214 protein-coding genes, 4 tRNA genes, 2 pseudogenes and 1 riboswitch (2 of these 221 running past the window's edge) are annotated in these 222336 nt (G+C 67.4%); of the genes and pseudogenes, 124 read left to right on the top strand and 96 right to left on the bottom strand.

The window, feature by feature from the left end; all coding sequences use genetic code 11:
* The 3 genes in view from mraY to murD are tightly spaced (at most 1 nt apart) and all read left to right on the top strand, a layout consistent with a single transcriptional unit that may run on beyond the window.
* Positions 1–35, top strand: partial view of a phospho-N-acetylmuramoyl-pentapeptide-transferase gene (gene mraY / locus BUA54_RS12700; protein WP_072857607.1) — the end only. Its footprint begins 1048 nt before the window's first position; the window shows 35 of its 1083 coding nt (coding positions 1049–1083); its start codon lies off the left edge, out of view; the stop codon is at positions 33–35.
* Position 36: 1 nt separating this feature from the next.
* On the top strand, positions 37–618 hold the full coding sequence (locus BUA54_RS12695) for a DedA family protein (protein ID WP_072857606.1): 582 nt from the start codon (positions 37–39) through the stop codon (positions 616–618).
* On the top strand, positions 615–2009 hold the full coding sequence (gene murD, locus BUA54_RS12690) for a UDP-N-acetylmuramoyl-L-alanine--D-glutamate ligase (protein ID WP_072857605.1): 1395 nt from the start codon (positions 615–617) through the stop codon (positions 2007–2009). The genes BUA54_RS12695 and murD overlap by 4 nt, the downstream gene beginning before the upstream one ends.
* Before the next feature lie 84 nt (positions 2010–2093).
* Here murD and BUA54_RS12685 read toward each other — a convergent pair whose 3' ends face one another.
* Complete coding sequence (locus tag BUA54_RS12685) at positions 2094–3266, bottom strand: BaiN/RdsA family NAD(P)/FAD-dependent oxidoreductase (RefSeq protein ID WP_072857604.1); 1173 nt, start codon at positions 3264–3266, stop codon at positions 2094–2096.
* A gap of 181 nt (positions 3267–3447) precedes the next feature.
* Between BUA54_RS12685 and BUA54_RS12680 the strand changes: the two genes are divergently transcribed.
* The 14 genes from BUA54_RS12680 (at position 3448) to BUA54_RS12615 (ending at position 19843) form a co-directional block, all read left to right on the top strand.
* Positions 3448–4617 carry a peptidoglycan glycosyltransferase FtsW gene (locus tag BUA54_RS12680; RefSeq protein WP_072857662.1) on the top strand — a complete coding sequence of 390 codons (1170 nt, stop codon included), beginning with the start codon at positions 3448–3450 and terminating at the stop codon, positions 4615–4617.
* An 85-nt stretch (positions 4618–4702) separates the two neighbouring features.
* Complete coding sequence (gene murG, locus BUA54_RS12675; RefSeq protein ID WP_072857603.1) at positions 4703–5797, top strand: undecaprenyldiphospho-muramoylpentapeptide beta-N-acetylglucosaminyltransferase; 1095 nt, start codon at positions 4703–4705, stop codon at positions 5795–5797.
* Between the two features lie 17 nt (positions 5798–5814).
* The gene (murC, locus tag BUA54_RS12670) at positions 5815–7212 is read left to right on the top strand and encodes a UDP-N-acetylmuramate--L-alanine ligase (protein ID WP_178352746.1); all 1398 of its coding nucleotides are present in this window, start codon (positions 5815–5817) and stop codon (positions 7210–7212) included.
* The gene (locus BUA54_RS12665; RefSeq protein WP_072857601.1) at positions 7209–7475 is read left to right on the top strand and encodes a DUF2484 family protein; all 267 of its coding nucleotides are present in this window, start codon (positions 7209–7211) and stop codon (positions 7473–7475) included. The genes murC and BUA54_RS12665 overlap by 4 nt, the downstream gene beginning before the upstream one ends.
* Positions 7472–7732, top strand: a complete 261-nt coding sequence (locus BUA54_RS12660; RefSeq protein ID WP_072857600.1) for a DUF2484 family protein — start codon at positions 7472–7474, stop codon at positions 7730–7732. Before BUA54_RS12665 ends, BUA54_RS12660 begins: the two co-directional genes overlap by 4 nt.
* On the top strand, positions 7729–8661 hold the full coding sequence (murB, locus tag BUA54_RS12655; protein WP_072857599.1) for a UDP-N-acetylmuramate dehydrogenase: 933 nt from the start codon (positions 7729–7731) through the stop codon (positions 8659–8661). The genes BUA54_RS12660 and murB overlap by 4 nt, the downstream gene beginning before the upstream one ends.
* A 77-nt stretch (positions 8662–8738) precedes the next feature.
* Positions 8739–9653 (top strand): D-alanine--D-alanine ligase, encoded by a 915-nt coding sequence (locus BUA54_RS12650; protein ID WP_072857598.1) that lies wholly within the window; start codon positions 8739–8741, stop codon positions 9651–9653.
* Entirely contained in the window at positions 9641–10531 is an 891-nt protein-coding gene (locus tag BUA54_RS12645) for a cell division protein FtsQ/DivIB (RefSeq protein WP_072857597.1), read from the top strand. The genes BUA54_RS12650 and BUA54_RS12645 overlap by 13 nt, the downstream gene beginning before the upstream one ends.
* Complete coding sequence (ftsA, locus tag BUA54_RS12640) at positions 10531–11865, top strand: cell division protein FtsA (protein ID WP_072857596.1); 1335 nt, start codon at positions 10531–10533, stop codon at positions 11863–11865. Before BUA54_RS12645 ends, ftsA begins: the two co-directional genes overlap by 1 nt.
* Before the next feature lie 459 nt (positions 11866–12324).
* A complete protein-coding gene (gene ftsZ, locus BUA54_RS12635; protein WP_072857595.1) occupies positions 12325–14028 on the top strand; it encodes a cell division protein FtsZ in 1704 nt (567 codons plus the stop codon).
* A gap of 203 nt (positions 14029–14231) precedes the next feature.
* Positions 14232–15149, top strand: coding sequence for a UDP-3-O-acyl-N-acetylglucosamine deacetylase (lpxC, locus tag BUA54_RS12630; RefSeq protein WP_072857594.1), 918 nt, complete (start codon positions 14232–14234; stop codon positions 15147–15149).
* A 133-nt stretch (positions 15150–15282) separates the two neighbouring features.
* The gene (locus BUA54_RS12625; RefSeq protein WP_072857593.1) at positions 15283–16134 is read left to right on the top strand and encodes an outer membrane protein assembly factor BamD; all 852 of its coding nucleotides are present in this window, start codon (positions 15283–15285) and stop codon (positions 16132–16134) included.
* Positions 16135–16168: 34 nt separating this feature from the next.
* A complete protein-coding gene (gene recN, locus BUA54_RS12620) occupies positions 16169–17824 on the top strand; it encodes a DNA repair protein RecN (RefSeq protein WP_072857592.1) in 1656 nt (551 codons plus the stop codon).
* A 330-nt stretch (positions 17825–18154) separates the two neighbouring features.
* On the top strand, positions 18155–19843 hold the full coding sequence (locus tag BUA54_RS12615; protein WP_072857591.1) for a chloride channel protein: 1689 nt from the start codon (positions 18155–18157) through the stop codon (positions 19841–19843).
* Between the two features lie 7 nt (positions 19844–19850).
* Here BUA54_RS12615 and BUA54_RS12610 read toward each other — a convergent pair whose 3' ends face one another.
* The 3 genes from BUA54_RS12610 to cobT all read right to left on the bottom strand — a co-directional run bounded on the left by BUA54_RS12610 (position 19851) and on the right by cobT (position 23964).
* A complete protein-coding gene (locus BUA54_RS12610; protein ID WP_072857590.1) occupies positions 19851–20192 on the bottom strand; it encodes a DUF427 domain-containing protein in 342 nt (113 codons plus the stop codon).
* Between the two features lie 44 nt (positions 20193–20236).
* A complete protein-coding gene (locus tag BUA54_RS12605) occupies positions 20237–22012 on the bottom strand; it encodes an aminopeptidase P family protein (protein ID WP_072857589.1) in 1776 nt (591 codons plus the stop codon).
* 77 nt (positions 22013–22089) lie between these two features.
* A complete protein-coding gene (gene cobT, locus BUA54_RS12600) occupies positions 22090–23964 on the bottom strand; it encodes a cobaltochelatase subunit CobT (RefSeq protein ID WP_072857588.1) in 1875 nt (624 codons plus the stop codon).
* Between the two features lie 164 nt (positions 23965–24128).
* Between cobT and BUA54_RS12595 the strand changes: the two genes are divergently transcribed.
* Complete coding sequence (locus BUA54_RS12595; protein WP_072857587.1) at positions 24129–24713, top strand: NADPH-dependent FMN reductase; 585 nt, start codon at positions 24129–24131, stop codon at positions 24711–24713.
* A gap of 60 nt (positions 24714–24773) precedes the next feature.
* On the opposite strand, the gene BUA54_RS12590 is transcribed toward BUA54_RS12595, so the two are convergent.
* Both BUA54_RS12590 and cobS read right to left on the bottom strand, forming a co-directional pair.
* A complete protein-coding gene (locus BUA54_RS12590) occupies positions 24774–25088 on the bottom strand; it encodes a hypothetical protein (protein ID WP_072857586.1) in 315 nt (104 codons plus the stop codon).
* A gap of 81 nt (positions 25089–25169) precedes the next feature.
* Positions 25170–26156 (bottom strand): cobaltochelatase subunit CobS, encoded by a 987-nt coding sequence (gene cobS, locus BUA54_RS12585; RefSeq protein WP_072857585.1) that lies wholly within the window; start codon positions 26154–26156, stop codon positions 25170–25172.
* A 181-nt stretch (positions 26157–26337) separates the two neighbouring features.
* On the opposite strand from cobS, the gene BUA54_RS12580 reads away from it, so the two are divergent.
* From BUA54_RS12580 to BUA54_RS12565, 4 genes are all read left to right on the top strand, one after another.
* On the top strand, positions 26338–26889 hold the full coding sequence (locus tag BUA54_RS12580) for a sigma-70 family RNA polymerase sigma factor (protein ID WP_072857584.1): 552 nt from the start codon (positions 26338–26340) through the stop codon (positions 26887–26889).
* Positions 26879–27595, top strand: coding sequence for an anti-sigma factor (locus BUA54_RS12575; RefSeq protein ID WP_072857583.1), 717 nt, complete (start codon positions 26879–26881; stop codon positions 27593–27595). Before BUA54_RS12580 ends, BUA54_RS12575 begins: the two co-directional genes overlap by 11 nt.
* A 128-nt stretch (positions 27596–27723) precedes the next feature.
* The gene (gene msrB, locus BUA54_RS12570; protein WP_072857582.1) at positions 27724–28182 is read left to right on the top strand and encodes a peptide-methionine (R)-S-oxide reductase MsrB; all 459 of its coding nucleotides are present in this window, start codon (positions 27724–27726) and stop codon (positions 28180–28182) included.
* A gap of 102 nt (positions 28183–28284) precedes the next feature.
* Positions 28285–28854 (top strand): hypothetical protein, encoded by a 570-nt coding sequence (locus BUA54_RS12565; RefSeq protein ID WP_072857581.1) that lies wholly within the window; start codon positions 28285–28287, stop codon positions 28852–28854.
* A gap of 12 nt (positions 28855–28866) precedes the next feature.
* On the opposite strand, the gene BUA54_RS12560 is transcribed toward BUA54_RS12565, so the two are convergent.
* Positions 28867–29505, bottom strand: a complete 639-nt coding sequence (locus tag BUA54_RS12560; RefSeq protein WP_072857580.1) for a J domain-containing protein — start codon at positions 29503–29505, stop codon at positions 28867–28869.
* A gap of 75 nt (positions 29506–29580) precedes the next feature.
* On the opposite strand from BUA54_RS12560, the gene BUA54_RS12555 reads away from it, so the two are divergent.
* Positions 29581–29835: a BolA family protein gene (locus BUA54_RS12555; protein ID WP_072857579.1), complete on the top strand. Its 255-nt coding sequence runs from the start codon at positions 29581–29583 to the stop codon at positions 29833–29835.
* Here BUA54_RS12555 and BUA54_RS12550 read toward each other — a convergent pair whose 3' ends face one another.
* A complete protein-coding gene (locus BUA54_RS12550) occupies positions 29836–30303 on the bottom strand; it encodes a hypothetical protein (protein ID WP_072857578.1) in 468 nt (155 codons plus the stop codon).
* Positions 30304–30396: 93 nt separating this feature from the next.
* Positions 30397–31908, bottom strand: a complete 1512-nt coding sequence (gene gatB, locus BUA54_RS12545; protein ID WP_072857661.1) for an Asp-tRNA(Asn)/Glu-tRNA(Gln) amidotransferase subunit GatB — start codon at positions 31906–31908, stop codon at positions 30397–30399.
* A gap of 114 nt (positions 31909–32022) precedes the next feature.
* Between gatB and BUA54_RS12540 the strand changes: the two genes are divergently transcribed.
* Together BUA54_RS12540 and BUA54_RS12535 are read left to right on the top strand one after the other, a co-directional pair.
* The gene (locus tag BUA54_RS12540; protein WP_072857577.1) at positions 32023–32583 is read left to right on the top strand and encodes a type 1 glutamine amidotransferase domain-containing protein; all 561 of its coding nucleotides are present in this window, start codon (positions 32023–32025) and stop codon (positions 32581–32583) included.
* 163 nt (positions 32584–32746) lie between these two features.
* A complete protein-coding gene (locus BUA54_RS12535) occupies positions 32747–33547 on the top strand; it encodes a transglycosylase SLT domain-containing protein (protein WP_245810654.1) in 801 nt (266 codons plus the stop codon).
* On the opposite strand, the gene BUA54_RS12530 is transcribed toward BUA54_RS12535, so the two are convergent.
* Positions 33510–34370 (bottom strand): 1-acyl-sn-glycerol-3-phosphate acyltransferase, encoded by an 861-nt coding sequence (locus BUA54_RS12530; protein WP_072857575.1) that lies wholly within the window; start codon positions 34368–34370, stop codon positions 33510–33512. The genes BUA54_RS12535 and BUA54_RS12530 overlap by 38 nt on opposite strands.
* A gap of 71 nt (positions 34371–34441) precedes the next feature.
* The gene (gene pepN / locus BUA54_RS12525) at positions 34442–36994 is read right to left on the bottom strand and encodes an aminopeptidase N (RefSeq protein ID WP_072857574.1); all 2553 of its coding nucleotides are present in this window, start codon (positions 36992–36994) and stop codon (positions 34442–34444) included.
* 100 nt (positions 36995–37094) lie between these two features.
* Between pepN and BUA54_RS12520 the strand changes: the two genes are divergently transcribed.
* The 5 genes from BUA54_RS12520 (at position 37095) to BUA54_RS12500 (ending at position 41065) form a co-directional block, all read left to right on the top strand.
* Positions 37095–37298, top strand: a complete 204-nt coding sequence (locus tag BUA54_RS12520) for a hypothetical protein (protein WP_072857573.1) — start codon at positions 37095–37097, stop codon at positions 37296–37298.
* Positions 37299–37301: 3 nt separating this feature from the next.
* A complete protein-coding gene (locus BUA54_RS12515; protein ID WP_072857572.1) occupies positions 37302–37460 on the top strand; it encodes a DUF2256 domain-containing protein in 159 nt (52 codons plus the stop codon).
* A 90-nt stretch (positions 37461–37550) separates the two neighbouring features.
* Positions 37551–39683 carry a malate synthase G gene (locus BUA54_RS12510; protein ID WP_072857571.1) on the top strand — a complete coding sequence of 711 codons (2133 nt, stop codon included), beginning with the start codon at positions 37551–37553 and terminating at the stop codon, positions 39681–39683.
* 12 nt (positions 39684–39695) lie between these two features.
* The gene (locus tag BUA54_RS12505; RefSeq protein WP_072857570.1) at positions 39696–40121 is read left to right on the top strand and encodes a GlcG/HbpS family heme-binding protein; all 426 of its coding nucleotides are present in this window, start codon (positions 39696–39698) and stop codon (positions 40119–40121) included.
* A 167-nt stretch (positions 40122–40288) separates the two neighbouring features.
* On the top strand, positions 40289–41065 hold the full coding sequence (locus BUA54_RS12500) for a gamma-glutamyl-gamma-aminobutyrate hydrolase family protein (protein WP_072857569.1): 777 nt from the start codon (positions 40289–40291) through the stop codon (positions 41063–41065).
* Positions 41066–41085: 20 nt separating this feature from the next.
* Here the strand turns inward: BUA54_RS12500 and BUA54_RS12495 are convergent, their stop codons facing one another.
* Positions 41086–41400, bottom strand: coding sequence for a nuclear transport factor 2 family protein (locus BUA54_RS12495; RefSeq protein ID WP_072857568.1), 315 nt, complete (start codon positions 41398–41400; stop codon positions 41086–41088).
* A 102-nt stretch (positions 41401–41502) separates the two neighbouring features.
* Between BUA54_RS12495 and BUA54_RS12490 the strand changes: the two genes are divergently transcribed.
* Together BUA54_RS12490 and BUA54_RS12485 are read left to right on the top strand one after the other, a co-directional pair.
* Positions 41503–41853 (top strand): winged helix-turn-helix transcriptional regulator, encoded by a 351-nt coding sequence (locus BUA54_RS12490; RefSeq protein WP_072857567.1) that lies wholly within the window; start codon positions 41503–41505, stop codon positions 41851–41853.
* A gap of 58 nt (positions 41854–41911) precedes the next feature.
* Positions 41912–42601 (top strand): D-lyxose/D-mannose family sugar isomerase, encoded by a 690-nt coding sequence (locus BUA54_RS12485; protein WP_072857566.1) that lies wholly within the window; start codon positions 41912–41914, stop codon positions 42599–42601.
* A gap of 89 nt (positions 42602–42690) precedes the next feature.
* Here BUA54_RS12485 and BUA54_RS20575 read toward each other — a convergent pair whose 3' ends face one another.
* Together BUA54_RS20575 and BUA54_RS12410 are read right to left on the bottom strand one after the other, a co-directional pair.
* Complete coding sequence (locus BUA54_RS20575; protein WP_084114378.1) at positions 42691–49251, bottom strand: Hint domain-containing protein; 6561 nt, start codon at positions 49249–49251, stop codon at positions 42691–42693.
* A 211-nt stretch (positions 49252–49462) separates the two neighbouring features.
* Positions 49463–50653, bottom strand: a complete 1191-nt coding sequence (locus tag BUA54_RS12410) for an FAD-binding domain-containing protein (RefSeq protein ID WP_072857565.1) — start codon at positions 50651–50653, stop codon at positions 49463–49465.
* Positions 50654–50870: 217 nt separating this feature from the next.
* On the opposite strand from BUA54_RS12410, the gene BUA54_RS12405 reads away from it, so the two are divergent.
* The 5 genes from BUA54_RS12405 to BUA54_RS12385 all read left to right on the top strand — a co-directional run bounded on the left by BUA54_RS12405 (position 50871) and on the right by BUA54_RS12385 (position 54150).
* Positions 50871–51494 (top strand): ATP-dependent Clp protease proteolytic subunit, encoded by a 624-nt coding sequence (locus tag BUA54_RS12405; protein WP_072857564.1) that lies wholly within the window; start codon positions 50871–50873, stop codon positions 51492–51494.
* A gap of 139 nt (positions 51495–51633) precedes the next feature.
* Positions 51634–52902, top strand: a complete 1269-nt coding sequence (gene clpX / locus BUA54_RS12400; protein ID WP_072857563.1) for an ATP-dependent Clp protease ATP-binding subunit ClpX — start codon at positions 51634–51636, stop codon at positions 52900–52902.
* A gap of 70 nt (positions 52903–52972) precedes the next feature.
* Positions 52973–53353, top strand: coding sequence for a RidA family protein (locus tag BUA54_RS12395; protein ID WP_072857562.1), 381 nt, complete (start codon positions 52973–52975; stop codon positions 53351–53353).
* A 60-nt stretch (positions 53354–53413) separates the two neighbouring features.
* Positions 53414–53797: an NADH:ubiquinone oxidoreductase subunit NDUFA12 gene (locus tag BUA54_RS12390; RefSeq protein WP_072857561.1), complete on the top strand. Its 384-nt coding sequence runs from the start codon at positions 53414–53416 to the stop codon at positions 53795–53797.
* Positions 53794–54150: a DUF2155 domain-containing protein gene (locus BUA54_RS12385; protein WP_072857560.1), complete on the top strand. Its 357-nt coding sequence runs from the start codon at positions 53794–53796 to the stop codon at positions 54148–54150. Before BUA54_RS12390 ends, BUA54_RS12385 begins: the two co-directional genes overlap by 4 nt.
* On the opposite strand, the gene aat is transcribed toward BUA54_RS12385, so the two are convergent.
* The 10 genes and pseudogenes from aat to BUA54_RS12340 form a co-directional block, all read right to left on the bottom strand.
* Positions 54114–54755, bottom strand: coding sequence for a leucyl/phenylalanyl-tRNA--protein transferase (aat, locus tag BUA54_RS12380; protein WP_143155416.1), 642 nt, complete (start codon positions 54753–54755; stop codon positions 54114–54116). The genes BUA54_RS12385 and aat overlap by 37 nt on opposite strands.
* Positions 54756–54759: 4 nt before the next feature.
* The gene (accC, locus tag BUA54_RS12375; RefSeq protein WP_072857559.1) at positions 54760–56106 is read right to left on the bottom strand and encodes an acetyl-CoA carboxylase biotin carboxylase subunit; all 1347 of its coding nucleotides are present in this window, start codon (positions 56104–56106) and stop codon (positions 54760–54762) included.
* Between the two features lie 9 nt (positions 56107–56115).
* Entirely contained in the window at positions 56116–56607 is a 492-nt protein-coding gene (gene accB, locus BUA54_RS12370; protein WP_072857558.1) for an acetyl-CoA carboxylase biotin carboxyl carrier protein, read from the bottom strand.
* Between the two features lie 113 nt (positions 56608–56720).
* A complete protein-coding gene (locus BUA54_RS12365; RefSeq protein WP_072857557.1) occupies positions 56721–57110 on the bottom strand; it encodes a hypothetical protein in 390 nt (129 codons plus the stop codon).
* A gap of 123 nt (positions 57111–57233) precedes the next feature.
* Positions 57234–57983, bottom strand: a complete 750-nt coding sequence (locus BUA54_RS12360) for an ABC transporter ATP-binding protein (RefSeq protein WP_072857556.1) — start codon at positions 57981–57983, stop codon at positions 57234–57236.
* Positions 57984–58052: 69 nt separating this feature from the next.
* Positions 58053–58148 (bottom strand): ABC transporter ATP-binding protein C-terminal domain-containing protein, encoded by a 96-nt coding sequence (locus BUA54_RS21880; protein WP_425434968.1) that lies wholly within the window; start codon positions 58146–58148, stop codon positions 58053–58055.
* A gap of 144 nt (positions 58149–58292) precedes the next feature.
* Positions 58293–58811, bottom strand: a pseudogene (locus BUA54_RS12355) (ABC transporter ATP-binding protein); the annotation flags it as partial.
* Between the two features lie 12 nt (positions 58812–58823).
* Positions 58824–60026 (bottom strand): branched-chain amino acid ABC transporter permease, encoded by a 1203-nt coding sequence (locus BUA54_RS12350; RefSeq protein WP_072857554.1) that lies wholly within the window; start codon positions 60024–60026, stop codon positions 58824–58826.
* 3 nt (positions 60027–60029) lie between these two features.
* Entirely contained in the window at positions 60030–61061 is a 1032-nt protein-coding gene (locus tag BUA54_RS12345; RefSeq protein ID WP_072857553.1) for a branched-chain amino acid ABC transporter permease, read from the bottom strand.
* Between the two features lie 120 nt (positions 61062–61181).
* Positions 61182–62540 carry a substrate-binding protein gene (locus tag BUA54_RS12340; RefSeq protein WP_072857552.1) on the bottom strand — a complete coding sequence of 453 codons (1359 nt, stop codon included), beginning with the start codon at positions 62538–62540 and terminating at the stop codon, positions 61182–61184.
* A 200-nt stretch (positions 62541–62740) separates the two neighbouring features.
* Here BUA54_RS12340 and BUA54_RS12335 point away from each other — a divergent pair, with 200 nt between their 5' ends.
* From BUA54_RS12335 to BUA54_RS12315, 5 genes are all read left to right on the top strand, one after another.
* Entirely contained in the window at positions 62741–64021 is a 1281-nt protein-coding gene (locus BUA54_RS12335) for an XRE family transcriptional regulator (protein WP_072857551.1), read from the top strand.
* An 82-nt stretch (positions 64022–64103) separates the two neighbouring features.
* On the top strand, positions 64104–64487 hold the full coding sequence (locus tag BUA54_RS12330; RefSeq protein ID WP_072857550.1) for a response regulator transcription factor: 384 nt from the start codon (positions 64104–64106) through the stop codon (positions 64485–64487).
* Positions 64480–64821: a DUF6611 family protein gene (locus BUA54_RS12325; RefSeq protein WP_245810652.1), complete on the top strand. Its 342-nt coding sequence runs from the start codon at positions 64480–64482 to the stop codon at positions 64819–64821. Before BUA54_RS12330 ends, BUA54_RS12325 begins: the two co-directional genes overlap by 8 nt.
* Positions 64821–67532, top strand: coding sequence for an ATP-binding protein (locus BUA54_RS12320; RefSeq protein WP_072857549.1), 2712 nt, complete (start codon positions 64821–64823; stop codon positions 67530–67532). Before BUA54_RS12325 ends, BUA54_RS12320 begins: the two co-directional genes overlap by 1 nt.
* A gap of 76 nt (positions 67533–67608) precedes the next feature.
* On the top strand, positions 67609–68664 hold the full coding sequence (locus tag BUA54_RS12315) for a FliM/FliN family flagellar motor switch protein (protein WP_072857548.1): 1056 nt from the start codon (positions 67609–67611) through the stop codon (positions 68662–68664).
* Between the two features lie 18 nt (positions 68665–68682).
* Here BUA54_RS12315 and BUA54_RS12310 read toward each other — a convergent pair whose 3' ends face one another.
* The 3 genes and pseudogenes from BUA54_RS12310 to BUA54_RS21875 all read right to left on the bottom strand — a co-directional run bounded on the left by BUA54_RS12310 (position 68683) and on the right by BUA54_RS21875 (position 69929).
* Positions 68683–69087 (bottom strand): protein tyrosine phosphatase family protein, encoded by a 405-nt coding sequence (locus BUA54_RS12310; RefSeq protein WP_072857547.1) that lies wholly within the window; start codon positions 69085–69087, stop codon positions 68683–68685.
* A 9-nt stretch (positions 69088–69096) separates the two neighbouring features.
* Positions 69097–69528, bottom strand: coding sequence for a DUF6691 family protein (locus tag BUA54_RS12305; protein ID WP_072857546.1), 432 nt, complete (start codon positions 69526–69528; stop codon positions 69097–69099).
* Between the two features lie 13 nt (positions 69529–69541).
* Positions 69542–69929, bottom strand: a pseudogene (locus tag BUA54_RS21875) (YeeE/YedE family protein).
* A gap of 105 nt (positions 69930–70034) precedes the next feature.
* Between BUA54_RS21875 and BUA54_RS12295 the strand changes: the two are divergent.
* The gene (locus BUA54_RS12295) at positions 70035–70346 is read left to right on the top strand and encodes an ArsR/SmtB family transcription factor (protein ID WP_072857545.1); all 312 of its coding nucleotides are present in this window, start codon (positions 70035–70037) and stop codon (positions 70344–70346) included.
* On the opposite strand, the gene BUA54_RS12290 is transcribed toward BUA54_RS12295, so the two are convergent.
* Positions 70343–70558, bottom strand: coding sequence for a hypothetical protein (locus BUA54_RS12290; RefSeq protein WP_072857544.1), 216 nt, complete (start codon positions 70556–70558; stop codon positions 70343–70345). The genes BUA54_RS12295 and BUA54_RS12290 overlap by 4 nt on opposite strands.
* A 128-nt stretch (positions 70559–70686) precedes the next feature.
* Between BUA54_RS12290 and BUA54_RS12285 the strand changes: the two genes are divergently transcribed.
* Positions 70687–70950, top strand: a complete 264-nt coding sequence (locus BUA54_RS12285; protein WP_072857543.1) for a DUF2312 domain-containing protein — start codon at positions 70687–70689, stop codon at positions 70948–70950.
* Between the two features lie 23 nt (positions 70951–70973).
* On the opposite strand, the gene BUA54_RS12280 is transcribed toward BUA54_RS12285, so the two are convergent.
* Positions 70974–71849: a hypothetical protein gene (locus BUA54_RS12280; RefSeq protein WP_072857542.1), complete on the bottom strand. Its 876-nt coding sequence runs from the start codon at positions 71847–71849 to the stop codon at positions 70974–70976.
* Between the two features lie 88 nt (positions 71850–71937).
* Here BUA54_RS12280 and BUA54_RS12275 point away from each other — a divergent pair, with 88 nt between their 5' ends.
* Together BUA54_RS12275 and BUA54_RS12270 are read left to right on the top strand one after the other, a co-directional pair.
* Positions 71938–73593: an ABC transporter permease gene (locus BUA54_RS12275; protein WP_072857541.1), complete on the top strand. Its 1656-nt coding sequence runs from the start codon at positions 71938–71940 to the stop codon at positions 73591–73593.
* 42 nt (positions 73594–73635) lie between these two features.
* A tRNA-Thr gene (locus tag BUA54_RS12270) sits at positions 73636–73711 on the top strand.
* Positions 73712–73913: 202 nt separating this feature from the next.
* On the opposite strand, the gene BUA54_RS12265 is transcribed toward BUA54_RS12270, so the two are convergent.
* The 5 genes from BUA54_RS12265 to BUA54_RS12245 form a co-directional block, all read right to left on the bottom strand.
* A tRNA-Glu gene (locus BUA54_RS12265) sits at positions 73914–73988 on the bottom strand.
* A gap of 98 nt (positions 73989–74086) precedes the next feature.
* A complete protein-coding gene (gene recJ, locus BUA54_RS12260) occupies positions 74087–75844 on the bottom strand; it encodes a single-stranded-DNA-specific exonuclease RecJ (RefSeq protein WP_072857540.1) in 1758 nt (585 codons plus the stop codon).
* Between the two features lie 122 nt (positions 75845–75966).
* The gene (glpX, locus tag BUA54_RS12255) at positions 75967–76932 is read right to left on the bottom strand and encodes a class II fructose-bisphosphatase (RefSeq protein ID WP_072857539.1); all 966 of its coding nucleotides are present in this window, start codon (positions 76930–76932) and stop codon (positions 75967–75969) included.
* Positions 76933–77057: 125 nt separating this feature from the next.
* Entirely contained in the window at positions 77058–78341 is a 1284-nt protein-coding gene (locus BUA54_RS12250; RefSeq protein WP_072857538.1) for a homoserine dehydrogenase, read from the bottom strand.
* Between the two features lie 52 nt (positions 78342–78393).
* Positions 78394–78699, bottom strand: coding sequence for a hypothetical protein (locus tag BUA54_RS12245; RefSeq protein WP_072857537.1), 306 nt, complete (start codon positions 78697–78699; stop codon positions 78394–78396).
* Positions 78700–78792: 93 nt separating this feature from the next.
* Between BUA54_RS12245 and BUA54_RS12240 the strand changes: the two genes are divergently transcribed.
* Together BUA54_RS12240 and BUA54_RS12235 are read left to right on the top strand one after the other, a co-directional pair.
* A complete protein-coding gene (locus BUA54_RS12240; protein ID WP_072857536.1) occupies positions 78793–79443 on the top strand; it encodes a TetR/AcrR family transcriptional regulator in 651 nt (216 codons plus the stop codon).
* 54 nt (positions 79444–79497) lie between these two features.
* Entirely contained in the window at positions 79498–79983 is a 486-nt protein-coding gene (locus tag BUA54_RS12235) for a hypothetical protein (RefSeq protein WP_072857535.1), read from the top strand.
* A 4-nt stretch (positions 79984–79987) separates the two neighbouring features.
* On the opposite strand, the gene BUA54_RS12230 is transcribed toward BUA54_RS12235, so the two are convergent.
* Genes BUA54_RS12230 through BUA54_RS12220 form a run of 3 tightly spaced genes read right to left on the bottom strand, consistent with a single transcriptional unit; the run spans position 79988 to position 82952 of the window.
* Entirely contained in the window at positions 79988–80650 is a 663-nt protein-coding gene (locus tag BUA54_RS12230; RefSeq protein ID WP_072857534.1) for a TadE/TadG family type IV pilus assembly protein, read from the bottom strand.
* Positions 80650–81261, bottom strand: a complete 612-nt coding sequence (locus tag BUA54_RS12225; protein ID WP_084114374.1) for a TadE/TadG family type IV pilus assembly protein — start codon at positions 81259–81261, stop codon at positions 80650–80652. The genes BUA54_RS12230 and BUA54_RS12225 overlap by 1 nt, the downstream gene beginning before the upstream one ends.
* Complete coding sequence (locus tag BUA54_RS12220; RefSeq protein WP_143155414.1) at positions 81258–82952, bottom strand: pilus assembly protein; 1695 nt, start codon at positions 82950–82952, stop codon at positions 81258–81260. The genes BUA54_RS12225 and BUA54_RS12220 overlap by 4 nt, the downstream gene beginning before the upstream one ends.
* Positions 82953–83072: 120 nt before the next feature.
* Between BUA54_RS12220 and BUA54_RS12215 the strand changes: the two genes are divergently transcribed.
* Positions 83073–84515 (top strand): Glu/Leu/Phe/Val family dehydrogenase, encoded by a 1443-nt coding sequence (locus BUA54_RS12215; protein WP_072857532.1) that lies wholly within the window; start codon positions 83073–83075, stop codon positions 84513–84515.
* Between the two features lie 182 nt (positions 84516–84697).
* Here BUA54_RS12215 and BUA54_RS12210 read toward each other — a convergent pair whose 3' ends face one another.
* Together BUA54_RS12210 and BUA54_RS12205 are read right to left on the bottom strand one after the other, a co-directional pair.
* The gene (locus tag BUA54_RS12210) at positions 84698–85747 is read right to left on the bottom strand and encodes a quinone-dependent dihydroorotate dehydrogenase (protein WP_072857531.1); all 1050 of its coding nucleotides are present in this window, start codon (positions 85745–85747) and stop codon (positions 84698–84700) included.
* On the bottom strand, positions 85748–86083 hold the full coding sequence (locus BUA54_RS12205; RefSeq protein WP_072857530.1) for a DUF952 domain-containing protein: 336 nt from the start codon (positions 86081–86083) through the stop codon (positions 85748–85750).
* 182 nt (positions 86084–86265) lie between these two features.
* Between BUA54_RS12205 and BUA54_RS12200 the strand changes: the two genes are divergently transcribed.
* On the top strand, positions 86266–87822 hold the full coding sequence (locus BUA54_RS12200; protein WP_072857529.1) for a bifunctional metallophosphatase/5'-nucleotidase: 1557 nt from the start codon (positions 86266–86268) through the stop codon (positions 87820–87822).
* 60 nt (positions 87823–87882) lie between these two features.
* Here the strand turns inward: BUA54_RS12200 and BUA54_RS12195 are convergent, their stop codons facing one another.
* Complete coding sequence (locus BUA54_RS12195; protein WP_072857528.1) at positions 87883–89001, bottom strand: DcaP family trimeric outer membrane transporter; 1119 nt, start codon at positions 88999–89001, stop codon at positions 87883–87885.
* Between the two features lie 307 nt (positions 89002–89308).
* On the opposite strand from BUA54_RS12195, the gene BUA54_RS12190 reads away from it, so the two are divergent.
* On the top strand, positions 89309–89971 hold the full coding sequence (locus BUA54_RS12190; RefSeq protein WP_072857527.1) for an SOS response-associated peptidase: 663 nt from the start codon (positions 89309–89311) through the stop codon (positions 89969–89971).
* Here the strand turns inward: BUA54_RS12190 and BUA54_RS12185 are convergent.
* Positions 89965–90345 carry a hypothetical protein gene (locus BUA54_RS12185; RefSeq protein WP_072857526.1) on the bottom strand — a complete coding sequence of 127 codons (381 nt, stop codon included), beginning with the start codon at positions 90343–90345 and terminating at the stop codon, positions 89965–89967. The genes BUA54_RS12190 and BUA54_RS12185 overlap by 7 nt on opposite strands.
* A 130-nt stretch (positions 90346–90475) precedes the next feature.
* Here BUA54_RS12185 and BUA54_RS12180 point away from each other — a divergent pair.
* The 4 genes from BUA54_RS12180 to BUA54_RS12165 all read left to right on the top strand — a co-directional run bounded on the left by BUA54_RS12180 (position 90476) and on the right by BUA54_RS12165 (position 95054).
* Positions 90476–90549 (top strand) — tRNA-Gly (locus tag BUA54_RS12180).
* Between the two features lie 112 nt (positions 90550–90661).
* Positions 90662–92455, top strand: a complete 1794-nt coding sequence (locus BUA54_RS12175) for an ABC transporter transmembrane domain-containing protein (protein WP_072857525.1) — start codon at positions 90662–90664, stop codon at positions 92453–92455.
* 104 nt (positions 92456–92559) lie between these two features.
* Positions 92560–94443, top strand: a complete 1884-nt coding sequence (locus tag BUA54_RS12170) for an acyl-CoA synthetase (RefSeq protein WP_072857524.1) — start codon at positions 92560–92562, stop codon at positions 94441–94443.
* A gap of 188 nt (positions 94444–94631) precedes the next feature.
* Positions 94632–95054, top strand: coding sequence for a hypothetical protein (locus tag BUA54_RS12165; protein WP_072857523.1), 423 nt, complete (start codon positions 94632–94634; stop codon positions 95052–95054).
* A 3-nt stretch (positions 95055–95057) separates the two neighbouring features.
* On the opposite strand, the gene BUA54_RS12160 is transcribed toward BUA54_RS12165, so the two are convergent.
* On the bottom strand, positions 95058–95624 hold the full coding sequence (locus BUA54_RS12160; RefSeq protein WP_072857522.1) for a cupin domain-containing protein: 567 nt from the start codon (positions 95622–95624) through the stop codon (positions 95058–95060).
* Between the two features lie 208 nt (positions 95625–95832).
* Here BUA54_RS12160 and gabT point away from each other — a divergent pair, with 208 nt between their 5' ends.
* The 12 genes from gabT (at position 95833) to BUA54_RS12100 (ending at position 113180) form a co-directional block, all read left to right on the top strand.
* Positions 95833–97239 (top strand): 4-aminobutyrate--2-oxoglutarate transaminase, encoded by a 1407-nt coding sequence (gene gabT / locus BUA54_RS12155; protein ID WP_084114372.1) that lies wholly within the window; start codon positions 95833–95835, stop codon positions 97237–97239.
* A gap of 191 nt (positions 97240–97430) precedes the next feature.
* Entirely contained in the window at positions 97431–98402 is a 972-nt protein-coding gene (locus BUA54_RS12150) for a carbon-nitrogen hydrolase family protein (RefSeq protein WP_072857521.1), read from the top strand.
* An 84-nt stretch (positions 98403–98486) separates the two neighbouring features.
* Positions 98487–101264, top strand: coding sequence for an aminotransferase class I/II-fold pyridoxal phosphate-dependent enzyme (locus BUA54_RS12145; RefSeq protein ID WP_084114370.1), 2778 nt, complete (start codon positions 98487–98489; stop codon positions 101262–101264).
* Positions 101265–101278: 14 nt separating this feature from the next.
* Positions 101279–102739: a biotin carboxylase gene (locus BUA54_RS12140; protein ID WP_072857520.1), complete on the top strand. Its 1461-nt coding sequence runs from the start codon at positions 101279–101281 to the stop codon at positions 102737–102739.
* 2 nt (positions 102740–102741) lie between these two features.
* Positions 102742–103713, top strand: a complete 972-nt coding sequence (locus tag BUA54_RS12135) for a C45 family autoproteolytic acyltransferase/hydrolase (RefSeq protein ID WP_072857519.1) — start codon at positions 102742–102744, stop codon at positions 103711–103713.
* An 88-nt stretch (positions 103714–103801) separates the two neighbouring features.
* The gene (gene pcaC, locus BUA54_RS12130; RefSeq protein ID WP_072857518.1) at positions 103802–104179 is read left to right on the top strand and encodes a 4-carboxymuconolactone decarboxylase; all 378 of its coding nucleotides are present in this window, start codon (positions 103802–103804) and stop codon (positions 104177–104179) included.
* A complete protein-coding gene (locus tag BUA54_RS12125; RefSeq protein ID WP_072857517.1) occupies positions 104176–105240 on the top strand; it encodes a 3-carboxy-cis,cis-muconate cycloisomerase in 1065 nt (354 codons plus the stop codon). The genes pcaC and BUA54_RS12125 overlap by 4 nt, the downstream gene beginning before the upstream one ends.
* 72 nt (positions 105241–105312) lie before the next feature.
* Positions 105313–106428, top strand: coding sequence for a Do family serine endopeptidase (locus BUA54_RS12120; RefSeq protein ID WP_143155413.1), 1116 nt, complete (start codon positions 105313–105315; stop codon positions 106426–106428).
* A 175-nt stretch (positions 106429–106603) separates the two neighbouring features.
* Entirely contained in the window at positions 106604–107275 is a 672-nt protein-coding gene (locus BUA54_RS12115) for a response regulator (protein ID WP_072857655.1), read from the top strand.
* Positions 107272–108618 (top strand): sensor histidine kinase, encoded by a 1347-nt coding sequence (locus BUA54_RS12110; protein WP_072857515.1) that lies wholly within the window; start codon positions 107272–107274, stop codon positions 108616–108618. Before BUA54_RS12115 ends, BUA54_RS12110 begins: the two co-directional genes overlap by 4 nt.
* Positions 108619–108858: 240 nt before the next feature.
* Positions 108859–110118, top strand: a complete 1260-nt coding sequence (locus BUA54_RS12105) for an efflux RND transporter periplasmic adaptor subunit (RefSeq protein ID WP_072857514.1) — start codon at positions 108859–108861, stop codon at positions 110116–110118.
* The gene (locus BUA54_RS12100; protein WP_072857513.1) at positions 110115–113180 is read left to right on the top strand and encodes an efflux RND transporter permease subunit; all 3066 of its coding nucleotides are present in this window, start codon (positions 110115–110117) and stop codon (positions 113178–113180) included. Before BUA54_RS12105 ends, BUA54_RS12100 begins: the two co-directional genes overlap by 4 nt.
* Positions 113181–113213: 33 nt before the next feature.
* Here the strand turns inward: BUA54_RS12100 and tpiA are convergent, their stop codons facing one another.
* A complete protein-coding gene (gene tpiA / locus BUA54_RS12095; protein WP_072857512.1) occupies positions 113214–113957 on the bottom strand; it encodes a triose-phosphate isomerase in 744 nt (247 codons plus the stop codon).
* Positions 113958–114027: 70 nt separating this feature from the next.
* On the opposite strand from tpiA, the gene BUA54_RS12090 reads away from it, so the two are divergent.
* Positions 114028–114966 (top strand): isopenicillin N synthase family dioxygenase, encoded by a 939-nt coding sequence (locus tag BUA54_RS12090; RefSeq protein ID WP_072857511.1) that lies wholly within the window; start codon positions 114028–114030, stop codon positions 114964–114966.
* A 60-nt stretch (positions 114967–115026) separates the two neighbouring features.
* Here the strand turns inward: BUA54_RS12090 and BUA54_RS12085 are convergent, their stop codons facing one another.
* The 7 genes from BUA54_RS12085 to BUA54_RS12055 form a co-directional block, all read right to left on the bottom strand.
* On the bottom strand, positions 115027–115389 hold the full coding sequence (locus BUA54_RS12085; RefSeq protein WP_072857510.1) for a HesB/IscA family protein: 363 nt from the start codon (positions 115387–115389) through the stop codon (positions 115027–115029).
* A 61-nt stretch (positions 115390–115450) separates the two neighbouring features.
* Positions 115451–116443, bottom strand: a complete 993-nt coding sequence (locus tag BUA54_RS12080) for a mechanosensitive ion channel family protein (RefSeq protein ID WP_072857509.1) — start codon at positions 116441–116443, stop codon at positions 115451–115453.
* A 12-nt stretch (positions 116444–116455) separates the two neighbouring features.
* Positions 116456–117127: a hypothetical protein gene (locus BUA54_RS12075; RefSeq protein ID WP_072857508.1), complete on the bottom strand. Its 672-nt coding sequence runs from the start codon at positions 117125–117127 to the stop codon at positions 116456–116458.
* 20 nt (positions 117128–117147) lie between these two features.
* Entirely contained in the window at positions 117148–117510 is a 363-nt protein-coding gene (locus BUA54_RS12070; protein WP_072857654.1) for an SUF system Fe-S cluster assembly protein, read from the bottom strand.
* 102 nt (positions 117511–117612) lie between these two features.
* Positions 117613–117963, bottom strand: a complete 351-nt coding sequence (locus BUA54_RS12065) for a hypothetical protein (protein ID WP_072857507.1) — start codon at positions 117961–117963, stop codon at positions 117613–117615.
* A 259-nt stretch (positions 117964–118222) separates the two neighbouring features.
* Positions 118223–118594 carry a D-ribose pyranase gene (rbsD, locus tag BUA54_RS12060; protein ID WP_072857506.1) on the bottom strand — a complete coding sequence of 124 codons (372 nt, stop codon included), beginning with the start codon at positions 118592–118594 and terminating at the stop codon, positions 118223–118225.
* Positions 118591–119346 carry an alpha/beta fold hydrolase gene (locus BUA54_RS12055; RefSeq protein WP_072857505.1) on the bottom strand — a complete coding sequence of 252 codons (756 nt, stop codon included), beginning with the start codon at positions 119344–119346 and terminating at the stop codon, positions 118591–118593. The genes rbsD and BUA54_RS12055 overlap by 4 nt, the downstream gene beginning before the upstream one ends.
* Before the next feature lie 73 nt (positions 119347–119419).
* Here BUA54_RS12055 and BUA54_RS12050 point away from each other — a divergent pair, with 73 nt between their 5' ends.
* The gene (locus BUA54_RS12050; RefSeq protein WP_072857504.1) at positions 119420–119791 is read left to right on the top strand and encodes a hypothetical protein; all 372 of its coding nucleotides are present in this window, start codon (positions 119420–119422) and stop codon (positions 119789–119791) included.
* A 92-nt stretch (positions 119792–119883) separates the two neighbouring features.
* Here the strand turns inward: BUA54_RS12050 and BUA54_RS12045 are convergent, their stop codons facing one another.
* Positions 119884–120537 carry a DsbA family oxidoreductase gene (locus BUA54_RS12045; RefSeq protein ID WP_072857503.1) on the bottom strand — a complete coding sequence of 218 codons (654 nt, stop codon included), beginning with the start codon at positions 120535–120537 and terminating at the stop codon, positions 119884–119886.
* A gap of 109 nt (positions 120538–120646) precedes the next feature.
* A complete protein-coding gene (gene glyA, locus BUA54_RS12040) occupies positions 120647–121942 on the bottom strand; it encodes a serine hydroxymethyltransferase (RefSeq protein ID WP_072857502.1) in 1296 nt (431 codons plus the stop codon).
* 178 nt (positions 121943–122120) lie between these two features.
* Between glyA and BUA54_RS12035 the strand changes: the two genes are divergently transcribed.
* Positions 122121–122885 (top strand): NAD kinase, encoded by a 765-nt coding sequence (locus BUA54_RS12035; RefSeq protein ID WP_072857653.1) that lies wholly within the window; start codon positions 122121–122123, stop codon positions 122883–122885.
* Between the two features lie 113 nt (positions 122886–122998).
* Positions 122999–123181 carry a CsbD family protein gene (locus tag BUA54_RS12030; RefSeq protein ID WP_072857501.1) on the top strand — a complete coding sequence of 61 codons (183 nt, stop codon included), beginning with the start codon at positions 122999–123001 and terminating at the stop codon, positions 123179–123181.
* Positions 123182–123281: 100 nt separating this feature from the next.
* Here the strand turns inward: BUA54_RS12030 and BUA54_RS12025 are convergent, their stop codons facing one another.
* The 3 genes from BUA54_RS12025 to BUA54_RS12015 form a co-directional block, all read right to left on the bottom strand.
* The gene (locus BUA54_RS12025) at positions 123282–125174 is read right to left on the bottom strand and encodes an AMP-binding protein (RefSeq protein ID WP_072857500.1); all 1893 of its coding nucleotides are present in this window, start codon (positions 125172–125174) and stop codon (positions 123282–123284) included.
* A 565-nt stretch (positions 125175–125739) separates the two neighbouring features.
* Positions 125740–128034, bottom strand: coding sequence for an NADP-dependent malic enzyme (locus BUA54_RS12020; RefSeq protein ID WP_072857499.1), 2295 nt, complete (start codon positions 128032–128034; stop codon positions 125740–125742).
* Between the two features lie 68 nt (positions 128035–128102).
* Positions 128103–128324 (bottom strand): DUF3072 domain-containing protein, encoded by a 222-nt coding sequence (locus tag BUA54_RS12015; RefSeq protein WP_072857498.1) that lies wholly within the window; start codon positions 128322–128324, stop codon positions 128103–128105.
* A 144-nt stretch (positions 128325–128468) separates the two neighbouring features.
* On the opposite strand from BUA54_RS12015, the gene BUA54_RS12010 reads away from it, so the two are divergent.
* Complete coding sequence (locus tag BUA54_RS12010) at positions 128469–129239, top strand: lysozyme family protein (protein WP_072857497.1); 771 nt, start codon at positions 128469–128471, stop codon at positions 129237–129239.
* Between the two features lie 10 nt (positions 129240–129249).
* Here the strand turns inward: BUA54_RS12010 and BUA54_RS12005 are convergent, their stop codons facing one another.
* Positions 129250–129432 (bottom strand): hypothetical protein, encoded by a 183-nt coding sequence (locus BUA54_RS12005; protein WP_072857496.1) that lies wholly within the window; start codon positions 129430–129432, stop codon positions 129250–129252.
* Between the two features lie 64 nt (positions 129433–129496).
* Entirely contained in the window at positions 129497–129706 is a 210-nt protein-coding gene (locus tag BUA54_RS21245; RefSeq protein WP_072857495.1) for a DUF3072 domain-containing protein, read from the bottom strand.
* Positions 129707–129823: 117 nt separating this feature from the next.
* On the opposite strand from BUA54_RS21245, the gene BUA54_RS11995 reads away from it, so the two are divergent.
* The 6 genes from BUA54_RS11995 to BUA54_RS11970 all read left to right on the top strand — a co-directional run bounded on the left by BUA54_RS11995 (position 129824) and on the right by BUA54_RS11970 (position 135796).
* Positions 129824–130240: a cytidine deaminase gene (locus BUA54_RS11995; protein WP_072857494.1), complete on the top strand. Its 417-nt coding sequence runs from the start codon at positions 129824–129826 to the stop codon at positions 130238–130240.
* A gap of 2 nt (positions 130241–130242) precedes the next feature.
* On the top strand, positions 130243–131541 hold the full coding sequence (locus tag BUA54_RS11990) for a thymidine phosphorylase (protein ID WP_072857493.1): 1299 nt from the start codon (positions 130243–130245) through the stop codon (positions 131539–131541).
* Between the two features lies 1 nt (position 131542).
* Positions 131543–132718, top strand: a complete 1176-nt coding sequence (locus BUA54_RS11985) for a phosphopentomutase (RefSeq protein WP_072857492.1) — start codon at positions 131543–131545, stop codon at positions 132716–132718.
* Positions 132715–133701, top strand: coding sequence for an adenosine deaminase (locus tag BUA54_RS11980; RefSeq protein ID WP_072857491.1), 987 nt, complete (start codon positions 132715–132717; stop codon positions 133699–133701). The genes BUA54_RS11985 and BUA54_RS11980 overlap by 4 nt, the downstream gene beginning before the upstream one ends.
* A complete protein-coding gene (gene upp, locus BUA54_RS11975) occupies positions 133698–134345 on the top strand; it encodes a uracil phosphoribosyltransferase (protein WP_072857490.1) in 648 nt (215 codons plus the stop codon). Before BUA54_RS11980 ends, upp begins: the two co-directional genes overlap by 4 nt.
* Positions 134346–134422: 77 nt before the next feature.
* Positions 134423–135796 carry an SPOR domain-containing protein gene (locus tag BUA54_RS11970; protein WP_143155412.1) on the top strand — a complete coding sequence of 458 codons (1374 nt, stop codon included), beginning with the start codon at positions 134423–134425 and terminating at the stop codon, positions 135794–135796.
* 23 nt (positions 135797–135819) lie between these two features.
* Here the strand turns inward: BUA54_RS11970 and BUA54_RS11965 are convergent, their stop codons facing one another.
* Positions 135820–136833, bottom strand: a complete 1014-nt coding sequence (locus tag BUA54_RS11965) for a hypothetical protein (protein WP_072857488.1) — start codon at positions 136831–136833, stop codon at positions 135820–135822.
* A gap of 50 nt (positions 136834–136883) precedes the next feature.
* Entirely contained in the window at positions 136884–138509 is a 1626-nt protein-coding gene (locus BUA54_RS11960; protein ID WP_072857487.1) for an AMP-binding protein, read from the bottom strand.
* A gap of 105 nt (positions 138510–138614) precedes the next feature.
* On the opposite strand from BUA54_RS11960, the gene BUA54_RS11955 reads away from it, so the two are divergent.
* Positions 138615–139268 (top strand): sulfotransferase family 2 domain-containing protein, encoded by a 654-nt coding sequence (locus BUA54_RS11955; RefSeq protein ID WP_072857486.1) that lies wholly within the window; start codon positions 138615–138617, stop codon positions 139266–139268.
* A 150-nt stretch (positions 139269–139418) separates the two neighbouring features.
* Here BUA54_RS11955 and BUA54_RS11950 read toward each other — a convergent pair whose 3' ends face one another.
* The 9 genes from BUA54_RS11950 to BUA54_RS11910 all read right to left on the bottom strand — a co-directional run bounded on the left by BUA54_RS11950 (position 139419) and on the right by BUA54_RS11910 (position 148455).
* The gene (locus BUA54_RS11950; RefSeq protein ID WP_072857485.1) at positions 139419–141623 is read right to left on the bottom strand and encodes a 3-hydroxyacyl-CoA dehydrogenase NAD-binding domain-containing protein; all 2205 of its coding nucleotides are present in this window, start codon (positions 141621–141623) and stop codon (positions 139419–139421) included.
* Positions 141620–142099 (bottom strand): hypothetical protein, encoded by a 480-nt coding sequence (locus tag BUA54_RS11945; RefSeq protein ID WP_072857484.1) that lies wholly within the window; start codon positions 142097–142099, stop codon positions 141620–141622. The genes BUA54_RS11950 and BUA54_RS11945 overlap by 4 nt, the downstream gene beginning before the upstream one ends.
* 5 nt (positions 142100–142104) lie before the next feature.
* Positions 142105–143316, bottom strand: a complete 1212-nt coding sequence (locus BUA54_RS11940; RefSeq protein WP_072857483.1) for an acetyl-CoA C-acetyltransferase — start codon at positions 143314–143316, stop codon at positions 142105–142107.
* Between the two features lie 16 nt (positions 143317–143332).
* Complete coding sequence (locus BUA54_RS11935) at positions 143333–143965, bottom strand: glutathione S-transferase family protein (protein ID WP_072857482.1); 633 nt, start codon at positions 143963–143965, stop codon at positions 143333–143335.
* Positions 143966–144261: 296 nt separating this feature from the next.
* Positions 144262–144474: a hypothetical protein gene (locus tag BUA54_RS11930; protein WP_072857481.1), complete on the bottom strand. Its 213-nt coding sequence runs from the start codon at positions 144472–144474 to the stop codon at positions 144262–144264.
* 52 nt (positions 144475–144526) lie between these two features.
* Positions 144527–146302, bottom strand: coding sequence for an acyl-CoA dehydrogenase C-terminal domain-containing protein (locus BUA54_RS11925; RefSeq protein ID WP_072857480.1), 1776 nt, complete (start codon positions 146300–146302; stop codon positions 144527–144529).
* 34 nt (positions 146303–146336) lie between these two features.
* Complete coding sequence (locus tag BUA54_RS11920) at positions 146337–146738, bottom strand: MerR family transcriptional regulator (RefSeq protein ID WP_072857479.1); 402 nt, start codon at positions 146736–146738, stop codon at positions 146337–146339.
* Positions 146739–146900: 162 nt separating this feature from the next.
* A complete protein-coding gene (locus BUA54_RS11915; RefSeq protein ID WP_072857478.1) occupies positions 146901–147269 on the bottom strand; it encodes a MerR family transcriptional regulator in 369 nt (122 codons plus the stop codon).
* Positions 147270–147321: 52 nt separating this feature from the next.
* Positions 147322–148455, bottom strand: a complete 1134-nt coding sequence (locus BUA54_RS11910) for a putative manganese transporter (RefSeq protein WP_072857652.1) — start codon at positions 148453–148455, stop codon at positions 147322–147324.
* A gap of 114 nt (positions 148456–148569) precedes the next feature.
* Between BUA54_RS11910 and BUA54_RS11905 the strand changes: the two genes are divergently transcribed.
* The 6 genes from BUA54_RS11905 to BUA54_RS11880 all read left to right on the top strand — a co-directional run bounded on the left by BUA54_RS11905 (position 148570) and on the right by BUA54_RS11880 (position 155406).
* The gene (locus tag BUA54_RS11905) at positions 148570–149082 is read left to right on the top strand and encodes a PaaI family thioesterase (RefSeq protein WP_072857651.1); all 513 of its coding nucleotides are present in this window, start codon (positions 148570–148572) and stop codon (positions 149080–149082) included.
* Complete coding sequence (locus tag BUA54_RS11900; RefSeq protein ID WP_072857477.1) at positions 149079–149582, top strand: PaaI family thioesterase; 504 nt, start codon at positions 149079–149081, stop codon at positions 149580–149582. Before BUA54_RS11905 ends, BUA54_RS11900 begins: the two co-directional genes overlap by 4 nt.
* A gap of 1 nt (position 149583) precedes the next feature.
* The gene (locus BUA54_RS11895; RefSeq protein ID WP_072857476.1) at positions 149584–150900 is read left to right on the top strand and encodes an MATE family efflux transporter; all 1317 of its coding nucleotides are present in this window, start codon (positions 149584–149586) and stop codon (positions 150898–150900) included.
* A gap of 90 nt (positions 150901–150990) precedes the next feature.
* On the top strand, positions 150991–152958 hold the full coding sequence (gene dnaG / locus BUA54_RS11890; RefSeq protein ID WP_072857475.1) for a DNA primase: 1968 nt from the start codon (positions 150991–150993) through the stop codon (positions 152956–152958).
* Positions 152959–153137: 179 nt separating this feature from the next.
* A complete protein-coding gene (gene rpoD, locus BUA54_RS11885) occupies positions 153138–155114 on the top strand; it encodes an RNA polymerase sigma factor RpoD (RefSeq protein ID WP_072857474.1) in 1977 nt (658 codons plus the stop codon).
* A gap of 4 nt (positions 155115–155118) precedes the next feature.
* Positions 155119–155406, top strand: coding sequence for an HlyU family transcriptional regulator (locus BUA54_RS11880; RefSeq protein ID WP_072857473.1), 288 nt, complete (start codon positions 155119–155121; stop codon positions 155404–155406).
* Positions 155407–155436: 30 nt separating this feature from the next.
* On the opposite strand, the gene yghX is transcribed toward BUA54_RS11880, so the two are convergent.
* Both yghX and BUA54_RS11870 read right to left on the bottom strand, forming a co-directional pair.
* A complete protein-coding gene (gene yghX, locus BUA54_RS11875; RefSeq protein ID WP_072857472.1) occupies positions 155437–156324 on the bottom strand; it encodes a YghX family hydrolase in 888 nt (295 codons plus the stop codon).
* 195 nt (positions 156325–156519) lie between these two features.
* Positions 156520–157194, bottom strand: coding sequence for an SDR family oxidoreductase (locus BUA54_RS11870; protein WP_072857471.1), 675 nt, complete (start codon positions 157192–157194; stop codon positions 156520–156522).
* A gap of 61 nt (positions 157195–157255) precedes the next feature.
* Here BUA54_RS11870 and BUA54_RS11865 point away from each other — a divergent pair, with 61 nt between their 5' ends.
* The 3 genes from BUA54_RS11865 (at position 157256) to ribD (ending at position 159354) form a co-directional block, all read left to right on the top strand.
* Entirely contained in the window at positions 157256–157660 is a 405-nt protein-coding gene (locus BUA54_RS11865) for a secondary thiamine-phosphate synthase enzyme YjbQ (protein WP_072857470.1), read from the top strand.
* A 144-nt stretch (positions 157661–157804) separates the two neighbouring features.
* On the top strand, positions 157805–158272 hold the full coding sequence (gene nrdR / locus BUA54_RS11860) for a transcriptional regulator NrdR (RefSeq protein ID WP_072857469.1): 468 nt from the start codon (positions 157805–157807) through the stop codon (positions 158270–158272).
* Positions 158269–159354, top strand: a complete 1086-nt coding sequence (gene ribD, locus BUA54_RS11855; RefSeq protein WP_072857468.1) for a bifunctional diaminohydroxyphosphoribosylaminopyrimidine deaminase/5-amino-6-(5-phosphoribosylamino)uracil reductase RibD — start codon at positions 158269–158271, stop codon at positions 159352–159354. Before nrdR ends, ribD begins: the two co-directional genes overlap by 4 nt.
* On the opposite strand, the gene BUA54_RS11850 is transcribed toward ribD, so the two are convergent.
* The 9 genes from BUA54_RS11850 to BUA54_RS11810 form a co-directional block, all read right to left on the bottom strand.
* Positions 159351–161372: a capsular polysaccharide biosynthesis protein gene (locus tag BUA54_RS11850; RefSeq protein ID WP_072857467.1), complete on the bottom strand. Its 2022-nt coding sequence runs from the start codon at positions 161370–161372 to the stop codon at positions 159351–159353. The two genes, ribD and BUA54_RS11850, sit on opposite strands and share 4 nt — an antisense overlap.
* Positions 161373–161377: 5 nt before the next feature.
* Complete coding sequence (locus BUA54_RS11845) at positions 161378–162508, bottom strand: polysaccharide biosynthesis/export family protein (RefSeq protein WP_143155411.1); 1131 nt, start codon at positions 162506–162508, stop codon at positions 161378–161380.
* 177 nt (positions 162509–162685) lie between these two features.
* The gene (locus tag BUA54_RS11840) at positions 162686–164572 is read right to left on the bottom strand and encodes a bifunctional sugar phosphate isomerase/epimerase/4-hydroxyphenylpyruvate dioxygenase family protein (protein ID WP_072857466.1); all 1887 of its coding nucleotides are present in this window, start codon (positions 164570–164572) and stop codon (positions 162686–162688) included.
* Positions 164569–165411, bottom strand: coding sequence for a shikimate dehydrogenase family protein (locus BUA54_RS11835; RefSeq protein ID WP_072857465.1), 843 nt, complete (start codon positions 165409–165411; stop codon positions 164569–164571). The genes BUA54_RS11840 and BUA54_RS11835 overlap by 4 nt, the downstream gene beginning before the upstream one ends.
* On the bottom strand, positions 165408–166913 hold the full coding sequence (locus tag BUA54_RS11830; RefSeq protein WP_072857464.1) for a tripartite tricarboxylate transporter permease: 1506 nt from the start codon (positions 166911–166913) through the stop codon (positions 165408–165410). The genes BUA54_RS11835 and BUA54_RS11830 overlap by 4 nt, the downstream gene beginning before the upstream one ends.
* On the bottom strand, positions 166913–167476 hold the full coding sequence (locus BUA54_RS11825) for a tripartite tricarboxylate transporter TctB family protein (RefSeq protein WP_072857463.1): 564 nt from the start codon (positions 167474–167476) through the stop codon (positions 166913–166915). Before BUA54_RS11825 ends, BUA54_RS11830 begins: the two co-directional genes overlap by 1 nt.
* Positions 167477–167590: 114 nt before the next feature.
* Positions 167591–168595: a Bug family tripartite tricarboxylate transporter substrate binding protein gene (locus BUA54_RS11820; RefSeq protein WP_072857462.1), complete on the bottom strand. Its 1005-nt coding sequence runs from the start codon at positions 168593–168595 to the stop codon at positions 167591–167593.
* 116 nt (positions 168596–168711) lie between these two features.
* The gene (locus BUA54_RS11815; protein WP_072857461.1) at positions 168712–169635 is read right to left on the bottom strand and encodes a LysR family transcriptional regulator; all 924 of its coding nucleotides are present in this window, start codon (positions 169633–169635) and stop codon (positions 168712–168714) included.
* A 61-nt stretch (positions 169636–169696) separates the two neighbouring features.
* Entirely contained in the window at positions 169697–170983 is a 1287-nt protein-coding gene (locus BUA54_RS11810) for a capsule biosynthesis protein (protein ID WP_072857460.1), read from the bottom strand.
* Positions 170984–171158: 175 nt separating this feature from the next.
* Between BUA54_RS11810 and BUA54_RS11805 the strand changes: the two genes are divergently transcribed.
* The 8 genes from BUA54_RS11805 (at position 171159) to BUA54_RS11770 (ending at position 176357) form a co-directional block, all read left to right on the top strand.
* Positions 171159–171761, top strand: coding sequence for a riboflavin synthase (locus BUA54_RS11805; RefSeq protein WP_072857459.1), 603 nt, complete (start codon positions 171159–171161; stop codon positions 171759–171761).
* A complete protein-coding gene (locus BUA54_RS11800; protein WP_084114367.1) occupies positions 171761–172321 on the top strand; it encodes a hypothetical protein in 561 nt (186 codons plus the stop codon). The genes BUA54_RS11805 and BUA54_RS11800 overlap by 1 nt, the downstream gene beginning before the upstream one ends.
* Before the next feature lie 72 nt (positions 172322–172393).
* Entirely contained in the window at positions 172394–173524 is a 1131-nt protein-coding gene (gene ribB, locus BUA54_RS11795) for a 3,4-dihydroxy-2-butanone-4-phosphate synthase (protein WP_072857458.1), read from the top strand.
* Positions 173524–174051, top strand: coding sequence for a 6,7-dimethyl-8-ribityllumazine synthase (locus BUA54_RS11790; RefSeq protein WP_425434966.1), 528 nt, complete (start codon positions 173524–173526; stop codon positions 174049–174051). Before ribB ends, BUA54_RS11790 begins: the two co-directional genes overlap by 1 nt.
* Complete coding sequence (gene nusB / locus BUA54_RS11785; protein WP_072857456.1) at positions 174048–174515, top strand: transcription antitermination factor NusB; 468 nt, start codon at positions 174048–174050, stop codon at positions 174513–174515. The genes BUA54_RS11790 and nusB overlap by 4 nt, the downstream gene beginning before the upstream one ends.
* A 142-nt stretch (positions 174516–174657) precedes the next feature.
* On the top strand, positions 174658–175212 hold the full coding sequence (locus tag BUA54_RS11780) for an HdeD family acid-resistance protein (RefSeq protein ID WP_072857455.1): 555 nt from the start codon (positions 174658–174660) through the stop codon (positions 175210–175212).
* Positions 175213–175480: 268 nt separating this feature from the next.
* Positions 175481–175945 carry an MmcB family DNA repair protein gene (locus BUA54_RS11775; RefSeq protein WP_072857454.1) on the top strand — a complete coding sequence of 155 codons (465 nt, stop codon included), beginning with the start codon at positions 175481–175483 and terminating at the stop codon, positions 175943–175945.
* A 1-nt stretch (position 175946) separates the two neighbouring features.
* Complete coding sequence (locus tag BUA54_RS11770; protein ID WP_072857453.1) at positions 175947–176357, top strand: thioesterase family protein; 411 nt, start codon at positions 175947–175949, stop codon at positions 176355–176357.
* On the opposite strand, the gene BUA54_RS11765 is transcribed toward BUA54_RS11770, so the two are convergent.
* Positions 176344–176535, bottom strand: coding sequence for a DUF6324 family protein (locus BUA54_RS11765; RefSeq protein WP_072857452.1), 192 nt, complete (start codon positions 176533–176535; stop codon positions 176344–176346). The two genes, BUA54_RS11770 and BUA54_RS11765, sit on opposite strands and share 14 nt — an antisense overlap.
* Before the next feature lie 66 nt (positions 176536–176601).
* Here BUA54_RS11765 and BUA54_RS11760 point away from each other — a divergent pair, with 66 nt between their 5' ends.
* From BUA54_RS11760 to BUA54_RS11735, 6 genes are all read left to right on the top strand, one after another.
* Positions 176602–177087, top strand: a complete 486-nt coding sequence (locus BUA54_RS11760; RefSeq protein WP_072857451.1) for a GNAT family N-acetyltransferase — start codon at positions 176602–176604, stop codon at positions 177085–177087.
* A 44-nt stretch (positions 177088–177131) separates the two neighbouring features.
* Positions 177132–177208 (top strand) — tRNA-His (locus BUA54_RS11755).
* A 208-nt stretch (positions 177209–177416) separates the two neighbouring features.
* A complete protein-coding gene (locus tag BUA54_RS11750) occupies positions 177417–178445 on the top strand; it encodes an RluA family pseudouridine synthase (RefSeq protein ID WP_072857450.1) in 1029 nt (342 codons plus the stop codon).
* A gap of 164 nt (positions 178446–178609) precedes the next feature.
* Complete coding sequence (rpoH, locus tag BUA54_RS11745; RefSeq protein WP_072857449.1) at positions 178610–179506, top strand: RNA polymerase sigma factor RpoH; 897 nt, start codon at positions 178610–178612, stop codon at positions 179504–179506.
* A 132-nt stretch (positions 179507–179638) separates the two neighbouring features.
* Complete coding sequence (locus BUA54_RS11740; protein WP_072857448.1) at positions 179639–180598, top strand: Gfo/Idh/MocA family protein; 960 nt, start codon at positions 179639–179641, stop codon at positions 180596–180598.
* Positions 180599–180643: 45 nt separating this feature from the next.
* Entirely contained in the window at positions 180644–181330 is a 687-nt protein-coding gene (locus tag BUA54_RS11735; protein WP_072857447.1) for an NAD(P)-dependent oxidoreductase, read from the top strand.
* On the opposite strand, the gene BUA54_RS11730 is transcribed toward BUA54_RS11735, so the two are convergent.
* The 7 genes from BUA54_RS11730 to BUA54_RS11700 all read right to left on the bottom strand — a co-directional run bounded on the left by BUA54_RS11730 (position 181311) and on the right by BUA54_RS11700 (position 188743).
* Positions 181311–181811 carry a GNAT family N-acetyltransferase gene (locus BUA54_RS11730; protein WP_072857446.1) on the bottom strand — a complete coding sequence of 167 codons (501 nt, stop codon included), beginning with the start codon at positions 181809–181811 and terminating at the stop codon, positions 181311–181313. The genes BUA54_RS11735 and BUA54_RS11730 overlap by 20 nt on opposite strands.
* A complete protein-coding gene (locus BUA54_RS11725) occupies positions 181808–183631 on the bottom strand; it encodes a M3 family oligoendopeptidase (protein ID WP_084114363.1) in 1824 nt (607 codons plus the stop codon). The genes BUA54_RS11730 and BUA54_RS11725 overlap by 4 nt, the downstream gene beginning before the upstream one ends.
* Positions 183632–183687: 56 nt before the next feature.
* A complete protein-coding gene (locus BUA54_RS11720; RefSeq protein WP_072857444.1) occupies positions 183688–184737 on the bottom strand; it encodes an endonuclease/exonuclease/phosphatase family protein in 1050 nt (349 codons plus the stop codon).
* A gap of 13 nt (positions 184738–184750) precedes the next feature.
* Positions 184751–186340: an ATP-dependent DNA ligase gene (locus BUA54_RS11715; protein WP_072857443.1), complete on the bottom strand. Its 1590-nt coding sequence runs from the start codon at positions 186338–186340 to the stop codon at positions 184751–184753.
* Positions 186337–187365 (bottom strand): ligase-associated DNA damage response exonuclease, encoded by a 1029-nt coding sequence (locus BUA54_RS11710; RefSeq protein ID WP_072857442.1) that lies wholly within the window; start codon positions 187363–187365, stop codon positions 186337–186339. The genes BUA54_RS11715 and BUA54_RS11710 overlap by 4 nt, the downstream gene beginning before the upstream one ends.
* A gap of 155 nt (positions 187366–187520) precedes the next feature.
* The gene (locus BUA54_RS11705; protein ID WP_072857441.1) at positions 187521–188456 is read right to left on the bottom strand and encodes an alpha/beta fold hydrolase; all 936 of its coding nucleotides are present in this window, start codon (positions 188454–188456) and stop codon (positions 187521–187523) included.
* Positions 188456–188743: an SCP2 sterol-binding domain-containing protein gene (locus BUA54_RS11700; protein WP_072857440.1), complete on the bottom strand. Its 288-nt coding sequence runs from the start codon at positions 188741–188743 to the stop codon at positions 188456–188458. The genes BUA54_RS11705 and BUA54_RS11700 overlap by 1 nt, the downstream gene beginning before the upstream one ends.
* Before the next feature lie 73 nt (positions 188744–188816).
* Between BUA54_RS11700 and BUA54_RS11695 the strand changes: the two genes are divergently transcribed.
* The 5 genes from BUA54_RS11695 (at position 188817) to BUA54_RS11675 (ending at position 193835) form a co-directional block, all read left to right on the top strand.
* The gene (locus BUA54_RS11695; RefSeq protein ID WP_072857439.1) at positions 188817–189377 is read left to right on the top strand and encodes a tetratricopeptide repeat protein; all 561 of its coding nucleotides are present in this window, start codon (positions 188817–188819) and stop codon (positions 189375–189377) included.
* Between the two features lie 30 nt (positions 189378–189407).
* Positions 189408–192356, top strand: coding sequence for a helicase-related protein (locus BUA54_RS11690; RefSeq protein ID WP_072857438.1), 2949 nt, complete (start codon positions 189408–189410; stop codon positions 192354–192356).
* Entirely contained in the window at positions 192353–192739 is a 387-nt protein-coding gene (locus BUA54_RS11685; protein WP_072857437.1) for an RNA-binding S4 domain-containing protein, read from the top strand. The genes BUA54_RS11690 and BUA54_RS11685 overlap by 4 nt, the downstream gene beginning before the upstream one ends.
* 49 nt (positions 192740–192788) lie before the next feature.
* Positions 192789–193124 (top strand): ferredoxin FdxA, encoded by a 336-nt coding sequence (fdxA, locus tag BUA54_RS11680; protein ID WP_072857436.1) that lies wholly within the window; start codon positions 192789–192791, stop codon positions 193122–193124.
* Between the two features lie 201 nt (positions 193125–193325).
* Complete coding sequence (locus BUA54_RS11675; protein WP_072857435.1) at positions 193326–193835, top strand: CarD family transcriptional regulator; 510 nt, start codon at positions 193326–193328, stop codon at positions 193833–193835.
* 153 nt (positions 193836–193988) lie between these two features.
* Here the strand turns inward: BUA54_RS11675 and purD are convergent, their stop codons facing one another.
* Positions 193989–195257 carry a phosphoribosylamine--glycine ligase gene (gene purD / locus BUA54_RS11670; RefSeq protein ID WP_072857434.1) on the bottom strand — a complete coding sequence of 423 codons (1269 nt, stop codon included), beginning with the start codon at positions 195255–195257 and terminating at the stop codon, positions 193989–193991.
* A gap of 73 nt (positions 195258–195330) precedes the next feature.
* Here purD and xseA point away from each other — a divergent pair, with 73 nt between their 5' ends.
* A complete protein-coding gene (xseA, locus tag BUA54_RS11665) occupies positions 195331–196788 on the top strand; it encodes an exodeoxyribonuclease VII large subunit (RefSeq protein ID WP_072857433.1) in 1458 nt (485 codons plus the stop codon).
* Between the two features lie 59 nt (positions 196789–196847).
* On the opposite strand, the gene BUA54_RS11660 is transcribed toward xseA, so the two are convergent.
* Both BUA54_RS11660 and BUA54_RS11655 read right to left on the bottom strand, forming a co-directional pair.
* Positions 196848–197228 carry a hypothetical protein gene (locus BUA54_RS11660; protein ID WP_072857432.1) on the bottom strand — a complete coding sequence of 127 codons (381 nt, stop codon included), beginning with the start codon at positions 197226–197228 and terminating at the stop codon, positions 196848–196850.
* Positions 197225–198253, bottom strand: a complete 1029-nt coding sequence (locus BUA54_RS11655; RefSeq protein WP_072857431.1) for an alkane 1-monooxygenase — start codon at positions 198251–198253, stop codon at positions 197225–197227. The genes BUA54_RS11660 and BUA54_RS11655 overlap by 4 nt, the downstream gene beginning before the upstream one ends.
* A 167-nt stretch (positions 198254–198420) precedes the next feature.
* Here BUA54_RS11655 and BUA54_RS11650 point away from each other — a divergent pair, with 167 nt between their 5' ends.
* On the top strand, positions 198421–200106 hold the full coding sequence (locus BUA54_RS11650) for an NAD(P)H-dependent oxidoreductase subunit E (protein WP_072857430.1): 1686 nt from the start codon (positions 198421–198423) through the stop codon (positions 200104–200106).
* Between the two features lie 9 nt (positions 200107–200115).
* Here BUA54_RS11650 and BUA54_RS11645 read toward each other — a convergent pair whose 3' ends face one another.
* The gene (locus BUA54_RS11645) at positions 200116–200997 is read right to left on the bottom strand and encodes a lytic transglycosylase domain-containing protein (RefSeq protein ID WP_084114361.1); all 882 of its coding nucleotides are present in this window, start codon (positions 200995–200997) and stop codon (positions 200116–200118) included.
* Between the two features lie 114 nt (positions 200998–201111).
* Here BUA54_RS11645 and ftsY point away from each other — a divergent pair, with 114 nt between their 5' ends.
* The 3 genes from ftsY to BUA54_RS11630 all read left to right on the top strand — a co-directional run bounded on the left by ftsY (position 201112) and on the right by BUA54_RS11630 (position 203814).
* Positions 201112–202215: a signal recognition particle-docking protein FtsY gene (gene ftsY / locus BUA54_RS11640; RefSeq protein WP_072857429.1), complete on the top strand. Its 1104-nt coding sequence runs from the start codon at positions 201112–201114 to the stop codon at positions 202213–202215.
* Between the two features lie 73 nt (positions 202216–202288).
* Entirely contained in the window at positions 202289–203191 is a 903-nt protein-coding gene (locus BUA54_RS11635) for a DMT family transporter (RefSeq protein WP_072857428.1), read from the top strand.
* 11 nt (positions 203192–203202) lie between these two features.
* Positions 203203–203814 carry an inner membrane-spanning protein YciB gene (locus BUA54_RS11630; protein ID WP_072857427.1) on the top strand — a complete coding sequence of 204 codons (612 nt, stop codon included), beginning with the start codon at positions 203203–203205 and terminating at the stop codon, positions 203812–203814.
* Here the strand turns inward: BUA54_RS11630 and BUA54_RS11625 are convergent.
* Genes BUA54_RS11625 through BUA54_RS11615 form a run of 3 tightly spaced genes read right to left on the bottom strand, consistent with a single transcriptional unit; the run spans position 203811 to position 205257 of the window.
* Positions 203811–204140, bottom strand: a complete 330-nt coding sequence (locus tag BUA54_RS11625; RefSeq protein ID WP_072857426.1) for a PilZ domain-containing protein — start codon at positions 204138–204140, stop codon at positions 203811–203813. The two genes, BUA54_RS11630 and BUA54_RS11625, sit on opposite strands and share 4 nt — an antisense overlap.
* A gap of 57 nt (positions 204141–204197) precedes the next feature.
* Positions 204198–204905 (bottom strand): glutathione S-transferase N-terminal domain-containing protein, encoded by a 708-nt coding sequence (locus BUA54_RS11620; protein WP_072857425.1) that lies wholly within the window; start codon positions 204903–204905, stop codon positions 204198–204200.
* 31 nt (positions 204906–204936) lie between these two features.
* A complete protein-coding gene (locus BUA54_RS11615; RefSeq protein ID WP_072857424.1) occupies positions 204937–205257 on the bottom strand; it encodes a hypothetical protein in 321 nt (106 codons plus the stop codon).
* A gap of 102 nt (positions 205258–205359) precedes the next feature.
* Positions 205360–205437, top strand: a riboswitch (SAM riboswitch).
* A gap of 47 nt (positions 205438–205484) precedes the next feature.
* Between BUA54_RS11615 and metZ the strand changes: the two genes are divergently transcribed.
* From metZ to BUA54_RS11595, 4 genes are all read left to right on the top strand, one after another.
* Entirely contained in the window at positions 205485–206660 is a 1176-nt protein-coding gene (metZ, locus tag BUA54_RS11610; protein ID WP_072857423.1) for an O-succinylhomoserine sulfhydrylase, read from the top strand.
* Positions 206660–207142, top strand: coding sequence for a GNAT family N-acetyltransferase (locus BUA54_RS11605; RefSeq protein ID WP_072857422.1), 483 nt, complete (start codon positions 206660–206662; stop codon positions 207140–207142). Before metZ ends, BUA54_RS11605 begins: the two co-directional genes overlap by 1 nt.
* 149 nt (positions 207143–207291) lie before the next feature.
* Positions 207292–208395: a GTP cyclohydrolase FolE2 gene (folE2, locus tag BUA54_RS11600; protein ID WP_178352744.1), complete on the top strand. Its 1104-nt coding sequence runs from the start codon at positions 207292–207294 to the stop codon at positions 208393–208395.
* Between the two features lie 57 nt (positions 208396–208452).
* Positions 208453–209901, top strand: a complete 1449-nt coding sequence (locus BUA54_RS11595; protein WP_072857647.1) for a TrkH family potassium uptake protein — start codon at positions 208453–208455, stop codon at positions 209899–209901.
* 18 nt (positions 209902–209919) lie between these two features.
* Here the strand turns inward: BUA54_RS11595 and BUA54_RS11590 are convergent, their stop codons facing one another.
* Together BUA54_RS11590 and BUA54_RS11585 are read right to left on the bottom strand one after the other, a co-directional pair.
* Positions 209920–210540 carry a GGDEF domain-containing protein gene (locus BUA54_RS11590; RefSeq protein ID WP_072857420.1) on the bottom strand — a complete coding sequence of 207 codons (621 nt, stop codon included), beginning with the start codon at positions 210538–210540 and terminating at the stop codon, positions 209920–209922.
* 250 nt (positions 210541–210790) lie between these two features.
* Positions 210791–212560, bottom strand: a complete 1770-nt coding sequence (locus BUA54_RS11585; protein WP_072857646.1) for a trypsin-like peptidase domain-containing protein — start codon at positions 212558–212560, stop codon at positions 210791–210793.
* 170 nt (positions 212561–212730) lie between these two features.
* On the opposite strand from BUA54_RS11585, the gene BUA54_RS11580 reads away from it, so the two are divergent.
* From BUA54_RS11580 to glmM, 8 genes are all read left to right on the top strand, one after another.
* On the top strand, positions 212731–213651 hold the full coding sequence (locus tag BUA54_RS11580; RefSeq protein ID WP_072857419.1) for a glycine--tRNA ligase subunit alpha: 921 nt from the start codon (positions 212731–212733) through the stop codon (positions 213649–213651).
* Positions 213652–213677: 26 nt separating this feature from the next.
* Positions 213678–214175: a DUF6446 family protein gene (locus tag BUA54_RS11575; RefSeq protein ID WP_245810650.1), complete on the top strand. Its 498-nt coding sequence runs from the start codon at positions 213678–213680 to the stop codon at positions 214173–214175.
* Positions 214175–216223, top strand: coding sequence for a glycine--tRNA ligase subunit beta (glyS, locus tag BUA54_RS11570; protein WP_072857418.1), 2049 nt, complete (start codon positions 214175–214177; stop codon positions 216221–216223). Before BUA54_RS11575 ends, glyS begins: the two co-directional genes overlap by 1 nt.
* A gap of 87 nt (positions 216224–216310) precedes the next feature.
* Entirely contained in the window at positions 216311–218893 is a 2583-nt protein-coding gene (locus tag BUA54_RS11565) for a putative PEP-binding protein (protein WP_245810644.1), read from the top strand.
* 144 nt (positions 218894–219037) lie between these two features.
* The gene (locus BUA54_RS11560) at positions 219038–219712 is read left to right on the top strand and encodes a cell wall hydrolase (RefSeq protein WP_072857417.1); all 675 of its coding nucleotides are present in this window, start codon (positions 219038–219040) and stop codon (positions 219710–219712) included.
* A 67-nt stretch (positions 219713–219779) separates the two neighbouring features.
* On the top strand, positions 219780–220700 hold the full coding sequence (locus BUA54_RS11555) for a dihydroneopterin aldolase (protein WP_072857416.1): 921 nt from the start codon (positions 219780–219782) through the stop codon (positions 220698–220700).
* Positions 220697–221701 (top strand): dihydropteroate synthase, encoded by a 1005-nt coding sequence (folP, locus tag BUA54_RS11550; RefSeq protein ID WP_072857415.1) that lies wholly within the window; start codon positions 220697–220699, stop codon positions 221699–221701. The genes BUA54_RS11555 and folP overlap by 4 nt, the downstream gene beginning before the upstream one ends.
* A gap of 6 nt (positions 221702–221707) precedes the next feature.
* Positions 221708–222336, top strand: partial view of a phosphoglucosamine mutase gene (gene glmM, locus BUA54_RS11545; RefSeq protein ID WP_072857414.1) — the 5' portion only. It continues 712 nt past the right edge of the window; only the first 629 of its 1341 coding nucleotides appear in the window; it begins with the start codon at positions 221708–221710; its stop codon lies beyond the right edge, outside the window.

Raw genomic sequence — 222336 nt, 5'->3', positions numbered from 1 at the left:
CGATGATCGGGCTAGCGACGCTGAAGGTGCGGTGACATGGCCCTCGGGGCTGCGATCACCGCGCTGGTGGCCAAGTGGGGCCTGACGCTGATCGTGGTGCTGGCCTTCGCCGAGGGCGACAGCCTTGCCATGATCGCGGGATCCTTCGTGCACCGCCACGTGCTGCCGCTGATGCCGACGCTGGGCGCGGTCTGGCTGGGGGCCTTCGCGTCGGACCAGTTCTGGTTCCAGATCGGCCGTCGTGCGTCGCGCTGGACCTGGGCCGCCCGCCAGATGCAGAGGCCCGCCGTCCTTCGGCTGCGGGATCGGCTTGCACAGCACGAGATGGGGCTGATGGTCAGCTTCCGCTTCCTCTACGGCCTGCGGGTGCCCGTGCCGCTGCTGCTGGGTCATGCCGGCGTCTCACCCCTGCGCTTCTTGGCGGTCGATGCCGTTGCCGTTCTGGTCTGGGCAGGTGGCCTGATCGCGGTCGGAGCGGGTCTGGGGGCGGTGATCCATGCGGTGTTCGGGCGCCTTCCGCCGCTGCCGCATTACGGTCTGGTCATCGTGGGGGCGCTGGTGGTCGTCGCCATCGCAGCTTTTGTCACACGCCATGTCCGGAGGACGATGCGCACATGATACCGGTTCAGGGATACGACGGGCGGCAGGTCGCCGTTCTGGGTCTGGGGCGGTCCGGCCTCGCCACGGCACGGGCGCTGGCGGCGGGCGGAGCCACCCCTGTCGTCTGGGACGACAGCCCGCGCGGGCGCGACATGGCAGAGGCGGAAGGCTGGGACGTGCGCGACCTGACGCGATCCGGCGCCTTTGCGGGGATCGCGGCGCTGATCGTCTCGCCCGGCATCCCGCACCTTTATCCCAGCCCCAATCCGGTGATCGCCGCGGCCTGGGCGGCGGGCGTGCCGGTGGACAACGACATCGGCCTGTTCTTCCGGTCCTGGGCAACCGACGACTGGGACGGCTTCGACAGCCCGCCGCGGGTGATCGCGGTGACAGGATCGAACGGCAAGTCCACCACCTCTGCCCTGATCCACCACATCCTGGTCGAGAACGGCCGCCCGGCGCAGCTGGCCGGCAACATCGGGCGCGGTGTGCTTGACCTTGACCCGGCCCACGACGGAGAGGTCGTGGTGCTGGAACTGTCGAGCTATCAGACCGACCTTGCACGGCACATGACGCCGGACGTGGCGGTGCTGACCAACATCAGCCCCGATCATCTGGACCGGCACGCGGGGCCCGGGGGCTATTTCGCGGCCAAGCGGCGGCTGTTCGCCGAGGGCGGGCCGGACCGGGCGGTGATCGGCGTGGACGAGAACGAGGGCCTTTACCTCGCGAACCAGCTGGTCGACGACCTGTCCGACGACCGGCTGATCCGGGTGAGCGTGACGCGCAAGCTGACCGACGGCTGGTGCGTTTTTGCCCGCAAGGGATTTTTGAGCGAGTACCGCCGTGGCAAGCAGGTGGGGGCGATCGACCTGCGCGACGTGAAGGGGCTGCCCGGCGCGCACAATCACCAGAACGCCTGCGCCGCCTATGCGGCGGTGCGGACGCTGGGGATCGGTCCCAAAGGGATCGAGGTGGCGCTGCACAGCTATCCCGGCCTGCCGCACCGCAGCCAGCTGGTGGCCGAACGCGGCGGCGTGCGCTTCGTCAACGACAGCAAGGCCACGAATGTGGATGCGGCGGCCAAAGCTCTGCAGGCCTTTCCGGCGATCCGCTGGATCTGTGGCGGGCTGCAGAAGGAAGGCGGCCTCGACGGCCTGATCCCGCATCTGGGGGCGGTGAAGACGGCCTATGTCATCGGACGAGAGGCGGAGGCCTTTGCCCTGCAGCTGCCGGGAATCGAGACCGTGGTCTGCGGCACGATGGACGTGGCGGTCGCGCGCGCGAGCGCCGATGCGCAGCCGGGCGAGGTCGTGCTGCTGGCCCCCGCCTGCGCGTCCTTCGATCAGTACGACAGCTTTGCGGCGCGTGGCGACGATTTCACCGCGTTGGTGCTGGCGGGGGCCTGAAGGGCCGAATTTTCTCCGAAAATTCGGGAGGGGGCGCCGCGCGCGATGGCGGGCGTTCTCCGATTTTTCGTCGAAAAATCGGCTTCAGCGCGCGGCGATCGCCGTGCCCGCCGCCCAGCCCGATGACCAGGCCCACTGGAAATTGTAGCCGCCCAGCCAGCCGGTGACGTCGACGGCCTCTCCGATCGCGAAGAGCCCGGGGACGGCCTTGGCCTCCATCGTGCGGGCGTCGAGGGCGGCGGTGTCGATGCCGCCCAGCGTGACCTCTGCCGTGCGGTAGCCTTCGGTGCCGGCGGGGGTCAACTGCCAGTGGTGCAGGGTTTGGGCCAGATCACGCAGCGTGGCGTCCGGGATCGCGGCCATGGGGTCGGTGGGCCAGTCGGGCGAGAGGTGTTGCACCAGCCGGGCCGGCAGGTGGCGCGACAGGATCGTGGACAGGCTTTTGCGGCCGTCGCTGCGTTTCGCGGCAAGCAGGACCTCGGCGAGGGACTTTTCCGGCGAGAGGTCGAGGGTGATCGCTTCGCCTTCGATCCAGTAGGAGGAGGCCTGCAGGATGGCGGGTCCTGAAAGGCCGCGGTGGGTGAAGAGCGTCGCCTCGTCGAAGCTGTGCCCGCCAGCGGCGGCGCGGGTGGGCAGGGCGGTGCCGGCGAGCGGCCTGAAGCGGTCGTTGGCGAAGGTGAAGGGCACGAGGCCGGGGCGCGGCGTCACGAGGCCCAGCCCGAACTGCGCGGCGATCCGGTAGGCCAGATCGGTGGCCCCCATCGCCGGGATCGACTTGCCGCCGGTGGCGAGGACGAGGTGCGTCGCGGTCACGACCTGCGTGCGCCCCTCGCGTGTGAGGGCGACTTGGAAGGCGCCGTCGTGGCGGATCTCTTCGACGGTGGTGTCGAGCCAGAGGTCGGCGTGGGCCGCGGCCATCTCGTCGCGCAGCATTTGCACGATCTGTCTGGCGGAGCCGTCGCAGAAGAGCTGGCCCAGCGTCTTTTCGTGGTAGGCGATGCCATGCGCCGCGACGAGGGCGATGAAATCGTGTTGCGTATAGCGGGCGAGGGCGGATTTCGCGAAATGCGGGTTGCGGCTGATGAACCGGTCCGGCGCGCAGCCGAGGTTGGTGAAGTTACAGCGCCCGCCGCCGGAGATGCGGATTTTCTCACCCGGCGCCTTCGCATGGTCGATGACCAGCGTGGAGCGGCCCGCATGGGCGGCGGCCATCATGCCGGCGGCGCCGGCGCCGAGGATCAGGGTATTCACGTGCATCCCGATCACGTGGCGCAGCCGCGGCGGCGTTGCAAGGAAAAGGGGCGCCGCGGGGCCGAAAAACGCGCCGGTGGCGGGTGGCGGCGCGATTTGAAGTGGAAATGATTCGCGAGGTCCGTTAACGTTGTCGCACAGATCCGCGGCAAACGCGGGCGCAGAGGCAAATCAGGCGGACTTTCCGATGACCGAAATGGTGTATGGCGCGCCACGCGTCGTGACAGGCGATCCCGTCCTGCCGCGCTGGTGGCGAACGATCGACAAGTGGAGCATGTGCTGCATTCTGGCGCTGTTCGGGATCGGGCTGCTGCTGGGGCTGGCCTCCTCGCCGCCGCTGGCCGCCAAGAACGGCCTCAACCCCTTCTATTACGTCACGCGGCAGGCCTTCTTCGGCGGCATGGCGATGATCGCGATGTTCGGGGTGTCGATGATGACGCCGGTGATGGTGCGGCGTCTGGCGGTGATCGGGTTCGCGCTGGCGTTCCTGGCGCTGGCCTTGCTGCCGGTCTTCGGCACGGATTTCGGCAAGGGCGCCGTGCGCTGGTATTCCTTCGGCTTCGCCTCTGTCCAGCCGAGCGAGTTCCTGAAGCCCGGCTTCGTGGTCATGGCGGCCTGGCTGATGGCGGCGGGGCTGAGCGTGGGCGGGCCGCCGGGGCGGTTCTATTCCTTCGTCCTGACGGTGGTGATCGTGGCCTTCCTCGCGCTGCAGCCGGATTTCGGGCAGGCCTGCCTGGTGCTGTTTTCCTGGGGGGTCATGTATTTCGTGGCCGGCGCGCCGATGGTGCTGCTGGCCGGTCTGGCGGGGGCGGTCGTGGCCGTCGGCACCTTCGCCTATTCCGCGTCGGAGCACTTTGCCCGGCGCATCGACGGCTTCCTGAGCCCCGACGTCGATCCGCGCACCCAGCTGGGCTATGCCACCAATGCGATCCGCGAGGGCGGGTTCTTTGGTGTGGGCGTGGGCGAGGGGCAGGTGAAATGGTCGCTGCCCGACGCACACACCGACTTCATCATCGCGGTGGCGGCCGAGGAATACGGGCTGGTCTGCGTCATGGCGATCATAGCACTTTACGGCGTGATCGTGGTGCGGTCGCTGATGCGGCTGATGAAGGAGCGCGATCCCTTCATCCGGCTGGCGGGCACGGGGCTCGCCTGCGCCTTCGGCGTGCAGGCGATGATCAACATGGGCGTCGCGGTGAGGCTGCTGCCCGCCAAGGGCATGACGCTGCCCTTCGTCAGCTACGGCGGGTCGTCCCTGATCGCCGGCGGCATCGCCGTGGGGATGCTGCTGGCGCTGACGCGCACCCGGCCCCAGGGCGAGATCGGCGACATTCTGATGCGGCGGGTGGGACGGTGACGATTTTTCTAGAAAAATCGTGGGGGGCCGGCCCCCCGTCCGCCAAGGGCGGACTCCCCCCGGAGTATTTCGGAAAAAAGCGAGGATGGTCATGCCCCTGCTGATGATGGCGGCCGGGGGGACCGGCGGGCACATGTTTCCGGCGCAGGCGTTGGCCGAGGCGATGCTGGCGCGGGGCTGGCGGGTCAAGCTGAGCACCGACCCGCGCGGGGCGCGGTATGTCGGCGGATTTCCCGAGGCGGTCGAGATCGTCGAGGTGGACAGTGGGACCTTTGCACGGGGCGGGGCGCTGGCGAAGCTGGCGGTGCCGGGGCGGATCGCCGGCGGTGCGCTGAAGGCGGTGCGGGCGATGCGGCGGGACCGGCCCGACGTCGTCGTGGGCTTCGGCGGCTATCCCGCGATTCCGGCGGTGACGGCGGCGACGCTGCTGCGTGTGCCGCGCATGATCCACGAGCAGAATGGCGTGCTGGGGCGGGTGAACCGGGTCTTTGCCAAGCGTGTGGATGTCGTCGCCTGCGGGACATGGCCGACGGCCCTGCCGGAGGGCGTGGAGGGGCAGCACACCGGCAATCCGGTGCGGCAGGCGATTCTCGACCGGGCCGGTGCGCCCTACATTCCGCCGGGCGATTACCCGATGTCGGTGCTGGTGGTCGGCGGATCCCAGGGCGCGCGGATCCTGTCGGACGTGGTGCCCGAGGGGATTGCGGCCCTGCCGGAGCCGGTGCGGCGCAACATCCGGGTGTTCCAGCAGGCGCGGGCCGAGGATGTGGACCGGGTGACGGCGTTCTACGCCGCCCGCGGGATCGATGCGGACATCCGCACCTTCTTTGAGGACATGCCGACGTTGCTGGCCGAGGCGCAGCTGGTCATCGCGCGGTCGGGGGCGAGCACGATCGCGGATCTGTGCGTGATCGGACGGCCCGCGGTGCTGGTGCCCTTTGCCGCCGCCGCCGCCGACCACCAGACGGCCAATGCGCGTCAGATGGTCGACGCGGGGGCCGCGGTGCTGATGCCGGAGAGCCGGTTCGACGCCCGGAGCCTTGCGGAACACATGGAAACGGTGCTGACCCAGCCGGACGGCGCCTTGCAGATGTCGCGCGCCGCCTTGTCCTGCGGGACACCGGACGCTACAGCGCGGCTGGTCGCGCTGGTCGAACACCTCGCGGAAAGGACGCAATGATGGACGGGGATTTTCAGATGATGGCACCGACGAAACTGCCGCTGGACGTGGGCGCGATCCACTTCGTGGGGATCGGCGGCATCGGCATGTCGGGGATCGCCGAGGTCCTGATCAATCACGGCTATCAGGTGCAGGGGTCGGACCTGAAGGCCTCGCCCATCACCGAACGGCTGGAAAGCCTGGGCGCCAAGGTCTTCGTGGGCCAGCGGGCCGAGAACCTGGACGGGGCGGAGGTCATCGTGATCTCTTCCGCGATCAAGACGGGCAACCCGGAGCTGGACACCGCGCGGGCGCGCGGCCTGCCGGTGGTGCGCCGGGCGGAGATGCTGGCGGAGCTGATGCGGCTGAAGTCGAACGTGGCGATTGCGGGGACGCATGGCAAGACGACGACGACCACGATGGTCGCGGCGCTTCTGGACGAGGGCGGCCTTGATCCGACGGTCATCAACGGCGGGATCATCCATGCCTACGGGTCCAACGCGCGGATGGGGCAGGGCGAGTGGATGGTGGTGGAGGCCGACGAGAGCGACGGCACCTTCAACCGCCTGCCCGCGACCATCGCCGTCGTGACCAACATCGACCCGGAGCACATGGACCACTGGGGCACGATCGAGAACCTGCGGCAGGGGTTTCTGGATTTCGTGTCGAACATTCCGTTCTACGGGCTGGCGGTGTGCTGCACCGACAACCCCGAGGTGCAGGCGCTGGTGGGGCGGATCACCGACCGCCGCGTGGTGACCTTCGGGTTCAACGCGCAGGCGGACGTGCGGGCGGTGAACCTGCACTACGTCAAGGGCGTCGCGCATTTCGACGTGGCCCTGCAGGGCGAGCGCGACGTGATCGAGGGCTGCACCCTGCCGATGCCCGGCGATCACAATGTCAGCAACGCGCTGAGCGCCGTCGCCGTGGCCCGGCATCTGGGCATGAAGAAGGAAGAGATCCGCCGCGCCCTGAAGGGTTTCGGCGGGGTGAACCGCCGCTTTACCCGGGTGGGCGAGGTGAACGGTGTCACGATCATCGACGACTACGGCCACCATCCGGTGGAGATTGCGGCCGTGCTGAAGGCCGCGCGTCACGCGACCGAGGGCCGTGTCATCGCCGTACACCAGCCGCACCGCTATTCCCGCCTGTCGCATCACTTCGAAGAGTTCTGCGCCTGCTTCAACGACGCCGACGTCGTGGGCATCGCAGAGGTCTATGCGGCGGGCGAACAGCCGATTCCCGGGGCGGACCGGGATTCGCTGGTGGCGGGGCTGATCCGTCACGGGCACCGGCACGCACGGGCCGTCGCGTCGGAGGATGATCTGGAGCGTCTGGTCCGCGAGCAGGCGGGGCCCGGCGACATGGTGGTCTGTCTGGGGGCCGGCACGATCAGCGCCTGGGCCTACGGGTTGCGCGACAGGCTGGACGGATGATCTGGTCCGGCGTCACCGCGTGCCTGTGGGTGCTGGCCGCGACGGCCACGGCGTTCCTGCCGATGCGGCGGCAACGCCTGCCCGGCGCGGTGCTGCTGGCGGCGGCGCCGGTGCTGATCCTCTGGCTGTTGCTTGACCTCGGCTGGCCGGTGGCGCTGGTCGCGACGCTGGGCTTCGTGTCGATGTTCCGGCATCCGCTGCGCTATCTGATCGCGCGGGTGCGGGGGCGGAGTCCGGTCCTGCCGCCGGAGATCCGGGGATGAGCGCGCCGGTCCTGCTGGCCCTGCTGTGGCTGGTCGTCGTGAACGTGGGCGGCATGCTGCCCAGCCGCGATTACCACTGGCGCTTTGCCTACGGGATGATCGCACTGGGCATTCCGCTGCTGGGCTGGCTGACATGGACGCAGGGGCCGATCGTGGGCCTGCTGTTTTTGGCCGCCGGGGCGAGCGTGCTGCGCTGGCCGCTGATCTATCTGACGCGCTGGCTGCGCGGGACGAAGCGGTCGGAGCCTGCGGAATGAACCTGCCGGACGTCCGGGGAACGCTGACGGAGAACCGTTCGTTGGCGGACCTGACATGGCTGCGGGTGGGCGGGCCGGCGGATGTGCTGTTCCAGCCCGCCGACGTGGACGATCTGCGCGCTTTTCTGGCGTCGCTCGACCCCGCCGTGCCGGTCTTTCCGATGGGCGTCGGCAGCAACCTGATCGTGCGCGACGGCGGCGTGCGCGGTGTCGTGATCCGGCTGGGGCGCGGCTTCAACGGGATCGCAGTGGACGGGACGACCGTCACCGCCGGCGCCGCGGCGCTGGATGCCCATGTGGCGCGGCGCGCGGCGGAGGCGGGGGTGGACCTGACATTCCTGCGCACCATTCCCGGCAGTATCGGCGGGGCGGTGCGGATGAATGCGGGCTGCTACGGGTCCTATGTGGCCGACGTCTTTCAATCGGCGCAGGCGGTGCTGCGGGATGGGTCGCTGGTGACGCTTACGGGCGAGGATCTGGCCTTTGCCTATCGGTCGAGCAGCCTGCCCGAGGGGGCCGTCCTGATCGGGGCGACGCTGACCGGGCCTGCGGGCGATCCCGACGTTCTGGCGCAGCGCATGGCGGATCAGTTGGCGAAGCGGGACGCGACCCAGCCGACGAAGGACCGCACGGCGGGCAGCACCTTTCGCAACCCGGTGGGCCATTCCAGCACCGGGCGGGCCGACGACAGCCACGACCTGAAGGCCTGGAAGGTGATCGAGGATGCGGGGATGCGCGGCGCGACCCTTGGCGGTGCGGTGATGAACCCGATGCACGCGAATTTCCTGACCAATGCAGGCGGCGCCACAGCCGCCGATCTTGAAGATTTGGGCGAGCGTGTGCGGAAAGAGGTTTACGATTCGCAGGCGATCACGCTAGAGTGGGAAATTATGCGGGTGGGCGAACGAACCCCCCGCAATGATGTATAAAAACCCCACTGGGGGGCCTCGGGACGGGGCTTGCAATGACAGACGGGTCGCAAAGGCCCGCGAAGAGGCGGTCGGGTATGTCGAGCAGGACAAGCCCCAAGGTTGCGGTGTTGATGGGCGGTCCGTCCGCAGAGCGAGAGGTCTCGCTTTCGACGGGTCGCGAATGTGCACAGGCCTTGCGGGACGAGGGATTCGAGGTGGTGGAGCTGGACGCGGGCGCCGACCTGTCGGCACGTCTGACCGACATCGCGCCGGACGTCGTCTTCAACGCATTGCACGGCCGCTGGGGCGAGGACGGCTGCGTTCAGGGCCTGCTGGAGTGGATGCGCATTCCCTATACCCATTCGGGCGTGCTGGCCTCTGCCCTCGCGCTGGACAAGCAACGGACCAAGGCGGCCTATCGCGCCGCGGGCCTGCCGGTCGTGGAAAGCGTGATCGCCCGTGCCGACGAGGTGCGCAGCCGTCACGTCATGCCGCCGCCCTATGTCGTGAAGCCGAACAACGAGGGGTCGAGCGTCGGCATCTACCTCGTCCATGACGGCGCCAACGGGCCGCCGCAGCTGTCGGCCGAAATGCCGGACAGCGTGATGGTGGAAACCTTTGCGCCGGGGCGCGAGATGACGGTGACGGTGATGGGCGACCGGGCCCTGACGGTCACCGACATCCTGACCGACGGGTGGTACGACTACGACGCGAAATACAAGCCCGGCGGGTCGCGGCACGTGGTGCCGGCGGACATCCCGGCAGAGGTCTTCGACGCCTGCAAGGACTACGCCGAGCGCGCCCATGTGGCGCTGGGTTGCCGCGGGATCAGCCGCACGGACTTTCGCTGGGACGAGGCGCGGGGACTGGCGGGACTGATCCTGCTGGAGACGAATACGCAGCCGGGGATGACGCCGACATCGCTTTCGCCAGAGCAGGCGGCCCATGCGGGGATCGGATTTGGCGCGCTGTGCCGCTGGCTGGTGGAGGATGCGTCATGCGGACGATGACGGCACCGCCGCGCCCGCGCACCCGCCCGGTGCGCGATCCGGCGCCCAGCAAGTGGGGCTATCGCTGGCAGCGCTGGATGCTGACGCCCGGCGTGCGGACCGGCCTGCGGGTCGGCGTGCCGGCGCTGATCGTGGCGCTCGCCGTGGCGGGCTGGGCGTCGAACGACGCCAACCGCGAGATGATCGTGGCGCAGTATGCGCAGGCCAAGGCCGCGATCCAGCACCGGCCGGAATTCATGGTGACGGGGCTTGCGATCAGCGGGGCGGACGAGGAACTGGCCGACGTCGTGACGGAACTGGTGCAGGTTGTCTTTCCGGTCTCGTCCTTCGACCTCGACCTGGAGGCGATGCGCAAGAAGGTGGCAGAGATGCCGGCGGTGCGTGACGTCTACGTCCGCGTCGGCGACGGCGGTGCATTGGAAATCGGGATCACGCCGCGCGTGCCGGTGGCGCTGTGGCGCACGGCCGACGGGCTTAGGCTGATCGACGCGGACGGCGTCTTTGCCGGTGACGTGGCGCAGCGGGCGGAACGCCGCGACCTGCCGCTGATCGCGGGCGAGGGGGCCGAGGACGACCTGACCGAGGCGCTGGCCCTGTTCCGCACGGCCGCGCCGGTGGCGGAGCGGGTGCGCGGTCTGGTGCGGATCGGAGAGCGGCGCTGGGACATGGTGCTGGACCGCGGGCAGCGGATCATGCTGCCGACGGACCGGCCGACGGTGGCGCTGGACCGGGTGATGCAGATGGAAGCGACGCAGGACCTGCTGGCGCGGGACGTGGCGATGGTGGACATGCGCAATCCGGGCCGGCCGACGGTGAGACTACAACATGATGCAGTTGCGGCGACACGCAACGCGAGCGGGACAGGGGCGAACAACTGATGCGGGACCTTTACGAAACTCAGCGGGCAATGCGGAACGTGCGCAAGGCGGCGATGCAGCGTGGCGTGATCGCCATCCTCGACGTGGGCACGTCGAAGATCGCCTGCCTCGTGCTGCGGTTCGACGGTCCGGGCCGGATGCCGCAGGTCGACGGCATCGGCGCGCTGGCGGGCCAGTCGCAGTTCCGCGTGATCGGCGCCGCCACCACGCGGTCCCGCGGCGTCCGCTTCGGCGAGATCGACGCCATGCAGGAGACGGAGCGCGCGATCCGCACCGCCGTGCAGGCCGCGCAGAAGATGGCAGAGGTCCGCGTCGACCACGTCATTGCCTGCTTCAGCGGCGCGAACCCCCGGTCCTATGGCCTAGACGGTGCCGTGGACGTGGCCGCCGGGGTGGTGACAGAGGGCGACATCGGCCGGGTGCTGGCGTCCTGCGAGGTGCCGGATTTCGGCCACGATCGCGATGTGCTGCATGCGCATCCGGTGAACTTCGCCCTCGACCATCGCAGCGGCATGGCCGATCCGCGCGGGCAGGTGGGCAACCGTCTGGCGACGGACCTGCACCTGCTGACCGTGGATGCGACGGCGATCCGCAACATCTTCTTCTGCATCAAGCGTTGCGATCTGGAACTGGCGGGACTCGCGTCCTCTGCCTACACCGCGGGCTTTTCCACGCTGGTCGAGGACGAGCAGGAACTGGGCGCCGCCTGCGTCGACATGGGCGGCGGATCGACGGGCCTGTCGATCTTCTGGAAGAAGCACATGATCTATTCCGACGCGGTGCGGATGGGCGGCGATCACGTGACCGGCGACATCTCGATGGGTCTGCAGGTGCCGATGCAGGTGGCAGAGCGGATCAAGACCTTCTATGGCGGCGTCGTGGCGACCGGCATGGACGACCGCGAGAAGATCGAGATCGGCGGCGATACCGGCGACTGGGAGCGGGACCGCCGCACCGTCAGCCGGGCCGAACTGATCGGCATCATGCGGCCCCGGATCGAAGAGATCCTGGAAGAAGTGCGCGCGCGTCTGGATGCCGCCGGGTTCGAGCATCTGCCGAGCCAGCAGATCGTGCTGACGGGCGGCGGCAGCCAGATCCCCGGCCTCGACGGGCTGGCGGCCAAGATCCTTGGCCAGCAGGTGCGGCTGGGGCGCCCGCTGCGCGTGCAGGGCCTGCCGCAGGCGGCGACCGGACCTGCGTTTTCCGGAGCCGTGGGGTGTGCGCTGTTCGCGGCGCATCCGCAGGACGAATGGTGGGATTTCGATATCCCGGCGGACACCTATCCCGCACGTTCGCTGAAGCGGGCCGTGAAGTGGTTCAAGGACAACTGGTAGGGTTGGCCGCGACGGCTGGGCTTTGAATCGGCGTAATTCGGCCTGTGTTGTCGATAAAGTCAGCGAAAATGGGCCCTGCGGGGCCGTTTTCCGCATGTGATTGCCGGATTTGTGAATGACGCCGGGACTCTCGGCTGTTAAGGTCTGTGTCAGGGCCCGATAGAGGCCTTTGGACAGCAGAACGACCGGGTGGCCGAGCAGGCTTGCCAATACATGAATGGACGACCGGTAACGCCGCGGGGCGGGCAGGGTGCATGCGCCTGATAGACGCATGATGCGACAGCTCTGCTATATCTAGGCGCGCGTGCCAGATACCTCAGAAATCTGCCATGAAACTACCATATTTTGTGTCGGATATGTGATTATCGGGTGACGAAAGGAAATTCGCGCGTTAAACTGACCCCAAATACCGATTTGCCCGGTGGGACGGGCCCCTCACACAGACAGGCGGAACGTGCGATGACATTGAACCTCTCCCTTCCCGGACACGACGATCTGAAGCCGCGCATCACCGTCTTCGGTGTCGGTGGCGCCGGTGGCAACGCGGTCAATAACATGATCGAGAAGGAGCTGGACGGGGTCGAGTTCTGCGTCGCGAACACCGACGCGCAGGCGCTGCAGCAGTCCAAGTCCGCGGCCAAGATCCAGATGGGCGTGAAAGTGACCGAAGGTCTTGGCGCCGGGGCGCGCGCGACCGTCGGTGCCGCCGCTGCCGAGGAAAGCATCGAGCAGATCGTCGACCAGCTGGCCGGGGCGCACATGTGCTTCATCACCGCCGGCATGGGCGGCGGCACCGGCACCGGCGCCGCCCCGATCATCGCGCAGGCCGCGCGTGAACTGGGTGTGCTGACCGTCGGCGTCGTGACCAAGCCCTTCCAATTCGAAGGCAACAAGCGGATGCGTCAGGCCGAGGAGGGCGTCGAGGCCCTGCAAAAGGTCGTCGATACGCTGATCATCATTCCGAACCAGAACCTGTTCCGTCTGGCGACCGAGAACACGACGTTTACCGAAGCCTTCGCGCTGGCCGACGACGTACTCTATCAGGGCGTGAAGGGTGTGACCGACCTGATGGTGCGTCCGGGCCTGATCAACCTCGACTTTGCCGACGTCCGCGCCGTGATGGACGAGATGGGCAAGGCCATGATGGGCACCGGCGAGGCCGAGGGCGAGGACCGCGCCAAGCAGGCCGCGCAGAAGGCCATCGCCAACCCGCTGCTGGACGAGATCAGCCTGAAGGGTGCCAAGGGTGTGCTAATCAACATCACCGGCGGTTACGACCTGACTCTGTTCGAACTGGACGAGGCCGCCAACGAGATCCGCGAGATGGTGGACCCGGATGCGAACATCATCGTCGGCTCCACGCTCGACACCAGCATGGAAGGCAAGATGCGCGTCAGCGTCGTGGCAACCGGCATCGACGCGCTGGCCAAGACCGGCGACGTGCCGGTGCCGCGCCGGTCGATGGCGATGAACCAGCCGATCCGCCAGCCCGAACCCGCGCCGCGCCGCGAAGAGCCCGCCGCCCGCGCGCCGCAGCAGGACTACCGCGATGCGCCGCGCCAGCAGCCCGTCGCCCGCGAGGAGCGTCAGCCCGCGCCACGTCAGGACGAGCGCCAGCAACCGGCGGCCCGCCAGCCCGCACCGCGTCAGGAAGAGCGCCGCGAGGAACGTCCCGTCGCCGCCCGTCACGACGAGCGGTCGCTGTTCGAGAACATGGAGCAGCCGCAGGACGACTACGCCGAGATGCAGGACACCGGCTATGACGACGACGCGCTGCCGCCGCCCGCCTACCGTCCGCGCCCGGAGCCCGAGATCGAGGCGGCAGAAACCTTCGTCGCCCCCCGCGCGCCCGCACCCGGCACTCCGACGCCAGAGGCGATGGCACGCCTGCAGGCCGCGGTCGGTCGTCAGGCCAAGCCGGCCGGCGCCGTGCCCCGCGTGGCAGAGCAGGCGCCCCGCGCGTCCGAGGGCGAAAAGCCCCGCTTCGGCATCAATTCCCTGATCAACCGCATGACCGGTCAGGGCGAGGCCCCGGCGCAGCCGGCGCCGCGCCAGCAGCCGCAGGTCAGCGCCCTGCGCGACCAGCCGCGGGCCGATCCAAACGCCGATGCGGATCAGGAACGGATCGAGATTCCCGCCTTCCTGCGCCGTCAGGCCAACTGATCCCCTGACCGGGGTCACGGAAACGACAGAAGGCCGCCCTGAGAGGGGCGGCCTTTGTCTTTGCAGATCAAGGTCTTGCTGCAACTGCAAAGCGATGTTTCAGATCGTTGCAATGTGTGAATTGCGGCGCCGCCACCCGATAAGTATCTGATGTGTTAACAAGCGACACTGAAACAAGATCAAGATCGAGGCGTTGAAGCCCCATGCAGACCACATTGCAGTCCATCCTGACGTTCGACGGCCGCGGCCTGCATTCCGGCCAGCCGGCCCGTCTGATCCTGCGGCCCGCCGCCGCGAACACCGGCATCGTCTTTGTCCGGACGGATTCGGCCGGGCAGGGTGCGCGCATCCCGGCGCTGTGGCATAATGTCGAGGTGTCTCCTCTCAACACCCGTCTGACACAGGGCTCCGTCAGTATCTCGACCATCGAGCATCTGATGGCGGCGCTGTCGGGCTGTGGCGTGCACAACGTCGTCATCGAGATCGACGGCCCCGAAGTGCCGATCATGGACGGCAGTTCCGCGGCCTTTGTCCGCGGTATCGTGTCCACTGGTCTGACGCAGATGGCCGCCCCTCTGCGCGCGATCGAGATCCTCGACGATGTGCATGCGGATCACCACGGCGCCTGGGCCAGCCTTGGCCCCGCGACCAGTCTGCAGATCGATTTCGAGATCGACTTTCCCGACGCGGCGATCGGCCACCAGCGCAAGACGCTGAACATGGCGAACGGCAGCTTCGTCCGCAATCTGAGCGACAGCCGGACATTCTGCCGCAATTCGGACGTAGACGACATGCGCAGTCACGGTCTGGCACTGGGCGGCACGATGGAAAACGCGGTCGTGGTGGACGGCGCGCGGGTGCTGACGCCCGGTGGCCTGCGCCATGCGGACGAGCCGGTGCGCCACAAGATGCTGGACGCGCTGGGCGATCTGTATACCGCCGGTCTGCCGATCCTTGGCCGCTATACGGGGTACAAGGCGGGTCACAACCTGACGAACGCCCTGCTGCGCACGCTGTTTGCCACGCCCGACGCCTGGCGGGTGGTGACCTGCGACGCGCAGATCGCGGCGCGCCTGCCCGGTGTCGGCGTATCCGTCGCGGACCTGCATGCGGTCGCCTGATCCCGGCCGACGTCAGTGACGCACAACTGATGCAACCCGGTCAAAAGGCATTTTGCCCCCGTTTGTTTTCTGCTAGACCGACGGCAACCGGGGGTGCCACATCCCCAACAGGCAGAATTCGCGGGGACTTTCCATGTCAGGCAGCTTGATCGGCACGGGTGCGCGGGCACGGTTCGGTGTTGTCCTGGCCCTTACGTTGCTGGCCGGGTGCGGCAGCACCATCAGCAAGACGCCCGGCGCGCTGGAGGCCTACAGCGCCGAGGAGATCTACAAGAAGGGCGAGATCGAGGTCGAGACCGGCGATCCGGCCGACGCCGCCTATTACTTCGGAGAGATCGAGCGGCTCTATCCCTATTCCGAATGGGCGCAGCGCGCGTTGATCATGCAGGCCTACAGCTATCACAAGGACCGCGACTATCCCAACAGCCGGGCCGCGGCGCAGCGCTACCTCGATTTCTACCCGGCGGAAAGCGATGCGGCCTATGCCCAGTATCTGCTGGCGCTGTCCTATTACGACCAGATCGACGACGTGGGCCGCGACCAGGGTCTGACGTTCCAGGCGCTGCAGGCCCTGCGCGGCGTGATCGAACAGTATCCCGACAGCGAATACGCCAGCGCCTCGATCCTGAAATTCGACCTTGCCTTCGATCACCTTGCCGCCAAGGAGATGGAGGTCGGGCGCTATTACCTCAAGCGCAAGAACTATGCCTCTGCCGTCAATCGGTTCCGGGTAGTGGTGGAACAGTTCCAGACCACCCAGCAGACACCAGAGGCGCTGCACCGTCTGGTCGAAGCCTATCTGTCGCTGGGCCTGACCGACGAGGCGCAGACCGCCGGCGCGATCCTTGGCGTGAACTTCCCCTCGACGGTCTGGTATCAGGACAGTTATGCCCTGCTGACCGGCCGCGGTCTGTCGATGGATGCGCGGGGCGACAGCTGGCTGACCGCGATCTACCGGCAGGTCGTGCGCGGCGAATGGCTGTAATCCCGGGCGGGACCCGACACCGGCGGTTGATCTGATGCTGCGCGCGCTCGACATCCACGACATGCTGATCATCGACCGGCTGGCGCTTGCCTTTCAGCCTGGCCTGAACGTGCTGACCGGTGAAACCGGCGCCGGCAAGTCGATCCTGCTGGATTCGCTGGGATTCGTGCTGGGTTGGCGTGGCCGGGCGGAACTGGTGCGGCAGGGCGCCGATCAAGGCGAGGTCACGGCCGAATTCGACCTGCCTCCCGCCCATGCGGCCCGCGCCGTGCTGGAGGAGGCGGGCCTGCCCGTGGGCGACACGCTGCTGCTGCGCCGCGTGAACACACGAGAGGGGCGCAAGACCGCCTGGGTCAACGACCGCCGCGTCAGCGGTGAAATCCTGCGGGCCCTGTCGGACACGTTGGTGGAACTGCACGGCCAGCACGACGATCGCGGCCTGCTGAACCCCCGCGGCCACCGGGACATGCTGGATACCTACGCGGGGCTGGCCTCGCAGATCGCCGGCGTGCGCGACCTCTGGACCGCTCTGGGCCGTGCGCGCAAGACGCTTTACGCGGCAGAGGCGCGGGTGGCCGAAGTGCGTCAGGAAGAGGATTACCTGCGCCATGCGACCGCCGAACTGGACGCGCTGGACCCGCAGCCGGGCGAAGAGGCGGCGCTCGACACCGCGCGCCGCACCATGCAGGCGGCGGAACGCATCCGATCTGACGTGGCCCGCGCGGGAGAGGCGCTGGGCGTTCAGGGGGCCGAGGGCCAGCTGTCGGACGCGACGCGCTGGCTGGGCGGGGCCGCCGACCGTGCCGAAGGACGCCTCGACGCGCCCCTCGCCGCGATCGAACGGGCGCTGCTCGAACTCGACGCGGCGCAACGCGGGGTCGAGGATGCGCTCGACGCGCTGACCTTCAACCCGCTGGAACTGGAACAGACGGAGGAGCGGCTGTTTGCCCTGCGCGGTCTGGCCCGCAAGCACAACGTGGCGGCGGACGACCTCGGCGCCTTTGCCGACGACCTGCGCGAACGGCTGGCGCTTCTGGACAATTCCGAAAAGGGGCTGGCCGACCTGCAGCGCGCCGAGGGGGCGGCGCTGGCGGCCTACGAGGCAGCATCCGCCACCCTGTCAGAGGCCCGACGCGACGCCGCCGCGCGCCTCGATGCGGCGATGGCCGCGGAACTTGCGCCGCTGAAGATGGAACGCGCCGTCTTTGCGACCGAGGTGACAGAAGGCACCGCCGGGCCGGAGGGGCGGGACGAGGTGTCCTTTACCGTCGCCACCAACCCCGGCGCGCCGCCCGGGCCGCTGAACCGGATCGCCTCCGGCGGCGAACTCTCGCGCTTTCTGCTGGCGTTGAAGGTCTGCCTGAGCCAGGCCGGGGCCGGCGGAATCACGATGATCTTCGACGAGATCGACCGCGGCGTGGGCGGCGCGACCGCCGACGCCGTGGGGCGCAGGCTTGCCGCGCTGGCGGCAGGTGGTCAGGTCCTTGTCGTGACTCATTCGCCGCAGGTCGCGGCCCTTGGCGGTCACCACTGGCGCGTGGAAAAGCGCCAGACGGCAGAGGCCACGACCTCGACCGTCGTCCCCCTCGACCCCGCCGCCCGCATCGACGAGATCGCGCGCATGCTGTCCGGCGATCAGATCACAGAGGCCGCCCGCGCCGCCGCCCGGGCCCTGATGCCGGCGCGTTAGGGTCGTCCGCGGCGCGCGCCCTCTCTGTCTTTCAAATATCCCCGCCGGAGGCCTGGCGCAGCCAGATGCAGCCTTTGCCCGCGGGCGGCGACGGTGGCCCCCTTCCGGCCGCGCTGCCGCCAAGGCGCCTCGGAAAGGCTGTCCTTCTGGAGGGCCAATCGGAATGGTGGCTTTCGGCCCATGTGGACTGATCGAGATCGGACTTGGACCGCATCAGCCCATCCCCTAGAAGGGGGCGAGGGCAGCAACGACGGCCAGCGCGGGCGATCCTGCGCGACGGTCGCGACGCCCGGGGCCGCCGGAGCCGCCGGCGCCAGAGAGGGAGAGCAGATGAAAGCGATGCAGCCGCGCTGGTTCGGCCCGACGCTGGCACGCAGCCGCAACGATCTGCGCCGCGGCTGGCTGGTGCTGAAGCTGCGCGGTCCGTCACAGGTGCAGTTCTGGTTCATCGCCCTGCTGCTTGGCATCGCCTCCGGCGCCGCGGCGGTGGCCTTCAAGCTGGGCATCGACCTGATCCAGAGCACGGTCTACGGCAGCGACGATCCGCACCACCTGCACAGTTTCGTAGCGGGTCTGCACTGGTACCAGATCCTCGTCATCCCGATCCTTGGCGGGCTGGTTGTGGGGCTGGTCCTGAACCGCTTTACCGGCGACGGCCGGGTCCGGTCCGTCGCCGACGTGATCGAGGGCGCCGCCCTTTACGAAGGGCGGGTCGAGGTGCGAAAGGGGCTCGCCTCGGCCTTTGCCAGCCTGTTGACCCTGTCCACCGGTGGATCGAGCGGGCGCGAGGGGCCGGTGGTTCACCTTGCCAGCGTGATCTCGACCGCGATCTGCCGCCTGATCCGCGCCGACGGCATCACCGGGCGCGACCTGCTGGGCTGCGCCGTCGCCGCCGCCGTTTCCGCCAGCTTCAACGCGCCCATCGCCGGCGCGCTCTTCGCGCTGGAGGTCGTGCTGCGGCACTTCGCCGTGCATGCCTTCGCCCCGATCGTCATCGCCTCCGTCGCGGGCACGGTCGTCAACCGGCTGTGGTTCGGCGATATCACCGAATTCATCCTGCCGCGCGACACGGTGCTGGGCTTCTACGTCGAATTGCCCGCCTTCCTGATCCTCGGGCTGCTGTGCGGTCTGGTGGCGGTGACCCTGATGCGGGCGATCTTCTGGGCGGACAACCTGGGCAGCCGCATCCAGTTCGGGCTGAGGATACCCGCCAGCCTGCGCCCCGCCGGGGCCGGCGTCCTGCTGGGGGGCATCGCGATCTTCTATCCCCACATCATCGGCGTCGGATACGAGACGACGAGCGCCGCATTGACCGGCCGGCTGATCCTCGAACAGGCGCTGATCTTCGTCGTGCTGAAGGTGGTGGCCGTGGCGATCACCATGGGCGGGCGCATGGGCGGCGGCGTCTTTTCCCCCTCACTGATGATCGGGGCGCTGACGGGCCTCGCCTACGGCATCGTCGCGACCAGTGTCTTTCCCACCGTGTCTGGCAGCGGCACGCTCTATGCGTTGGCGGGCATGGGGGCGGTGGCGGCGGCGGTGCTGGGGGCGCCGATCAGCACCACGTTGATCGTGTTCGAGCTGACGGGCGACTGGCAGACCGGCCTTGCGGTCATGGTCGCCGTGTCGATGTCCACGGCGCTGGCGTCACGGCTGGTCGACCGGTCGTTCTTTCTGACCCAGCTGGAACGGCGCGGCGTGCATCTGGCGGCGGGGCCGCAGGCCTATCTGCTGGGCACCTTCCGGGTGGGATCGGTCATGCGGGCCACCACCGACCCGCGGGCGGCGGCGGAAAAGGCCTGCTGGGAGATGATCGAGGGCGGCACCTGGATCGACGCCAAGGCGACGCTGGAACAGGCCATGCCGATCTTCGACAAGGGCGCCTATCCCTTCATCCCCGTCGTCACGCTGGGCGAGAAGGGCAGCACGCCGGTCCTCGAAGGCGCGCTCTTTCAGGTCGACGCGCTGCGGGCGATGAACCGCGCCCTTGCGGCCCGCGCCGCAGAGGAACATTCGTGATCGGTGATCAGACCTGCTCGACCGCTACGCGGTCGGTATAGAAGGCGAGGTGGCCGGCGATCTCGGCCACCGCGTCCTTGGGGTCCTCGTAGGACCAGACCGCATCCTGCAGCGTGCCGCCTTCCGTCACGATGGAGTAATAGCTGGCCTGTCCCTTGTGGGGGCAGGTGGAGGTGCGGTCGCTGGCGTCCAGAAAGGTCATCGCCACGTCGCCGCGGGGAAAGTAGATGACCGGATCGTAGTCCCCCTCGATCAGTTCCAGGGCGCGCGTGGTCTCGCCCAGCACGGCGCCGCCGGCGCGGACGACCCAGGTGCCCGTTGCGGGTCGAATGGTGATGTGATCGGCCATGGGCAGATATTCCTTCGTTTATTCAGGGCATTGAAAGACGCCACCTAAAGCGGTGCGCAGGCCTGTTGCAGCCAGTCGCGCGCGGCCCCCTCCAGCAGCGGCGCGATGTGGCGGAGTGTATCCGCGTGGTAAGCGTCGATCCAGTCCCTTTCGGGCGCAGAAAGAAGCTCCGCGTCGATCAGCCGCCGGTCGAGGGGGACATGGGTCAGCGTGTCGAAGGCCAGCATGTCACGCCCATCCGGCCCGGCAGGGGCCGCGACGGTGACGATCAGGTTCTCGATCCGGATGCCGTAGGCGCCCTCGCGGTAGTATCCCGGCTCGTTCGACAGGATCATCCCGGGTTCCAGCGGCGTCGTGGATCGGCGCGACAGGCCGGCGGGGCCTTCGTGGACCGACAGGTAACTGCCGACGCCGTGGCCGGTGCCGTGGTCGTAGTCCAGCCCCGCGAGCCAGAGGGGATAGCGCGCCAGCGCGTCCAGATGCTGCCCCGCGATCCCGCGCGGGAATTGCGCGCGGCTGATCGCGATCATGCCCTGCAGGACGCGCGTATAGCGGTCGCGGTGTTCGGCCGTCGGTTCGCCCACGATGACCGTGCGGGTGATGTCGGTAGTGCCGTCGACATATTGCCCACCGCTGTCGACCAGCAGCAATTCGCCCGTTTCCACCGGCGCATCGGTGTCCCGGGTCACGCGGTAGTGCACGATGGCGCCGTGGGCGCCCGCGCCGCAGATCGTCTCGAAGCTGATGTCGCGCAGGGCATTGGTCTCGCGCCGGAAGCCTTCCAGCGCGGTCACGACGTCGATCTCGGTCAGGCCGCCTTTCGGCGCCTCGGCGTCGAGCCAGGCGAGGAAGCGGGCCATCGCAGCCCCGTCGCGCAGGTGGGCGGCGCGGGCGCCCGCGATCTCCACCTCCGTCTTGCGGGCCTTCGGCAGGATGCAGGGGTCCGGTGTCTCCACGACCTCTGCGGTGACCAGATCGCGCACCGCCTGAGGGCAGGATTTCGGATCGAGGCGCACCGGGCCGGGCAGGGCGGCAAGTGCCGCGGCAAAGCCGTCCGGATCGCGCGGCATGACGGCATCGCCAAGGTGCGCCCCCAGCTCCGCCACCTTGGCCGCAGGGGCGAAGAGGTCGACGGTGGCATCGGCGTGCAGGACGACGAAGGCCTGCGGCACCGGGTTGCGCGCGATGTCGGCGCCGCGGATGTTCAGCAGCCAGGCGATGCTGTCGGGCAGGGTGATGACCCAGGCGCCGCTGTCGGCATCTTGCGTCAGCCGCGCCCGCTTGGCGGCGGCGCTCTCGCCGGTCAATTCCAGCGGCTGGGCGTAGAACGGCGCCGTGGGCCGCCCCGGCCGGTCGGTCCAGATGCGATCCACCAGGTTGTCCGTCGCCCGCAGGGCGATCCCGGCAGGCGTCAGCGCCTTCGCCAGCCCCGCAATCTCCTCCACCGTATGCAGCCACGGATCGTAGGCCACGACTCCGCCGCCGGGAAGGGCGTGCTTCAGCCAGTCGGCCAGCCCGGTTTCCGGCCAATGCACCGGCGTGAAGACATCCGCCACCTGCGCGCGGACCTGCACCCGGTAGCGCCCGTCGATGAAGACGCCCGCCCGGTCCGCCAGCACGGCGGCGAAACCCGCCGACCCGGTAAAGCCGGTCAGCCAGGCCAGCCGCTCGTCGCAGGGGGCGACGTATTCGCCCTGATGCCGGTCGGCGCGGGGCACGAGGACGCCATCGACGCTCTCCGCCCGCATGACATCACGCAACGCCGCCAGCCGGTCCGGTCCCTGGCCCGGATTGCTCGTCGCATCAAAGCTCTGAAACATGCGGCTCCTGTCCTCGCTTTTTTCAAAATACTCCCGCCGGCGGCTTCACGGTTTTCGCATCTTGCGAAAACCTGAACTCACATCACCCGCCGCATCCCCAGCACCCGCGCCCGCTTGCGCGGATCGCTGTCGAAGAGGCTCGCCAGCTGTTCGGTCATCGCGCCCGCCAGCTGTTCCACGTCCGTGATGGTCACGGCGCGGTCGTAGTAGCGGGTCACGTCGTGGCCGATGCCGATGGCGGCGAGTTCGACACCCTTGCGCCGCTCGATCATGGCGATCACGTCGCGCAGGTGCTTTTCGAGGTAGTTCGCCGGGTTCACCGACAGGGTGCTGTCGTCGACCGGCGCCCCGTCCGAGATCACCATCAGCACCTTGCGCTGCTCGCCGCGCGCCATCATCCGGCGGTAGGCCCACTCCAGCGCCTCGCCGTCGATGTTTTCCTTCAGCAGACCTTCCTTCATCATCAGGCCAAGGTTCGGCCGGGTCCGCCGCCAAGGCGCGTCGGCGGACTTGTAGACGATGTGACGCAGGTCGTTCAGCCGCCCCGGCGCGGGGCTGCGCCCGTCCTTCAGCCAGGCCTCTCGGCTTTGCCCGCCCTTCCATGCCTTGGTGGTGAAGCCGAGGATCTCGACCTTCACGTCGCAGCGTTCCAGCGTCCGCGCCATGACGTCCGCGCAGATCGCGGCGATCGAAATGGGCCGCCCCCGCATGGAACCGGAGTTGTCCAGCAGCAGCGTGACGACCGTGTCGCGGAACTCGGTGTCCTTCTCGACCTTGAAGGACAGGGGGGTCGTGGGGCTGGCCACGACCCGCGCGAGGCGGCCCGCGTCGAGGATGCCTTCTTCGCGGTCGAATTCCCAGCTGCGGTTCTGCTTGGCCTGCAGGCGGCGCTGCAGCTTGTTGGCAAGGCGGCTGACGGCACCCTTCAGCGGTTCGAGTTGCTGGTCGAGGTAGGCGCGCAGGCGTTCCAGCTCTGCCGGCTCCGCAAGATCGGCGGCACCGATCTCCTCGTCGAAATCGGTGGTGAAGACGCGGTAGTCGGGATCGGCGTCGGAGGCAGGAGCCGGCTGGGGCGGGTCCATCGGGGCCTCGCCCTCGGGCATCTCGGTCTCTTCGCCCATCTCGGCGTCAGCCTGATCGTCCATGCTGACCTGCGCCTCGGACGCGTCCTGCTGGTCCTCCTGCGTCTGCTCTGGACTGGCTTCGGCCTCCTCGCCCTCGGCATCGTCGCCGGTGCTGTCGGGCTGTTCTTCCTCTTCGTTGCCGCTTTCCGCCTCATCGTCCTGATCGTCGTCGGGCGCATCGGGGTCGTCGCCCAGCTGGTCGCCGTAGCCCAGATCCTTGATGATCTGGCGGGTGAAGCGGGCAAAGGCCTTCTGATCGGCCAGCGTGTCCTTCAGGCTTTCCAGCGTGCCGCCGGCCTGTTCCTCGATGAAGCCGCGCCAGAGGTTCATCACGTTGTCCGCACCCGTGGGCAGGTCACGGCCCGTGGCGAGGTGCCGGATCAGGTAGCCCGCGGCGACGGCAAGCGGCGCGTCGGCGGAGGAGGTGATCTGCTCGTAACCCTTGCGCTGCGCCTCGTTGCCGATCTTGGCATCGATGTTGCCGGCGGTGCCGGGCATGTACTGCGCGCCCACCGCCTCTATCCTTGCGGTTTCCATCGCGTCGTAGATGTCCCGCGCCATCTGCCCCGGTGGGGCATAGCGCGCGGCGGTGCCCGCGTCGTGAAACCTGTGACGCAGGGCAAAGGCGTCGGCCGTGCCGCGGGCCATCAGGACCTCTTGCCGGGACATGCGGCGGCTGACCTGCGGCAGGCGGATGCTGTCGCCGGTCTGGCCCGCCGGGTCGACGGAATAGCTGACCGTCAGGTCGGGGTCGTCGGCCATGACCTTGGTGGCCTCGGCGAGGGCCTTCTTGAAGGGATCGGCGGGGTTGTCGGACGGTTTGCTCATGGCATCGGTAAATCACTCTGGGGGCACCGGGGCAAGGTGGCGCGCACGGGTCGCCTGTCCAGTGGCCCGACGCCGTTGGCGCACAGGTGCTGTGCTGCGGCATGGATTGCGCGCAGGGCGCGATGGGCGCATGTCAGGGTCAACCGCAATACAGGAGTTCAAAAATGGCCACCCTGCCCAAGATCGCCATCGTGATCGGATCGACCCGCGCCACCCGCTTTGCCGACAAGCCTGCCCAATGGATGCTGAAGCAGGCACAGGCCCGCGAGGACATGACCGCCGAACTGGTCGATCTGCGCGACTTCGACCTGCCGCTCTTCGACGAACCCGCGTCGAACAAGTGGATGCCCTCGTCCGACCCCAAGGCGCTGGCCTGGCAGGCGAAGATCGCAGAGTTCGACGGCTACATCTTCGTCACGGCGGAGTACAACCACTCGATCACCGGCGCGCTGAAGAACGCGCTGGATCAGGCCTACAACGAATGGAACCGCAAGCCGATGGGCTACATCGGCTACGGCGGTCTCGGTGCCGCGCGCGCCGTCGAGCATCTGCGCAACATCGGTGTGGAGCTGTGCATGGTCCCGGTCCACGGCGCCGTCCATATCGCCGGCGGTGACTTCATGGCCGTGCACCCGCTGGGCGCCAACGGCCCGATCGAGGATATCGAGGATCACCTCATGGCGGGCGCGACGGACCTGCTAGACGACATGGTCTGGTGGGCGAACGCGACGAAGTCCGCCAAGGGCTGAATATCACCTACGCGCTGACGATCAGAAGGCGGCTTCCGGTGACGGAGGCCGCCTTTTGCGTCAGCGACAGGCGAGGGTGACGGGCAACTGCCCTCCGAACCCGGTGTAGAGCGTCGCGGGGACGACGGTATCCCGGTCCTGACCGGTCGCATCGTAGACCCGCGGAATGGCCGTCGCGCGGCATCCGGATTCGCGCCGGGCCGCGTCCTCCAGATCGGCGATTGTTGCCAGGGGCGCGCTGGGCGCGACGAGCGCGATTTCACGACTGGCCGGGATGCTGACACGGTAGGTCAGGGCGGGCCCGGTCCCGTCAGGCGGAGCGCAGGAGGCCAGTCCAAAGCAGCCTGTCAACAGGACCATTGGCACGATCCGCATGTGTCCGACCTCTCCTCTGGGCGTCAAAATTTTCGGCGAAAATTTTGCCCGTTCCGAATTTTCGCCGAAAATTCGGCTGCCTCAGGCGAGGCTCATGCTTGCGGCGCTTTCGGGCAGTTCCTCGTCGAAGCAGCGCTGGTAGAATTCGGCGACCGTCTGACGCTCCAGCTCGTCGCACTTGTTCAGGAAGGACAGGCGGAAGGCATAGCCGACGTCCTTGAAGATCCGTGCGTTCTCGGCCCAGGCGAGCACGGTGCGGGGCGACATGACCGTGGACAGGTCGCCGTTCATGAAGGCGGTGCGGGTCAGGTCGGCGACGGTCACCATCTGGCTGACGGTGCGGCGGCCCTTGTCGGTGTTGTAGGTCGGCGATTTCGACAGCACGATCGCGGCCTCGGCGTCGTGCGACAGGTAGTTCAGGGTGGCGACAAGGCTCCACCGGTCCATCTGCGCCTGGTTGATCTGCTGGGTGCCGTGGTAAAGGCCGGTTGTATCGCCCAGACCCACCGTGTTTGCCGTGGCAAACAGGCGGAAATACCTGTGCGGCGTCAGGATCACGTTCTGGTCCATCAGCGTCAGCTTGCCGTCGGTTTCCAGCACGCGCTGGATCACGAACATCACGTCGGCGCGGCCCGCATCGTATTCGTCGAAGACGATGGCGACGGGGTTGCGCAGGGCCCAGGGCAGGATGCCCTCGTGGAATTCGGTCACCTGCACGCCGTCGCGCAGCTTGATCGCGTCCTTGCCGATCAGGTCGATCCGGCTGATGTGGGAATCAAGGTTCACCCGCACGGCGGGCCAGTTCAGGCGGGCGGCGACCTGTTCGATGTGGGTCGACTTGCCGGTGCCGTGGTAGCCCTGGATCATGACGCGGCGGTTGTAGCCAAAGCCCGCCAGGATCGCGAGCGTCGTGTCGGGGTCGAACTTGTAGGTGCTGTCCACCTCTGGCACGCGGTCGCTGCGGTCGGCGAAACCCTTGATCTTCATGTCGCTGTCGATGCCGAAGACATCGCGGACGGAGATGTCCTCGGTCGGCGTTGCGTTGATGTCGGTCATGCCGTCGGCCATGGGATTGCTGCCTTTGCTGTCGCGGATCGCGTTCGTTCACTGCGGGATGCAACATATTGCGGGAATTGCCAAGGGGAAGGGCTGCAACAGTCCGCGGCCCATTGCCCGTGGGCGGTCCAGAAATGTTGCCTTTCCGGGCGGGAGGATCACAGTAGGGACACCTGATGATTGAGAGTGTGAGATGACGACGACTTCTGACATCGAAGACATGATTGCGCGGATGGCCATCGGCGACCGCGCGGCCTTCGAGGGACTCTATGCCGCGACCTCTGCGAAACTCTTCGGTGTGTGCCTGCGTGTGTTGGGTAATCGGGCAGAAGCCGAGGACGCGCTGCAGGAAGCCTTCGTCAAGATCTGGCGCAATGCCGACCGCTACCGGGTGAATGGCCTGTCGCCGATGACCTGGCTCATCACTGTGACGCGCAACCACTCGGTGGATCGGGTCAGGGCGCGAAGGTCCAAGATGGGGGCGGGGCTGGACGAGGCGGCGGACGTGGCCGACAGCCGGCCTGGTCCGGAGGCGCTGGCCATCGCGGCCTCCGACCGGGGCCGGATCGTCGATTGCATGGGTCAGCTTGATCCCGACAAGGCCGGTGCCGTGCGCCGCGCCTATCTGGAGGGCGAAACCTATCAGGAGCTGGCAGATCATTACGATGTGCCGCTGAATACCGTAAGGACATGGCTGCGCCGCAGCCTGTTGAAGTTGAGAGAGTGTCTGTCCCATGACGGATGAGTTTGATCGCGACGAAGAGCATGCTCTGACGGCGGAATACGTGCTTGGTCTGCTGACCGAGGACGAGACCGCGGCCTATGAGGACGTGTTGAGCGTCGATCCGGACCTGCGCACGGAATACGCCTTCTGGGCGGACCGGATCGTGGCGCTGACCGATGACATCGCGCCCGTCGCCCCGCCCCCGCACGTTCTGACCCGGATCAGAGAGACGATCTTTCATGAAGCCGCAGGCGATGCGTCGCGCGGCGCGGGCGGGTCGTGGCTGCGGCGGCTGGGACTGCTGCCGGCCATGGCGGGCGGCCTTGTCGCAGCACTTCTGGTGCTGTGGGTCTTTACCACCATGATGCCGCCGACGGACGGCGGCGATGCCGCGCTGACCTACGTGGCCCAGATCGCGGCCGATGACGACAGTCTCGTCGTGCAGGCCAGCTTTGATGCCGCGGCAGGCAGCCTGTCGGTCGACCGGCAGGTGGGTGCGGCGCCGGCGGGACGGGCGCTGGAGCTTTGGCTGATTGCGGGGGACAATCCGCCCGTATCGCTGGGCGTGATGCCAGAGGACCGGACCGCGACCATGCCGGTCAGCGCCGATCTGGCATCGCAGCTGTCCGGCGGGACGCTGGCGATTTCCGACGAGCCCGCGGGCGGGTCCACGACCGGGGCGCCGACCGGCGCGGTGCTGGCGACCGGACAGGTCACCGACGCCTGAAGGATGCGGCGCGGCGACCGTCGCGCCGCCCCCCGTCCGACACATCGCGTCACAACCGCGTGGGATGCCGCGCGCCTACGGGTCCGGTCTGCTAGGCTGACCCCGAACCATCATGCAAGGAGACCGCCATGCACCGTCGAAGCTTTCTGATTGCCACGCTGGTCGCAAGCGCAGCCCCGCTCGCGCTGCGCGCCGAGACCTTCGCGGTCACGCGCACGGACGCCGAATGGCAGGCGATGCTGACCGATGAACAATTTGCGGTCATGCGCCGCGAAGGCACCGAACGGGCAGGGTCGAGCCCGCTGGACAAGACCTATGATCCGGGCATCTACCTGTGCCGGGGCTGCGAGCTGCCGCTCTATTCCTCCGAGACGAAGTTCGACAGCGGCACCGGCTGGCCCAGCTTTTACGCCGCCCTGCCGAATGCGGTGGGCACGAAGGCCGACAGGTCACTGTTCATGACCCGGACAGAGGTGCATTGCAGCCGCTGCGGCAGCCATCTGGGCCATATCTTCGACGACGGACCGAAACCCACGGGCAAGCGGCATTGTCTGAACGGTGTCAGCCTTTTGTTCCGTCCCGCATAGGGTCGGCGCGGAAACGATGTGTTCCGATGCACAGGCTTAACGCAGCGATGCAACTTCGGTAGGGTCCCGCGGAGCCTGTATGTTCACGAGACCGTCCGCCGCATGAAAGACACCTTCATCCATCCTCTGCGTCTGACGGCGGGAGAGCGTCGCCTGTGTGCGGCGGCGGTGGGCGTGGGCCTGTGCGGCGGCATCCTGAGCTTCTTCATCGTGGCGCAGATGGGCGGCAGCCATACGGTGCTGCGCCGCATGTCGGAAGCCGACCTTTGGTTCATGGCGTCCGGCATCCTCGGCGCGCTGGGCGGGCTTTATCTGGGTGGGCGCTGGATGGGGTATGCCGGGGTGTCCGGCGTGCTGCGCGCGCTGCGCGGGATCGTGGCGGTCAGCTTCGTCGGCACCTTGATCGGCGGAACGCTGGCCCTGCCGTTCTACGGCACGATGTTCGGGCCGCTGATGTTCGTCCTGACGCTGGTGGGACGGCCCGAACTGGCGGCGCTGTGGCTGGCGATGATGGTCGCCTGCCATTACCTGCTGCGGGCCTGGCGGCAGGAGAGGGCGCAGCGGGCGGCGGCAGCTGCCGCAGCCGCCGTGGTCGTGGCGCGCCCCCTGCGCCGTCCGCAGCGGACGCGCGGCAACTGGCTGACGCCGACGCTGGACCGCACGCGGCGCTAGCCGCCCGCCGCGTCAGTCCTTTTCGCGGAAGTTGCGGCTTGCCTTGATCTGGTCCCAGGCCCAGACGACCTCTGCCAGCTGCTCTTCCTGACTGCGGTCGCCGCCGTTCATGTCGGGATGCAGCACCTTGATCAGTGCCTTGTAGCATTTGCGGATCTCCGCCTTGGACATGTTGTCCTTGGCGTCGAGGATCTCGACCGCGCGTCGTTCGGTCGGCGGCAGCTTGCGGGTGCCACCGCCGGTCTTGCCGGGGTTGCGGGTCGCGTTCTGGCCTAGCACTTCGTGCGGGTCGGACACGCCAAGACGCGCCCAGGCCAGTTCCTCGACCGTGCGCTTCATGGGCTTGGTGGGGCGTTCCCAGGTCGCGCGGTCCTTTTCCATCTGGGCCATCAGCTCGGCCTCTGACGTGCCGTCGAAGAAATTCCATTTCAGATTGTATTCGCGCACGTGGTCCTTGCAGAACCACCAGTAATCGTCGATCGAATCCGGCGACTTCGGCGCCCGGTACTGCCCTGCTTCCTCGCACCCTTCGTGATCGCAGATGCGCGTGGAGGTTTCCGACGCGCCCGACATCCCCCGACGCCCGCGGGGGTTCTTCTTCTTGCTGCTCGACACCGACATGTCGAAACCGAAGGGGTCTTTCTTGTTCATGGGATCGTCCCTTTCCGACTCGGAGCATGCACTCTAAACCCTTGGACGGCAGATAGAAGAGGCAGGACAAAAATTATGGCACTTGACGCTGACATTCGGGACGCGCTGACACGCGGTTTATCGCCGGAGTATCTGGAGGTGATCAACGAGAGCCACCTGCACGCGGGTCACAGCGGCGACGACGGATCGGGCGAAAGCCATTGGCAGGTTGTCATCGCCGCCGCGTCGCTGGACGGCAAGTCGCGGCTGGCCAAGCACCGGGCGGTGCATGACGCGCTGGGGCCGGAGATCATCGGTCGCCTGCACGCGCTGGCGATCACGTTCCGCTGATCAGCGGCGGTCGTCCTCGGTCACGACGGGTCCGGGCACGTCCGCCCGGGCGTCGGTCGTGACGGCGGGGGCCGGTGCCGGCGACTCCGCCTCTGCCGTCGTCGCCGTCAGGGGCGGGGTGCGAAAGACCGGGTGAAGGCTGGCCGCGACCGGCGTCTGGGGCGCGGATGCGGCATCGTCATCGCGCCGGTCCTCGATCAGGGGCGTCGGCGGTGTCGCGGCATCTGCCGCGGGCGCGTTCAGGCGACGGAAGACCATCATGTTCTGAAACACGGTGGTCTTGCCCATCAGGCCTTCGCGTTCCTCGCTGGGCAGGGTTTCCGTGCGCAGGTATTCCCAACCCGCGGCGGCCTGCGTGTTCATCACGTTGGTCAGCGCGATGGCGAAACGGTCCTCGCCCGCCTTGACGCCGCGCACGCGCTCTCCACGGCGGGGGGCCGGGACGACCTTGTATTCGTATCGTGTCATGGGACCCCCTGTATCTGACGGGGTGTCCTTAGCAGCCGGGTCCCGGTTCGCCAAGGGCATGCGGCGGTGCCCGTCGGGACACCGCCGGCCGGGTCAAAGACCCAGCTTTGCCGTGACCAGCGCGTTGACGGTCGCCGGGTTCGCCTTGCCGCCGGTGGATTTCATCACCTGACCGACGAACCAGCCCGCAAGCTTTGGATTTGCCTTGGCCTTTTCCACCTGCGCGGGGTTGGCGGCGATGATCTCGTCCACGGCAGCCTCGATCGCGCCGGTGTCGGTGACCTGCTTCATGCCTTCGGTCTCGACGATCTCCTCGGGATCGCGACCTTGGGTGTAGGCGATCTCGAACACGTCCTTGGCGATTTTGCCGCTGATCGTCTCTGCCTTGATCAGCGCCACGATCTGCGCAAGGCGTGCGGCGGGGATCGGGCTGTCCGTGATCTCGCGGTCGTCCTTCTTCAGCCGCCCGAAGAGTTCGTTGATGACCCAGTTCGCGGCCAGCTTGCCGTCGCCGCCCTTGGCCACATCCTCGAAATAGGCGGCATTCGCCACGTCCGCCGTCAGTACGCTTGCGTCGTAGTCCGACAGGCCGAAGTCCGCGATGAAGCGGGCCTTCTTGGCGTCCGGCAATTCCGGCAGGGCGGCGGCGATGTCGTCGACCCAGGCCTGTTCGATTTCCAGCGGCAGCAGGTCTGGGTCGGGGAAGTAACGGTAGTCGTGCGCCTCTTCCTTGGACCGTTGGCTGCGCGTTTCGCCCCTCTCGGGATCGAAACCGCGGGTTTCCTGATCGACCGTGCCACCGTCCTCGAGGATCGCGATCTGGCGCCGCGCCTCGACCTCGATGGCCTGCTGGATGAACCGGGTGGAGTTCATGTTCTTGATCTCGCACCGGGTGCCCAGATGCGAGAAGTCGCCGGTGTCCATGAACCGGTCGTAGTCGCCCGGACGACAGACGGAGACGTTGACGTCCGCGCGCAGGTTGCCGTTCTGCATGTCGCCGTCGCAGGTGCCCAGATAGCGCATGATCTGGCGCAGTTTCAGGATGTAGGCGGCGGCTTCCTCGGGGCTGCGGATGTCGGGACGGCTGACGATCTCCATCAGCGCGACGCCGGACCGGTTCAGGTCGACGAAGGACATTTCCGGGTCCATGTCGTGGATCGACTTGCCGGCGTCCTGTTCGAGGTGGATGCGTTCGATCCGGACGCGGCGCGCGGTGCCGTCGCCCAGTTCGACCAGCACTTCGCCCTCGCCGACGATCGGATGATATAGCTGGCTGATCTGATAGCCCGCCGGCTGATCGGGGTAGAAATAGTTCTTGCGGTCGAAGGCCGACATCAGATTGATCTGCGCCTTCAGGCCAAGCCCGGTGCGGACGGCCTGCGCGACACAGGCCTCGTTGATGACAGGCAGCATGCCGGGCATGCCCGCGTCCACGAAGGCCACGTTGCTGTTGGGTTCCGCGCCGAAAAGGGTCGAGGCGCCGGAAAAAAGCTTGGCCCGCGTCGCGACCTGCGCATGGACTTCCAGACCGATCACCAGTTCCCAGTCGTGCTTGGCGCCCGCGATGACCTTCGGGGCAGGGGTGGCGTATTCAAGATCGAGCATGGCGGTCCTCATCAGCTGTTGCGTCCTTCTAGGCCAGCCCCGAGGACGGAACAAGTGCCGGGGGGTGCCCGTTGACTGGGCAGAACGAAGCGAACCCCGCAAAGGAGAGCACCAATGACCGCTATCACCGAATCCAAGATCCTCATCATGGCGACCGACGGCTTTGAAGAGGTCGAACTGACGACACCGCTGAAGAAGCTGCGCGAGGCGGGAGCGACCGTGCACGTCGCGACGCTGGATGGCGACAAGATCAAGGCCTGGGATCAGGATCACTGGTCCATCGACGTGCCGGGCGATCTGAAGATCGCCGACGTCAAGGTCGAAGACTATGATGCCATCGTCCTGCCGGGCGGCCAGATCAACCCCGACGTCCTGCGTGTCGAAAAGGATGCGATCGATGTCATCAAGGGTTTCGTCACCCACGGCAAGATCGTTGCCGCCATCTGCCACGCCCCGTGGCTGCTGATCGAGGCCGGCGTCGTCGAAGGACGCGAGATGACGTCCTACAAGTCGATCCGCACGGACCTCAAGAACGCCGGAGCCAATGTCGTCGACAAGGAGGTCGCGATTTCCAACGGCATCATCACTAGCCGGAACCCCGACGATCTGGAGGCTTTCGTCGCCAAGATCATCGAGGAAGTCCGCGAAGGCGATCACAAGCGCAACGCGGCGTAAGCCGCGTACAACCGTAAGTCGAATGGGGGCGTCCGCCGGGGCGCCCCCTTTTTGCGGAATGCCGCCGATGGCGGGGTCGCGGGGTTGATCGGGTCGGGTCGGCGCACTCTATTCGTCCCTCATGCACATCAGGCACATCATTCTGGGGGGAATGTTGGCAGGCGTGTGGGCCACCGCGGTGGCCGCCGAACTGCCCTATCGCCCCCATTCCCGAGAGGACGCCGCCGCGGCACGCGTGGTCGCCGAAGCCGAGCGCCTTACCTCATTTCGTCCCGTCGCGCGTCCTGCCCACATGATCCGGTATCCGGTTCACGTGATCGCAGGGGCGCCCAGCGTGCGCCCACAGGTCAGACCGAATTTCGTGCCGCGCACGCGTTGGGGCAAGGGACCGGTGGCAAAGGCGTGGGCGCGGGCCACGATGTCGGCGGTCGCGGCGCAGGGACTCGATTCGGTCGTGCCCCGCGATATCGAGGCATGGTGCCCGGCCTACGCCGAAAACAGCCCGACCCTGCGCCGGGCCTTCTGGGTCGGCATGATGTCGGCCCTGTCGAAACACGAAAGCACATACAACCCCAAGGCGGTGGGCGGCGGCGGGCTGTGGTACGGTCTGCTGCAGATATTGCCCGCCACCGCGCGCGGCTACGGCTGCCGGGCGACGACGGGGACGGCGTTGCAGAATCCGATCGACAACCTGTCCTGCGCGGCGCGGATCATGGCGCGCACGGTTAAGCGCGATCGGGCGGTTGCGCTGCACGACGGGCGTTGGCGCGGGGTGGCCGCGGACTGGGGCCCGATGAGCAACCGTGCCAAGATCGCCGAGATGTCGGAATGGACCCGCAAGCAGGACTACTGCGTCGTGCGCGAACGTCCGCGCCCGGTGCTGCGCCCCGCGACGGTCATGGCCGCCGCAGAGGCCGCGGCCTCTGCTAGGGTTTCAACAATGGGCGCCGGGTCATTCGAATGATGTTGACGGTGGGCGCGTCCACGCCGCCCAGCGCCAGCGTCGCCTTCTTGAGCAACTCGATTCCCTCTTCCGAGGATTTCGGCAGGGCAGAGGCCTGAATCGGCTCTCCGACCGTGATGCGATAGGGCTGGCGATCCTTGTTCAGCGTTTCGTGGAACAGGGTCACGTCGCGCAGGGTCGGGTGGATCATGTCGAAGAGGTAGAACAGCGCCGAGTTGCGCGCCTGCACGTTGATCGGGATGACCGGCAGGTCGAACTTGCGCGCCAGCATGGCGGCCGAGGCCATCCACGGCCGCTCGTGCAGCTTGAACCCGTGGCGTTTGGCCAGACGACCGGAGGGGAAGATGACACCCAGACGCCCGGCCTCCGTCGCCTCGCGGACGTAATCGAGGGTGTTGCGGGTCTTTTCTCGGGTCCGGCGGTCCATGCGCCATTCGACGGGGCAGATCATGTCGCCCATCTGCGGCATGACCCGCAGGATGTCCGAGTTGGCGAAGAAATAGATGTCGGGCCGGGTCTTCGCGATGATGTGATGCAGGATGATGCCGTCGGCGATGCCCGTCGGATGGTTGGCCACGACCAGCGCGGGACCGTGCAGCGGCAGGTTGGACAGACCCGAGACCTCGACATGCCGGGCCAGCATGTCGCCCATCGTCCGCATGATCTGGCTGGACGGAGCGTCGCGCATGCCGGTGGCGATATCCACGGTCTTGTCGTAGGCGAGGGCAAGATGCATCAGTCCGCGCAGATACTTCATGCCCGGCCAAGACCGATACATCCAGGGTGCGCGTTCGACGATCAGCGGATCAATACGGTCTTTCATGAACTCTTAATGCCCGGCAAGGGTAACGGTTCCATGTCATTTACGGAGTCTTAACCGCTGCGCCAAGGGAGTCACTGCAAAAGGCGTGTGACCATTTCCGTCGTATCCGGCGACAGGCCCTGCGTGTCCGCAATACGTCGTAATTCCCGCCGGATCAGGGCCTGACGGTCGGCGTCATACCGCCGAAGGCCGTCGAAGCCGGCGACCATCCGGGCCGTTGTCTGCGGGTTCAGGGGGTCGAGGCGGATCAGCCAGTCCGCCAGAAGCGCATAGCCCGCGCCGTCCGCCCGGTGGAATCCGGCGGGGTGGGCGGATAGCGCGCCCATCACGCTGCGAAAGCGGTTCGGGTTCTTCCACAGGAAATCCGAGTGTCGCGTCAGGCGGGCGGCGGTGTCGACGGCCTCTTCCGGTGCGGCCATCGTGATCTGGATGCCGAACCACTTGTTCAGGACCAGCCGGTCATCCTGCCACTGGTCGTGGAACCGCGCGGCGGCGTCCTCTCCCTTGCCGATGTGAAGCAGGGCGCCGAGGGCCGCCAGTTGTTGGGTCATGTTGTCGGCGCCATCGAACTGTGCCTGTGCTGCGGCGCCACCGTCCCGTTCGGACAGCAGCATCAGGATCGCATTACCCAGCGCGCGCTGACCGCCCTGCAGGGCATCGGGGGCGAAGGGGCTTTGAATCTGCATGTCCGCGTAGAGCCGGGGCAGGATGTCGGACAGCGCCTCTGCCGTGTGGCGCCGGACGTCCTGCCGCACGCGGTGAATCTGGAGGGGGTCCGGCGTCTCTCCCGCCGCGGCGAGCGCGATGGCGAGGTCGGTTTCCGACGGCAACTGCGCCACCAGCGCGCGGAAGGCGGGGTCGAGGCCGCTGTCGGTCAGCGTGGCGCGGAGCCCATCGAGGTAGCCGGCATCCGGTGCGCCGCCGTCCTGACGGATCAGATCCAGCAGCATGTCGCGGGCGAGGCTGCGGCCCGCGTCCCACCGATTGAACGGATCGGTGTCGTGGGCGAGAAGGAACGCCCGCTCGCCCGCGGGCGGCGTGCTGGCGACGATGACGGGGGCGGAAAAGCCGCGCAGGATCGACGGGATCGGGCGGGCCGCAAGGTTGTCGAAGGTGAAGGTCTGGCTGGCGCCTGTCAGTTCCAGCATCGTGGTCGGCAGCACCTCGGCCCCGGTGTCGTCCAGCAGGCCGAGGGCCACGGGAATGTGAAGGGGCAGCTTTTCAGGCTGGCCAGGCGTTGGCGGCGTTTCCTGCGCGATATGAAGGCTGTACGTGCCGTCCTTGAAGTCATCCCTCACCGTCAGCCGGGGCGTGCCGGCTTGTTCATACCAGCGCTTGAACTGTGTCAGGTCACGCCCCGTGGCATCTGTGAAGCAGGCCAGCCAATCCTCGATCGTGGCGGCCTGCCCGTCGTGGCGGTCGAAATAAAGATCGAGCGCGGCGCGGTAGCCATCGTCGCCGACAAGTCGTTTCAGCATGCCGACCAGTTCGGCGCCCTTTTCGTAGACCGTGACGGTGTAGAAATTGTTGATCTCGACGAAACTGTCGGGCCGGACGGGATGCGACAGGGGGCCTGCATCCTCCTGAAACTGGCGGTTGCGCATGACCAGCGCGTCCTCGATCCGCTTGACCGCGTGGCCGTGCAGATCGCCGGTGAAGGACTGGTCCCGGAAGACGGTCAGACCTTCCTTCAGGCACAGCTGGAACCAGTCGCGACAGGTGATCCGGTTGCCGGTCCAGTTGTGGAAGTACTCGTGGGCGATGATCGCCTCGACCCGCTGGAAATCGGCGTCGGTCGAGGTCGCCTGATTGGCCAGAACGGCGCTGGAGTTGAAAATGTTCAAGCCCTTGTTCTCCATCGCGCCCATATTGAAGTCGTCGACGGCGACGATGTTGAAGACGTCTAGGTCGTAGGCGCGGCCATAGGTCTGTTCGTCCCAGATCATCGCCCGTTTCAGGGCGCCCATCCCAAAGCCGCATTTGTCCAGATCGGGCGCGCGGACCCAGATGTTCAGGTCGACGGTGCGGTCGTCCATGGTGGTGAAGGTGTCGTGGTGCGCCACGAGGTCGCCGGCCACCAGGGCGAAGAGGTAGGACGGCTTTGGCCATGGGTCGTGCCATTCCGCCCAACCGTCGCCCGATGCCACGGGGTTGCCGTTCGACAGCAGGACCGGCAGGTCGCTTTCGATCCGGACGGTATAGACGCCCATGACGTCGGGCCGGTCGGGGTAGTAGGTGATCTTGCGAAACCCCTCCGCCTCGCACTGGGTGCAATACATGCCGTTCGACATGTAGAGCCCCTCGAGCACCGTGTTGTCGGCGGGCGCGATCTCGACCTCCGCCTCCCACACGAAGGGTGCATCGGGGACGTCGCAGGTCAGGCCGGTGGCGGTCAACTGCGGCGTGACGGGCGTGCCGTCGATGGATGCGGCGATCAGGCGCAGGTCTTCGCCGTGCAGAAAGAACGGCTGCCGGGGGCTGTCGGGGTTGGGCCGGAACGCGATCCGCGACAGGACACGGGTGGCCTGCGGTGCAAGGCGAAATGTCAGGTGCACACTTTCCACCAGCCAGCCGGGGGCCATATAGTCCGCGAGGTAGATGGTCTGCGGCGCTGCGTCTTTCATGGGTTCGCTCTTTCACGGTGAAACTCTGTGGCTTCTGCGACGTTATGAATTCGAACCCGCCGCGGCAAGCGGTGGCACTTTTGACAGGACGGAGTTGAACATGTCGGCACCCAAGACGGATCTGGACAAGCAGGAAAAGCGGCACCGGGGGTCATTGCGCGGCATGGCGGTGGTTGTCGGCTTTGCGCTGTTGCTGCTGGTCGTGCTGCTGTTCTTGACAAGTTCCAACGGAAACACGCCTGAAGGCGCCGATACCCAGATCGATGCCCGCACCGGCGCTGAAGTGCCCGCCGAAAACAACTGATCCATGCCGCGGATGCGCAAGAAGGCCGATCTGCCGGTCAAAACCTGCGCGACCTGCGGACGCCCCTTTACTTGGCGCAAATCCTGGGCCCGGGTCTGGAACGAGGTGCGCTATTGCTCTGACCGGTGCCGCGCCGCGCGCCGGTCGGGTCCTTCCGGCTGACTGCCGGATTGGTAAGTATTTCTGACCATCCCTTTACGTCATTCGCATGATGCTGTAGCCAGCCTGCAACGCAGCGCGAGGGAGATCGTCATGGTGGAACGCATCAACAGGGCCGGCCTTCAGGTTGCACCGGTCCTTGCAGAGTTTATCGAGACTGCGGCGCTGCCCGGGACGGGCATCACGGCCGAGGCTTTCTGGACCGGTTTCGCCGGGCTTGTCGACGAGATGGGGCCGCGGAACCGCGACCTGCTGGCCAAGCGCGAAGACCTGCAGGCCCGGATCGACGCCTGGCACCGCGACCACCGCGAGGAGGATTTCGACGCCGCTGCCTACCGCGCCTTTCTGGAAGAGATCGGCTACCTCGTGCCCGAGGGGCCGGATTTCACCGTCGGCACCCAGCATGTCGACCCCGAGATCGCCAGCATCCCCGGACCGCAGCTTGTCGTGCCGATCATGAACGCGCGCTTCGCCCTGAACGCTGCCAACGCGCGGTGGGGCAGCCTCTATGACGCGCTTTACGGCACCGACGCGCTGGGCGATCTGCCGCAGGGCAAGGGCTATGACGCGGACCGCGGTGCGCGGGCGATCGCTTGGGGGCGCGCGCATCTGGACAAGGTCGCGCCGCTGGCCCACGGGTCCTGGGCCGATATCGAGGCGCTGAGCGTCGAGGACGGGATGCTGACGCCGCAGCTGGCGGATCAGGGGCAGTTCGCGGGCTATACCGGCGCCGGCGATGCGCTGACGATCCTGTTGCGCGTCAATGGCTTGCTGATCGAGATTGAAGTAGATCCGAAAAGCCGGATCGGCGCGCAGGACCGCGCCGGCATCAGCGACATCCGGTTCGAATCCGCGATCTCCGCCATCATGGATTGCGAGGATTCCGTCGCCGCCGTCGACGCAGAGGACAAGGTGCTGGCCTATGCGAACTGGCTGGGCCTGATGCGCGGCGACCTGACCGAAGAGGTAACGAAGGGCGGCGAGACCTTTACCCGTGCCCTTCATGGCGACCGCGGATTCACGACGCCCGAAGGCGACGAGATGGACGTGAAGGGCCGGTCACTGATGCTGATCCGCAACGTGGGCCACCTGATGACCAATCCCGCCGTGCTGGACGCAGAAGGGCGCGAGGTGGGCGAGGGCCTGCTGGACGCGATGTGCACCGTGATGATCGCGATGCACGATCTGCAGAAGACAGACGGTATCCGCAATTCCGTCGCGGGGTCCGTCTATGTCGTGAAGCCGAAGATGCACGGGCCGGAGGAAGTGGCCTTCGCCGACGACATCTTCACCGCCGTCGAAAAGGCGCTTGGCCTGCCCGCGAACACCGTCAAGCTGGGGATCATGGACGAGGAGCGGCGGACCTCCGTCAACCTCAAGGCATGCATCCGGGCGGCAAAGGATCGGGTCGCCTTCATCAACACCGGCTTCCTCGACCGGACGGGGGACGAGATCCATACCGCCATCGAGGCAGGTCCGATGATTCCCAAGGGCGAGATGAAGAACGCGCCCTGGATCAAGGCCTACGAGGACCGCAACGTCGATATCGGGCTGGCCTGCGGGTTGCAGGGCAAGGCCCAGATCGGCAAGGGCATGTGGGCGATGCCGGACCTGATGGAGCGGATGCTGGCGGAGAAGTCCAACCACCCGCAGGCCGGTGCGAACTGCGCCTGGGTGCCGTCGCCGACCGCGGCGACGCTGCACGCCACGCACTATCATCAGATCGACGTGCTGGCCCGGCAGGACGAGATCAAGCAGGGCGGTGCGCGCGGCACGCTGGAGGATCTGCTGACGATCCCGGTGGCGCAGGGCCGGAACTGGTCCGAGGATCAGATTACGGCAGAGCTTGAGAACAACGCGCAGGGCATCCTCGGCTACGTGGTGCGCTGGGTCGATCAGGGGGTGGGGTGTTCCAAGGTGCCCGACATCCATGACATCCAGCTGATGGAGGATCGCGCGACCTGCCGCATCTCGTCACAGGCGCTGGCGAACTGGCTGCTGCACGGCGTGATGACAGAGGACCGGATGATGGAGGTCATGAAGAAGATGGCCGCCGTCGTGGACAATCAGAACAAGGGTGACGCGGCCTATACGCCGATGGCGCCGGGCTTCGACGGACCGGCGTTCAAGGCGGCCTGCGATCTGGTGTTCAAGGGGCGCGAACAGCCCTCGGGCTATACGGAACCGCTGCTGCATGCGTGGCGCGCCGAAGCGAAGGCTAACTGAAGGACCGACCGAATGACCGAGATCACCGCCGCACAGGCCAATAGCATCATAGAGACCGCGATGCGGACCGGCACCGACAAGGGGTTCAAGCCCCTGTCCGTCGTCGTGCTTGACGCGGGCGGCCATGTGAAGGCATTTGCGCGCGCCGACGGCGCCGCCCCCGGCCGCTTCGGCATCGCGCATGGCAAGGCCTATGGCGCCGTCATGCTGGGCATGCCCGGCAGCGCGCAGATGGCGCGGGCCGAGGCGCAGCCCTATTTCATGGCGGCGGTCAACGGCGTCTACGGCGGTCACGTCGTGCCGGTACCGGGCGGCGTGCTGGTCAAGGCGCATGGCGTCGTGATCGGTGCGGTCGGCGTGACCGGCGACACCTCGGACAACGATGTGGTGGCGGCGATGGCGGGTCTGTCGGCCGCAGGCCTCGACGGCGAGGCCTGATCTGCCGCTTTTTCGGGCAATGGCGCGGCGCGCCCGGCCTTCCTGACGCAAACTGTGGCAGGCCGGTCGCCCGTGCCTGTGCGCAGGGGCGCCTGTGCGGTGCGTCACCTAGGCAATCCGGCACAAATCGCTTATGAACAGCCTGTATTCGCCTGAAGGAGCTTCATGTGTCCCGTCCCGTCATCGGTATCATCGGCAACTCTCACCTGATCAATGACAGCTATCTGGTGCAGGCCGCGGGCGACATGAACATGCAGGCGGTCAAGGATGTCTGCGATGCCATTCCGGTCATCATCCCCGCCGATCCGGCGGTCGTGGATGTGGACGATCTGCTGTGTGCCTGCGACGGCTTCGTGTTTCCCGGCGGTCGGCCCAACGTCCACCCCGAGGAATACGGCGAAGCCGCGACCGAGGCGCATGGCGCCTTCGACCGGAACCGCGACAGCGTGGCGCTGCCGCTGATCCGCGCCTGCGTGGCGGCGGGCCTGCCGATCCTTGGCATCTGCCGCGGCTTTCAGGAGATGAACGTGGCCTTCGGCGGTTCGCTCTATCCCGAAATCCGCGACTTGCCGGGGCGCGACAACCACCGCATGCCCCCCGACGGCACGATCGAAGAGAAGTTCGCGATGCGCCACCGGATCACCTTTACCGAGGGCGGCGTGTTTCACCGCCTGATGGGATCGCGCGAGGTGATGACCAATTCGCTGCACGGGCAGGGGATCAAGGTCGCGGGAGAGCGCATTGTCATCGACGGCACCGCCCCCGACAGCACGCCGGAGGCGATCTACGTCAAGGACGCGCCCGGCTTCGCGCTGGGCGTCCAGTGGCACCCGGAATACAAGGCCGGCATGGACAAGGTCTCTCGCCCGCTTTTCGCCGCCTTCGGGCGGGCCGCGGCGGACTGGGCGCAGGGCAAGCGCACGCCCGCGCGCAAGATCGCCTGAGGGCGCGCGGGCGGGCTGCCCTAGAAGATGGTCAGCCGCCCGATCCTGTCGCCCGCCAGATCGAAGGTCAGGTCCAGATGCGCCGGGCTACCCTTGAAATCGCCGGTGATGCGCGTGCTGATGACGGTGCGGTCGCCTTGCGTGGTGGCTGACAGAAGCTCCTGCGTGTAGGGCACGGCGGCCACGCCCTCGCGCCAGGCGATGATGGCGTCGCGCCCGCGCTGGGTGCGGCCTTCGTCCGTGGCTTCTCCGTCAGCGGCAAAGGCGTCGGCCACGGCCTCTGGCGTCGCGGCGGTCAGGTAACGGACGATGGGCAGGGGAACGGTGTCGGTCATAATGTCTCTCCGGTGGGTTGCGTCATGGCCTGCATCTGTGCCCCGCTTGTGTCCTCTGCAAGAACCGACACAATGGTGAGTAACGAACGAAAAGGTGCGTGCATGACCGATGTGAAGGATCAGGACCGGCGGTCCTATACCATCGCCACGGCCACGGATGGCGTGGTGGCAGCATTGCGGATGATCGACGGTCGCTGGAAACTGTCGATCCTGTTCCACCTGTTCGGCGGTCACGTCCTGCGGTTTTCCGAACTGGAACGGGCGATCCCGGAGGTGTCGCAAAAGATGCTGACCCAGCAGCTTCGCCAGCTCGAGGCGGACGGGCTCGTGCGCCGCACCATCCACCCGGAGGTGCCGCCGCGCGTGGAATATGCGCTGACCGATTGGGGTCAGGCGCTGTGCCCCGCTCTCGATGCGCTGCTGGCCTGGCAGGCGGACCGCCCCGCGCCCTGACCCCTTGCAAGCCCCGCCGCCCCGCCGCAGTCTGCGGCAAAGCGACAGGAGGCCCCGCATGAAACGATCCCGCATCAACGACATCATGGCCGAGGCGGACGAGATGATCCGCAGCCATGGCTTCACCCTGCCGCCATGGGCCTATTGGTCGCCCGATGAATTCAGGGCCCGCAAGGCAGAGGCGGCGGAGGTCGTCCGCGCGCGCAACGGCTGGGACATCACCGATTACGGCGCGGGGCGATATGACGAGATGGGCCTCTTCCTCTTCACCCTGCGCAACGGGCGGCTGGCGGACCTGCAGCGCGGCGGCGGCATGTGCTATGCGGAAAAGCTGCTGATCTCCAAGCAGGACCAGCTGTCGCCGATGCACACCCATGTCATCAAGGCCGAGGACATCATCAACCGGGGCGGGGCGTCGCTGGTGGTGGAGCTTTACGGCTCGGACACTGACGGCCATTTCGACGCAACGAAAGGCGGCACCGTCATGTGCGACGGCCTGCGCCGCGACTTCGCACCGGGCGAGAAGCTGAAGCTGTCGCCGGGCGAAAGCGTCACCCTGATGCCGGGCGACTGGCACGCCTTCTGGGGCGAGGGCGGCGACGTGCTGATCGGAGAAGTGAGCACCGTGAACGACGACGAGACCGACAACATCTTTCGCGAGCCGATCGGGCGGTTCAGCCGGATCGAGGAGGATGTGGCCCCGACGCACCTGCTGGTCAGCGACTACCGCGACTGGTTGGGCGCCTGACAGGCCCCGCCGGCGCGCTGGCAGGCGCACCGGCGGGGGCGACGCCGGCCCGTCTGCGAGCAGCGGGACGGGGCGCCGTGCGGCGGAGATCAGACCCGCAGCAGTTCCGCCTCGTGCCGCTTGAGGCAGCGGCGGGCGGTGTCTCCGTAGTGGTTCAGATCCGACCGCAGATCCGGGAAGATCGCGAACAGCTCCTCCCTTGCGGCGTCCTGGATCGCGGTCAGGCCGAGCGACCCGGGATGGAAGCTTTCGGTCGCCGCCCCCTCGGCGTAGACGACTTCGTGCGCGTCGAACATCATGTGGATGTAGGTGACGGCGTCGGCTGTGTCCTGTGTGACCGCGTGGCCGTCGATCAGGTGCTTGGCGGCGATCAGCACCTCGCGTTCGCCGAACAGCAGTTCGGCCCGGTAGCCCTGGAACAGCATGCGGTGCTGGGGCGAGACCAGCAGATCACGCTCCAGCCCCGTGACGACGCCGGGGCGGATGCGGACCGAGGCGAAGGTGCCAGTGGCAGCGACGGTCCTGCTCTTGATCCAGCGGATCGGCTGCAGGCCATGATCGCGGGTCATCACCAGATCGCCGACGCGCAGGGTCGCGATGTCGCGGGCGCCCTGCGGCGTGGCGATCCGGGTGCCGGGGGTGAAGCAGATGATGTTGTCCGCATCCTCGATGTTGCGAAAGGTGACGCGGCTGCCGTCGGTCAGCATGACGGTGCCGGAGGAGGGGTCGCCGGGCGTGTCCTCTGTCCGGCTGCTGAGCACCGCGTTCCGGATATGCAGGGTGTCGTAACCGTCGCCGCCGTCGATGGTGATGTCGCGGGGGCCGCCGTCGGGGTCCGCGGTCAGCGTGAAGGTGTCGTCGCCGCTGCCGCCGTCGACGCTGTCGCCGCGGCCGAAGGTGATCGTGTCGTTGCCGGCCCCGGCGAGGATCACGTCGTCACCGGCGCCACCGTCGATCAGGTCGTCGCCATCGCCGCCATCCAGCGTGTCGTCGCCGGTGCCGCCGAACAGGGTGTCATTGCCGGCGCCGCCCCGGAGGCGATCGTTGCCCGCGCCGGCACGGATCGTGTCGTCGCCGGCACCGGCGTCGATCAGATCGTCGTCGGCGCCGGTGCCGGGCCGGACGGTATCGCCCGCGTCGACCCGGTCGCCATCGGTGTCGTCGCCGTAGTCCGCATCGATCGTGTCGTTGCCGTCGGTGCCAAGGACAGTGCCGTCCGACATCGGGACGCCAAGCGCGTTGAGGTAGAACGGGCTGGCCGCCACGGCGGGCGAAATGCCGGTGAGCACCACGCTTTCACCGTGGGGGAAGGTCAGCAGTGCGTTGCCTGCGCCGTCGTCGGTGACGGTCACGTCGTGGACGTTGACCGGGTTGCCCTCTGCGTCGGTCAGTTCCGTCACGTCCAGCAGGTCGCGGCTGTCGAATGTGCCGTCGCCCCGTGCCACCGGCCCCTCGAAGGCCGAAACGATGTCATTGCCGCTGCCGTCCTGCAGGACTACCGTATCGACGGCGCCGTCCGCCGCGCCAAGGTCGATGACGTCGTTGCCGGCGCCGGCATCGATCCGGTCCGCCCCGGCGCCGCTGTAGACCGTATCGGCGCCGGCGCTGCCGGTGATGGTGTCATCGCCGCTGCCGGTGACGACGCGTTCGAACTGGTCGAAGATTGCCGTATCCGTGCCGTCGGTCAGTGTGCCCGCACCGGGGCCGGTCAGGGTGACGGTCAGATCGTCGGTCAGTGCGCCGGCGTCCAGCGTGTCGCCCGCGGTCTCTTCGCCTGTCCCGCCGGTGATGGTGTCGTTGCCGAAGCCGCCGAACAAGCGGAACACGTCGTCGCCGACGCCAAGGTCGACGCTGTCGTCGCCTTCGCCCCCCAGCACCGTATCGTCGCCGGCGCCAAGGAAGAATTGCTCGAGGTCGTGAAAGCTTACGACCGTATCGGCGGCGTCGGTCAGCGTGCCGCTGCCGGGTTTGGTCAGGTCGAGGGTGGTATCGGCGCTCATCCCGCTGGCGTCGAGGGTGTCGCCGTCGGTTTCGCCGGTGGTGCCGCCATAGATCGTGTCGTGGCCGTCGTGATCGACGACGACGAAGGTGTCGTCGCCGTCGCCGCCGGTGAGGACGTCATTGCCGCGACCGCCGGTCAGCGTGTCGTTCCCAAGGCCGCCGGTCAGGGTATCGTCGCCATTGCCGCCGTCCAGCAGGTCGTTGCCGCTGCCGCCGAAGACACTGTCGTTGCCCGCACCCGCCCTGACGACGTCGTCGCCGTCGCCGGCCTCGATGATGTCCTCGTCGCCTCTGGCGCCCGGCAGAAAGGCATCGTTGCCATCGACCATGTCGCCGTCGCGGTCAGCGTAGCCCGCGCCGATGATGTCATCGCCGCTGGTTCCGCTGACGATGCCATCGGACCGGGGAATGCCGAGGGCGTTGAGATAGCCCTTGTCGGCGGCGGTGTCGGGACTGATCCCGACCAGCGTGACCGAGACATCGCCCGGAAAGGTCAGCACCGCGTTGCCGGCACCGTCGTCGCTGACGGTCACGTCGTTGACGTTGACCGGGTCGCCCAGCGCGTCGCGCAGGTCCGTGACATCCAGCCGGTCGCCGGGAATGTAGGTGCCGTAGCCGTTGGGGACGGGGGCCTCGAAGCCGGTGACACGGTCGTGTCCGCCGCCCGTGGTCAGCACGACCGTGTCGGTCGCCGCGTCGCCGGCGCCTGCGTCGATGAGGTCGTCACCGGCGCCGCCCGTCAACCGGTCGGCCCCGTCCCCGCCATAGAGCGTGTCATTGCCGGCGTCGCCGTACAGGGCGTCGTTCCCGCCTTCGCCGCGCAGCACGTCGTTCCCGGCGCCGCCATAGACCGTGTCGCGTCCCTCGCCGGCAAAGACCGTGTCGTCGCCGTTGCCCGCCGCGATCACGTCGTCGTTGCCGGACGATCCGGGCAGGATCGCGTCGTTGCCGTCGATCCGGTCGCCGTCCGCGTCCTGATAGCCATTGCCGATGGTGTCGGCGCCCGCGGTGCCGGTCACGGTGCCGTCGGACAGGGGGATGCCCATCGCGTGAAGGAAGAACGGGTTCTGCGCCGCGCTGGCAGAGACACCGCTCAGAAGCATGCTCTCGCCGCCCGGGAAACCCAGGATCGCATTGCCCGCGCCGTCGTCGGTGACCGTGACGTCGCGCACGTTCACCGGGCGGCCGTTCGTCGTCATCCCGCTGACGTCCAGACGATCGTGGCCGGTAAAGGCGTTGCCGCCGTCGGAGGTGGGCCCCTCGAAGCCGGTCACGATGTCGGCGCCGAAGCCGTTGGTCAGGATCAGCGTGTCGACGGCGTTGTCGGCGGCACCGACGTCGATGGTATCGTTGCCGGCCCCGCCGGTGATGGTGTCGGCCCCCGCGCCGCTGAAGATCGTCTGATCGCCCGCGCCCGCCACGATGGTGTCGCCGCCGGACCCGGTGATGACCCGCTCGATCTGGGTAAAGGTCGCGGTGTTGCCGCCGCTGGTCAGGGTGCCCGCCTCGGCGCCGGTGAAGGTGACCGTGGTGCCGGTGGTCAGGGCAGAGGCGTCGAGCGTGTCGCCGGACGTCTCGGCCGTCTCGCCGCCGGTGATCGTGTCGGTGCCGAAGCCCGCCTGCAGGCTGAAGGTGTCGTCGCCGCCGTCGCCCGACAGGCTGTCGTTGCCGGTGCCGCCGTCCAGCGTGTCGTTGCCGTCGCCGCCGAAGAGCGTATCGTTCCCGGCATCGCCGAAGAGCGTGTCGTTCCCGGCGTCGCCCCGCAAGGTGTCGTTGCCGTTGCCGCCGTAAAGCCGGTCGTCGCCGGTGCCGCCGAAGACGCGGTCGTTGCCTTCGCCGGCATAGACCGTATCGTTGCCGCCGCCCGCCTCGATCAGGTCATCGTTGCCGGAACTGCCGGGCAGGACGTTGTCGTTGCCGTCGATCCGGTCGCCGTCGGCGTCCGTATAGCCCGGCCCGATCGTATCGGCGTCAGCGGTGCCGCTGACCGTGCCGTCGGGCAGGGGAAAGCCCATGGCGTTCAGCAGCATCTCGTTCCCGGCCACGGACGGGGGCAGGCCCTGCAGGACAAGCTGCTCTCCACGGGGGAAGGTGAGGACGGCGTTGCCGAAACCGTCGTCGCTGACCACGATGTCACGGGTGTTGACCGGGTTGCCCTTCAGGTCGGTCAGCCCCGTGGCGTCGATCTTGTCGCGGGAAAAGAAGGTGCCGTCGGCGTAGGCGACCGGCGCGTCCCCGTTGATGACGGTATCGCGACCGAAACCGTTGCGCAGCACCAGCACGTCTGCCGCGCCGTCGTTGCCAAGATCGATGACATCGTTGCCGGCGCCGGCATCGACGCGGTCCGCCCCGGCGCCCGCGACGATGGTGTCGTTGCCGCCGCTGCCGATGATGCTGTCGTTGCCCGCGCCCGCATCGACATTGACGCCACCGGTCGCGGCAGAGCCGTTGATCGTATCCGCGTTGGCGGTGGTGACCACGCGCTCGATCTGCGAGAAGCTCGCGGTCGCCGCACTACCGGTGAAGGTCACGGTGCCCGCCTCGGCACCGGTGAAAGTGACGGTCACGCCCGTGGCGGGTGTGCTGCCGCTCAGCCGCAGGGTATCGATGTCGGTATTGCCCGCATCCTCGCCGCCGACCACGGTATTCTGGCCGTCCGTATCGCTGACATGGAAGGTATCGCTGCCGGCACCGCCGTAAAGCGTGTCGGTTCCCGCACCGCCGTAGAGGGTATCGTTACCGGCGTCGCCGTAGAGTATGTCGTTACCGGCGTCGCCGTAGAGCGTGTCGTTCCCGTCCTCGCCGGACAGGGCATCGTTGCCCGCCCCTCCGTAAAGCGTGTCGTGCCCCTGTCCGCCATAGATCATGTCGGCGCCGTCGTCGCCGTGCAACTGGTCGTCGCCTTCCTCGCCGAAGATGCGGTCGGCCCCGGTGCCGCCGTAGGCCTGATCGGCGCCGCCGCCGGTATAGAGGACGTCGTCGCCTGCGCCGCCGTAGAAGAAATCGGCACTTGAGCCGTTGTCCGCGCCGGGCACGTCATCGATCACGTCGTTGCCGTCGCCGCCGTAGATGCTGTCGGTGCCGTCGCGCCCGATCAGATAGTCTTCTCCGGCACCGCCGTAGATGACGTCATCGCCCGCGCCGCCGTCGATGGTGTCGTTGCCGCCCGTGGGCACGACCGTGGTGAAGCGGATGTCGCTGACATGGACCGCATGGGCCATGCCAAGCGGGTTGTCGTAGATGATCTCGATCCGGGCGACGGGTCCGGGGATGGTGACGTAGACCGAACCCTCCTGCTCGGACGGCTCGTCCCAGCGGTCGCCACCCGTGATCGTGTTGCCGCTGCGGCTTTCGTCGCCGTTGATCTGGAAGTTCACGGGGACAAGGTTGCCCTGCGCGTCATAAGCGTTGACCGTCACGATGTCCCGGAACCGATCCGGAGCGGAATCGATATCCGTGATCATGAAGCCGACGTTGGAAACGCTGTCGGACACGCCGCTGGCGGGGTCGGCGGCAAACTCGATCATCGTCGTCATGGACGGTCCGCCGCCGCCCAGCAACTGGACGGAGGACGTGGCGTTGTGACCGCTGCTGCCGGTGTAGATCGTCGTGTCGCTCGTGTTGGCAGAGGTCATGCTGCCGTCGTCGCGGAACGAGACGCTGACATGGATGTTGCCGGTGTCCTGCACGAATCCGTTGCGCAGGTCCGTGCCGGTGGCGGCCTGACCGGACCAGCTCATCGTTTCGGTCGTCACGGCGGCGGGGGCCGCGTCGTCGCCATAGATCAGGTCATTGCCGTCGCCGCCGAGGATGCTGTCCGCGCCGCCTTCGCCACGGATCGTGTCGGCGCCGGCGCCGCCGTCGATGGTGTCGGCGCTGTCGCCGCCGAAGATCGTGTCGGTGCCGGCGCCCGCGCTGATGCTGTCGGCGCCCGCGCCGCCAAAGATGGCATCGTTGCCGCTGCCGGCGGTGATCGTGTCGGTGCCGGTGCCGCCGTAGCCGGTGTTGTTGCCCTCGCCCAATGCGATGGTGTCGTTTCCGGCGCCCCCGGCGACACGGTCGTCGCCGGCGCCGGCATCGATGATGTCGTTGCCGATGCCGCCGTCGACGCTGTCGCTGCCATCGCCGGCGATGATGCTGTCGTTGCCGCCGCCGCCGTTGATCAGGTCGTCGCCCGTGCCGCCGTCGATGACGTCGTTGCCGGCGCCGCCGTAGACGGTGTCGTTGCCGTCGCCGGAATAGACCCGGTCATTGCCGCGGCCGGCGCTGATGGTGTCGTTGCCGGTGCCGGTTCCGCCGGTGCCCGTACCGCCGTAGATGTAATCGCTGCCGCTTGTCCCCGTCAGCCCCGCGTCGTTTCCCGACGTGCCGTAGTAGATCCCCACGTCGGGGGCGGACTGCACCGCCAGCATGTTAAGGTTGGCGGGGAAGGGGGTGTCGGGGACGAAGTAGACCGCACCGTTGGAGGCGAGGTAGTAGGTTCCGGTGATGGTCCCGGTCTGGACGGTGCCGGAGGGGCTGGCCCTGTAGGCCATTTGCCCGGTGCCGAGGATCTGGCTTGCGGTGAAGGCTGCGACGCCGGTGCCCGCCGTGTCATCGCCGTTCAGGCGATTGCCGGTTCCCAGATCGACGAGATAGCCATTCGGCATTGCAGCACCTTTTCTTCGGCGCTGTCCGAATATGACGCCCCGCTTGGTGTTCACGCATAGGCAACGGTCGCGGCGGCAATGGGCCGACTGTTTGTCGTAACCACGATGTTCAAGGTCATTTTGCGACGATCGCCCCGCATCGTGGCAAAATCTGGGGCGTGGGGGGCCGATTGCCTTGGAAAGGCCACGGTTCGCCTGTCCTCGATCAGGGTCAGGCCCGCGCGATGACCTCTGTCATGACGTCGCGGAACCGGAAATAGCCGGCCGTGGCATGGGGCCAGGCAAGGGCATCGATCGGCCTGACCTGAACGGACAGGGCGATGCCCCGCGCGTTCAAGACGTCGCGCAGATCCCCAAGCGCGTCCCGGGCGGGGCCGACAGGCGCATGGTGCATCATCACGCGATCCAGCCGGTTATCCGCAGCCCAGCGGACGATTCCCGCACCGTCCGGGCAGGCAGTGACCGGGCCGATCCGGTCCGCAAGCCGCGCGGTGCAATCGGCGGTGCAGTGGGTGGTGAAATCCGCGACCCCTTCGGCGACGGCCAGATGGCTGCGGCCGGCGGTGGCCTGCAGCGTTGCGGTGGCGACCGGGTGCAGGCCGCGGTCAAGCAGATCGTCGGGGCACAGATCATCCTCCGTCAGCAGCAGGCCGACGCGGCCCTGCGTGTCGAACCGGTCCGAGACGGGCAGGGGGCGGGGCTGCGGCGGCGGCGGGCCGTCCAGTGAGTGTGCGTGCTGCGCCAATCCTTCCGGATGAAAGCGGCCTTCGGTGCAGGCGGCGATGGCATCGGGGGTGGCCAGATAGGTCTTGCCGCGGCTGTGCAACCCGCCGACCCAGCGCCACGACAGGGTGTTCGAGGCCGGATCGCCGTCCAGCAGGTGGCGCAGGAAGAAGTCCGCCCCCAGCGTCCACGGCAGGCCCAGCGTGAAGATCCAGATCGAGGCGAAGGACATCCGGGCGTGATTGTGCAGATAGCCCGTGCGCGCCAGTTCCTGCGCCCAGTGATCGAAGCAGGCGATCCCCGTTTGGCCGGTGCAGGCGGCCTCCCACCGCTGGCGCAACCCGCCTTGCGTCTGCACCTCGTTCCAGGCGGCCTCGCGATCCGCCCTGTAGGCGGTCCAGACGGCGGGGCGCTGTTCCAGCCAACCCTTGAAGTAAAGCCGCCAGCCGACCTCTGACAGGAACTTGGCCGCCGTGTCGGGGCCATGGCGGTCGCGGATGGCGGCGATGACCTCCGCCTCGGTGATCAGCCGGTGACGCAGCCAGGGTGACAGGCGGCTGACATTCGGATGCCCGGGCAGATCGAGGTTGCGCCGCCGTGCGTATGCGCCGGCGGCCTGCGGTGCGAAGTCCTTCAGCCGCGTCAGCGCCGCGGCGCGCGTGGGGGGCCAGTCGGTCATGCGGCGGACCTAAGGCGGGCGGCGGGCCATTCAAGCCGCGCCGACCGAATGCGGTTCGCTGCGCGCGCGTTAGCCGGGTGTTCATTCCGGCCCGTTATGTCCGTGAGGACCGTCCCGCCGGAATCGACTGCCCTTGAAGCCCTCCGCCTGCGTGCATAGACTTGGGATTATCCGAAAAAGACGGTTCGCGAATGCGTCCGGAACCAGAGGCATATTTATGCAAGACCCCGTCCAGACCTACATGAACCTCGTCCCGATGGTGGTCGAACAGACCGCGCGCGGCGAACGCGCCTACGACATCTTCAGCCGTCTGCTGAAGGAACGCATCATCTTCGTCAACGGTCCCGTCCACGATGGCATGAGCCAGTTGATCGTGGCCCAGCTGCTGCACCTTGAATCGGAGAATCCGAAGAAGGAAATCAGCATGTACATCAATTCGCCCGGCGGATCCGTCGTCGCGGGGATGAGCATCTACGACACGATGCAGTACATCCGGCCCAAGGTGTCGACGCTGGTGTGCGGCCTTGCGGCATCGATGGGGTCGGTCATCGCGATCGGGGGCGAGAAGGGCATGCGTTACGCCCTGCCGAACGCCGAATTCCTCGTGCATCAGCCGTCCGGCGGGGCGCAGGGCACGGCAGAGGATATCCTGATCCGCGCCCGCAGCATCGAACTGACGCGCGAGCGGATGTACAAGCTTTACGTCAAGCACTCCGGCCAGTCGCTGCAGAAGGTCCAGAAGGCGCTGGACCGCGACAAGTGGATGACCCCGGAAGAGGCCCTCGAATGGGGCCACATCGACGAGATCGTCACCAACCGCGACCGGGGCGACGACGAATAAGAGGGGTCAGCCGATCACACCCGCCTGATCGCGCAACCGCCTGCGCGATTTTGGCGTTGTGGCCCCACCGGCGCTGTCCTAGTCTTTGTGACCAAGGACAGCGCGATACCAAAAGGCCCACGGCCGAAGGACACGACCAATGGCAAGCACCACCGGCAGCGACAGCAAGAACACGCTTTACTGCAGCTTCTGCGGCAAGAGCCAGCACGAGGTGCGCAAACTGATCGCGGGCCCGACCGTGTTCATCTGCGACGAATGCGTCGAGCTTTGCATGGACATCATCCGCGAGGAGACGAAGTCCGCGTCCCTAAAATCGGGCGACGGCGTGCCGACGCCGCGCGACATCTGCAAGGTGTTGGACGACTACGTCATCGGCCAGATGCACGCCAAGCGCGTGCTGTCCGTGGCGGTTCATAACCACTACAAACGTCTGAACAATTCCGACAAGACGGATATCGAGCTTGCGAAGTCCAACATCATGCTGATCGGCCCCACGGGCTGCGGCAAGACGTTGCTGGCGCAGACGCTGGCCCGCATCCTGGACGTGCCGTTCACCATGGCCGACGCGACCACGCTGACAGAGGCCGGCTATGTCGGCGAGGACGTCGAAAACATCATCCTCAAGCTGCTGCAGGCCAGCGAATACAATGTCGAACGCGCGCAGCGCGGCATCGTCTACATCGACGAGGTCGACAAGATCACCCGCAAGTCCGACAATCCCAGCATCACCCGCGACGTGAGCGGGGAGGGCGTGCAGCAGGCGCTTCTGAAGATCATGGAAGGCACCGTGGCGAGCGTGCCGCCGCAGGGCGGGCGCAAGCATCCGCAGCAGGAATTCCTGCAGGTGGACACGACCAACATCCTGTTCATCTGCGGCGGTGCCTTTGCCGGCCTCGACAAGATCATCGCGCAGCGCGGCAAGGGGTCCGGCATGGGCTTCGGCGCCAACGTCAAGGGCCCTGACGAGCGGGGCGTGGGCGAGATCTTTACCGAGCTGGAGCCGGAAGACCTGCTGAAATTCGGCCTGATCCCGGAATTCGTCGGCCGCCTGCCGGTCATCGCGACCCTGACCGATCTGGACGAGGACGCGCTGATCACGATCCTGACCGCGCCCAAGAATGCGTTGGTCAAGCAATACCAGCGCCTGTTCGAGATCGAGAACACCAAGCTGACCTTCACCGACGACGCTTTGAAGGCGATCGCCAAGCGCGCCATCGACCGCAAGACCGGTGCCCGGGGCCTGCGGTCGATCATGGAGGACATCCTGCTGGACACGATGTTCGACTTGCCCGGCATGGACACGGTGACCGAGGTCGTGGTGAACGAAGAGGCCGTCGGTCCCGACGCCAGCCCGCTGATGATCCACGACGACGGCAAGAAAAAGGAAAAGGAATCCGCCAGCGCCTGACACGGCGCCGCGCGTGATTTCCACAGGCCGTCGCGGATGCGGCGGCCTGTTCGCGTGAAAGGAACCTGTCGTGACCGTCAACCGCGTTTCCACCGGCTCTCCCTTCGAGGAGAGGATCGGCTATTCCCGCGCCGTCGTGGCGGACGGCTGGGTCTTCGTCGCCGGCACGACGGGTTATGATTACGCCACCATGACCATGCCCGACGACGTGCGCGACCAGTGCCGCAACGCGCTGGGCACCATCGGCAAGGCGTTGGAGGAGGCGGGCAGCGGCCTCGATCACGTCGTGCGGGTCACCTACATCCTGCCCGACGGGGCCGACTGGGAACCCTGCTGGCCCATTGTGGCCGCGGCCTTTGACCGCGCCCGCCCGGCCGCCACGATGATCCGGGCCGGCCTGCAGACGCCGGAGATGAAGATCGAGATCGAAGTGACCGCCCGGCTGCCCTAGGGCCACTGGACCTTTGCGCCTGTTTCGGGCATGACGACACCAAGGCAACCGGAGACGATCATGGGCTTTGCACGCAACCTCGCACGCGCTTTCACCTGGTGGGACGGTCAGACCTTCGCCACCCAGTTCTGGACATGGCGCCGGGGCGAAAAGGTCGGCGAGGACGCCGGCGGCAACATCTTCTATCGCAATGCCGACGACAGCCGCCGCTGGGTGATCTTCAACGGAGAGGCGGAGGCGTCGAAGGTCGCCCCCGAATGGCACGGCTGGCTGCACCGGACGTGGGACGAGCCGCCGACGGAGCGGCCGCTGGTTCACCAGCCGTGGGAAAAGCCGCACCTGGCCAACCTCACCGGCACGGCGGAGGCCTATGCCCCGAAGGGGTCGATCCGCAGCGCGGTCCCCGCGGAACGGTCCGACTACGAGGCGTGGACACCGGAATGATCCGCTCGCTGGCCCTGTGCCTGACATTGCTGCCGGGCCTTGCGGCCGCGGATCACGCGTCGTCGCTGGCGGGCGGAGAGTTGCGCGTGCTTGACAAGGTGACGGGACATCTGACGGACCTGAACCTGACGGTCGGCCAGTCCAAGAAGGTCGGGTCGCTGCTGATCACAATGAACGACTGCCGCGTGCCGTCCGACAACCCGACCGGCGATGCCTTTGCAGAGCTGAAGGTGAACGACCGCAACGCCGAAGCTCCGGTTTTCGACGGCTGGATGATCGCCTCTGCCCCCGCACTGAACGCGATGGATCATCCCCGCTATGACGTCTGGGTAATGCGCTGCGCGGCCACCTGATCCAGCGCGATCGGACCCGCGGGCCCGAAATCCGCCGTGATCGAAAGCGCCGCGACCAGTCGCCGTTCGTAGCGGCTGCGCGGAATTTCCTCTGCCCCCAGTGACGCCAGATGCGGGGTGATGAACTGCGTGTCGAACAGGCGGTAGCCGCGTTCGATCAGTCGCCGCACGGCGCAGGCGAGTGCCACCTTGGAGGCATCGGTCACGGTGGAAAACATGCTTTCTCCGAAAAAGGCGCCACCGATGGTCACGCCATAGACGCCGCCCACCAGTCTGTCATCCTGCCAGACCTCGATGGAATGGGCGTCACCCTGCGCGTGAAGCGCCAGATAGACCGCGAAGATCTCGTCATTGATCCAGGTTTCCGGACGATCGGCGCAGCCGCGCACAACGCCGGCGAAATCGCGGTCGGCACTGGCCGTCAGATGCCCGCGCCGCAAGGTGCGGCGCAGGGATCGAGACAAATGAAAGCCGTCCAGCGGCAGGACGCCGCGCATCCGCGGCTGGACCCAGAACACCTCTGTCGCGTCCCGGGTCTCGGCCATGGGAAACAGCCCCTGCCGGTAGGCGTGCAGCAGCAGATCGGGTGTCAGAACCCGGGTCACGGACCTAGGCCAGATGCGTTTCGAGCCAGTGTTCCAGCCAGTGGATGTTGTAGTTTCCGGTCTGCACGTCCGGTTCCTGCAACAGCGCGTGGAACAGGGGGACCGTCGTGTCGACACCGTCGACGATCAACTCTCCCAGCGCGCGGGCCAGGCGGGCCAGCGCCTCCGGCCGGTCGCGGCCGTGGACAATCAGCTTGCCGATCAGGCTGTCGTAATAGGGCGGGATCCGGTAGCCGTCGTAAAGCGCCGAGTCCATTCGGACGCCAAGGCCGCCCGGCGCGTGATACTGGGTGATCGTGCCGGGGCAGGGGCTGAAGTTCGGCAGCTTTTCCGCGTTGATCCGCACTTCGATGCTGTGGCCGCGAATCTGCAGATCGTCCTGACCGAAGGACATCGGCAGGCCAGCTGCTACGCGGATCTGTTCGCGCACGAGGTCGACGCCAAAGATGTTCTCTGTCACCGGGTGTTCGACCTGCAGGCGGGTGTTCATCTCGATGAAGTAGAATTCGTCGTTCTCGAACAGGAATTCGATGGTCCCGGCGCCGATATAGTTGATGCGGGCCACGGCATCGGCGCAGACCTTGCCGATGCGGTCGCGCAGCTCCGGCGTGATGGCGGGGCCGGGGGCTTCCTCCAGCACCTTCTGGTGACGCCGCTGCAGGGAACAGTCCCGCTCGCCCAGATGCACCGCGTTGCCCTTGCCGTCGCCGAAGACCTGGATCTCGATATGGCGCGGCGTGGTCAGGTATTTCTCGATGTAGACCTCGTCGTTGCCGAAGGCGGCCTTCGCCTCGGCCCGGGCGGAATGGAACGCACGTTCCATGTCCTGCGCGGTCTGCGCGACCTTCATGCCACGCCCGCCGCCACCGGCGGTGGCCTTGATGATGACCGGATACCCGATCTCCCCGCCCACGCGCTGCGCGTCCGTCAGCGTCGGAACGCCGCCGTCAGAGCCGGGGACGCAGGGCACGCCCAGCTTCTTCATCGTGTCCTTGGCGGTGATCTTATCGCCCATGATGCGGATGTGTTCCGCGGTGGGGCCGATGAAGGTCAGCGAATGATCCTCCACCACCTGCACGAAGGCGGCGTTTTCCGACAGGAAGCCGTAGCCGGGATGGATCGCCTGGGCACCCGTGATCTCGCACGCCGCGATGATAGACGGGAAGTTCAGGTAGGACTGGGCCGAGGACGGCGGGCCGATGCAGACCGCCTCGTCCGCCATGCGTACGTGCATGGCATCGGCGTCGGCAGTGGAATGCACGGCGACGGAGGCGATGCCCATCTCTCGGCAGGCGCGCACGACCCGCAGGGCGATTTCGCCCCTGTTCGCGATCAGGATCTTGTCGAACATGGTGAACCCCTATTCGATGATCATCAGGGGGGCGCCGAATTCCACCGGTCCGCCGTCCTCGACGAGGATGCGCTTTACGGTGCCCGCGCGGGGCGCGGGAATGTGGTTCATGGTCTTCATCGCCTCGATGATCAGCAGGGTGTCGCCTTCCTTGACCGTCGATCCGGTCGAAACGAAGGCGGCGGCGCCCGGTTCGGCGGCCATGTAGACGGTGCCGACCATCGGCGAGGTGACAGCACCGGGATGCGCCGCGGGATCGGCGGGCGCAGTCGCCGCGGGGGCCTGCATCTGGGCAGAGGCGGCGGGCGCCGGGGCCTGCGCCATGATCGGCTGCTGCGGCGCGGGGGCCGCCTGGATCTGACGGCTGACGCGGACGTTCAGGCTGTCGTTCTCGGCGTAGTCGCGCTTGACTTGCAATTCGGTCAGGTCGTTTGCGCGCAGCAATTCGGCCAAGGCCTGAATGAAGCTGACGTCGCTGTCCTGAGAGGTCTTGTTGCCCATGATTTTCCCGGCCACTGCTTTTGTTCCATGACAGGCACGGCCCGAGGACCGCGCGATTGCCGGACTTATAGGCTAAGCGGGCGTGGGTGGAAAGCGCTTGCGACCGATGCGGGTCAACCGGGCAGGGACGTTGGTCCGTTCCCGGGCGACAAGGGGCCGGGATCGGCGCCGCTGTTCCCGAAGGCGATGTCCGGCGACTGCGCCGTGGGATCCATCGGATCGCCGGAGGTGTCGGACTGGCCGGTCGCATCCGACTGGCCGCGGGGCAGCATGGCGACGCCGTAGGGTTTCAGCACGCGTTCGACCGTCGTGCCGTCGCGCGCCGTGTCGGTCAGCTGCGCCCGGGCGATCGCACCCTTCTGGGTATACTGGGACGGGATGGGCAGAGGCACGAGTGGCGTGGGATCACGCGCCAGGGCGGCAGCATCGGCGACCGGTCGCTGGTCCATCACGACGACGGGTACCGGTGTCGATGCTGCGATGGTCGGTGGCGAAACGAACATGACAGGACTCCTTTCCAGATCAGGTGAAGGTAGGTGCCTCCACTATCCGTCGATCCGGTTAGCTGTTCGTTAATCCGATCCCCGCCTCGCCGGAAATTGACAATCGTTGGTTAAGATCGCCGCTCAAATTGCGAGATATTCGGCGCGCAATGTCTCGTTTTCCAGCACATCCTGCGCCGATCCGTCGAAAACGACCGATCCGGTATCCAGTATCACGGCGCGGTCAGCGATCTTCAGCGCGGCAACGGCGTTCTGCTCGACGATGATCGTGGTGATTCCCTGATCGCGGATGATCTTCAGGGTCTTGGCGATCTCCTGCACGATGACGGGGGCCAGCCCTTCGTAGGGTTCGTCCAGCAGCAGCACCTTGATATCGCGCGCCAGCGCCCGGGCGATCGCCAGCATCTGCTGTTCGCCGCCCGACAGGGTGACACCCTCTTGCTTGCGGCGCTCCTTCAGGCGCGGGAACAGCTCGTAGATCCTCTCCAGCGACCAGCCGATGGGCGGGGCGATCTGGGCCAGCTGCAGGTTCTCCTCGACCGTGAGGCCGGCGATGATGCGGCGATCCTCCGGCACCAGAGCGATGCCCGCGGCGGCGGCCTGATGGCTTTTCATCAGGTGCAGCGGCTGGTGGTCCAACCAGATCTCGCCGTGCTTCAGTTCCGGATTGCCCAGCCGCGCGATGGTGCGCAGGGTCGAGGTCTTGCCGGCCCCGTTGCGGCCCAGCAGGGCCAGGATCTCGCCCTCGTGGATGTCGAAGCTGACGTTCTGGACGATGTAGCTCTCGCCGTAGTAGGCCTCAATTTCCCAGACGCTCAGAAAGGGGCGGTCGACGGCGGCATTGTTCTTCTTGGGGTCGAAATTGGCGTTCATGTGCTGTCCTTTGCGCTAGCCAAATTTTCTAGAAAATTTGGAGGCCTCCGATTTTTCTAGAAAAATCGGCTAGATCTGCGTTTCGCCCAGATAGGCTTCGCGCACCTTCGGGTCGGTCTTGATCCGGTCGGGGGTGCCCTCGACCAGCGGGGTGCCCTGCGCCATCACAGTGATGCGGTCGGCGAGGCTGAACACCACCTGCATGTCGTGTTCGATGATCGCCATGGTGATCCCCCGCTTACGGCGGATGTCCTTCAGCAGCGCGATGGTGTTTTCCGTATCCGCCCGCGCCATGCCGGCGGTGGGTTCGTCCAGCAGCATCAGGCGCGGCTCCTGCACGAGGCACATCGCCATCTCCAGCCGCCGCTTGTCGCCCCGCGACAGCGCGGAGGCCACGACATCTGCCTTCGACAGCATGTTGACCTCGTCCAGCATGGTCTCGGCCTGCCGGCCGATCTCGCGCTCGTGGCGGACGGGTTCGAGAGCGTGCATGCGGAAGGCCCCGTCGCGTTTCGCGAAGCAGGGAATCAGCACGTTTTCCAGCACCGTCAGATCGGCGAAGATCTCGGGTGTCTGGAACACGCGGCTGATGCCCATCTGCGCGATCTCATAGGGTTTGCGGCCCAGCACCGACTGGCCGTCGAACATGACCGAGCCCGAGTCCGGGATCAGCTTTCCCACCAGGACGTTCAGCAGCGTGGACTTGCCGGCACCGTTCGGGCCGATGATGGCGTGAACGGTGTTTTCCTGAATGGACAGGTTCACGTCCCCCAGCGCCTGCAACCCGCCGAAGCGCTTGTTGATGCCTTTGACTTCAAGGATTCCCATGGCGTTCTCTCCTTATTCCGCAGGCTTCTGGCGGGCGGCATCGCGGTCGGCCGCGGTGGCGTTGCGCGACCGGCGGCTGAACAAGGCACCCAGCCGCTGACCGCCCTGCACCAGACCGCCGGGCAGGAAGATCACGACGACCATGAACAGCAGGCCCAGCGTCAGCTGCCAGCCTTCGCCGACGAAAGGGTGGATGATCTTGATGATGACGTTCTCCAGCCCGTCGGGCAGCGCGTTGAAGGCCCCGTGCAGGACGTTGTCGTTGATCTTGGAGACGATGTTTTCCAGATACTTGATGACGCCCGATCCCACGACCGGTCCGATCAGGGTGCCGACGCCACCGAGGATCGCCATGACGACGATTTCGCCGGACGCGGTCCAGTACATCCGTTCCGCCCCGGTCAGCGGGTCCATCGCGGCCAGCAGGCCGCCGGCGAGGCCGGCGTACATGCCGGAGATTATGAAGGCCCAGAGCATGTAGGGTTTGGTGTTCAGGCCGGTATAATTCATCCGGGTCTGGTTCGACTTGATCGCCCGCAGCATCATCCCGAAGGGCGAGCGGAAGATGCGGATCGACAGGTAGAAGGCGAGGATCAGCATCAGCGCACAGAGGTAGTAGCCGATCTCGAAGGTGAACTGCCAGTCGCCGAAATAGACCGTCGTCGATTCCGCCATGGGCAGGCCGAAGACATGCGGGGCAGAGGGTGCGCCCTCTGCCGCGAGGTATTGCGGGTCGGACGGATAGACCTGAAGGCCCGTCTCTCCGTTCGTCAGGGGCGTCAGGACGGAATAGGCCAGTGCATAGGACATCTGCGCGAAGGCCAGCGTCAGGATCGAGAAGTAGATGCCAGAGCGCCGCAGGCTGACGTAGCCGATCACGATCGAGAACAGGCCCGCGACGATGACGCTCAGCACGATGGCGGGGATGATGTTGAACGACAGCAGCTTGAACATCCAGACCGCGGCGTAGGAGCCGACGCCGAGGAAGGCGGCGTGGCCGAAGGACAGGTAGCCGGTCAGCCCGAAGAGGATGTTGAAGCCGATCACGAGGATGCCGAAGATCGCGAAGCGCTGCATCAGCGCGGGATAGCCCGCGTTGAACGACTGCCCGAGTGACGAGTTCACGGGGAAGGGGTTCAGGATGATCGGCGCCAGCAGCGTCAGGACGACGACGACGAGCAGCAGCAGAAAGTCCTTTTGCGTCAGACCCAGCATGGTTTAGTCCTCCATCACGCCGGCGCGGCCCATCAGGCCCCGGGGACGTGTCAGCAGAATGATGATGGCCACCAGATAGATGACGATCTGGTCGATGCCCGGCAGGACCGCCTTGACCTCGTTCATGGAGGCAAAGCCCTGCAGGATCCCCAGAAGGAAACCGGCAAAGACGGCGCCCGGCAGCGAACCCATGCCGCCGACGACGACGACGACGAAGCTCAGCACCAGAAAATCCATGCCCATGTGGTAGTTGGGCGACACGATGGGGGCATACATCGCCCCCGCAAGGCCCGCCACGGCGGCGGCGAGGCCGAACATCAGGGTGAAGCGCTTGTCGATGTCGATGCCCAGCATGCCGACGGTTTCACGGTCCGCCATGCCGGCGCGCACGACCATGCCGAAGGTGGTGAACTGCAGGAAGGCGAAGACCGCGGCGATGATGACGGCGGAAAAGGCGAAATAGACCAGCCGCCAGATCGGATAGACGATCGCGTTGGCCTGAAAGCCCAGATACTCCCCGATGTCGATGGAGCCCGAGAACATCGGCGGCGCGGGCGACTGGATCGGGTTGGCACCGTAGATCGCGCGGATGATCTCTTGCAGGACGATAGCGAGGCCGAAGGTCACGAGGATCTGGTCGGCATGGGGACGCTTGTAGAAGTGCTTGATCAGCCCCCGCTCCATCGCCCAGCCGACGAAGAGCATGACCGGAATCACAAGGATGATCGACAGGGGCACCGACCATGTGATCAGCGCCTGCGCACCCTCGGTCCCGAAGACGGAGGCGAGGTATGGCACCTTGGTCTGCAGCGGATTGCCGAGGAAGTCGGTCTGTGACGGGTCGATGACCGTATGGCTGAGCGTCAGCAGGCGCTGCATCGTGACGGCGCAGAAGGCGCCGATCATGAACAGCGCACCGTGGGCGAAGTTCACGACGCCCAGCGTGCCGAAGATCAGGGTCAGGCCGAGGGCGATCAGCGCATAGGCCGATCCCTTGTCCAGACCGTTCAGAATTTGAAGAATGATAGCGTCCATCGGTCCGCTCCTCGGGGGTTCGGGCGTGCGTTCACGGGCTGTGGAAAATGGCGACGACGTGTGAAGACGATCCGTCGGGATGGGGCAGGCGGCGTGCGCCTGCCCCGCGATCGGGGTGCGTTACGCGCCCGGGTTGCACTCGCCCAGGCTGCCGCCGGCGAACATCGGGTGATCCTCGGGGTACTCGACCTGTGCCCGCGGGGTCTGCTCGATGATCTTCAGCGTGTCGTAGCCGACCATGTTGGCATTGCCGGATGCGCTGGCGGTGCCTTCCATGACCAGAACGTCCTTGAAGCACTGGTGATCCGCGCCGCGATAGAGCGTCGGGCCGTTGCCCATGCCGTCGAACTCGAAGTCTTCCAGTGCCTCGGCCACGGCGCAGGGGTTGAACGACCCGGCGCGCGTCACCGCATCCGCATAGAGCAGCGTCTGCACATAGCAGGTGTGGGCGGCGTTCGACGGCGGGAAGCCGTACTTTTCACCGAAGGATTTCACGAAGGCCTTGGTGCCTTCGTCTTCCAGTTGCCAGTTCCAGTTCATCGAGCCGTAGACGCCCTCGATGTTGGACCCGGCGCCCTTGGCCATCAGCTCGGAGTAGAGCGGCACGACGATCTGGAAGTCCTTGCCGTTGACCTGCTTGCCCTTCAGGCCGAACTGCACGGCCTGCGTCAAAGAGTTCACCATGTCCCCGCCGTAATGGTTCAGCACGAGGATATCGGCGCCGGAGTTCAGCACCGGTGCGATGTAGGACGAGAAGTCGCCGGCGCCCACGGGCGTCAGCACGTTCTGCACGGTGCTCCAGCCCACGGCCTCTGTCGCGGCGGCCATGGATTCCTGCTGCGTCCAGCCCCAGGTGTAGTCGGCGGTCAGGTGATAGGCCTGACGGTCGTTGCCATAGGCCTTTTCCAGCACCGGCGTCATCGCCGCGGCGGACATGTAGGCGTTAAAGAAATGGCGGAAGCCATTGGCCTTGCGGTCCTTGCCGGTCGTGTCGTTGGAGTGGGTGAGGCCCGCCATGAAGATCACGCCCGCCTCCTGGCAGAGGCCCTGCACGGCGACGGCGACGCCCGAGGACGAGCCGCCGTTGATCATGATGCAGCCGTCCTTCTGGATCATCGACTGCGCGGAGGCGCGGCCGACGTCGGACTTCGTCTGCGTGTCGCCGGTGACGAAATTCACCTTCTTGCCCAGCACGCCGGTGCCGTCGAGCGTCTTGGACGAGAAGGTGGACAGCATGCCGCCGTCGCCTTCGCCGTTCAGGTGCTGCACGGCCAGCTCTTGCGCGCGCAGTTCGTCGAGGCCTTCCTCGGCGTAGGGGCCCGTCTGCGGCACGTTGAAGCCGAAGGTGACGGTGTCACCGGTCGGCGCGTTGGTGAATCCGGAGTCCTGCGCGCGCAGGTAGGTCGGCAGCATCAGTCCGGCGCCGGCCACGGCCCCGGTCTTCAGCACGCCGCGGCGTGAGAAATGTGATCTCTTCATGGGTATCCTCCCTCATGTTTCACGGTCGCCGGACCCTCCCGCCCGTAGACCTGCACTTGACAGCGCTGGCGCCAGCATGCGGATCGCGAGGCCGATCGCAAAGACCCCTTTCCAGACGGTCGCCGTTTTTGTAAACAAATGGACAGAAGCGGGGCGGGTTTTGTAAACCGGATGCGTTGCACGATGGGAGAGGTGGGCGGATGAATGCGACGGGAGCCCGGATCCGGGCGCGACGGCTGGATGCGGGCATGTCGCAGCGCGATCTGGCGCAGGCGGTCGGCATCTCGCCAAGCTATCTGAACCTGATCGAACACGACCGCCGGCGGGTTGCCGGCAAGCTGGTGGCGCAGATCGCTGATCATCTGGCGCTCGATCCGCAGATGCTGTCGGATGGCGCCGATGCGGCCCTGATCCGGCAGATGCGCGGCGCGGCGGCGGCGCTTGCGGATCGCGTGGTCGAGGTCGAGCAGGCCGAAGATCTGGCGATGCGCTATCCCGGCTGGTCGCGCCTCATCGCCGCGCAGGCGCGGGAGGTTGTGGCTTTGGACCGGAAGGTGCAGGCGCTGTCAGACCGGCTGGCACACGACCCTGCACTGGCGACGGCGCTGCACGGCGTCATCACCGCGGTCACGGCCATCCAGTCCTCCGCCGCGATCCTGACCGGAGAGACGCCGCTCGACACCGACTGGCAGGCGCGGTTTCACCGCAACATCGGCGAGGACGCGGATCGGCTGGCCCGCATGACGGCCGCCCTCGTCGCTTGCTTCGACGGTCCGGGCGGCGGTGCCGGTCCCGTGCCGGTCGTGTCGCCCCGGGCGGAGGTGGAGCGCGTTCTGGACCAGACCGGATTTCACCGCCCCTGGCTCGAGTCGGGCGGCGCACCAGAGGACGCGTCCGACGTCAGCCCCGCGGCGGCGGCGCTTCTGCACGACTTCGACGCCCGCTATGCCGCCGATGCCGCCGCCCTGCCGCTCGACCTGATCGGACCCGCGGCCCGGCGGCTGGACTTCGACCCCCTGCGGCTGGCGGCAGAACTCGGGCGGCCCCTGCCGCAGGTGATGCGGCGTCTGGCGACCCTGCCCGACGCACCGCCGCTGGGGTTGCTGGACTGCGATGCCGCCGGAGTGGTGCGACTGATGAAGACGGTGCCGGGCTTTGCAGTGGCGCAGGACAGGCTCTGCCCGTTCTGGCCCCTTTTCACCGCGCTGGGCCAGCCCGGACGGCCGGTGGTGGCGCAGGTCGCACTGCCGGGCCCGCCACAGGTGCGGTTGATTTGCCACGCGGTTGCCGAAGCTGCGCCGCATCCCGGTGGGCCGCACCTGCCGCCCCTGATCGCGGCGCTGATGCTGGTGCGCCCCATGAATCCCGCCACGGTGCCGCCCGATGCTGCAGACCCGGTGCCCGCCGGGCCGGGCTGTGCGATCTGTCCGCGTCCGGATTGCCCGGCACGCCGGGAACCCGCGATCCGTCAGGAGCTTTGACAGCCTGCGGTTCTGCCGCGATAGTCTGCCCGTGCCACCCCGGAGAGAGGGGGTGGCGCGGCCCGGAGGAGGGGACTGACCCATGGCAAGACGCGTCCTGCTGATCGAGGACGAACCGAACATCATAGAGGCCATCAGCTTCATCCTGACCAGAGACGGCTTTACCGTGCACACCCACGAGGTGGGCGAGACGGCCATGGCCAAGGTGCGCGCCCAGCGTCCCGACATGATCATCCTTGACGTGATGCTGCCCGGGCGATCCGGTTTCGACATCCTGCGCGACCTGCGCGCCGATCCGCAGACCGCCACCCTGCCGGTGATGATGCTGACCGCGCGGGGGCAGGCGCGCGACCGGGCGCTGGCGCAGGACCTCGGAGTCGATGTCTTCATGACGAAACCCTTCTCGAACGCCGCGATCTGCGCCGAGGTCCGGCGCCTGCTGGCCGAGGCGCCGCGCGATGCCTGACCGCGATCCCCGGCGCGCGGCCACCCCGGCGGGCGACCCCCCGCGCGGGGACGCGCCGGCGCGGCCGGGGCGCCCGGGGCTGTTTCTGGCGCGCGACAGCTATCGCCAGCGCCGCCTGCGCGACGTGGCGCGCATGTTGCCGGTCTGTGGCGCGGTGATCTGGCTGATCCCCCTGATGTGGACCCGCACCGCTGGCCAGACCGGCGGCATGGCGGCCGCCGTGGTCTTCGTCTTCGCCGGCTGGGCCCTGCTGATCGTGCTGGCCGCCATCGTGTCGCGGCGCATCCGCGTCGACGCGGCGACGGATAACGGCCCGGATGCGGACATCGGCTGATGATGTCCTTCAACGCCCTGATCGCCGTGGCGCTGGGCTATGTCGCCTTTCTGTTCGGCGTGGCCTTCGCGGCAGAGCGGCGGGCCGCGCGGGGGCAGGGCGGCTGGCTGCACCTACCCATCGTCTACACCCTGTCGCTCTCGATCTACTGCACCGCATGGACCTTCTACGGGGCCGTCGGCTACGCCGCACGGTCAGGGCTGGAATTCGTGACGATCTACCTTGGCCCCACGCTGGTCATGGTGGGCTGGTGGTGGATCCTGCGGCGGCTGGTGCGGATCGGACGGACGCAGCGCATCACCTCGATCGCGGACTTGATCTCGGCCCGGTTCGGCAAGTCGACGACGCTGGGCGTCATCGTGACGCTGATGGCGATCGTCGCCGCCACGCCCTATATCGCGCTGCAGCTGCAGTCCGTCACCCTGTCGTTCCAGGTCTTTGCCCGCGCCGGCGGGTCCGACTGGGGCGATGCCGAACTGAATCGCGCCGCCATCTGGATCGCCATCGGTCTGGGATTCTTCACCGTCCTCTTCGGCACCCGCAACCTCGACGCCAATGAACGTCACCACGGCGTCGTCATCGCCATCGCGGTCGAGGCGGTGGTCAAACTGGTGGCTCTGCTGGCGGTCGGCATCTTCGTCGTCTGGGGCCTGTCGGACGGCGCCGCCGCGATGCTGGCCGAAATCGAGACCTCTCCCATCGCCGACTGGACCCAGTCCGGCAGCCGCTGGGCCGGGCTGATCTTTTTGTCGGGGGCGGCGTTCCTGTGCCTGCCGCGGATGTTTCAGGTGCTGGTGGTCGAGAATGCGGACGAGCGGCACCTGCAGACCGCAAGCTGGGCCTTCCCGCTTTACATGATGCTGATGAGCCTCTTCGTCATCCCGATCGCCGTCGTCGGCCTGCGGATCATGCCGGCGGGCGCGAACCCGGACCTCTTCGTGCTGACCCTGCCGCTCAGCCAGGGGCACGAGGGCCTCGCGACGTTGTCCTTCCTTGGCGGCTTTTCCTCGGCCACCTCGATGGTGATCGTGGCGACCATCGCGCTGGCGACCATGGTGTCGAACCATATCGTGCTGCCGCTGTGGATGCGGTCGGGGTCCGGTCCAGGGGCGATCATGTCGGGCGACGTGCGCCGCGTCGTCATGCTGGCCCGGCGCCTGTCGATCGCGGGGGTGCTTGCGCTGGGCTACCTCTATTTCCGCCTGTCGGGCGGTGGCGGGGCGCTGGCGGCGATCGGCCTCGTGTCGTTTTCCGGCGTGGTGCAGGTGCTGCCGGCGATGCTTGGCGGTATCTTCTGGCGCGGGGCGACGCGGACCGGCGCGATCCTCGGACTGACCGCGGGATTCGCGGTCTGGGTCTGGTGCCTGTTCCTGCCCAGCTTCGGCGCGGACGCGCTGCTGCCCGCCAGTGTCATGGCGCAGGGTCCCTTCGGCTGGTCGTGGCTGCGGCCAGAGGCGCTGTTCGGCATCACCGGCGTCGATCCGGTGCTGCACGGGCTGTTCTGGTCGATGCTGTTCAACACGGGCCTGTTCTTTGCCGGATCGGCGCTGTCCTTTCCGACACCGTTGGAGCGCCTGCAGGGGGCGCAGTTCGTCAATGTCTTCGACTACGGCAACAAGGGACCGGTCTGGGCCCGTTCGACCGTCACGGCAGAGGATCTGCTGATCATGTCGCAACGCATCCTCGGCGCGGCGCAGGCGCAGGCGATCTTTGCCCGCGCCGCCGCGCGGCAGGGCCGCACGGACAGCCTGCCGGACGTCACGCCCGCCTTCGTCCTCGCACTCGAGAGGGAGCTGTCGGGGTCCGTCGGGTCGGCGACCGCGCATGCGATGATCGCGCAGGTGACGCAGGGCGCCGCCGTCACCGTCGAGGACCTGATCGCACTGGCGGACGAGACGGCGCAGATCCTCGAATATTCCAGCCGGCTGGAGGCGAAGTCCGCGGAACAGGACCGCACCGCGCGGGCGCTGCGCGACGCCAATGCCAAGCTGATGGCCCTGTCGGTGCAGAAGGACGCCTTCCTCAGCCAGATCAGTCACGAGTTGCGCACGCCCATGACCTCGATCCGCGCCTTTTCAGACATCCTGCGCGAAGGCGACGTGGGCCCCACCGACACGACGCGCATGGCGGGCATCATCAACGCCGAGGCGCAGCGCCTGACCCGCCTGCTGGACGATCTGCTGGACCTTGCCGTGCTGGAAAGCGGACAGGTGACGCTGCACCTGCAGCGCGGGCGGCTTGGCGACCTGCTGGACCGGGCGCTGGGGGCAGCGGGGCAGGGCGGCACTGCCCTACGCATCGTCCGCGATCCGCGGAACGAGGGTCTGTGGCTCGACACGGACCTCGACCGTCTGGCGCAGGTCTTCATCAACCTCGTGGCCAATGCCGCGAAGTATTGCGATGCCGAGTCGCCGGTCCTGACCATCGGGGCAAGGGCGACGGACGGCACCTGCACCGTCACGTTCACCGATAACGGTCGCGGCATCGCGGCCCCGGACCGGGCGGTGATCTTCGAAAAGTTCTCTCGGCTGGGGGATTCGTCGCGGGCGGGCGGTGCCGGGCTGGGCCTTGCCATCTGCAAGGAAATCATGGGACGGCTTGGCGGCGACATTGCCTATGTCCCGGGGCGGGGCGGCGCCTGTTTCCACGTCACGCTGCCGGTGGCGGCGCGCGGCGATCCGGTGGAAGGACGCCTGCTGGCCGCACGTTAGGCAGACGGAAACCAATTTGCGCGACATCTGGAACAGGCGCCCTGCGGCGCATCGCCCCCAGATTGCGAGGACAGGCATGACATTGGTGACCGGATCCGGCGTGCTGCACCGCATGATACGGCGCCCGGACGCGGACACGCCGGACGTGCCGCTGACCGCCTCGCGGGCGGTGCGTCTGGCGGTGGCGCGGGCGGCGCAGACCCATCTGTCGATGAAGCTGACGGTCGACACCGTGACGGAAACGGCCCTGTCGCTGGACGATCTGCTGGCCGATCTGGAAGACGACCTGCTGCTGCTGGGCCTGACCCGTGACGGGGCGGTGACGGGTCTGATCGCCTGCGACGCGGGCCTTGTATCCGCCACGATCGAGATGATGACGACGGGCCGCGTGACCGCCGCGCCGCCCGACAATCCGCGCGTCACCCGCACGGAAGGGACGCTGGTGCAACCGCTGCTGCGCCACATGCTTGACGAGATGGAGGAGACGACGATCCGCACGGCGCTGGACGGCTGGATCCGGACCGTGGGGCTTGGGTCGCGGTTCGACAACGCGCGGGCGGCGGGATTCGCGCTGGCGGATCTGACCTATCGCCTTCTGCGCCTGTCGCTCGACTGCGGCCAGCCTGAACGGCGCGGCGTGCTGCTGCTGGCGCTGCCGGTGCTGACCTCCGCCCAGCCGCAGACGGCGCCGGACGGCCCCGCGCCGGACTGGCATGACCGGTTCCGCGCCGCGGTGATGGCCGCGCCGGCGCGGCTGGACGCGGTCCTGCACCGGATGAAGGTGCCGCTGTCGCAACTGACCGGGATAGAGGTGGGGACCTGCCTGCCCCTGACAGGCTGCACCGTGGGGATGGTGCGACTGGTCGATCCGAACGGCTGCACCGTCGCGCGCGGGCGTCTGGGGCAGGTTGCCGGCCAGATCGCCGTCCGCATCCAGGCCGAGGCCGACACGATCCCGATGACCGACATGGACGGCGGGGCAGAGCCTGCGCGGCAGATGCGCACCCGCGCCGGCGACGCGCTGGCGCCGCAGTTCGATCCGCACGCAGAAGAGGATATCGACTGGTCAGCGGACCCTCTTCCGCTTCAGATCGACCCGGCCTTCGGCGAGGGCGCGACCGACGAGGTCTAGGCGGACCCGCTGGGGCTGTCAGCCCAGCCGGTCGCGCAGACCGCCAAGGTCGTAGCCCGCGTTCGCGCCGGCGGCGATGATCTCGTCCGCGTCCATGGTGCCGGCCTGACCCAGTGCCCAGACAATGGTAGAGCGTGTGCCGGAGGCGCAATAGGCCAGCGTCTTGCCGGCGGCGGCGGCCTGCCGCTGGATCTCCACCATTTCCTGATTCAGGCCCTGATGCGTGACCGGGTTGACGACGAAGGTCAGACCCTCCGCCTCGATCGCCTGACGCATCGCGTCGGCCTGATGGCTAGGCGGCACCTCTGCGTCCGGGCGGTTGCAGATCACGGTGACGAAGCCGGCCGCCTTGATCGTGCCCGCGTCGGCGGGGTCGATCTGCGGGCTGGCGGCGAAGGCGGGGGTGAGCGGGCGAATTTCCATGACGCAGGATTAGCCCTGTTGCGGGCGTGCGTCCAGCCGCTTGCGCAGGGGCGGAGCCGCGACCATGCGCGGGATCATCGCCCCAACACGCACCAGACCCCCCGTGCCGCCCTTGTCAGCGCGGCGAGCGCCGGGCCCCGGGCAGAGGCTGACCAGCCCACAGCCGGTCCCGGCCGGGACTGACCCGCCGATCAGCCCCGCGTCGCGCCGCGTCGACGGATGCGCCGGAAAGGTGCCGCCGAGCACCGGGCGCCGGTTCCGCGACGGCCGACAGGCCGCGGCCATGGGGGCGATGGCGCCGCCCATGACGAAGGCCGGCGTGGCGTCCCACTGCCCAAATACGTCCGGAAACCCCTGCACCTTGGCGGTGTCGGTCATGCCGGACACCAGCGGCCCGGTGCCGAACAGCCCGCCGACGCGGACACCGACGCGCCTGCGCATCACAGTCCTTCGATCAGGCCGCAAAGGCGATGACGGTCGCGGCCCCGGCGCCGCCATGGGCCAGCGTGGCCACGATCCCGCGCAGGCTGATGCCGCAGACGCCGTGACCGCCGGTGCAGCCGTTCGCAAGCCGCATGCCGATGCCGACCGCCAGCCCCGCCGTCCCGATCGCGCAGGGTTGCCGGTCAGATTCGTATCGCTGCCGTCACCCGATCAGGCACGCAAATCAGACCGGCGATCAGGGCGATACGCTCCGCCGCGTCAGCGCGGCCGCTGCCCTCCACCAGACCGCCCGACAGTCCCGAGGCGACCATGACCCGCCCGTTGACCAGACGAAAGACGGCGGCGGCGCTGCCGATCATCAGCCCTCCGATCCGTTCGAAAATCCAGTCCACCGGCATCCCGACGTTTCTTTCGATCAGCGCAGATCCGGTTTAGACGGGGTGACGGGCGGGCGCCAGCCATGGCAACGTCCGTCCTGCCCACCCACCCGGCCGGAGGCTGCGATGACCGACCCGATCCCACCCGAGACTGCGCTGGATGTCGCCACGGCAGAAACGACTGCCGCGCTGTTCCGCAGCCTGTCGCATCCCATGCGCCTGCGTCTCCTTGCGGCGTTGCGGGCGGGCCCGCTGGCCGTGGGCGCCTTGCAGGACGCGCTCGACGCGCCGCAATCGGCAGTGTCGCTGCAGCTGATGCGGATGCGCGGCGACGGGCTGGTCAGCTGTCACCGCAGCGACACGGATGCCCGGATCATGCTTTACGCGCTGGCCGACCGCCGGATCGACCAACTGCTGGACATCGCGCTCGCCCGCTAGCCCAGCAGCGATCCGACCAGCACCATGGCCAGACCCAGCATCGCTGCCATGAAGGCCCCGAGGTTCACCGGCATGACCTGACCGATACGCATCCGCAGGGCGGCATCGTCCATCCCGCTGCGCTTGGCGCGCGCGACGGCGATCACGGAATAGATCACGCCGCACAGGCCCAGCACCGAAATCACGGCACCCACCCAGATCAGATATGTCATCGTCAGCCCCCGTTCCGCGTGGCGCCCCCGCTAGCGCGTCGGCGCGCCCCGCGCAAGGGTCCGGGCCTTGCAAGGCCGGGGGCCAGAGGCTAGGGAATGCCCTCATTCCACCCGACAGGAGAGCCGCCATGTCCGACACCGCCACGAATATCCAGACCGAGAACGTCGCCGGCGAGGAGCTGCGCCAGTTCATCGAACGCTACGAGCGTCTGGAGGCGGAGAAGAAGGACATCGCCGATGCGCAGAAGGAAGTCATGGCCGAGGCCAAGGGCCGCGGCTACGACGTGAAGGTGATCCGCAAGATCATCGCCATCCGCAAACGCGACAAGGACGATCTGGACGAGGAAGAGGCGATGATGGAAATGTACATGGCCGCCCTCGGCATGAGCTGAGGCGACCTCGCCTCCGCGTCACCTCAGGGCGCGATGAAGGTGACGTCGGGCATGGCCGCGATGCGGGCGACATCTTCCTCATAGGCCTCCGACAGGTCCGAAATGTCGTCTTCGGTCAGGCCGGGCAGATCGACGGTCTCCTCGATCTCGTCGCTCAGGGCGTATTTGTCGAGGAAAGCCGCGATGACCCGGCGCTTTTGCGTGTCCGTCTGCGGCGGGTGGGCCTGCATGTAGGCCAGAAAGCGGCTCATGCCCTCCTTCGACATGATCGAGGCCAGCAGGTCGAAGCCGCCGGTGATCTTCACGTCCCTGTCCAGCCCCGCGATGTCGCGGATCAGCTCGGCCCAGATCAGCGGCGTGTCCTCGTTGCACCAGACGGTCAGCGTCGCCTGCGGCGCGACCTGCCGGATCCGCCGCACCAGGTCCGACCAGACGACGCCGTGCGGCTCTCTGCCCTGCATGAAGGCGGCAAAGCTGTCGGCTTTCGACCGGCGGTAGGCATCCGGCAGAAAGGTCGCGGGGTCGCGCAGGGCAAGGTAGATGTCGATCTCGTCCTCGGGGAACAGCTGCAGGAAGCCGCGCAGCTTGAATTCCGCCTGATCGTACAGCACCCCGTTCTCGAAGATGCGATTGGGCACGCAGATGAAGTTCGTGTTGCTCATCACCAGTCGCCGGGGCGTGTCATGGTCGAGGATCGCGTCGAGCATGATCTGGCGGGCGTCCGTGGCCGGGGCAGCACCGTCGAGGCTCTGGATCGTCTCCCGGATCAGGCGGCGGTACTTGCCGGGACCGGGCGCATTGATCCCGTGTTCGGCCAGCGTGTCAACGTTCTTCAGGATCGACTTCAGCAACCGGTCCTCGTCGGTGCAATTGGCGCCGAGATGCAAAGCGATTTCCATGACTGTCCTGCTCACGTCTTGTTGTGGTTTTGTGGGATCATAACGGGATTTCTGGACAGTGGAACCGGTTTCGTCTAGCGCTGACGCCATGTCAGACCAAACTGCTCAGGTATCATCGGTGCGGCGTGGCGTGCGCTGGACGGGGGTGAACCCGTGGTCCGCCGGGGCCGTCGCGATCGCGGTGATCGTGCTTGCGCCGCTGGTGGCGGTCGTCTGGTTCGCGCTGACGCCGACCGATAACATCTGGCCCCACCTGCTGTCCACGACCCTGCCGCGCTACCTGCTGAACACCGGCGTGATGATGGCGGGCACCGGCGCGCTGACCGCGCTGGTCGGCACGGTGACTGCGTGGCTGGTGGTGATGTACCGCTTTCCCGGGCGGGGCTGGCTGCAATGGGCGCTGCTGATGCCGCTGGCGGTGCCCGCCTATGTGGGGGCCTACGCGCTGGTCGATTTCCTGGATTACGCGGGGCCGGTGCAGACCACCCTGCGCGCGAGCTTCGGCTGGGCCACCTCGCGCGATTACTGGTTTCCGCAGATCCGGACGCGCGGTGCCGCGATCCTCGTGATCTCGGCCGCGCTCTACCCTTACGTCTATCTGCTGGCCCGAGCCGCGTTCCGGGAACAAAGCGGCGCGGGCTACGAGGTGGCGCGCGCGCTGGGCGCCGGCCCGGTCGCGCGGTTCTGGCGGGTCGGGCTGCCGCTGGCCCGCCCCGCCATCGCGGCGGGCGTGGCGGTCGTGATGATGGAGACGGTGAACGATTTCGGCACAGTCGACTATTTCGCCGTGCAGACGCTGACGACCGGCATCTTCTCTGTCTGGCGGCAGGGTGGCAATCTGGGCGGCGCGGCGCAGATCGCTTGCGTGATCCTGTCGGTGATCGTGGTTCTCGTGGCGCTCGAGAAGGTCTCGCGCCACCGGTCGCGGTTCGCGACCTCCGCCCGCAACGTGCGGCCCGTGACGCCCGCTAGTCTGACCGGGGCAGGGGCCTGGGCCGCAACTGCGGCCTGCGCCATGCCCGTGCTCGCGGGCTTCGTGCTGCCGGTGGGCGTGCTGACCTCTCACGCGCTGGGGGCCGCCCAATGGACCGCCCCGGGACTGGCAGAAGCGTTGCTGCGCACCCTTGCGATCTGCGGCATCGCGGCGGTGCTGGCGGTGATCGGCGGCGTCTTCATGGTCTACGGCACGCGCCTGTCGGGCCGCACGCTGCCGCGTCTGCTGCTGCCGGTCACGGGGCTCGGCTACGCCGCCCCGGGCGCCGTGCTGGCGCTGGGAATCCTCGTGCCGCTGGCGGCCTTCGACAACGGTCTGGCCGACATGATCCTGCGCATCACCGGTCGCGATCCGGGGCTGCTGTTGACGGGCAGCGCCGGGGTGCTGGTGCTGGCCTATGTCGTGCGCTTCTTCGCCATCGCGCAGGGGGCCGCCGATGCCGCCCTCGGTCGCGTGCCGGCCAGCCTGCCCATGGCCGCCAGATCGCTGGGACGCAACGCCGGCCAGACGCTGCGGGCCGTTCATCTGCCATTGATCGGTGCCAGCGTCGGATCGGCGCTGCTGCTGACCTTCGTCGACGCCATCAAGGAACTGCCCGCGACGCTGATGCTGTCCAGCCAGGACACGCTTTCGACGCGCGTCTACGCCAAGGCCAGCCTCGAGAACATCGCCGAAGCCGCCCCCGCCGCCCTCGTCATCTGCGCCGTCGGCCTGCTGGCTGTCATCCTGCTGGCCCGCGCGCATCGCTAACCCCTTGCACCCCGCCACGCCCCGCGCTAAATCGCGCCCAGTGCCCCTATAGCTCAGCTGGTAGAGCAACTGATTTGTAATCAGTAGGTCCGCGGTTCGAGTCCGTGTGGGGGCACCAGATCGATCCTGACATGATGGCGAGATGGCGTGACCGATATCGATCCGTGCGTCGCTGCACGTTCGCGGTATGGGCTTATCGACTGGTGCTTCGAAATTAGGACACCTTTTCTGACAACATCGCAATCACCGCACAGCGACTGACGACGGCAGTCGTACCGGCGCTCTGCGCTGCAGCGACATCTGCAAGAGAAGGAGAACCGTGGCAGCCCGTAGGGGAGTCGAACCCCTCTTTTCAGGTTGAAAACCTGACGTCCTAACCGATAGACGAACGGGCCACATTTGGTAGGGCGCTTTTAGGCAAGGCGTCGGGGGGGTGCAAGTGCATTTTCGGCGCTGCGCTGCAAAAAGATTGCGGCGGACGAGCGAGAGGGGTTCAGGCAGGCGCCGCGTCCTCCAGACGCAGCTGGGGGCTCTGCCGGCCCTGCCATGTGTTGACCTCCAGACGCCCGGCAAGATGGAATCGCGCCCCGCCGTGCCCCGTGAGGGCCGCCCCCAGCGGGCCATCCATCGCACCGAAGGCGATCGCATCGATCCGCGCGCCCAGACCGTCGCCGAACGTGACCTTGAGGTGGCCGGTGCCGACCGCCTTGGCGAAAAGGATCTGGCAGTCGGGAAACGCGAATCGCGGTGCGGGTGCGCCGGCGCCGAAGGGACCGGCGGCGGCGATCCGGTCGATCAGCTCGACCGTCGCCGCGCCGGGCATCAGCAGCGCATCGATCGTCAGGTCGGAAGGCCCGAGCGCCCCGGCGCCCTGCCGGTCGAGCAAAGCGCCGATCCGGTCCATCGCGGCCGGCAGCGCGTCCTCGGCCACGGTCAGGCCGGCGGCCATCCGGTGACCGCCGCCCTTCAGCAGCAGACCCTCGGCCGCGACGCGCTGGATCACCGCGCCGAGGTCGATGCCGCTGACCGACCGGCCCGATCCCTTGCCGATGCCGCCGTCGAGGCCGATCACGATGGCAGGGCGGTTCGTCGCCTCCTTCAGGCGGGCGGCAACGATGCCGACCACGCCGGGGTGCCAGCCTGCGCCGGCCGCCCAGACCAGCGGGCCGTCAAGGCCACGGCTCTCGGCCTGCGCCAGCGCCGCATCGCGCACCCGGGCCTCGACCTCGCGCCGTTCGGTATTGAGCAGGTCCAGCCGGTCGGCCAGGGCCGTTGCCTCATGCGGATCGGCGGTCGACAGCAGCCGCGCGCCAAGGTCGGCGGCCCCGATGCGGCCGCCTGCGTTGACGCGCGGACCCAGCAGAAAGCCGAGGTGATAGGCCGTCGGCGCCTGATCCATGCCCGCCACATCCGCCAGCGCCCGCAGGCCGGGCCGGTCGCGCCGGGCCATCACGGTCAGTCCCTGCCGCACGAAGGCCCGGTTGACGCCGATCAGCGGGGCCACGTCGGCCACGGTTGCAAGCGCCACGAGATCGAGCATCCCGATCAGGTCCGGCCCCGCCACGCCCTCCGCCTTCAGGCGGCGATTCGCCTCGACCAGCAGCAGAAACACGACGCCCGCGGCACAGAGGTGCCCCAGCGTGCCGTCCTCGTCCTGCCGGTTGGGATTGACCACCGCCAGCGCCGGCGGCAGCGTCTCGGCCCCCAGATGGTGATCGAGCACGATGACGTCCGTGCCGCGGGCGGCGGCGATGGGGCCGTGGGACAGGGTGCCGCAGTCGACGCAGACGATCAGGTCGTGATCGCGGGCGAGGGCGGCCATGGCGGCATCGTTCGGGCCATAGCCTTCGTCGATGCGATCCGGAATATAGAGCGTCGCGTGCAACCCCATGTCGCGCAGCCAGACGATCAGCAGCGCGGCAGAGGCGCCGCCGTCCACGTCGTAATCCGCAAAGACCGCGATCCGCTGGCGGGCCTTCACCGCCGCAAGGAATCGTGCGGCCGCCGTTTCCATGTCGCGCAGAGAGCGCGGGTCGGGCAGCAGGTCGCGCAGGGTCGGGGCCAGAAACGCGTCGGCGGCCCCACGGTCGGCGGCCACCCCCCGTCGCACCAGCGTGCGGCACAGGGCGGCGGGCAGTCCGGTGGCCTGTTCCATCGCATCGCAGGCGCGGTCCTCGACCAGACCCGGGCCAAGCCAGCGCCGCCCGGTCAGCGACGCCGCCACGTTCAGAAAGGCTGCCTTTTCGGTCACACTGTTCCCCGCGGTCGGTATCCGGCCGCCTTGTGCCACAGGCACGGGATCAGGGACAGGCCCCCCACCTTCACTTGGCCTGATTAACGCCCGCCAAAGGCTCGGGCCACAGGCCCGACCATTTACGCCACCGGATTGCGATACCGCATGTGACGCACGGACCCGGTCTTGGACCGCATCAGCACGGTCTCTGCCGTCACGAAACCCAGTTCACGCTTGATCCCCGGCAGCAGCGAGCCATCCGTCACGCCGGTTGCGGCAAAGATCACGTCGCCGGTCACCATGTCGTCGCGGGTATAGACCCGGTCGAAGTTCGTGATCCCGGCCTTGGTCGCGCGGCCGCGCTCGTCGTCGTTGCGAAACATCAGACGGCCGAAGATCTGGCCGCCCATGCATTTCAGGGCCGCCGCCGCCAGCACGCCCTCCGGCGCGCCGCCAGACCCCATGTACATGTCGATGCCGGTGCGCGCCGCCTCTGCGCAGTGCATGACACCCGCCACGTCGCCGTCGGTGATCAGCCGGATCGCGGCCCCGGTCGAGCGGATTTCGGCGATCATCTCCTCGTGCCGCGGGCGTTCCAGCACGCAGACGGTGATGTCGTTGATCGAGCAGCCCTTGGCCGCCGCCAGCGCCGAGACCCTTTCCGAGGGGGTCATGTCGAGTGTCACCACGCCGGCCTTGAACCCCGGCCCGATGGCCAGCTTGTCCATGTAGACGTCCGGCGCGTGCAGCATGCTGCCGCGCGGGCCCATCGCAATCACGGCCAGCGCGTTCGGCATGTCCTTGGCGGTCAGCGTCGTGCCTTCCAGCGGGTCGAGCGCGATGTCCACGCCGGGCCCCTTGCCCGTGCCGACCTCCTCGCCGATGTAGAGCATCGGGGCCTCGTCGCGCTCACCCTCGCCGATGACGACGACGCCGGCGATGTCGAGCTTGTTGAGCTGGGTGCGCATCGCGTCGACGGCGGCCTGGTCGGCGGCCTTCTCGTCCCCGCGACCGATCAGCGAGGCGCAGGCGATGGCCGCCGCCTCCGACACACGGGCAAGGCCGAGGGACAGGGTGCGGTCGTTGAAATCGGTGACGGGGGGCATCTGGGGGTTCCTTCGTGATCCTCTCGCGGACCTAGCGTCTAAACCCGTGGCATGACAACCATGTGATCGCTAACGGTCAGGGCTTTTCATGCCGCCTCCTGCGACACGTCAGGCCCGCAGGAAGGTCAGACCGCCTCGATCCGGATGGCGACGGGCGTCGCGGTGACGACGCCGGTATCCGCAAAGCGGGCCAGCGCCTCGTCCAGGGCCGCGCGGGTCGTCTTGTGGGTCACGATCAGCACCGGGGCCGCCGTGTCCGCGTGGTCGTACTGGCGCATCCGGTCGATGCTGACGCCGGCATCGCCCAGCACCGTCGCGACCTTGGCAAGGGCGCCGGGCTTGTCTAGAAGCTGCAGGCGCAGGTAATAGGGCGCCGGGATCGCGGCGGTGGCCGCCCGGGCGCGACGCAGACCCTTGGCGGGCTGGCCGAAGGTCGGATAGCGCGTCCCGCGCGCCAGATCGACGACATCGGCCATCACGGCACTTGCCGTCGGACCCATCCCCGCACCGGCGCCGCGCAAGACGATCTGGCCCACGGCGTCGCCTTCAAGCACGACCATGTTGGTGCCGCCCTGCAACTGCGCCAGCGGCGATCCCGCGGGGACAAGGCAGGGTGACATGCGCTGTTCCAGCCCGCGGCCGGTCATCTGCGCCACGCCCAGCAGCTTGATCCTGTAGCCCATGTCGGCGGCCTGACGGATATCCTCGATCGTGACGGACCCGATGCCTTCCAGCGCCACGCCGTCGAAATCGACCTGTGTGCCGAAGGCGATGGCGGCCAGCAGGGCCAGCTTGTGCCCCGCGTCGATGCCGCCTACGTCAAGCTCCGGGTCGGCCTCCAGATAGCCCAGTTGGTTCGCCTCCTCGAAGACTTCTGCGTAGGTCAGGCCCGCATCCTCCATCCGGGTCAGGATGTAGTTGCAGCTGCCGTTCATCACGCCCAGCACGCGGGCGATGGCATTGCCGGCCAACCCCTCGGTCAGCGTCTTGACGACAGGGATGCCGCCGGCGACGGCGGCCTCGAACCGGATCACGCGGCCCGCGGCCTCGGCCGCTTCGGCCAGGGCCTGACCGTGGATCGCCAGCAGCGCCTTGTTGGCGCTGACCACGTCCTTGCCATGGGCAATGGCGGCCTCGGTCGTGGCCTTGGCGGGGCCGTCGTGTCCGCCCATCACCTCGATCACCACGTCGACGTCATCGCGGGCGGCAAGGGCGACTGGATCGTCCTCCCACGCGTAGCCCGACAGATCGACCCCGCGGTCCTTTTGCGACCGGGCCGACACGGCGCTGATCGCGATGGGCCGCCCGGCGCGCGCGGCCAGCAGGTCCGCGTGGGCCTGCACGATCCGCACGATACCCACGCCAACGGTGCCCAATCCCGCGATACCGAGGCGAAGGGGATCTGACATGGGCGGGTCTCCGGACAGGCTGCGTTGCGGGGGTGTTAGCGAAAAGCCGGGACTACCGCAACGCGGCCCGTGCGACGCCCTGGTTCATCCGGGTCCGTGTCGCCCCGTCGACCACCGGGCCGCGGAGGGCCGCAGCACGGGCGCGCAGCCCGGCGGCCGCGCCCTGCGTGCTGCCCGTTGTCTGCGGCGTGATCCGTGGCGGCGCGGATGCGCGCGCCAGCAGCGGGGCCAAGGGTTGCAACGTCGGGTAGGGGGCCGCCGCCGCCGCGGCCGAGATGCGCCCGTCCAGCGCCGGCGGCGTGGCGCAGCCGACCAGTGCGATCAGCAGGGGGAAAAGGGGCAGGCGGGCAGGGGTCATGGTGCTACCTTTGGGACACGCCCGCAGCATAGGTGCTGGGCCCCGCCGGCGAAACCGCTTTTCAAATGAACGGGCGTTCATTTATCTGGGCCCATGGCACGCAAGCAGGGCTCTCATGCCGGGATCACCGGACCGAAGGTGCAGGAGGTCGCCCTGCGTCTCTTCGCGCAGGCAGGCTTCGCCGCCGTGTCGATGCGCCAGATCGCGGCAGAAGTGGGTGTGCAGGCGGGGGCGCTCTACAATTACACCGCCGACAAGCAGGCGTTGCTGTTCGATCTGCTGCGTGACCACATGATGGAACTGGGCCGCGCCCTCGACGCCGCGGACCTGCGCGGCACGCCCCCCGCCCAGCTGGAGGCCTTCACGCGCTTCCATATCGCCTTTCACCTGCCGCGGCGCGACGTGGTCTTCCTCAGCTACATGGAACTGCGCAACCTCTCGCCAGAGAACTACGTCCGCATCGCGGCCCTGCGTCGCGGCTACGAGGACCGGCTGGAGGCGATACTGCGCGCGGGTCTGCAGACCGGGGATTTCGCGTTGCGCGATCCGCGGGTCACGACGCTGGGCCTGATCGCGCTGCTGACGGGCATCACGAACTGGTATGACCCCGGCGGCCGGCTGACCGCGGCAGAGGTGGCAGAGGTCTATTGCGACCTTGTGCGCCGTGCGGTCACCGCCGGGCCGGACCTGCCGGAGCGACCGGCGGAGACATTCGCCCGCGACGCGCATGCCGGAAAGGCGTAGGAAGGCGGCGGCAGGGCCCCGTTCCCGCCGGACCGCATCGCAGGAGATTGCATCATGACGCCATCGTCGCCACCGGACCACCGGCAGGCCCTGTCGCTTTCGCCGACGCCGGCGCGAACCGGCGGCGGGATCGCGGTCATGCTGGGGCTGGCGGCCCTGCTGCTGCGCACGGCGCCGGGACAAGAACCGCTGCCGCAGGCGGTGATGATCGCCGTGGCCGTTGCAACGCTCTGGGTCGCGTTCGCCCTGTGGCGCGGCCGGCACGACTGCCTGCGCTGGACGGCGCAGGGCCTAATCGACGGGCAGGGCCGGGTCATCGCCCCCCGCGACGCCATTCAGGGCGTCGATCGCAGCCCGCTGTCGCTGCGGCCGTCGAACGGCTTCAACCTTGCCCTGCGCCGCGCGCAGCCGCGGGCATGGCAGCCGGGGCTCTACTGGTGTCTGGGGCGCCGCGTGGGCATCGGCGGCCTTGCCCCGCCGAGCGAGTCCAAGGCGATGGCCGACCGCATCGCACTCGACACGGCCCCGCCGCCGGAGTGAGCGCTCAGCAGATCCGGTTCGCCACGTTCGTGGTATTGTTGAAGCAGGTCTGCGCCAGCCCGACCCGCGGCGCGGTGAAGATCAGCGAGGTCAAGAGGATGTTGTCCGGCGGCGGAGCCGCGGTGCCATCCGCGGACGTCCAGGCGATGTTGAAGCCGAAATTGAAGAATGTCTTGTAGTTGGACCACGTCTCGACCACGATAAGACGTTCGTCGTGCACCATGGTCGGCAGTTTCGGCAACATCGTCTTGGCCTCGTTGTCGGTGATGGCCACGTGGGCGCCGGTGCCGCGCGCTTTTGACCAGACCAGCCGGTAGCGGTCCTGATCCGTCGTGTTCGCGCCCTTCCTCTTTTCCTCGAACCGCAGGACGCTGACGCGCATGTCCGGCTTTGCGTCGCCACGGATCAGGAATTTCAGCAGGCCGTAGGTGCCGTCGATATAGGCATCGTTGATGTAACCGGTTTCCCGGCTTATCAGATCGGCGATGGTCATCGCCGCCTTCTCGTTGATCGACTCTGCCCGGAAGGCATCGAAGAACGCCAGCGTGCCCACGAATGTGAAGAACATCAGCGGGGCGAAGATCAGGAATTCGAGCGTCATCGACCCGTCCTCGCGCCGCCACCACCGACGGATCGACAGGGTCAACGACCGGTGCTGCGCGATCATCAGAGCGATCCCCCCTGAATCTGGAACGGTTCCATGACGTAGGACGACGTGACGGACAGCGCGTATTCATCGTCGCTGTTGGCGTTGTTGGCGACCAGCGTGCGGCCAAGTTCTGCCAGCGGCAGCAGCGGCTTGATCAGCACGCAGGCTCGCAGGACCATCAATTGGTTATTGCCGCCGTTCGTGATGTTCATGACGGGAACGCCCTTTTCGCTGCGGTCGATGCAGGGTACCTCTCGCGAGATGGCCTTCCAGTTGCGGACGTCGGCAGGGATCATCTCCATCCGCAGGCTGTTTTCGCAGTTGTTCAAGATCAGCGCATATTTGCAGGTCTGGGCGATCAGCTTTTCGCGTGTCGGTTCCTCCATCAAGCCAAGGCGCACCTCACGCACGGTCAGGTCCAGGCCGCGTTCAAGCATCACCTGCTGCATCCCGTACATGCCCGATTCCATTGTCAGGCCGAAAAGCATCCAGACGACGGGAAACAGTAGCACGAACTCGATCGACGCCGTGCCAGCCTCGGACCGCCGGAAATGCCGCAGAGCCTGTGTCAGACGACCGGGCCGGCGGACGGGCGCCGTCGCGCGTCTGCCAAGGAGGTGCCGCATCATTGGGTCAGCCTCAAATCGGTGATCTGCTTGGCGATCCGGTCGAAGATCTCGTTCAGTTCCTGCCCGGACGTCTTGAAGAAGTGGTTCTTGCTGGTTGCGCATTTTTCCATGGCAGCGCGACCGTCGATATCGTCTTGATCGTTGTCGTCACCTGACATTGAAATCGTGTAGATGATGATGCCCTTGTTCTTGGCCGCATCACACATGCTATCCATGTAGCCGGCGCCTTGGGTGCCCGTGTAGAAATAGTTTTTATCATTATAGAATCGCGATTGCGGGGCGCGCGGTCCGGTGGCGTTCCCTTCACTATTCGTCACCCACGGGACGTTATGATAAGCCCAGTACAAGCGCTCGCTGGGGTCATCGTAATGCTCGTTATAAAGTCGATATGAATTTTGATTAAAGCCATCCGTCATGAGCACGATGTATTTTAAAGATCGGATTGTCTGACCCTTGCTTTTGTCCGGATCGTAGGGTTCCGGCCGCTCGTCAAAAGGCGTGTCAATCGTGCTTGCCGGCAGCCGTTTGATAACTGACTGAAACGATGGATCCAGTAAGGTTGTGGCCCATTTCAGTCCGAGGAAAATCGAGGTGCCAGCGCGAGGTTGCAGCTTGCTGATGGCAGTCGTTAGCTGCGTCGCGTTCTGGCTGATCGGGATAACGCGCTCATAATCGAAGCGCGGGCAGACCGGCTGATCGAGGTTCGGATTATTCTTGTCCCGGGTGGATGTGTACCTCCCAAAGCCATATGCGTTCGTTTGGATGTTTTGGGTCTGTTCGTAATAAAGTGAATCGTCGAAGGTCGTTTTGGTGAACGCCGATGCCGGCAGTTCGATGCAGTGCGAGAAGTTGTGCTTCGTGCCTGGATTGATCTTCAATAGGTTGAATATCTCGGGCCCGATATTGACCTGTTCCGAATAGGGGATCAACGAAATCGAGATGCGGTCCTTGTATTCGGGTAGCAGTAGCTTCGTCACAAACCCCGACGCAGCGGAGCGGAGTTTCTCGATCCGCTTCGTGTAGGTGTTATTGATATTGAAATCCATTGACCCCGACACGTCGAGGACGAGTGACACCTCGACCGCGCCCACGCCCTGCACGGCGGTGGAGGTCGCCGGCGCATCCAGCGTCTCGAACTCCTCTCCCAGATAGCGCATGAAGAAGGTGTCCATCTTGAAGTCTCCCTTCACGGAGACCTCGCGCCGCTTGTAGCCCTGCGTCACGATCGCATCGCCAACCAGCTGGTCGGCCATCCCGGCCTTGGTGAAGTAATCGCGGACGACAGCCTTCGGATCCTGGCTCTGGTTCAGGTTCGCGGCTGCCAGGACAGAGCGGTCCGTGACGCCCTGCAACATCGCGCGCCGGGACTCGTAACGCATCAGATCGACGCTGATGCCGCCCCAAATCGCCATGATCAGGATCAGCGGCACCGCCAGAATGAACAGGTTGCCATCCTCTGCCCGCGCGAATCTGCCAAGATGCCGCGCCGCTGTCCTGCGAAGGTTCCGTGCAGAGGAATGTCTCGGTCTCATCGCCTGTCTTTCCATCTCGGGGTCCGCGGCAACCCGCGCGAGGGGACGAATCCCGTTGCGGACGTCGGTCTTAAACCGGCGTGGCATGGCGAAATTAGGGCGTTGGCCGGGCGGTGACGTGCCGGGCAGGGCCCGTTTCGCCGATGCCGGATCCGGCATCGGCGTTCATCGTTTCGAAGGGTTTCCGATGATGTGTTGGGGTCGGACCCGATTTGGGTTAGGCCTGAGGCATGCGCGGCCTGTCCAGCGCTGCGATCCGGCATCAGGGAAGGAAAACAGATGACCCAGACCGACACGGCTCAGCCCGAACCCAGCTTTCGCGAATCCGTCGACATCATGTTCAACCGTGCGGTCAAGCTGATGGATCTCTCGCCGGGGCTGGAAGAGAAGATCCGGGTCTGCAACGCCACATATGTCGTGCGTTTCGGGGTCCGCCTGCGCGGGGCGATCCATACCTTCACCGGCTACCGGTCTGTGCATTCGGAACACATGGAACCGGTCAAGGGCGGCATCCGCTATGCCCTGACCGTTCACCAGGACGAGGTCGAGGCGCTGGCCGCCCTGATGACCTACAAATGCGCGCTGGTCGACGCCCCCTTCGGCGGATCCAAGGGCGGGCTCTGCATCAACCCGCGCGACTGGGACGATCACGAGCTGGAGCAGATCACCCGCCGCTTCGCCTATGAGCTGATCAAGCGCGACTTGATCAATCCGGCCCAGAACGTCCCCGCCCCCGACATGGGGACCGGGGAACGCGAGATGGCCTGGATCGCCGATCAGTACAAGCGGATGAACACCACCGACATCAACGGCGCCGCCTGCGTGACCGGCAAGCCGATCAACTCCGGCGGCATCCAGGGCCGGACCGAGGCGACCGGGCGCGGCGTGCAGTTCGCCCTGCGCGAATTCTTCCGCCACCCCGAGGATGTGGCCAAGGCGAAGCTGTCCGGCAAGCTGGACGGCAAGCGCGTCATCGTGCAGGGCCTTGGCAACGTGGGCTACCACGCCGCCAAGTTCCTGAGCGAGGAGGACGGCTGTATCGTCACCGGCATCATCGAACACGACGGCTCTCTCTACGCCGAGAAGGGCCTGAACGTGGAGGATGTGAAGCAGTGGATCGCGGGTCACGGCGGGGTGACGGGCTATCCCCACGCGGTCCATGACGCCGAGGGTGCGACCCTGCTGGAACACGACTGCGACATCCTGATCCCCGCGGCGCTGGAGGGAGTGCTGAACATCGGCAACGCGGCCCGGATCAAGGCGCCGCTGATCATCGAGGCGGCCAACGGTCCGACGACCGCCGGTGCCGACGACATCCTGCGCAACAAGGGCGTGGTCATCATTCCGGACATGTACGCCAATGCGGGCGGTGTGACCGTGTCCTATTTCGAGTGGGTCAAGAACCTGTCCCACATCCGCTTCGGCCGGATGCAGCGTCGGGCCGAGGAGGCGCGTCACGAACTGATCGTGGCCGAGCTGGAGCGTCTGGACGACATGCTGGAACACCGCTGGTCGATGACGCCGAACTTCAAGGAGAAGTACCTGCGCGGCGCGGATGAATTGGAACTCGTCCGCTCGGGCCTCGATGACACGATGCGCACGGCCTATCAGGCGATGCGGGCCGTCTGGCACGGTCGGGAGGACGTGCAGGACCTGCGCACGGCGGCCTATCTCGTCTCGATCCGCAAGGTAGCCGACAGCTACAGGGCAAAGGGCCTCTGACCCGCGGCCAAGGCGGCCGGCGCGGGAAGGCGCCGATTTTTCTAGAAAAATCGGAAACGACGCCCGACCGCGCCGCGCCGGATTACCTGTCGCCCGACATCAACGCCGGGGGCGCCTTTCGATTTTTCTAGAAAAATCGGCTTCGCCGTCACCCGATGCGATCCGGCTCGCGGAAAAGTCGCCTAGATCCAGTCGGCGCGGCCGGATCCCACGGCATCGGCGACGCTGGCGTGGCCATCCCGTGCCAGCAGATCGTCCATTCCCTGCGCGATCTCGGTCGCGAGACGGATGCCGCCGTAGACGAGACCCGTGTAAAGCTGAACCGCCGAGGCGCCGGCGCGGATCTTCTGGTAGGCCTGTTCGGCCGAGGCCACCCCGCCCACACCGATGATCGGCAGCCGGGTCAGCCCCGCAATCCGCGCCACCACGCGTGTCGACCGGTCGAAGAGCGGCTGGCCGGACAGCCCGCCCTTTTCGTCGCGGTGCGGGCCGTGCAGGCCGTCGCGGGCGACCGTGGTGTTGGTTGCGATCAGGGCCGCGATGCCCGATGCTTCCGCCACCTCCGCAAGGTCCGCGATTTCGGCCTCCGACAGATCCGGCGCGATCTTCAGGAACACCGGCACGGGGCGCGCCAGATCGCGGTTCGCCCGCATGACACCGCTCAGAAGCGCCGACAGCGCGGCCTTGCCCTGCAGGTCGCGCAACCGCTCCGTATTAGGCGAAGACACGTTGACGGTGGCGAAATCGACGTGATCGCCGCAGGTCGTCAGCACCCGTGCGAAATCACCGGCGCGGTCGACGGAGTCCTTGTTGGCGCCGAGGTTCAGGCCGACGATCCCCGCGTGCCCCTTCAGGCGCCGCGCGATCGCCGCGGCCCCGTCGTTGTTGAACCCGAAGCGGTTGATCGCGGCGCCGTCCTCGGTCAGGCGGAACAGCCGCGGCTTCGGATTGCCCTCCTGCGGGCGTGGTGTCGCGGCACCGACCTCGATGAAGCCGAAGCCGCAGCGGGCGAGGGGGCGCAACGCCACGGCATTCTTGTCGAAGCCCGCCGCCAGCCCGACCGGATTAGGCAGGTCAAGGCCCGCGACCGTCGTGCGCAGCCGCGGTGAGGTGACCGGCCCGCCGGACGGCCCCAGCCCCATGTTCAGCGCCTGCAGCGCCAGACCGTGGGCGCGTTCGGGATCGATCTGCTGCAGCGCCAGAAGGGCCAGATCCTCCAGATGGCGGTACATCTAGCCCATGTCCGGGAAGTGGTGCAGCCCGTCGACCAGCGGCAGCGGCCGGTGCCAGACCACGTCGCTGTCCCGCAGCGGGCGATAAAGGTGCGGGAACAGGTCCCCGCCGCGCGACGGCTCCCACCGCAGGTTGTCGCCAAGGCCGTCTGCATCGACGGCGACCAGCAGCAGACCCGGCACATCGGCGAAATGCTTCAGCGCGGTCTCCTCCACCTGGGCGGCGGTCGAGAAATGGATGAAGCCGTCGGCCAGATCGACGGGCGCGCCCTCGGTCGATCCGTCCGCCTGCAGGGCGTCCCATTCGGGCGCGCGAAGGATTTTGTAGATCAGCATGGGGCCGACAGATGACGCAGGGGCCGCGGGAAATCAAGGGGCCGGCGCCTGCCTGTCAATCGGGCGTTACAGGCAGGATCTAGGCAGCCGGCGAAGTGACGCAGGATCAACCTGACCGCGCGTTTGACTTCAACCGGACCCGCGGCCAATCTGCCCGCATGACATCCTAGGGGGACATCCACATGATCGCACGCATCCTTGGCACCACCGCCGCACTGGCCCTGACCGCCAGTGCCGCCAGCGCCGACTACAGCCTGACCATCCTGCACACCAACGACTTCCACGACCGGTTCGAGCCGATCAGCAAGTACGACGGCCCCTGCGCGCCCGAGGACAACACCGCCGGCGACTGCTTCGGCGGCGAGGCGCGTCTGGTCACGGCGCTGGAACAGGCGCGGGCCGAGAACGACAACACAATCCTCGTGGACGGCGGCGACCAGTTTCAGGGCACGCTGTTCTACACCCAGTACAAGGGCACGATGACCGCCGAGTTCATGAACAAGCTGGGCTACGACGCGATGACCGTGGGCAACCACGAATTCGACGACGGCCCCGAAGTGCTGGGCGCCTTCGTCGATGCGGTCGACTTCCCGATCCTGATGTCGAATGCCGACATCTCGGGCGAGGCGCTGCTGGCCGACAAGATCGTGAAATCGACGGTCATCGAGAAGAAGGGCGAGAAGATCGGCCTGATCGGCCTGACCCCCGTCGATACGGACGAGCTGTCCAGCTCCGGCCCCAACGTGATCTTCACCCAGCCCGCCGACGCGGTGCAGGGAGAGGTCGACAAGCTGACCGCCGAGGGCGTGAACAAGATCATCGTCCTGTCGCACTCGGGCTACCTCGTCGATCAGGACGTGGCGGCGAACACGACCGGCGTCGACGTGATCGTGGGCGGCCACGACAACACCCTGCTGGGCGACATGGAAGGCGCCAAGGGCAAGTATCCGACCATGGTCGGCGACACCGCCATCGTGCAGGCCTATGCCTACGGCAAGTATCTGGGCGAGCTGAACGTGACCTTCGACGATGACGGCGTCATCACCGAGGCCTCTGGCCAGCCGCTGCTGATGGATGCCGCGGTGGCCGAGGATCAGCCGACCGTCGATCGCATCGCCGAACTGGCCAAACCGCTGGAGGAGATCCGCAACGAGGTCATCGGCGAGACGACCGAGGCCGTCGACGGCAGCCGCGACGTCTGCCGGGCGATGGAATGTTCCGGCGGCAACCTGATCGCCGACGCCATGCTGGCGCGGGTGAAGGATCAGGGCATCCAGGTCGCGATCACCAACGGCGGCGGCATCCGGGCCGGCATCGACGCGGGCGAGGTGACCAAGGGCGAGGTGCTGACCGTTCTGCCGTTCCAGAACACCCTGTCGACCTTCGAGGTGCCGGGGCAGGTCCTGCTGGAAGCGCTGGAAAACGGCGTGTCCGAAATGGAGGAGGGCGGCGGCCGCTTCCCGCAGGTCGCGGGCATGACCTTCACCGTCGATCCGGCGGCAGAGGTGGGCAGCCGCATCAGCGACGTGATGGTTGACGGCGCGCCACTCGATCCGGCGGCGACCTACGGCGTGGTGTCGAACAACTTCGTGCGCAACGGCGGCGACGGCTACAAGATGTTCCAGTCGGCTGCGAATGCCTATGACTTCGGCCCCGATCTGGCGGATGTCGTGGCGGATTACATTGCCGAAAACGGCGCCTACACGCCCTATACCGATGGCCGCATCACGGTGAACTGAGGCCATCCCGGCCTCGCGGAAGACGGCGCCCCGGTGCGGACCGGGGCGCCTTTTTCATGGTCAGAAGTCGATCTGGACCGAGGTCTGGATGCGATCCACGTCGTAGGACGCGCCGCCAAAGGTATCGCGTGTGCCGTGGAAATATTCGGCCCCGACCCAGGTGTTTTCCAGCACCTGATACCGCGCGTTCAAATGCGCGGAGGTCAGCGTCTCTGTATCGTCCGCGCCCTGACCCGTATCGTTCTCGCGCCAGCCGTAGATCGCGCGCAGGGTCAGCTTTTCGCCAACCGCCTGCGTCAGGCCGATGTAGGCCGCCTGCATCTCGACCGGATCGCCGGCGGCGTCCAGATCGTCGCCACCGAAGACCATGTAGCTGTTGATCCCCTCGCCGAAGGTATAGGACGCATCGACGCTGGCCCCGTCCCACAGCTGCGCCGTGGTCGACAGGTTGATGCCGTAGACGTCCGCGCTGCCGCCGCTGGCGGTGTTTACCGTGCCGGTCAGGGCGGATGCGCGCAGCAGCAGCGGATCGGTGTCATAGGCCAGCGCCGCGATCAGCACCGGATCGTCGCTGTCGCCGTTCGATTCCTCGATCGACCCGGTCAGCGAAAGGCTGTTCGGCATCTCGTAGGTGTAGGCGACCTGTTCCTGCCGGGCGAAGGGGATGCCGGCGACGCCCTGGAAATCCAGCGTCACGGGGTAGGACGACAGCGGCATGAACTGGGTCCAGTACTGCCCGACGCGCAGCCCGCCCAGCGTTGCCGTGGCGTGACGCAGGCGCGGCTCGATTTCGTCGGCACCGTAGAAGTCGATCTCGACCTGCGTGCCAAGTTCGCCCAGATCGGTCTGCGTGGTGGTCCGGAATCCCAGCCGCGTCTGACGCACGGTGGCGTTGAAGAAGTCGCCGGTCGGGCTGGCGGCGCCGATGCCGTTCAGGCCGAAGGTCGTGTCACCCAGCTCGTAGCCGAAGTCGTAGATCAGATCGAGCTTGGCGAAGCCGTAGAACTCCAGCGTCGTGCCTGTGTCCGCGCCAAAGGCCGTCGGCGCCGACGGCGCGCTTTCCAGCGCTGCGATCCGCGCTTCCAGCGCGGCGATTCGGGTCGCGTCGTCCTGTGCCGCGGCCACCGTGGCGATTGGCAGCAGGGTCGTCGCCAAAAGAAGATGTGTCTTCCGGATCATCGAAGGGACCTTTCATGGTTTGAGGGGTGAGCCCGTCGTCCATGCCAGCCGGCCTGTCCGTGGGACCACCGCCCGTGGCCGGGAAAACACAGGAGTGTTGCCCGCAGGCCGCGTTTCTGCGGGTGCGGGTGACGGTTTGTCGCGACCTGCGGCCGGTCATGCCGGCCAATGTCAGGCGATCCGGCAGCGCGATCGGCCCCCGCCAAAAGGCAAAGGCCTCAAGCTGGGCCCAACCGCCACCGGCGATTCGTCCGGCACAGGCCGCAGGGGACTGGCACATATCGCGGGACCTGCCTACAGTCCCGGCATGTGCGGACGCATGGCGATCACCCTTCCTCATGATGCGATGGCGCAGGTCTTTGCCGCGGCACCCGCCAACGACCTGCCCAAGACGCCTGACTACAACGTCTGCCCCACCCAGACGGTCCATGTCGTGACGGCGGGCGACGGGCAGCGCCGCCTGCGCCCCATGCGCTGGGGCTTCGTGCCGCACTGGTACGACAAGCTGTCCGGCGGCCCGTTGCTGATCAACGCCCGGTCAGAAACGATCGCGGAAAAGCCCGCCTTTCGCGCCGCCGTGCGTGAACGGCGCTGCCTGATCGTGGCCAGCGGCTTCTACGAATGGCACCGGGTGAAGGGAGAGGTGCCCCAGCCTTGGTACGTCACCCACAGCGACGGCGCGCCGATGGCGATGGCGGGGATCTGGCAGGACTGGTCGAAAGGCGACGCGCCGCTCGCCACCTGCGCCGTCGTCACCTGCGGCGCCAATGCGGCGATGGCGCCGATCCACGACCGCCTGCCGGTCATCCTGCCGCCCGACGACTGGCCCCTCTGGCTGGGCGAGGCGGGGCACGGCGCGGCACCTTTGATGAAGGCTGTGGCCGATGATGTGCTGACGTTCACGAAGGTTTCGACAGTCGTCAATTCCAACCGTGCGCAGGGTCCTGACCTGCTTACGGCAATTCAGTAGCTGTCCGGTGCCGTACCTTGGATCAGGCGCGCCTTCACCCCGGAACCATGATAGTAATAATAATTGTCTCCACTGCGCCGAGCCACATAGACGTCGCCAGCGTTGAAGTCCTTAAAAGGCCCGCTGGTGCGGCCCGAGCGGATGACTTCACTCAGCTTATAAGAATTACTACTCATTGGCTTGTAGTAAAAATACAGGTCCGTCGTTGTGTTGTTGGTGACGAAAATCTGCTGCCCCGCGCAGTAATACATATCGTTTGGAACAAAGCCGTTAATTTCGGCCGTAAGGTAATGGTCATTGGGACCACAGGATTGGGCCGCGGCACCCGATACACTGCCGCAAAGCATGATGAGCGCAAGAAATATGTATTTCATGGTGGATCTCGTTCTAGACAACACATGTGATATGCCTTGCCATGCCGCACCATCTGGGCAATTTCGTGACCGGGATCGGCCGAATAAGGGGTTGCGGGGGGGGCTTGCACCGAATTATACGGTTGGCGACGCGGGCGTTGTGTAATGGTAAGACCTCAGCCTTCCAAGCTGATGACACGGGTTCGATTCCCGTCGCCCGCTCCACCGCCTCCCTCGATCATGCCAGCCGAACCCGGCATCGCGCCCCAGTGCGTTTTGCTTGTGTCGCAAGCCGCGCGGTTTTATGTCCGATCCATTGCAAGCAGGACGGAACACCATGGCCGACGCGCCCCAAGCCATTGACGCGGAACGCGCCAAGTCGAAGAACATGGGCGCGCTGCGCCAGCTCTGGCCGTTCCTCGCACCCTACCGCCGCCTGATGCTGCTGGCCGCCAGCGCCCTGACCCTGACCGCCATCGTCTCGCTGATCCTGCCTCTGGCCGTACGCCGGGTGGTCGACAACTTCGACGTGACCGCCGGTCAGATCCTCGACCGCTACTTCGCGATTGCGCTCGCCGTGGCGGCGCTGCTCGCCGTGGGCACGGCGCTGCGCTACTACCTCGTCACGCGGCTGGGCGAGCGTGTGGTGGCCGATATCCGCACCGCCGTCTTCGACCGGATGATCGGCATGTCCCCCGCCTTCTTCGAAAACATCATGACCGGCGAGGTGCTCAGCCGCATTACCACCGACACGACGCTGATCCTGTCGGTCATCGGCTCCTCCGTCTCGATCGCGCTGCGCAACGCGCTGATCTTCGCAGGCGGCCTCGTGCTGATGATGTTCACCTCGTTCAAGCTGACCGGCCTCGTGCTGCTGCTGGTGCCCGCCGTCATCGTGCCGATCGTCGTGCTGGGGCGCCGCCTGCGCAAGCTCAGTCGCGAAAATCAGGACTGGATCGCGCAATCCTCCGGCAATGCGTCAGAGGCGCTGCTGTCGGTCCAGACCGTGCAGGCCTTCACCCATGAGGACCTGAGCCGCCGCAAATTCTGGGAGGTGACGGAAAAGAGCTACCGCGCCGCCCGCACCCGGATCGGCGTCCGCGCATGGATGACGGCCATCGTGATCTTCTTGATCTTCGCAGGCATCGTCGGCGTGTTGTGGATCGGCGCCCACGACGTGCGCGGCGGGGTGATGAGCGTGGGCGAACTGGTGCAGTTCGTCATCTACTCCGTCATGGTTGCCGGCGCAGTCGGCGCCCTGACAGAAGTCTGGGGCGAGCTGCAGCGCGCCGCTGGCGCCACCGAACGGCTGGTCGAACTGCTGAACGCGAAGGATGCGGTCGCCGATCCCGTAACGCCGACGCCGGTGCCGGATGCGACACGCGGGCAGATCGTCTTCGACGACGTGACCTTTCACTATCCCGGCCGGCCCACCGTGGCCGCCCTCGACCACGTCAGCCTGATCGTCGAACCCGGAGAAACCGTAGCCCTCGTCGGCCCCTCCGGGGCGGGCAAGACGACGATCATTCAGCTGTTGCAGCGGTTCTACGACCCGAACGACGGCGCGATCCGCCTCGACGGGGTGGACCTGCGCGACATGGACCGCGGCGCCTTCCGGCACCAGCTTGCGCTCGTGCCGCAGGATCCGGTGATCTTCGGTGACACGGCGCGGGAAAACATCCGCTTCGGCCGCCCCGATGCCACGGATGCAGAGGTCGAATCCGCCGCCCGCGCCGCCGCCGCCCACGATTTCCTGACCGCCCTGCCGGAAGGCTACGAATCCTACGTGGGCGAACGCGGCGTCATGCTGTCTGGCGGTCAGAAGCAGCGGATCGCCATCGCCCGCGCCATCCTCCGCGACGCACCGGTGCTGCTGCTGGACGAGGCGACAAGTGCCCTCGACGCGGAAAGCGAACGCCTCGTGCAGGCCGCCGTCGACGAGCTTGCCAGCACCCGCACCACCCTGATCGTGGCGCATCGGCTGGCGACGGTGAAGAAGGCCGACCGCATCCTGGTGTTCGAGGGCGGGCGCATCGTCGCCACCGGCACCCACGACAGCCTCGTGGCCGAGGACGGGCTTTATGCCAGGCTTGCCCGGCTGCAGTTCACGGCCGGTCTGGCCGCCGAGTAACCAAATATCGTGGCGTCAGACTTGAAGCCCCCTGCGGTTTTCGTCCAGTGTCGCCGGGCAATGACAGGCCGGTGAACGGCCGCCGAGGTTCTGGGAGGAACACCATGGGATATGCAAGCCGCGCCGACGCCGAGGCCTTGGAGGCGACAAGCTGGGCCGACCGCGACATGCCCGTCACGACCTTCGCGCAGCTGACCCGCACCGCCGCCCGCTTTGCGGACCGGCCCGCCGTGACCTTCCAGCTTGAATCCGGCCCCAAGAGTCCCGCGGAAACCCTGACCTGGCAGCAGACGCTGGACCGGACCACCCAGACGGCGAACCTGTTCCGCAGCCTCGGGATCCGCGAGGGCGATGTCGTGGCCTACATGCTGCCGAACTGTACAGAGGCGGTGCTGACCTATTTCGGCGGCCAGATCGCGGGTATCGTGAACCCGATCAACCCGTTGCTGGAACCGGCGCAGATCGCCGCCATCCTGCGCGAAACCGGCGCCAAGGTGCTGGTCACGATGAAATCCTTCCCCAAGTCCGACGTTGCGCAAAAGGCCGCCGCCGCCGTGGCGCTGGCCCCCGGCGTCAGCCATGTGATCGAGGTCGACCTGCACCGCTACCTTACGGGTGCGAAAAAGCTGATCGTGCCCTGGATCCGGCCCAAGAACGCCGCCGACCACAAGGCCAAAATCATCGACTTTGAAAAGGCTGTGCGCAAGCAGCCGAGGACGCTCCAGTTCATCGACAGTCCCACCGACCGGGTCGCCGCCTATTTCCACACCGGCGGCACCACGGGGATGCCCAAGGTCGTCCAGCACCTCTATTCCGGCATCATTTACAACGGCTGGCTGGGGGCCGAACTGCTGTTCACGGAACAGGACGTGCAGATCTGCCCGCTGCCGCTGTTCCACGTCTTCGCCACCATCGTCTCGCTCGGCGCTTCGATGTCGTCCGGCGCGCATATCGTCTTCCCGACGCCGCAGGGCTACCGCGGGGCAGGGGTCTTCGACAACTTCTGGAAGCTGATCGAACGGCACAAGGTGACGTTCATGATCACCGTGCCCACCGCCATGTCCGCCCTGATGCAGCGCCCGGTGGATGCCGACATCTCCTCGCTGAAGCTCGCCTTCTGCGGCTCCGCCCCGCTGCCGCTGGAACTCTACCGCCGGTTCGAGGAAGCGGCCGGCGTCACCATCTGCGAAGGCTATGGCCTGACCGAGGCGACCTGCCTCGTGTCCATCAACCCGCCGCAGGGCACCAAGAAGATCGGCTCGATCGGCATCCCGTTCCCCTACACCCGGGTGCGGATCATGGACGTGGAAAAGCATACCGCCTGCGGCACCGACGAGATCGGAGAGATCTGCGTCGCCAATCCCGGCGTGTTCCGCGGCCATACCTACACCGACCCGGACAAGAACAAGAACCTGTTCTACGCCGACGACGACCACGCCGCGGCCTTCCTGCGCACGGGCGATCTGGGCCGGATCGACGCCGACGGCTACGTCTGGATCACCGGGCGCGCCAAGGATCTGATCATCCGCGGCGGCCATAACATCGACCCGGCAGAGATCGAGGAGGCGCTGGCCGGCCACGACGCCGTGGCCTTCGCCGGTGCGATCGGCCAGCCCGACGCCCACGCGGGAGAGATCCCCTGCGCCTACGTCGAACTCGTCAGCGGCGCCACGGTGACAGAGGCGGAACTGCTTGACTACGCCAAGGGCAAGATCAACGAACGCGCGGCGCACCCGCGCCACCTCGAGATCATGGGCGAGTTGCCGAAGACCGCCGTCGGCAAGATCTTCAAGCCCGAACTGCGCCGCCGGGCGATCACCCGCGTCTTCGATGCGGCGCTGGCAGATGCGGGCGTCGCGGCCACCGTCGCCTCGGTGACCGAGGACAAGAAGCTGGGCCTCGTCGCCCATATCTCCGGCGCCGCCTCGCGCGATCAGGTCGCGACGGTCCTGTCCAACTTCACCACCGCCTGGGACATGGCCGACTGACGGCCCATCCCGGTTCGATCAGGCCCCATAGCGCGGGGCCCCCGTTCACCTGACCGGCAAACGCCCGCCGGAGGCTCCGGCGCCGCCATGGGTCCGCGACCGGCGACCTTGCGCCACCCCGCGCCGCGCCGTCTTGCGACGCTGCCGCATGCCGCCGATGATCGCGGACATCATTGAAAGGATCTATCATGCTGTGGTTTGCCATCGCCTGCCAGATGGGGCTTTGCACGGACCGCAGGCCGCCGCCCACGACAGAGCCCTATGTGCTGACGGACGACGGCGGCGGGCAGCTGATCAGTGCCGAGGCCGACCGCGCCGATCTGCTGAGATGGGGCGGGCGGGTCGAAATCCGCGGCTTCTGCCGGTCGGCCTGCGTGATCTTCACGACGCTGCCCAATGCCTGCCTCGGGCCCGGCGCATCCGTCGGGTTCCACGGGTCCAACGTGAACCAGGGGCCGATCGGCAACCAGCAGATGGCGCGTTATCTGCGGGGCGAGGCGCAGCGGCGCTATCTGGCGAAATGGCAGTACATTCCGCCGACCAAGATCCACAAGATGAAGGCCGTGGACTACGTCAAACTCGATCCGCAGGTCCGGATCTGCGACCACTGACCGCTAGAAGCTCGGCGGCGTGCAGGCGCTGATCACCTCGCAGACCGCATCGCCCGGATTGCGGAACCGGTGCGGCAGGCGGCTGTCGAAGATATAGCCGTCGCCCGCCGCCAGCACCGCCACCGCGCCGTCGACGGTCACCTCGATTTCGCCGGTCACGACGATGCCCGCTTCCTCGCCTGCGTGGCTCAGCAATTCGGGACCGGTATCGGCACCCGGCGGATAGGTCTCGTGCAGCAGCTGCAGCGCGTGTTCCGCCGCCCGGCCCAGCTGGCGCAGGGACACGTGCGGGCGCGGATCGGCGTCCTGTGGCGCGATCTCGTGGAACTGGTCCGCCTTGAAAAAGAAGCGGGGCGCTTCGGCCGGGGCCGGGTCCGGCGGAGTGAAGAACTCTGCCATGCTGATCGGGATCGCGTCCAGCAACGACTTCAGCGACGCGACGGAGGGCGAGGTCCTGTTCTTCTCGATCAGGCTGATCGTGCCGTTGGTCAGCCCTGCGCGGGCCGCCAGTTCGCGCTGGGACAGACCGTGCCGTTCGCGCAGGGTCCGCAACCGTTCACCGATGTCCAAAAGGGCCTCCCTCCACGCGCGACCGCGACGGCGTCGCCGGTCTGACGGCATTTAGGCAACGATGTCCTGCGGTGATCAAGCGAAAACGGCGCGGGGTCGCTTCCAGACCATTCGTGACGCAAAATGGAACGAATTGCCGGTCTGGCAATTATATTAAACAGGCAGCACTAGGATTCTAGACACCTCTGGCTCGCAAAGGACGGCGCGCATGACCAACAAACCCACACCCAGCAAGACCAAGATGAAACCCGCCACGGCCGCACAGGCCGCCACGCGGACGCCGCTGACCGTCGTGCCTGACCTGCCGGTCGAGGCGCAGTCGAACGCCGCCCTGCTGAAGCGGCGCGAGGCGGCCGTGCCCCGCGGCGTCGCCTCTGCCGCACCGGTCTTCGCCAGCTACGCCGAAAATGCAGAGCTGTGGGACGTGGAGGGCAACCGCTACATTGACTTCGTCGGCGGCATCGCGGTGCTGAACACCGGTCACCGTCACCCCAAGGTCATCGCCGCCGCCAAGGCGCAGGAAGACCTCTATACCCACACGTCCTTTCAGGTCGTGCAATACGAACCTTACGTGGCACTGGCAGAGCGTCTGAACGCACTGGCCCCCGGCGAGCACGCCAAGAAGACGCTGCTGGTCACCACCGGCGCAGAGGCGGTCGAGAATGCGGTGAAGATTGCCCGTGCCGCGACCGGTCGCACCGGTGTCATCGCCTTTACCGGCAGCTACCACGGCCGCACCCTGCTGACGCTGGGCCTGACCGGCAAGATCAGCCCCTACAAGAAGGACGTGGGCCCGTTCCCCGCGGACATCTTCCGCGCGCCCTTTCCGAACGCCCGCGACGGCATCACCGTGCAGGATGCGCTGACGGCGCTGAACAACCTGATGCTGACCGACGCCCAGCCCGAACGCATCGCCGCCATCATCATCGAGCCGGTGCTGGGCGAAGGCGGCTACACCCCCGTGCCCTTCGAGATGCTGCAGGCCTTGCGTGCGCTCTGCGACATGCACGGCATCCTGCTGATCGCGGACGAGATTCAGGCCGGTTTCGGCCGGACCGGCAAGTGGTTCGCCGTCGAACATTCCGGCGTCGTACCGGACCTGATCACCGTGGCGAAGTCGATGGCGGGCGGCTATCCCATCGCTGGCGTGATCGGTCGCGCCGACATCATGGACGCGATGATTCCCGGGGGTCTGGGTGGCACCTATGGCGGCAACCCCGTCGCCTGTGCGGCCGCACTCGCCGCCATCGACGTGATCGAGGAGGAGGGTCTGCTGGAGCGGTCCACCCGCATCGGCGAGCACTTCAAGGCGAAGTTCGCCGAGATCGGCGCCCGGGCGGCCCCCTACCGGATGTGGGACATCCGCGGTCTGGGCGGCATGGTGGCTGTCGAATTCGTCAGCAACTTCAATACCGCCGCGCCGGATGCGGACCTGACGAAGCGCGTCGTGGCGCACGCGCTGAAGCGCGGTCTGATCCTGCTGTCCTGCGGCCTGCACGGCAACGCCCTGCGCATCATGGTGCCGCTGACGGCGTCCGATGCGGTGATCGACGAAGGTCTGGCGATCTTCGAAGCGGCGCTGGCCGCGGCGGTGGCCGAGCAGCAGGCGGCGTGACAGCCATGGCGGATCGGCCCGGCGAGCCGGGCCGATCCGGTGGGGGCGCTGCCCCCACACCCCCGAGGTATTTCCGACGAGAAGAAGGGGACGCCGCGGGTTGCCGTGGCGTCCGTTTCCCTTTCGGCTGCTTGCGTGCTAGATGACGGTCAAGCGCGCCCGTCGCGTCACATATCAGAAGTAGACCCGGAATGACCCCCTTCGCGATCGCCGGCGTGCAGATGTACGTCAATGCCCTGCAACCCAATGTCGACGGCATGCTGCAGCGCCTCGACGTGCTGATGGCGCGTTTTCCCTGGACGCAGATGGTGCTGTTTTCCGAACTCGCGCCCTATGGTCCGCTCGACAAGTTCGCGATGGAGCCGCAGAACGAGACGCTGGACCGCTTCTGCGAGGCGGCGCGCAAGCACCGCGTCTGGCTGATCCCCGGATCGATGTTCCTGCGCGCGCCCGACGGACGCATCCTGAACACCGCGGTCGTGATCGACCCGGACGGCAATATAGTGAAGCGCTACGCCAAGATGTTTCCGTTTCGGCCCTACGAGGCGGGCATCAGCGCGGGCACCGAGTTCTGCGTCTTCGACGTGCCGGACGTGGGCCGCTTCGGCCTGTCGATCTGCTATGACATCTGGTTCCCCGAAACGACGCGCCAGCTGACCGCGCAGGGGGTGGAGGTGCTGCTGCACCCGGTCTTGACCGGCACCACCGACCGCGACGCGGAACTGGCCATCGCGCGGGCCACGGCGGCGCAGTTCCAGTGCTACGTCATCGACGTGAACGGCCTTGGCGCGGGCGGCATCGGCAAGTCCTGCGTGGTCGATCCCACGTCGATGGTGCTGCATCAGTCGGGCGGGCAGGAGGACATGTTCCCCATCGAGGTCGACCTCGACATGGTGCGCCGCCAGCGCGAGACGGGGCTGAAGGGGCTGGGGCAGGTCCTGAAATCCTTCCGCGACCGGGACGTCGACTTCAGCGTCTACGACCGCGCCAGCGGCGTCGATTCGTTCCTCAACACGCTGGGGCCGCTGGAAATCCCGCATCAGGGAACCCGGGCCGGCCTGCATGTAGAGGTGCCGGCCGAGGCGGAAATCGGGGTCGAGTACAAAACACCCGCACTAGGTGTTGCAGGCGCGGCGGCTGTCCCCCACACTGGCGGAAGCTGACGCACCACCTTGCCTGCGGCCGGCAAGCGCCGGGCCGCAGGTCCGACACGGTGTCCCGCCAGACCATGACGAGGAACGACCGCTATGCATTCCGTGACCGACTACTATTCCGCAACCCAGCTGCGTGCCGACCGGTGGAGCGAGCTGCGCGAGGTCACGGCGCAGCTGTCGCGCGAGGCGCCGGCCCGGATCAGCCCGACCCTGCGCAGCCAGGCCTCCGAGCTTTTCGAAGGGCTGGCCGAGATCGAAGGGTACTGGGCGTTCCCGGGCATGCAGGTCTTCGCCCACATGCGTCGCCAGTTCGAGCACAACAGCTTTACCGAACTGTCCTACAGCGTGCACCGCACGGCGCGCGCCCTGTCGACGGGGGCCTATCGTCGCCGCCACATTCCGCTGGACCACGACAGCGACGACCGCGAGGAGCATGACGACGAGGCGCTGCTGAGCCCCGAGGTCCGCGCCCTGACCAAGCCCTATTTCGAGGTGCTGATCGTCGACGAGGTCAGCGACGCGCAGGAGCACTGGCTGAAATCCAACGTCCACGCCATGCGTCGGGCCGAAGACCCCTTCGTCTACGAAGCGCTTGTCGTGCCTTCGGTCGAGGACGCGCTGATCGCGGTGCTGTTCAACCACAACATCCAGGCCATCGTGGTGCGGCCGGGCGTGACCCTGCGCTCGCGCTCGCACCATCCGATCCTGGCCCGATTCCTCGAAGGCATTGCCGGGACCGAAAAGCTGAAGGATCTGGAATCCAAGGATTTCGGCCCCGCCCTGTGCCGCCTGATCGACGACGTGCGCCCGGAACTGGACGCCTACCTCGTCACCGAACGGTCGGTCGAGGATATCGCCGGCACGGAACTGGGCGTCTGCCGCCGGGTCTTCTACAATCAGGAAGACTTCATGGAACTGCACCTGAACATCCTGCGGGGCGTGCAGGCGCGCTACAAGACGCCGTTCTTCACGGCGCTGGTGGAATATTCCAAGCAGCCGACGGGCGTCTTTCACGCCATGCCGATCAGCCGCGGCAAGTCGATCACCCGGTCGCACTGGATTCAGGACATGGGCGCCTTCTACGGGCCCAACATCTTTCTGGCCGAAACCTCGGCCACCTCGGGCGGGCTGGACAGCCTGCTGGAACCCCACGGGCCAATCAAGGAGGCACAGGAACTCGCCTCTCGGGCCTTCGGGTCGAAACAGACGTTCTTTGCCACCAACGGCACCTCGACCTGCAACAAGATCGTCGTGCAAGCCCTTGTCAGGCCGGGGGATATCGTGCTGGTCGACCGCGACTGCCACAAGTCGCACCACTACGGCATGGTGCTGGCGGGCGCGCAGGTCTGCTACCTCGACAGCTATCCGCTGAACGAATACTCGATGTATGGCGCGGTGCCCCTGCGCGAGATCAAGCAGCAGCTGCTCGACCTCAAGGCCGCGGGCAAGCTCGATCGTGTGCGGATGCTCTTGCTGACCAACTGCACCTTCGACGGCATCGTCTACAATGTCGAACGGGTGATGGAGGAATGTCTGGCGATCAAGCCCGACCTGATCTTCCTCTGGGACGAGGCGTGGTTCGCCTTCGCCCGGTTCAACCCGACCTACCGCAAGCGCACGGCGATGCGCACCGCCAACAAGATGCGGGCGCGGTTCAAGACCGACGACCACGCCAAGGCCTTTGATGCCCAGCAGAAGATGCTGAAAGGGGCCGATACAAAGACATTGCTCGACACCCGCCTGATCGCCCCGCCGACCGCGCGGATCCGCGTCTATGCCACGCAGTCCACCCACAAGACACTCACGTCCCTGCGGCAGGGGTCGATGATCCATGTCAACGATCAGGACTTCAAGGGCGAGGTGGAGCAGGCCTTCCACGAAGCCTACATGACCCACACCTCGACCTCGCCCAACTACCAGATCATCGCATCGCTTGACGTGGGCCGCCGGCAGGTCGAACTGGAAGGCTTTGAATTCGTTCAAAGACAGCTTGAGGCCGCGATGTCGATGCGGCGCGCCATCGCCAGTCATCCGCTGCTGAAGAAATACTTCAAGGTCCTCAGCCTCGCCGAAATGATCCCGTCGGAATACCGTGCCTCTGGCACCGAGAGCTACTACGACGAGGACCGCGGCTGGATCGACATGCTGGAAGCCTGGGAGGACGACGAATTCGTCCTCGACGCGACGCGCGTGACGCTGGCCGTGGGCGGCACCGGCTGGGACGGCGATACCTTCAAGACCCGGATCCTGATGGACCGCTACGGCATCCAGATCAACAAGACGTCCCGCAACTCCGTCCTGTTCATGACCAACATCGGCACCACGCGGTCCTCCGTCGCCTATCTGATCGAGGTGCTGGTGGAAATCGCACGCTCCCTCGACGACCTGCTGGACGATGCGTCCAAGATGGAACGTCTGGGGTTCGAGCGTCGCGTCGCGAACCTGACGCAGAACTACCCGCCGCTGCCGGATTTCAGCCGTTTCCACGATGCCTTCCGCGCCGACGACGTGACCTCCGAAGGCGACATCCGCACGGCCTACTACCTCGCCTATGACGAAAGCAAATGCGACTACATGGACCTCGACGGGTCACTGAAGCAGGCGCTGGAGGCGGGCAGGGAGGTCGTCTCGGCCAGCTTCATCATCCCCTATCCGCCCGGTTTCCCGATCCTCGTGCCGGGGCAGGTCATCAGTTCGGAAATCCTCGCCTTCATGCGCGCCCTCGACGTGAACGAGATCCACGGCTACCGCGCCGATCTGGGCCTGCGCGTCTTCACGCAAGAGGCGCTTGCCGCGCTGATGCCGCAACAGCAACCCGCATCCAGAAAGAAGATCGCTGACAAGGCCACCGACAAGACCGCCGCAGAATAGCAGAAGGACGATTCATGACCACGACAGTTCTCAAGAACATCTCGGAAATCCGCCGCTTCTTTCACCGCAACGAAGACCCGGTCTATTTCATCTCTGCGACGAACTTCAACCTGCTCGGCCTCGACGAATGGGTCAAGAATTTCAAATACATCTGCTACATCGACTGCTACGGCGGCAAGCATCCCAACGTCTTCTGCCCGTCCGAACAGCCGCACGCGGAATTCCAGTCGATCGAGGATATCAACAACTACCTCCTCCAGCACAAGGAGGTCATCGACTACATCAAGCGGCGCGGCGGCAAGCCGAAGTTCGTGTTCCTGATGTTCGACGAGGAGACTGAGCGGTTGAGCAAGGAGCTGGGCGCCGACGTCTGGTTCCCCAAGGCCAAGCTGCGCCAGTCGATGGACAACAAGATCGAGACCGTGCGCATCGGCAACAAGGCCGGTGTCCCGTCCGTGCCGAACACGCTGGCCGAGGTGAAATCCTACGAGGACCTGCGCAAGACCTGCGAGAAGGCCGGGATCGGCCACGATCTGGTGCTGCAATCGGCCTATGGCGACTCGGGGCACACCACGTTCTTCATCAAGTCCGAGGAGGACTTCCGCCGCCACGAGCACGAGATCGTGGGCGAGGGCGAGATCAAGATCATGAAGCGGATCGACTGCCGCGGATCCGCGATCGAGGCCTGCGCGACGAGCCAGGGCACCATCGTCGGCCCGCTGATGACCGAACTCGTTGGCTTCAAGGACCTGACACCCTATCGGGGCGGCTGGTGCGGGAACGAGATCCTTGCGACCGCCTTCCCGCCCAAGGTGCGCCAGCAGGCCCGCGACATGACCTTCAAGTTCGGCGAGCAGCTGCGGAAGGAGGGGTATCGCGGCTACTTCGAGCTCGACTTCCTGATCGACAAGAAGACCGGCGACCTGTGGCTGGGCGAGCTGAACCCCCGCATCACCGGCTGTTCGTCGATGACCAACCACGCCGCCTTCGCCCATGCGGACGCGCCGCTCTTCCTGTTCCACCTGCTTGAATTCTCGCGTAAAAAATTCAAACTGGACGTCGACGAGCTGAACAGCCGCTGGGCCAACCCGGACATGATCGACAGCTGGTCGCAGATGGTCATCAAGCATACCGCCGACACGGTCGACATCTGCACCGAGGCACCGGAAACCGGCATCTACAAGATGCTGGAGGACGGCCGCGTGGTCTATGACCGCTTCGACTATCACCGCCGCGCGGTGGAATCCGAAAACGAGGCCTTCTTCCTGCGCATCCTGCAGCCCGGCGACTACCGCTACGAAGGGGCCGACATCGGCATCCTCGTGACGCGCGGGCGGTCGATGACCAAGGCGTTCCAGCTGAACGACCGCGCCGCAAAGTGGATCCACGGCATCAAGCAATCTGTCGCGGGCAAGCCGCTGCCCGTCGCCGCCGCCGGTCCGGCCCTCGCCGAACCCGCCTTCAAGATCATGTAGCCATGCTCTGGCGCGCCCTGTCAGAGGATCAGCCCGGCCCCCGATGGGCCGGGCTGTTCGCCGAATACTGGCCCGCCTACCGGCGCTGGTGGCTGAAGGACGGCGAAAACGCGCGGCCGACCTACCTCGAGTGTCACCGGGCGCTGCAGGCACACATGCCGGAACTGGTCCCGCTCTACGACCGGCTCTGCGAACTGGCGGGCGGCGGGGACCATGCCGCGCGCTTCCTGTCGTTCTACAATCCGCCGCCCTACCTCGCCGGATGCTCTCAGGCGATCTGGCCCGGCACCGAACCGGTCATGGTGCGCAACTACGACTACAACCCCGCCGCCTTCGACAGCCTCATCCTGAACACCGACTGGCAGGGCCGCCGCGTCATGGGGGTCAGCGACGGGCTTTGGGGGATCGTCGACGGCGTGAACGACGCGGGCCTTGCCGTCTCGCTCACCTTCGGCGGCCGCCGGGTGGTGGGCAAGGGCTTCGGCGTGCCACTGATCCTGCGCTACATCCTGCAGACCTGCAGCACGGCGCGACAGGCCGGCGCGGTGCTGGCCCGCATTCCAACCCACATGTCCTACAACGTCACCGTGCTGGACGAAAACCGCGACTACCTGACCGCGATGATGGGCCCGGACCGCACCACCCTGATCACCCACAACGCCGTCGCCACCAACCATCAGGAACAGGTGGAATGGATCAGCCACGCCCGTTTCACCGCCACGGTCGAACGCGAGCGCTATCTGCTGCAGCGCCTGACCCTGCACCGCGACCCGGAGGACGTCTTCATCGACGCGTTCCTGAAACCGCCGCTCTATTCCACTGCTTTCGCGGCCGGCTTCGGCACGCTCTACACCGCCGTCTACCGCCCCCGCCTGCGCGAGATGGAAATCCGATGGCCCGGCACCGTCTGGCCCATGTCCATGCACGCCTTCCAGGACAGCGCCCGCCGCGTCGCGATCCCGGGGGCCGCCTGACAGGGTGCCGCGCCCCTTGTCCATCTGACCAAATGAACTCAAAGTCCGGCAGCCAAAGCCACGAACCATCCCCGCGCAGGAGCATCAGATGACCGACCGCCACGCCACCGGCATGCAGACCCGTCGCGCCGTTCTGGGCGACGCCCATGTCGACCGGGCCGAGGCCGCCAAGACCGACTTCGACCAGCCTTTTCAGGACATGATCACCGAAGGCGCCTGGGGCACGCTCTGGGCCTCGGACGCCATCACCCGGCGTGAACGCTCGATGCTGACGCTGGCGCTGCTGGCCGCCACCGGCAACTTCGCGGAAATCCCGATGCACGTTCGCGCCACCGCCCGCACCGGGGCCAGTCCCTCCGACATCCTGCAGGCCTTCATGCATGTCGCGGTCTATGCGGGCGTGCCCAAGGCCAACCACGCGATCAAGCTCGCCAAGGAGACACTGGCCGAGATGGCGGCGGAATGACTTTCGCCAACGCCCTTTACGACGGACTCTTTGCCGATCCGCAGATCGCGACCCTCTGGTCCGCCGAGGCGCAGATCGCCCACATGCGCGCCTTCGAAGCCGCCTTCTCCCGCGCCATGGGACAGGCCGGGCGCTTCGATGCCACCCTTGCCGTGCAGGCCGCCGATCACATCGCTGACTGCACGATCGACGTGGCCACGCTCTCTGCCGGGTGCGCCAGCGACGGCCTGCCCGTGCCAGCGCTGATCAAGCTGCTGAAGGCCGGGGCAGGGAACGCGGGTCAGGCGATTCACACCGGTGCCACGTCGCAGGACGTGCTGGACACGGGCCTGGCGCTGACCCTGCGGGAAACATCCGACCTCATCGACGACCGCCTCGCGGCACTGGCCGCCGGTCTCGTTGATCTGTCGGACCGCTTCGGCGCAGTACCCCTGATGGGCCGCACCCGGATGCAGGCGGCCTTGCCCGTCACCGTGGCCGACCGCATCCGCCTGTGGCGTGCGCCGCTGGTCGACCACCGCGCGCGCCTGACGCTGGCCCGCGCGCAGACCGAACGGCTGTCCCTGTCGGGCCCCACCGGCACCGGCGATTTCACGGATGTGGCAGCACCCATGGCACAGGCCCTCGGCCTGACCACGGCCCCCGTATCATGGCACACCGACCGCAGCGGCATCGTGGAATATGCCAATCTGCTCGCCCTGATCAGCGGCAGCCTTGGCAAGATGGGGCAGGATATCACCCTGATGGCGCAGCAGGGACTGGCAGAGGTCGCCATCGCCGGCGGCGGCAGTTCGTCCGCCATGGCGCACAAGCAGAACCCGATCCTCGCCGAACTCCTCGTCACACTGGCGCGTTTCAATGCGGGGCAGGCGGGGCTGATGCAGCAGGCGATGGTGCACGAACAGGAACGCTCCGGCGCGGCCTGGGCGCTGGAATGGATGGTCCTGCCGCTGATGGCGCAGGCCACGGGCCGCGCCCTGACCGCCGCTGCCGACCTGACGTCGTGCATCACCGGCATGGGCACGCCGGGCCTGCAGGAAGAACCTCACAAAACTGTATAACCACTGTCAGGCAATCGACAGGGCGGGGGTGCATCTGTTCCTCATCGAGTTACAGCATTGAGGATGCCCCAGATGATCACTCCCCTCCGCAGCACCGCAACGGCCCTGTCGCTGGTCGCAGCCCTCGCCGGCACGACCGCGGTCACCGTCGCCCCCAGCGCCGCCCTTGCGGTCCCCGCCGGCGGCTACGGCGACTTGGTCGAGGAGCTCTCGCCCGCCGTCGTCTTCATCGAAGTCACCGAAAAGGCGCAGGACGCCCAGTCCCTCGCCGACGCCCTGCCGCCGGGTTTCCCGCGCGAGGAGCTGGAGCGTCGTTTCGGTCCGATGTTCCAGAACCAGCCCGACGCGGCCCCGCAGCAGGCGCTGGGATCCGGCTTCATCATCTCCAAGGACGGCTACATCGTCACCAACAACCACGTCGTCGACGGGGCCGACACGGTGAAGGTCAAGCTGAACAATGAAAAGGAATACGATGCCAAGGTGATCGGCGTCGATCCCCTGACCGACATCGCCCTGATCAAGATCGATACCGGTGCCGACCTGCCGACCGTGCCATGGGGTGACAGCGACAGCGTGCGCGCCGGTGACGAGGCGGTGGCCATCGGCAACCCCTTCGGCCTTGGCGGCACCGTGACCTCCGGCATCGTGTCGGCTGTCAGCCGCGACATCCACTCCGGCCCCTATGACGACTACATCCAGACCGATGCGGCGATCAACAAGGGCAACTCCGGCGGCCCGCTGTTCAACGCGGACGGTCAGGTGATCGGCGTGAACACGATGATCTTCTCGCCCGGCGGCGGATCGGTCGGCATCGGCTTCGCCGTGCCCTCGGACCTCGTGCAGAAGGTCGTGGCCGACCTGCAGGACGACGGCACCATCGCCCGCGGCTGGCTTGGCGTCCAGATCAAGCCGATGACCGACGAGATCGCCTCCGTGCTGGGCTATGACGCCCCCAAGGGCGCGGTGATCGAGGATGTGAGCGCCGACAGCCCGGCCGCCAAGGCGGGCCTCGAGGATGGCGACATCATCCTGTCCTTCGGCGACAAGGACATCAAGGACGTGGGCAGCCTGACCCGCGCCGTGGCCGATGTGACGCCGGGCACCGACACCAAGGCCGTGGTCCTGCGCCGCGGCAAGGAGATGACGATCGACGTCACCGTCGGCGATCTGGCCAAGAAGGACGCCTGATCCCATGCCACAGCGGGGCGCCGGTGATGCGCCGCGTGCCCCGCGCCTCGGTCCCGTCCGCGATGCACCGGACGGGGCCCGGCCCCGCCCCTGATCAGGGCGGGGCCTTTTTCTTGCCAAGCGGGGCGTTCCGCCCCATCTGTCGAAGGGAACCGCCATGCTGCACGGGAACATGATGAAGATACTCGTGGTCGAGGACGACCGGACCACCGGCCAGTACATCACCCGTGGCCTGCGCGAGGAGGGTCATACCGTCGATCTGGTGGAAAACGGGCGTGACGGTCTGGTGCAGGCCACCGGGTCCGACCATGACGTGATGATCGTGGACTGGATGCTGCCGGAAATCGACGGGCTGACGCTGGTGAAGTCCCTGCGCGGCGCCGGCAACCGCACGCCGGTGCTGTTCCTGACCGCCATGGGGTCCGTCGACGACCGCATCGCCGGGCTGAATGCCGGCGCCGACGACTACCTCGTCAAGCCCTTCGCCTTCGGTGAATTGTCGGCCCGCATCAACGCCTTGGGGCGCAGACCTCGTGTGATGGCGCAAGAGACGGTGCTGCGCGCAGGCGACCTGACCATGGACCTCGTGACCCGCGACGTGGTGCGCGCGGGGCAGAAGCTCGACCTGCTGCCGCGCGAATTCGCGATCCTCGAACACCTGCTGCGCCGCAAGGGACGGATCCAGACCCGCACCATGCTGCTGGAAAATGTCTGGGGCATCAGCTTCGATCCGCAGACCAATGTGGTCGAGACCCACATCAGCCGCCTGCGCGCCAAGGTCGACAAGCCCTTTGCGACCGATCTCATCAAGACCGTGCGCGGCGCGGGCTACCGGATCGAGGCGTGAGCCGCATCGCGACCCTGCTGCGCGCCAGTCCCGTGCGTCTGGCGCTGGGCCTCGTCGCGCTCTTCGCCGTGGTCAGCGTCGCCAGCCTGACCGCCAGCTACACCGCCAGCCGGTCGTCTCTGGACGCCACGATGCGTCGCGATCTGACGCAGGACATCGCCGGATTCCGCGCCGCCCCCTCCGCAGCCGCCCTTGCCGCGCTGGTGACGGCAGAGGCGCGTGTCACCGACCCGAACCGCATGGTGCTGTCCTACGTCACGGCGCAGGGGCAGCGGTTCGGCAACGGCGTTCTGGCGCAGGATCAGGACGGCTATTTCCTGACCGAAATCAACGATCCGGACACCCGCATCGACGGGCAGTATCTGGCGCTGACGACGCCCCTGCGGGGCGGGCAGCTGACCGTCGCGCGGTCCCGGGCAGAGATCGACCAGCTGTGGCGGGTGTTTCGCAACATCGTGCTGCTGTCGCTGCTGCCGACCCTGACGATCGCCCTCGGTGCCGCCCTGATCCTCGCCCGTCGCGCGGCGGGGCAGGTCCGGGTGCTGGGAAACACGCTGGATCAGCTGACCACCGGCAACCTGTCCGCGCGGGTCAACCCGACGCCGCGCTGGTCCGACGACTTTCACCGGATCGGCGCCCGCATCGACCGCATGGCCAGTGCCCAGCAGGCCAGCGTCGACGCGCTCCGGCAGGTCTCCTCGGACGTGGCCCACGACCTCAAGACACCGATCCAGCGCATTTCCGTGCATCTGGACGAACTGTCCGGCATGCCCCTTCCGCCGGACGCCACCGCCCTCGTCGATCAGGCTACGGCAGAGATCGCGGGCGTCGTATCCGTCTTTCACGCCCTGCTGCAGATCGCCCAGATCGAGGCGGGCACGCCGAAAAGCCGCTTTGCCCCGGTCGATCTGGTGCCGCTGGTGCAGACCTTCGCGGAACTCTACGACCCCACGGCGGGCGAGTCGGGGCGTACGCTGGACCTGCAGATCGAGACGGAAACGGCGGTCGTGCTGGGCGACCGCGACCTGCTGGGCCAGATCCTCGCCAACCTGATGGAAAACGCCCTCCGCCATACCGACGACGGCACGCCGATCACCATCGGCCTGCGCCGCGACGGGGCCATCGTCGCGCTCAGCGTCGCGGACCGCGGCCCCGGCATCCCTGCGGGGGAACGCGACAAGGTGCTGCAGCGTCTCTACCGTCTGGATCGCAGCCGGGCGACGCCGGGCAGCGGGCTGGGCCTCAGCCTCGTGTCGGTGATCGCCGACCTGCACGATGCGCGCCTGACGCTGGCGGACAACGACCCGGGTCTTGTCGTGACATTGCGGTTCGCCAGCGTCTGACCGGCGGCGGCAGGGCGCCCCCCCTGTCAGCGTGACGAACGGGCAACGGCACCGGCAAACGGCGTTGCCGCGTCACACGTGCGACATGGTTGCGGGGTGACATCTTGTCAGCGGCCTGTCAGAGTTCCATCTTGGAAATTCAGGCGCCGTCGTGCGCGGGATCCGGGGTGGCGTGCGACAGGTCCGCACCCCCCTGCAGCGTCCCGGGCCGCGGCTGCGTCACATCAAGGGCTTGCCAACATGACACCGACCGTCTTTGTCCGCCATATCCGGCGCACGACCGTGACCGGGCTGATCCTCGCCCTCTGCGCGGCGGGTCTGCCCGGTGCCGTCGCCGCGCAAGAGGCCGCAGCCGCAGCCGCGACCGAGGCGCCCGCCAGCGTGACGGCGCCCAGCGTCACCGTCGTGCCGGCCACGATGACCGAAGTGACGCAGGTCGTCAGCGCCTCCGGCGGGCTGCTGGCAAGAGAGGACGTCGTCGTCTCCGCCCGGGTGTCGGGGGCCGAGATCGTGAGCCTTCTCGTGGACGTGGGCGACACGGTCGAGGCGGGCGACACGCTGGCCCAGCTGAACGACCAGACCCTGACCGCGCAGCTGCAGCAGGCCGACGCCAACCGCGCCGCCGCCGAAGCCGCCATCGCGCAGGCCGAAGGGCAGGTCGCCTCTGCCACCGCCAACGCGACACAGACGACCAGCGCGCTCGACCGGTCGCGACAGCTGCGCAGCGACGGGGCCGTGTCGCAATCGGCGCTGGATCAGGCGCAGGCCGCGTCCGACAGCGCCAACGCCGCCGTCAAGACGGCAGAGGCCGCGGTCGCCGCCGCCCGGGCGCAGGTGGCGCAGGCCGAGGCGGCCCGCGACATCGCCGCGCTGAACCTGTCGTGGGCGACGGTCAAGGCGCCCGTGGACGGCATCATCGCCGACCGCACCGCCCGGCTGGGCGACCTGTCCAGCGCGGGCATGGCAATGTTCGACATGATCCGCGACGGCCAGATCGAGGCAGAGCTGGAGATCGTGGAGACCGACCTCGTCAAGGTCAGCGTCGGCGACCCGGTCAGCATCCGCGTGGCGGGCCTGCCGCCGCGCGACGGCACCGTGCGCCGGATCAGCCCGCAGGTCGATCCGGTCAGCCGTCTGGGCACCGTCCGCGTCAGCATCAAGGATCAGGAGGGGCTCCGCGTCGGCATCTTTGCCAGCGCCGACATCCGCACGGCGCAGCGCAACGCCCTGACCGTGCCGGTCTCTGCCGTGACGACCAGTGGCGACGTCAGCACCGTGCAGAAGGTCGTCGACGGCACCATCCAGCAGACCGAGGTGCAGCTTGGCGTCGTCTCCGGGGGGGTGCGGGAAATCACGGCGGGCCTGTCCGCCGGCGACACGGTGCTGCTGCGCGCCGGCGCATTCTTCCGCACCGGTGACAAGGTGACGCCGGTGCCCCCCGCCGACAGCCCGGCGGCCATCGGGCCCGATACGCAGGCCGCGGCGGAGGCGACCGAATGAACATGTCCACATGGGCGATCCGGCACCCGGTGCCGCCGATCGCCTTCTTCCTCGTGCTGGTGCTGGTCGGCCTCTTCTCCTTCCGCTCCTTGCCCGTCACCCAGTTCCCCAACATCGACGTGCCGATCATCACCGTCGCCGTCGGCCAGCCCGGCGCCGCCCCGTCAGAGCTCATCACACAGGTCACCAAGCCGATCGAGGACAGCATCTCCTCGATCACCGGGGTCAAGCACATCACCTCTGTCGCGACCGACAGCAGCAGCCAGACCACGGTGGAATTCGAACTGTCCACGGACAGCGACCGCGCCCTGAACGACGTGAAGGACGCCGTGACCCGCGCCCGCGCGTCGCTGCCCGACAGCATCACCGAACCGCTGGTGCAGCGTCTGGACGTGACCGGGCAGGCGATCATGACCTACGCCGTGTCCGACCGCACCCGCAGCATAGAGGATCTGTCCTACTTCGTGGACGAGGTGTTGAACCGCGAACTGCAGGGCATCGCGGGACTCGGCAAGATCGAACGTCTCGGCGGCGCCGACCGCGAGATCAAGGTCGAACTGGACCCGGAACGCCTGTTGGCCTTCGGCATCTCTGCCGCGTCGATCAGCCGTCAGCTGGCGGCTACCAACATCAACCAGGGGGCCGGCCGCGGCGATCTGGCGGGGCAGGAATTTTCCCTGCGCACGCTGGGCGGTGCCACGACGGTCGAGGAACTGGCCGCGACGCCGCTGGCGATGCCCGATGGCCGCACGATCCGCCTGTCCGACGTGGGCGACATCATCGACGGCCCGTCAGAGGCGCGGGACTTCGCCACGCTGGACGGACAGCCCGTCGTGGCCTTCGGCGTGTTCCGCGCCACCGGCGCGTCGGACCTGTCCGTGGCCGAACGGGTCCGCGACCGGCTGGCAGAGGTGCGGACCGCCTATCCGGAGGTCGAGATCACCCTGATCGACGACGCCACCGACTATACCGAAGGCAACTACCACTCCGCGATGGAGACGCTTTACGAAGGGGCGGCACTCGCCATCATCGTGGTGTTCCTGTTCCTCAAGAACTGGCGTGCCACGGCGATCACCGCCGTCGCCTTGCCACTTTCGATCATCCCGACCTTCTTCGTCATGCAGGCGCTGGGCTTCTCGCTCAACACCGTGTCGCTGCTGGGTATCACGCTGGTGACAGGCATCCTCGTCGACGACGCCATCGTGGAAATCGAGAACATCGTCCGCCACATCAACATGGGCAAGCCCGCCTACGAGGCGACGGAGGAAGCCGCGTCCGAGATCGGCCTGACCGTCATCGCGATCAGCTTCACCATCGTCGCGGTCTTCGCCCCCGTCAGCTTCATGTCCGGAATCGCGGGCCAGTATTTCAAGCAGTTCGGCCTGACCGTCGCGGTCGCCGTGCTGTTTTCGCTACTGGTGGCGCGGATGATCACGCCGCTGATGGCGGCCTACATCCTCAAGGACAGCGTCACGCACGAGGAAAAGGACGGCTTCGTCATGCGCGCCTATCTGCGCGTGCTGGGCTGGACGCTGCACCACCGGCTGATCACGATGATCCTAGGTCTGGGCATCTTCGCGGGCTCGATCTACTCCGCGACCCTGCTGCCGTCGGAATTCATCCCCGAGGCGGACGAAGGGCGCCTGCGGGTCAGCGTCGAACTGCCGCCCGGCGCCACGCTGGACGAAACCCGCGCGCTGACCAACATCATCGCCGCCCGCGCGCAGGACATTCCCGAGGTGCAGAACGTCCTCGTGCAGGGGGGCGCCGGCGGCAACGTGGCCAAGGCGACCGTGACCGTGACGCTTGGCCCCAAGGACAGCCGCGACCGCAGCCAGTTCGATATCGAGGACGACCTCGTCGTCCGCCTTGCCGACCTGCCCGACGCGCGGGTGAACATGCTTGCGGGCAACGGCGAACGGGCGGTGAACGTCGCCGTCCTCGGCGACGATCTGGACACGGTGACCGAAGCGGCCCAGCAACTGGCGCAGGGCATGTCGGATGTCAGCACGATCAAGAATGTGACCAACGCCGCCAGCCTCGAACGTCCGGAACTGCGGATCACGCCAAAGCCGCAGATCGCGGCGGAACTCGGCGTCACCGCCTCCGACCTCGCCTCGACCATCCGGGTGCTGACCATCGGTGACAACGACGCGAACCTCGCCAAGTTCAGTACCGCCGACGGGCGCCAGATTCCCATCGTCGTGCGGGTCGCAGAGGACAACCGCCGCAACCTCGACCTGCTGGCCAGCCAGCGCATCCCGACGCAGGCGGGCACGCCGGTGCCGCTGTCGGTGGTGGCGAACGTCACGCTGGCCAACGGGCCGTCGTCCATCGAACGCTACGACCGCGAAACCCGCATCACCCTGCAGGCGGACCTTGCCGACGGTGCCGTGCTGGGGCAGGCCACGACGGCGATCTTCGCGCTGCCCGCCGCCGGACCGGACCTGCCGGAAGGCGCCCGCGTCCAGCCCACCGGCGACGCCGAAATCCAGGGCGAGGTCTTCGCCTCCTTCGGGACGGCGATGGGGGCGGGCATCCTGCTGGTCTACGTCGTGCTGGTGCTGCTCTTCGGCAGCTTCGTGACGCCCTTCACCATCCTGATGTCGCTGCCGCTGGCCATCGGCGGCGCGATCCTCGCGCTGTACCTGACCGGGTCCGCGATCGGCCTGTCGGTCATGATCGGCTTCCTGATGCTGATGGGGATCGTGACCAAGAACGCGATCATGCTGGTCGAATTCGCCGTCGAGGCGATGCAGCACGGCGCCACCCGGACCGAGGCGATGATCGACGCCGGCCACAAGCGTGCGCGGCCCATCGTGATGACCACCATCGCCATGGCCGCCGGGATGCTGCCTTCGGCACTGGCCTTCGGCGCGGGGGGCGAGTTCCGCTCGCCCATGGCCGTGGCGGTGATCGGCGGGCTGCTGCTGTCGACCCTGCTGTCGTTGATCTTCATCCCCTCGCTGTTTTCCGTGATCGAAGGGGGCCGTGCACGTATCACGCGCCTGCTGATGCGCGGGCTGAACGTCAACAAGCCGCAGGACACGCCGGCAGAGTGAGCGGTGCCCGCCACGCATGGCGGCGGGCGGGGATCAGGCGTTTTCCAGCGCCGTGATGATCGGGCCGAAATCGGCGGCGGTCAGGCTGGCGCCGCCCACCAGCGCCCCGTCCACGTCCGCGACCGAAAAGATTTCGGCCGCGTTCGATCCCTTCACCGATCCGCCGTAGAGGATTCGCACCCCCTCCGCCTCGCGCATCAGGTCGCGCAGGGTGCCGCGCAGGCTGCCGTGGACCTCTCCGATCTGGTCGGTCGTGGGCACGCGGCCGGTGCCGATCGCCCAGACCGGTTCGTAGGCAAGCACCGTGTTGGCTGCCGTCGCCCCCTCGGGCAAGGAGCCCTTCAACTGCGTCGTGACGACCTGCAGCGCCTCGCCCGCGTCGCGCTGGGTCAATGTCTCTCCGACGCAGATGACGGCGATCAGGCCCGCCGCGTGTGCGGCCGCGGCCTTGGCGGCGACATCCGCATCCGTCTCGCCGTGATCGGCGCGGCGTTCGGAATGGCCGACGATGACGTGGCTGGCGCCCGCGTCCTTCAGCATCGCGGCGGCGATGTCGCCCGTATGCGCACCGCTGTCCGCCGCGTGGCAGTCCTGACCGCCGATCTGCAGCGCATGGGTGCCGCGCGCCCAGGCCATCTGCGCGATCAGCGTGGCGGGCGGGCACAGCAGCAGATCGACGTCGGGGTCCGGATGGGCGTCGGTCAGCGCCTTGACCTGCACCAGCGCATCGGTGGTCCCGTTCATCTTCCAGTTCCCGGCGGCGAGTTTGCGGCGCATGATCCATCCTTTGCGTTTGCGTGCCACTTTGGTAGCAACTGCGTGAACGGATCGAAAGGCCCGGCGTATCATGACCCAGACCTCGCAGCCCGCCATTCCGCGGATCAGCGCCGCGGCCCTGCTGGATGCCGGCCACGCCGACCATGCGGCGGCCCGCACGGCCGCCCGTCTGGGCGCGGCAGAGATCGGCTTCCTGACCGTCCACGACACACCCCTGTCCGCCGCCCGTGTGAAAGAGGTGATCGCGGCCTACCGCGCCTTCTTTGCCTTGCCCGCTGCGGAAAAGGCCCGCTGGGACATGGCGCGCACCGGATCGAACCGCGGCTGGGGGGCGCCGGGGTCGGAACAGGTGAACCCCGACGCGAACCCCGACTACAAGCAGGTCTACGACTGCGGCCTGACCCTGCCGCCGGACGACCCCCTGACCCGGCTGCCCGCCTATGCGCCGAACCTCTGGCCCGACCGGCCGCCGGGCTTCGCCGAGACGCTGCAGGCCTATTACGCGGATGCCACCGCCTTTGCCCGCGATCTGCTGGTCGCCCTGCTGGATGCGGTGGGCGAGAACGGCGGCTTCTTCGCCGACCGATTCACCCGGCCCATGGCGCTGCTGCGCGGCAACTTCTATCCCGCCCGGCCCGCCGGGGCGGGCGCGCGGGATTTCGGCATCGCGACCCATACGGACTACGGTTGCCTGACGTTGCTTGCCACCGATGGCACGCCGGGGCTGGAGGTGCGCCGCCGCGGCGGTGACTGGACGCCGCTGTCAGCCCCACCCGGTGAATTCGTCATCAATTTCGGCGAAATGCTGGAGATCTGGACCGCGGGCCGGATCGTCGCCACACCGCACCGCGTCACCGGCGGCGATGACGAGCGGATTTCGGTCCCGCTGTTCTTCAACCCCGATCACGACGCGAACGTGGCACCCGCCGGGGCCGCGCCAATTCCGGCGATCGACCATCTGCAGGCGCGGTTCGACCAGACCTACGTCCACCTGCAGAAAGGCCGCTGAAGCGGCCTGCCTCCGGCGGGGATATTTGAAAGACAGAGAGGGAGCGGCGCCGCGCGCGGATCAGCTCGCGGAGATCTTCTCGTCGAACTTGATCGATTCGCCGCAGCCGCAGGCGTCGACCACATTGGGGTTGCGGAACTTGAAGCCGCTTTCCAGCAGGGTCGTCTCGTAGTCGATTTCCGTTCCGAAGAGAAACATCTGCGCCATCGGCGCGATCATCACGCGGGCGCCGTCGGCCTCGACGACCTCGTCCAGCGGGTTCACGTCGGTCACGTAGTCCATGGTGTATTCCATGCCCGCGCAGCCGCCCTTCTTGACGCCCACGCGCAACCCCTGATGCCCGTCGCGGGCCATCAGTTTCGCGATCTGCGCTGCGGCCTTCGGGGTGATGCTGACCGCCTGCTTGCCGGGGATGCCGAACATGGGATGTCCTTTCAAGGTGACAGGTCCAATGTAAGGGCAGGGCGCCACGACCTCAAGGGGGTCAGCCGGGGGCGCCCGGTCCCGCATCCGCCGCCGTGCCGCTGCCCATGTGGGGCAGGTATTCGGTCCCGTCCTCGTCGGCGAGGGTGGCGGCGAAACGGACCATCTCCTCGCGCATGTCGCACTCGAAGTCCCAGCCCACGGTCGGATCCTTGACCGGCGCGGCAAAGCGGACGTGGATGCCGCTGTCGCCCTGATCCGTCACCACGCAGCCGATGTCGTCCTTGTCGCCGTCGACGCGGTCGTCCTGCGCGCACCAGTCGTGGAAATGGTCGCGCAGACGGCCCACGTCGATCCGGGGCGCGAAGATCAGCGTCGCGTTGCGGATCATGCCGTAGGTTCGCGTGCTGCGGTTGATGAAGCTGTCGGACACGAACTTGGAGACCGGCACGATCAGCCGGGTGTCGTCCCAGACCTTCAGCTGCACGAAGGTGAAATGGATCCGCTCGACCGTGCAGAGGTTGCCGTCGTAGATCAGCTGGTCGCCGACCTTGGCGGACCGGTTCAGCGAGATCTGCATCGAGGCCATGATGTTGCCCAGCACCTCTCGGGCAGCGAAGCCCAGGACCAGCGCGATACCGCCGGCGCCGGCCAGCACCGACAGGCCCGCCCCGCTGAAGGTCGGGGTCGAGGTCAGCACCAGCCCCGCGCCCACGATGATCGCCAGCACGATCGCCATGCGGCGCAGGGCGGCGATGGTCGTGGCCCGCGCCCGCTGGTCGCCGAACTCCGGCGAGGCGAGATCCTCGACGTCCGTGGTGCCGGTCAGACGCTGCAGCACGGCGTCGATCACGTTGATCGCAAGGATCATGGCGGCCACGATGAACAGGATCACGGTCAGCGGCGCCGTGATCGCGTCGACGATCCCCGACACGACGAGCACCTGCGAGGTCGTCAGCGACAGGGTGAAGGCGAGGATCGCCAGCGTCAGCGGCACCCGCGTCGCGCGGATCAACTCGCTGACCAGCGCCGAGGGCTGGTGGCGGGCGATCATGTTCGTGCCGCGCTACGTAAGCAGCGCCACGAGGCCCGTGACCAGCGCGATCAGCGGCAGGCCGAGAACCTCCCACCACTGCATGCCCCAGAAAGCGGGGCGGCGCAGGGGGGCGGGCAGCATCTCCTCCAGCCGGCTGGGGCCGTAGAGGTTGTAGAGCGCCGGAATGTTGTCCACCGTACCGCGCGAGAAGATCCAGACCGGATCGTCCTCGCCCACCTGCACCCGGTCGAGGCGTACGGCGGTGATGCGGTCGTCCCGCTCCAGATAGCCGATCAGGACGCTTTTCTGCGGCTGGCCGACCATCGCGCCATCGCCACTGGTGACCATCGCGTCGGGCCGTTCCAGCAGGTCCTGCCAGTCGACGACGATCTTGCGGTCGATGATGATGGCCAGTTGCCGCGCCAGCAGGGGCCCGACATGGGACTGGGTCGGCACGGGAATGTCGTTGAGGTCCAGCAGATGCGCCGCGGCGGCGAAATCCCCGTCGTTCGTCAGGTCGATGAACGCCTCCATCGCCGCCTGCGGGGTGTTCCGCTCCACCGCGGGGCCGGGGGCGGTCAGGCCGGTGTTCAGCTTGTCGAGGGCGAAGACATCCTCTTGCGCCGCGACCTGAAACGGAAGCAACAGCAGGACGAGCAGCAGGCGAAGGGGGGTGCGGTGTGTCAACATGACGCGGGACATAAGGCGTCCCGCGCGAAAGGCTACATGAAACCGAGCTCGAGTCGCGCTTCGTCGCTCATCATGTCCATGCCCCACTGCGGCTCGAAGGTCATCTCGACGTCGACGTGCTTGACGCCGGGCAGGGGTTCGATGGCATCGGCGACCCATCCCGGCATCTCTCCCGCGACCGGGCAGCCGGGGGCGGTCAGGGTCATCACGACCTTCACCGCGCTGTCGTCGTCGATGGCGATCGTGTAGATCAGGCCCAGATCGTAGATATTGACCGGAATTTCAGGGTCATAGACCGTGCGGCAGGCCTCGACGATCTTTTCGTGCAGGGGATGGTCCGTGCTCGATGGCGCGATCAGTGGCGTGCCTTCCATCGGTGCAGTCTGGTCAGTCATGGTCATTCCCCGTCTAATCCTGACTGATCATATAGGATTTGCCGGGCGGGCCGTAAAGGGTCGTGCGCCGCCGGGTCCCGCGGCGACACGATACCCGCAGGGTCAGGCGCGGCGGTAGGACACCGCGTAGATCAGCGTCGCCACGACGGCGTAGACAAAGTTCACCGTCAGGATGAAGGACCACGGCGCGTCGGCCCCGAAGACGAACCGGGCCAGCAGCGAGGGAATGACGGTCAGCGCCACGAGGGCGGTCAGCCAGGCGGTGACGCCGGCGCCACGGGCGAAGATCGGGATCAGCAGCAGCGCCACGATGATCGCCACCGCATTGCGTCCGAAGGACAGGATCAGCGGCATGACCGGCGCACCGGCCATGATGTTGATGACGATGGAATTGGCGATCGTGCCGATGATGCCGGCGATGACGACGATCACGATGGTGCGGACAGTGAACATGAAACGGAAGACCTTTGATCTGGCGCGCAAGACCCGCGACCGGGGTCCTGGCACGGTGGTTGTCGCCCGGTGCCGTGCACCGGCGACGCAGGGTGAACGCATGTCCTGTGACAATCGTTCCGCCGGCCGACGGATCGTCACCGGCGCTGCTTTCAAGGACATCCGCCCCAAAGCGACATGCGGTGCAAAGCCGTCCCGACATCTTGATGACGCTGATGGGCGGCGTCGGCCTTGCCGCCCTTCTGACATCGCAGGTTGTCTAGAACGTTACGCCCGCGTAGAGGCCGATGTTGGCGAAGGGCGTGACCTCTCCGGTGCGGACGACGGCCCGGGCGGACCGGCAGGCGATCTTGAAGTCCGCGTGGTCCACCCGTCGCGGCGGCAGCGGGGCGAGAGCCAGCAGCGCCGGACCGGCCTGGGTGGCCATGACGCAGGTTTCCACCTGCATCTCTGACAGGACGGCAGAGATGACCTGCGCGAAGGTGGGGACCCCATGCGTGACCGCAAGATCGATGCAGGGCACCCCCGGCGGCACCGGCAGGCCCGCGTCGCCGATCACCAGAAGGTCGCCGTGGCCCAGCGACGCGACGCAGCGCGACAGCTCTGCATGAAGGATCCCGGCCTTCTTCACGCGGGGGCGTCCAGAAAGCGGCGCACCGCGGCCTCGACCGCGCGCGGCTGGTCCGCGTGCAGCCAGTGGCCGGCGCCCTCCACCGTCTCGACCTGCATCGCGGGGAACTGCCTGCGGATCGCGGGCAGGGCGCTGTCCGGCACATAGCGCGACGTTTCGCCCCGCAGAAAGAGGGTGGGCTTGTCGAAGCGGCCCTCGGGTGCGGGCCATCCGACGATGGCCCCCATGTCGCGCGACAGGACGTCGAGGTTCAGCACCCAGCGCTTGTGTGCAAGGTCGAGGCTTTGCAGCAGGAAGGCGGCAGTGCCCGCGTCCACATCCATCTGCGCCTGCGCGTCCTTGCGCGAGGTGACCTGCGTCAGGTCGACACCGCGCATCGCATCGAGCGGGCCGTCCTGCGTGTGGTCGTAGGACAGGGGTGCGATGTCGGCCACGATCAGGCGCCGCAGCGGCGCCGGGTCCGTCAGCGCCAGCATCATCGCGGCCTTGCCCCCCATGGAATGACCCAGGAGGTCGACGGGTCCGCCCAGATCCGCGATCAGCGCGGCCAGATCGGCGGCCATGTCGGGATAGGTATGGCTGTCCCGCCATGGGCTGGCGCCGTGGTTGCGCTGATCGACGGCGATGACCTGCCGCGTGTCCGACAGCCGCTTGGCGATCACGCCCCAGTTCCGGGCAGAGCCGAACAGCCCGTGCACGATCAGAAGCGGCGGGGCGTCGGTGGGATCGCCGTGAACGATGGTCTGCAGCATGGGCGGCCCTTCCGTGCATGGGACCGCGTCATCGGGCTTGAGGACGGACCGGTCCGGGGTTACGAGGCCCGGTATGGCCGCTGACACACTCACCCGCAAGACCGCGCGCATCCGCAGCCTGCTGGAGCAGCGGTTGAAGCTGCGCGGCGCCACGCTGGAACAGCAGGCCGGCAAGGTCGGCCGCGCCCTGCCGCGGGGCGTGTTGCGCGACCTGCGCGCGGTGGTCCGGGCGGATGTCGCGCAGGGCCATCCCAAGCTGGCGCGGATGGTGGACGCAAGGACCGTCGGTCTGGCCGCCGACCGGGTGGAGACGCATCTGCGCGGTATCGATCCGGTGCAGGACCGCATCACGCGGCTGCTGCGCTGGCTGGCGGCGGTGTCGGCCGTCGCGATCTGCATCTTCGCGGTGGTCGTCTGGCGGCTTTGGTCGGACGGCCGGATCTGAAGGTTTCGGCTTGCGGGGCAAGCCGATCCGCCGGGGGGCCAGCCCCCCGGACCCCCCGAGGTATTTGCGACGAGAAGAAGGGGACCGACGACTCAGCCCGCGGCGGCGGCGCCTGTCAGCTGGTCGAGGATGCTCGTGTAGGTCTCGACCCCCTGTGCTCCGGTGACGAGGTGCCGGCGGTCGAAGATCATCGCCGGCACGCCGCTGATGCCCTGCTGCGTCCAGAACCGCTCTGCCTGTCGCACGGCATCGGCGTAGCGCCGGTCCGACAGGACGGCGCGCGCCTCTTCCGCATCGAGGCCGGTCTCGGCGGCGATCCGGACCAGCACATCCGGATCGGAGAGGTTGCGCCCGTCGGTGAAATGGGCGGTGAAGAGCGCCTGTTTCAGATCGTGACCGCGGCCCGACGTGTCGGCCCAGTGGATCAACTGGTGCGCGTTGAAGGTATTGTGCATCCGGCTGTCGTCGGTGAAGGCGAAGGTGAAATCCAGATCGCGGCCGAGGGCCGTCAGGCGATCCCGGCTGGACTGGCTGTCGGCACGGCTGCTGCCGTATTTTTCCATGATGTGCTCGGTCATGTTCTGCCCTTCCGCCGGCATCGACGGGTTCAGCTCGAACGGGTGCCAGTGCAGATCGTAGGCGGTGCCGGTCGCGACCAGCGCCTGCTTCAGCTGGCGGTAGCCCACGATGCACCACGGGCAGACGATGTCGGACACGATGTCGATGCGCAGGGGGGTGTCGGTCATGGCGGGGCCTTTGATTGAAGCAACCGCACCTCAGATGGTGGTGCAAAGGCGAGGGCGCAACGGCAAAGGCCGCCGCTGTCGCGGCGGCCTGCCGTTCGATCGGCCGGTCTTAAAGGTTCGGGTAGATCGGGAAGGCGTCGCAGAGCGCCTCGACCTCGGCACGGACCTGTGCCTCCACCTCGCCGTTGCCGTCCTCTCCGTTCGCCGCCAGCCCGTCGACGACCTGCGTGATCCAGCGGCCGATCTGGCGGAACTCCGTCTCGGTGAAGCCGCGCGTCGTCCCGGCGGGAGAGCCCAGACGCACGCCGGAGGTGATCGTCGGCTTTTCGGGATCGAAGGGGATGCCGTTCTTGTTGCAGGTGATATGCGCGCGGCCAAGGGCGGCCTCTGTCGCGTTGCCCTTCACGTGCTTGGGGCGCAGGTCGACCAGCATCAGGTGGGTGTCGGTCCCGCCGGTCACGATGTCCAGACCGCCCTTCATCAGCTCGTCCGCCAGCGCCTGCGCATTGGCGATGACCTGCGTCTGGTAGGCCTTGAATTCCGGCCGCAACGCCTCGCCGAAGGCGACCGCCTTGCCGGCGATGACATGCATCAGCGGACCGCCCTGAATGCCCGGGAAGATCGCGGAGTTCACCTTCTTGGCGATTCCCTCGTCATTGGTCAGGATCATGCCGCCGCGCGGGCCGCGCAGGGTCTTATGGGTCGTCGTGGTGGCGATATGCGCGTGCGGGAAGGGCGAGGGATAGAGCCCCGCCGCCACCAGTCCCGCGAAATGCGCCATGTCCACCAGCAGGTAGGCGCCGACGCTGTCGGCGATCTGGCGCATCCGCGCGAAATCGATGATGCGCGGGATGGCCGATCCACCGGCAATGATCATCTTGGGCTGATGCTCTGCCGCGAGTTCCGCGACCTGATCGTAGTCCAGTTCCAGATCCTGTTCGCGCACACCGTACTGGATCGCGTTGAACCACTTGCCCGACTGGTTGGGCCGCGCGCCGTGGGTCAGGTGCCCACCGGCATCAAGCGACATCCCGAGGATGGTGTCGCCGGGGCTCAGCAGCGCCTGGAACACGCCCTGGTTCGCCTGAGAGCCGGAGTTGGGCTGGACGTTGGCGAACTCGCAGCCAAAGAGCTGCTTCGCGCGGTCGATGGCCAGATTCTCGGCCACGTCGACGTGCTGGCAGCCGCCGTAGTAGCGGCGCCCGGGATAACCTTCGGCGTACTTGTTGGTCATCACGCCGCCCTGCGCTTCCATCACGGCCGCGCTGACGATGTTTTCCGAAGCGATCAGCTCGATCTCCTTGCGCTGACGGCCCAGTTCGGCGGTCATCGCGGCGGCGAGTTCGGGGTCGCGCGTGGCAAGGGTTTCGGTGAAAAAGCCGTCGTCGCGGGTGGTCGCGTTCATGGCGAGTCCTTTCGGGCAGGGATGCGTGTCCGCGCCGTCATACGCCAAAGCAGGGCTGGTCAAAAGCGACAAAACGACGGGGCAGGGTGCGTCCCCGCCACCGGCGGTCCGCAGCCGACTTGCGTTTCAGGTGCGAACCATGGACAAAACCGTGATGGACCCGATGGAAAGCCTGCCCATGCCCCGCCTGCGGATCGCCTTTCTGGCCAGCGAGGCCCCCATCGCGCAGGAAGCCCTGACCGACCTGTCCGCCCGGCACGGCAATGCCCCGTTGGCCGAGGCGCAATACATCGTGGCGCTGGGCGGCGACGGCTTCATGCTGCAGACGCTGCATGCGACGCAGGACCTCGACGCGCCGGTCTATGGCATGAACAGGGGCACCGTCGGGTTCCTGATGAACCTCTACGACGGCGACAACCTGATCCGGCGCCTGCAGGAAGCCGAGGAGGAGATCGTCAATCCCCTCAGCATGATCGCGGAATCCGCCGACGGGTCGATGCACGCGGCACTGGCGATCAACGAGGTGTCGCTGCTGCGCGCGGGCCCGCAGGCGGCCAAGCTGCGCATCACAGTGGACGGCAAGCTGCGGATGGAGGAACTGGTCTGCGACGGGGCGCTGGTCTGCACCCCCGCGGGGTCCACCGCCTACAACTACAGCGCCCACGGGCCGATCCTGCCGATCGGGTCTGACGTGCTGGCGCTGACGGCGATGGCGGCCTTCCGCCCGCGCCGCTGGCGCGGTGCGCTGCTGGCCAAGACCTCGGTCGTGCGGATCGACGTGCTGAACCCCGTCAAACGCCCGGTCATGGCCGATGCGGACGGCAAGGCCGTGCGTGACGTGGTCAGCGTGGAAATCCGCTCCGACCCGCGGATCCGCCACCGCATCCTCTTCGACCCCGGCCACGGGCTGGAGGAGCGTTTGTTCCAGGAGCAGTTTTCCTAGGGCCCCGATTGAGACCCGCCGCGGGAACCTTTCCGAGCGATCCGCGTTTTACCAGCAGACGGGATGGCGACGATAACCGAAGCCAACTGCCTGTAAAGGAATGGAGAATTATCATGGGTGAACTGACAGACAAAGCAAAGGCCGCCGGCAACAAGATCGCCGGTGCCGCCAAGGAAGTCACCGGCAAGGCCACCGACAACGAGCGTCTGGAATCCGAAGGCAAGGCACAGCAAGCCAAGGGCGACGTGCAGAAAGCCACCGGCACCGTGAAGGGTGCGCTGGGCGACGACATCTGATCGCTACGATTACTCAAGACGACCGGGCCCCGTCTGTACAGCAGGCGGGGCCTTTTCATGTCGTCACATCATCCAACCCAAGGCGACCGTCGGCCGCCGCTCATGTCCCGCCATAGCCCAATGGCTTCACCGCTGCGCGGATCTCGTCCAGAACGGCCGGGTCGTCGATGGTCGCCGGCACCTTGAAATCTGCGTTGTCGGCGATCGCGACCATGGTGCGGCGCAGGATCTTGCCGGACCGGGTCTTGGGCAGGCGGTCGACGACGGCGATCAGCTTGAAGGCGGCGACCGGGCCGATCTCGTCGCGGACCATGCGGATGCAGTCGGCGATGATCTCGTCATCACTGCGGGTGGTGCCCTTGTTGGTGCAGACGAACCCCATCGGCAACTGCCCCTTCAGCGCGTCGCTGACGCCGATCACGGCACATTCGGCGACGTCCGGGTGGTTGGACAGGATTTCCTCCATCGCGCCGGTCGACAGGCGGTGACCCGCCACGTTGATCACGTCGTCGGTGCGCGCCATGACGTAAAGGTAGCCGTCCTCGTCCAGCCGCCCCGCGTCGCCGGTCTCGTAGTAGCCGGGGAAGGTGGTCAGGTAGGACTTGATGAAACGATCCTCGGCATTCCACAGGGTCGGCAGGGTGCCCGGCGGCAGGGGCAGCTTGATCGCGATGGCGCCCAGCTCGCCGACCGGCATGTCCTGCCCCGCGGCGTCGAGGATGTGGATGTCATAGCCGGGCATCGCCACCGTGGGGCTGCCGATCTTCACGGGCAACGCCTCGATCCCCGCGGGGTTGCCGGCGATGACGGCACCCGTCTCTGTCTGCCACCAGTGGTCGTAGACCGGCACGCCCATGATCTTCTGCGCCCAGATGATCGTGTCCGGGTCCGCCCGTTCCCCGGCAAGGTAGAGCGCGCGCAGGCTGCTGATATCGTAGTCGCCGATCAGCTCTCCCTTCGGGTCGTCGCGCTTGATCGCGCGGAACGCCGTGGGGGCGGTGAAGAACGACTTCACCTTGTGGTCCTGGATCACCCGCCAGAAGGTCCCGGCATCCGGCGTTCCGACCGGCTTGCCCTCGAACACCACCGTGGTGTTACCGTGGATCAGCGGACCGTAGCAGATATAGCTGTGGCCCACGACCCAGCCCACGTCCGACGCCGCCCAGAAGACGTCGCCCGGATCGACGTTGTAGACGTTCTTCATCGTCCAGTTCAGCGCCACCAGATGCCCCGCGGTGGGCCGCACGACGCCCTTCGGCGCCCCGGTGGTGCCGGAGGTGTAGAGGATATAGGCCGGATGGTCGCCCGCGACGGGCACGCAGGCGGCGGGGGCCACGCCCTCCTGCACCGCGTGCCAGTCGTGATCGAACCCCGGCGTCAGGTCGCAGGGCAATTGGTCGCGCTGCAGGATGATGGTGAAATCGACCTTGTGCTTCGCCTGTTCCACCGCGCCGTCGATCAGCGGCTTGTAGGCGATCGTCCGCCCCGGCTCCAGCCCGCAAGAGGCGCCGATGATCGCCTTGGGCGTCGCGTCGTCGATCCGCACGGCGAGTTCATGGGCGGCGAAGCCGCCGAAGACGACCGAATGGACCGCCCCGATCCGGGCGCAGGCCAGCATGGCGACGATCGCCTCGGGCACCATCGGCATGTAGATGATGACCCGGTCGCCCTTCGCGATGCCCTTGTCGCGCAGGGCCCCCGCAAGTCGGGCGGTGGCGGCCTTCAGTTCGGCAAAGGTCATGCGGCTGACGGTGCCGGTGATCGGGCTGTCGTGGATGATCGCCACCTGATCGCCGCGGCCCGCTTTCACATGGCGGTCGACGGCGTTGTGGCAGGTGTTGACCTGCGCATCGGCGAACCAGCGGTAAAGCGGGGCCCGGCTGATGTCGAGCGCGTAGGACGGCGGCTTGACCCAGTCGATCTTCTTCGCCTCGGCCATCCAGAATGCCTCCGGATCGTCCTGCCAGCTTTTGTAGATCTTGGCGTAGGCCATGCGCGCGTCCTCCCAAACGGTCGCCGTCATGGTTAGGCAAGGGCGACGGCCGCAGCAAGGGCGGCACGCGCGGGTCATGCGGAATCGTCAAGATATTGACAGTATGGGCGGGTCGGACCGCTGCGGCAGGCGGCCCGGAAATGCTGTTTCTCGACCCCCGGGGATAAGGCGGACAAGACAGATGACGGGGTCCATCACATCGCGGTGATTTTCAGATATTGCGGAAAATGGCTGATACTTGAAATCATCAGGCGCAAATTGGCCGATCCAAGCAGCATTGTTTTCGCGTTCATCTTGTGAGCCTGTTGGACGGCGCCTAGATCTCATGGCACGGGACGACACTTCCGCCGCCTCCGTTTACCTGGAGAAGATCATGGACAAGCACGGTACCCCCTCGAAGTCGAAACAGGCCCCGAAGCCGGCCTCGACGCCGGACACCAAGGCCAAGCAGCCCGACCAGAAACCCCAGACAGCAAAGAAATAGCGCCCGCGACCGATCGGGATGGCCCTCCGGCCATCCCGGTCCCCCAGTCCGCGCACGGGAAGATGCGGCGCTGCGCGGCGGTCAGCCGTAGTGCGCAACGGGCGTGCCCGCGATGGCCGACATGTTCAGCAGGCCGCGCGTGGTGATCGACGGCGTCACGATATGTGCGCGGTTGCCCATGCCCATCAGGATCGGCCCGACCTCCAGCGCGTTGCCCTTGATCTTGAGGATGTTGCGCACGCCCGACGCCGCGTCGGCATTGGCGAAGACGAGGCAATTTGCGGCCCCGTCCATGTGCGCGCCCGGAAATATCCGGTTGCGCAGATCCACGTCGAGCGCGCTGTCGATGTGCATCTCGCCCTCGAAGCTGAAATCGCGCGGTGCGCTGTGCAGGATATCCATCGCCGCCCGCATCCGCCGGCCCGAAGAGCTGTCCATGTTGCCGAACTGGCTGTGAGAGCAAAGCGCGATCTTCGGCTCCACCCCGAAACGGCGGATGTGGCGCGCGGCACCGATCGCGGTTTCGGCAATCTGTTCCGGCGTCGGTTCTTCGTGGACCTGCGTATCGGCGATGAACAGGCTATCGGTTTCAAGGATCATCAGCGACAGGGCCGCGACCGGGTGAAGCTGTTCGTTTCCAAGGATTTGCTGGATGTAGTTCAGGTGCCACAAATACTGGCCGAAGGTGCCGCAGATCAGTGAATCCGCCTCGTCCCGGTGGACCATGACGGCACCGATCGCCGTGGTATTGGTCCGCATGATCGCACGGGCCAGATCCGGCGTCACGCCCCGGCGTGCCATGATGTCGTGGTAGGTGCCCCAGTAGTCGCGATAGCGGGGATCGTTTTCCGGGTTCACGATCTTGAAGTCCACGGCCGGCCGGATGTCGAGCCCGGCGCGTTCGCAGCGCGCGGCAATCACCTCCGGCCGGCCGATCAGGATCGGCAGGTCCGTCGTCTCCTCCATCACCGCCTGCGCCGCGCGCAGCACGCGTTCGTCCTCGCCTTCGGCAAAGACGATGCGCCGGGTGGCGGTCCGGGCGGCCTCGAACACCGGGCGCATGATGAAGGCGGACTTGAAGACGCTGGCGTCCAGCTGCCGCTTGTAGGCCGCCATGTCGGGGATGGGTCGGGACGCGACGCCGGTGTCGCAGGCGGCCTGCGCCACGGCGCTCGCCACGACGCCCATCAGCCGCGGATCAAAGGGCTTCGGGATCAGGTAGTCGGGTCCAAAGGTCAGCTGCTCGCCCTGATAGGCGGCCGCGGCCTCGGCGCTGGTGGTGGCACGCGCCATCGCGGCGATCCCCTCGATGCAGGCGATCTTCATCTCGTCGTTGATCGTGGTCGCCCCCGCGTCCAGCGCGCCGCGGAAGATGAAGGGAAAGCACAGGACGTTGTTGACCTGATTGGGAAAGTCCGACCGCCCCGTGGCGATGATAGCCTTCGGGTTCACCGCGCGTGCGGTCGCCGGATCGATCTCCGGGTTCGGGTTGGCAAGGGCGAAGATGATCGGCACATCGGCCATCTTGCCGACCATTTCGGGCGTCAGCACGCCGGGGCCTGACAGGCCGAGGAAGACATCGGCGCCTTCGATCACGTCATCCAGGCTGCGCGGCGTGTCGCCTTGCGCGTATTCCGCCTTCTGGTCTGTCATGTCCAGTTCGCGGCCGGTGTAGACAAGGCCCTGTAGGTCGCACAGATAGACATTGCGCCGCTGCACGCCGAGCTTCAGCAGCATGTTCAGGCAGGCGATGCCGGCAGCCCCCCCCCCGGTGGACACAACCTTGACGTCCTTGAAATCCTTGCCCGCGATGCGCAGGGCGTTGGTGATGCCGGCACCCACGACGATCGCCGTCCCGTGCTGGTCGTCGTGAAAGACCGGAATGTTCATCCGTTCGCGACAGATCCGCTCCACGACAAAGCAGTCGGGCGCCTTGATGTCTTCGAGGTTGATGGCGCCGAAGGTCGGTTCCAGCGCGCAGACGATCTCTGCCAGTTTCACCGGGTCGGGTTCGTTCAGCTCGATGTCGAAGCAGTCGATGTTGGCGAACTTCTTGAACAGGACCGCCTTGCCCTCCATCACCGGCTTGGAGGCGAGGGCGCCGATGTTGCCCAGCCCCAGCACGGCGGTGCCATTCGTCACGACGCCGACGAGGTTGCCGCGCGTGGTGAAGTCGCGCGCGGTGTCCGGGTCGCGCTTGATCTCCAGACAGGCCTCGGCCACGCCGGGGGAATAGGCGCGCGACAGGTCGCGACCGTTGGCCAGCGGCTTCGTTGCGCGGATCTCCAGCTTGCCGGGCTTGGGAAACTGGTGATAGTCCAGCGCGGCCTTGCGCAGGCTTTCAGAGGGCGTGTCGTCTTTGTCGGCAGGGGTCATGGCCGGGCGGTCCTGTCAGTGAAACTGGTTCACCCCTAAACCATCCCGGCCGCTGCGCCTAGGCCGGGTTACGCGCCCCGGCCGGTCTTTTCCTGCAGGGCGTCGATCCGCTTGGACGCCTCGGCCTTGCTCAGGTTCGGATCGAACGTTTCGCCGGCCTCTTCGGACAGGGTCTGAAGGTAGCTGGCCTGCGCGCCGGTCATCGCCTCGTCACCGGTCACCCAGTCATCGACAGGCTTTTCCGCATTGCCGGGGGCTTCGGTCTTGGGGTGGCTCAGATCTTCGGTCATGGGGACATCCTTTCATGAATTGTTCATATAATGTTCCCGGCGGGTTTTTGTTCCACCGGGCCGGTGCGATCCGTGGCGCGCCCAACGATTTATCAACCTCTGTCCCGCAGGTTGCGGCCGATTGAAAACGGGCAAGGGGACCGCATGGCACTTTTTCGACACCTGTCTTTCGCAATGTTCCTGTTGGGTCTGACGATTGCCACGCCGCAGGTTGCGCCCGCCGACGCGCTATCGCTGACGGGGCGGTCGTCGATCCTGCAGGGGCGTGTCGCGATGGTCGACCTGTCAGCGTCCGATCCCGCAGACCGACCGAATGCGACGCGGGCCAGCCTTTTCGTCGGCGATGGGGGGCGCAGCTTCTTCGCGCCATACCCGGTGCGGCTGCAACGGGCACGGCTGGCGTCGGGTCCCGCGATTGCCGTGCCTCTTGGCGGCGGAACCCCCGCCGACCGGGTGCGCCACCTGATCGCCGCGGCAGAGGCGGGGCGCGCCGGCTATGACGCCGTGAACTACGGCGCGACCCGCAGGCCCGCCCGCCGCCCGACAGAGATGACGATTGCGGAAATCTACCGCTGGATTAAGGCCACGCCCGGTCAGCCGCACGCGATCGGCCGCTACCAGTTCATCCCGGCCACCCTGCGGCGGCTGGTGGACATCACGGGTGTCGCCCTGAACGACCGTTTCAGCCCGCAGGTGCAGGACGCGCTCGCCGATGTCCTGCTGGCAGAGGCGGGATTCCACGATGTCGCGAACGGCCGGATCGACCGGCGCACCTTCATGAACAATCTGGCCAAGATCTGGGCCGGTCTGCCGAACGCCAGCGGCCGCAGCCACTATCACGGCTACGCCGGCAACCGCGCCACCCTGACATGGGCCCGGTTCGAGGCGGAGATGAGCACGATCTTTCCGGGCTGACCCCAGAGCGTCAGCGCTTTGCCGATTCCGCCTCCAGCTGGGCAGACAGCCGCTCGATCATCTCGTCCGCATGTTCGGCGGTCATCTGGTCGCTGAACGGATGGCCCGTCTTTTCGCACAGGTCTTGCAGGATGGCGGCCTGTTCGCCGTCCATCATGTGGTGGTCTTCGGTCATGTTGGGGCCTTCGGGCATCGGTCTCGTCCTTTCGATGTGTCTTCGCCGCGCGTGCCGTCGGCGGTCGGGGCAGGCGGCGGGATCAGAGGTTCTGATCGGTGTTCAGGCTGTCGGTCAGCTCTGCGATGCGCTGCAACGCTTCCGCTTCCGTCAGGTTGGCGTTGAAGGGTTCGCCCGCATCCTCGCACAGGCTGCGCAGCAGATCGGCCTGATCGCCGGTCATGGGCGCGTCGGCGGCCTGCGCGATGGCGTCGTCGTCGCGGTGCGCAAGGGGTTTGGTGGGGGGGATCATCGCAGCCTCCTGTGGTGTGCGTAAGGTAACGCCGGCGCCGGCAGCCCAGTTCCCCCGAACGGCTTGCATCCGGTGTCCCGCGGCTTCACTGTCGCGCCAAATGCCGGAGAATCCCCCATGTCCCATCCAGACCCAGACACCGCCGCCCTGATCGCGGCCGCCACCGCCGTGCGGGACAACGCCCACGTGCCCTATTCCGGCTTCAAGGTCGGCGCCGCGATCCGCACCTTGGACGGCGCGATCCACATCGGCTGCAACGTGGAAAACGTGGCCTATCCCGAAGGCACCTGCGCCGAGGCGGGCGCCATCGCCGCCATGTGCGCCGCCGGTGCGCGCGACATCGCGGCCGTCGCCGTCATCGCCGACAGCCCGCAGCCGGTCAGCCCCTGCGGCGGCTGCCGCCAGAAGCTGGCGGAATTCGCGGCCCCCGACACGCCTGTCACGCTGACGACCGTCGACGGCGCGGTGCTGGAAACGACCGTCGGCACCCTGCTGCCCGGCGCCTTCGACGCGGACTACATGAGCCGGGTGTGACCATGGATGCGCGTTCCCTGATTGCCGCCGTCCGGCGCGGCGATGTGGCGCCCGACGGGCTGGCGGCGTTTACAACCGGGCTGGCCGATGGCGGCGTCACCGACGCGCAGGCCGGCGCCTTTGCCATGGCCGTCTGCCTGAAAGGTCTGGACGCCCCCGGCCGCGTCGCCCTGACGACCGGCATGCGCGACAGCGGCGACGTGCTGCGCTGGGACCTGCAGGGGCCGGTGCTGGACAAGCATTCGACCGGCGGCGTGGGCGACTGCGTGTCGCTGATCCTCGCCCCCATGCTCGCGGCCTGCGGCGTCTATGTCCCGATGATCTCTGGCCGCGGGCTGGGGCACACGGGCGGCACCCTCGACAAGCTGTCGGCCGTGCCCGGCGTCTGCGTCGACGTGACCGAGGCCGACCTGCGCGCCATCGTGGCCGACGTGGGCTGCGCCATCGTCGGCGCAACGACGCGGATCGCCCCCGCCGACCGCAGGCTCTATGCGGTGCGCGACGTGACGGCGACGGTCGATTCCATCGACCTCATCACCGCCTCGATCCTGTCCAAGAAGCTGGCCGCCGGCCTCGACGCGCTGGTGCTGGACGTGAAGGTCGGCAGCGGCGCCTTCATGAAGACCCGCGGTGATGCCACGGCCCTTGCCCGCGCGCTTGTCGACACGGCGCGCGGGGCAGGGTGCCCCACCGTCGCCGTGCTGTCCGACATGACGCAGCCGCTCGCCCCCGCCCTCGGCAACGCGACGGAAATGGCGGTCTGCCTCGACGTGCTGTCAGGCCAGCCAGAGGCCGCGCCCCGCCTCGTCGCCCTCGCCCTGTCGCTGGGGTGCGAGGCGCTGGCGCTGGCCGGCTGGCCGGTCGTAAAGGCCCGCGCCGCCCTCGAACGCACGCTGGCCGACGGCAGCGCGATGGACCGCTTCGCGCGGATGATCGCGGCTTTGGGCGGCCCGCCCGACATGGACAAGGACTGGCGCACGCATCTGCCCAAGGCGCCCGTCACCCTGGCCGTCACCGCCCCGCACGGCGGCCACATCGCCGCCATCGACGGAGAGGCGCTGGGTCTCGCCGTCGTGGCCTTGGGCGGTGGCCGCGCGCGAGAGGGTGACCGCATCGACCCCGCCGTCGGCCTGACGGATGTCGCCGATCTGGGCACGCCGATCACCCGCGGCACCCGGATCGCCACCGTCCACGCCCGGACGCAGGACAAGGCAGAGGCGGCGCGCGACGCGGTGCTGGCCGCCATCACCATCGGCGCACGCCCCGCCACCACGCCCCTGATACTGGACAGGATCACCTGACATGACACGCGCTTTTCTGGTCGTCATCGACTCGGTCGGCATCGGCGGTGCGCCGGATGCGGACGCCTTTTTCAACGGCAGCCGCCCCGATACCGGCGCCAACACCGTGGCCCATATCGCGCAGGCGCAGCCCCTGAAGCTGCCGGTGATGGACGCGCTGGGCCTTGGCGCCGCCATCCGTCTGGCCAGCGGCGCCGACACGCCGGGCCTCGACGCCGATCCCACCGGCGCCTGGGGCGCCGCGACAGAGGTCAGCCCCGGCAAGGACACCCCCTCGGGCCACTGGGAACTGGCCGGCGTGCCGGTGCCCTGGGACTGGACCTATTTCCCCGACACGCAGCCTGCCTTCCCAGACAACCTGACCGCCTTGATCTGCAAGCTTGCGGGGACCGAGGGCATCCTCGGCAATTGCCACGCCAGCGGCACCGCGATCATCGACGCACACGCCGCCGAACACATGCGCACCGGCTGGCCCATCGTCTACACCTCCGCCGACTCCGTCCTGCAGATCGCCGCGCACGAGGAAAGCTTCGGCCTCGACCGCCTGCTGACGCTCTGCCGCGACCTCGCCCCGCATGTCCACGCGATGAAGGTCGGCCGCGTGATCGCCCGCCCCTTTGTCGGGACCGACGGCGCCTACACCCGCACCCCGAACCGCAAGGACTACGCCATCGCCACGCCGGCGCCCACGATCTGCGACGACGCGCAGGCCGCCGGCCGCCGCGTCCACGCGGTGGGCAAGATCGGCGACATCTTCTCGATGCGGGGCATCGACGAGGTGCGCAAGGGCGATGACCGCACCCTGATGGGCCACCTGTCCGACTTGGTGGACACGGCAGAGGAGGGGTCCTTCACCTTCGCCAACTTCGTCGAGTTCGACAGCCTCTACGGTCACCGCCGCGACATTCCGGGCTATGCCGGCCATCTGGAATGGTTCGACGCCGAACTGGGCCGCCTCTTGCCCCGTCTGCGCGACGGCGATCTTCTGATCGTGACGGCGGACCACGGCAACGACCCTAGCTGGACCGGCACCGACCACACGCGCGAACGGGTGCCCGTGCTGGTCTATGGCATCGGCGCGAAAAGCCTCGGCCAGATCGCCTTCGTCGACGTGGCCGCCACCGTGGCCGATCACCTCGGCATCCCCCATACCGGCCCCGGAAAGTCTGTCCTATGAGCCTGCGCGACATCCCGAAGGTCGAACTGCACCTGCACCTCGAAGGCGCGGCCCCGCCCGACTTCATCAGGGGCCTCGCCGCGGAAAAGCGCATCCGCCTCGACGGCATCTTCGACGCCGACGGCGGCTACGAATTCCGCGACTTCGCCCACTTCCTGCGCCAATACGACGAGGCCTGCACCGTCCTGACCGGGCCCGAGGAATTTTACCGCCTCACCCGTGCCGTGCTGGCCGAAAGCGCCTTTCACGGCGTCATCTATACAGAGGCGTTCCTGTCCCCCGATTTCTGCGGCGGCGGCGACCTGTCGGCGTGGCGCGACTATCTGGCGGCGATCCAGCAGGCGGCCTCCGACGCGGAACGCGACGACGGCATCGTGATGCGCGGCATCGCCACCGCCGTGCGCCACCACGGCCGCGACGCCTGCCGCAAGGCGGCACGGGTCGCCGCGGAAACCGCAGGCGACTTCCTGACCGGCTTCGGCATGGCGGGGGCAGAACTCGAAGGCCGCCCCGGCGATTTCGCCTACAGCTTCGATCTGGCGAAGGAGGCGGGCCTGCGCCTGACCGCCCACGCCGGCGAATGGGGCGACCCCCAGCGCATCCGTGAAACGCTGGCCCTGGGCGTCGAACGCCTCGGCCACGGCATCCGCGCGATCGAGGATCCGCGCCTCGTCGACGACCTCGCCGACCGCGGCATCACGCTGGAGGTCTGCCCCGGCTCGAACGTCGTCCTGCAAGCCGTTGACAACTGGGACGTTCACCCGATCGAGCGGCTGCGCGACGCGGGCGTGCCGGTCACGATCAGCACCGACGATCCGCCGTTCTTTCACACCACGATGACCGCGGAATACGAGAACCTGCAGCGCACCTTCGGCTGGCAGGAAGCGGATTTCCGCGACACCAACATCGCCGCCGCCAACGCTGCCTTCTGCGACACCGCCACCCGTGACGCGATCCTCAAACGACTGGAGCCCGCCCCATGACCCAAGACTTCTCCGACGGCCACCTGACCCACGTCACCCACCCGCTGGTGCAGCACAAGCTGACCCTGATGCGCCGCAAGGACACCTCGACCGCCGGTTTCCGCCAGCTGTTGCGAGAGATCAGCCAGCTTCTGGCCTACGAGATCACCCGCGGCCTGCCGATGACGACCGAACGCATCGACACGCCGCTGCAGCCGATGGACGCCCCCGTGCTCGACGGCAAGAAGCTGGTGCTGGTCTCGATCCTGCGGGCAGGCAACGGGCTGCTGGACGGCATCCTCGAACTGGTGCCCTCCGCCCGCGTCGGCTTCGTCGGCCTCTACCGGGACGAGGAAACGCTGAAGCCCGTGCAATACTACTTCAAGGTGCCGCAGGCGCTCGAGGATCGCATGGTCATCGCCGTCGACCCGATGCTGGCGACCGGCAACTCCTCGGTCGCGGCCATCGACCTGCTGAAGCAGGCGGGCGCCACCAACATCCGCTTCCTTTGCCTGCTGGCCGCGCCAGAGGGCATCGCCCGCATGAAGGAGGCCCATCCCGACGTGCAGATCGTCACCGCGGCGGTGGACGAACGCCTGAACGAACAGGGCTACATCGTGCCGGGTCTCGGTGACGCGGGCGACCGGATGTTCGGCACCAAATAAGGCGGATCGAAGGCAGGATAGCCTTTACTTGCTATGGATTGTTTGCGATGTTCCCACAATATATTGTGGGGATGTCTATGTCTGCGACACGTTTCGCCAGCACAATCGCAACCGCGGCCCTGATGGCCTCCGGCCTTGGGGTGGCAACCGTTTCGGCGCAGACAAGCGCGGTGCCGGCCGAACTGCCCCCCGCCGGCTACGACGCCAGCCAGTACGTGGACTCCCGCGGCTGCGCCTTCGTGCGGGCCGGCATGGCCGGCATGGTGAACTGGGTGCCCCGCGTTGACCGCGCCCGTAACCAGCTGTGCAATTTCCAACCGACGACCGTCCGCACCGCGCAGGCCACGCCGCAGGCGCAACCCGCGCCGCAGGCCGAGGTCCGCACGCCGGATCCCCTGCCAGAGCCGCCGGTCGTGACCCTGCCGCCGCGCCCGGCCGCGGTTGCAAAGACCGCACCCCGCCCGGCCACGCCGCAGGTCCGCCGCATTCCCGCCCCGCCGGCCCCCCGGCCCGTGGTCGCTGCGCCGGCCCCGCGCGCCGTTCCGGCGCCGCAACCCCGCCGCATGACCTATGCGCAGGCCTGCGCGGGGCGCTTCGGCCTGCAGCCCGGTTTCGTCAGCGCCGGCACGGGCGCGCCCGTCGATTGCGGACCTAGCCCGCAGCCGGCCGGCACCGCGACCGCACAGCCCCTGCGCCTGACCCTCGCCGCCGCCTGCGACCGGCAGGCCGAAACGGGCCAGACCCTGATCGACGCCGCGACCGGCGCCCCCATCGCCTGCCCGACGCCCGCGCCGGTTCGGATCGCCATGACGCCGCAGCCCGCCTTTGCGCTGCCCGTCGCGGCGCCGTCGCATGCGACCTCCGGTTGCGCCATTCCCGGCCTCGGGGGCGATCCCCGCTTTCCGATGCGCTGCGGCCCGCAGGCCGAGTCCCCCTCTGGCCGCGGCTACGGGCTGTCGGGCCGTCAGGTCGTCGCCGCCGATGTCACCGCCAGCTATCCGGCCGCAGTCGCCGTAACGCGAACGGCGACCCCGCGCCCGCTCTTCGGGGCCGGTCCGGTGCCCGCATCCAACGCGCCCGCCGGCACGCCGGTCCGCATCGCCGCCGGCTACGCCCGTGTCTGGGACGACGGTCGCATCAATCCGCAGCGCGGGCTGCGCGTGGCGCAGACCGTGCCACATGTCAGCAGCCGGTCCGTGGCCCCTGCCGCGGTGCAGGTGCCCGCGGCGGCCGCGGGGCATCGCTACGTGCAGGTCGGCAGCTTCGCCGATCCGGCCAACGCTGCCCGGCTGATCGCACGGCTGCAAGTCGCGGGCCTGCCCGTTGCCTCGGCGACATCCGGCGGGCTCAAGACCATCGCCGCTGGCCCGTTCCGGTCTCCCGGCGACCTGACCCGCGCCCTCGGCATCGTGCGCGGCATGGGCTTTTCCGACGCGTTCCTGCGCAGCTAGGCCAAACCCGGCGGCATGGACCCTCAGCCGTCGCAGATCGCCTGCACCTGAATCCATTCGGCATCGGTCAGCACCGGCACCGGCGTCTGCCCCCGCATCGGGTCTGACGTGATCAGCGTCGCCCCGTTCTGGTCCCGCGCCGAACGCAGCGACGCATAGGGGGCAGAGGAGACCTTGGCATCCGCAAAGGCCCGCAGCAGCACCGCTTCCGACACCGGGCGCGGTCCCTGCGCGAGCAGTGCGTCCGCGTAGTCCGACAGCGCCGCCTCCGGCAGCTTGCCAGAGGTCAACAGCTGGATCGTCGCCGGCAGGCCCGCGTGGCGCAGCAGCGCCTCCATCGGATCGCCGGTGCTGGCACGCGCCGCGATGACATCGCCCGCGGCGATCAGCGGATCGTCGTAGCGCACCAGCATCGACCGGTCGATCACCGTCAGGTCGCCGGGCAGGGTGAAGGGCCCCGGCAACGCCGCCGGCAGCACGACGATCTGCCCCGGCGCGTCGCGCCCGAACAGCCGCGTCATCAGCGTTTCCAGCGCCGCACGCCCGCGGGTGCCGCGGCAGACCGGCCCGGTCCGTGCCTGCAGATGACCCAGCACCGTCGCCCCGATCTCGGCCCGGCGCAGGGCGCTGACGCTGTCGGCGGTCTGCCGTCGCAGCGCATCCGGGCCCCAAAGCGCGGTGCCCCCGATGACAGCCAGCAGCAGCGCCAGCGTCAGCATCTGCCGCAATCGCCCGCGCCGGGGCAGCGCCTTGACCAGACTGCCACGCACCGTGTCGATGGCGTCGATCATGACGGGGTCGTCGATTTCCAGCGTCTCCGTCGCATCGGCATCGGGGGCGAACACCGCCGGCACCTCCTGCGGGTTCAGCCGTGCCACCGCGGGCAGCGACCAGTGCGACAGCGGCCGTCCCGCGCCATCGGACACGACAAGCGTCGCATCGCCGAAGGACACGATCACCTCGCGCCGCTGGTCCGTGCGGTTGGCCCGCCACAGCCCGAGGCTTTCAAGTCGTTCGTATTGCGCAAGTGCGGTCATGCTGCCTGTCTGCCGGTTTTTCACACCCTAAGGCACGCGCGCCGGAACGCCTAGGGGGTGGCGACCCGCTTGCGCAATTCGAATTTCTGGATCTTCCCGGTCGAGGTCTTGGGCAATTCCCCGAACACCACCCGCTTTGGACACTTGAAGCCCGCCAGACGGCTGCGGGTATGGGCGATCAACTCCTCCGCCGTCGCCTCCCGCCCCGCCTTCAGCTCAACGAAGGCGCAGGGCACTTCGCCCCACCTGTCGTCCGGCATCGCCACCACGGCACAGAGGCTGACGGCCGCATGGTGCATCAGCGCACTCTCCACCTCGATCGAGGAGATGTTTTCGCCCCCCGAGATGATGATGTCCTTCGACCGGTCGGTGATCTGGATGTAACCGTCCGGATGCTGCACTGCCAGATCCTCGGAATGAAAGTAGCCGCCCGCAAAGGCCTTCGCCGTCGCCTCCGGATTGCGGTAGTAGCCCTTCATCACCGCATTGCCGCGCATCACGATCTCGCCCTGCGTCGCGCCGTCGCGTGCCACGGGCCGCATCGCCTCGTCCACTACCACGATGTCCTCCATCATCGCCATCGGCACACCCTGCCGCGCCTTGATCGCGGCGCGTTCCTCCTCCGGCAGCGCGTCCCAGCCGGGGGTCCAGATGCACTCCGTCGCGGGGCCATAGGTCTCGGTCAGGCCATAGACCTGCGTGATGTTGAACCCCAGCTTGCCGATGGCCGACAGCAGCGCCGCGGCGGGCGGCGCGCCTGCGGTAAAGACCTCGACCGTGTGGTCAAAGGGCCGCCGGTCGGCCGCGTCCGCGTTCACGATCAGGTTCAGCACGATCGGCGCGCCGCCGAAATGGGTGACGCCGTGATCGGCGATGGCGGCATAGATCGCGGCGGCCGTGATGTCGCGGCAGCAGACGGCGCAGCCGCCCAGCAGCGGCATCATCCAGGTATGCGTCCAGTTGTTGCAGTGGAACAGCGGCACGATCTGCAGCATCACCGGAAACAGCTGCATCCGCCAGGCGATCTGGTTGCCCATCGTCGCCAGATAGGCCCCCCGGTGGTGATAGACGACGCCCTTCGGCCGCCCCGTGGTGCCCGAGGTATAGTTCAGCGCCAGGCTCTCCCACTCGTCCTGCGGCATGATCCAGGCAAAGGCCGGATCGCCCCCGGCCAGCAGATCCTCGTAAAGGCGGTAGCGCCCGGTCGCGGGAATGCCCGCCACCACGTCCGGCACCTCGATCACCACCGGGGCAGGGGTCTGCATCAGGGCAATGGCCGCCTCGACCAGCGGCACGCCGGCGCTGTCCACGATCACGACCCGCGCCCCGCCGTGGTCGAGGATATAGCCCACCGTGTCCGCATCCAGCCGCGTGTTGATCGTGTTCAGCACCCCGGCGCAGGCGGGCACGGCAAAGCTCGCCTCGGACTGGGCGGGCACGTTCGGCAGCAGGGTGGCCACGACATCGCCCGGCGCCACGCCAAGGCCGCGCAGCGCATCCGCCAGACGGCTGACGCGCGCGTGATACTGGGCATAGGTCCAGACCCGGTCGCCATAGGCGAGGGCAGGGCGGTCCGCATGGACATCCGCCGCCCGCTTCAGATGCGACAGCGGCGTCAGGGGCACGAAATTCGCGGGCCCCCGCGTCAGACCGCTCTCGTCCGTCATCCAGCCCATCCGCCGTCTCCCCTTCACCTCGGACCCCGTCCGCGTCAGAGTGCTGCAGCACCCGGAACAGATCAATGGAAACCTCGTGACACCGCACCACCTCGGCACCGGCCCATGATCCTGTCACCGGGCCGCCGCTACGCCTTCGTCCACATCCCCAAGACCGGCGGCACCGCCCTGACGCTGGCGCTGGAATCGCGGGCGATGAAGGACGACATCCTGATCGGCGACACCCCCAAGGCCCGCCGTCGCCGGGGCCGGCTCGCTGCCCTTCAGGCGCCGGGCCGGTTGTGGAAGCACAGCCGTCTGCGGGATGTCGAAGGGGTCTGCGACATGACCGGCTGGCGCATCGTCACGCTGGTGCGCAATCCCTGGGACCGGATCGTCAGCTACTATCACTGGCTACGCGTTCAGACCTTCGCCCATCCCGCCGTCACGCTGGCGCAGACCCGTGACTTCGGCGCCTTCCTGAACCACCCGCAGACCCGCGCAAGCCTCGCGGCACAGCCCTACGCCAGCTACCTGACCGACGCCGCCGGCACCCTGCGTGCCACAGATTTCATAAGGCTCGAGGCTTTCGCCACGGACGCAGCCCCGTTCTTCGCTCATCTGGGCTTCCGCTTCGACCTGCCCCGCGCGAATGCCTCCACCCGCACCCGCGACTGGCGCGGCTACTACACCGATGCGGACGCGGCCCTCGTAGCGCGGATCTGCGCCGCGGACATCGCCCGGTCGGGCTACCGCTTCGACCCGGACCCCGTTTCCTAGACGCCGCAAGACGCAGCGCTGCAACCGTCGCCCGCGCCGGTCCAGCACTTCTTCTCGTCACAAATACCTTGGGGGGTGAATTGGCCCTTCAGGGCCAAGAGGGGGGCTAGCCCCCCCCCCGTCGCGCCGCGCGCGGCGCGGCGCAATCCCTCAGGCGGCGTCCTCGGCCTCCGGCCCGAAGCGACCATAGAACGACTGCCCCTTGTCCGCCATGTCGCGCAGCAGGTCGGGGCAGGCGAAGCGATCGCCGAAGCGCTCCTGCAACTGGTCGCAGCGCTCCGCCGCATAGGGCGCGCCGATGATGTCGAGCCAGCTGAACGGACCGCCCGACCAGGGCGCAAAGCCCCAGCCCAGGATCGCGCCGACGTCGCCCTCGCGGATGTCGGTCAGCACGCCGTCCTCCAGCGCGCGCACCGCCTCCAGCACTTGCGCGAACAGCAGCCGGTGCTGCACCGTCACAAGGTCGGGCTGCTCCTCGGCCACCGGGTATTTATCACCCAGCTCGTCCCACAGCCCCTGCCGCTTGCCCGCGTCGTCGTAGGCGTAGAAGCCCGATTTCGACTTGCGGCCCATCCGGCCCCTGTCGGCCATCCAGAACAGCACCTCGTCGACCTCGCCGTCCGGATAGGCGTCGCCCATCGCGGCCTTGGTCGCCTTGGCAATCTTCACGCCAAGGTCGATGCTGGTCTCGTCCACCAGTTGCAGCGGCCCCAGGGGCATGCCCACCAGCTTCGCCGCATTCTCGATCAGGGCGGGGGCGACCCCTTCCTTCACCATGCGGATGCCTTCGTTGATGTAGGGGATGATGCAGCGGTTGGCGTAGAAGAACCGCGCGTCGTTCACCACGATCGGCGTCTTGCGGATCTGCCGCACGAAGTCGAGCGCCTTGGCCACCGCCACGTCGCCGGTCGCCTTGCCGCGGATGATCTCCACCAGGTTCATCTTGTCGACGGGCGAGAAGAAGTGGATGCCAATGAACTTCTCCGCGTCAGTCGCGGCCTCGGCCAGCTCCGTGATCGGCAGGGTCGAGGTATTCGTGGCGAAGATGCAGTCCGGCCCGGTGACGGCCTGCACCTTCTGCGTGACATCGGCCTTCACGCCCATGTCCTCGAACACGGCTTCCACGATCAGGTCGCAGTCCTTCAGCGCGGCATAATCCGTGGTCGCCTCGATCAGACCCAGCACCTGCTCCTTCTTCTCGGGCGTCGCCTTCTTGCGCGAAATCCCCTTGTCCATGTAATCGGCCGTATAGGACTTGCCCTTGTCCGCCGCTTCCTGCTTGGCGTCGATCAGCACGACCTTGATCCCTGCAAGCGCGCTGACCAGCGCGATCCCCGCACCCATCATCCCCGCGCCGATCACGCCGACCTGTTTCACCTTTTGGTCGGCCACGTCGGGCCGGTTGGCCCCCTTCTCCAGCGCCTCCTTGTTGATGAACAGGCTGCGAATCATCGCGGACGACGAGGGGTTCAGCAGCACATGGGTGAACCACCGCGCCTCGATCTTCAGCGCGGTATCAAAAGGCACCAGCGCGCCCTCGTAGACCGCCGACAGCAGCGCCTTGGCCGCTGGATAGACGCCCATCGTGTTGCCGTTCACCATCGCGCTGGCACCGACGAAGGTCATGAACCCCGCCGGGTGATAGGGCGCGCCGCCGGGCATCTTGTAGCCCTTCTGATCCCAGGGCTTCACGATGTCCGCATCCTTGGCCTGCAGGACCCAGGCTTTCGCCTTCTCCAGCAGCTCCTCCGGCGCCACGACCTCGTCGACGATCCCGGCCCGCTGCGCCCCTTTTGGATCGTTCAGCTTGCCCTGCAGCAGCAGGGGCGAGGCCGCCATCGCGCCCAGCTTGCGCGAGATCCGCGTCGTGCCGCCGGCCCCCGGGAAGATGCCGACCATGATCTCGGGCAGGCCGATCTTGGCCTTGGGATTGTCGGCGGCAAAGATGCGGTGGCAGGCCAGCGGGATCTCCAGCCCGATGCCCAGCGCCGTGCCGGGCAGGGCGGCGGCGATCGGCTTGCCGCCCTTCAGCGTCTTGGGGTCCATCCCCGCCCGCTCGATCCGGCGCAGCACGCCGTGCATCTGCATCACGCCGTCGAAGATGCCCTTCGCCGGATCGTCGCCCTCGTCGCGCATCCGCGCAATGATGTTCAGGTCCATGCCGCCGGCGAAAGAGCCGTCTTTGCCCGAGGTGATGACGATGCCCTTCACGGCATCATCCGCCAGCGCCTGGCCCACCAGCGCGTCGAGATCGGCAAAGCCCTGCTGGCTCATGACGTTCATCGACTTGCCGACGGTATCCCAGGTGATGACGGCGACGCCGTCGGCGTCGGTGTTCATGGTGAAATCGGTCATCGAATGTTCCCTTCCGGTGTGGATATTGGCTGGGCGACGGGGTCGCCGTCCGCGGCCGTTGTATGGATCAGGTGGCGATAGCGCTCTGCCAGCCCGCTGTGCAGATGGGTCGCTCGCCAGTGGCCTTCCCTGAACTTCAGGGTCGCGCCAGAGATGAAGCGGGGCATGACCGGCGCACCGTGGCTCAGGATGTCGAAGGTATAGGCCCCCTCGATCCGGTCGCGCGCCACGGCCCGCACGTCATGGGCGGTGCGGACCAGGTCGGTCAGGTTGTGGGTCGCGATCAGCCTGCGCCATTCGTCGAACTTCGCGCGCAGCTGGTCCTCCGTCGCCATGGCAGAGGGGCCCGTCGCGCTGTCCACGACAAGCGGGCAGAACATGGTCCGGCGCCAGGCGGCATAGTCGTCGTCGACGACATGAACGACGACCCGGTCCAGCCAGTCCTGAAAGGTGTGATGGGCTTCGCGGTCATCCATGGCCGTCACACCCTTTCGATGATCGTCGCGGCCCCCATGCCCGATGCGATGCACAGCGTGGCAAGGCCGGTGGACTTGCCGGTCCGCTCAAGCTCGTCCAGCAGGGTGCCGATGATGATGGCGCCGGTGGCCCCCAGCGGGTGGCCCATCGCGATCGAACCGCCATTCACGTTGACCACCGATGGATCGACGTCGAAAGCCTGCATGAACCGCAGCACGACCGAGGCGAAGGCCTCGTTCACCTCGAAGAGGTCGATGTCCGAGATGTTCATGCCGGAGTCCTTCAGGATCTTCTCGGTCACCGGCACCGGGCCGGTCAGCATGATCGTGGGATCGGTGCCGATCTTGGCGGTGGCGCGGATGCGCGCGCGGGGCTTCAGACCCATCGCCTCGCCCCATTCCTTCGACCCCAGCAGGACACCGGCAGAGCCATCGACGATGCCGGACGAATTGCCCGCGTGGTGGATGTGATTGATCCGCTCCAGATGCGGATACTTCATCAGCGCGACCTTGTCGAAACCGGGCATGCTTTCGCCCATGTCCTTGAAGCTCGCCTTCAGCGCGCCGAGGCTCTGCATGTCGGTCTGGGGCCGCATGTATTCGTCGTGGTCGAGGATCGGCAGCCCGTTCACGTCGCGCACGGTGATCATCGACCGCGCGAACCGGTTGTCGTCCCAGGCCGCCTTGGCGCGGCGCTGGGATTCCACCGCCAGCGCATCGGCCTCGTCTCGCGAAAATCCATATTCGGTGGCGATGATGTCCGCCGAGATTCCCTGCGGCACGAAATAGGTGTCCATCGCGATCGACGGATCGACGGCGATCGCCGCCCCGTCGCTGCCCATGGCGACGCGGCCCATCATTTCCACACCACCGGCGATGTAGGCCTGACCGGCCCCGCCGCGGATCTGGTTGGCGGCGAGGTTCACGGCCTCCATCCCTGACGCGCAGAAGCGGTTGATCGCAAGCCCCGGGATCGACTGGTCGAGGTCCGAGGCCAGCACGGCCGTCCGCGCAAGGCAGCCGCCCTGTTCGCCGACCTGCGTGACGTTGCCCCAGATCACGTCCTCGACGGCGTGGCCCTGCAGGTCGTTGCGCTCCTTCAGGGCGTTCAGCACCCCGGCGGACAGCCGGGCGCTGGTGACCTCGTGCAGGCTGCCGTCGGCGCGGCCCTTGCCGCGGGGGGTGCGCACGGCGTCGAAGATATAGGCGTCTGTCATGGTCCTGGTCCTTTCTTCAGGCAGCGGGCAGGGCGCGCTGCATCAGATCATAGGGGTGTTTCCAGCCGGGCGTCGCCGCGATGCGGTCGAGCCAGGCGTCGACATGGGGAAATTCGGTGCGGTCGAACCCGAAGGGTTCTTCGTAGAAAAGGTAGCCGCAGCAGGCGATATCGGCGACGGTCAGTTCCTCGGTCGCCAGCCAGTCGCGGTCCGCCAGATGCGTGTCCATGACCTTCAGCGCCGACTTGAGCCGCATCAGCATGAAGTCGTTGACCTCCGTGCTGCGCTTGTCCTCGGGCAGGAAGTTCGTGTTGAACCGCAAGGGCCCGGCCACGCCGCTGACCTTGTGGTTGTCGAAGAACATCCAGCGCAGCACTTCGCGCCGCTGGTCAGCGCTCTTGCCGCCCAGCTTGCTGGTCTTCGAGGTGATGTAGTCTTGGATGACTGCCGACTGGGTGATCACCAGATCGCCGTCCACCATGACCGGCACCTCGCCCATTACGTTCAGCGCGCGGAAGTCCGGCGTGCGGGTGGCCCCCTTGAAGAAATCAACGAAGACCGGCTCCCACGCCACCTCCGCGAGGGTCATCGTCAGCGCCGCCTTGTAGGCGTTGCCGCTTTCGCCGAAGCAGTGCAGCTTGATCGTCATGTGGTGCCTCCCGTGTGATGTGGCGCCCGGTGAGGGCGTCGCTTTTTGAGTATTTGGAAAAAAGCGAGGACAAGCGCCGCACCATTTTACCAAGCCTTAACTTTATTGTTCCAACCTCGACATGCGGTACAGGCTGGAGAGCCGATGACCGTAAAAAGCGAGGACCCGGTCCGTGGTGCTGCGCCTCTCCCTGCGGGGCTGGGGAACTCTCGACGGATCGGGCCTCATCCTCCCGTCCTCGCTTTTTCCGCAAATACTCCCGCCGGAGGCGCCGGCCTTGGCCGGCCCTGCAACGCTCACGTCTTGCGCGCCTCCAGTTCCGCGTTGAACAGCCGCAGCCGGTGGCCGAAGGTGTCCTGATCGAGGATGCTGTCGAAGTTCTCGAACAGGAACGACAGCGCCTCGCCTTCGTCCAGCCCCGCCTCCCGCGCGAATTTCTTCAGCCGCCGGTAGCCGTCCTCGGTCATCGCGACCGGAAAGCGGCGGGTCAGGCGCAGGCGTTTGGGCATCGGCGGTCTCCTTTGCGGCGATGGTAGGGCGGGGCGGACCCCGCCGCCACCCTCAAAAGCTGGCGGCCTCCAGCGCCATGACGGGCTGCGCGCCGGTGTTGATGCGGGCCAGATGCAGCGACGTGGCCGGCAGTTGGCGCGCCATGTAATAGCGCCCCGTCGCGAGCTTGGTTTCGTAGAAGGCGGTGTCGGACGCGCCGTCTTCCAGCGCCTGCACGGCGGCCGCCGCACTGCGCGCCCACATGTAGCCCAGGCAGACGTGGCCCATCAGGTGCATGAAGTCGTAGCTGCCCGACAGCGCGTTGTTCGGGTTCTTCATCGACCCCATGAAGTACATCGCGGCCGCCTGCATGTCCTTGCTTGCCGCCTTCAACGGGTCGAGGAAGTCGGACTTCAGCGCCGCGTTGCCCTCGTTCTCCTTGATGAAGCCCTTGATCATCTCGAAGAAGCCCATCAGGTGCTTGCCGCCGTCGACAGCCAGCTTGCGACCCACGAGGTCCAGCGCCTGCACGCCGTTGGCCCCTTCGTAGATCATCGCGATCCGGGCGTCGCGGGCAAACTGGGACATGCCCCATTCCTCGATGTAGCCGTGGCCGCCGTAGACCTGCTGCGCCGCCACCGCGTATTCGAAGCCCTTGTCGGTCAGGAAGCCCTTGATGACCGGCGTCATCAGCGACACCAGCCCTTCGGCCGCCGCATCGCCAGTCTTGTGTGCCCGGTCGATCAGCGAGGCACCCCAGAAGGTGAAGGCCCGTGCACCTTCGTTGAAGGACTTCTGGTCCATCAGCGTGCGGCGGATGTCGGGGTGGACGATCAGCGGGTCGGCGGGGCCGTCGGGGTTCTGCGCACCGGTCACGGCGCGGCCCTGCAGGCGATCGTTGGCATAGTCCACAGCGTTCTGATAGGCGGCGACCGATTGCGCGTAGCCCTGCAGGCCGACGCCCAGTCGCGCCTCGTTCATCATCACGAACATGGCGCGCATCCCCTTGTGCGCCTCGCCGATCAGATAGCCGGTCGCCTCGTCGTAGTTCATCACGCAGGTGGAATTCCCGTGGATGCCCATCTTTTCCTCGATCTTGCCGACCGTGACGCCGTTGCGGTCGCCCAGCGAACCGTCGTCCTTGACGATGAACTTCGGCACGATGAAGAGCGACACGCCCTTGATGCCCTCCGGCCCGCCGGGGATCTTGGCCAGCACGAGGTGGATGATGTTCTCGGCCATGTCGTGATCGCCGGCCGAGATGAAGATCTTCTGCCCCGTCACCTTGTAGCTGCCGTCGTCCTGCGGCACGGCCTTCGTGCGCATGAGGCCCAGATCGGTGCCGCAATGCGGTTCCGTCAGGTTCATCGTGCCGGTCCATTCGCAGGATGCGAGTTTCGGCAGGAACATGTCCTTCTGCGCCTGCGTCCCGTGGGCGAGGATCGCGGAATAGGCGCCGTGGGTCAGGCCCTGATACATGTTGAAGGCCATGTTGGCGCTGACCATCGGCTCGTTCGCCGCCGTGTGCATGACGTAGGGCAGGCCCTGACCGCCGTATTGCTCTGCCGCGTCGAGGGCGGTCCAGCCGCCGTCGCGGACCTGATCGAAGGCCGCCTTGAACCCGGTCGGCGTCCGCACCACGCCGTTTTCCAGCCGGCAGCCTTCGGTGTCGCCCACCGCGTTCAGCGGCTGCAGCACGTTGGACGACAGCTTGCCCACTTCCTCCAGCACCGCGGCGGTGAAGTCGCGGTCGAGATCGGCGTAGCCCGGGATGTCCTGTTCGGACACCCGCAGCACGTCGTGCAGCACGAACTGATAATCCTTGAGCGGTGCGGTATAGCTTGGCATCTGGTGTCTCTCCCTCGGGTCGGTGTCTGTCGGATCAGGCGGCGCTGCTGGCCTGCTCCGAAATCTCTTTCAGCTTCGCGGCACCCCATTTCATCTGGGCCTTCAGCTCTGCGATCGCCTCGTCCAGTTCGGCGCGCTGGGCCTCCATGTCGGCCAGGTGCGTCTCGGCCAGGGTGTACGTCTGGCTCAGCTGCGTCAGCTGGCCGTCGCCCATGGCGTAAAGGTCCAGCAGCTGCCGGATCTCTTCCAGACTGAAGCCGAAGCGCTTGCCGCGCAGGATCAGTTTCAGCCGCGCCCGGTCGGACCGGGTGAACAGGCGGCGCTGCCCCTCGCGGATCGGGAACAGCAGTTCCTTGGCTTCGTAGAAGCGCAGGGTCCGGGGGGTCACGTCAAAGGCGTCGCACATCTCTCGAATGTTCAGGGTATCGGTCGTCATCGTCTTTCTCCACGTCTGGCGGGTGTGACCGTCAGATCGCCTCTTGCCGTGGACCTTACAATGAATGTTGACGTTAACGTAAACATGACGTGACGTCAGAAATCCGATGACGACAGGTCACGCAAGATGACCCGGCGTCAGGCGCAATTATCTGACCCCGCGTCAGGTCAAGGACGTGGCGGTTTCATCCCGCAGACGCTGCAGCTCGGCCATGGTCTCGTCCAGCTGGCGGCGCTGCTCGGCCAGTTCCAGCATCTGCCGGTCGGCGAGTTTCACCCATTCCTGCATCTGCGCCGTGGTGCCTTCCTTCTCGTAGATCAGCAGCCACTGGCGGATGTCCTCGAGCGCGAAACCGAACCGGCGGCCGCGCATGATCAGCGTCATCCGCGCCTGCTCGCGCGCGCCATAGAACCGGGCACGCCCCTCGCGGTCCGGCGACAGAAGCTCGATGTATTCGTAGTAGCGCAGGGTGCGCGGCGTCACGTCGTAGCGCGCGCACATCTCCTTGAACGACAGTCGGCTCTCGGGCATCGGGCTCCTCCTTTGCGGGAATCTAGCGCCACGCCACCCCGGGCGCAAACGGTCAGTTCATGTAGCCGGGCGCCAGCCAGTGGAAGCCGTAGGCCAGCATCACCGCCGGCACCGTGGAATAAAGCGTCGCACGCACCGCCGCACGCGGGTCCAGCGCGATCGCCGGGAACAGCGCATCGCCGTCGTTGCTGATTGCGTTGCCGATCAGCGCGGCGAAGGGGATCAGCCCGCCCGCATAAAGCGTCGTGACCAGCACCTGCGGCCCGCACCCCGGGATCAGGCCGACCAGCACCCCCATCAGCGGCAGCAGCGGCGCGACCGAGCCGAACAGCGCCTCCAGATCGAAACCGCCGAAGGCCACGATGTAGTCGTAGGCGAGGTAGGCCCCGATCACCCAGACCGAGATGAAGGCCGTCTCCTCCGCCATCCGCGTCACCGGGCTGTCCGCGGTATTGGTCATCGCCTGCAGGCGCGAGGTGACCCAGACGAAAAGCCCCGCCGCCGTGCCGCCAAGCCCCACCAGCGGCAGGACGGGTCCATAGATCGCCGCCACGTCGGCCCCGGTCAGCTGCGTGATCCCGATCACCAGACCGGGGAGGGCGAAACCGGCAAAGATCAGATCCTTGACCCGCGTCCGCCCGATCAGCGGCGCCAGATCGCAGGACCCGGCGCGGGCGGGCTGGCGGCCGGGTCCGGGCAGGGCGTCGACGATCCAGCCGCTCAGGATGCCCACGGCAAAGGACAGCGGCAGCACCACCAGCGCCGCATCGGGCCGCGTCGCGATCAGCAAAAAGGCCGCATCGCCCATCGTCGCTGTCAGCGTTGCCACAACGGCACCAAAGCCCACGTGCCCCGAACTGTAGGCCGCCACCACGACCACGGCCCCGCCGCAGCCCGGCGTCGCCCCCAGCAGGGCGGCCAGCGGCACCTGCCAGCCCCTCGCGTTCTGCAGGGCCGTGCCGATGTCGAAGCGGAACAGCCGTTCCGCCCCGTAGAACAGGATCAGCGTCGCCGCGACGAAGCCGGACACCTGCACGAAGGCATCCGTCATCAGCCCCCGCGTCAGCGCCCCCAACTCGCCAGGAAACGCCGCCAGCGCCAGCAGCACCAGTGCCATGCACAGCCGGCGCGGCCGCACCGGGCCGACGCGCGGGGCAGGGGGTGTGATCGTCGTGGTGGCGGTCATCGGCATCCCTACTTGCGAACCATTCTCAAAACCAACATAGGGGTTGCACGCCCCGCCGCAAGTGCGAAGTTGTCGCGGATCACGAAAGGCCAGCCCATGACCGACAGCCCGCAGATGCCCCCCGACATCCCGATCGACCGCCGGCGGCAGGTGGCCTCGCAATTCATCGCGATGATCCCCCACGCCAGCGCGCTGGGGATGCGGATGACCGACGTGGGCGATGGCGAGGCCGTGATCACCATGCCCTACGACGCCCGCCTCGTGGGCGATCCCGAGACCGGAGTGATCCACGGCGGCGCGGTCTCGGCGTTGATGGACACCTGCTGCGGCGCCGCCGTCATGGTGCATCCGCAGGCGGGGCTGGGCACCGCCACCATCGACCTGCGCATCGACTACATGCGCCCGGCGACACCGGGCCAGACCATCACCGCCCGCGCCACCTGCTATCACGTCACCCGCTCCGTCGCCTTCGTGCGCGCCGTGGCGCTGGACGACGACACCGACCGCCCCGTCGCCTCCGCCACCGGCGCCTTCACGGTCGAACGCCCGCGTTCGCAACAATCAAGCGAACGCCCGCGTTCGCGACAATCAAGCGAGCGTCCCCGCACCGCAAAGGCCGCGTCATGACCACATCGCCCAAACGCGCCCGCCCCGAGCCCGTGCAGGTCGTCAAGCAGCGCCGTGACGCCACCCTGCAGGGCCTCGTCGACGGCGTCCCCTACATCCGCTTCCTCGGCATCCGGTTCGAACGCCACGGCGACGAGCTTACCGCCGTGCTGCCCTACGCCGACATGCTGATCGGCAACCCCTCCATTCCGGCGCTGCACGGCGGCGTGACCGCCGCCTTCATGGAGGTCGCGGCGATCATCGAACTCAGCTGGGCCATGCTGTGGGAAGACATGGAATCGGGGGCAGAGGCGGTGCCGCGCCGCCTGCCCAAGACCATCGACTTCAACGTCGACTACCTACGTTCCGGCCTGCCGCGCGACGCCTACGCCCGCGCCCGCGTCAACCGCTCGGGCCGCCGCTACGCCTCCGTCCACGTCGAGGCATGGCAGGACAACCGCGCCCGCCTCTTCGCGCAGGCGACCGGGCATTTCCTGATGCCGGTCCGGGACGAGGACTGAGATGAACCTCACGCACCGCCGGGTCCTGCACATCGCGCTGCCGGTCGTGATCTCGAACGCCACCGTGCCGATCCTCGGCGTCGTCGACACCGGCGTGGTGGGCCAGATGGGGCAGGCGGCCCCGATCGGCGCCGTCGGCATCGGCGCGATCATCCTGACCGCGATCTACTGGATCTTCGGCTTCCTGCGCATGGGCACCTCCGGCCTCACCGCACAGGCCGTCGGAGAGGGCGACCGGCCAGAGGTCGCGGCCCTCCTGTCCCGCGCCCTGCTGATCGGCCTCGCCGCGGGGGCGGTCATCATCGCGGCACAGGCGCTGCTCTTCGCCGGCGCCTTCGCCGTCTCCCCGGCAAGTGCAGAGGTCGAAACCCTCGCCCGCCGCTACATGGCCATCCGCGTCTGGTCCGCGCCCGCCGCCATCGCGCTCTACGGCATCACCGGCTGGCTGATCGCGCAGGAACGCACCGGCGCCGTGCTCGCGGTCCAGGTGCTGATGAACGGCGCCAACATCCTGCTCGACCTCGTCTTCGTGCTGCAACTGGGCTGGGGCGTCGCCGGCGTCGCCTCCGCCACCGTCATCGCCGAATGGTCCGGCCTCGCCCTCGGTCTCTGGTTCTGTCGTGCCGCCTTCCGCGTGCCGGCCTGGCGCGACTGGCCCCGCGTCTTCGACCGCGCCCGCCTGATCCGCATGGGGGTGGTCAACGGCGACATCCTGATCCGGTCCGTCCTGCTGCAGACGATCTTCGTCAGCTTCCTGTTCTGGGGCGCCGACTTCGGCGACATCCAGCTTGCCGCCAACCAGATCCTGCTGCAGTTCCTCAATGTCACCGCCTATGCGCTCGACGGCTTCGCCATCGCGGCAGAGAGCCTCGTCGGTCAGGCGCTGGGCCGTCGCGACCGGCCCGCCCTGCGCCGCGCGGCGCTGCTGACCTCGGGCTGGGGCGGCGCGATCTGCGCCGCCCTCGCGCTCGCCTTCGCCCTGTTCGGCGGCACGGTGATCGACACCATGACCACCGCCCCCGACGTGCAGACCGCCGCCCGCCACTACCTTCCTTACATGGTGCTGGCCCCCATCCTCGGTGTCGCCGCCTGGATGCTCGACGGCATCTTCATCGGCGCCACCCGCACCACGGACATGCGCAACATGATGGTCATCTCGACCATCCTCTACTTCGCCACCGTCATCCCGCTCATGGCGCTCTTCGGCAACCACGGTCTCTGGACCGGCCTGCTCCTCAGCTTCGTCTTCCGCGGCCTCACGCTCGGCTGGCGCTACCCCGCCCTCGAACGTGCCGTGGTCCACCCTTCTTCTCGTTGAAAATACCTCGGGGGGAGTCGGCGTGCCGACGGGGGGCTGGCCCCCCTCCGCCCTCTCGACTCTCGCCGTCCCCTGACCGATACTCCGCACATGTCCTTACCCCCCGGTTTCATCGACGAACTGCGCACCCGCCTGTCGCTGTCACAGGTCGTCGGGCGCAAGGTCATGTGGGACACCAAGAAGTCGAACCAGGGCCGCGGCGACATGTGGGCGCCATGCCCGTTCCATCAGGAAAAATCCGCCAGCTTTCACGTCGATGACCGCAAGGGGTTCTACTACTGCTTCGGCTGCCACGCGAAGGGCGACGCCATCTCCTTCGTGCGCGAGACCGAGAACGTCGACTTCATGGAGGCGATCCGCATCCTCGCCGCAGAGGCCGGCCTGCCGATGCCCGAACGCGACCCCCGCGCGCAGGAAAAGGCCGACACCCGCACCGAACTGGCCGAGGTGATGGAGCAGGCGGTCCAGCACTTCCGACTGAACCTGCAGACCGCCGCCGCCGGGCCCGCCCGCGACTACCTGACCCGCCGCGGCCTCTCGCCCGAGGCGCAGGCCCGCTGGGACATCGGCTTCGCCCCCGATCAGGGCGGCGTGCTGGCCGCCCTCACCGCCAAGGGCGTCCCGCAGAAGCTGGTGATCGACGCGGGCCTTGCGGCCACCTCCGACCGGGGCGGCGCCCCCTACGACCGCTTCCGCGGCCGCATCATGTTCCCGATCCGCGACGCGCGGGGCAGGGCGATCGCCTTCGGCGGCCGGGCGATGGACCCGAACGCCAAGGCGAAATACTACAACTCGCCGGAAACTGCGCTCTTCGACAAGTCCCGCACGCTCTACAACGTGCAGAACGCCCGCACCGCCGCCGGCCGCGGCCAGCCGCTGGTCGTCGCCGAAGGCTACATGGACGTCATCGCGCTGTCCGAAGCGGGGTTCGAGGCAGCCGTCGCCCCCCTGGGCACCGCCGTCACCGAACATCACCTGCACATGCTCTGGCGGATCGCACCCGAACCGATCGTCGCGCTCGACGGCGACACCGCCGGCCTGCGCGCCGCCATGCGGGTCATCGACCTCGCCCTGCCGCTCCTCGCCGCCGGGCAGTCCCTGCGCTTCGCCGTGATGCCCGCGGGCCTCGACCCCGACGACGTCATCAAGGGGCAGGGCCGCGACGCCATGCAGGCGATCCTCGACGCGGCCATTCCCATGGTCAACCTGCTCTGGCAGCGAGAGACCGAGGGCCGCGTCTTCGACAGCCCCGAACGCCGCGCCGCCCTCGACAAGGCGCTGCGCGACAAGATCCGCCTGATCGCCGACCCCTCGATCCGCAGCCACTACGGCGAGGCGATCAAGGAGATGCGGTGGGACCTGTTCCGCACCCGCAAGCCGCAGAACAAGGCCTTCACCCCCCGCAAGGCGCAGAAATGGAACCCCAAGGCCCAGCCTTGGGAACGCGACCTCTCGCCCGTCGCCACCAACAAGCGCTCGATCCTCGGCGCCGGCGCGGCGGACGAATCCCACATGCGCGAGGCGGTGATCCTCGCCACGCTGATCGCCACCCCCGCCGCCCTGCCGGCCTTCGTCGCGCCGCTGGAACTGATGGACTGCGCCGACCCCGACCACGCCCGCCTGCGCGACGCGATCCTGCGCTGTGCAGAAGATGCGGACCTGACCGCCCACCTCCACGCCTGCGTCGGAGAGGAGGCCGTCGCCCGCCTCCTGACCCAGCGCGACGTGGCGCTGACCTCGGGCCTGCGCAAGCCCGGCGATCTGGACTTCGCGCGTCGCTGCCTTGCGGAAAGCTTCGCCAAGCTGACCGCCGCCCGCGCCCTCCCGCGCGAGGTGTCGGAGGCGGTGGAGGACGTCGATGCCGCCGACGAGGGGCTGACGTGGCGGCTGGGAGAGGCGGTGCGCGCCGTCGCCAAATCCAGCCAGATCGGCGGAGAGAACAACGCCGAGATCGTCATCGCAGAGAACGGCTTCGGCATGGACAAGTCGGAACGCGCGGCCTTCGACGCGATCCTGCAGGCCCTGACGATTGCAAAACCGCCGCGCGGCCCTAAGTAGGGCAGGACCGATCCGCGCGTAGATCGACGAACGAGGGGGCGGCGTGCAACAGGGCTGTGAAATCTGCCCTTTCCGGTTGCGAATCAGACGCGCAAGGCGTTGATTCGTCCAAACCGAATCAGGCGCCCCACCGATTCGCCACATACGCCGTCGCCCGCTGACACGAGGAGCCCCGCCGCATGGCCGCCAAAGACAACGACGACCGCAAGGACGATAGCGACAGCGACATCAGCCTCGACATGAGTCAGGCCGCCGTCAAGAAGATGATTCAGGACGCGCGCGAACGGGGCTACATCACCTACGACCAGCTGAACGCCGTCCTGCCCCCCGAACAGGTCTCCTCCGACCAGATCGAGGACGTGATGTCGATGCTCTCCGAAATGGGCATTCAGGTCACCGAGGAAGAGGAATCCGAGGAAAGCGAAGAGCCCGCCGGCACCACGGAGGTCGCCACCATCCAGGGTGGCCGCGACGTGGCCCTCGGCGGCGCCGAGGCGGAAAAGCTCGACCGCACCGACGACCCCGTCCGCATGTACCTGCGCGAGATGGGCAGCGTCGAACTCCTCAGCCGCGAGGGCGAGATCGCCATCGCCAAGCGGATCGAGGCGGGGCGCAACACGATGATCCTCGGGCTCTGCGAAAGCCCGCTGACCTTTCAGGCGATCACGATCTGGCGCGACGAACTTCTCTCCGAAGACATCCTGCTGCGCGACGTCATCGACCTCGAAACCACCTTCGGCAACCAGCTGGGCGACGACGACAGCGAGGAACCGGTCGTCACCGGCGGCGGCGAGGCGGGCGGCAAGGACGAGGACTCCTCCGAACTCGACGCCGACGGCAATCCGATCGCCAAGGACGACGAGGAGGACGACGACGAGCAGGCCAACATGAGCCTCGCCGCAATGGAAGCGGCGCTGAAGCCGCGCGTGCTCGAAACGCTGGAAATCATCGCCAGCGACTTCGGCAAGCTGTCGGAAATGCAGGACGCCCGCATGTCCGCTACCCTGAACGAGGACAGCAGCTTCTCCACCGGCGAAGAGGAGACCTACCAGTCCCTCCGCGCCGAGATCGTGGAGCGTGTGAACTCCCTGCATCTGCACAACAACCGGATCGAGGCGCTGATCGACCAGCTCTACGGCATCAACCGCCGGATCATGCAGATCGACAGCGCCATGGTGAAGCTCGCCGATCAGGCCCGCATCAACCGCCGCGAATTCATCGACGCCTACCGGGGCCGCGAACTCGATCCGAACTGGCTCGAGGACATCGCCGACCGTGCGGGCCGGGGTTGGCAGGCCCTCGTCGAACGCTCGACCGACAAGATCGAGGAGCTGCGCGGCGACATGGCGCAGGTCGGCCAGTACGTCGGCGTCGACATCACCGAATTCCGCCGCATCGTCTCTCAGGTCCAGAAGGGCGAAAAGGAGGCCCGTCAGGCCAAGAAGGAAATGGTCGAGGCGAACCTCCGCCTCGTCATCTCCATCGCCAAGAAATACACGAACCGCGGCCTGCAGTTCCTCGATCTCATTCAGGAAGGCAACATCGGCCTGATGAAGGCCGTGGACAAGTTTGAATACCGCCGCGGCTACAAGTTCTCCACCTACGCGACGTGGTGGATCCGTCAGGCGATCACCCGCTCCATCGCCGATCAGGCCCGCACGATCCGTATCCCGGTCCACATGATCGAGACGATCAACAAACTGGTCCGCACTGGCCGCCAGATGCTGCACGAGATCGGCCGCGAACCGACGCCCGAGGAACTGGCCGAAAAGCTGCAGATGCCGCTCGAAAAGGTCCGCAAGGTGATGAAGATCGCCAAGGAGCCGATCTCCCTCGAAACCCCCATCGGCGACGAGGAAGACAGCCAGCTCGGCGACTTCATCGAGGACAAGAACGCGATCCTGCCGCTCGACTCCGCCATTCAGGAAAACCTGAAGGAAACCACGACCCGCGTGCTGGCGTCCCTCACCCCGCGAGAGGAACGCGTGCTGCGCATGCGTTTCGGCATCGGCATGAACACCGACCACACGCTTGAAGAGGTTGGTCAGCAGTTCAGCGTCACCCGCGAACGCATCCGCCAGATCGAGGCGAAGGCCCTGCGCAAGCTCAAGCACCCCAGCCGTTCGCGCAAGCTGCGCAGCTTCTTGGATCAGTAGGCCGATGTCCTGGCTGTCGAAACTCTTCGGCGCGAAACCCGCCGCCGACGCCCCCGCCGACGAAAGCACGGCAGAGGATTACAATGGCTTCACCATCACGCCGAACCCGATCCGCGAAGGCAGCACATGGCGGGTCGCGGCCCGGATCACGGCAGAGGTCGATGGCACCCGGCAGGAACACCAGCTGATCCGCGCCGATACGATGCAGGACCTCGATGACGCGCGCAAAGCCTCGCTCGCCAAGGCGCGCCAGATGATCGACGAACAGGGCAAGTCCCTGTTCCGGTCCTAGACCTCACCCGGCAGCGGGCCCGGTTGCGGATCAGGCCAGATGCCGCCTGAAATGCGCCAGCGTCCGCTCCCATGACAGTTCTGCCGCCGCGGCGTCGTAACGCGGCGTGCTGTCGTTGTGGAACCCGTGGTTCACCCCCTCGTAGATATGGGCCTCGTACTCGGTGCCCGCCGCGTCCAGCGCCGCCTCATAGGCGGGCCAGCCCTCATTCACCCGCGCGTCGAGTCCCGCGTAGTGGATCAGAAGCGCCGCCTCGATCCGCGGCACATCCGCCGCATCGGGCTGCCGGCCGTAGTAGGGGACCGCGGCCTTCAGTTCCGGATAGGCCACCGCCGCGGCGTTGGCGACACCGCCGCCATAGCAAAAGCCGGTGATCCCGACGGCAGCGGTGGACCCCTCGTGCGCCATCATGAACTCTACCGCCGCAAAGAAGTCGTTCATCAGCTTCTCCGGATCGACGCTGGCCTGCAATGCGCGCCCTTCCGCATCGTTGCCCGGATAGCCGCCGACGCTGGTCAGCCCGTCGGGCGCCAGCGCCATGAACCCGGCCTTGCCCAGCCGCCGCGCCACGTCCTCGATATAGGGGTTCAGCCCCCGGTTCTCGTGCACCACCACCACCGCCGGCAGCGGTCCCTCCACCCCCGCCGGCCGCACGAGGTAGCCGCGCACCGCGCCATGGCCCTCCGGCGACGGATAGGTGATGTATTCCGGAAGGATGCTCTCGTCGTTGAACGACACCTGCTCGGCCAGGGCGTAGTTCGGCGCCATCAGCCCAAGGATTCCGGCGGCCGTCATGCCACCCACCGCAAATTTGGCGGCCCCGTCCAGGAAGTCCCGTTTCGAGATCATGCCGTGGGCGTAGAAATCGTAAAGCTCCAGCAGTGCGGGGTCGAAATCCTTGGCCGTCAGTCGCGTCATGGCGCAATCCTCCTGTCGGGGTCGGGAACCATCCCCGGCCCGCCGCCAGCCTAACGCAGTCCCGCCACGATCAAAGCCTGCATCGCACCGATCACGACCTGATGATCGGCGCGCGGCGCCCCCCTCTCTGTCTTGGAAATATCCCCGCCATAGGCACCTGATTTTCTCTTGAAAATCAGGTCACCCCCGCGCGCCTCACCCGCGCGGCATCAGGAACACTTCGCGCACGTCCGTCACCTCCGACGCATCCAGCGCCAGCATGACCGCCTCGGCCACGTCGTCGGGCTGCAACTTGTCGGGCTTCGGCTCGTCGAAGAACCCGGTGTTCACCATCCCCGGCGCCACCACGGTGCAGCGCCCGCCCCAGTCCTTCATCTCCTCGGCAAGGTTGCCCGCATAGCCATGCACGAACCACTTGGTCGCGCCATAGACCGACCCCGCGATATGCCGCCGCCCGGCGGCGGACCCGGTCAGCACCATGTGCCCCCGGTTCGGTTTCAGCCAGGGCAGGGCGGCCTTCACCGTCTTCAGCATGCCCATGACGTTCAGGTCCACCATGCCCTGCCAGTCGTCGACCTCGCCCTTCTCGGCGCCGCCCTTGGACGTGCCGCGCCCGGCGTTGGCAAAGGCCGCGTTCACCGTCCCGAACCGCTCGCCCAATGTCCTCAGCGCCGCCACCTGATCGTCGAAGCTGGTCGCATCCCCCGGCAGCGCCAGCGCCCGGTCGCCCAGATCGGCCACGATCTTCTCCAGCTTGTCCGCCGACCGGGCGAACAGCCCGACGTTCCAGCCCGCCGCAACCGCCTTGCGCGCCGTCGCTTCGCCGATCCCGGACGAGGCGCCGGTGATGAAGAGTGTCTTGTCGGCCATGATGGTCTCCTTATGCTGCCTGTTGCATGCCCAACGCGGCCCGACACCCCGAGGTTCACCGATGCAGACGACCTTCACGATACCGACCCGCGGTCAGGGTCTCTACGAATTCACCGATCAGGTCGCCGCATGGGCGACCGGCACCGGCCTCCTGACGCTCTTCATCCGCCACACCTCCGCCAGCCTGCTGGTGCAGGAAAACGCGGACCCCGAGGTGCAGACCGATCTTCTGCACTACCTCGCCCGCCTCGTGCCGCCCGCGACCGACCCGGCCATGTCCTACCTCACCCACACCTACGAAGGCCCCGACGACATGCCGGCGCACATCAAGGCGGCACTGCTGCCCGTTTCGCTCTCGATCCCCGTCGCGGCGGGGCGCATGGCACTCGGCCGCTGGCAGGGGATCTACCTCTTCGAACATCGCGACCGCCCCCACAGCAGAGAGGTCGCGGCGTATCTGGGGTGACGTGTTCCAAAAGACTCAGCTTCACCCTCCAGATGCGGGGGGTGCGCGCGGCCCCTACCCAAAGGCTGGGGCGGGGCCTATAGTCGCTGTGGATAACTCGGGGACCAACCCCAAGACGCGGACGATCAGACAAGGACAGGCCCCATGCGTTGCCCCTTTTGCGGAAATGTCGATACTCAGGTCAAGGATTCCCGCCCGGCAGAGGATCACGTCGCGATCCGCCGACGCCGCTTCTGCCCCGCCTGCGGCGGCCGCTTCACCACCTACGAACGGGTGCAGCTGCGCGACCTCGTCGTGATCAAATCGAACGGCCGGCGCGAGGATTTCGACCGCGACAAGCTGGAACGCTCGATCCGCATCGCCCTGCAGAAACGCCCGGTAGAGCCCGAGCGCATGGACCAGATGATCTCCGGCATCGTGCGGCGGCTGGAAAGCATGGGCGAAACCGACATCCCTTCCGGCACCATCGGAGAGATCGTGATGGAAAGCCTCGCCCGCATTGACACGGTCGCCTACGTGCGCTTTGCAAGTGTCTACAAGAACTTTCAGGCCGCCGATGATTTCGAGAAATTCATGAACGATTTGCGCCCGAACACCAAATCGGACCAATGACCGCCGCCGATACGCGGTTCATGACGCTGGCGCTGGCCCTCGGGCGGCGCGGCATGGGACAGGTCTGGCCCAATCCCGCCGTCGGCTGCGTCATCGTGCAGGGCGACGTCATCGTCGGGCGCGGCACCACCCAGCGCGGCGGCCGGCCCCACGCGGAACGCGTGGCCCTCGATCAGGCCGGGGATGCGGCGCGCGGCGCCACCGTCTACGTGACGCTCGAACCCTGTGCCCATACGGGCAAGACGCCACCCTGCGCCGATGCGCTGATCGACGCTGGCGTCGCCCGCGTCATCGTCGCCACCGGCGACCCCGATCCGCGCACCGCGGGGCAGGGCATCGCCCGCCTGCAGGCGGCGGGCATCGCCGTCGATCTCGGCCTGATGCGGCGAGAGGCAGAGCGCGATCACGCCGGTTTCCTCAAGCGCGTCACGGCGGGCCGGCCCGTGGTCACGCTGAAACTCGCCAGCAGCCTCGACGGGCGCATCGCCACCGCCAGCGGCGAAAGCCGCTGGATCACCGGCACGCAGGCCCGCCGCGCGGTCCATGCCCTGCGGGCCCGCCACGACGCGGTGATGGTCGGCGCCGGCACCGCCCGCGCCGACGACCCCATGCTCGATGTCCGCGATCTGGGGGACGTCCGCCAGCCGGTCCGCGTCGTCCTGTCGCGCGACCTGAACCTGCCGATCAACGGCCGCCTGGCCCAGACCGCCCGGCAGCAGCCCGTCTGGCTCTGCCACGGTCCCGACGCCAATCCCCGTGACTGGCAGCAGGCGGGGGTCGAGACGCTGGCCTGCGACCTGTCCCACAACCAGATCGACCCGCTTTCTGCCCTGCGCGCGCTCGCCGCCCGCGGCATCACCCGCGTGCTGTGCGAAGGCGGCGGGCATCTCGCCGCCAGCCTGCTGCAGGCGAAACTGGTCGATGAACTCGTGGTGATCCACGCCGGCGTGGCCCTCGGCGCCGACGGGCTGCCCTCGCTGGCGGGCCTCGGCGTCCGTGATCTGGCACAGGCCCCGCGCTTCCGCCTCGACCGGCTGTCGCAGATCGGCGGCGACGTGATGCAGCACTGGCACCCGGTCTAGCGCCGCCAGATCCACGACTGAGAGGCTAGGACCCCCTGCGCCTTGGCCAGCAACCGGTTGCCCCGCGACGGCGCGGGGACCGTGCCCTCGCGCAACCGCTTCACCACCACCTCGACCGGGCAGGGCAGGCCCGTCACCGGGTCGTGGTAGCGCGGGTAGTCGATCAGCACCGCATGGACCAGCGCCGCAAGGTCGGGGCTGGCCGCCCGCCGCGGCACCGGCATCGCCCTGTCGTCGGTCAGTCCCCAGCCCGCATAGAACGGCATCCCGAGGCACGTGACCCGCTTGCCCCGCAGCAACGCCTCGAACCCCAGCGTGCTGGTCATGGTCCAGACCTCGTCCACCAGATCCAGCGCCGTGATCGCATCCATGACGGTCAGCACCGCGTCCGCGATCGCGTCCGCCTCCGGCACGGCGCCCTCGCGCAGTCCCGCCTCCACATCCGGGTGGGGCTTGTAAAGGATCACCGCCGCCGGGTTCGCCGCCCGCGCCGCGCGCAGCAGGCCGCCGTTCGTGGCCACATCCCCGGCCCCCAGCCGGATCGAGGCATCGTCCGCCACCTGTCCCGGAACCAGAATCCGCCGCCCCACCGGCAGCCCGCGCAGGGGATCGGTCGCACCCAGATTGTATTTCGACAACCGCCCCCGGCACAGTGCCGCAATCAGCGCCGTCGCCCGCGCCCGTGGACCGTCGGGCAGGGTGCAGGCGTCGGCGATCAGCGCCTCCAGCCGCGAGGGCCGCGTCGGATCGTAGTAGATCCCCAGATCGTCCAGCACCAGCGACAGCGGCGGGATCAGGTCGGCGCCCAGCCCGCGCGACCGCAGGAAGCCGTCCTCGATCCGCACCATGTCGGTGTCGGCCGGCGCCTTGGAGGCCCAGACCATGTGCCGCCGCCCGTCCGCGCCCTGCGGCGCACCGTCCCGCGCGAACCGCATCGGCACCTCGCGGCCAAAGACCTGCTGCAGCGGTCCCCGCTTCCACAGGCTGATCCGGTGCCCGGTCCAGCCCCTGCGGTCGTCGCGCCACGCCCGCGCCTGCGCGTCCAGCGTCGCGATGGCCTTTTCGATCCCGCACAGCCGGTCGTGATAGGGGTCGTACCACACCGGGTAGATCATCATCGCCGCAAGGAAAAGCTGCGCCCGCGTCAGCCGTCGTTGCCGCCGGTCCAGCGGCTTGCGGTCGTCGCTCAGACCCCAGCCGATATAGAACGGCTGGCCGAAGACCACCGGGCGGTGCCCCGCCATGATCGCCTCGAACCCCATCTGCGACGACACCGTATAGACCGCCACCGCGCCCGCCAGCAGGGCCTGCGGTGGGATGGCCGCGTCGCACAGGCTGATCCGCCCTTCCGCATGCTGCGCGTCGAAATAGCCCGGCCGGTGCCCCGCCGCCGTCTCGGGGTGGGTCCTGATGACGATCCGCGCCGTGGGGTGATCGGTCTGGGCGTAGAACAGCATCTCGCGGAACGTGTTGGCATCGGCCCCGCTGGCCGTCACCGCCGCATCGCTCCGCGTCTGGTCGATCACCAGCACGTAGCCCGGATCGGGCACCGCCGCCGCTGGATCGAAGGCGTTGTATTTCGACAGCCCCAGCCGCGCGATCTCGGCCATCGCCGCCTTCGCCCGGTTCAACGCCGCCGTATCGTCCAGCGGATCGTCGCGCAGGATGCACTCCAGATCGCTCGGCTGCGCGGGGTCGTAGTGCATGCCCCGGCTGTCGATCACCAGCCCAAGGGGCGGCTCTCCATCGCGGCCGGGCCGGACGGACCGCAGAAAGGCATCCTCCACCCGCACCACCGGCGCCGCGCGCCGCGCCGCCACCGCCTCGCCGCGCGGGGCGGTGGGGGAATGGCCCCAGACGCCCACCGCGTCGCCGTCACCGGGCAGGCCCAGCCGGATGTCCCAGCCCGCCAGCGTCAGGATGCGCCGCACCCGGCCTTGCGTCAGGAACCCGCCGTTGTAAACGAAAAGCCGCCGCAGGGTCTCCCCCGCGGCGGCCTCTGGCGCGTAAGGCCGCATGATCGCTACAGACCGGTCGTCGACTGCACGTTGTTCACCGCGTTCAGCGACCCGGTCGCCGCGGCGATGGTCTTGCTGAACTGGGCGAACGGGGCCTCGGTCACATAGACCGTGTCGCCGTCGCGGATCGCGAAATCGCGGGCCATGAACATGCCGTTCGGCCGCGTCAGGTCCAGCACGTAGACAACCCGTTGCGTGCCGGTCAGGTCCTGCCCCACCAGCTGCTCCGCGATCGCCTCGGGTTCGTTGCGGAACACGAAGACGCCGGTCGGATCGGCCACGGTGGACGACAGCCCGCCGACCTGCGCCAGCGCCTCGATGGCGGAAATCGTCGGCGTCTCGAACTTCACCCGGTTCTGCGTGCCGGTCGCGCCAAGCGCGGTAAAGGTCCGGCTGTCGGCCTTGACCACGATGGCGTCGCCGTCGCGCAGGGCGATGTCGTTGCGGGGATTGTTGTACAGGTCGTCATAGAAGATCTCGGCCCGCTGGTTGCCGCGCACCACGGTCACGCGCGCGATCTCGGGGTCGACCCCGATCCCGCCTGCCGCCGCCAGCATCGCGACCAGCGACCGCGTCGGGCGCTCGATCGGATAGACGCCCTGCGCGTTCACCGCACCCGACACCGATACCGTCGATCCGTCGCCCGCCAGCCGGCGCACCTGCACCTGCGGATCCGGGGTCTGGTCGGACAGCTTATCGGTGATGATACGGCGGATCGCCTCCGGCGTATTGCCGGCAGCTTTCACGCGCCCGGCGTAGGGCACGAAGATGAAGCCCTGACCGTCGACCTGCACCTCGTTCAGGATGGTGGCGTTCTGCCCCGTCGGCACCAGCAACCCGTCGTCGACGTTCTCGAAGATGGTCAGCCCCAGCGTATCGCCGGGATTGATGGTGTCGGACCCGACCTCGCCCGCGTTCAGGAAACCCGCGCTGAACCCCAGCGCAGGGGCCACGGCGGCGATGGCGTTGACGCGGTCGTCCACGGTCAGCACGAAGGCATCGCCCTCGCGCAGGACGGAGCCTGCGAAGATCTCGGATTTGTTCGGTCCCACGCGGGGCAGGGCGCAAGCGGCCAGGATGCCCAGCGTGACCACGAGAGCGACGCCCCGTGAAAGGCGCAATGTCAGGGATAGCACTGCTCGGTCTCCTCGACCTGTTATTATTCTGCCTCGGTCGTCTTTTCCCGTGAGGGTAGGGGAAAGGCACGGGGAAAGATAGTTTGGCCGGCGCCGGGCGCCGGTGTGCCGCCCGTCACTGTTGCTTTCCTGCCGCGATCCGACGGAATTGCCGCGGCCCCGTTCGGCCGAATCGCCCTACCGCGCCGGCATCGCCTTGCCGCGCTGCAACCGCTTCTGGGCCGCGATCCGGAACGCGGCGTTCGGCGCGCCATAGCCGTCGTAGCCCGCGTCGCGCTGCAGGATTTCAAGGAACATGCCCCCCGCGAAGGGCTGAGAGTAAAGCTGGAAGAACGCGCCCCCCGCATCCCGGTCGTAAAGGATGTTCAACGCCTGCATCCGCGCCAGCACCTCCGGGTCGATATCGAACCGCGCCGCCAGATCGGCATAGTAGTTCGCGGGCAGGGGCAGGCTCGCGAACCCCGTCTCTGCCAGCGCCGCGGCGGTGGCAAAGATGTCGTCGGTCGCCAGCGCCACGTGCTGCACCGGCGCGCCGAAGCTGTCCGCAAGGAAGGCCCCCGCAAAGGTCCGGTGCGATTCCGCCCCGTTCAGCGTGATCCTGAACGCGCCGCCGGGCGCCGACAGCGCCTGGCTTCGCACCAGCCCGTCGGGATCGGTCACATCGACCATCGGCGCCGTCTTCATGTCGAAAAGCGAGGTGTAGAACAGCGACCAGCTCAACATCTCGTCGTAGGTCATGGTCTGCGCGATATGATCCACGCGGGTCAGGCCGACGCCGGGGCCGGGCCGCGCGACGGGCGTGAACTCCGTCGCCCAGACATCCGACAGGGCGGCGCTGTCATCCAGAAAATGCAGCACGCTGCCCCCCAGCCCCCGGATTGCGGGGATGTCGGTCTGGCTCGGGCTCAGCGGCTGCGCAAAGGGGTCCGCCCCCAGCGCCCGCGCCCGGCCGATGGTGTCGGCGGCGGACCCCACCGACAACCCGATGTCATAGATGCTGGTGCCGTGCGCGCGGTAGATCGAGGCCGCCAGATCGCCCGGCTCCGCGTTGATCAGAATGCGGATCTCGCCCTGTTGCCACAGGGTCAGGCGCTTGACGGTGTGCCGCCCCACCTTGGTGAACCCAAGGCTCTGCAGCAGCGCCGCCAACGCCTCCGCGTCCTGTCCCTGCGACGCGAACTCGATGAAGGACACGCGATCCACGGTCGCCCGCGGCGGGAACGCGGGCAGGTCGGCCACGACCTCCGGCTCTGCCCGCCGCACGTCGTCCATCAGCGCCAGCAGCGACCGATAGCCGTCGCGGGCCACGTTGCGGGGCATTCCCCCGCGGAACTGGTCGTTGAAGATCTCGAGGCTGATCGGCCCGGCGTAGCCCGTCGCCATGACGGCGCGGGTAAAGGCGGTCACGTCCAGATCGCCTTCGCCCGGCATGCTGCGGAAATGACGCGACAGATACAGCAGGTCCATCTTGATCCGCGGCGCGTCCGCCAGCTGGACAAAGAAGATGCGGTCGCCGGGGATGCGGCGCAGCGTCTCCGGGTCGATGCCGCGGGCGAGGGTATGGAAACTGTCCACGATCAGCCCGATGTTCGGATGATCCGCGCGCCGCACGATCTCCCACGCGTCGCGGTGATCGTTGACGTGACGGCCCCAGGCCAGCGCCTCGTATCCCACCCGGATGCCCTGCGCCGCGGCGATCTCGCCCAGCTCTGCGAAATCCGCGGCGGCCCGGTCGATGCCGCCCAGCGCCTCGGGGTGGCCGCTGGAACAGAACAGCACCGTGTCGGTGCCAAGCTCGTTCATCACGTCGAACTTGCGCCGCGCCCGGTCAAAGGCCTTGGTCCGCAACGCGCCCGGCAGCCCCTCGAAATCGCGGAACGGCTGGAACAGCGTGATCTCCAGCCCGTGATCGCGGATCATCGCGCCCACGTCGCGCGGACTGCCCGCGTCGGTGATGAAATCCTGCTCGAAGATCTCGACCCCGTCGAACCCCGCGCTCGCGATCGCCTCCAGCTTCTCGCGCAGGGTGCCGGGGACGGAAACGGTCGCGATAGAGGTCTTCATGGCGCATCCTCCGCGTGGATCAGGTCGTGGCGCAGCCGGTCCTCGTCCAGCGGCAGGCCGGCAAAGATCGCCCAGGCGTGCACGCCCTGGTAAAAGAACAGCTCCCACCCGGATATCACCGTCAGGCCCTGCGCCGCCGCATCGGTCAGGAACTGCGTGTCGGCGGGGGTATAGACCGCGTCAAAGGCCCATGCGGCGCCCGTCATCGCCGCGGCGGGCAGGGGGGTGCCGTCATAGCCCACCATGCCGACCGGCGTGCAGTTGATCAGGCCCGCGGCACCCTTGGCCGCCTCGGTCGCGTCGACCCCCACGCTGACATGCAGGTCGGGCGCCGCGCGGCGCAGGTCGGCGGCCAGCGCCTCTGCCTTGGCCCGGTCGCGGTCGACCAGCCGCAGGTCGGTGGTGCCCAGCGCCACCAGCCCGAAGGCCACCGCCCGCCCCACGCCCCCCGTGCCGATCATCAGCACCGGCCCTGTCGGTGCGTCCCCGCGCACCCGCGCATAGGCGGCCTTGAACCCCGAATAATCCGTGTTCTGCCCCTGCGGCCCCGCCGCGTCGAAGATCACCGTGTTGACCGCGCCGATCGCCCGCACCAGCGGGTCGTCGATGCGCAGACCGTCGGTCACGACCTCCTTGTAGGGATAAGTCACGTTGATCCCGCGATAGCCGCCGTCGCGGCAGTCCTCGAAGACCTCGGCGAAGGTCTCGACCCGGTCCTTCGGCACCAGCCGGTCGTAGGTCACGTCGACCCCGTTCTGCTGCCCCGCCAGCCGGTGCAGCAACGGCGAGCGCGACCGCGCGATGTTGTCGCCGATCAACCCCAGTTTCAACGTTTTCATGCGCTTTCCTTCCGCAGCATCGCCTTGGCCTTGGCCCAGACCGGCGTCTGGCTGACGAAGATCAGGATCACGGCGACGAATAGCACCAGCGACAGCGGGCTGTGCAGGATGCCGCCAAAGAACCGGCCCAGATCCTCGCGGTCGGAAATGATCGCCCGCCGCCAGTTGTCGTCCAGCAGGCGGCTCAGGATCACACCAAGGATCACCGGCCCCAGCGGGTAGCCGTAGTGCCGCATGAAGTAGCCGAAGACGCCGAAGGCCAGCATCCAGTAGACATCCGTGATCGCGTTGTTCACCGCATAGGCGCCGACGATGCTCAGCAGCATGATCAGCGGGATCAGCACCGCGCGCGGCATCTCGACGATTCGGGTGAACAGCTTGATCCCCGTCAGGCCGAACAGCAGCATGAAGCAATTGGCGACACACAGCGCGCCTACGATGAACCAGAACATGTGCGGCTGATCGACCATCAGCATCGGACCGGGGTTCAGGCCATGGATGAACAACGCGCCGATCATGATCGCCGTGACCGCGTCGCCGGGAATGCCCAGTGTCATCATCGGGATGAAGGCCCCGCCGACGGCGGCGTTGTTGGCGGTCTCGGGCGCCACCAGCCCCTCGATCGCGCCCTGACCGAAGGGCACCTCGGGGTTCTTCGTCACGCGCTTGGCGTGGTCGTAGGCCATCAGCGCCGCGATATCGCCGCCGGTGCCGGGCAGCGCGCCGATGATGACCCCGATGGAGGACGTCTGCAGCGACAGCGGCAGGTGCCGCCGGACCGTGCCCCACGACGGGACGATGCGGCTGATCTTCTGCTTCACGGCGGTCTTGTCGGCGTGCTGCAGCTGCATCAGCGCCTCTGACACGCCGAACATGCCGATCATCACGGCGATGAAGGAAATCCCGCCCTCCAGCAGCCGAAAGTCGAAGGTGAAGCGTTCCGCGAATGTCAGTGGATCGCGCCCCACCGCCCCGATGGCAAGGCCAAAGGCCCCGGCAAAGATGCCCTTGACGAGGCTCCCGGTCGACAGCGACCCCACCAGCAGGATGCCAAGGACGGCCAGCAGCATGTAGTCGCGCGGCTGGAAACTCAGCGCGAAGTCCGACACGAAGGGCGCGGCCAGCGCCAGCACGATGATCCCGATGAAGCCGCCGATGAACGACATGACCGTTGTCACGCCGATCGCCGTCCCCGCCTCTCCCTTCTGGGCCATGGGATAGCCGTCCATCGCCGTGGCGATGGCGGAGGGCGCGCCGGGGATGTTCAGCAGGATCGCCGTGCGCGACCCGCCATAGACGCCGCCCATGTAGATGCCGATCATCAGCGCGATGGCCGGGTAGACGTCCCATGAAAAGGTGAAGGAGATCAGGATCGACACCGCCATCGTCACCGACAGGCCAGGGATCGCGCCGACGTAGACGCCCGCAAAGGTGCCGACACCCACCAGCAGGAACAGCTGCGGCTGGGTAAAGACCGTCAGGAAGGCCAGCACCGTCTCCATCACAGCACGCCCCCGAACAGGTTGCGCAGCATCTGCACGAATTCGGCCTCCGGCACGATGCCCGCAGGCATCAGGACCGAGAACACGAGCCGGAAGATCAGCCAGATGACGGCAAGGCTCAGCAGCGCGGTTCCCAGCGTAAAGCCCCAGCCCCGGCGCGACAGCACCTTGATCCCGACGATCAGGAACAGGGCAGAGGTCGGCAGGAACCCCAGCGGACGCAGCAGCAGGGCGTAGCCCACCAGCAGCCCGACGAACAGGATCACCGTGCCGGGCAGGATGTCCCGCGCCACGGTCTCGTCCGCCACCCGCGGTTGCCGCGCGGTGCGGACCGTCACGATCAGCGCCGTCACCACCATCACGGCAGAGGTCGCCATCGGGATCGCGCCGGGCGAGGACAGCTTTGACAGGCCCGCGATGCCGTAGGCGTTCCACAGCAGGGCAAGGCTGGCGACGGTCAGGAGGATCGCGAACACCAGTTCTCCCGGCCGACGCCGGGCGTCATAACCGCCGGGCAGCGCGTCGCTGCTGCCGTCGTGGTGGATGGGGTCGGGTGTGGTCATCGCGTCCTCCCAGACGGGTCTGCCATGTCGCTTGCAAAAAGGGCGCCGCACTTCCCGTCGAAGGCGGCGCCCGGTCCGGCGCAGGCGGCTGATCGTGCCGCCACGGGCCCGTGCCTACTCGGCAGGCTTTTCGATGCCGAACTCTTCGGGCGAGGCGCTGGTCAGGCCCGCGTCCTGCAGCAGCCACGCGGTGTTCTGCTGCCAGTTGGTCAGGAATTCCTCGGCCTCGTCGCCAGAGATATTCATCATCGTGAACCCGCGCTCGTCCATCAGCTTGACGAAATCCGCGTTCTCCGCACCCTGCTTGAAGGCATCGGACAGCTTGGCCACCACGTCGTCCGGCGTGCCCTCCTTGACGAAGACGCCAAAGAACGGACCCCAGGGCAGGTAGGCGCCGTAGGCCTCGTTCTCGGACACGATGGTCGGCACGTCGGGCAGCTTGTCGCTGGCTTCGGTGTCGAAGATCGCCAGCGGCTTCATGGTGCCGGCGCGGATACCCTCGATCGACGCGCCCAGCACGGCGGGCATCACGTCGATGGCGCCGCCCTGCAGCGCGGTCAGCGCCGGGCCGTCACCGTCGTAGGGCACGGAAATGACGTCGAGCTTGCCTTCCACCGTGTCCATCATCGCGGTGATGACCGACGGCAGGCCGCCGGGTCCGGTCGCGCCCAGCTTCAGCTCTCCCGGGTTGTCCTTGATGTACTGCATCATGCCGGCATAATCGTCGAAGGGCGCATCGTTGTTCGCCACCAGGATCGCGGTGCCGCGGGCCAGCAGGTCGACGGGGATGAAGTCGCCGTAATCCTTGTCGCCAAGTCCCATCACCTTGTAGAGCAGCGGGTTCTCGGCGCCCATCAGCAGGGTGTAGCCGTCGGCATCCGCACTCTCCACGTTGTTCAGCGCGATCGCGCCGACGCCGCCGGTCACGTTCTGCATGACCACGGTGCCGCCCAGCACCTCTTCGGCGTGGGGCGTGACGGCGCGCATCACCGTGTCGGTGGACCCGCCGGCCCCCCACTGGATGATGCCTTGGATTTCCTTGGTCGGATAGTCCTGCGCCTGCGCGGCCACGGCACCCAGCGCCAATGCGGATACGGTGGCCAGAATGATCTTGTTCATGTGGTTTCCTCCCTGAAACACGTGCCGCAAAGCCTTGGCGTCGCGGGACGGGGCATGTATCACCCGGATCGGGACGTAACGTCAAATGCTGAAATCTATCTCATCGTAACACGATGTTAATCGTGCATCGCATCCGCCCAATGCACATGCGCCTCCGCCAGCTCTTTGCCGAAATGCGCGATCGCCGCCTCGGCAAAGTTCGACATCACCCGCCCCTTCTTGGTCACGACATAGATGTCGATGGGCAACGTCTCGCGCACCGGGCGCCGGACCAGACCGGGCATGTAGACCTCGGCGACAGAGAACTCGTCGATCAGCGCCACCCCCAGCCCGTGCCGCACGAGGCTGACGACCGTCTGTGCGAAACGGCCGCGCAGGGTGTAATGCGGCTCGATCCCCGCCGCGCGGAACGGTTGCGCCATGATCGCGCCGTAGGGGTCGCTGGGATCGACGCCGATCAGGTCCTCCCGCGCCAGTTCCGCCACCGTGACGAAGGGTTGCCGGGCCAGCGGATGCGCCTCCGGCAGGATCGCCACGATCTTGCCCGCGGCGATCTTGCGGCTCTCCACCCCCGGATTGTCGACGTAGGAGCTCATGATGACGAACTCGCCCCGTTCCAGCAGCAGGTAATCCAGCGTCTCCTCGATCTTCAGCAGGTTCAGCTCGATCACAAGGTCCGGATAGCGCTGGCGCAGGTTGCGGATCGCCCGCGCCGCGATGAACTGCGCCACCGACGGGGCAGAGGCGAAGGACAGCCGCACGTCCTGACCCTTCTGCAGCGCGCCCAGCACGCTCTGCAGGTTCTCGACGCCCTTGTAGACCTCGCGGATCTGGTCGAACACCGCGCCCGCCTCGACCGAGGGGACGAACAGCCCCGCGCGCCGCTCGAACAGCCGGATGCCCAGCGATTCCTCCGTATGCTTGATCAGCCGGCTGATCCCGGGGGCAGAGACGTTCAGATGCTCAGCCGCGCCGTTGATCGTGCCGCGCAGCATGACGGCGCGGATGACCTCGACCTGCCGCAGGGTGATTTCGCGCATGCCGCCTCCCGATGTCGCCGCCGCATCTTACGCGACACGGCCCGGGGCGCCAGCCCACGCGTCAGGTGACGATCCGCAGCGGCTGGCGCGGCGGCGTCTTGCCTTGCGCCAGACTGTCGTAGGGGTCCGCCTCGGCCAGCATCATGTCCACGACCTGCCGCATCAGCTGCCGCCGGCCCTGCGAGGAATAGAACCCGCCGGGGACCTGCGACGTTTCCAGCAGGAACCGGCGATAGTCCTTGTAGGCGCGGGAATCCGGCCGGTCGGAGGCGGCGAAGAATTCCGGCAGCGGCTGCGCCGACACGAATTCCGGCTTGTTGTAGACCGCGTCGCCGAAGACCTTCAGCGGGATGCCGCGCCACAGGACCTGATGCGCTGCGGTGGAATTGACCGTGACCGCGGTGCGGGCGTGGTCCAGCAGCCGCGCCAGCTTGCCGCCGCGCACGAAATGCACCCGGTCCGCGACGCCCGCCTGCCGCGCCAGCCTGCGGATGATCGCCTTGGTCGGGCTGCGGTCGTTGTCCAGCGGATGCGCCTTGAAGACAAGGTGATGGTGCCGCGGCGTCGCCCCGGCAAAGCCGTCCATCACCACGGTCAGGAACTCCTCCATCCGGGTAAAGGGCGAATGCTTCTGGAAGCTGGCGTCGTGTTCCAGCTGCAGCAGGACAAGGTGATAGGGAAAGCCGCCCAGCCGGATGCGCAGCGTGGCGATCCGCCGGTCCAGCGCGATCCACGGCATCAGCAGCAGCCGCTTGGTGTAAAGCCATGTCTCGACCGCGACCGGCAATTCCCTGTGGCGGCGAAAGTTGCGGTACGCGCCGTTCCGGAACATCACGAACCAGTGGTAAAGCGCGCCATAGAACACGTGGTGCCGCATGTCGCCCCAGTGCGCGGGCGGCGTCGGCACGTCGAGGTCGGACATCGCCAGTGCCGCACGCATGTCCGCGACGCTCATGTCCATCAGCCGCGAATGGCCGTTGGTGCCGCCGCGTTCGTAGGTGATCCAGTAGGGGCGCATGTAGCCTTCCTCGAAGACATGGATGCGCAGCCCCATCTGCCGCGCCGCGGCGACGGCGCCCGCATGGATCGGCCGGGTATCGCCGTAAAGCACGATATCGGTGATGCCGTGTTCCGCCACGATGGCGCGGAAGGTGTCGGGCCACTGGTCCTGCGGCGCCTGAAAGGGGATGTAGCCCGGCGCCCCGAACCAGAACGCCCGGTCGCCCGCGTTGAACCCCACGCGCCAGACCTCGGCCCCCGCCGCGCGCAGCATCTTGGCCAGCCGGTGCAGGAACGGCCCGTGCGGGCCTTGCAGGAACAGGAAATGGCGCGGCGCGGTCAGGGTCAATGGGTCAATCTTCACTCGGTCTCGGCACAGGCCCCACTCTCGCGCGGGTCGCAGGCGACATTAACCTCTTGCGCGGGCGAAATTAAGGCGTTTCGGCGGCGTGGCACGCATGTCGCACCGCTTGTCTGCGGCGGATGTAGGGTTTACCTCGATACAAACCGTGAAGGAGCGTGCCATGTTTACCGGAATCGTCACCGATGTGGGCCATGTGCTGCAGGTGGACCAGCGCGGCGACCTGCGCGCCCGCATCGCCACCGCCTACGACCCCGACGGCATCGACATCGGCGCCTCCATCGCCTGCGAGGGGGTGTGCCTGACCGTCGTCGCCCTGGGCCGCGATCCGCAGCCCTGGTTCGACGTCGACATCAGCGCCGAGACGGTCGGCGCCACCAGCCTTTCACGGCACCCGTGGGAACCCGGCAAGCGCCTCAACCTCGAACGCGCGCTGAAGGTGGGGGACGAACTCGGCGGTCACATCGTATCCGGCCACGTCGACGGCGTGGCCGAGGTCGTGGCGATGCACGACGAGGGCGACAGCACCCGCTTCACCTTCCGCGCGCCTGAATCGCTGGCGAAGTTCATCGCGCCCAAGGGCTCCGTCGCGCTGAACGGCACCTCCCTGACGGTGAACGCCGTCGACGGCCGCGACTTCGGCGTGAACATCATACCGCACACCAAGGCCGTCACCACATGGGGCGAAACCCGCGTCGGCGACGCGATCAACCTCGAGGTCGATACGATGGCCCGCTACGTCGCCCGCCTGCGGGACTACGACTGATGGCGGGCATCGGCCACAACTCCGGCCGGGTGAGAGAGCCGGGCCACGCCTTTCGCACCCTGGCCTGGGCCAAGGCCCGCCGCGACCTGCTGCCCGTCCTGCCGATCGAGGTGGTGCGTCTGCGGGTGAAGCGCGCGCAGGCCCTCGGGTTGCCCTACAAGACCTATGCCGGCATCCGCGCCAGCACCGGACACGACCTGATCGGATTCCTCTTCTCTTCCAACGCGCTGCGGGTGCTGCGCGACGGCGACGCGATCCCGCGGGACCGGGCCGGGCGGCTGGCGGCGGTTCAGGCGGACCGGGTCGGCGTGGCGCAGCCGCGGGTCACGCCAACAGCCCTGGCGGCCAAGCCGGGCCTTGATGCGGCCTGTGCCGCCCCCGCGATCACCCTGTCCTGGGCCGCGACCCGCGATCACCTGAAGACCGCCGTCCGCGCCCGTGGCGCCGCCGCCGACCGCTACGTCATCGTGGGCGACACGGCGCTCGAACGCGACTGGGTGGCGGCCGCTGGCGCGGCGGGCTGGGTCGCCGCCGCGCAGTATTTCGACGCGGGCGCCTGACGCCCCGGCGGCGATCTTTTCAAACCGCTCGGTCTGGGCTATCTGCCGGGGCGACACGCCAAAGGAATCCCGATGACCCAGCCCTTTCAGACTCCCGGTCCGGTCGAACGCGACTGGTCCGATGCGATCAGTCCGATCGAGGACATCATCGAGGACGCCCGCAACGGCCGCATGTTCATCCTCGTCGACCACGAGGACCGCGAGAATGAGGGCGACCTCGTGATCCCCGCGCAGATGGCGACGCCCGACGCGATCAACTTCATGGCGACCCACGGCCGCGGCCTGATCTGCCTGACCTTGCCCGGCAGCCGCATCGACGCGCTGGGCCTGCAACTGATGAGCACCAACAACGCCTCGCGCCACGAAACCGCCTTTACGATCTCGATCGAGGCGCGCGAGGGCGTGACCACCGGCATCAGCGCCCACGACCGGGCGCGCACCGTGTCCGTGGCCATCGACGCCAGCAAGGGCGCCGCCGACATCGCGACGCCGGGCCATGTCTTTCCCCTGCGCGCCAAGGACGGCGGCGTGCTGGTCCGCGCCGGCCACACCGAGGCCGCGACCGACATCAGCCGCCTCGCCGGGCTGAACCCCTCTGGCGTGATCTGCGAGATCATGAAGGACGACGGCGAAATGGCGCGCCTGCCGGACCTGATCGCCTTCGCCCAGCTGCACGGGCTGAAGATCGGCACGATCAGCGACCTGATCGCCTACCGCCGCCGCCACGACAACCTCGTGCGCCAGCAGTCCAGCCAGACGATCACCAGCGAGTTCGGCGGCACATGGGACATGCGGATCTATACGGACGAGACGCAGGGCGCCGAGCATATCGCGCTGATCAAGGGCGACGTGACGACCGACGCGCCGGTGCTGGTGCGGATGCACGCACTGGACCCGATGCTGGACGTGGTGGGCGCCGGCCCGCGCGGCCGGCGCAACGAGTTCAGCGACGCGATGGAACTGATCGCGGCCGAAGGCCGCGGCGTGCTGGTCCTGCTGCGCGACCTGCACATGAAGATGGTGCCCGACGACGAGGTCTCGCCACAGACCCTGCGGCAATACGGGCTGGGTGCGCAGATCCTGTCCTCGCTGGGGCTGCACCGGATCGAACTGCTGACCAATTCGCCGAAACCCAAGGTCGTGGGCCTCGACGCCTACGGGCTGGAGATTACAGGCACCCGCAAGATCTCGGAGATCGGATGATGGCCGGACCCATGCACTACAGCCTGCCGCTGCCCGCCTTCGACACGCCGGTGAAGCTGCTGGCCGTCGCATCGCCCTATTACAAGGACATCTTCGACCAGCAGATCGCCGGCGCCCGCGCCATCTGCGATCAGGCGGGGGTAGAGCTGGAAGTGGCCGAGGTCCCCGGCGCGCTGGAAATCCCGACCGCCATCGGCATCGCGGCACGGATGAGCAACTTAGACGGCTATGTCGCACTGGGCTGCGTGATCCGTGGCGAGACGACCCATTACGACACGGTCTGCAACGATTCCTCGCGCGGGCTGACGCTGCTGGGGCTGCAGGGGCTGTGCATCGGCAACGGCATCCTGACGGTAGAGAATTACGAACAGGCCGCCGTGCGGGCGCAGGCGGACGGGCAGAACAAGGGCGGCGGGGCCGCGGCGGCGGCGTTGCACCTGATCGCCCTGTCCCGCAAGTGGGGCCGCACCGGCAAGCCTGTCGGTTTCACCGCGACGACGCTGGCCAAGGGCGGTGACACCGTATGACCGTTTCCAACAACCAGCGCCGCAAGATGCGCACCGCGGCCCGGCTTTACGCGGTGCAGGCCCTGTTCCAGATGGAGGCGATCGGCCAGACCGTCGATGCGGTGATGCGCGAGTTCGAGGACCATCGTTTCGGCGAGATCTTCGACGACGTGGAGATGCAGGAAGGCGATGTCGACACCTTCCGCGGGTTGATGGAACGCGCGGTGGACGAACAGGCGCGCATCGACCAGATGACCGACCGGGCGCTGGTGGCGAAATGGCCCCTCGGCCGGATCGACCCCACGCTGCGCGCCCTGTTCCGCGCCGCGGGCGCCGAATTGGTCATGGGCGACACGCCGCCGCGCGTGGTCATCACCGAGTTCGTCGACGTGGCCGGCGCGTTCTTTCCCGACGGGCGCGAGCCGCGATTCGTGAACGCGGTACTGGATCACATGGCGCATGAAGTGACGCCCGGCGGATTTTGATTTTGGGGGTGGGGCGGGCCCCGCCCGCCCACCCCTTTTTCGGGGCGCTGCCCCGGACCCCGAGGTATTTGAGACGAGAAGAAGGTGGAACCGGCCTGCCGATCCGGCTGTTCGTCCGGTATAAAGTTTGCCGGAGGTTATCATGACCCATACGCCTGATCCCCTTCCTCCCAGTATCATGGATGCGGTGCGCGCGCACCGCGGGCGGTTCCGCACCATCGGCATCGTGATGATCGTGGTGGGGGTGTTGGCGGTGCTGTTTCCGCTGGTCTTTTCCGTGGTGGCCAAGGTCGCGCTGGGCTGGGTCTTCCTGCTGACCGGGGCGGTGCTGTTGTGGCACGCGGTGCAGTCGCGCGGTTGGCGGTCTGGCCTGCTGGCGGGGTTCATCGCTGTCCTGCAGCTGGCGCTGGGCGTCTATCTTGCCTTCTTTGCCCTGACCGGGCTGGTCGGGCTGACCTTTCTGCTGGGTGTCGTCTTTCTGATGCAGGGCGCGGCGGAAGGCGTGATCGCGGTCCAGCACCGGCCTGAACGAGGCTGGGGCTGGCTGGCGCTCAATGGCGTCGTGACGCTGTTGCTGGGCCTGCTGCTGATCGCGGGGCTTCCGGGCACGGCGCTATGGGCGATCGGGGTCATGCTGGGGGTGAATTTCATCTCGACCGGGGTGGCCTTCATAGCGCTTGCGCGCAGCGCGGGATGATGGTGGCGGGAACCGCTGCAAACGTGCGAGGGCTTATTCCCGAGGACCTGTATGTACAGGTGGGCACCGGTTAATCGGACCAGGGTCCGGACAGAGCCAGCGCCCTCGGATTTGCTTAAGGCCACTGGAATGTAGCCCCCATGCGCACGGGAAGAGCAGAAACCCGCCACCGCTCAAGTTAGGCGCGGGGGGGCTGTCCGGCAAGGGGGGACGGCGGAAATCGCGCCGTGGGCTTGACCCGTGTTTCCGGTTTGTTCATATCTTGGCCATGCCGGATGATTTCACACCTCCTGACCTGATGCCCGGACAGTTGCTGGCGCGGGGCGTGTCGCGCCATCTGCGTGGCCACGATTTCGTCACGGTAGAGGAACTGGTGCCCGCGCCGGGGTTGCGGGTCGATGTCATGGCACTGGGCCCGAAGGGCGAGATCTGGATCGTGGAGTGCAAGTCGTCCCGCGCGGATTTCCTGGCGGATGCGAAGTGGCAGGGCTACCTCGCGTGGTGCGACCGGTTCTTCTGGGCGGTGGGGCCGGCCTTTCCGACCGAACTGCTGCCGGAAGGGTCCGGGCTGATGATCGCCGACAGTTATGACGCGGAAATTCTGGCGATGGGGCCGGAAACGAAGCTTGCGCCGGCGCGGCGCAAGGTCATGATCCAGAAATTCGCCCGCCATGCGGCGGTGCGGGCGCAGGCGGCGCGTGACCCGGGGTTCGTGCTGCCGTTCGGAGGGTGAGATGCTGACAGTGGGATTGCGGGCCGAGGCGCGGATGATCGTGACGGAGGCCATGCTGGTACCGGGGGCGGCGGGGGTCTTCGGCGACTTCTCCGCCATGCCGCGGGTGCTGGCGACGATGTATCTGGTGGGGTTTCTGGAGGAGACGGCGATCAAGTGCATCCTGCCGCATCAGGATGCGGGGCAGCATTCGCTGGGGACAGACATCAATGTCACCCACGTCGCGCCGACGCCCGAGGGGATGGAGATCCGGGCGGAGGCGGAACTGATCGAGGTCGCGGGGCGCAGCCTGCGGTTCCGCGTTGCCGCATGGGATGCGGACGGGCTGATCGGAGAGGGGACGCACCGGCGCGCCACGATCGACGTGGCACGCTTCAACGCCAAGATCGTCGCGAAGTCTAGCGCGGCTTGACGGCGCGGGCGGCATGGGCCGCGGCGCGGATCTCCTCGGCGATCTCCTCGGCTTCCTCGGGGTCGAAATCCATCGGGATCTCCATCGTGCCGGAGGTGATGAAGAGGCGCACCATGCCGAGTTCGGTCGGGCCGATCTGCATGTTCGCTTCGAGGTCGCGTTCGTCGTTGATACCCATGGCCCGCTCCTGCAATGATGGGTCGAGTTAGGATGAACCGGGCGGCTTGGCAAGGGCGGGGGCACGATGACCGGCAACGTGATCAGGGACTTTCGCGGCGATACGGATGGCGACTGGGTCGTGGCGCGCCATGCGGCGCTCTATGCCCGGGACGAGGGCTTCGACGCCAGTTTCGGTGAACTGGTCCGGCAGATCGTCACCGATTTCACGAACGCCCACGATCCGGCCTGCGAACATGGCTGGATCGCGGAGCGGGAGGGTACGCGGGCGGGATCGATCTTTTGCGTGCGGCAGACGGCGGACCTTGCCAAGCTGCGTCTGTTTCTGGTGGAGCCGGAGGCGCGCGGCACCGGGCTGGCACAGGGGCTGCTGGCGACCTGCATGGGATTCGCGCGGGACGCGGGATACAAGGGCATGACGCTTTGGACGCACGAGAGCCACGTGGCGGCGGGGCGGCTTTACGCGCGGACCGGGTTCACGCTGGAACGGTCGGTGCCCGCGCGGTCCTTCGGCGTCGACGTGGTCGAGCAGCACTGGCAGATTGCTCTCTAGGGGTCTTGCAATCGCGGGACCGGTTCGCTAAATCCCGCCCCAGTGCCGCGTTAGCTCAGTTGGTTAGAGCGCTTGATTGTGGATCAAGAGGTCCCTGGTTCGAGACCAGGACGTGGTACCATCCTTCCCCCGCCCTTCGCCGCCAGCCGCCGCCCAACGGGTCGGGAAAATACATTTGGAAATGCAAATGTTTCGCATGCGATACATATTATGTAAAATAAAACAATGTGTTAACCTGTGTGAAAGACGGATGACCGGACCGTGCGGTCCGTAACCCCGTGACAAGGCGGGGCGGCGGGGCTATGCGGCCCGCTTGCAAGGAGTTTCCGATGGCCGAGCGCGTCACGTTCCAGATCGACACCGACCCGCCCGCGCGGCTGGACAAGGCCCTTGCGCGGGATGTGCCCGAGGATGCGGTGCTGTCGCGGTCGCGGCTGAGTCGGCTGATCGTCGAGGGCGCGGTAGAGATCGACGGCACCGTCGTGACCGATCCGCGCGCCCGCGTGGCGGAAGGGGCCGCGGTCGCCATCACGGTGGAAGACGCGCAGGACAGCCATATCGCGCCGCAGTACATCGCGCTGGACATCGTCCACGAGGATGCGGACCTGATCGTGCTGAACAAGCCCGCGGGCATGGTCGTGCATCCGGCGCCCGGCAGTCCCGATGGCACGCTGGTCAATGCGCTGATCCATCACTGCGGCGACGATCTGAGCGGCGTCGGCGGGATGAAGCGGCCCGGGATCGTGCACCGGATCGACAAGGAGACCTCTGGCCTGTTGGTGGTGGCGAAGTCGGATGCGGCGCATCAGGGGCTGGCGGCGCAGTTCGCAGCCCATACGGTGCAGCGGCGCTATCTGGCGGTCTGCTTCGGCGTGCCGGATGCGAACGACCCGCGCCTGCGGGGGGTGAAGGGCACCAGTTTCGAGCCCGGCAACATCCTGAAGATCCAGACGCTGCTGGGCCGCCACCGGACCGACCGGCAGAAACAGGCGGTCTCGTTCCAGTCCGGTCGCCACGCGGTCACCCGGGTGCGGATCGTGGAGCCGCTGGGCACGCCCGCGGTGGCTGCGCTGGTGGAATGCTGGCTGGAGACCGGGCGCACGCACCAGATCCGCGTGCATCTGGCCCATTGCGGTCACGGGCTGATCGGCGACCCTGTCTATGGCGGGCGGCAGAAGCTGGCCGCGCGCGCGGTGGGCGAGGGCGGCGTGGCCGCGGCTCGCGCCTTTCCCCGGCAGGCGCTGCATGCGGCGACGCTGGGATTCGTGCATCCGGTGAGCGGCGAAACGCTGGAGTTTGCCGCGGACCTGCCGGAGGATATGGCGCAGCTTTTGCGCGATTTGAGGCGGCAGGGCTGACGATGCCGGGCTGGTGTGCGTTATCGCACAGAGATTACGGGTGCGTGACGGAACGGCTACGGTCATACATTGTTAATCCAGAGCAGTGACGATGATTGAAAACCGCGCCACGTCGACCCATATGGATGTTAAGCCCGTGAACATCGGGCAGAGGGGAACCTGACATGAGTGACTACAAGAACCTTCCGGCGCCTTCTCCTGAACAGGGGCTGAACCGTTACATGCAGGAGATCCGCAAGTTTCCGATGCTGGAGCCGGAGACCGAATACATGCTGGCCAAGCGCTGGACCGAGAACGAGGATACCGACGCGGCCCATCAGCTGGTCACGTCGCATCTGCGGCTGGCGGCGAAGATCGCCATGGGCTATCGCGGCTACGGCCTGCCGCAGGCCGAGGTGATTTCCGAGGCCAACGTCGGGTTGATGCAGGCGGTGAAGAAGTTCGACCCCGAGAAGGGGTTCCGGCTGGCGACCTATGCCATGTGGTGGATCCGGGCGGCGATCCAGGAATACGTCCTGCGGTCGTGGTCGATGGTGAAGCTGGGCACGACGAGCGCCCAGAAGAAGCTGTTCTTCAACCTGCGCAAGGCCAAGAACCGGATCGGCGCGCTGGAGGAAGGCGACTTGCGCCCCGAGAACGTGCAGCGCATCGCCACCGACCTTGGCGTGACCGAGGCGGAGGTCGTGTCGATGAACCGGCGTCTGTCGGGCGGCGATGCGTCGCTGAACGCGACGGTCGGGTCCGAGGGCGAAGGCACGATGCAGTGGCAGGACTGGCTGGAGGACGAGGACGCCGACCAGGCCGGCGACTACGAGGAGCGTGACGAGCTGGAGAATCGCCGCGAGATGCTGGCCGAGGCGATGGAGGTCCTGAACGACCGCGAGAAGGACATCCTGATGCAGCGGCGGCTGAACGACGAGACGATCACGCTGGAGGATCTGTCCTCGCAATACGACGTGAGCCGCGAGCGGATCCGCCAGATCGAGGTCCGGGCCTTCGAGAAGCTGCAGAAGCGGATGCGCGAGCTGGCGGCCGAGCGGGGGATGCTTGAGGGCGCGTGAGCGTTTCGCTAGGGTCGTGATGAATTGCTCCCGTCGGATGCCTCCGGCGGGAGTATTTTTTGAAAAAGCGAGGACGGCGTCGGCGGTGGGATGACCGGCGGGCGTTTTCCTTGCAAGTGGAAGGAAATTGCGATGCGGTGGGGGATACTGGGGGCGGCGCATTTCGCGCGGACGCAGATGGGGCCCGCGATCCATGCAGCCAAGGGGGCGGAGCTGGTGGCGCTGGCGACCTCTTCGGCGGAAAAGGCCGAGGGATTCCAATCCTTTGCGCCGGGTCTGCGGGTGCATCGGGACTACGATGCGCTGCTGGCGGATCCCGGTGTGGATGCGGTCTATATCCCGCTGCCGAACCATCTGCATGTCGACTGGACCGTGAAAGCGCTGGAAGCGGGCAAGCACGTCCTGTGCGAAAAGCCGATCGCGCTGCAGGCGGCGCAGATCGACAGGATCATCGCCGCGCGGGATGCCAGCGGCAAGATGGCGGCAGAGGCCTTCATGATCGTGCATCATCCGCAGTTCGTGCGCGCGCGCGAACTGGTGCGGGGCGGCGCGATCGGGCGGCTGCGGCATGTGGAGGTGGTCTTTACCTACAACAACCCGGACAGGGCCAACATCCGCAACAAGCCCGAGACGGGGGGCGGCGGCTTGCCGGACATCGGGGTCTATGCCTTTGGCGCGGCGCGGTTCGTCACGGGGGCGGAGCCGGTGGCGGTGACCCACGCGCGGGTCGATTACGAGGGGGGCGTCGACGTCTTTGCGCAGGTGGCGGCGGATTTCGGCGACTTCACCTATGGCGCGGTGGTGTCTACTCGGATGCAGCCGGCCCAGAGCATCCTGTTTCACGGCGACACCGGTCTGGTGCGGCTGACCAGTCCGTTCAACGCCAATGTCTATGACATGGCGGAGCTGGTGCTGGAGACGGAGGCGGGCAAGCGGACGCACGAGCGCTGGCCGGCGGCGAATCACTACGTCCTGCAGGTGGAGGCTTTCGGCGCCGCGGCGCAGGGTGCCGATTATGCCTGCCCGCTGGAGTTCAGCCGTGGCACGCAGGCGATGATGGACATGGTCTTTGCCGCCGCGGGGAACCGCTGAGCCGGGCGGGGGTTGGCCCCGCAGACAAAAGCGGGGCCAGTCAGGATGACGACGTTTGCAGTTCTGGGCGCGGCCGGCGGTGTCGGCCGGGCGCTGGTGGATCAGGCGCTGGCGCGCGGGCACAGTGTGCGCGCGGTCGAGCTTGACTGGCCGGAGGCGGAGGCGCGCGACGGGCTGGAGCTGTGTCGCGCGGATGTGCTGAACGACGATCTGTCGGCGTGTTTTTCCGGCGTCGACGCGGTGCTGTCCTGTCTGGGGGTCGGCAATGCGGCGAAGACGCTGCTGGACCCGCCGCCGCTTTATACCCGTGGGACGACCAATATCCTGCGGGGGATGCATCAGGCGGGGGTGGACCGGCTGGTCGTGATCTCTGCCAGTTTCGTCGAGGCCAAGAACCGCGGACCGCTGTATTTCCGGTTGCCGGCCATGGCGGCGCTGCACAATGTGCTGGACCAGATGGCCGAGATGGAGGCGCAGCTGCGGACCAGCGATGTGGACTGGACAGCGGTGCGGCCCGGCTGGCTGATGGAGGGGGCGGTGACGGGCGATTATACCGTGACCGCCGATGTCATCCCCGAGGATCTGATCCGCACGCGGATGGCGGATGTGGCGCATTTCATGCTGGATCTGGGCGAGAACGGCGGCTGGTCGCGGCAGACCCCCGCGCTGGCCCGCAAGGAAGCGGCGGAGGCGTCGTCGCTGAGCACCGTCGTCAGGCAGATGATCGGCTGAGGGCCGGTTCGAGTGTCATGTGCAGAATGTGCTGCGGGCCCGCGTCGCCGCCCAGATAGTGTGCCCCATTGTCGACGAAGCCGCCGTTGAGGTAGCTTTTGCGGGCGCCTGGATTGCGCAGGTTCACGGTCAGCCAGATGTCGGTGGCACCGGGGTAGTGGCGCGCCAGATAGACGGGCAGGGCACGGATCATGGCGCTGCCGATGCCGCGGCCCTGATGCCGGTGGTCGACGATCACGCTGCGCAGGCCGAGATCGCCGGGGGCGGCGAAGTCGTGAATGCGGGCATAGTCGAGGTCGATACGGAAGAAGCCGACCAACGCGCCATCCGCGTGGATCACATGGATGTCCATGTCTGCATCGGGTTGCGTGACGAATTGCTCCGCCTGGCCGGAAAACACGACCTGTTCCGGCGCGACCTTGAGCGCACAGACCGCGTCGTGCTGGTCCGGCGTGTAGGGGGCGAGGGTGACGACGCTCATGCGTCGTCCTCCATCGCCTCGAGTTCGTCGATGAAGCCTTCGATCATCGACAGGCCCTTGTCCCAGAAGGCGGGGTCGGCGGCGTCGAGGCCGAAGGGGGCCAGCAGTTCGGTGTGGTGCTTGGACCCGCCCGCCTTGAGCATGTCGAAATACTTGGTTTTGAAGTCCGGGTCGCCTTCGGCGTAGACCGCGTAGAGGGCGTTCACCAGACCGTCGCCGAAAGCGTAGGCGTAGACGTAGAAGGGCGAGTGGACGAAGTGCGGGACGTAGGTCCAGAACGTCTCGTACCCCGCGTGGAAGTCGAAGACGGGGCCGAGGCTTTCGGCCTGCACGCTCATCCACAGGGCGTTGATGTCGTCGGGCGTCAGTTCACCTTTCGCGCGGGCGGCGTGCAGCTTGCATTCGAAGTCGTAGAAGGCGATCTGGCGGACGACCGTGTTGATCATGTCCTCGACCTTGCCGGCGAGGAGGACCTTGCGCTCCTGCTTTGTCTTCGCGCCGTCGAGGAGCTTGCGGAAGGTCAGCATCTCTCCGAACACGGAGGCGGTTTCGGCCAACGTAAGGGGGGTGGAGGAGAGCAGTTCGCCCTGACCGGCGGCAAGCCGCTGGTGGACGCCGTGGCCGAGTTCATGGGCGAGCGTCATCACGTCGCGCGGTTTGCCGAGGTAATTCAGCATGACGTAGGGGTGCACGGTGCTGACGGTCGGGTGGGCGAAGGCACCGGGGGCCTTGCCGGGCTTCACGCCCGCGTCGATCCAGCCATCGGTGAAGAAGGGTTTGGCAAGTTCGGCCATTTCGGGCGCGAAATCGGCGTAGGCGTCCAGCACCATGCCCTTCGCCTCTTCCCAGTTGACGATGCGGTCGGTGTCCATCGGCAGGGGCGCGTTGCGGTCCCATGTCTGCATCCTGTCGAGGCCGAGCCATTTGGCCTTCAGTGCGTAATAGCGATGCGACAGGCGGGGATAGGCGGCGACGACGGCGTTGCGCAGCGCCTCTACCACCTCGGGTTCCACATGGTTGGACAGGTGGCGGCCGTATTGCGGGGTCGGCATCTTGCGCCAGCGGTCCTCGATCTCCTTCTCTTTCGCGAGGGTGTTGTGGACGCGGGCGAAGAGCTTGACGTTCGCGGCGAAGACCTGCGACAGCGCCGTGCTCGCGGCCTCGCGCTTGGCGCGGTCGCGGTCGGTCAGCAGGTTGAGGGTGGATTCGAGGTTCAGGGGTTCGCCGTCGACGTCGAAGGTCAGGCCGGCCATGGTCTCGTCGAAGAGGCGGTTCCATGCGGCGGCGCCGACGGTGCTTTGGTCGTGCAGGAACTTTTCCATCTCGTCGGACAGCTGGTGCGGCTTCATCGCGCGCATGCGGTCGAAGACCGGCTTGTAGCGGCGCAGGTCGGCGTTCTGATCCATGAGATCGGCCAGATGGGCGTCGTCGAGGCGGTTGAATTCAAGGCCGTAGAAGACAAGCGGCGTGGTGTAGGTCGTCATCCGGTCCTGACAGTCGGCCATGAACTTGCCGCGTTCGTCATCCGTCGTGATCTGGTAGTAGCGCAATCCGGCGTAGGACATGATGCGCCCGGCGATGATGTCGATGTTCTCGTACCGCTTGACGGCGTCCAGCAGGCCGGCGGCGTCCAGATCGGCGAGCTTGCCTTCGTAGTCGGCGGCGAAGTCGGCGCAGGCGGCCTCGAGCCAGTCCATGTCGCGCTTGATCTCTGCGCTGTCGGGGGCGGGGTAGAGGTCGGTCAGGTCCCATTCGGGCAGGTCGCCGAGGTTCTTGCCGCCCGCGTCTGTGTGGGCATCGAAGGCGGGGGCATGAGTCATGGGGCTGGTCCTGTCTGGATGGGTTGCGGGTGACATAGGCGCTGGGGGCCGGCGCCTCAACCCTCGGACGCGGCGGCGAAGATTGCCTGCACGGCCGCTGCGTCGCCGTCCTGCGGCGCGGCGGGGTCGCCGGGGGCGTTGGTGGTCAGGCAGAGATCGGCGCGGACGGGGTAGTGATCCGAACCGACGGCGGGCAGCACCTGAAAGTCGAGCATGCCCGGCCCGCCCTGCCAGAGGATCTGGTCGAGGGGCCATTTCATCCACGCGCTTTCCGCATCGAAGCTGACCAGCGGGCCGCGGCCCTGACGGGGGTCGAGCACCTGACCAACCCGCATCGCAAGGCGCGCGGTGTCGTTCCACGGCGTCGCGTTGTAGTCGCCCGCCATGATGCTGACCGCCTCGCTGTCGGCGGCGTATTGCGCGGCGGTCAGCACGGTGGCGTCGCGCATTTCCGACGACTGGCCCCGCTGGGGCGGGCGGGGGTGGACGCCGAGGAACTGCACGGTGCCGCGCGGGTGGGCGACGTCGCCGACGAAGAGGGGCGTGTCGCTGTCGAAGGGAAACTCGAACCGGGCGTTTTCCAGCGGGTAATGGGAAAAGACGTGCATTCCGAAATAGGTCGCATCCTCGGGGATGGATTGCATGACGTGTTCGTAGTCGTCGCGCAGGGGCGTCAGGTCACGGTCCCAGCGTTCGTCGGTCTCCATCACCAGCAGGATGTCGGGATCGTTGGCACGGATCATGTCGATCACTTGTTGCACGTCCTGATTGCCGCGCTGGACGTTGGTGGACAGCACCCGCAGCACGCCGTCGTCGGCGCAGCGCGGCGTGTGGGCGACCATCTGGCGCGCCAGCGGCTGATAGGGCCAGAGCGTGCGGACCTGCACCCCGAGGGCCACGAGGGACAACAGCGTCACCACGATGCCGCGCCAGCCCGCGATCAGCATGTAGACCAGCACGAGAACCGCCAGCGCAGCCGCGATCTGCATCCGGGGAAAATCGAGGAACCGGATCCACCAGGTGTCGGTATTGAGCATCGCGGCACCCGTGGCGGCGACGAGCAGCAGCAGCAACAGGGCGATGGGGCGGGTGATCCAGCGGCGCATCGGGTCTCCTTCGTTATCCGTAGGCGGCCAGCATCTCCTTGAGATCCGCCAGCGTGTTCGCCTCCTTCATGGGCTTGTCGTGCCGCCAGCGCAGCATCCGGGGAAACCGCAGGGCGACACCCGACTTGTGGCGCGGGCTGGCCTGTATGCCCTCAAACCCCAGTTCGAAGACATGTTCCGGGGTGACCTGACGTACGGGGCCGAACTTTTGCAAGGTATTCTTGCGCACCCACGCGGTGATCTGGCGAAATTCCGCGTCCGTCAAGCCGGAATAGGCCTTGGTGAAGGGCACGAGCTGATCGCCGTCCCAGACCGCGAAGGTATAGTCGGTGAAGAGGTTCGCCCGCCGGCCGGAGCCCTGCTGGGCATAGATCATCACCGCGTCGATGGTCAGGGGGTCGACCTTCCATTTCCACCAGTCGCCCTTCCTGCGGCCCGCAAGGTAGGGAGAATCGCGACGTTTGAGCATCAGCCCTTCGGCCTGCCGGTCGCGGGAGGACTCTCTTGCCGCGGCGAGCTGGTCCCAACCGGTGGCCGCGACGGTGGGGGACAGGCGCAGGGGGGCGGTGGCTGGGGCCTTGGCGACGATCTGCGCCAGACGCGCGCGGCGGTCGGCATAGGGCAGGGCGCGGATGTCCGCGCCTGCGTCTTCCAGCAGGTCGTAGGCCATCAGGATCACGGGGGCCTCGGTCAGCAGCTTCTTCGGCACGGTCTTGCGGCCGATGCGCGATTGCAGGGCGTTGAAGGACAGGGGCGCCTCGTCGCGGAAGGCCAGCACCTCGCCGTCGATCACGGTGCCGTCGGGCAGGAAGTCGCGCAGTTGCGCCAGTTCCGGGAAGCGGTCGGTCATCAGGTCCTCGCCCCGGGACCAGAGGTGATGCTCGCCCTCGCGCAGGATGAACTGGCCGCGGATGCCGTCCCATTTCCATTCCGCAGACCAGTCGGTCGCGGGGCCGAGGGCGTCCAGATCCTCCAGCCCGTAGGCGAGGTAGAAGGGGTAGGGGCGCGACAGGTCCGTGCTGGGGTCGGTCGTCTCGATCAGCCGTTCCCAGGTCGTCGTCTCGGGCGTCCAGTCGCCCATCAGGCGGTGGGTCAGGTTGGCCTCGTCCCCGTCGGTCGCCTGAGACAGCGCCCGCGTCATCAGCTTGCGGCTGACGCCGACCCGGAAGCTGCCGGTCAGCAGCTTGGTGAAAAGGTAGCGTTGCGGCCCCGGCAGCGCGTCCCAGGCAGAGAGGATGCCGGCCTTGCGGGTCGTGTCGTCGGCGGCGGAGAGGCGCTTGATCTCGCCGATCCAGAAGGTGAGGGAGCGGTCGGAGGTCGCCGTGGCATCGGGCAGGACGAGGCTGATGGTCTCGGCGAGGTCGCCGACGATGTGGTAGGACTCCTCGAAGAGCCAGAGCGGGATGTCGCTGCGTTCGGCCGCCCATTCGCGCAGGCGGGTGGCGGTGATCGTGCGCTTGGGCCGGCGGCCCGAGAACAGCGCCACGGTCCAGAGCTTGTCGTCGTCGGGGGCGGTGCGGAAGTAGTCGGCGAGGGCCGCGACCTTCACGGTCGTCTTGGTCGATTCGTCGATCCGGGCGTAAAGGGCAGCAAAGTCCTTCATGCGGCGTCCTCGTCGGTTGCTGACGCGCCCTCCTCGGTCATGTCCTCGCCCGTGTATTCGGTGCTGACGATATGGGCGTCGTAGCCTTCCTCGGCCAGCCAGCGCTGGAAGGCGGAGGTATAGCCGTGGGTGGCGAAGATCTTCGTGGCCCCGGTCTCCTTGATCGCGGTGTTCAGCCCGTCCCAGTCGGCATGGTCGCTGACGACGAAGCCCCGGTCGGCGGCGCGCCTGCGCCGCACGCCCCGCAGCGCCATCCAGCCCGAAGCGAAGGCGGTGGAGGCGGGGCCGAAGCGCCGCGCCCAAGACGTGCCGAGGGCTGAAGGCGTGGCCACGACGAGGGCGCCGGGATGGTCGGCGGCCTTCATCTCGGGCGTGACGCGGATCGTGTCGGGCAGGGCAATGCCCTGCGCGCGCAGGACGGCGTTGGTGTTCTCGACCGCGCCGTGGGTCAGGATCGGGCCGATGGACGGGTCCACACAGGTCAGCAGGCGCTGCGCCTTGCCGAGCGCATAGGCCCCGATGATCGAGGTGCGCCCCGCGGCGGCGTTGGCTGCCCACCAGGCGTTGATCTGGGCGGTCAGCACATCCTCTTCCAGCCACTTGAACACCGGCAGGCCGAAGGTGCATTCGGTGATGAAGGCGTGGCATCTGACCGGCTCGAAGGGTTCCGACAACCCGTCGGCCACGGTCTTGTAGTCGCCGGAGGCGACCCAGACCTCTCCGCCCACCTCCACCCGGATCTGGGCGGAGCCGGGGACGTGGCCGGCGGGGTGGAAGGACACCGTGGCACCGTTGATGCGACGCGCCTCGCCGTAGGGGATCGTCGCGAGGTCGATCTCTCCCAGCCGGTGGCGTATGACGGGGGCCGCGGCGTCGGTCGCAAGGTAGCGATTCATGCCCCAGCGCGAATGGTCCGCGTGGCCGTGCGTGATGAGCGCGCGGTCCACGGGACGCCACGGGTCGATGTAGAAATCGCCAGCCGGGCAGTAGATGCCGCTTTCGGTGAAGGTGAGGACGTCAGCCATGATCGCCAGATAGCGCCGCGGCCCGGTTCCGCCAGTGCGGACCGGTGCAACCGGGCACTCCGAATTTTCTGGAAAATTCGGGCCGACCTTGCCGCACGCGGCAAGGTGCCTCCGGCGGGAGTATTTGGAAAAAAGCGAGGACCGGGGCCGGCGCCCTAGCGGTGCGCGTCGAAGAGGCTGGCGGCGGTGTCGAAGAAGCGGGTGCGGATGTCGGGGGTTTCCATCATCGTCTCGTGCTTGCCGCCGTCGACCCGTTCCAGCGTGCCGGAAGGCCAGCGCGCCATGCGGTCGTGGATGCGGCCGGGATCGACGATGGATTCGGCGGTGCCGAGGAAGGTGGTGGCAGGGGTGCGGGGCGAGGCGAGGCGCGCCATGCGCCGCATCTCGACCAGCGATTCGTTCAGCCAGCGCAGGGAGGGTCCGCCGAGGCCGAGGTCGGGGTAGGCGGTGATCTGACGGCGCATGTAGTCGAACATCTCGGGATCGGAGGTCAGGGTGTTTTCCTCGACCGCGATGCGGGTGAGGTAGTTTTCCGCCTCTTGCCCCGGGGCCATGCGGGTGTCGAGCCCGAGGCGGCGGGCGACGGAGGAGATGCCCCAGGCGAAGGGGCGCAGGGCGGCGGCCATCTGGATGCCCCACATCGGCGCCGAGAAGACGGCGGCGCGCACCGGCAGACCCTCGATCAGGGCGCGCAGACCGATGGCGCCGCCCATGGAATGGGCGATGAGGTAGAAGGGTTTCGGCAGGCCGAGGTCCCGGGCGTGGGTCAGCATCGCGGCCACGTCCTTCTGGAAGTCGCCGAAGGCCGCGACATGGCCCGTGGCGCGGTTTGGCGTGGCGCGGTCGGCCAGACCCTGGCCGCGCCAGTCCACGGTGATCGTGGCGAAGCCGCGGGCGCGCAGGTCGCCGGCGGCGCGGCCGTATTTCTCGATGTACTCGGTCCGGCCGGGGAACAGCAGGACGGTGCCGCGGTCCGCGCCGGTCACCCAGTGACCGACGCGGATCTGGGCATGGTCGGTGGTCTTGATCCAGTGCGCCGCCCCCGCATCGGGGCCGCAGGCGACATCCGCATGCAGGGGGGCGTAGCGCATCAGGCCAGCACGCCCGCCAGTTGCATCGCCTTGCCCATATCGCCGTCGATCGTCAGCTTGCCGGTCATGAAGGCGGCGGTGGGGTTCTCGTCGCCGTTCAGGATGCCCTCGAAGGTGTCGCGGGATGCGGTGAGGGTGACCTCGGCCTCTTCGTCGCCGGCGCGGGCGCCGTTCCGGTCGATCATGATGGTGCCCTCGTCCTCGACCACGAACTTGGCGGTGCCGTCGAAACCGCCGTCCATCTTCTCGTTCAGTTTCATGACGGCCTGTGTGATGACATCGCTCATGGGGGTGTATCCTTTGTCGAGGTTGTGAGGGCGCGCCACTGGTATCGGACGCGGGTTACGCTACATTGCCGGTATGACCAAGCGAAGATCAGTCATCAATCCTTTCGTGGCGGCATTTGTGCTGGCGCTGGCCTGCGGCGGCGGCGCGCGGGCGCAGACGGCGGAGCTGGATGCCCTGTTCGACCGGCTGGCCGAGGCCGGGCCGGAGGAGACGCCGCAGATTCAGGGCCAGATCGCGGCGCAGTGGTCGCGCAGCGGATCCGCCGCGATGGACCTGCTGCTGCGGCGCGGCGCCGACGCGATGGAGGCGGGCGACACGGGCCTTGCGATCCAGCATCTGAGCGCGCTGATCGACCACGCGCCGGAATTTGCCGAAGGCTACAACGAGAGGGCGACGGCCTTTTACACCGACGGTCAGGTCGGGCCGGCGCTGGCCGACATCCGCACGGCCCTGTCTCTCAACCCCCGCCATTTCGGCGCGATGAGCGGGCTGGCGGTGATCCTCCAGGAACTGGACCGCCCCGAAGAGGCCCTTGAGGTCTACGGGCGAATCCTGAAGATTGCGCCCCATGCGGAAGGTGTCGTCGACGCCATGGACCGCCTGTCAGTCAAACTGGACGGTCTGGCGCTCTGACGCGTCGCGACCGACCCTGCGGGGACGAACATGCAGCCCTCTCGCGTTACGGCCGTTCTGGGGCCGACGAACACCGGCAAGACGCATTATGCGATCGAGCGGATGCTGGGGCACCGCACGGGGGTCATCGGCCTGCCGCTGCGGTTGCTGGCGCGCGAGGTCTATGACCGGATCGTGAAGGCCCGCGGGCCCGGCGTCGTGGCGCTGGTCACGGGCGAGGAGCGGATCGTGCCGCCGCGCACCGCCTACTGGGTCTGCACGGTCGAGGCGATGCCGGAGGGGCTGGGCTGCGATTTCCTGGCCGTCGACGAGATCCAGCTGTGTGCCGACCCGGAGCGGGGCCACGTCTTTACCGACCGGCTTCTGCATGCACGCGGGTTGCACGAGACGCTTTTCATGGGGTCCGACACCATGCGGCAGGCGATCGTGGCGATGATCCCGCAGGTCACGATCCAGCGCCGCGACCGGTTTTCGGAACTGTCCTACGCCGGATCGAAGAAGCTGAGCCGGATGCCCGCACGGTCGGCCATCGTCGGCTTTTCGGTCGAGAACTGCTACGCCATCGCAGAGCTGATCCGCCGCCAGAAGGGCGGGGCCGCCGTCGTCATGGGCGCGCTGAGCCCGCGCACGCGCAATGCGCAGGTGGAGATGTATCAGAACGGCGATGTCGACTACCTCGTCGCCACGGATGCCATCGGGATGGGCCTGAACCTCGATATCAAGCATGTCGCCTTTTCGGCTACGACGAAGTTCGACGGCCACCGGATGCGCGAGCTGCGACCCGACGAGCTGGCGCAGATCGCGGGGCGAGCCGGGCGGCATCTGGCGGCGGGCACCTTCGGCGTCACCGGCGAGGCGGAGGAGCTGGACGAGGGCGTCGTGAACCAGATCGTCAGCCACCAGTTCGTACCGGTGAAGAAGCTGCAGTGGCGCAATTCGGATCTGCAGTTCGGATCGATCAAGCGCCTGTTGCAGACGCTGGAAGCGCGGACCGACAACGACTGGCTGACCCGGGTGCGCGAAAGCGACGACCTTGCCGCCCTGCGCGCGCTGGGTCAGGACGAGATCGTGGCGGCCCGGGCCAGCGACGGGCCGTCGGTGCGGTTGTTGTGGGATGTCTGCCGGGTGCCGGACTTTCGCGGGATATCGAAGGGGGAACACGCGGGGCTTCTCATGCGTATATTCACCGACCTGCACCAGATCGGCCATATCGACGAGAACTGGTTCGCCCTGCAGGTCGCGCGGATCGACCGGGACGACGGCGACATCGACACGCTGAGCAAACGGTTGGCGTATATCCGCACATGGACCTACGTGGCGCAGCGCAGGGGCTGGCTGCGGGACGAAAACCATTGGCGCGACCAGACCCGCGCTGTAGAAGACCGCCTATCGGATGCGCTGCACGGCGCATTGGCGCAAAGATTCGTGGACCGGCGCACATCCGTATTGCTCCGCCGGCTCAAACAGAAGGAGAGCCTCTTGGCTGACGTGAACGACAAGGGCGAAGTGACGGTCGAGGGCGAATTCATCGGCCGTCTTGAAGGTTTCCGCTTCCGCATGGACAAGGCGGGCAGCCCGGACGAGGCCAAGACCCTGCGGCAGGCGAGCGCGCAGGCGCTGGTGCCGCATTTCCACCTGCGGGCGGACCGGTTCTACAACGCGCCGGACACCGAGATGGACTTTACCGAGCAGGGCGGCCTGATGTGGGGGTCCGATGCGGTCGGCAAGCTGGTGGCGGGCGACGATCCGCTGAAGCCGAAGGTCGTGGCCTTCGTCGACGACGAGGCCGGCCCCGACGTGGCCGCCAAGGTGCAGCGCCGGTTGCAGCATTTCATCGACCGCAAGATCGCGACCGCGATGGAACCGCTGCTGGCGCTGAAGAACGACGAGACGCTGACCGGCGGGGCCAAGGGCTTTGCCTATCGGATGTCCGAGCACTTCGGGATCATCCCGCGCGGCGAGGTCGCGGACGAGGTCAAGGCGCTGGATCAGGAGGCGCGCGGCGCCCTGCGTAAACATGGTATAAGGTTTGGCCAGTTCACGATCTTTCTGCCGCTTCTGCTGAAACCCGCACCCACCCGTCTGCGTCTGGTCCTGTGGGCCCTGTCGCAGGGTCTGCAGGAGTTTCCCGAAAGCCCGCCGCCCGGTCTGGTGACGGTGCCTGCGGCTGGCGATGCCGCACCGGGGTATTACGCAATGGCGGGCTACCGCGCAGCCGGGGCGCGGGCGATCCGCATCGACATGCTTGAAAGGCTGGCTGACATGCTGCGCGACCAGAACAGCAAGACCGGATTCGAAGCGGTGCCCGACATGCTGTCGATCACCGGCACCACGCTGGACCAGTTCGCCGACCTGATGGGCGGGCTGGGCTATGCGGCAGAGAAGGGCGAGCGGCCCAAGGTCAAGGCGGCGCGGCCGCCGATCCCCGACCGCCCGGCGGATGCCCCCGGCGACATGCCGGGCGAGGGCGTGCCGACGGGGCCGGGCGATGCGCCGGGCCCCGACCTGCCAGACCCGATGCCGGACGAGCCGAAGACCGTGCCGGGCGGGACGCCCTCTGACGTGCCCCCGATGCCGCCGACCGCACCCGCCCAGCTGGACGCGATCGGCGATTCCACGACCGGGATCGTCGAGGAGGGGGATGCCTCCGCCGGGGGCGCGACGCCGGAGGCCCCGGACACCGAGGCTGCGGCGCCGGAGATGGAGACCTTCTATACCTTCACATGGGGCCGGCGGCCGGTCCGTCAGGGGGGGCGTCCGCAGGGGGGCCGCCGTGACGACGCCCCGCGCCGGGCCGAGGGTGGCCAGCCGCGGCGCGGAAAGTCCGATGGCAAGCCCGGCGGCAAGCCGCAGGGCAAGCGCGGACCGAAATCCGACGACCGGCCGCAGAGCTTTGCGGCCAAGCCCGCCCGGGCCGAGAAGAAGATCGATCCCGACAACCCCTTTGCCGCGGCGCTTCAGGGCTTCAAGCCGAGTTGAGCGAGGCGCGGCAGACGATCCGGCTGGACAAGTGGCTGTGGCAGGCGCGGTTCTTCAAATCGCGCAGTCTGGCGGCCGAGATCGTGAGCGGCGGCAAGGTGCGGGTCGACGGCGTGCCCGTGTCCAAGCCCGCCCGGGCCGTGGGGGCGGGCAATGTCCTGACCTTTGCGCAGGACCGGCGCGTCCGGGTCGTGCGCATCCTGGACTGCGGCAACCGCCGCGGTCCCGCGACAGAGGCGCAGGGGCTTTACGAGGACCTGTCGCCACCCGTGGTACAGGAGCCCGCCAATCCGCGCTTTGACGGCGGCGGGCGTCCCACCGGCAAGGATCGCCGCGACATGAATGCAGCCCGGGGCCGGGACGATCCATTCGCGCTTGAATGATCCCGCCGCCTGTCCTAGCAAGACTTCAATTCACCTCGGAAGATCGCCCATGACCTATATCGTCAACGACAACTGCATCGCCTGCAAATATACCGACTGCGTCGAAGTCTGTCCCGTGGACTGCTTCTACGAGGGCGAGAACATGCTGGTGATCCATCCCGACGAGTGCATCGACTGCGGCGTCTGCGAACCCGAATGCCCCGCCGACGCGATCCGCCCGGACACGGAGCCAGACATGGAGAAGTGGGTCGAGTTCAACCGCAAGTATTCCGAGAAGTGGCCGGTCATCATCACGAAAAAGGACCCCTTGCCGAACGCCGAGGAGATGGACGGCAAGACCGGCAAGATGGACCTGTTCAGCGAGGCGCCCGGCGAGGGCGGCTGATTCGCGACGTTTCGGTTGCCAACCGTCTGACATAGCTGCATTTTCCGGATGGAATCGTCACGCTTTCGCGGGGTCGATTTTTGTGGTATGATCCGGGCAATGCCGCAAATCACATGACCCCGTTTCCTGCGTCCGCCACCCTGACGATGACAGATGTCACCGCCGGGGTGTTTTGTCGTCCGGGTCACAGAAAGGAATACCATGAGCAAGTCGAAGAAGAAAGATTTCCAGCCCAACGATTTCGTCGTCTATCCGGCGCACGGCGTGGGCAAGATCGTGTCCGTCGAGACCCAGGAAGTGGCCGGTTTCGAGCTGGAGCTGTTCGTGATCGCCTTCGAAAAGGACAAGATGACCCTGCGCGTGCCGACCCACAAGGCGAGCGAGGTGGGCATGCGCGCCCTGTCGACTCCCGATGTCGTCAGCCACGCGATGAAGACCCTGCGCGGCAAGGCCAAGGTCAAGAAGGCGATGTGGTCGCGCCGTGCGCAAGAATATGAGCAAAAGATCAACTCGGGCGATCTGATTGCTATTGCGGAAGTCGTCCGCGATCTGCATCGTGCGGATGATCAGCGCGAGCAGAGCTACTCGGAGCGTCAGTTGTACGAGGCCGCCCTGGAGCGCCTGACCCGCGAGATCGCCGCCGTGGCCGGCAACGACGAGAAGGCCGCCGCGGAGGAGATCGGTTCGGTTCTGGTAGGTCGCGCGGCGTAAGCCCGACCCGCCAGGGAGGAGGAGAGGCCGCACTTGGGAGGGTGCGGCCTTTCTTTTTGCGCAGAAGCGATTTTTCCAGAAAAATCGACGCCCGGTGACGGAGGGCAGCGGCTGGGACCTCTCCGATTTTTCTAGAAAAATCGGCGCCCCGGGTCAGGTCAGCGCGCGCCAGCCGATGTCGCGGCGGCAGAAGCCCTCTGGCCAGTCCAGGGCATCGACCATGGCATAGGCGCGGGCGTGCGCCTCTGCCAGCGTGGCGCCGCGGCCGGTCAGGCCAAGGACACGGCCACCGGTGGCGACGATATGCCCGTCGGCATCTTCTGCCGTGCCGGCGTGGAAGGCCATGTTGAAGCTGTCCTCCGGCAGGGCGGGCAAGCCGCGAATCCGTGTCCCCTTGACGTAGGTGCCGGGATAACCGCGCGCCGCCATCACCACGGTCAGGGCGTGGTCGTCGGCCCAGTGGACGCGCTGGTCCGCCAGACGCCCCTCGGCGCAGGCATGAAGCAGGTCGAGCACCTGACCGCCGAGGCGCATCATCAGCCCCTGGCATTCGGGATCGCCGAAGCGGACGTTGAATTCCACCAGCCGCGGCGCGCCGTCCTTGATCATCAGGCCGACGAACAGGACCCCGGTGAAGGGCGTGCCGCGGGCGGCCATGGCGTTCACCACCGGCGTCACGATGCGGTCGAGGGCGGCCCGCGTCACCGTTTCCGTCATCACGGGCGCCGGGGTATAGGCGCCCATGCCGCCGGTGTTGGGACCGGTGTCGCCCTCGCCCACGCGCTTGTGATCCTGCGCCGTGCCGATCGGCAGCACGGTCTGCCCGTCGCAGAGCACGAAGAAGGAGGCCTCCTCGCCCTCCATGAAGTCCTCGATCACCACCTCGGCACCGGCGGCGCCGAACTGGCCGCCCATCATGTCGTCGATGGCAGCCAGCGCCTCGGCCTCGGTCATCGCGACGGTGACGCCCTTGCCGGCGGCGAGGCCGTCGGCCTTGATCACGATCGGCGCGCCGTTCGCACGGACATGGGCGCGGGCCGCGTCCGCATCGGTGAAGTGGGCATAGGCGGCGGTGGGGGCGTCGCAGGCGTCGCAGATCGCCTTGGTGAAGGATTTCGAGGATTCGAGCCGGGCCGCCGCCGCCGAAGGGCCGAAGACCGCGAGGTTCGCCGCACGGCAGGCGTCGGCCACGCCGGCGGCCAAGGGCGCCTCTGGCCCGATCACGACGAAGTCGATGGCGTTCTGGGCGGCGAAATCCACCACCGCGGCGCCGTCGAGGATGTCGATCTCGGCGCATTCGGCCAGATCCGCGATGCCGGCGTTGCCGGGCGCGACGATCAGGCGGTCGCACTTGGGGTTCTGCTTGATCGCCCAGGCCAGGCTGTGTTCGCGGCCGCCGCTGCCGAGGATCAGGATGTTCATCGGGGGTCTCTCCGCTTGGCCTTGGTTGGGTTGCGTTCTAAGGTCAGCGCTGACACTCCACAAGGGCAGCCCGATGGACCTTTTCGAACACGCGACCCCCGCCAGCAACGCGCCGGAATTCACGGTGAGCGAGATCGCGGGCGCGGTGAAGAAGGCGATCGAGGGCGAGTTCGGCCATGTCCGCATCCGGGGCGAGGTGGGGCGCGTGACGCGGCCACGGTCGGGGCACCTTTACCTCGACCTCAAGGACGACCGGGCGGTGCTGTCGGGGATCATCTGGAAGGGCCGGGCCGACGCGCTGCCGCAGCTGCCGGAGGAGGGGATGGAGGTCATCGCCACGGGGCGGCTGACGACCTTTCCGGGCCAGTCGAAATACCAGATCGTGATCGAGGACATCGCCCCCGCCGGGGCGGGCGCCCTGATGGCGATGCTGGAAAAGCGCAAGGCCAAGCTGCAGGGCGAAGGGCTGTTCGACCCCGCCCACAAGCAGCCGCTGCCCTTCCTGCCCGAAATCATCGGCGTCGTGACCTCGCCCACCGGGGCGGTGATCCGCGACATCCTGCACCGGCTGCGCGATCGGTTCCCGCGCAAGGTGCTGGTCTGGCCCGTGGCGGTGCAGGGGGCGAACTGCGCGGCCGAGGTCGCGGCGGCGATTCGCGGGTTCAACCGGCTGACGCCCGGCGGCGCGCTGCCGCGGCCCGATCTGCTGATCGTGGCGCGGGGCGGCGGGTCGCTGGAGGATCTGTGGGGCTTCAACGAGGAAATCGTGGCGCGCGCCGCCTTCGAGAGCCGGATTCCCCTGATCTCTGCCGTGGGGCACGAGACCGATACGACGCTGATCGATTTCGTCAGCGACCGCCGGGCGCCGACGCCGACGGCGGCGGCCGAGATGGCGGTGCCGGTGCGGATGGACCTGTTCGCCGCGCTCGACAATCAGGGGGCGCGGATCAGCCGGGCGGTGACGCAGGGACTGGGGCAGCGCCAGCAGCGGCTGCGCGACCTGGCGCGCGCGCTGCCGCAGCCGGAGGCGCTGTTGCAGGGGCCGGCGCAGCGGCTGGATTATCTGGGCGAGCGGTTGCCGGCGGCGCTGCGTCAGGCGGCGGCGGCGAAGCGGGTGAAACTGGCGGATGCGGCGCTGCGGCCGGGGCTTTTGCAGCGCGGCGTGGCAGAGCAGAGACGGCGGCTGGACACGCTTGGGGCGCGGCTGGACCCGGCGCTGGTGCGGCGCGTGGGGGATGCGGGGCAGCGGCTTTCCGGCCTGCGCCTGTCGCCGCCCGATCTGACGCGCCCGCGCGAACGGCTGGACGCCCGCGTTCAGCGCCTGATCGATCGGGCGACGCGGGCGCAGGACCAACGGCGCGCCCGGCTGCTGGCGCTGGACCGCCTGCGGGAAACGCTGGGCTATCGCGAGACGCTTCGCCGCGGTTACGCGGTCGTGCGCGCCGATGGCGCTGTTGCGACACGGACGTCAGACCTGCAGGGGGCCAGCGCGGTCGAGATCGAGTTCGCCGACGGGCGGGTGCGGGTTTAGCGGGTGAGGGGCTGGGCGGGTGCGGGGTTAGGCGGGTGCTGGGCTGGGCGGGTGCGGGGCTAGGACAGAAGCTCCGGCCCCGGGCAGACCAGCGGCACCTGCGCCTCCGTCGCCTCGAACAGGACCGTGCCTTCGGTCGACTGTGCCCGCAGGCCGCGGTCGGTGCGGTCGACGGTCCAGCATTTCTCTGACGGGTCGTTCCGGTAAAGAAAGCAGATCAGCCCCGCCTTGTCATACCAGACGCCGGTCTGGCACAGGCCCGGCGTCGACGACCACGTGACGCTGCGGTCCGGGCCATAGGCCTCGACCCCGAAGGGGGTGCCGTCGGGCATGGCGAAGGTCAGGGTCTTGCCGGTGACGTAGGCGTCGAAGTCCTGCGCGGTCATCGGGTCGGCCAGCGCCGGTCCGGCGATCAGGCAGAGGGCCAGCGCGCGGATCATGTCGCCTGCCAGCGTTGCACGCGCCGGTCCATCACCCGGCGCCAGAGCGGTGGGACCAGCGCCAGCGTCGCCATGGCGGGCAGGGACCGGGGCAGGGTCGGGCCGTCGTCCTCCAGCCGCAGGGTGGGGAAGGCGCGGGCGGGGTGGGCATGGTGGTCGGCGTGGCGCGGGGCGTTCAGCATCATCGCCCCGGTGAACCACTGGGGCGCGTTCCAGCTGTGGCGCGGGCCCACGGGTTCGGGCTTGCCGCCCGGGCCTGTGCGGCGGGTCAGGCCGTAGTGCTGGACGTAGTCCGACAGCAGCAGCTGCACCTGCGCGTGGGTCACGAGGCAGAGGTAGCCGACGAGCCCCGGCCAGCCGCCCAGCAGGACCGCCAGCACCGGCATCAGAAGGCCACCGGCGACATAGGCGAGGTAGGGATTGTGCCAGTGGGCACGGCCGACGCGGTCGAGGCGCGCGGACTCCGCCGCGTAACCGAGGCGAAAGGCGCCGATCCAGGCGCGGGGGGCGTAGGCCCAGAAGCCCTGACCCTGCGGCGCCGTGGCGGGATCGTCCGGCGTGGCGACCAGCCGGTGGTGGATGAGGACATGGGCCGAGGTGTGGTGGCCGTAGAGCAGCGAGATGTACATCCACTTGCCCAGCCGGTGCAGCGGGCGGGGGCCGCGGTGAATGAGCTCGTGCGCCGTGGCGTTGCCGACCTGTCCCAGCCACAGACCCGCCGCCAGCGTCAGGCCGACCTTGGCCCACAGCCCGAGGTCGCTGACGCCAAGCTCTCTCACCACCAGCGCCAGCGTCACGAAATGGCCCAGCGCCAGCACCACGCAAAGTCCGTCGGCGGCCGGGAACTCCTGCCCCTCGTCCGCGGCGGGCGGCAGGGTGACGGCGACGAGCTGGTCCAGCAGGTAGGTCAGCAGGGTCATGCAGGCCAGTGCGGCCGCAACCCAGGGCCCGTCCCAGAGGGCACCGGCGGCGATCAGGGCGAGTGGCAGCAGCGTGGCGAGCGGAAACAGGATGACGGCGAACATGGCGACCCGAGGCAAGGATTCGCCCCTGCTATACCATCAACGCGGGGCGGTGCCGCAGTCTTCCTGCGGGGAAAGACCATTCGCCACAGGCGCCTAGGCCTTTTGAATGACGCTGACACCGCGACAGGCCTGTGCTAGGCACGGGGCGCGTGCAAGGGGGGATCGTGATGGCGCTGGACGAAAAGGACGGGATCTGGAAATCCGGCAAGGGCAAGGGGCGGCGCACGCCCAAGGGCCGCCAGCTGGACGATGCCGCCTGGGCCGAGGTGCGCGACCTGCTGGGCGACGGTCCGTTCCCGCGCGACATGCTGATCGAATACCTGCACCTGATCCAGGACCGCTATGGCTGTCTGTCCGCCGCCCATCTGCGGGCGCTGGCCGAGGAGATGCGGCTGTCACAGGCCGAGGTCTATGAGGTCGCCACCTTCTACGCGCATTTCGACGTGGTGAAGGAAGACGAGGCGCCGCCGCCCCAGCTGACCATCCGCATCTGCGAGTCGCTGTCCTGCGAACTGGCGGGGGCGCAGGCGCTGAAGCAGGCGCTGCTGGACGGGCTGGACGCGGACCGGGTGCGCGTGGTGCGCGCGCCCTGCATGGGCCGCTGCGATACGGCGCCGGTGCTGCATCTGGGGCACCACTCCGTCGATCACGCCACGGTCGACAAGGTGAAGGCCGCGATCGACGCGGGCCACACCCATGCGGATATGCCCGATTACGAAGGGCTCGATGCCTATCGCGCGGGCGGCGGTTACGACGTCCTTCTGGGTCTGCGGCGGGATGGCGACTGGGCGGCGGTGCAGGACAAGGTCGCCGCCTCTGGCTTGCGGGGGCTGGGCGGGGCGGGATTTCCGTCCGGCAAGAAATGGGGTTTCGTCCGGGCGGAGCCCGGCCCGCGGCTGATGGCGGTGAACGGTGACGAGGGCGAGCCGGGGACGTTCAAGGACCGCTGGTATCTGGAACGGACGCCGCATCTGTTCCTCGAAGGGATGCTGGTCGCCGCATGGGCGGTGGAAGCGGAGCGCGTCTATCTGTATATGCGCGACGAATATCCCGCCGTTCTCAATATCTTGCGCAACGAACTTCATGCGCTGGAGGATGCGGGGATCATTGCGCGCGGCTATGTCGACCTGCGGCGCGGCGCCGGGGCCTACATCTGCGGCGAGGAATCCGCGATGATCGAAAGCATCGAGGGCAAGCGCGGCATTCCCCGCCACCGACCGCCCTTCGTGGCGCAACGGGGCATCTTCGGCCGGCCGACGCTGGTCCACAATGTCGAGACCCTGGTCTGGGTCGCGCGCGTGCTGCGCGAGGGGCCGGAGATCCTGAGCAGCGTGGAACGCAACGGGCGCAAGGGGTTGCGCAATTACTCGGTATCGGGCCGGGTCGCGGTGCCGGGGGTCTATCTTCTGCCCGCCGGATCCACGATCCGCGACGTGATCGCGGCGGCGGGCGGCATGGCGGAGGGGCACGAGTTCCTGGCCTACCAGCCGGGCGGGCCGTCGTCGGGCCTGCTGCCCGCCAGCATCGACGACGTGCCGCTGGATTTCGATACGCTGCAGAAATACGGCACCTTCATCGGGTCAGCGGCGGTCGTGGTGCTGTCGCACCGGGACTCCGCGCGGGGGGCCGCGCTGAACATGCTGGAATTCTTCGCCGACGAATCCTGCGGACAGTGCACGCCCTGCCGTGTCGGCTGCGAGAAGGCGGTGAAGCTGATGCAGGCGGACAACTGGGACGCCGATCTGCTGACCGACCTCTGCGACGTCATGGTCGACGCCAGCATCTGCGGGCTGGGACAGGCGGCGCCGAACCCGATCCGGTCGGTGCTGACGCACTTCAAGGACGAGGTGTAAGGCGCTGATCTAGTTACGATAGACCGCGCAGGTGCAGCCCTGCCTGCGGATCGTGTTACACAATCCGTTCGCCTCTCGGGACGATTGCGCGCCGATGCGTGCCATGTAGTAGCCCTTGCGCCCCGAGACCCGGTTGCGGGTGAAGATCAGGTCGAGTTGCTTGCCTGCCAGCGTGCCGCTGCAGGCCCGGGCGCGCCGGTCGAAGGCGGTGCGGGCCGCGGCCTCTGTCCGGCCGAAGGCCAGCTGCACACCCCAGGGCGCGTAGGAGGGCGCGGGCGGCTTGAACTGGGTGTAGTTGCGGTTGCGGGCCATGTCGCGGCAGGCGGGCTGGAAGGGCGTGTCGCCCTGCAGGCGGAAATCGGGATCCTCGGGCGGGCTGTCGCGCCATGTTTCCGCCGTCAGGCCGGTGACGATCTGGACGTAGTCGACGGTTTCGCGCGCCAGACCGCCGGTGCCGGCGACAAGGCCCTCTGCCCGGGCTTCTCCGCCGTTGTAGGCGACGGCAGCAAGGCCCGGATTGCCGAAGCGGCGCACCAGATCGCCAAGGTATTGTGCCGAATATTCAAGGGCTTCCGCAGGGTTGTAGCTGTCGCGTAGGCCGCGCAGCTGGGCCGTGCTGTCGATGAACTGGGCGATGCCGCGGGCGCGGGCGGGCGACAGGGCGTTGGGGTCGAACCGGCTTTCCTGCCAGATCAGCCGGGCAAAGAAGGCGGGGTCGAGGGCGTTGTGCCGCGCGAAGGCGTCGATCGCCTGACAGGTGTCGTGGACGAAATGGGCGGGCCGGATGCACTGGACCGCGCCGAAGCGTCCGGTGCTGCACAGCGTGCCGGGGTCCGCACGGGCCAGACCGGGCAGGCATACCAGAAGGACAAGGCACAGGGCACGCAACATGATCCCAGCTTAGATGCGGGCGCGGTGTCCGGGTCAACCGGTTGCGATGCCGCGCCCTTTCCTTCGGCGGCACTTGGCATTAGCTAGGGCGTGACCCGACCGCAGGACAAGATCATGGCGTTTTTCAAGAAACTGAAGGACCGGATGTTCCGGTCGTCGTCGCAGCTGGACGCCGGCCTTGACGCGATCGTCAGCGATGGCGGCACGGCAGAGGCGACACCGGCGCCGGAGGTGCCCGCCGCAGTGCCGCCCGCCGCGGTGCCCCCGGTCGTCCCGATCCCCAGCCCGGAACCGATCCCGCAGGAGGCCTATGCCCCCACCGCGCCGGCGAAGAAGCCCGGCATCCTTGGGCGGATGTTCGGCGGCGACCAGCCGGAGGTGGTGCGCCGCACCCTTGACGACGCCATGGTGGAGCAGCTGGAAGAGCTTCTGATCGCCGCCGACATGGGCGTCGACACCGCCCTGCGCGTCACCGCCAACATGGCCGAGGGGCGGATCGGCAAGCGGCTGTCGGTGGAGGAGATCAAGCAGCTGCTGGCGGACGAGGTGACGCGGATCATGGACCCGGTCGCGCGGCCGATGCCGCTTTACAACCAGAAACCGCAGGTGGTGCTGGTGGTGGGCGTGAACGGGTCCGGCAAGACCACGACGATCGGCAAGCTGGCGAGCCAGTTCCGGGCCGCCGGCAAGTCGGTGGTGATCGCCGCCGGCGACACGTTTCGCGCGGCGGCGGTCGAACAGTTGCAGGTCTGGGGCGACCGCGCCGGGGTGCCGGTGATGACGGCGGCGCAGGGGTCCGACCCCGCAAGCCTTGCCTTCGACGCCATGACCAAGGCGCAGGCCGACGGCGCCGACCTGCTGATGATCGATACGGCGGGGCGGTTGCAGAACCGCGCCGACCTGATGGAGGAACTGTCGAGGATCGTCCGCGTCATCCGCAAGAAGGACCCGGACGCGCCGCACAATACCCTGCTGGTGCTGGACGCCACCACGGGCCAGAACGCGCTGCAGCAGGTCAAGGTGTTTCAGGAACTGGCCGATGTCTCCGGCCTCGTGATGACCAAGCTGGACGGGACTGCCAAGGGCGGCGTGCTGGTGGCGTTGGCGGACAAGTTCGGCCTGCCGATCCATGCCATCGGCGTGGGCGAGCAGATCGACGACCTCGCCCCCTTCGACCCCGAGGATTTTGCCCGCGCGCTGGTAGGTCTGGACGGGTGATCCCTTCATCTGACCGGAGAAACGCCGGGGGGCGGCGTCAGCCGGGGGGCTGGCGCCCCGGCTGCGCCCGCTGATGGGCGATTGGCTGGTCGGGATCGCCGGGACGCCCGAGGGCGCGCGTCTGGCGACGCTGCTAGCGCTGCTGTCGGCGGTGTCGCATGCGGCCTTCGGCGCACTGCAGAAGGGGCGGCACGATCCGTGGCTGTCGCGCGGGTCCATCGACGGCTGGCTGATCGTGATTTCGGCCCCGGTCGCGCTTTTCGTGGTGCCATGGCCCACGGCGCAGATCGCGCTGCTTCTGGCGGGGGCGCTGGTGATCCACTTCGGATTCAAGGTGACGATGGCGCTGGCCTACGAGCGGGCGGCCTATACGGTCGTCTATCCGGTCGTGCGCGGCACCGGGCCGCTGGTGACGGTGCTGGCGGCGAGCGTGATCTTTCACGAACATTTCACGGCCCTGCAGTGGCTGGGCGTGGCCTGCCTGTCGGGGGGCATCCTGCTGCTGGCCTGGGTGAACCTGCGCGAGAACCGGATCGACCCTGCGGTGATGCGGATCGGGCTGCTCTGGGCGGTGGCGGGGGGTGTCCTCGTGGCCTTCTATACGACCTACGACGCCTTCGGCATCCGGCAGGCGGCGGACCCCTTCACCTTTCTCGCGTGGTTCTTTCTGGTCACCGCCATCGACTTTCCGGTGCTGGCGGCGATCCGCTACCGCAGGATGGCGGACCCGCCAGCGCTGGGGCCGCTGCTGCTGCGCGGCTTTGCGGGGTCCTTCATCGCATGGCTGTCCTTTGGCGGTGTCATGCTGGCGACGCGTCTCGACAAGGTGGGCGAGGCGGCGGTGCTGCGCGAGACCTCGACCGTCTTCGCGGCGCTGATCGGCTGGTTCTTTCTGGGCGAGCACGTGGGCAAACGGCGGGCGGCGCTGATGGCACTGGTTGCGCTTGGCGCCGTAATCGTTGAAATGGGCGGCTGAGGGGACCCGATATGGCCACGCGCGAGATCAATCCGATTCTGAAGCAGGTGCTGGAGCTGGGCCCGACGGTCCTGTTCTTCCTGATCTACACCCGCATCAAGGACGAGGTCTATGTCATTGGCGGGACGGAATATACCGGGTTCATCGTGGCGACGCTGGTGTTCATCCCGATCCTGCTGGTCGCGATGGGGATCCTCTGGGCGATGACCGGGCGGCTGAGCCGGATCCAGGTCTTCACCGCCTTCATGGTGATCTTCTTCGGCGGGCTGACCGCGTGGTTCAATGACGAACGCTTCTTCAAGATGAAGACGACGATCATCTACGGGCTGATGGCGGCGGCGCTGGGGATCGGGCTGCTGCGCGGCCGGTCCTATCTGGAATGGATCATGGGAGAGGTCATGCCGATGCGGCATGAGGGCTGGATGATCCTGACCCGCCGGATGACGCTGTTCCTGGCCGCGATGGCGGTCTTCAACGAGGTGCTGTGGCGCACCCAGTCCACCGATCTGTGGGTCAAGATCGAGACCTTCGGCTTTCCGCTGCTGATGATGGTCTTCTTCGTGTCGCAGATGGGGGTCTTCAACGCCTATACGATCGAGGATGGCGGCGACCGCAAACCCTAGTGCATTTCCCGCAGGCCGGTGGAGCTGAACCGGTTGGCGATGCTGCTGCGCACGCCCTGCCGCAGGATATCGACGAGCGCGGGCCGCGCGGGTTTCTGGAAGGCCACGCCGATGCGGTGGGCGGCGGTCCAGCGGACAAGTCCCGGCACCTGTTCGTTCAGCACATGCAGGGTGATCCGGTCGCCGCGCATGACGTTGTCGATCCCTTCCAGCCGGGCGCCGCCCTGATTGACGTCGATCAGCACCGCGCTTTGCCGCCCCGTCGGCGTGGTGACCGCGACCGGATAGGCGGTCGGATAGCGGTGGCGCCTGTATTGCTTGTGCATGCGGAAAACCCCTTGCGCGATTGCACCGGGGTCTAGCGGGCCGGGGTAAAGATCGGGTTAGGACGGCTTGCGGAAAAGCTGCGCCTGCGCGCCGCGGTCCTTTGCGATATCGCCGCGCAGGTCCGCGTGCAGGGCGCGGCCGCGCTGCACGGCGGGTCGGGCGCCGACCTCCTTCAGCCAGCGGGCGAGGTGCGGCTTGTCGTCCAGGGTCTGCTGCTGCCCTTCCCAGAGCGAGGCCCAGCCCCAGCAGGCCATGTCGGCGATGCTGTATGCGTCGCCCGCAATGTAGGCGTGCTGCGCCAGCTGGCGGTCCATGACGCCATACAGACGCGCGACCTCGGACCGGTAGCGGTCCTTGGCGTAGGGCAGGTCGTTGGGCGGGTCCATTGCGGGGGCGTATTTCAGGAAGTGGTGCGCCTGACCGGCCATCGGGCCAAGGCCGCCCATCTGCCACATCAGCCACTGGTCGACGGCGATGCGGTCGCGTTCCGTCGCGCCGCCGAACTGCCCCGTCTTGCGCGCCAGATACTGCAGGATCGCCCCCGATTCGAAGATCGCGATGGGCGCGCCGTCGGGGCCCTCGGGATCGACGATGGCGGGCATCCGGTTGTTGGGCGAGATCTTCAGGAACTCTGGCTTGAACTGGTCGCCGGCGCCGATGTTCACCAGATGCGTGGTGTAGGGCAGGGCGCATTCCTCCAGCGCGATGGAGACCTTCCAGCCGTTCGGCGTGGGCCAGAAATAAAGGTCGATGGGGGCGGTCATGGGCAGGACTTTCGCGCAGTCGCGGCCCGGGTCAGCCGCGCCTGCGATGGTAGTTGGCCAGTGCCGTGGCGCAATGGGCAATCTCTGCCCGGAAGCGGTGGCAGTAGAGGTCTATGACGATCCGCGGCAGGTGCCAGAGCGGTGCGCGCCATCCGCCCCGCTGGCACCCCGCGGCGGTGCGGGCGGAAAAGGTCATGTCCGCCGCGCCGCCGGTCGCCCGGTTCAGCAGCAGGGACAGGCGGAAGAGGACGATGTCCGTCACCTCGTCGTCCAGCATGTCGGGGGGCAGGGCCACGGCTTGCGCGATGCGGTCGCGGAAGGGGCGACGGTCCGGTGTGGTCTGGTAGGTCATGGGCAAACCCGCACAAGATCTTGATGACGGAAGGGGTAGAGCGATTCCGTAACCGCCCGGTGACACCAGCGCGCGCCTTGACGACCATTTGCGCCACGCCTATAGCGACGACGTGGTGATTTGATGCCGGATTGCGGGCCACGTTAAACATTCCGCTAAAAGGGTTTGAGGGGTCTGCCCCGATGCCCGTGGCGTCGGGGTTTTTCTTTGTCCCGAAAGGACACGCCATGACCGAATGGAACAAGCGCACCAAGGCCGTCCACGCCGGCACCCGCCGCAGTCAGTGGGGCGAGGTGTCCGAGGCGATCTTCCTGACGCAGGGATTCGTCTATGATACGGCAGAGGACGCGCAGCAGCGGTTCCTCAAGGCGGGCGACGACGAGTTCATCTATGCCCGCTACGGCAACCCCACCACCGCAATGTTCGAGGACCGGATCGCCGCGATCGAGGGGGCGGAGGATGCCTTTGCCACGGCATCCGGCATGGCCGCCGTGTCGGGCGCGCTGATGAGCGTGCTGAAGGCGGGCGACCATGTGGTGAGCGCGCGGGCGCTGTTCGGGTCCTGCCTTTACGTGCTGGAAGAGGTGCTGACCCGCTTCGGCGTCGAGGTCACTTTCGTCGACGGCACCGATCTGGACCAGTGGAAGGCGGCGCTGCGCCCGGATACGAAGATCGCGTTCTTCGAAAGCATCTCGAACCCCGCGCTGGAAGTGGCCGACATCAGGGCGATCGCCGATCTGGCCCATGCGCAGGGCGCGATGGTCATGGTCGACAACGTCTTTGCCACGCCGGTCTATTCCCGCGCGTTCGAGCTGGGCGCGGACGCGGTGATCTATTCCGCGACCAAGCACATCGACGGGCAGGGCCGGGCACTGGCGGGCGTGATCCTGGGGTCGAAAGAGTTCATCCGCGGCACGGTCGAGCCCTACATGAAGCACACCGGCGGCAGCATGTCGCCCTTCACCGCGTGGATGCTGGTCAAGGGGCTGGAGCACATGGACCTGCGGGTGCGCGCCCAGACCGCGAGCGCGCTGCATATCGCCAAGGGGCTGGAAGGCCACCCGAAGCTGACCCGCGTGATCTATCCGGCGCTGGAAAGCCACCCGCAACACGCGGTCTGCATGGCGCAGATGGGCTGCGGCGGCACGGTGCTGTCGATCGACACCGGATCGCAGGAGGCGTCGTTCCGGCTGCTGAACGCGCTGGAGATCTTCCTGATCTCGAACAACCTCGGCGATGCGAAATCCATCGCGACGCCGCCTGCGTCCACCACGCACCAGCGCCTGCCCGACGACCAGAAGGCGCATCTGGGCATCACGCCCGGCCTGATCCGCCTGTCGGTGGGGCTGGAGGATGCGGACGACCTGCTGGCCGACCTGCTGGCGGCGCTGGACGTCGCCTGATGACACCCTGCATCCGCCCTTACGACGTGGCGGATGCGGGGGCGCTGGCGTCGATCTTCTACCGCGCGGTGCGGATCGGCGCGGCGGGCCACTACACGCCGGTGCAACTGGCGGATTGGGCGCCAGAGGTCCGGTCGGCAGAGGCCTATGCCGACCGCCTTGCGGGGCTTGACACATGGGTCGCCCGCGTGGACGGGGTTCCGGCAGGGTTCCTGAGCCTTTCGGACGGGCATCACATCGACCTGCTGTTCGTGGACCCGGCGCAGATCGGGCGGGGGCTGGCCTTTGCGCTTTACCGGCATCTGCTGGCAGAGCTGACAGGTCGCCCCGTGGCGCGGCTGACGGTCGAGGCCAGCGCGCAAAGCCGGACGTTCTTTCGCCGACAGGGCTGGAATGAGACGGGCCAGAGGACGCGCGGCACCGGGGCGGCGGCCATCGTCACAACGCTGATGGCCTACGACCTGCCGCCACCGGGCGGTTGATCCGGCGGTGCCGGCAGGGCAGGATGGGGGCCTGACACTATGTCACACGCGACAGCCGCAACATTTCGTTAAACTGAATCAATAAAATTGGAAAACGGATGCGCGCGCCCCATCTAAGGGCTTCAACACCGCACAAGGGGTCCGCCGTCATGAACCTTCAATCCCGCGATCTGGATCGTCAGCCCAGCCGTGCCGAGGCAGAGGCCGCCCTGAGCCTTCTGCGCCGCTGGGCTGGCGGGGCCACGCCCGAGGAGATCGGCGCGCTGGACCCGCTGGTCGGACGCCTGCTGCCGGGGCAGGCGGTGTCGAATTACCCCGCGCTGGCCCGCGCCTACCCCGAGGATTTCGAGGTCGACGCCGCCTACAGGGCCACGATGCCGGACCTGCAGAACGGCCCTGCCAGCCTGATCCGCGGGCTGCCACGCCAGATCCAGCACGTCGGGATTTCCAACTTCCGGCTGCCCATCCGGTTCCATACCCGCGCGGGCGGCGACCTGACGCTGGAAACCAGCGTGACCGGGACCGTCAGCCTCGATGCCGAGAAGAAGGGCATCAACATGTCCCGGATCATGCGGACCTTCTACCAGCACGCCGAGGAGACCTTCAGCTTCGACGTGATCGAACGGGCGCTGGACGCCTACATGACCGACCTCGACAGCTTCGACGCGCGCATCCAGATGCGATTCTCCTTCCCGATGAAGGTGCAGAGCCTGCGGTCCGGGCTGAGCGGCTATCAATACTATGACATCGCGCTGGAGCTGGTCGAACAGTCCGGCGTGCGGCAGAAGATCGTGCACCTCGACTATGTCTATTCCAGCACCTGCCCCTGTTCGCTGGAACTGTCGGAACATGCCCGCCAGTTCCGCGGCCAGCTGGCGACGCCGCATTCGCAGCGGTCCGTCGCGCGGCTGTCGGTGGTGCTGGTGCCGGGTCAGCGGGTGATGTGGTTCGAGGATCTGATCGACATGGCCCGCGCGGCGGTGCCGACGGAAACGCAGGTCATGGTCAAGCGCGAGGACGAGCAGGCCTTTGCCGAGCTGAACGCCGCCAACCCGATCTTCGTCGAGGATGCGGCCCGGCTTTTCACGGAGCAGCTGCACCTCGACCAGCGGGTCGGGGATTTCCGCGTCGTCGCCAGCCATCAGGAAAGCCTGCACAGCCATGACGCGGTATCGGTGCTGACCGAAGGGCCGACCTTTGCGGCGGCCTCGCTCGATCCGCGGCTCTTTGCCTCTTTGCACCACGCCGGCTGACGCGCGGGGGCGATGCCGCCGCTTGACAGCACGACGGCTGCGGGGCACGCAAGCGCGATGATTGACCTGCGCCCCGTCGGATACGTGATCGGCCTGCTGGTGGCCACGCTCGGGGTCACGATGATTCCGTCCTTCGCCGCCGACCTGCTGGCCGGAAACGGGCACTGGCCGATCTTCCTCGAGGCTTCGATCGTGACGATGCTGACCGGCGGGTTGCTGGCGATGGCCTGTGCGAACGGCGTGGGCACCGGGCTGACCGTGCGGCAGACCTTTCTGCTGACCTCGACCATCTGGGTGACGCTGCCGGTCTTCGGCGCGATTCCCTTCATCATCGGCGCCACGAACTGCAACTTCACCGACGCCTATTTCGAGGCGATGTCGGGTCTGACCACGACCGGCGCCACGGTGCTGGGCGGGCTGGAGGCGCTGCCGGCGGGCATCAAGCTGTGGCGCGGCACGCTGCAGTGGCTGGGCGGCATCGGGATCATCGTCGTCGCGATGGTCTTCCTGCCGGAACTGCGGGTCGGCGGCATGCAGATCTTCCGGTCCGAATCCTTCGAGACGATGGGCAAGATCCTGCCCCGCGCCGGGCAGATCGCGTCCAGCATATCCGTCATCTACGTCGGGCTGACGATCGCCTGCGGGCTGACCTACAACGCGCTGGGGATGCCCGCCTTCGATGCTGTGGTGCATGCGATGACGACCCTGTCCACCGGCGGCATGGCGAATACGGATGCGTCCTTCGGCATCTACGGCGCGGGCATCCATTATGTCGGCGCCTTCTTCATGTTCAGCGCGGCACTGCCCTTCGTCCGTTACGTCCAGATGCTGAACGGGTCGGCGCGGCCGTTCTTTCGGGACAGCCAGATCGGGACCTTCGTCGGCATCATCGTGTTCTGCGTGCTGATGATCACCGTCTGGGTCTGGGGCCGCGAAGGCGCCGTGACAGAGGTTGCCCTGCGCGAGTCGCTGTTCAACGTCGTCTCGATCATCTCCGGCACCGGATACGCCAGCGCGAACTACATGGCATGGGGCACCTTCCCGGTGGTCATGTTCTTCTTCATCGGGCTGATCGGCGGCTGCGCCGGGTCCACCGCCTGTTCGCTGAAGGTGTTCCGCTACCAGCTGCTCTTTGCCTCGCTGAAGGCGCAGATCAGGACGATCCATTCGCCGCACGGCATCTTCGTCCCCCGCTTCGACGGGCGGCCGGTGGGGCAGGACGTCATGAATTCGGTCATGGCGATCTTCGTGGCCTTCATCCTGCTGCTGGGGCTGTTTTCGGTGCTGCTGGGGCTGACGGGGCTGGATTTCATCACCTCCGTCAGCGGGGCGGCGACGGCGATGGCCAATGTCGGCCCCGGCCTTGGCAACGTGATCGGCCCGGCTGGCAACTTCGAGCCGATCAACGACACCGCCAAGTGGCTGCTGGCCGCCGCCATGTGGATCGGCAGGCTGGAGATCATGGTCGTGCTGGTCATCCTGACGCCCCGGTTCTGGCGGGAGTGACCGGCCGGATGGACCGGGCTAGCGCCGCGCCTCTGACAGAAGCAGCGGATCGGACGGCGGGTCGTCGGCCAGCGCCAGCCTGATCTGGTTGCGCCCGTTCTGCTTGGCGCAGTACAGCGCCAGATCGGCCCGTCGCAGGATCTGGGCCTGCGTGTCCCCGACGGCGATGGCGGTCAGACCGCCGGACACCGTAAGTGTCACGTCGGGCAGGCCAATCGTCTCGGCGGTCAGCGCGTCGCGGATCCGCTGCAGCGCAGTGGACGCCTCTGACAGGTGCGGGGTGGCGAAGAGGATCAGGAACTCCTCTCCTCCGACACGGCCGAAGGCATCCCTGAGCCGGATGGTCCCGCGCACCGCCCGCGCGAACCTGACGAGGACGTCGTCGCCGGTCTGGTGGCCGTAGCTATCGTTGATCCGCTTGAAGTGGTCGATGTCGAGGACGCAGGCCCAGCCGTCCTGCGCCGAATCCAGAACCTCCTGCAACCGGGCGAGGATGTGGCGGCGGTTCGACACGCCCGTCAGATCGTCGGTGGCGGATTGGCGGAGCAGGGCGTCGCGAGCCAGGCGCAGATGCCGTTCGGAGGCGTTCAGCTGCGTGACGTCGGTGCCGACGTAGATGATCCAGCCGTCGTCGCGCATGGTTTCCGTCACCCAGATGCGCGTCGTAGATGCCGATGAGGGCAACCGATGTCTGAAGCATGTCCAGCACGTCCGCCGGGGCGTCATCCCGCGGTCTGGTGCCGGTCCCGATCCTGTTCATGTGCCGGCTTTCGCGATTCCCGTCCGGGCGCCAGTCTGACGGTCAATGGTGAAGATATGGCTTCGCGGATGCGGCCGGACTGCCCGTGTCGTGCAGGACAGGGTTCCGACACAGGGTCAGCGGCGGCCGTTACCAGCAACTGACCAGCACGGTGCTTTCGGCGGCCCGCAGAGTCAGGGTTTCAGGGGGCATGAAGGCGAGGGTGTCGGTCGTCGTGGCCGTGATCCCGGCGTCCGACAGGGCGCTGACGATGGTGCCGGCGTCCAGCAGGAAGCTGACGTCGGGGGGCAGGACCTGCCCGCCCCGGGGCGTGTTGGGCAGCAGCATGCCCAGCACGGCGCCGCCGTTGTCGAAGACCGGCCCGCCCGCGTCACCGGCCTGTGCCGTCAGGGTCAGACGCTTGATCGTGTCCTCTCCGTTCAGGCCGCGGATGTCGGCGAGGCGGCCGAAGGTCAGCGTCGGCGTCACCAGCACGCCGCCGTAGGGAAAGCCCGCGACGGCGATCTCTGTCTGGATGCGGGGCATCTGCGTCTGGAAGGCGGCGACGGATTGCGGCGACAGGCGGTCGTCGGGGGTCAGCACGGCGATGCCAAGGTCCGCGTCCACATGGGTCGTCGTGGCGGTATGGCTGCCGTCGATGGTGATTTCGTCGCAGGCGCCGAGGGCCGCCGCGTCGGTCAGCACGCGCCCCGTGGCGTCGATGTAGAAGCCGGTGCGCGTCGCCTTCGGCTTGCGGATCTGCAACCCGGCCACGAGGTCGATGGCCTGATCCTCGTCCGGGCGCGCGATGGCGGGGTCGAGCACGCCTTCGGTCACGGCAAAGCTGGCCTGCATTTCCGCCCGCAGGCGGTCGAAGCGGCCGCTGTCGCCAGCGGGCCAGACCAGTGCGAAGCCCTTGATCTGCCCGTCCGCCAGCCGGGCGGTGACGTAGGACTGCACCTCGTCATTGCTGCCCGCGATCTCGAAACTGTCGTCGCGGCGGGTGCGTTCGCCCTCGGGTGGAAAGATCTTCAGCGTCTGCAGGATCTCGTAAAGGCCGAAGAGCCGGTTCTGGTCGCCCTCCTGACTGATCAGCAGCACCTGTGCGGGGACATCGCCCTTGGCGCCGTAACGGGCGAAGGGCGGCTCGTAGCCGGTGAAGCTGACGGCGCCGGTGGGGATCATGACCTCGACCCCGGCGGCGGTGTCGCGGACCAGTTGCAGGTTCATCCCGTCCAGCACGGCATTGTAGGCGCCGACCAGCTGCGCGCGCTGCGCCGTGGTCAGCACGCCGGTGGGGGCGAAGCCCTGCGCCAGTTGCCACGCTTCCATCGCGGTGCGGGTGCCGCGGCCGAAGGCGCCGTCGATCTCTGCATCATAGAAGCCCGCCCAGCCGAGAGCGGTCTGCAACTGCTCTTTCTGGGGCTGGGACAGGGCCTGTTCGGACACGCGGGCGTCCTGCAGGCTTTCTTCGGGGATCGCGGGCGCGGTTTGCGGCGCGGCCGCCTCGGGCGTCGTCACGGTGACGGTCTGCGGCGCGTCCGGCGCAGGCGCCTCGGGCTCTGCCCTCTGGGGGGCGGGGGTGCCGCCGGCCACCGGCCAGAACTGGTCGCCGAAGCGTTCGCCGTTGGTCAGGAAGGCATCGCCGGGGGCGAGCCCCGCCTGCCGCAGATCGCGCAGCGCATCCGTCGCCGCCGCCCGGTCGGGGTAGGGGCCGGCGACGATGGCATACCAGCTCCGCCCCAGCGCGAAGCCCGCCACATCCTCTGCCCGCTGGGCGTAGACCCGCACGCGGGTGGCGGCGGCGGTCTGGGTCGGCTGCGCCTCGAGCTGGATCCAGGTGCCGCTGACCTGTGCCACCGCCCCCTGCGCAGCAAGGGTGAGTGCAAGGGCACTTGCCCAGATCGCGGAACGTGTCATCAGCCAGATACCCATGAAATTCGGAACAGTCGTGTCGCGCGCGTTTCTAGCAGGACCGTCCCGGTCTGCAGCACAAATCGGCGTGTTCCCGCCTGAATTAAGCGGCTGTGGCACGATTGACCCTTTCCGCCGCCCGGCCTATGCAACGCAGACGTTTGACAGGGGGCGACATGGCCGACCAACCGCGCAGTTTCCAGGAGATCATCCTGCGGCTTCAGACCTATTGGGCGGGGCAGGGCTGCGCCATGCTGCAACCCTACGACATGGAGGTCGGCGCCGGCACCTTCCACCCGGCCACCACCCTGCGCGCGCTGGGATCGAAGCCCTGGGCGGCCGCCTACGTCCAGCCGTCACGCCGCCCGACGGACGGGCGCTACGGGGAAAATCCGAACCGGCTGCATCACTATTACCAGTATCAGGTCATCATCAAGCCAAGCCCGCCGGACCTGCAGGACCTCTATCTCGGGTCGCTCCGGGCGATCGGCATCGACGCCGCCCTGCACGACATCCGCTTTGTCGAGGACGACTGGGAAAGCCCGACGCTGGGCGCCTGGGGTCTGGGGTGGGAGGTCTGGTGTGACGGCATGGAGGTGTCGCAGTTCACCTATTTCCAGCAGGTCGGCGGCCACGACTGTTCGCCCGTGTCAGGAGAGCTGACCTATGGGCTGGAGCGGCTGGCGATGTATGTCCTTGGCGTCGATCACGTCATGGACATGCCCTTCAACGACCCCGGTGCGCCGACCCCGCTGACCTATGGCGACATCTTCCTGCAGACCGAACAGGAATACGCGCGCTGGAACTTCGACGTGGCGGATACCGACACGCTGCTGCAGCATTTCAGGGATGCCGAGGCGGAATGCGCCAGCATCCTGGGTCAGGACGCCATCGACCCCAAGACCGGCAAGACGATCCGCATGGCGCATCCGGCCTACGATCAGGCGATCAAGGCCAGCCATCTGTTCAACCTGCTGGACGCGCGCGGCGTGATTTCCGTGACGGAACGGCAGGCCTACATCGGGCGGGTGCGTGCTTTGGCCAAGGCCTGCGCCGATGCCTTCGTGCAGACCCCCGCCGGGGGCGCTGCCGCGTGATCGCGAAACTCTGGATAGGTGCCATCTTGATCATCGCCCTCATCGCCGGCGTCGCCCTCTATTACCTTCAGGTCTATGCCTATTATGCCGAGGTGCCGGCGGATCAGGCCGTTGTCGAACTGGTGTCCCTGACCAGCGGCGAGGCCGAGCCCATCGCCTTCGACAACTTTCGCGGCATCGACAGCAACAGCAGCCCGCTGCGCTATCGCGCCTGCTATGACATGCCAGCAAGCCTTGCGATGCTGACGGAGACCTACGAGATCGTCGACGGCGCAGAGCCGCGCGTCGCGCCCGGCTGGTTCGACTGCTTCGATGCGAAACAGATCGGTGCGGACCTCGAGGCGGGCGTCGCCGTCGGTTTCATCGGCCAGAAGGACGTGAAATACGGCATCGACCGGATCGTCGCCGTCTACCCCGACGGCCGGGCCTATGCCTGGCACCAGATCAACGCCTGCGGCGAGGTCGTCTTTGACGGCAACCCCGCCCCCGAAGGCTGTCCCACCCCACCGGAAAGCACGCGCTGATGCCCGACCTTCTGATCGAACTCTTCTCTGAAGAAATTCCCGCCCGCATGCAGGCGCAGGCCAGTGCCGACCTGAAGAAGCTGGTGACCGACGGGCTGGTCGAGGCGGGTCTGACCTATGCCGCCGCCGCCGCCTTTGCCACGCCCCGTCGCCTGACCCTGTCGGTGGAGGATCTGACGGCAGAGAGCCGCAGCCAGCGCGAAGAGCGCAAGGGGCCGAAGGTCGGCGCGCCGGATAAGGCGCTGGAAGGGTTCCTGCGCGGCGTCGGCCTGACTGTAGATCAGCTGGAAACGCGCGAGGACAAGAAGGGCGCCTTCTACGTCGCGATGATCGACAGGCCGGGGCGGACCGCGGCGGATATCGTGGCAGAGGTGCTGGAACGGACGATCCGCACGTTCCCGTGGCCCAAGTCGATGCGCTGGGGGTCTGGCAGCCTGCGCTGGGTGCGTCCGCTGCATTCCATCCTTTGCATCCTCGTCGGCGATGACGGGGCAGAAGTGGTGCCGCTGGACGTCGACGGCCTCAAGTCGGGCAACACGACACGCGGCCACCGCTTCATGGGGCCGGAGGCGTTTTCCGTAACATCCTTCGACGATTACGAGGCGAAGCTGAAGCGCGCGAAGGTCATGCTGCGCCCGGACGAGCGCGCCGATGCGATCTGGCAGGACGCCACGTCGCAGGCTTTTGCTACCGGGCTGGAGGTGGTGGAGGATCGCGGCCTGCTGGCCGAGGTCGCGGGGCTGGTCGAATGGCCGGTCGTGCTGATGGGGCGGATCGACGAGACCTTCCTCGACCTGCCGCCAGAGGTGCTGCAGACCTCGATGAAGGAGCACCAGAAGTTTTTCTCGGTCCGCAACCCCAAGACCGGGCGCATCGAACGATTCGTCACCGTCGCCAATATCGAGACGGCGGACGATGGGGCCACGATCCTGAACGGCAACCAGCGGGTGCTGTCGGCGCGGCTGTCGGATGCGAAGTTCTTCTGGGACAACGACCTGCGCGTGGCGCAGGCGGGGATGGGGCCGTGGCTGGACGGTCTGGCGGCGGTGACCTTCCACAACAAGCTGGGATCGCAGCGCGACCGGATCGACCGGATCGCGGCGCTGGCGCGCGAGATCGCGCCGGTCGTCGGCGCCGACTCGGATCAGGCGTTCGAAGCGGCCCAGATCGCCAAGGCTGACCTGCGGTCGGAGATGGTCGGGGAATTCCCCGAACTTCAAGGGCTTATGGGGCGTTATTACGCCGAAGCCGCCGGTCGCGACGCCGCCGTCGCCGCCGCGGCGGAGGAGCATTGGAAGCCGATGGGCCCTTCGGACGCCGTGCCGACCGCACCCGTCTCTGTCGCCGTGGCGCTGGCCGACAAGCTGGACACGTTGACGGGCTTCTGGGCGATCGACGAGAAGCCGACAGGGTCGAAGGATCCGTTCGCGCTGCGCCGTGCGGCGCTGGGGGTGATCCGGCTGGTGCTGGAGAATGATCTGCAGTTGCCGATGGGTGGAACATTCGAGGAAAAACCGTGGGCGCCTTCGCTGCTGTCGTTCTTCCACGACCGCCTGAAGGTCTACCTCAAGGATCAGGGCATCCGGCACGACGTCATCGACGCCTGCATCGCCATGCCGAACAACGACGACCTGACGCTGCTGGTCAAGCGGGCCCGGGCGCTGCAGGCGACGCTCGACACCGACGACGGCGAGAACCTGATCCAGGGCTTCAAGCGCGCCAACAACATCCTGACGCAGGCCGAGGACAAGGACGGCGTCGAATACTCCTTCGGGGCCGACATCAAGTTCGCCGAGGATCAGGCGGAAAAGGACCTCTTCACGGCGCTCGACACCGCCGAAGAGCAAATCGCCCCGGCGATGCGCGATGAGGATTTCAGCGCCGCGATGGCGGCCATGGCGGCGCTGCGGCAGCCGATCGACCGCTTCTTTACCGATGTGCAGGTGAATGCGGAAAGCCAGATCCTGCGGCGCAACCGCCTGAACCTGCTGTCGCGCATCCGCACCATCTGCCTGTCCGTGGCGGACCTGACACGGATCGAGGGCTGACTTCCACCTTTCGGACCATGCGACAGGCTTTCCTTTGCACGATGGGGCATCACATCCTATGCTGCAGGTGAACAAGGGAATGCCGCAGTGCAGCAGACGTCGATCTATCCGGATGTGACCCTGATCACGCCCACGGCGCAGATGTCGCCGTCGATGCACGGCGGGCGGGCGAAGTGCCTGCAGCGCCTGATCCGGCTCGACATGCCCGTGCCGACGACGCTGGCCCTGTCCTTTGCCGCCGTCCAGCGCTGCGCCAAGGGGCAGCTGCCCCCGGTCGAGAGCCTGCTGGAACCCTTTGGAGAGATGCCGCTGCTGTCGGTGCGGCCGTCATCGCAGGACCCGGACTGGGGCGGGCCGGGGGCGATCCTGAACATCGGGATGAACGCGGTCAGCCACCGCCACCTGACCAAACGGGTGGGCGAGGCTGCGGCGACGGCACTTTACCTGCGTTTCGTGCAGTCCTACGCCGTCCACGTCGCGCGGCTGGACCCGGAGGTTTTCGATTTCCCCAACCTGACCGGCATCCACGCCCTGCACGCCGCCCTCGACACCTTCGAGGCGGAGGCGGAAGAGCCCTTTCCGCAGGACGTCGGCGTGCAGCTGTCCGAGGTGCTGCGGTCCATGGCGCGGGCCTGGGACGGCACCTCTGCCCGGCTGCTGCGAGAGGCGAAGGGCGCCCCGGTTGATGCGGGTCTGGGCCTTGTGGTGCAGGCGATGGCGCTGGGTGTCGGCGACGGAGAGAGCGGGTCCGGCGTGATCCAGTACGTCAACGCCACGACCGGCCAGCCGCAGGTCGTCGGCCGTTACCTGAGCCAGAGCCAGGGGCGCGATGCGCTGAACGACAAGGCCGGCGCGATCTATCTGACCAGCGACCAGCGCGGCCCGGCGCTGGAGGATATCTGCCCGGACGTCTTTGCCCAGCTTCTGGCTTACGGCTGGACCGCCCGCAGCCGCCTGCGCGAGGAGATGCAGATCGAGTTCACGCTGGAGGATGGCGTGTTGCATATCCTGGATGCCGTGCGGGTGCAGCGGTCGAGCCGGGCGCAGGTCCAGATCGCCGTCGATCTGGCGAGCGACGGCATCATCCCGCGCGAGGAAGCGGTGATGCGCGTGCCGTCCAATGCCCTGTCGGAAATGCTGCACCGGCAGGTCGATCCGGCCGCGGTGCGCGACGTGATCGTGCGCGGCATCGCCGCCAGCCCCGGTGCCGCGACGGGCCGGATCGTGCTGACCGCGGCAGAGGCGCAGGCAAGTGCCGCGCGCGGCGAGGCCTGCGTGCTGGTGCGCCGCGAGACGACGCCAGAGGACATTCGCGGCATGCATGCGGCGCAAGCCGTGCTGACCATGCGCGGCGGCATCACCAGCCATGCCGCCGTCATCGGTCGCGGCCTTGGCGTGCCCTGCGTGGTGGGGGCGTCGGACCTGACCATCGACCGCAAGCGCGGCCAGATTGTCGCCCCCGGCGGGCGGCGCTTTGCGGTGGGCGAGACGATCACCATCGACGGCACCACCGGCACCGTGCTGGCCGGCAGTCCACAGATGCTGGAAGCGACGCTGGACGCGTCCTTTCAGACGCTGCTGTCCTGGGCCGACGATTTCCGCGACATCGGCGTGCGCGCCAATGCGGACACGCCCGCCGACGCGCAGACCGCCAGCAACTTCGCCGCCGAAGGCATCGGGCTTTGCCGGACGGAGCACATGTTCTTCGAAGGCGACCGGCTGGGCGTCATGCGCGAGATGATCTTTGCCGAGACCGCCGACGACCGGCGCGCCGTGCTGGACCGGCTGCTGCCGATGCAGCGCAACGATTTCGCGGAGCTGTTCGCGATCATGCAGGGGCGGCCGGTCTGCATCCGTCTGTTCGACATGCCGCTGCACGAATTCCTGCCCTACGACAAGGCGGGGCAGCGCGATCTGGCCGAGCAGTTGGCGATGCCGCTGACGGCGGTCACGGACCGGGTGCAGGCGCTGAGCGAATACAACCCGATGCTGGGCATGCGCGGCGTGCGGCAGGGTATCGCGATCCCCGAAATCTACGAGATGCAGGCCCGGGCGATCTTCGAGGCGGTGGCGGATGTCGCGGCCCGCGGTCTGGTCGTGCAGCCCGAGATCATGATCCCCCTGATCAGCGCGATGCGCGAGGTCGAACTGATCAAGGTCCGCGTCGATTCGGTGGCCCGCGCGGTGCAGAGCGAGATGGGCGTCACCTTTGCCTTCAAGCTGGGCGTCATGGTGGAAACCCCCAGGGCGGCGCTGCGGGCGCAGGATATCGTCAAGCACGCGTCTTTCCTGTCCTTCGGCACCAACGACCTGACCCAGATGACCTATGGTCTGTCGCGCGACGATGCCGGGCGGTTCATGTCGACCTACGTCCAGCAGGGTGTCTACGAGGAGGATCCGTTCCATACCCTCGACCTCGACGGCGTCGGCGAGCTTCTGGCGATCGGCGCGGCGCGGGGCCGGGCGGGTCGTCCCGATGTCGTCGTCTCGATTTGCGGCGAGCACGGGGGGACTCGGGCGGCGATCGGATTCTGTCGCGCGCAGGGGTTCAACTACGTTTCATGCTCGCCGTTCCGGGTACCGCTTGCGCGGCTTTCCGCCGCTCAGCTCGCATTGGAAGAACGCTTGACGGGTCGTGAAGGGCAAGCGTCACCGGCCTTGCAGCACTAGAAAAAAGCCGCTTGGCGGCCGAATCGGTGTGTTGAATCAAAGTGGCAGGATTTGGCCAAGCCGCAAGGTTTACCCCAGCGTCAGCTTTCGCTAGACGGTCGCTGCCTGCACGGGGCTGACCGTGCGGAACGAAAGCCTTGACCGATGAACACTGCCCTGCGCCGCCTGCTGACCGCCTGCATGACCCTCGCCACGCTGACACTCGCACAGTCGGCCACGGCAGAGGAGGTTCTGGCGGCCCGTTTGGGTGCGGTTCTGGGTCAGGAACGTCAGGCACTGGCGATTGTTCCCGACAATCGCCTGTCGGCGCTGACCGCGGTGCCGGACAGCGCGCGCCGCAACGCGGCCCCCAGCGGCGGCGATGCGGTGATGACCGATGCCTACCTGTCGTCCATGTCGGCCCCCAAGGGCAACAGCGAATGGGAATGCCTGGCCGACGCGCTTTACTTCGAGGCGCGGGGCGAGGGGGTGCAGGGCATCTTTGCCGTGGGCGAGGTCATCATGAACCGCGTCGACAGCGCGGCCTATCCCAACACGGTCTGCGGTGTCGTGCATCAGGGGTCGGGCAAGAAGTTCGCCTGCCAGTTCAGCTGGACCTGCGACAACAACTCTGACGCCATCGGCAACAAGACTGCCTTTGCCCGTGTCGGCAAGGTCGCAAAGCTGCTGATCGACGGTGTGCCGCGCCGCCTGACGCAGGGCGCCACGCACTACCACACCAAGGCCGTGCATCCGTCCTGGGCCAATCGCTTCCCCAAGACCGCCACCATCGGCGCCCATTACTTCTATCGCCAGCCGACGCGCAGCGCCTCGAACTGACGCCGCTTGCGGCCCGGGGGGCCGCCGGTTATGCCTGCGGCACGCTTCAGACCGCCGGGGTTTTGCCATGACCGACGACATCCGACTGGCCTTTGCCCACCCCTCCGAGCGGGCCGCGGCGAGCGGCGATCTGCCCTATGACCGGATTTCCCTGCGCGACTATGTCGTTGAGGTCGAGATCGGTGCCTTTCAGCAGGAACGCGGGCATCTGCAGCGCGTGCGCTTCAACGTCGTGGTCGAGGTGCTGCCCCAGACCGGCCCGATCGACGACGATGTCGATCGCATCCTGTCCTATGACCGCGTGACGGAAGCCATCGGCGCCGAACTGCGCGCGGAGCGCATCAACCTGCTTGAAACCCTCGCGGCCCGCGTGGCCGAACGCATTCTGGACGAACCGCAGGCCGAGCGGGTCTTCGTGCGGATCGAGAAACTGGACCGGGGGCCGTTTTCCCTAGGGGTCGAGATCGTGCGCGCCCGCGATGGTCACAAGCCCGCCGGGCAGGACCATACGGCGACGCCGCATCCGCGGGTGCTGTTCCTGTCCGACGCGGCGCTGGAATCCGACCGCCTGACGGGCTGGCTGGACAGCCTGATCGCGCTGGACGCGCCGCTGATCGTCTGCGTGGGACCGGCGCCGACGCCCGCGCCGCGCGCGACCCATGCGCTGGCGCAGCGGCGGATCGACCTGCTGGCGATCGAGCAGAACGCATGGGTGCTGGCCGCCCGCGACCCGCGGCTGATCGTCGTCGGCAGCCGGACGGAGCTCGACTGGGCGATGAAGAACGGCCAGACCTGCATCTGGGCACCATCGAAGATCATGCTGGACGCGGTTGACGGCCCGGCCGCGGGCCCCGCCGACGCCGCAGCGCTGGTGGCCTGGTTCGCGGGGCAGGTCGAGGCGGCGGAACTGCTGGTGATCGGGGCCGATGCGCCGCAGGCCGCCGTTCCCGCCCGCGCCCTGCCGGTCGATGCGACCGACCTGCGATGACCCTCTATTACCGCCCGATCCCGCAGACCGACCCTGCGCGCCCCGCCGGGGCGCTGACCCTTGCGGGCGGCTGGTGCTGGTTCGACCGGATCGAGGTTCTGTCGCGCGACGCGGCGCCCCGGATCGTGTCGGCCGAGGCGCTGCCCGAGGATGTAGTGACGGCCCTGACAGCGGCGCGGCCGGCGGTGGCGGGGCTTGCCATGGACCGGCCCCGGATCATGGGCATCCTGAACGTGACGCCCGACAGCTTTTCCGACGGCGGGCGGTTCGCCGCGCCGGAGGTGGCGCTGCGGCAGGCGCTGGCGATGCAGGCGGACGGGGCAGAGATCATCGACATCGGCGGCGAAAGCACGCGACCCGGTGCCGTGACCGTGGCCGATGCGGAGGAAGTGGACCGCACCGCACCGGTCATCGCGGCCCTGCGGCGGCAGAGCGACGTGGCCATCTCTATCGACACGCGCAAGGCTGGTGTGGCGCGGGCGGCGCTGGCGGCGGGGGCGACGCTGGTCAACGACGTCTCTGCCCTGCGCTGGGACGCGGACATGGCGCAGGTGGTGGGGGAGAGTGGCCAGCCGGTTTGCCTGATGCACAGCGGCGGCGATCCCGCCACGATGCAGGACGATCCGCGCTATGACGATGTGCTGCTGGACGTCTACGACCATCTGGCCGCGCGGATCGCGGCGGCGCGGGCGGCGGGGATCGCCGCGGACCGGATCGTCGTCGATCCTGGCATCGGCTTCGGCAAGACGATGGACCACAACCTTGCCCTGCTACGGCGGTTGTCGCTGTTCCATGCGCTGGGATGCCCGGTGCTGCTGGGCGCCTCGCGGAAGCGGTTCATCGGCACGCTGACCGGTCGGCCCGTGGCGGCGGACCGGGCGGCGGGTTCCCTCTCGGTCACGCTGGCGGGGGTCGCGCAGGGGGTGCAAATTCACCGCGTTCACGATACGAGCGAGACGAAGGCCGCCTGCGCGATGATGCTGGCGCTGAACGGAAGGTAGGGGACGATGGACAGACTGTTTGGAACCGACGGGATCAGGGGCACCGCCAACATCCACCCGATGACGGCCGATCTGGCGCTGCGGATCGGCGCCGCCGCCGGGCGCTATTTCCGCAACGACGGGTCGAACGGCCACCGGGTCGTGATCGGGAAGGATACGCGGCTGTCGGGCTACATGTTCGAAAGCGCCCTGACCGCCGGGCTGACCAGCACCGGCATGAACGTGCTGCTGCTGGGGCCGGTGCCGACGCCGGCGGTGGGGATGCTGACGACCTCGATGCGCGCCGACGTGGGCATCATGATCTCTGCCAGCCACAACCCGCACCATGACAACGGGATCAAGTTCTTCGGCCCCGACGGGTTCAAGCTGTCGGACGCGGCCGAGGACGAGATCACCCGGCTGGTGGCCGACGGGGTGGAGCCGGTGCAGGCCGGCAACATCGGACGCGCCAAGCGGATCGACGACGGACGGTTCCGCTATGCCGAGCGGCTGAAGGCGTCCTTTCCGCAGGGCATGCGACTGGACGGGTTGAAGGTCGTCATCGACTGCGCCCATGGCGCCGCGCACCGGGTCGCGCCCGAGGTGCTGTGGGAACTGGGGGCCACGGTGGTGGCGGTCGGCACGGCGCCGGACGG

This window comes from Loktanella atrilutea, assembly GCF_900128995.1.
Taxonomy (GTDB): Bacteria; Pseudomonadota; Alphaproteobacteria; order Rhodobacterales; family Rhodobacteraceae; genus Loktanella; species Loktanella atrilutea.
This window is presented reverse-complemented; position numbering and strand designations above follow the sequence as displayed.

Bases quoted from the DNA above. Each gene is read 5' to 3' on its own strand.
- BUA54_RS12695 (WP_072857606.1), top strand. From the start codon at position 37: ATGGCCCTCGGGGCTGCGATCACCGCGCTGGTGGCCAAGTGGGGCCTG.
- murD (WP_072857605.1), top strand. From the start codon at position 615: ATGATACCGGTTCAGGGATACGACGGGCGGCAGGTCGCCGTTCTGGGT.
- BUA54_RS12685 (WP_072857604.1), bottom strand. From the start codon at position 3,266: ATGCACGTGAATACCCTGATCCTCGGCGCCGGCGCCGCCGGCATGATG.
- BUA54_RS12680 (WP_072857662.1), top strand. From the start codon at position 3,448: ATGACCGAAATGGTGTATGGCGCGCCACGCGTCGTGACAGGCGATCCC.
- murG (WP_072857603.1), top strand. From the start codon at position 4,703: ATGGTCATGCCCCTGCTGATGATGGCGGCCGGGGGGACCGGCGGGCAC.
- murC (WP_178352746.1), top strand. From the start codon at position 5,815: ATGATGGCACCGACGAAACTGCCGCTGGACGTGGGCGCGATCCACTTC.
- BUA54_RS12665 (WP_072857601.1), top strand. From the start codon at position 7,209: ATGATCTGGTCCGGCGTCACCGCGTGCCTGTGGGTGCTGGCCGCGACG.
- BUA54_RS12660 (WP_072857600.1), top strand. From the start codon at position 7,472: ATGAGCGCGCCGGTCCTGCTGGCCCTGCTGTGGCTGGTCGTCGTGAAC.
- murB (WP_072857599.1), top strand. From the start codon at position 7,729: ATGAACCTGCCGGACGTCCGGGGAACGCTGACGGAGAACCGTTCGTTG.
- BUA54_RS12650 (WP_072857598.1), top strand. From the start codon at position 8,739: ATGTCGAGCAGGACAAGCCCCAAGGTTGCGGTGTTGATGGGCGGTCCG.
- BUA54_RS12645 (WP_072857597.1), top strand. From the start codon at position 9,641: ATGCGGACGATGACGGCACCGCCGCGCCCGCGCACCCGCCCGGTGCGC.
- ftsA (WP_072857596.1), top strand. From the start codon at position 10,531: ATGCGGGACCTTTACGAAACTCAGCGGGCAATGCGGAACGTGCGCAAG.
- ftsZ (WP_072857595.1), top strand. From the start codon at position 12,325: ATGACATTGAACCTCTCCCTTCCCGGACACGACGATCTGAAGCCGCGC.
- lpxC (WP_072857594.1), top strand. From the start codon at position 14,232: ATGCAGACCACATTGCAGTCCATCCTGACGTTCGACGGCCGCGGCCTG.
- BUA54_RS12625 (WP_072857593.1), top strand. From the start codon at position 15,283: ATGTCAGGCAGCTTGATCGGCACGGGTGCGCGGGCACGGTTCGGTGTT.
- recN (WP_072857592.1), top strand. From the start codon at position 16,169: ATGCTGCGCGCGCTCGACATCCACGACATGCTGATCATCGACCGGCTG.
- BUA54_RS12615 (WP_072857591.1), top strand. From the start codon at position 18,155: ATGAAAGCGATGCAGCCGCGCTGGTTCGGCCCGACGCTGGCACGCAGC.
- BUA54_RS12610 (WP_072857590.1), bottom strand. From the start codon at position 20,192: ATGGCCGATCACATCACCATTCGACCCGCAACGGGCACCTGGGTCGTC.
- BUA54_RS12605 (WP_072857589.1), bottom strand. From the start codon at position 22,012: ATGTTTCAGAGCTTTGATGCGACGAGCAATCCGGGCCAGGGACCGGAC.
- cobT (WP_072857588.1), bottom strand. From the start codon at position 23,964: ATGAGCAAACCGTCCGACAACCCCGCCGATCCCTTCAAGAAGGCCCTC.
- BUA54_RS12595 (WP_072857587.1), top strand. From the start codon at position 24,129: ATGGCCACCCTGCCCAAGATCGCCATCGTGATCGGATCGACCCGCGCC.
- BUA54_RS12590 (WP_072857586.1), bottom strand. From the start codon at position 25,088: ATGCGGATCGTGCCAATGGTCCTGTTGACAGGCTGCTTTGGACTGGCC.
- cobS (WP_072857585.1), bottom strand. From the start codon at position 26,156: ATGGCCGACGGCATGACCGACATCAACGCAACGCCGACCGAGGACATC.
- BUA54_RS12580 (WP_072857584.1), top strand. From the start codon at position 26,338: ATGACGACGACTTCTGACATCGAAGACATGATTGCGCGGATGGCCATC.
- BUA54_RS12575 (WP_072857583.1), top strand. From the start codon at position 26,879: ATGACGGATGAGTTTGATCGCGACGAAGAGCATGCTCTGACGGCGGAA.
- msrB (WP_072857582.1), top strand. From the start codon at position 27,724: ATGCACCGTCGAAGCTTTCTGATTGCCACGCTGGTCGCAAGCGCAGCC.
- BUA54_RS12565 (WP_072857581.1), top strand. From the start codon at position 28,285: ATGAAAGACACCTTCATCCATCCTCTGCGTCTGACGGCGGGAGAGCGT.
- BUA54_RS12560 (WP_072857580.1), bottom strand. From the start codon at position 29,505: ATGAACAAGAAAGACCCCTTCGGTTTCGACATGTCGGTGTCGAGCAGC.
- BUA54_RS12555 (WP_072857579.1), top strand. From the start codon at position 29,581: ATGGCACTTGACGCTGACATTCGGGACGCGCTGACACGCGGTTTATCG.
- BUA54_RS12550 (WP_072857578.1), bottom strand. From the start codon at position 30,303: ATGACACGATACGAATACAAGGTCGTCCCGGCCCCCCGCCGTGGAGAG.
- gatB (WP_072857661.1), bottom strand. From the start codon at position 31,908: ATGCTCGATCTTGAATACGCCACCCCTGCCCCGAAGGTCATCGCGGGC.
- BUA54_RS12540 (WP_072857577.1), top strand. From the start codon at position 32,023: ATGACCGCTATCACCGAATCCAAGATCCTCATCATGGCGACCGACGGC.
- BUA54_RS12530 (WP_072857575.1), bottom strand. From the start codon at position 34,370: ATGAAAGACCGTATTGATCCGCTGATCGTCGAACGCGCACCCTGGATG.
- pepN (WP_072857574.1), bottom strand. From the start codon at position 36,994: ATGAAAGACGCAGCGCCGCAGACCATCTACCTCGCGGACTATATGGCC.
- BUA54_RS12520 (WP_072857573.1), top strand. From the start codon at position 37,095: ATGTCGGCACCCAAGACGGATCTGGACAAGCAGGAAAAGCGGCACCGG.
- BUA54_RS12515 (WP_072857572.1), top strand. From the start codon at position 37,302: ATGCCGCGGATGCGCAAGAAGGCCGATCTGCCGGTCAAAACCTGCGCG.
- BUA54_RS12510 (WP_072857571.1), top strand. From the start codon at position 37,551: ATGGTGGAACGCATCAACAGGGCCGGCCTTCAGGTTGCACCGGTCCTT.
- BUA54_RS12505 (WP_072857570.1), top strand. From the start codon at position 39,696: ATGACCGAGATCACCGCCGCACAGGCCAATAGCATCATAGAGACCGCG.
- BUA54_RS12495 (WP_072857568.1), bottom strand. From the start codon at position 41,400: ATGACCGACACCGTTCCCCTGCCCATCGTCCGTTACCTGACCGCCGCG.
- BUA54_RS12490 (WP_072857567.1), top strand. From the start codon at position 41,503: ATGACCGATGTGAAGGATCAGGACCGGCGGTCCTATACCATCGCCACG.
- BUA54_RS12485 (WP_072857566.1), top strand. From the start codon at position 41,912: ATGAAACGATCCCGCATCAACGACATCATGGCCGAGGCGGACGAGATG.
- BUA54_RS20575 (WP_084114378.1), bottom strand. From the start codon at position 49,251: ATGCCGAATGGCTATCTCGTCGATCTGGGAACCGGCAATCGCCTGAAC.
- BUA54_RS12410 (WP_072857565.1), bottom strand. From the start codon at position 50,653: ATGACCGACTGGCCCCCCACGCGCGCCGCGGCGCTGACGCGGCTGAAG.
- BUA54_RS12405 (WP_072857564.1), top strand. From the start codon at position 50,871: ATGCAAGACCCCGTCCAGACCTACATGAACCTCGTCCCGATGGTGGTC.
- clpX (WP_072857563.1), top strand. From the start codon at position 51,634: ATGGCAAGCACCACCGGCAGCGACAGCAAGAACACGCTTTACTGCAGC.
- BUA54_RS12390 (WP_072857561.1), top strand. From the start codon at position 53,414: ATGGGCTTTGCACGCAACCTCGCACGCGCTTTCACCTGGTGGGACGGT.
- BUA54_RS12385 (WP_072857560.1), top strand. From the start codon at position 53,794: ATGATCCGCTCGCTGGCCCTGTGCCTGACATTGCTGCCGGGCCTTGCG.
- accC (WP_072857559.1), bottom strand. From the start codon at position 56,106: ATGTTCGACAAGATCCTGATCGCGAACAGGGGCGAAATCGCCCTGCGG.
- accB (WP_072857558.1), bottom strand. From the start codon at position 56,607: ATGGGCAACAAGACCTCTCAGGACAGCGACGTCAGCTTCATTCAGGCC.
- BUA54_RS12365 (WP_072857557.1), bottom strand. From the start codon at position 57,110: ATGTTCGTTTCGCCACCGACCATCGCAGCATCGACACCGGTACCCGTC.
- BUA54_RS12360 (WP_072857556.1), bottom strand. From the start codon at position 57,983: ATGAACGCCAATTTCGACCCCAAGAAGAACAATGCCGCCGTCGACCGC.
- BUA54_RS21880 (WP_425434968.1), bottom strand. From the start codon at position 58,148: ATGGCGCAGGGCACCCCGCTGGTCGAGGGCACCCCCGACCGGATCAAG.
- BUA54_RS12350 (WP_072857554.1), bottom strand. From the start codon at position 60,026: ATGCTGGGTCTGACGCAAAAGGACTTTCTGCTGCTGCTCGTCGTCGTC.
- BUA54_RS12345 (WP_072857553.1), bottom strand. From the start codon at position 61,061: ATGGACGCTATCATTCTTCAAATTCTGAACGGTCTGGACAAGGGATCG.
- BUA54_RS12340 (WP_072857552.1), bottom strand. From the start codon at position 62,540: ATGAAGAGATCACATTTCTCACGCCGCGGCGTGCTGAAGACCGGGGCC.
- BUA54_RS12335 (WP_072857551.1), top strand. From the start codon at position 62,741: ATGAATGCGACGGGAGCCCGGATCCGGGCGCGACGGCTGGATGCGGGC.
- BUA54_RS12330 (WP_072857550.1), top strand. From the start codon at position 64,104: ATGGCAAGACGCGTCCTGCTGATCGAGGACGAACCGAACATCATAGAG.
- BUA54_RS12325 (WP_245810652.1), top strand. From the start codon at position 64,480: ATGCCTGACCGCGATCCCCGGCGCGCGGCCACCCCGGCGGGCGACCCC.
- BUA54_RS12320 (WP_072857549.1), top strand. From the start codon at position 64,821: ATGATGTCCTTCAACGCCCTGATCGCCGTGGCGCTGGGCTATGTCGCC.
- BUA54_RS12315 (WP_072857548.1), top strand. From the start codon at position 67,609: ATGACATTGGTGACCGGATCCGGCGTGCTGCACCGCATGATACGGCGC.
- BUA54_RS12310 (WP_072857547.1), bottom strand. From the start codon at position 69,087: ATGGAAATTCGCCCGCTCACCCCCGCCTTCGCCGCCAGCCCGCAGATC.
- BUA54_RS12305 (WP_072857546.1), bottom strand. From the start codon at position 69,528: ATGCGCAGGCGCGTCGGTGTCCGCGTCGGCGGGCTGTTCGGCACCGGG.
- BUA54_RS12295 (WP_072857545.1), top strand. From the start codon at position 70,035: ATGACCGACCCGATCCCACCCGAGACTGCGCTGGATGTCGCCACGGCA.
- BUA54_RS12290 (WP_072857544.1), bottom strand. From the start codon at position 70,558: ATGACATATCTGATCTGGGTGGGTGCCGTGATTTCGGTGCTGGGCCTG.
- BUA54_RS12285 (WP_072857543.1), top strand. From the start codon at position 70,687: ATGTCCGACACCGCCACGAATATCCAGACCGAGAACGTCGCCGGCGAG.
- BUA54_RS12280 (WP_072857542.1), bottom strand. From the start codon at position 71,849: ATGGAAATCGCTTTGCATCTCGGCGCCAATTGCACCGACGAGGACCGG.
- BUA54_RS12275 (WP_072857541.1), top strand. From the start codon at position 71,938: ATGTCAGACCAAACTGCTCAGGTATCATCGGTGCGGCGTGGCGTGCGC.
- glpX (WP_072857539.1), bottom strand. From the start codon at position 76,932: ATGCCCCCCGTCACCGATTTCAACGACCGCACCCTGTCCCTCGGCCTT.
- BUA54_RS12250 (WP_072857538.1), bottom strand. From the start codon at position 78,341: ATGTCAGATCCCCTTCGCCTCGGTATCGCGGGATTGGGCACCGTTGGC.
- BUA54_RS12245 (WP_072857537.1), bottom strand. From the start codon at position 78,699: ATGACCCCTGCCCGCCTGCCCCTTTTCCCCCTGCTGATCGCACTGGTC.
- BUA54_RS12240 (WP_072857536.1), top strand. From the start codon at position 78,793: ATGGCACGCAAGCAGGGCTCTCATGCCGGGATCACCGGACCGAAGGTG.
- BUA54_RS12235 (WP_072857535.1), top strand. From the start codon at position 79,498: ATGACGCCATCGTCGCCACCGGACCACCGGCAGGCCCTGTCGCTTTCG.
- BUA54_RS12230 (WP_072857534.1), bottom strand. From the start codon at position 80,650: ATGATCGCGCAGCACCGGTCGTTGACCCTGTCGATCCGTCGGTGGTGG.
- BUA54_RS12225 (WP_084114374.1), bottom strand. From the start codon at position 81,261: ATGATGCGGCACCTCCTTGGCAGACGCGCGACGGCGCCCGTCCGCCGG.
- BUA54_RS12220 (WP_143155414.1), bottom strand. From the start codon at position 82,952: ATGCCGGATCCGGCATCGGCGAAACGGGCCCTGCCCGGCACGTCACCG.
- BUA54_RS12215 (WP_072857532.1), top strand. From the start codon at position 83,073: ATGACCCAGACCGACACGGCTCAGCCCGAACCCAGCTTTCGCGAATCC.
- BUA54_RS12210 (WP_072857531.1), bottom strand. From the start codon at position 85,747: ATGTACCGCCATCTGGAGGATCTGGCCCTTCTGGCGCTGCAGCAGATC.
- BUA54_RS12205 (WP_072857530.1), bottom strand. From the start codon at position 86,083: ATGCTGATCTACAAAATCCTTCGCGCGCCCGAATGGGACGCCCTGCAG.
- BUA54_RS12200 (WP_072857529.1), top strand. From the start codon at position 86,266: ATGATCGCACGCATCCTTGGCACCACCGCCGCACTGGCCCTGACCGCC.
- BUA54_RS12195 (WP_072857528.1), bottom strand. From the start codon at position 89,001: ATGATCCGGAAGACACATCTTCTTTTGGCGACGACCCTGCTGCCAATC.
- BUA54_RS12190 (WP_072857527.1), top strand. From the start codon at position 89,309: ATGTGCGGACGCATGGCGATCACCCTTCCTCATGATGCGATGGCGCAG.
- BUA54_RS12185 (WP_072857526.1), bottom strand. From the start codon at position 90,345: ATGAAATACATATTTCTTGCGCTCATCATGCTTTGCGGCAGTGTATCG.
- BUA54_RS12175 (WP_072857525.1), top strand. From the start codon at position 90,662: ATGGCCGACGCGCCCCAAGCCATTGACGCGGAACGCGCCAAGTCGAAG.
- BUA54_RS12170 (WP_072857524.1), top strand. From the start codon at position 92,560: ATGGGATATGCAAGCCGCGCCGACGCCGAGGCCTTGGAGGCGACAAGC.
- BUA54_RS12165 (WP_072857523.1), top strand. From the start codon at position 94,632: ATGCTGTGGTTTGCCATCGCCTGCCAGATGGGGCTTTGCACGGACCGC.
- gabT (WP_084114372.1), top strand. From the start codon at position 95,833: ATGACCAACAAACCCACACCCAGCAAGACCAAGATGAAACCCGCCACG.
- BUA54_RS12150 (WP_072857521.1), top strand. From the start codon at position 97,431: ATGACCCCCTTCGCGATCGCCGGCGTGCAGATGTACGTCAATGCCCTG.
- BUA54_RS12145 (WP_084114370.1), top strand. From the start codon at position 98,487: ATGCATTCCGTGACCGACTACTATTCCGCAACCCAGCTGCGTGCCGAC.
- BUA54_RS12140 (WP_072857520.1), top strand. From the start codon at position 101,279: ATGACCACGACAGTTCTCAAGAACATCTCGGAAATCCGCCGCTTCTTT.
- BUA54_RS12135 (WP_072857519.1), top strand. From the start codon at position 102,742: ATGCTCTGGCGCGCCCTGTCAGAGGATCAGCCCGGCCCCCGATGGGCC.
- pcaC (WP_072857518.1), top strand. From the start codon at position 103,802: ATGACCGACCGCCACGCCACCGGCATGCAGACCCGTCGCGCCGTTCTG.
- BUA54_RS12125 (WP_072857517.1), top strand. From the start codon at position 104,176: ATGACTTTCGCCAACGCCCTTTACGACGGACTCTTTGCCGATCCGCAG.
- BUA54_RS12120 (WP_143155413.1), top strand. From the start codon at position 105,313: ATGATCACTCCCCTCCGCAGCACCGCAACGGCCCTGTCGCTGGTCGCA.
- BUA54_RS12115 (WP_072857655.1), top strand. From the start codon at position 106,604: ATGAAGATACTCGTGGTCGAGGACGACCGGACCACCGGCCAGTACATC.
- BUA54_RS12105 (WP_072857514.1), top strand. From the start codon at position 108,859: ATGACACCGACCGTCTTTGTCCGCCATATCCGGCGCACGACCGTGACC.
- BUA54_RS12100 (WP_072857513.1), top strand. From the start codon at position 110,115: ATGAACATGTCCACATGGGCGATCCGGCACCCGGTGCCGCCGATCGCC.
- tpiA (WP_072857512.1), bottom strand. From the start codon at position 113,957: ATGCGCCGCAAACTCGCCGCCGGGAACTGGAAGATGAACGGGACCACC.
- BUA54_RS12090 (WP_072857511.1), top strand. From the start codon at position 114,028: ATGACCCAGACCTCGCAGCCCGCCATTCCGCGGATCAGCGCCGCGGCC.
- BUA54_RS12085 (WP_072857510.1), bottom strand. From the start codon at position 115,389: ATGTTCGGCATCCCCGGCAAGCAGGCGGTCAGCATCACCCCGAAGGCC.
- BUA54_RS12080 (WP_072857509.1), bottom strand. From the start codon at position 116,443: ATGATCGCCCGCCACCAGCCCTCGGCGCTGGTCAGCGAGTTGATCCGC.
- BUA54_RS12075 (WP_072857508.1), bottom strand. From the start codon at position 117,127: ATGTCCCGCGTCATGTTGACACACCGCACCCCCCTTCGCCTGCTGCTC.
- BUA54_RS12070 (WP_072857654.1), bottom strand. From the start codon at position 117,510: ATGACTGACCAGACTGCACCGATGGAAGGCACGCCACTGATCGCGCCA.
- BUA54_RS12065 (WP_072857507.1), bottom strand. From the start codon at position 117,963: ATGTTCACTGTCCGCACCATCGTGATCGTCGTCATCGCCGGCATCATC.
- BUA54_RS12055 (WP_072857505.1), bottom strand. From the start codon at position 119,346: ATGCTGCAGACCATCGTTCACGGCGATCCCACCGACGCCCCGCCGCTT.
- BUA54_RS12050 (WP_072857504.1), top strand. From the start codon at position 119,420: ATGGCCGCTGACACACTCACCCGCAAGACCGCGCGCATCCGCAGCCTG.
- BUA54_RS12045 (WP_072857503.1), bottom strand. From the start codon at position 120,537: ATGACCGACACCCCCCTGCGCATCGACATCGTGTCCGACATCGTCTGC.
- glyA (WP_072857502.1), bottom strand. From the start codon at position 121,942: ATGAACGCGACCACCCGCGACGACGGCTTTTTCACCGAAACCCTTGCC.
- BUA54_RS12035 (WP_072857653.1), top strand. From the start codon at position 122,121: ATGCCCCGCCTGCGGATCGCCTTTCTGGCCAGCGAGGCCCCCATCGCG.
- BUA54_RS12030 (WP_072857501.1), top strand. From the start codon at position 122,999: ATGGGTGAACTGACAGACAAAGCAAAGGCCGCCGGCAACAAGATCGCC.
- BUA54_RS12025 (WP_072857500.1), bottom strand. From the start codon at position 125,174: ATGGCCTACGCCAAGATCTACAAAAGCTGGCAGGACGATCCGGAGGCA.
- BUA54_RS12020 (WP_072857499.1), bottom strand. From the start codon at position 128,034: ATGACCCCTGCCGACAAAGACGACACGCCCTCTGAAAGCCTGCGCAAG.
- BUA54_RS12015 (WP_072857498.1), bottom strand. From the start codon at position 128,324: ATGACCGAAGATCTGAGCCACCCCAAGACCGAAGCCCCCGGCAATGCG.
- BUA54_RS12010 (WP_072857497.1), top strand. From the start codon at position 128,469: ATGGCACTTTTTCGACACCTGTCTTTCGCAATGTTCCTGTTGGGTCTG.
- BUA54_RS12005 (WP_072857496.1), bottom strand. From the start codon at position 129,432: ATGCCCGAAGGCCCCAACATGACCGAAGACCACCACATGATGGACGGC.
- BUA54_RS21245 (WP_072857495.1), bottom strand. From the start codon at position 129,706: ATGATCCCCCCCACCAAACCCCTTGCGCACCGCGACGACGACGCCATC.
- BUA54_RS11995 (WP_072857494.1), top strand. From the start codon at position 129,824: ATGTCCCATCCAGACCCAGACACCGCCGCCCTGATCGCGGCCGCCACC.
- BUA54_RS11990 (WP_072857493.1), top strand. From the start codon at position 130,243: ATGGATGCGCGTTCCCTGATTGCCGCCGTCCGGCGCGGCGATGTGGCG.
- BUA54_RS11985 (WP_072857492.1), top strand. From the start codon at position 131,543: ATGACACGCGCTTTTCTGGTCGTCATCGACTCGGTCGGCATCGGCGGT.
- BUA54_RS11980 (WP_072857491.1), top strand. From the start codon at position 132,715: ATGAGCCTGCGCGACATCCCGAAGGTCGAACTGCACCTGCACCTCGAA.
- upp (WP_072857490.1), top strand. From the start codon at position 133,698: ATGACCCAAGACTTCTCCGACGGCCACCTGACCCACGTCACCCACCCG.
- BUA54_RS11970 (WP_143155412.1), top strand. From the start codon at position 134,423: ATGTCTGCGACACGTTTCGCCAGCACAATCGCAACCGCGGCCCTGATG.
- BUA54_RS11965 (WP_072857488.1), bottom strand. From the start codon at position 136,833: ATGACCGCACTTGCGCAATACGAACGACTTGAAAGCCTCGGGCTGTGG.
- BUA54_RS11960 (WP_072857487.1), bottom strand. From the start codon at position 138,509: ATGGGCTGGATGACGGACGAGAGCGGTCTGACGCGGGGGCCCGCGAAT.
- BUA54_RS11955 (WP_072857486.1), top strand. From the start codon at position 138,615: ATGATCCTGTCACCGGGCCGCCGCTACGCCTTCGTCCACATCCCCAAG.
- BUA54_RS11950 (WP_072857485.1), bottom strand. From the start codon at position 141,623: ATGACCGATTTCACCATGAACACCGACGCCGACGGCGTCGCCGTCATC.
- BUA54_RS11945 (WP_072857484.1), bottom strand. From the start codon at position 142,099: ATGGATGACCGCGAAGCCCATCACACCTTTCAGGACTGGCTGGACCGG.
- BUA54_RS11940 (WP_072857483.1), bottom strand. From the start codon at position 143,316: ATGACAGACGCCTATATCTTCGACGCCGTGCGCACCCCCCGCGGCAAG.
- BUA54_RS11935 (WP_072857482.1), bottom strand. From the start codon at position 143,965: ATGACGATCAAGCTGCACTGCTTCGGCGAAAGCGGCAACGCCTACAAG.
- BUA54_RS11930 (WP_072857481.1), bottom strand. From the start codon at position 144,474: ATGCCCAAACGCCTGCGCCTGACCCGCCGCTTTCCGGTCGCGATGACC.
- BUA54_RS11925 (WP_072857480.1), bottom strand. From the start codon at position 146,302: ATGCCAAGCTATACCGCACCGCTCAAGGATTATCAGTTCGTGCTGCAC.
- BUA54_RS11920 (WP_072857479.1), bottom strand. From the start codon at position 146,738: ATGACGACCGATACCCTGAACATTCGAGAGATGTGCGACGCCTTTGAC.
- BUA54_RS11915 (WP_072857478.1), bottom strand. From the start codon at position 147,269: ATGCCCGAGAGCCGACTGTCGTTCAAGGAGATGTGCGCGCGCTACGAC.
- BUA54_RS11910 (WP_072857652.1), bottom strand. From the start codon at position 148,455: ATGACCGCCACCACGACGATCACACCCCCTGCCCCGCGCGTCGGCCCG.
- BUA54_RS11905 (WP_072857651.1), top strand. From the start codon at position 148,570: ATGCCCCCCGACATCCCGATCGACCGCCGGCGGCAGGTGGCCTCGCAA.
- BUA54_RS11900 (WP_072857477.1), top strand. From the start codon at position 149,079: ATGACCACATCGCCCAAACGCGCCCGCCCCGAGCCCGTGCAGGTCGTC.
- BUA54_RS11895 (WP_072857476.1), top strand. From the start codon at position 149,584: ATGAACCTCACGCACCGCCGGGTCCTGCACATCGCGCTGCCGGTCGTG.
- dnaG (WP_072857475.1), top strand. From the start codon at position 150,991: ATGTCCTTACCCCCCGGTTTCATCGACGAACTGCGCACCCGCCTGTCG.
- rpoD (WP_072857474.1), top strand. From the start codon at position 153,138: ATGGCCGCCAAAGACAACGACGACCGCAAGGACGATAGCGACAGCGAC.
- BUA54_RS11880 (WP_072857473.1), top strand. From the start codon at position 155,119: ATGTCCTGGCTGTCGAAACTCTTCGGCGCGAAACCCGCCGCCGACGCC.
- yghX (WP_072857472.1), bottom strand. From the start codon at position 156,324: ATGACGCGACTGACGGCCAAGGATTTCGACCCCGCACTGCTGGAGCTT.
- BUA54_RS11870 (WP_072857471.1), bottom strand. From the start codon at position 157,194: ATGGCCGACAAGACACTCTTCATCACCGGCGCCTCGTCCGGGATCGGC.
- BUA54_RS11865 (WP_072857470.1), top strand. From the start codon at position 157,256: ATGCAGACGACCTTCACGATACCGACCCGCGGTCAGGGTCTCTACGAA.
- nrdR (WP_072857469.1), top strand. From the start codon at position 157,805: ATGCGTTGCCCCTTTTGCGGAAATGTCGATACTCAGGTCAAGGATTCC.
- ribD (WP_072857468.1), top strand. From the start codon at position 158,269: ATGACCGCCGCCGATACGCGGTTCATGACGCTGGCGCTGGCCCTCGGG.
- BUA54_RS11850 (WP_072857467.1), bottom strand. From the start codon at position 161,372: ATGCGGCCTTACGCGCCAGAGGCCGCCGCGGGGGAGACCCTGCGGCGG.
- BUA54_RS11840 (WP_072857466.1), bottom strand. From the start codon at position 164,572: ATGAAGACCTCTATCGCGACCGTTTCCGTCCCCGGCACCCTGCGCGAG.
- BUA54_RS11835 (WP_072857465.1), bottom strand. From the start codon at position 165,411: ATGAAAACGTTGAAACTGGGGTTGATCGGCGACAACATCGCGCGGTCG.
- BUA54_RS11830 (WP_072857464.1), bottom strand. From the start codon at position 166,913: ATGGAGACGGTGCTGGCCTTCCTGACGGTCTTTACCCAGCCGCAGCTG.
- BUA54_RS11825 (WP_072857463.1), bottom strand. From the start codon at position 167,476: ATGACCACACCCGACCCCATCCACCACGACGGCAGCAGCGACGCGCTG.
- BUA54_RS11820 (WP_072857462.1), bottom strand. From the start codon at position 168,595: ATGAACAAGATCATTCTGGCCACCGTATCCGCATTGGCGCTGGGTGCC.
- BUA54_RS11815 (WP_072857461.1), bottom strand. From the start codon at position 169,635: ATGCGCGAAATCACCCTGCGGCAGGTCGAGGTCATCCGCGCCGTCATG.
- BUA54_RS11805 (WP_072857459.1), top strand. From the start codon at position 171,159: ATGTTTACCGGAATCGTCACCGATGTGGGCCATGTGCTGCAGGTGGAC.
- BUA54_RS11800 (WP_084114367.1), top strand. From the start codon at position 171,761: ATGGCGGGCATCGGCCACAACTCCGGCCGGGTGAGAGAGCCGGGCCAC.
- ribB (WP_072857458.1), top strand. From the start codon at position 172,394: ATGACCCAGCCCTTTCAGACTCCCGGTCCGGTCGAACGCGACTGGTCC.
- BUA54_RS11790 (WP_425434966.1), top strand. From the start codon at position 173,524: ATGGCCGGACCCATGCACTACAGCCTGCCGCTGCCCGCCTTCGACACG.
- nusB (WP_072857456.1), top strand. From the start codon at position 174,048: ATGACCGTTTCCAACAACCAGCGCCGCAAGATGCGCACCGCGGCCCGG.
- BUA54_RS11780 (WP_072857455.1), top strand. From the start codon at position 174,658: ATGACCCATACGCCTGATCCCCTTCCTCCCAGTATCATGGATGCGGTG.
- BUA54_RS11775 (WP_072857454.1), top strand. From the start codon at position 175,481: ATGCCGGATGATTTCACACCTCCTGACCTGATGCCCGGACAGTTGCTG.
- BUA54_RS11770 (WP_072857453.1), top strand. From the start codon at position 175,947: ATGCTGACAGTGGGATTGCGGGCCGAGGCGCGGATGATCGTGACGGAG.
- BUA54_RS11765 (WP_072857452.1), bottom strand. From the start codon at position 176,535: ATGGGTATCAACGACGAACGCGACCTCGAAGCGAACATGCAGATCGGC.
- BUA54_RS11760 (WP_072857451.1), top strand. From the start codon at position 176,602: ATGACCGGCAACGTGATCAGGGACTTTCGCGGCGATACGGATGGCGAC.
- BUA54_RS11750 (WP_072857450.1), top strand. From the start codon at position 177,417: ATGGCCGAGCGCGTCACGTTCCAGATCGACACCGACCCGCCCGCGCGG.
- rpoH (WP_072857449.1), top strand. From the start codon at position 178,610: ATGAGTGACTACAAGAACCTTCCGGCGCCTTCTCCTGAACAGGGGCTG.
- BUA54_RS11740 (WP_072857448.1), top strand. From the start codon at position 179,639: ATGCGGTGGGGGATACTGGGGGCGGCGCATTTCGCGCGGACGCAGATG.
- BUA54_RS11735 (WP_072857447.1), top strand. From the start codon at position 180,644: ATGACGACGTTTGCAGTTCTGGGCGCGGCCGGCGGTGTCGGCCGGGCG.
- BUA54_RS11730 (WP_072857446.1), bottom strand. From the start codon at position 181,811: ATGAGCGTCGTCACCCTCGCCCCCTACACGCCGGACCAGCACGACGCG.
- BUA54_RS11725 (WP_084114363.1), bottom strand. From the start codon at position 183,631: ATGACTCATGCCCCCGCCTTCGATGCCCACACAGACGCGGGCGGCAAG.
- BUA54_RS11720 (WP_072857444.1), bottom strand. From the start codon at position 184,737: ATGCGCCGCTGGATCACCCGCCCCATCGCCCTGTTGCTGCTGCTGCTC.
- BUA54_RS11715 (WP_072857443.1), bottom strand. From the start codon at position 186,340: ATGAAGGACTTTGCTGCCCTTTACGCCCGGATCGACGAATCGACCAAG.
- BUA54_RS11710 (WP_072857442.1), bottom strand. From the start codon at position 187,365: ATGGCTGACGTCCTCACCTTCACCGAAAGCGGCATCTACTGCCCGGCT.
- BUA54_RS11705 (WP_072857441.1), bottom strand. From the start codon at position 188,456: ATGCGCTACGCCCCCCTGCATGCGGATGTCGCCTGCGGCCCCGATGCG.
- BUA54_RS11700 (WP_072857440.1), bottom strand. From the start codon at position 188,743: ATGAGCGATGTCATCACACAGGCCGTCATGAAACTGAACGAGAAGATG.
- BUA54_RS11695 (WP_072857439.1), top strand. From the start codon at position 188,817: ATGACCAAGCGAAGATCAGTCATCAATCCTTTCGTGGCGGCATTTGTG.
- BUA54_RS11690 (WP_072857438.1), top strand. From the start codon at position 189,408: ATGCAGCCCTCTCGCGTTACGGCCGTTCTGGGGCCGACGAACACCGGC.
- fdxA (WP_072857436.1), top strand. From the start codon at position 192,789: ATGACCTATATCGTCAACGACAACTGCATCGCCTGCAAATATACCGAC.
- BUA54_RS11675 (WP_072857435.1), top strand. From the start codon at position 193,326: ATGAGCAAGTCGAAGAAGAAAGATTTCCAGCCCAACGATTTCGTCGTC.
- purD (WP_072857434.1), bottom strand. From the start codon at position 195,257: ATGAACATCCTGATCCTCGGCAGCGGCGGCCGCGAACACAGCCTGGCC.
- xseA (WP_072857433.1), top strand. From the start codon at position 195,331: ATGGACCTTTTCGAACACGCGACCCCCGCCAGCAACGCGCCGGAATTC.
- BUA54_RS11660 (WP_072857432.1), bottom strand. From the start codon at position 197,228: ATGATCCGCGCGCTGGCCCTCTGCCTGATCGCCGGACCGGCGCTGGCC.
- BUA54_RS11655 (WP_072857431.1), bottom strand. From the start codon at position 198,253: ATGTTCGCCGTCATCCTGTTTCCGCTCGCCACGCTGCTGCCACTCGCC.
- BUA54_RS11650 (WP_072857430.1), top strand. From the start codon at position 198,421: ATGGCGCTGGACGAAAAGGACGGGATCTGGAAATCCGGCAAGGGCAAG.
- BUA54_RS11645 (WP_084114361.1), bottom strand. From the start codon at position 200,997: ATGTTGCGTGCCCTGTGCCTTGTCCTTCTGGTATGCCTGCCCGGTCTG.
- ftsY (WP_072857429.1), top strand. From the start codon at position 201,112: ATGGCGTTTTTCAAGAAACTGAAGGACCGGATGTTCCGGTCGTCGTCG.
- BUA54_RS11635 (WP_072857428.1), top strand. From the start codon at position 202,289: ATGGGCGATTGGCTGGTCGGGATCGCCGGGACGCCCGAGGGCGCGCGT.
- BUA54_RS11630 (WP_072857427.1), top strand. From the start codon at position 203,203: ATGGCCACGCGCGAGATCAATCCGATTCTGAAGCAGGTGCTGGAGCTG.
- BUA54_RS11625 (WP_072857426.1), bottom strand. From the start codon at position 204,140: ATGCACAAGCAATACAGGCGCCACCGCTATCCGACCGCCTATCCGGTC.
- BUA54_RS11620 (WP_072857425.1), bottom strand. From the start codon at position 204,905: ATGACCGCCCCCATCGACCTTTATTTCTGGCCCACGCCGAACGGCTGG.
- BUA54_RS11615 (WP_072857424.1), bottom strand. From the start codon at position 205,257: ATGACCTACCAGACCACACCGGACCGTCGCCCCTTCCGCGACCGCATC.
- metZ (WP_072857423.1), top strand. From the start codon at position 205,485: ATGACCGAATGGAACAAGCGCACCAAGGCCGTCCACGCCGGCACCCGC.
- BUA54_RS11605 (WP_072857422.1), top strand. From the start codon at position 206,660: ATGACACCCTGCATCCGCCCTTACGACGTGGCGGATGCGGGGGCGCTG.
- folE2 (WP_178352744.1), top strand. From the start codon at position 207,292: ATGAACCTTCAATCCCGCGATCTGGATCGTCAGCCCAGCCGTGCCGAG.
- BUA54_RS11595 (WP_072857647.1), top strand. From the start codon at position 208,453: ATGATTGACCTGCGCCCCGTCGGATACGTGATCGGCCTGCTGGTGGCC.
- BUA54_RS11590 (WP_072857420.1), bottom strand. From the start codon at position 210,540: ATGCGCGACGACGGCTGGATCATCTACGTCGGCACCGACGTCACGCAG.
- BUA54_RS11585 (WP_072857646.1), bottom strand. From the start codon at position 212,560: ATGACACGTTCCGCGATCTGGGCAAGTGCCCTTGCACTCACCCTTGCT.
- BUA54_RS11580 (WP_072857419.1), top strand. From the start codon at position 212,731: ATGGCCGACCAACCGCGCAGTTTCCAGGAGATCATCCTGCGGCTTCAG.
- glyS (WP_072857418.1), top strand. From the start codon at position 214,175: ATGCCCGACCTTCTGATCGAACTCTTCTCTGAAGAAATTCCCGCCCGC.
- BUA54_RS11560 (WP_072857417.1), top strand. From the start codon at position 219,038: ATGAACACTGCCCTGCGCCGCCTGCTGACCGCCTGCATGACCCTCGCC.
- BUA54_RS11555 (WP_072857416.1), top strand. From the start codon at position 219,780: ATGACCGACGACATCCGACTGGCCTTTGCCCACCCCTCCGAGCGGGCC.
- folP (WP_072857415.1), top strand. From the start codon at position 220,697: ATGACCCTCTATTACCGCCCGATCCCGCAGACCGACCCTGCGCGCCCC.